The 164,950-nt window shown below is 69.3% G+C and carries 163 protein-coding genes, 3 tRNA genes and 1 riboswitch; of the genes, 67 read left to right on the forward strand and 99 right to left on the reverse strand.

The window, feature by feature from the left end; all coding sequences use genetic code 11:
* Nucleotides 1–20: 20 nt before the first annotated feature.
* From BIU90_RS00625 to BIU90_RS00655, 7 genes are all read right to left on the reverse strand, one after another.
* Nucleotides 21–770, reverse strand: a complete 750-nt coding sequence (locus BIU90_RS00625; protein ID WP_071298318.1) for an amino acid ABC transporter ATP-binding protein — start codon at nt 768–770, stop codon at nt 21–23.
* On the reverse strand, nt 767–1,627 hold the full coding sequence (locus BIU90_RS00630) for an amino acid ABC transporter permease (RefSeq protein WP_071298319.1): 861 nt from the start codon (nt 1,625–1,627) through the stop codon (nt 767–769). The genes BIU90_RS00625 and BIU90_RS00630 overlap by 4 nt, the downstream gene beginning before the upstream one ends.
* 36 nt (nt 1,628–1,663) lie before the next feature.
* Nucleotides 1,664–2,485, reverse strand: coding sequence for an ABC transporter substrate-binding protein (locus tag BIU90_RS00635; protein WP_071298320.1), 822 nt, complete (start codon nt 2,483–2,485; stop codon nt 1,664–1,666).
* Between the two features lie 121 nt (nt 2,486–2,606).
* Nucleotides 2,607–3,083 carry a cupin domain-containing protein gene (locus BIU90_RS00640; RefSeq protein WP_254786894.1) on the reverse strand — a complete coding sequence of 159 codons (477 nt, stop codon included), beginning with the start codon at nt 3,081–3,083 and terminating at the stop codon, nt 2,607–2,609.
* Between the two features lie 7 nt (nt 3,084–3,090).
* Nucleotides 3,091–4,380: an amidohydrolase family protein gene (locus tag BIU90_RS00645; RefSeq protein ID WP_071298321.1), complete on the reverse strand. Its 1,290-nt coding sequence runs from the start codon at nt 4,378–4,380 to the stop codon at nt 3,091–3,093.
* Nucleotides 4,377–6,065, reverse strand: coding sequence for an adenosylhomocysteinase (locus BIU90_RS00650; protein ID WP_071298322.1), 1,689 nt, complete (start codon nt 6,063–6,065; stop codon nt 4,377–4,379). Before BIU90_RS00650 ends, BIU90_RS00645 begins: the two co-directional genes overlap by 4 nt.
* Before the next feature lie 54 nt (nt 6,066–6,119).
* The gene (locus BIU90_RS00655; RefSeq protein ID WP_071298323.1) at nt 6,120–7,070 is read right to left on the reverse strand and encodes a PrsW family intramembrane metalloprotease; all 951 of its coding nucleotides are present in this window, start codon (nt 7,068–7,070) and stop codon (nt 6,120–6,122) included.
* 82 nt (nt 7,071–7,152) lie between these two features.
* On the opposite strand from BIU90_RS00655, the gene BIU90_RS00660 reads away from it, so the two are divergent.
* The 6 genes from BIU90_RS00660 (at nt 7,153) to BIU90_RS00685 (ending at nt 11,299) form a co-directional block, all read left to right on the forward strand.
* Complete coding sequence (locus BIU90_RS00660) at nt 7,153–7,416, forward strand: glutaredoxin family protein (RefSeq protein ID WP_071298324.1); 264 nt, start codon at nt 7,153–7,155, stop codon at nt 7,414–7,416.
* 81 nt (nt 7,417–7,497) lie between these two features.
* Nucleotides 7,498–8,355, forward strand: a complete 858-nt coding sequence (locus BIU90_RS00665; RefSeq protein ID WP_217640881.1) for an amidohydrolase — start codon at nt 7,498–7,500, stop codon at nt 8,353–8,355.
* An 82-nt stretch (nt 8,356–8,437) separates the two neighbouring features.
* A complete protein-coding gene (locus BIU90_RS00670) occupies nt 8,438–9,301 on the forward strand; it encodes a fumarylacetoacetate hydrolase family protein (protein WP_071298325.1) in 864 nt (287 codons plus the stop codon).
* Nucleotides 9,301–10,083 (forward strand): SDR family NAD(P)-dependent oxidoreductase, encoded by a 783-nt coding sequence (locus BIU90_RS00675; protein ID WP_071298326.1) that lies wholly within the window; start codon nt 9,301–9,303, stop codon nt 10,081–10,083. The genes BIU90_RS00670 and BIU90_RS00675 overlap by 1 nt, the downstream gene beginning before the upstream one ends.
* Nucleotides 10,084–10,219: 136 nt before the next feature.
* Complete coding sequence (locus BIU90_RS00680; protein ID WP_071298327.1) at nt 10,220–10,897, forward strand: FadR/GntR family transcriptional regulator; 678 nt, start codon at nt 10,220–10,222, stop codon at nt 10,895–10,897.
* 123 nt (nt 10,898–11,020) lie between these two features.
* On the forward strand, nt 11,021–11,299 hold the full coding sequence (locus BIU90_RS00685) for a GlsB/YeaQ/YmgE family stress response membrane protein (RefSeq protein ID WP_071298328.1): 279 nt from the start codon (nt 11,021–11,023) through the stop codon (nt 11,297–11,299).
* A gap of 144 nt (nt 11,300–11,443) precedes the next feature.
* Here the strand turns inward: BIU90_RS00685 and BIU90_RS00690 are convergent, their stop codons facing one another.
* From BIU90_RS00690 to BIU90_RS00730, 9 genes are all read right to left on the reverse strand, one after another.
* Nucleotides 11,444–12,394, reverse strand: coding sequence for an aldo/keto reductase (locus tag BIU90_RS00690; protein WP_071298329.1), 951 nt, complete (start codon nt 12,392–12,394; stop codon nt 11,444–11,446).
* The gene (locus tag BIU90_RS00695; RefSeq protein ID WP_071298330.1) at nt 12,391–12,711 is read right to left on the reverse strand and encodes an L-rhamnose mutarotase; all 321 of its coding nucleotides are present in this window, start codon (nt 12,709–12,711) and stop codon (nt 12,391–12,393) included. The genes BIU90_RS00690 and BIU90_RS00695 overlap by 4 nt, the downstream gene beginning before the upstream one ends.
* Nucleotides 12,711–14,036, reverse strand: a complete 1,326-nt coding sequence (locus tag BIU90_RS00700) for an alpha-L-fucosidase (protein ID WP_071298331.1) — start codon at nt 14,034–14,036, stop codon at nt 12,711–12,713. Before BIU90_RS00700 ends, BIU90_RS00695 begins: the two co-directional genes overlap by 1 nt.
* A gap of 35 nt (nt 14,037–14,071) precedes the next feature.
* A complete protein-coding gene (locus BIU90_RS00705; RefSeq protein ID WP_083403572.1) occupies nt 14,072–14,989 on the reverse strand; it encodes a carbohydrate ABC transporter permease in 918 nt (305 codons plus the stop codon).
* On the reverse strand, nt 14,982–15,962 hold the full coding sequence (locus tag BIU90_RS00710; protein ID WP_071298332.1) for a carbohydrate ABC transporter permease: 981 nt from the start codon (nt 15,960–15,962) through the stop codon (nt 14,982–14,984). The genes BIU90_RS00705 and BIU90_RS00710 overlap by 8 nt, the downstream gene beginning before the upstream one ends.
* Nucleotides 15,963–16,068: 106 nt before the next feature.
* Nucleotides 16,069–17,304 carry an ABC transporter substrate-binding protein gene (locus BIU90_RS00715; RefSeq protein WP_254786895.1) on the reverse strand — a complete coding sequence of 412 codons (1,236 nt, stop codon included), beginning with the start codon at nt 17,302–17,304 and terminating at the stop codon, nt 16,069–16,071.
* Between the two features lie 81 nt (nt 17,305–17,385).
* Nucleotides 17,386–18,726, reverse strand: a complete 1,341-nt coding sequence (locus tag BIU90_RS00720) for an enolase C-terminal domain-like protein (protein ID WP_071298334.1) — start codon at nt 18,724–18,726, stop codon at nt 17,386–17,388.
* A gap of 251 nt (nt 18,727–18,977) precedes the next feature.
* Nucleotides 18,978–19,562, reverse strand: a complete 585-nt coding sequence (locus BIU90_RS00725) for a TetR/AcrR family transcriptional regulator (protein ID WP_071298335.1) — start codon at nt 19,560–19,562, stop codon at nt 18,978–18,980.
* Between the two features lie 64 nt (nt 19,563–19,626).
* Complete coding sequence (locus tag BIU90_RS00730; protein ID WP_083403588.1) at nt 19,627–21,702, reverse strand: MDR family MFS transporter; 2,076 nt, start codon at nt 21,700–21,702, stop codon at nt 19,627–19,629.
* 234 nt (nt 21,703–21,936) lie between these two features.
* Between BIU90_RS00730 and BIU90_RS00735 the strand changes: the two genes are divergently transcribed.
* The 3 genes from BIU90_RS00735 to BIU90_RS00745 all read left to right on the forward strand — a co-directional run bounded on the left by BIU90_RS00735 (nt 21,937) and on the right by BIU90_RS00745 (nt 24,896).
* A complete protein-coding gene (locus BIU90_RS00735) occupies nt 21,937–22,875 on the forward strand; it encodes a phosphotransferase family protein (protein WP_071298337.1) in 939 nt (312 codons plus the stop codon).
* Between the two features lie 71 nt (nt 22,876–22,946).
* On the forward strand, nt 22,947–23,477 hold the full coding sequence (locus BIU90_RS00740) for a hypothetical protein (protein ID WP_071298338.1): 531 nt from the start codon (nt 22,947–22,949) through the stop codon (nt 23,475–23,477).
* 54 nt (nt 23,478–23,531) lie between these two features.
* A complete protein-coding gene (locus BIU90_RS00745; protein ID WP_071298339.1) occupies nt 23,532–24,896 on the forward strand; it encodes an NtaA/DmoA family FMN-dependent monooxygenase in 1,365 nt (454 codons plus the stop codon).
* 38 nt (nt 24,897–24,934) lie between these two features.
* Here BIU90_RS00745 and BIU90_RS00750 read toward each other — a convergent pair whose 3' ends face one another.
* Nucleotides 24,935–25,513 (reverse strand): TetR/AcrR family transcriptional regulator, encoded by a 579-nt coding sequence (locus tag BIU90_RS00750; RefSeq protein WP_071298340.1) that lies wholly within the window; start codon nt 25,511–25,513, stop codon nt 24,935–24,937.
* A gap of 93 nt (nt 25,514–25,606) precedes the next feature.
* Between BIU90_RS00750 and BIU90_RS00755 the strand changes: the two genes are divergently transcribed.
* On the forward strand, nt 25,607–26,305 hold the full coding sequence (locus BIU90_RS00755) for an SDR family oxidoreductase (RefSeq protein ID WP_071298341.1): 699 nt from the start codon (nt 25,607–25,609) through the stop codon (nt 26,303–26,305).
* Between the two features lie 92 nt (nt 26,306–26,397).
* Here the strand turns inward: BIU90_RS00755 and nadE are convergent, their stop codons facing one another.
* The 5 genes from nadE to BIU90_RS00775 all read right to left on the reverse strand — a co-directional run bounded on the left by nadE (nt 26,398) and on the right by BIU90_RS00775 (nt 31,213).
* The gene (gene nadE / locus BIU90_RS00760; protein WP_071298342.1) at nt 26,398–27,219 is read right to left on the reverse strand and encodes an ammonia-dependent NAD(+) synthetase; all 822 of its coding nucleotides are present in this window, start codon (nt 27,217–27,219) and stop codon (nt 26,398–26,400) included.
* Between the two features lie 52 nt (nt 27,220–27,271).
* Nucleotides 27,272–27,439: a hypothetical protein gene (locus BIU90_RS18510; protein ID WP_175470097.1), complete on the reverse strand. Its 168-nt coding sequence runs from the start codon at nt 27,437–27,439 to the stop codon at nt 27,272–27,274.
* A 124-nt stretch (nt 27,440–27,563) separates the two neighbouring features.
* On the reverse strand, nt 27,564–28,613 hold the full coding sequence (locus BIU90_RS00765) for a hypothetical protein (RefSeq protein WP_071298343.1): 1,050 nt from the start codon (nt 28,611–28,613) through the stop codon (nt 27,564–27,566).
* A gap of 167 nt (nt 28,614–28,780) precedes the next feature.
* Entirely contained in the window at nt 28,781–29,671 is an 891-nt protein-coding gene (locus BIU90_RS00770) for a choice-of-anchor G family protein (protein ID WP_071298344.1), read from the reverse strand.
* Nucleotides 29,672–30,073: 402 nt separating this feature from the next.
* The gene (locus tag BIU90_RS00775; protein WP_071298345.1) at nt 30,074–31,213 is read right to left on the reverse strand and encodes an AI-2E family transporter; all 1,140 of its coding nucleotides are present in this window, start codon (nt 31,211–31,213) and stop codon (nt 30,074–30,076) included.
* Nucleotides 31,214–31,301: 88 nt separating this feature from the next.
* Here BIU90_RS00775 and BIU90_RS00780 point away from each other — a divergent pair, with 88 nt between their 5' ends.
* Entirely contained in the window at nt 31,302–32,684 is a 1,383-nt protein-coding gene (locus BIU90_RS00780; protein WP_071298346.1) for a serine hydrolase, read from the forward strand.
* Nucleotides 32,685–32,694: 10 nt separating this feature from the next.
* Here BIU90_RS00780 and BIU90_RS00785 read toward each other — a convergent pair whose 3' ends face one another.
* From BIU90_RS00785 to BIU90_RS00815, 7 genes are all read right to left on the reverse strand, one after another.
* Entirely contained in the window at nt 32,695–32,892 is a 198-nt protein-coding gene (locus tag BIU90_RS00785; protein WP_071298347.1) for a hypothetical protein, read from the reverse strand.
* 36 nt (nt 32,893–32,928) lie between these two features.
* Nucleotides 32,929–33,444: a hypothetical protein gene (locus tag BIU90_RS00790; RefSeq protein ID WP_071298348.1), complete on the reverse strand. Its 516-nt coding sequence runs from the start codon at nt 33,442–33,444 to the stop codon at nt 32,929–32,931.
* Nucleotides 33,445–33,459: 15 nt separating this feature from the next.
* Nucleotides 33,460–34,671 (reverse strand): ABC transporter permease, encoded by a 1,212-nt coding sequence (locus tag BIU90_RS00795; RefSeq protein ID WP_071298349.1) that lies wholly within the window; start codon nt 34,669–34,671, stop codon nt 33,460–33,462.
* Nucleotides 34,668–35,372 (reverse strand): ABC transporter ATP-binding protein, encoded by a 705-nt coding sequence (locus tag BIU90_RS00800; RefSeq protein WP_071298350.1) that lies wholly within the window; start codon nt 35,370–35,372, stop codon nt 34,668–34,670. The genes BIU90_RS00795 and BIU90_RS00800 overlap by 4 nt, the downstream gene beginning before the upstream one ends.
* Nucleotides 35,369–36,778, reverse strand: a complete 1,410-nt coding sequence (locus tag BIU90_RS00805) for an efflux RND transporter periplasmic adaptor subunit (RefSeq protein WP_139195035.1) — start codon at nt 36,776–36,778, stop codon at nt 35,369–35,371. Before BIU90_RS00805 ends, BIU90_RS00800 begins: the two co-directional genes overlap by 4 nt.
* A 132-nt stretch (nt 36,779–36,910) precedes the next feature.
* The gene (locus tag BIU90_RS00810; protein ID WP_139195036.1) at nt 36,911–37,681 is read right to left on the reverse strand and encodes an SGNH/GDSL hydrolase family protein; all 771 of its coding nucleotides are present in this window, start codon (nt 37,679–37,681) and stop codon (nt 36,911–36,913) included.
* A gap of 113 nt (nt 37,682–37,794) precedes the next feature.
* Nucleotides 37,795–38,532, reverse strand: coding sequence for an SDR family oxidoreductase (locus BIU90_RS00815; RefSeq protein ID WP_071298352.1), 738 nt, complete (start codon nt 38,530–38,532; stop codon nt 37,795–37,797).
* 94 nt (nt 38,533–38,626) lie between these two features.
* Between BIU90_RS00815 and BIU90_RS00820 the strand changes: the two genes are divergently transcribed.
* Nucleotides 38,627–39,511: a LysR family transcriptional regulator gene (locus BIU90_RS00820; protein WP_071298353.1), complete on the forward strand. Its 885-nt coding sequence runs from the start codon at nt 38,627–38,629 to the stop codon at nt 39,509–39,511.
* 47 nt (nt 39,512–39,558) lie between these two features.
* Here the strand turns inward: BIU90_RS00820 and BIU90_RS00825 are convergent, their stop codons facing one another.
* Entirely contained in the window at nt 39,559–41,508 is a 1,950-nt protein-coding gene (locus tag BIU90_RS00825) for a potassium transporter Kup (protein WP_071298354.1), read from the reverse strand.
* 135 nt (nt 41,509–41,643) lie between these two features.
* On the opposite strand from BIU90_RS00825, the gene BIU90_RS00830 reads away from it, so the two are divergent.
* Together BIU90_RS00830 and BIU90_RS00835 are read left to right on the forward strand one after the other, a co-directional pair.
* Nucleotides 41,644–42,195 carry a MarR family winged helix-turn-helix transcriptional regulator gene (locus BIU90_RS00830; RefSeq protein ID WP_083403575.1) on the forward strand — a complete coding sequence of 184 codons (552 nt, stop codon included), beginning with the start codon at nt 41,644–41,646 and terminating at the stop codon, nt 42,193–42,195.
* Nucleotides 42,196–42,438: 243 nt separating this feature from the next.
* Nucleotides 42,439–43,326, forward strand: coding sequence for a LysR family transcriptional regulator (locus BIU90_RS00835; protein ID WP_071298355.1), 888 nt, complete (start codon nt 42,439–42,441; stop codon nt 43,324–43,326).
* Here BIU90_RS00835 and BIU90_RS00840 read toward each other — a convergent pair.
* The 4 genes from BIU90_RS00840 to BIU90_RS00855 form a co-directional block, all read right to left on the reverse strand.
* The gene (locus BIU90_RS00840; RefSeq protein WP_071298356.1) at nt 43,316–44,143 is read right to left on the reverse strand and encodes a nitrilase-related carbon-nitrogen hydrolase; all 828 of its coding nucleotides are present in this window, start codon (nt 44,141–44,143) and stop codon (nt 43,316–43,318) included. The two genes, BIU90_RS00835 and BIU90_RS00840, sit on opposite strands and share 11 nt — an antisense overlap.
* The gene (locus BIU90_RS00845; protein WP_071298357.1) at nt 44,140–45,663 is read right to left on the reverse strand and encodes an APC family permease; all 1,524 of its coding nucleotides are present in this window, start codon (nt 45,661–45,663) and stop codon (nt 44,140–44,142) included. Before BIU90_RS00845 ends, BIU90_RS00840 begins: the two co-directional genes overlap by 4 nt.
* Nucleotides 45,664–45,711: 48 nt before the next feature.
* On the reverse strand, nt 45,712–47,049 hold the full coding sequence (gene hisD, locus BIU90_RS00850; RefSeq protein ID WP_071298358.1) for a histidinol dehydrogenase: 1,338 nt from the start codon (nt 47,047–47,049) through the stop codon (nt 45,712–45,714).
* A 129-nt stretch (nt 47,050–47,178) separates the two neighbouring features.
* Entirely contained in the window at nt 47,179–47,508 is a 330-nt protein-coding gene (locus tag BIU90_RS00855) for a hypothetical protein (RefSeq protein WP_071298359.1), read from the reverse strand.
* A 354-nt stretch (nt 47,509–47,862) separates the two neighbouring features.
* Here BIU90_RS00855 and BIU90_RS00860 point away from each other — a divergent pair, with 354 nt between their 5' ends.
* The 3 genes from BIU90_RS00860 (at nt 47,863) to BIU90_RS00870 (ending at nt 51,001) form a co-directional block, all read left to right on the forward strand.
* The gene (locus BIU90_RS00860) at nt 47,863–49,284 is read left to right on the forward strand and encodes a hypothetical protein (protein WP_071298360.1); all 1,422 of its coding nucleotides are present in this window, start codon (nt 47,863–47,865) and stop codon (nt 49,282–49,284) included.
* Between the two features lie 405 nt (nt 49,285–49,689).
* Complete coding sequence (locus tag BIU90_RS00865; protein ID WP_139195037.1) at nt 49,690–49,923, forward strand: hypothetical protein; 234 nt, start codon at nt 49,690–49,692, stop codon at nt 49,921–49,923.
* Nucleotides 49,924–50,005: 82 nt separating this feature from the next.
* A complete protein-coding gene (locus BIU90_RS00870; protein ID WP_071298362.1) occupies nt 50,006–51,001 on the forward strand; it encodes a DNA cytosine methyltransferase in 996 nt (331 codons plus the stop codon).
* Here the strand turns inward: BIU90_RS00870 and BIU90_RS00875 are convergent.
* The 3 genes from BIU90_RS00875 to BIU90_RS18020 all read right to left on the reverse strand — a co-directional run bounded on the left by BIU90_RS00875 (nt 50,994) and on the right by BIU90_RS18020 (nt 53,274).
* Nucleotides 50,994–51,779: an HNH endonuclease gene (locus tag BIU90_RS00875; RefSeq protein WP_175470098.1), complete on the reverse strand. Its 786-nt coding sequence runs from the start codon at nt 51,777–51,779 to the stop codon at nt 50,994–50,996. The genes BIU90_RS00870 and BIU90_RS00875 overlap by 8 nt on opposite strands.
* 124 nt (nt 51,780–51,903) lie before the next feature.
* A complete protein-coding gene (locus tag BIU90_RS00880; protein ID WP_071298364.1) occupies nt 51,904–52,704 on the reverse strand; it encodes a hypothetical protein in 801 nt (266 codons plus the stop codon).
* Between the two features lie 165 nt (nt 52,705–52,869).
* Nucleotides 52,870–53,274 carry a hypothetical protein gene (locus BIU90_RS18020; RefSeq protein ID WP_139195038.1) on the reverse strand — a complete coding sequence of 135 codons (405 nt, stop codon included), beginning with the start codon at nt 53,272–53,274 and terminating at the stop codon, nt 52,870–52,872.
* 190 nt (nt 53,275–53,464) lie between these two features.
* Between BIU90_RS18020 and BIU90_RS00885 the strand changes: the two genes are divergently transcribed.
* The gene (locus tag BIU90_RS00885; RefSeq protein ID WP_071298365.1) at nt 53,465–54,022 is read left to right on the forward strand and encodes a recombinase family protein; all 558 of its coding nucleotides are present in this window, start codon (nt 53,465–53,467) and stop codon (nt 54,020–54,022) included.
* Between the two features lie 23 nt (nt 54,023–54,045).
* Here BIU90_RS00885 and BIU90_RS18025 read toward each other — a convergent pair whose 3' ends face one another.
* The 10 genes from BIU90_RS18025 to BIU90_RS00910 all read right to left on the reverse strand — a co-directional run bounded on the left by BIU90_RS18025 (nt 54,046) and on the right by BIU90_RS00910 (nt 62,715).
* Nucleotides 54,046–54,699 carry a hypothetical protein gene (locus tag BIU90_RS18025; protein WP_139195039.1) on the reverse strand — a complete coding sequence of 218 codons (654 nt, stop codon included), beginning with the start codon at nt 54,697–54,699 and terminating at the stop codon, nt 54,046–54,048.
* Between the two features lie 81 nt (nt 54,700–54,780).
* Nucleotides 54,781–55,299, reverse strand: a complete 519-nt coding sequence (locus tag BIU90_RS18030) for a hypothetical protein (protein ID WP_139195040.1) — start codon at nt 55,297–55,299, stop codon at nt 54,781–54,783.
* A 315-nt stretch (nt 55,300–55,614) separates the two neighbouring features.
* The gene (locus BIU90_RS00890; RefSeq protein ID WP_071298366.1) at nt 55,615–56,352 is read right to left on the reverse strand and encodes a hypothetical protein; all 738 of its coding nucleotides are present in this window, start codon (nt 56,350–56,352) and stop codon (nt 55,615–55,617) included.
* The gene (locus BIU90_RS00895) at nt 56,349–56,744 is read right to left on the reverse strand and encodes a hypothetical protein (RefSeq protein WP_071298367.1); all 396 of its coding nucleotides are present in this window, start codon (nt 56,742–56,744) and stop codon (nt 56,349–56,351) included. The genes BIU90_RS00890 and BIU90_RS00895 overlap by 4 nt, the downstream gene beginning before the upstream one ends.
* A gap of 57 nt (nt 56,745–56,801) precedes the next feature.
* Nucleotides 56,802–57,674 carry a hypothetical protein gene (locus tag BIU90_RS18035; protein ID WP_139195041.1) on the reverse strand — a complete coding sequence of 291 codons (873 nt, stop codon included), beginning with the start codon at nt 57,672–57,674 and terminating at the stop codon, nt 56,802–56,804.
* Between the two features lie 218 nt (nt 57,675–57,892).
* Nucleotides 57,893–58,120 carry a hypothetical protein gene (locus tag BIU90_RS18040; protein ID WP_139195042.1) on the reverse strand — a complete coding sequence of 76 codons (228 nt, stop codon included), beginning with the start codon at nt 58,118–58,120 and terminating at the stop codon, nt 57,893–57,895.
* A 379-nt stretch (nt 58,121–58,499) separates the two neighbouring features.
* The gene (locus tag BIU90_RS00905; RefSeq protein WP_071298369.1) at nt 58,500–58,694 is read right to left on the reverse strand and encodes a hypothetical protein; all 195 of its coding nucleotides are present in this window, start codon (nt 58,692–58,694) and stop codon (nt 58,500–58,502) included.
* Nucleotides 58,691–59,965, reverse strand: coding sequence for a hypothetical protein (locus BIU90_RS18045; RefSeq protein WP_139195043.1), 1,275 nt, complete (start codon nt 59,963–59,965; stop codon nt 58,691–58,693). The genes BIU90_RS00905 and BIU90_RS18045 overlap by 4 nt, the downstream gene beginning before the upstream one ends.
* Nucleotides 59,966–60,383: 418 nt before the next feature.
* Nucleotides 60,384–61,421: a hypothetical protein gene (locus BIU90_RS18050; RefSeq protein WP_139195044.1), complete on the reverse strand. Its 1,038-nt coding sequence runs from the start codon at nt 61,419–61,421 to the stop codon at nt 60,384–60,386.
* Between the two features lie 358 nt (nt 61,422–61,779).
* A complete protein-coding gene (locus tag BIU90_RS00910; protein ID WP_071298370.1) occupies nt 61,780–62,715 on the reverse strand; it encodes a replication initiation protein in 936 nt (311 codons plus the stop codon).
* A 953-nt stretch (nt 62,716–63,668) separates the two neighbouring features.
* Here BIU90_RS00910 and BIU90_RS18515 point away from each other — a divergent pair.
* The 3 genes from BIU90_RS18515 to BIU90_RS18065 all read left to right on the forward strand — a co-directional run bounded on the left by BIU90_RS18515 (nt 63,669) and on the right by BIU90_RS18065 (nt 69,669).
* Nucleotides 63,669–66,041, forward strand: coding sequence for a hypothetical protein (locus BIU90_RS18515; RefSeq protein ID WP_175470099.1), 2,373 nt, complete (start codon nt 63,669–63,671; stop codon nt 66,039–66,041).
* Nucleotides 66,042–66,272: 231 nt separating this feature from the next.
* Nucleotides 66,273–67,211 (forward strand): hypothetical protein, encoded by a 939-nt coding sequence (locus BIU90_RS18060; RefSeq protein WP_139195045.1) that lies wholly within the window; start codon nt 66,273–66,275, stop codon nt 67,209–67,211.
* Nucleotides 67,212–68,580: 1,369 nt separating this feature from the next.
* Nucleotides 68,581–69,669, forward strand: a complete 1,089-nt coding sequence (locus BIU90_RS18065) for a hypothetical protein (protein ID WP_139195046.1) — start codon at nt 68,581–68,583, stop codon at nt 69,667–69,669.
* A gap of 142 nt (nt 69,670–69,811) precedes the next feature.
* Here the strand turns inward: BIU90_RS18065 and BIU90_RS00925 are convergent, their stop codons facing one another.
* Both BIU90_RS00925 and BIU90_RS18520 read right to left on the reverse strand, forming a co-directional pair.
* Nucleotides 69,812–70,606 (reverse strand): hypothetical protein, encoded by a 795-nt coding sequence (locus BIU90_RS00925; RefSeq protein ID WP_071298373.1) that lies wholly within the window; start codon nt 70,604–70,606, stop codon nt 69,812–69,814.
* 154 nt (nt 70,607–70,760) lie between these two features.
* A complete protein-coding gene (locus tag BIU90_RS18520) occupies nt 70,761–71,936 on the reverse strand; it encodes a hypothetical protein (protein ID WP_175470100.1) in 1,176 nt (391 codons plus the stop codon).
* On the opposite strand from BIU90_RS18520, the gene BIU90_RS18525 reads away from it, so the two are divergent.
* The gene (locus BIU90_RS18525; protein WP_175470101.1) at nt 71,929–72,285 is read left to right on the forward strand and encodes a hypothetical protein; all 357 of its coding nucleotides are present in this window, start codon (nt 71,929–71,931) and stop codon (nt 72,283–72,285) included. The two genes, BIU90_RS18520 and BIU90_RS18525, sit on opposite strands and share 8 nt — an antisense overlap.
* A gap of 230 nt (nt 72,286–72,515) precedes the next feature.
* Here BIU90_RS18525 and BIU90_RS18080 read toward each other — a convergent pair whose 3' ends face one another.
* Nucleotides 72,516–73,013 (reverse strand): hypothetical protein, encoded by a 498-nt coding sequence (locus BIU90_RS18080; protein ID WP_139195048.1) that lies wholly within the window; start codon nt 73,011–73,013, stop codon nt 72,516–72,518.
* Between the two features lie 193 nt (nt 73,014–73,206).
* Between BIU90_RS18080 and BIU90_RS00935 the strand changes: the two genes are divergently transcribed.
* From BIU90_RS00935 to BIU90_RS19210, 3 genes are all read left to right on the forward strand, one after another.
* Nucleotides 73,207–73,899: a hypothetical protein gene (locus tag BIU90_RS00935; RefSeq protein ID WP_071298375.1), complete on the forward strand. Its 693-nt coding sequence runs from the start codon at nt 73,207–73,209 to the stop codon at nt 73,897–73,899.
* 101 nt (nt 73,900–74,000) lie between these two features.
* Nucleotides 74,001–74,255, forward strand: coding sequence for a hypothetical protein (locus BIU90_RS00940; RefSeq protein WP_071298376.1), 255 nt, complete (start codon nt 74,001–74,003; stop codon nt 74,253–74,255).
* Nucleotides 74,252–75,967, forward strand: coding sequence for a recombinase family protein (locus tag BIU90_RS19210; protein ID WP_368086265.1), 1,716 nt, complete (start codon nt 74,252–74,254; stop codon nt 75,965–75,967). Before BIU90_RS00940 ends, BIU90_RS19210 begins: the two co-directional genes overlap by 4 nt.
* Here BIU90_RS19210 and BIU90_RS00945 read toward each other — a convergent pair.
* Both BIU90_RS00945 and BIU90_RS00950 read right to left on the reverse strand, forming a co-directional pair.
* Nucleotides 75,929–76,000, reverse strand: a tRNA-Arg gene (locus BIU90_RS00945). The two genes, BIU90_RS19210 and BIU90_RS00945, sit on opposite strands and share 39 nt — an antisense overlap.
* Nucleotides 76,001–76,013: 13 nt before the next feature.
* Nucleotides 76,014–77,159 carry an epoxide hydrolase gene (locus tag BIU90_RS00950; protein WP_071298377.1) on the reverse strand — a complete coding sequence of 382 codons (1,146 nt, stop codon included), beginning with the start codon at nt 77,157–77,159 and terminating at the stop codon, nt 76,014–76,016.
* A gap of 76 nt (nt 77,160–77,235) precedes the next feature.
* Between BIU90_RS00950 and BIU90_RS00955 the strand changes: the two genes are divergently transcribed.
* Nucleotides 77,236–77,652: an arsenate reductase ArsC gene (locus BIU90_RS00955; RefSeq protein WP_071298378.1), complete on the forward strand. Its 417-nt coding sequence runs from the start codon at nt 77,236–77,238 to the stop codon at nt 77,650–77,652.
* 4 nt (nt 77,653–77,656) lie between these two features.
* Here BIU90_RS00955 and BIU90_RS00960 read toward each other — a convergent pair whose 3' ends face one another.
* On the reverse strand, nt 77,657–78,418 hold the full coding sequence (locus tag BIU90_RS00960; RefSeq protein ID WP_071298379.1) for an SDR family NAD(P)-dependent oxidoreductase: 762 nt from the start codon (nt 78,416–78,418) through the stop codon (nt 77,657–77,659).
* Nucleotides 78,419–78,541: 123 nt separating this feature from the next.
* Between BIU90_RS00960 and BIU90_RS00965 the strand changes: the two genes are divergently transcribed.
* Nucleotides 78,542–79,873 (forward strand): sorbosone dehydrogenase family protein, encoded by a 1,332-nt coding sequence (locus tag BIU90_RS00965; protein ID WP_071298380.1) that lies wholly within the window; start codon nt 78,542–78,544, stop codon nt 79,871–79,873.
* Nucleotides 79,874–79,940: 67 nt separating this feature from the next.
* Here the strand turns inward: BIU90_RS00965 and BIU90_RS00970 are convergent, their stop codons facing one another.
* The 3 genes from BIU90_RS00970 to BIU90_RS00980 all read right to left on the reverse strand — a co-directional run bounded on the left by BIU90_RS00970 (nt 79,941) and on the right by BIU90_RS00980 (nt 82,742).
* Nucleotides 79,941–80,435, reverse strand: coding sequence for an HNH endonuclease (locus BIU90_RS00970; RefSeq protein WP_071298381.1), 495 nt, complete (start codon nt 80,433–80,435; stop codon nt 79,941–79,943).
* A gap of 351 nt (nt 80,436–80,786) precedes the next feature.
* Nucleotides 80,787–81,815 carry a C40 family peptidase gene (locus BIU90_RS00975; RefSeq protein WP_083403577.1) on the reverse strand — a complete coding sequence of 343 codons (1,029 nt, stop codon included), beginning with the start codon at nt 81,813–81,815 and terminating at the stop codon, nt 80,787–80,789.
* A gap of 231 nt (nt 81,816–82,046) precedes the next feature.
* Nucleotides 82,047–82,742: a metal-dependent transcriptional regulator gene (locus BIU90_RS00980; protein WP_056120578.1), complete on the reverse strand. Its 696-nt coding sequence runs from the start codon at nt 82,740–82,742 to the stop codon at nt 82,047–82,049.
* A 123-nt stretch (nt 82,743–82,865) separates the two neighbouring features.
* Between BIU90_RS00980 and serC the strand changes: the two genes are divergently transcribed.
* On the forward strand, nt 82,866–83,984 hold the full coding sequence (serC, locus tag BIU90_RS00985; protein ID WP_071298382.1) for a phosphoserine transaminase: 1,119 nt from the start codon (nt 82,866–82,868) through the stop codon (nt 83,982–83,984).
* A 97-nt stretch (nt 83,985–84,081) separates the two neighbouring features.
* Here serC and BIU90_RS00990 read toward each other — a convergent pair whose 3' ends face one another.
* Both BIU90_RS00990 and BIU90_RS00995 read right to left on the reverse strand, forming a co-directional pair.
* A complete protein-coding gene (locus BIU90_RS00990) occupies nt 84,082–84,747 on the reverse strand; it encodes a DUF3027 domain-containing protein (RefSeq protein ID WP_254786897.1) in 666 nt (221 codons plus the stop codon).
* Nucleotides 84,744–85,121 (reverse strand): cold-shock protein, encoded by a 378-nt coding sequence (locus tag BIU90_RS00995; protein ID WP_071298384.1) that lies wholly within the window; start codon nt 85,119–85,121, stop codon nt 84,744–84,746. The genes BIU90_RS00990 and BIU90_RS00995 overlap by 4 nt, the downstream gene beginning before the upstream one ends.
* A 50-nt stretch (nt 85,122–85,171) precedes the next feature.
* Here BIU90_RS00995 and BIU90_RS01000 point away from each other — a divergent pair, with 50 nt between their 5' ends.
* The 5 genes from BIU90_RS01000 to BIU90_RS01020 all read left to right on the forward strand — a co-directional run bounded on the left by BIU90_RS01000 (nt 85,172) and on the right by BIU90_RS01020 (nt 91,655).
* Entirely contained in the window at nt 85,172–85,474 is a 303-nt protein-coding gene (locus BIU90_RS01000; protein ID WP_071298385.1) for a hypothetical protein, read from the forward strand.
* Between the two features lie 34 nt (nt 85,475–85,508).
* Nucleotides 85,509–87,338 carry a helicase-associated domain-containing protein gene (locus tag BIU90_RS01005; RefSeq protein ID WP_071298386.1) on the forward strand — a complete coding sequence of 610 codons (1,830 nt, stop codon included), beginning with the start codon at nt 85,509–85,511 and terminating at the stop codon, nt 87,336–87,338.
* Between the two features lie 30 nt (nt 87,339–87,368).
* Nucleotides 87,369–89,084: a DNA repair helicase XPB gene (locus BIU90_RS01010; protein ID WP_071298387.1), complete on the forward strand. Its 1,716-nt coding sequence runs from the start codon at nt 87,369–87,371 to the stop codon at nt 89,082–89,084.
* Nucleotides 89,085–89,106: 22 nt separating this feature from the next.
* On the forward strand, nt 89,107–89,802 hold the full coding sequence (locus BIU90_RS01015; protein WP_071298388.1) for a response regulator transcription factor: 696 nt from the start codon (nt 89,107–89,109) through the stop codon (nt 89,800–89,802).
* Nucleotides 89,803–89,921: 119 nt separating this feature from the next.
* Nucleotides 89,922–91,655: a cell wall metabolism sensor histidine kinase WalK gene (locus BIU90_RS01020; RefSeq protein ID WP_071298389.1), complete on the forward strand. Its 1,734-nt coding sequence runs from the start codon at nt 89,922–89,924 to the stop codon at nt 91,653–91,655.
* 188 nt (nt 91,656–91,843) lie between these two features.
* On the opposite strand, the gene BIU90_RS01025 is transcribed toward BIU90_RS01020, so the two are convergent.
* The 7 genes from BIU90_RS01025 to BIU90_RS01055 all read right to left on the reverse strand — a co-directional run bounded on the left by BIU90_RS01025 (nt 91,844) and on the right by BIU90_RS01055 (nt 97,782).
* The gene (locus BIU90_RS01025; protein ID WP_071298390.1) at nt 91,844–92,734 is read right to left on the reverse strand and encodes a hypothetical protein; all 891 of its coding nucleotides are present in this window, start codon (nt 92,732–92,734) and stop codon (nt 91,844–91,846) included.
* A gap of 307 nt (nt 92,735–93,041) precedes the next feature.
* Complete coding sequence (groL, locus tag BIU90_RS01030) at nt 93,042–94,664, reverse strand: chaperonin GroEL (RefSeq protein WP_071298391.1); 1,623 nt, start codon at nt 94,662–94,664, stop codon at nt 93,042–93,044.
* Between the two features lie 229 nt (nt 94,665–94,893).
* Nucleotides 94,894–95,097 carry a cold-shock protein gene (locus tag BIU90_RS01035; RefSeq protein ID WP_022903461.1) on the reverse strand — a complete coding sequence of 68 codons (204 nt, stop codon included), beginning with the start codon at nt 95,095–95,097 and terminating at the stop codon, nt 94,894–94,896.
* Nucleotides 95,098–95,361: 264 nt separating this feature from the next.
* A complete protein-coding gene (locus BIU90_RS01040) occupies nt 95,362–95,934 on the reverse strand; it encodes a LytR C-terminal domain-containing protein (protein ID WP_071298392.1) in 573 nt (190 codons plus the stop codon).
* Entirely contained in the window at nt 95,931–96,221 is a 291-nt protein-coding gene (locus BIU90_RS01045) for a DUF3263 domain-containing protein (protein WP_254786898.1), read from the reverse strand. The genes BIU90_RS01040 and BIU90_RS01045 overlap by 4 nt, the downstream gene beginning before the upstream one ends.
* A 107-nt stretch (nt 96,222–96,328) precedes the next feature.
* Nucleotides 96,329–97,318: a DUF2332 family protein gene (locus BIU90_RS01050; protein WP_071298394.1), complete on the reverse strand. Its 990-nt coding sequence runs from the start codon at nt 97,316–97,318 to the stop codon at nt 96,329–96,331.
* On the reverse strand, nt 97,315–97,782 hold the full coding sequence (locus tag BIU90_RS01055; protein ID WP_071298395.1) for a GNAT family N-acetyltransferase: 468 nt from the start codon (nt 97,780–97,782) through the stop codon (nt 97,315–97,317). Before BIU90_RS01055 ends, BIU90_RS01050 begins: the two co-directional genes overlap by 4 nt.
* Nucleotides 97,783–97,836: 54 nt before the next feature.
* Here BIU90_RS01055 and msrB point away from each other — a divergent pair, with 54 nt between their 5' ends.
* Nucleotides 97,837–98,247: a peptide-methionine (R)-S-oxide reductase MsrB gene (gene msrB / locus BIU90_RS01060; RefSeq protein ID WP_071298457.1), complete on the forward strand. Its 411-nt coding sequence runs from the start codon at nt 97,837–97,839 to the stop codon at nt 98,245–98,247.
* Between the two features lie 36 nt (nt 98,248–98,283).
* Nucleotides 98,284–98,359: transfer RNA gene (locus BIU90_RS01065), tRNA-Thr, on the forward strand.
* Nucleotides 98,360–98,539: 180 nt separating this feature from the next.
* On the opposite strand, the gene BIU90_RS01070 is transcribed toward BIU90_RS01065, so the two are convergent.
* Both BIU90_RS01070 and BIU90_RS01075 read right to left on the reverse strand, forming a co-directional pair.
* Nucleotides 98,540–99,571, reverse strand: a complete 1,032-nt coding sequence (locus tag BIU90_RS01070; RefSeq protein ID WP_071298396.1) for an aldo/keto reductase — start codon at nt 99,569–99,571, stop codon at nt 98,540–98,542.
* Nucleotides 99,572–99,625: 54 nt separating this feature from the next.
* Nucleotides 99,626–100,426: an alpha/beta fold hydrolase gene (locus BIU90_RS01075; protein WP_071298397.1), complete on the reverse strand. Its 801-nt coding sequence runs from the start codon at nt 100,424–100,426 to the stop codon at nt 99,626–99,628.
* A gap of 33 nt (nt 100,427–100,459) precedes the next feature.
* Between BIU90_RS01075 and BIU90_RS01080 the strand changes: the two genes are divergently transcribed.
* Both BIU90_RS01080 and BIU90_RS01085 read left to right on the forward strand, forming a co-directional pair.
* Nucleotides 100,460–101,152, forward strand: a complete 693-nt coding sequence (locus BIU90_RS01080; RefSeq protein ID WP_071298398.1) for an NAD(P)H-hydrate epimerase — start codon at nt 100,460–100,462, stop codon at nt 101,150–101,152.
* 46 nt (nt 101,153–101,198) lie between these two features.
* A complete protein-coding gene (locus BIU90_RS01085; RefSeq protein ID WP_071298399.1) occupies nt 101,199–102,092 on the forward strand; it encodes a neutral zinc metallopeptidase in 894 nt (297 codons plus the stop codon).
* 144 nt (nt 102,093–102,236) lie between these two features.
* On the opposite strand, the gene BIU90_RS01090 is transcribed toward BIU90_RS01085, so the two are convergent.
* Nucleotides 102,237–103,181 carry a thioredoxin domain-containing protein gene (locus BIU90_RS01090; protein WP_071298400.1) on the reverse strand — a complete coding sequence of 315 codons (945 nt, stop codon included), beginning with the start codon at nt 103,179–103,181 and terminating at the stop codon, nt 102,237–102,239.
* A 245-nt stretch (nt 103,182–103,426) separates the two neighbouring features.
* On the opposite strand from BIU90_RS01090, the gene BIU90_RS01095 reads away from it, so the two are divergent.
* Both BIU90_RS01095 and BIU90_RS01100 read left to right on the forward strand, forming a co-directional pair.
* Nucleotides 103,427–104,527, forward strand: coding sequence for an ABC transporter ATP-binding protein (locus tag BIU90_RS01095; RefSeq protein WP_071298401.1), 1,101 nt, complete (start codon nt 103,427–103,429; stop codon nt 104,525–104,527).
* A 146-nt stretch (nt 104,528–104,673) separates the two neighbouring features.
* Nucleotides 104,674–105,984, forward strand: coding sequence for a DUF4032 domain-containing protein (locus BIU90_RS01100; RefSeq protein WP_071298402.1), 1,311 nt, complete (start codon nt 104,674–104,676; stop codon nt 105,982–105,984).
* Between the two features lie 230 nt (nt 105,985–106,214).
* Here BIU90_RS01100 and rlmB read toward each other — a convergent pair whose 3' ends face one another.
* Genes rlmB through BIU90_RS01120 form a run of 4 tightly spaced genes read right to left on the reverse strand, consistent with a single transcriptional unit; the run spans nt 106,215 to nt 110,381 of the window.
* Complete coding sequence (gene rlmB, locus BIU90_RS01105; RefSeq protein WP_071298403.1) at nt 106,215–107,225, reverse strand: 23S rRNA (guanosine(2251)-2'-O)-methyltransferase RlmB; 1,011 nt, start codon at nt 107,223–107,225, stop codon at nt 106,215–106,217.
* A 28-nt stretch (nt 107,226–107,253) separates the two neighbouring features.
* On the reverse strand, nt 107,254–108,663 hold the full coding sequence (gene cysS, locus BIU90_RS01110; RefSeq protein ID WP_071298404.1) for a cysteine--tRNA ligase: 1,410 nt from the start codon (nt 108,661–108,663) through the stop codon (nt 107,254–107,256).
* A gap of 33 nt (nt 108,664–108,696) precedes the next feature.
* Nucleotides 108,697–109,902 (reverse strand): 2-C-methyl-D-erythritol 4-phosphate cytidylyltransferase, encoded by a 1,206-nt coding sequence (gene ispD, locus BIU90_RS01115; RefSeq protein ID WP_175470104.1) that lies wholly within the window; start codon nt 109,900–109,902, stop codon nt 108,697–108,699.
* Nucleotides 109,899–110,381: a CarD family transcriptional regulator gene (locus tag BIU90_RS01120; RefSeq protein ID WP_017888066.1), complete on the reverse strand. Its 483-nt coding sequence runs from the start codon at nt 110,379–110,381 to the stop codon at nt 109,899–109,901. The genes ispD and BIU90_RS01120 overlap by 4 nt, the downstream gene beginning before the upstream one ends.
* 145 nt (nt 110,382–110,526) lie before the next feature.
* Between BIU90_RS01120 and BIU90_RS01125 the strand changes: the two genes are divergently transcribed.
* Nucleotides 110,527–111,144, forward strand: coding sequence for a hypothetical protein (locus BIU90_RS01125; protein ID WP_139195052.1), 618 nt, complete (start codon nt 110,527–110,529; stop codon nt 111,142–111,144).
* Between the two features lie 116 nt (nt 111,145–111,260).
* Here BIU90_RS01125 and BIU90_RS01130 read toward each other — a convergent pair whose 3' ends face one another.
* Complete coding sequence (locus tag BIU90_RS01130; protein WP_071298406.1) at nt 111,261–111,941, reverse strand: response regulator transcription factor; 681 nt, start codon at nt 111,939–111,941, stop codon at nt 111,261–111,263.
* Nucleotides 111,938–113,104: a cell wall metabolism sensor histidine kinase WalK gene (locus BIU90_RS01135; protein WP_071298407.1), complete on the reverse strand. Its 1,167-nt coding sequence runs from the start codon at nt 113,102–113,104 to the stop codon at nt 111,938–111,940. Before BIU90_RS01135 ends, BIU90_RS01130 begins: the two co-directional genes overlap by 4 nt.
* Nucleotides 113,105–113,250: 146 nt before the next feature.
* Between BIU90_RS01135 and phoU the strand changes: the two genes are divergently transcribed.
* Nucleotides 113,251–113,916, forward strand: coding sequence for a phosphate signaling complex protein PhoU (gene phoU / locus BIU90_RS01140; protein ID WP_071298408.1), 666 nt, complete (start codon nt 113,251–113,253; stop codon nt 113,914–113,916).
* A gap of 145 nt (nt 113,917–114,061) precedes the next feature.
* A complete protein-coding gene (locus BIU90_RS01145) occupies nt 114,062–114,601 on the forward strand; it encodes an AAA family ATPase (protein ID WP_083403578.1) in 540 nt (179 codons plus the stop codon).
* A 189-nt stretch (nt 114,602–114,790) separates the two neighbouring features.
* Here the strand turns inward: BIU90_RS01145 and BIU90_RS01150 are convergent, their stop codons facing one another.
* Entirely contained in the window at nt 114,791–115,537 is a 747-nt protein-coding gene (locus tag BIU90_RS01150; protein WP_071298409.1) for a phosphoglyceromutase, read from the reverse strand.
* Nucleotides 115,538–115,580: 43 nt separating this feature from the next.
* Between BIU90_RS01150 and BIU90_RS01155 the strand changes: the two genes are divergently transcribed.
* On the forward strand, nt 115,581–116,402 hold the full coding sequence (locus tag BIU90_RS01155) for an SAM-dependent methyltransferase (protein WP_071298410.1): 822 nt from the start codon (nt 115,581–115,583) through the stop codon (nt 116,400–116,402).
* A gap of 3 nt (nt 116,403–116,405) precedes the next feature.
* Here the strand turns inward: BIU90_RS01155 and BIU90_RS01160 are convergent, their stop codons facing one another.
* The 3 genes from BIU90_RS01160 to BIU90_RS01170 all read right to left on the reverse strand — a co-directional run bounded on the left by BIU90_RS01160 (nt 116,406) and on the right by BIU90_RS01170 (nt 118,505).
* Nucleotides 116,406–117,479, reverse strand: a complete 1,074-nt coding sequence (locus BIU90_RS01160; protein WP_071298411.1) for a folate-binding protein YgfZ — start codon at nt 117,477–117,479, stop codon at nt 116,406–116,408.
* Nucleotides 117,479–118,087 (reverse strand): FABP family protein, encoded by a 609-nt coding sequence (locus tag BIU90_RS01165; RefSeq protein ID WP_071298412.1) that lies wholly within the window; start codon nt 118,085–118,087, stop codon nt 117,479–117,481. Before BIU90_RS01165 ends, BIU90_RS01160 begins: the two co-directional genes overlap by 1 nt.
* 136 nt (nt 118,088–118,223) lie before the next feature.
* A complete protein-coding gene (locus tag BIU90_RS01170; protein ID WP_083403579.1) occupies nt 118,224–118,505 on the reverse strand; it encodes a hypothetical protein in 282 nt (93 codons plus the stop codon).
* Nucleotides 118,506–118,608: 103 nt separating this feature from the next.
* Here BIU90_RS01170 and BIU90_RS18535 point away from each other — a divergent pair, with 103 nt between their 5' ends.
* From BIU90_RS18535 to pstB, 8 genes are all read left to right on the forward strand, one after another.
* Nucleotides 118,609–119,292: a response regulator transcription factor gene (locus tag BIU90_RS18535; protein ID WP_071298413.1), complete on the forward strand. Its 684-nt coding sequence runs from the start codon at nt 118,609–118,611 to the stop codon at nt 119,290–119,292.
* Nucleotides 119,293–119,294: 2 nt separating this feature from the next.
* Nucleotides 119,295–120,125 carry a mycothiol synthase gene (gene mshD, locus BIU90_RS18540; protein ID WP_071298414.1) on the forward strand — a complete coding sequence of 277 codons (831 nt, stop codon included), beginning with the start codon at nt 119,295–119,297 and terminating at the stop codon, nt 120,123–120,125.
* 90 nt (nt 120,126–120,215) lie between these two features.
* Complete coding sequence (locus BIU90_RS01185) at nt 120,216–122,381, forward strand: RNA degradosome polyphosphate kinase (protein WP_071298415.1); 2,166 nt, start codon at nt 120,216–120,218, stop codon at nt 122,379–122,381.
* Nucleotides 122,378–123,325, forward strand: coding sequence for an NUDIX domain-containing protein (locus BIU90_RS01190; protein ID WP_071298416.1), 948 nt, complete (start codon nt 122,378–122,380; stop codon nt 123,323–123,325). Before BIU90_RS01185 ends, BIU90_RS01190 begins: the two co-directional genes overlap by 4 nt.
* A 298-nt stretch (nt 123,326–123,623) precedes the next feature.
* Nucleotides 123,624–124,733, forward strand: a complete 1,110-nt coding sequence (locus tag BIU90_RS01195; protein ID WP_071298417.1) for a phosphate ABC transporter substrate-binding protein PstS — start codon at nt 123,624–123,626, stop codon at nt 124,731–124,733.
* An 86-nt stretch (nt 124,734–124,819) separates the two neighbouring features.
* Nucleotides 124,820–125,770, forward strand: coding sequence for a phosphate ABC transporter permease subunit PstC (pstC, locus tag BIU90_RS01200; protein ID WP_071298418.1), 951 nt, complete (start codon nt 124,820–124,822; stop codon nt 125,768–125,770).
* 13 nt (nt 125,771–125,783) lie between these two features.
* Nucleotides 125,784–126,863, forward strand: coding sequence for a phosphate ABC transporter permease PstA (gene pstA, locus BIU90_RS01205; protein ID WP_071298419.1), 1,080 nt, complete (start codon nt 125,784–125,786; stop codon nt 126,861–126,863).
* Between the two features lie 35 nt (nt 126,864–126,898).
* The gene (pstB, locus tag BIU90_RS01210) at nt 126,899–127,678 is read left to right on the forward strand and encodes a phosphate ABC transporter ATP-binding protein PstB (protein ID WP_071298420.1); all 780 of its coding nucleotides are present in this window, start codon (nt 126,899–126,901) and stop codon (nt 127,676–127,678) included.
* A 286-nt stretch (nt 127,679–127,964) separates the two neighbouring features.
* Here the strand turns inward: pstB and BIU90_RS01215 are convergent, their stop codons facing one another.
* The 3 genes from BIU90_RS01215 to BIU90_RS01225 form a co-directional block, all read right to left on the reverse strand.
* The gene (locus BIU90_RS01215) at nt 127,965–128,828 is read right to left on the reverse strand and encodes an anti-sigma factor (RefSeq protein ID WP_071298421.1); all 864 of its coding nucleotides are present in this window, start codon (nt 128,826–128,828) and stop codon (nt 127,965–127,967) included.
* Entirely contained in the window at nt 128,825–129,424 is a 600-nt protein-coding gene (locus BIU90_RS01220; RefSeq protein ID WP_071298422.1) for a sigma-70 family RNA polymerase sigma factor, read from the reverse strand. Before BIU90_RS01220 ends, BIU90_RS01215 begins: the two co-directional genes overlap by 4 nt.
* Before the next feature lie 601 nt (nt 129,425–130,025).
* Nucleotides 130,026–130,655, reverse strand: coding sequence for a DNA-directed RNA polymerase subunit beta (locus BIU90_RS01225; protein ID WP_071298423.1), 630 nt, complete (start codon nt 130,653–130,655; stop codon nt 130,026–130,028).
* A gap of 36 nt (nt 130,656–130,691) precedes the next feature.
* On the opposite strand from BIU90_RS01225, the gene BIU90_RS01230 reads away from it, so the two are divergent.
* A tRNA-Lys gene (locus tag BIU90_RS01230) sits at nt 130,692–130,764 on the forward strand.
* Between the two features lie 132 nt (nt 130,765–130,896).
* Here BIU90_RS01230 and BIU90_RS01235 read toward each other — a convergent pair.
* Nucleotides 130,897–132,384 carry a D-alanyl-D-alanine carboxypeptidase family protein gene (locus BIU90_RS01235; RefSeq protein WP_175470102.1) on the reverse strand — a complete coding sequence of 496 codons (1,488 nt, stop codon included), beginning with the start codon at nt 132,382–132,384 and terminating at the stop codon, nt 130,897–130,899.
* A gap of 432 nt (nt 132,385–132,816) precedes the next feature.
* On the opposite strand from BIU90_RS01235, the gene BIU90_RS01240 reads away from it, so the two are divergent.
* Nucleotides 132,817–133,146, forward strand: a complete 330-nt coding sequence (locus BIU90_RS01240; protein WP_071298425.1) for a hypothetical protein — start codon at nt 132,817–132,819, stop codon at nt 133,144–133,146.
* A 22-nt stretch (nt 133,147–133,168) separates the two neighbouring features.
* Here the strand turns inward: BIU90_RS01240 and BIU90_RS01245 are convergent, their stop codons facing one another.
* Complete coding sequence (locus tag BIU90_RS01245; RefSeq protein ID WP_071298426.1) at nt 133,169–134,104, reverse strand: aldose 1-epimerase family protein; 936 nt, start codon at nt 134,102–134,104, stop codon at nt 133,169–133,171.
* Complete coding sequence (locus tag BIU90_RS01250) at nt 134,101–134,958, reverse strand: DeoR/GlpR family DNA-binding transcription regulator (protein ID WP_175470103.1); 858 nt, start codon at nt 134,956–134,958, stop codon at nt 134,101–134,103. The genes BIU90_RS01245 and BIU90_RS01250 overlap by 4 nt, the downstream gene beginning before the upstream one ends.
* A gap of 64 nt (nt 134,959–135,022) precedes the next feature.
* Between BIU90_RS01250 and galT the strand changes: the two genes are divergently transcribed.
* Both galT and galK read left to right on the forward strand, forming a co-directional pair.
* Entirely contained in the window at nt 135,023–136,120 is a 1,098-nt protein-coding gene (gene galT, locus BIU90_RS01255; protein ID WP_139195053.1) for a galactose-1-phosphate uridylyltransferase, read from the forward strand.
* The gene (gene galK / locus BIU90_RS01260; RefSeq protein ID WP_071298428.1) at nt 136,117–137,253 is read left to right on the forward strand and encodes a galactokinase; all 1,137 of its coding nucleotides are present in this window, start codon (nt 136,117–136,119) and stop codon (nt 137,251–137,253) included. Before galT ends, galK begins: the two co-directional genes overlap by 4 nt.
* A gap of 296 nt (nt 137,254–137,549) precedes the next feature.
* Here the strand turns inward: galK and BIU90_RS01265 are convergent, their stop codons facing one another.
* Complete coding sequence (locus tag BIU90_RS01265; RefSeq protein ID WP_071298429.1) at nt 137,550–138,476, reverse strand: tetrahydrofolate dehydrogenase/cyclohydrolase catalytic domain-containing protein; 927 nt, start codon at nt 138,474–138,476, stop codon at nt 137,550–137,552.
* Complete coding sequence (glyA, locus tag BIU90_RS01270) at nt 138,473–139,741, reverse strand: serine hydroxymethyltransferase (RefSeq protein WP_071298462.1); 1,269 nt, start codon at nt 139,739–139,741, stop codon at nt 138,473–138,475. The genes BIU90_RS01265 and glyA overlap by 4 nt, the downstream gene beginning before the upstream one ends.
* A gap of 110 nt (nt 139,742–139,851) precedes the next feature.
* Nucleotides 139,852–139,937: riboswitch (ZMP/ZTP riboswitch) on the reverse strand.
* A gap of 37 nt (nt 139,938–139,974) precedes the next feature.
* Here glyA and clpS point away from each other — a divergent pair.
* From clpS to BIU90_RS01315, 9 genes are all read left to right on the forward strand, one after another.
* Nucleotides 139,975–140,298: an ATP-dependent Clp protease adapter ClpS gene (clpS, locus tag BIU90_RS01275; protein WP_071298430.1), complete on the forward strand. Its 324-nt coding sequence runs from the start codon at nt 139,975–139,977 to the stop codon at nt 140,296–140,298.
* Nucleotides 140,295–140,771: a DUF2017 family protein gene (locus BIU90_RS01280; RefSeq protein ID WP_071298431.1), complete on the forward strand. Its 477-nt coding sequence runs from the start codon at nt 140,295–140,297 to the stop codon at nt 140,769–140,771. The genes clpS and BIU90_RS01280 overlap by 4 nt, the downstream gene beginning before the upstream one ends.
* Complete coding sequence (locus tag BIU90_RS01285) at nt 140,768–141,691, forward strand: GNAT family N-acetyltransferase (protein ID WP_071298432.1); 924 nt, start codon at nt 140,768–140,770, stop codon at nt 141,689–141,691. Before BIU90_RS01280 ends, BIU90_RS01285 begins: the two co-directional genes overlap by 4 nt.
* Before the next feature lie 56 nt (nt 141,692–141,747).
* Nucleotides 141,748–142,167: a MarR family winged helix-turn-helix transcriptional regulator gene (locus BIU90_RS01290; protein ID WP_071298433.1), complete on the forward strand. Its 420-nt coding sequence runs from the start codon at nt 141,748–141,750 to the stop codon at nt 142,165–142,167.
* A complete protein-coding gene (locus BIU90_RS01295; protein WP_302847380.1) occupies nt 142,056–143,594 on the forward strand; it encodes an MFS transporter in 1,539 nt (512 codons plus the stop codon). Before BIU90_RS01290 ends, BIU90_RS01295 begins: the two co-directional genes overlap by 112 nt.
* A gap of 272 nt (nt 143,595–143,866) precedes the next feature.
* Nucleotides 143,867–144,727, forward strand: coding sequence for a formyltetrahydrofolate deformylase (purU, locus tag BIU90_RS01300; protein WP_071298463.1), 861 nt, complete (start codon nt 143,867–143,869; stop codon nt 144,725–144,727).
* A gap of 8 nt (nt 144,728–144,735) precedes the next feature.
* Nucleotides 144,736–145,128 carry a YrdB family protein gene (locus BIU90_RS01305; RefSeq protein ID WP_083403583.1) on the forward strand — a complete coding sequence of 131 codons (393 nt, stop codon included), beginning with the start codon at nt 144,736–144,738 and terminating at the stop codon, nt 145,126–145,128.
* Nucleotides 145,125–146,372 carry an N-acetylglucosamine-6-phosphate deacetylase gene (gene nagA / locus BIU90_RS01310; RefSeq protein WP_254786899.1) on the forward strand — a complete coding sequence of 416 codons (1,248 nt, stop codon included), beginning with the start codon at nt 145,125–145,127 and terminating at the stop codon, nt 146,370–146,372. Before BIU90_RS01305 ends, nagA begins: the two co-directional genes overlap by 4 nt.
* On the forward strand, nt 146,372–147,271 hold the full coding sequence (locus tag BIU90_RS01315; protein WP_071298434.1) for a phosphotransferase: 900 nt from the start codon (nt 146,372–146,374) through the stop codon (nt 147,269–147,271). Before nagA ends, BIU90_RS01315 begins: the two co-directional genes overlap by 1 nt.
* Before the next feature lie 40 nt (nt 147,272–147,311).
* Here the strand turns inward: BIU90_RS01315 and BIU90_RS01320 are convergent, their stop codons facing one another.
* Entirely contained in the window at nt 147,312–148,163 is an 852-nt protein-coding gene (locus BIU90_RS01320) for a DUF3761 domain-containing protein (protein ID WP_071298435.1), read from the reverse strand.
* A gap of 130 nt (nt 148,164–148,293) precedes the next feature.
* Here BIU90_RS01320 and BIU90_RS01325 point away from each other — a divergent pair, with 130 nt between their 5' ends.
* Nucleotides 148,294–149,475, forward strand: coding sequence for a MalY/PatB family protein (locus BIU90_RS01325; RefSeq protein ID WP_071298436.1), 1,182 nt, complete (start codon nt 148,294–148,296; stop codon nt 149,473–149,475).
* A 4-nt stretch (nt 149,476–149,479) separates the two neighbouring features.
* On the opposite strand, the gene nagB is transcribed toward BIU90_RS01325, so the two are convergent.
* Nucleotides 149,480–150,265 carry a glucosamine-6-phosphate deaminase gene (gene nagB / locus BIU90_RS01330; protein ID WP_254786900.1) on the reverse strand — a complete coding sequence of 262 codons (786 nt, stop codon included), beginning with the start codon at nt 150,263–150,265 and terminating at the stop codon, nt 149,480–149,482.
* Nucleotides 150,266–150,326: 61 nt separating this feature from the next.
* Between nagB and BIU90_RS01335 the strand changes: the two genes are divergently transcribed.
* Complete coding sequence (locus tag BIU90_RS01335; RefSeq protein WP_071298437.1) at nt 150,327–150,806, forward strand: NUDIX domain-containing protein; 480 nt, start codon at nt 150,327–150,329, stop codon at nt 150,804–150,806.
* 51 nt (nt 150,807–150,857) lie between these two features.
* Here BIU90_RS01335 and BIU90_RS01340 read toward each other — a convergent pair whose 3' ends face one another.
* The 4 genes from BIU90_RS01340 to BIU90_RS01355 are packed head-to-tail and all read right to left on the reverse strand — an operon-like array spanning nt 150,858 to nt 154,958.
* A complete protein-coding gene (locus BIU90_RS01340) occupies nt 150,858–151,928 on the reverse strand; it encodes an ABC transporter ATP-binding protein (protein WP_071298438.1) in 1,071 nt (356 codons plus the stop codon).
* Nucleotides 151,925–152,848, reverse strand: a complete 924-nt coding sequence (locus BIU90_RS01345) for an ABC transporter permease (protein ID WP_083403584.1) — start codon at nt 152,846–152,848, stop codon at nt 151,925–151,927. Before BIU90_RS01345 ends, BIU90_RS01340 begins: the two co-directional genes overlap by 4 nt.
* Nucleotides 152,845–153,810, reverse strand: a complete 966-nt coding sequence (locus BIU90_RS01350; RefSeq protein ID WP_071298468.1) for an ABC transporter permease subunit — start codon at nt 153,808–153,810, stop codon at nt 152,845–152,847. The genes BIU90_RS01345 and BIU90_RS01350 overlap by 4 nt, the downstream gene beginning before the upstream one ends.
* A 5-nt stretch (nt 153,811–153,815) precedes the next feature.
* A complete protein-coding gene (locus BIU90_RS01355; RefSeq protein ID WP_071298439.1) occupies nt 153,816–154,958 on the reverse strand; it encodes an ABC transporter substrate-binding protein in 1,143 nt (380 codons plus the stop codon).
* Nucleotides 154,959–155,153: 195 nt separating this feature from the next.
* Between BIU90_RS01355 and BIU90_RS01360 the strand changes: the two genes are divergently transcribed.
* Nucleotides 155,154–155,591: a YdeI/OmpD-associated family protein gene (locus tag BIU90_RS01360; protein WP_071298440.1), complete on the forward strand. Its 438-nt coding sequence runs from the start codon at nt 155,154–155,156 to the stop codon at nt 155,589–155,591.
* A gap of 41 nt (nt 155,592–155,632) precedes the next feature.
* Here BIU90_RS01360 and BIU90_RS01365 read toward each other — a convergent pair whose 3' ends face one another.
* The 7 genes from BIU90_RS01365 to BIU90_RS01400 form a co-directional block, all read right to left on the reverse strand.
* Nucleotides 155,633–156,499: an NAD(P)H-hydrate dehydratase gene (locus BIU90_RS01365; protein ID WP_071298441.1), complete on the reverse strand. Its 867-nt coding sequence runs from the start codon at nt 156,497–156,499 to the stop codon at nt 155,633–155,635.
* Nucleotides 156,489–157,238 carry a histidine phosphatase family protein gene (locus tag BIU90_RS01370; RefSeq protein WP_071298442.1) on the reverse strand — a complete coding sequence of 250 codons (750 nt, stop codon included), beginning with the start codon at nt 157,236–157,238 and terminating at the stop codon, nt 156,489–156,491. Before BIU90_RS01370 ends, BIU90_RS01365 begins: the two co-directional genes overlap by 11 nt.
* Before the next feature lie 248 nt (nt 157,239–157,486).
* On the reverse strand, nt 157,487–160,594 hold the full coding sequence (locus tag BIU90_RS01380; protein ID WP_071298444.1) for a glycoside hydrolase family 38 C-terminal domain-containing protein: 3,108 nt from the start codon (nt 160,592–160,594) through the stop codon (nt 157,487–157,489).
* A gap of 34 nt (nt 160,595–160,628) precedes the next feature.
* Nucleotides 160,629–161,459: a carbohydrate ABC transporter permease gene (locus tag BIU90_RS01385; RefSeq protein ID WP_139195056.1), complete on the reverse strand. Its 831-nt coding sequence runs from the start codon at nt 161,457–161,459 to the stop codon at nt 160,629–160,631.
* 71 nt (nt 161,460–161,530) lie between these two features.
* Complete coding sequence (locus tag BIU90_RS01390; RefSeq protein ID WP_254786901.1) at nt 161,531–162,394, reverse strand: carbohydrate ABC transporter permease; 864 nt, start codon at nt 162,392–162,394, stop codon at nt 161,531–161,533.
* Between the two features lie 194 nt (nt 162,395–162,588).
* On the reverse strand, nt 162,589–163,944 hold the full coding sequence (locus BIU90_RS01395) for an extracellular solute-binding protein (RefSeq protein WP_071298446.1): 1,356 nt from the start codon (nt 163,942–163,944) through the stop codon (nt 162,589–162,591).
* Nucleotides 163,945–164,070: 126 nt separating this feature from the next.
* Nucleotides 164,071–164,898, reverse strand: a complete 828-nt coding sequence (locus tag BIU90_RS01400; protein WP_071298447.1) for a PhzF family phenazine biosynthesis protein — start codon at nt 164,896–164,898, stop codon at nt 164,071–164,073.
* Nucleotides 164,899–164,950: the final 52 nt, after the last annotated feature.

Genomic DNA, 164,950 nt, shown 5'->3' on the forward strand with positions numbered 1-164,950 from the left:
GGCACCGGGCCTCCAGGCGGCTAGGCGCCGACGCGCGCCAGGAACTCGACCAGCGCCGGGTGCTGCGGGGCGTCGAGCACGGCGGCGGGCGGGCCCTGCTCCACGACCTCGCCGCGGTGCAGGAACACGATGCGGTCGGCCACGTTCCGCGCGAAGTGCATCTCGTGCGTGGTCATCAGGATCGTGGAGCCCTGCTGCTTGAGCTCGCGGACGAGGTCGAGGACCTCCCCGACGAGCATCGGGTCCAGGGCACTCGTGACCTCGTCGAGCAGCAGCAGCTCGGGGTCGGACGCGATCGCGCGGACGATCGCCACGCGCTGCTGCTGCCCGCCGGAGAGCCGGTCCGGGTACGCCCCGGCGAAGTCGGCCAGCCCGATCCGGTCGAGCAGCCGTCGGGCGGTCTGCTCCGCGGTGGCCCGGTCGACCCCGTGCACCTTCCGCGACGCCAGCGTCACGTTGTCGAGCACGGTCATGTGCGGGAACAGGTTGAACTGCTGGAACACCACGCCGATGCGCGCACGGGTGGCGTCCACGGCGACGCGGGGGTCGGAGACGTCCGTGCCCTGCAGGAGGACCTGACCGTCGTCGATGCCCTCGAGCAGGTTCACGGTCTTCAGCAGCGTCGACTTCCCCGACCCGGACGCCCCGATGACGCAGATGACCTGGTGCCGGTGGAGCGTCAGGTCGATGCCGCGCAGGACCTGCTGGTCGCCGAACGCCTTGCGGAGGCCCCGGAGTTCCAGGACGGGGAGGGAGTCGTCGGACGTCACACCGCACCGCCGATCTGTTCACGCCGCTGCTGGCGTCGGGCGATGGCGTCCGTGACCCGGATGAGCGGCAGGCTGATCACGACGAAGAGCAGGCCGGCGACCAGGTACGGCGTGAAGTTGTAGGTGTCGGCCTGCGCGATCTGCGCACTCCGGACGGCGTCGACCGCGCCGAGGATCGACACCAGGCCGACGTCCTTCTGCATGGACACGAAGTCGTTCATCAGCGCGGGCGTGACCTTGCGGATCGCCTGCGGCAGGACGACCAACCGCAGCGTCTGGGTGTGGGACAGGCCGAGCGACCGGGCGGCCAGGCGCTGGGAGGGGTGCACGGCCTCCATGCCGGCGCGGAGCACCTCGGCGACGTAGGACGAGTACGTCAGGACGATCGCGATCGTGCCCCAGACCTCGGGGGCCAGACGTGGGAAGACCCCGAGGCCGGGCAACCCGAAACCGACCAGGTACAGCACGATGATGAGCGGCAGGCCGCGGAACAGGTCGGTGTACCCGGTCGCGAGCATCCGCAGCGGGAAGAACACCGGGCTCTGCAGGCCGCGGACCACGGCGAGCAGCGTGCCGAACACCGCGACGCCGATCGATGCGAAGAACAGGATCCGCACGTTCAGCCACAGCCCGAGCAGGACGTCGGGGAACGTCGACGCGGCGACGCCGGGGTCGAAGAACGACTGCTGGACGGCGGCCCAGCCGGGGGTGTTCACGACGCCGAAGTAGGCGATCACGAGCACGACCAGCGTCGACGCGACCGACACCAGGACCGCGCGGCGGCCTCGCTGGCGGCGCCAGATGCGCCGTTCGACCTCGACCTGGCTCGGCGCCGGGGCCGCCGAGGCGTCAGTCACCGGGGCACCGGCCCCTGCTGGCACGGACACGGTCGGCTACTTCAGGACGGGCGTGTTCGTCTCGGACGACAGCCACTTCTTCTGCAGCGCGGCGAGGGTGCCGTCGGAGTCGAGCTTCTTCAGGGCCGTGTCGACCTTGCTCGTGAGCGCCGACCCCTTCGGCAGCACGAACCCGAACTGGTCGCCGGAGCCGTCGGCGGGGAACTGCGCCGACACGGTGCCGTCGTCGAGCTGCGCGGCACTCATGTAGAAGGCTGTGGGCAGGTCGGTGACGATCGCGTCGATCTGGCCGGACTTGAGCGCGAGCACGGCGTCGTCGTTGGAGTTGAACACCTGCGGGGTGACGCCGAGGACCTGCTTCACGCTGGCGATGCTCGTCGACCCGGCAGCGACGCCGATCGTGTCCTGCTTGAGCTTCGCGACCGTGGTGTCCGCGACGGCCTTCGACTTCTGCGTCGTCACGACGGCCTGCGTGGTCGTGTAGTACGGCGTCGACATGTCGACGGCCTTCTTGCGCTGCGACGAGATCGAGAACTGCTGGACGTTGAGGTCCCAGTCCTTCGGGCCCGGCGCCACCGCGCTGTCGAAGGTGCTGCGCTTCCAGACGACGTCGGACTTCGCGTAGCCCATCTCCTTCGCGACGGCGTACGCCACGGCGGACTCGAAGCCCTTGCCGGACTGCGGCTTGTCGTCCTCCACCCACGGGGAGTACGCGGGTTGCCCGGTCGCGATCGTGAGCTTGCCCTGGGTGACGGCGCCGTCCGAGCCGCTGCTGCCTCCGGCCGAGCACGCGGACAGTGCGAGCGCGGCGACCGCGGCGGTCGCCAGGACGAGGGAGAGACGGAACGATCGAGTCACGGTCGGGCCTTCGCGAGAGGGGGTGGGGGCAGCGATCAGCGTACGGGGAACTGGTACACCACGGCGACCTGGGCGTCACCGCGCGACGCTGACCCGCGCGGGGCAGCGCTCACGTCGGCGCTCAGGCCAGCGTGAAGTCGTCGAACGAGAAGCCGGGCGAGACCAGGCAGCTCAGCAGGACCTCGCCGTCCCCGGGGAGCGTGCGCTGCCAGACGCCGCCCCGCACGAACGCCTGCGCGTCGTTGACCCGGTCGCGTCCGGCGTCCGGCCCGAGCGTGATCGTCGCACCCGGCTCCGGCGCGTCCCCGTCGCCACCGAGCTGCAGCTCGACGGCGTCCGGCCCGTGCCACATCCAGATCTCGTCGCTGGTGACCCGGTGCCACGCCGACGACTCCCCCGGGGGCAGCAGGAAGTGGATGAGCGTCGCTGCGGGGCGATCGCCGCCGGGGGTCGACACCGAGGCCGGAGAGGTCCACGTCCGGACGTACCACCCGCCCTCGGGGTGCGGCTCCATGCCGAGGGCCGCGGCCCGCTTCGGGACGTCGAGCCACTCGATGAGCTCGCCGTCGACCGTCCGTCGTGCCATCTGCCCGTTCATCCGACCATCATCCCGCGAGACGACCGTCCTCCGCGCGCACCCGTCCGCGCACCACCGTCGCGACCGCTCGTCCGGCGCCGTCCTCGACCAGTTCGGCGAGCGCGTCGGGCACCGTGCGCGCGTCCACGTCGAACACCGCGAGGTCCGCGCGGGCACCGACCGCCAGGTGCCCGATCCGGTCCGGCCCGACCGCGAGCCCCATCGCGTTGGCACCCCCGAGCGTCGCCGCCGCGAGCAGCCGCTCGTGCAGGTCGCGCTCGCCGTACCCCTGCGCGCGGGCGATCCGGTGCAGCGCGGTGACGTCGGCCATCAAGTCGAGCGACGGCGACGACGACAGGGAGTCGGTGCCGATCGCGACGGGGCTGCCCTCGCGCAGGTAGTCGGCGACGGGCGGCGGGTCGAGCCCGATGACGGCGTTCGACCGTGGACACAGGGCGACGGCGGTCCCGCGGGCACGGAGGAGCGCCCGGTCGGCGGCGGTCATGTAGACGCCGTGTGCGATGTGGCAGTCGGGTCCGAGCACGCCGAGCCGGTCCACGAAGGACGTCGCGCTCGCGCCGAACCCGAGCGCGCGCATGGCCCGGAAGGACGGCACGTTCGCCAGGTGCCAGTCGGTCCCGTGTTCGTCAGGGCCGGCGAGCCGCTCGCCCTCGAAGGCGGCCTCGCCGAGGTGCAGGTGCAGTCGCAGGCCGCGCTGCCGCACGATGTCGGGCAGCTCCAGCAGCGGCGCGACGTCGAGCGAGTACGGCGCGTGCGGTGACAGGCCGGCACCCGGGGTCATCGGGATGCGCGCGAGCTCGTCGAGGACCTGGTCGCGCCCGTGGTCCTGCCACGCCGCGTTCTCCCAGTCCATCACCTCCCAGTACGCGATCCCGCCGAGGCCGTACGTCTCGAGTGCCGTGGCCGCCTCGATGTCGGTGACGACGTCCGCGATGCTCGTCACGCCGGCCAGGAGCGATCGTCGGGCACCGTCGGCGGCCTCGGCACGCCAGTCGTGCTCGCCCGCGTAGACCGTGTTGAAGGCGGCGGCCCAGTCCTCGAAACCCTCGTACTGGCCACGACCGACACTGGCCATGCCGGTGTACTGCAGGTGCGTGTGCGCATTCACGAGCCCCGGCAGCAGCGCACCCCGCCACCGCCGCTCGGTCCAGGGGGACCTGTCGAGCTGGTCGACCACCCAGCTGCGATCGCCGACGTGCAGGATCCGCCCGTCGCGCACGGCCACCGCCCCGTCGGCGATCGGTGGCGCGGTCATCGGGACGACGATGCGCGCCGAGTGGACGGTCGTCTCGCTCACGCGGGGTCCCCGAAACGGGTCGTCCGGACGGTCGGCTCGCGGTCCGCCGGGTGCTCGGCTGGTCGGACGGGAGGCTCGACGCTGCTCCCGAACGCGGCGAGCGCCGCGCGGGCGGTCGCCTCGTCCACCGCGGGGTCGATCGGCACGACGGCACGGTCGAGTTCGTCCCCGCGCTCGAGCAGCATCCGCACCGCGCCGAGCTGCACGGCGAAGGACAGGTCCATGATCTCGATCGGGTTGCCCTCGGCAGCGGTGATGTTGATGCACCCGCCATCGTCCAGCACGAGCACGCCGTGGTCGGCTCCGACGAAGGTGAACCGCTCGGCCTTCCGCCCCACCGGGGTCCGGTCCGCACCGGCGGCGAGGGCCTGGTCGATCGCGACCTCCTGGTCGACCCCACCCGCGACGGCGACGACCGCCTCGGGAGCGCAGGCTCGGAGCACGTCGACGCTGATCGTGTCCGCGACGCCGGTCGCGCTCATCACCAGGGCGGCGTCGCGCACGGCCTCGACGAGCGGTGCGACGGCGTACCCGGCGAACCGCGCCTGCAGGGCGCGGACGGGGTCCGTCTCGGCGACCGTGACCCGGAAGCCGAGCGCGCGGAGCACCAGGGCGACCCCTTCGCCGACGTGCCCGAACCCGGCGACGGCCGCCGGGCCTCCTGGGCGGACCCGATGCGTGCCGGACGGCAGCGCGTCGACCAGGTCGAGCGTCGCGAACACCGTCGACTGCCCGGTGCCGTACCGGTTGTCGAAGAACGTCTTGGTGCGGGCGTCGTTCACGGCGACCACGGGGATGCCGAGCTCGCCACGGGCTGCCATCACGCGCAGGGGCCGCAGGCCGCTCGTGGTCTCCTCGGCCGCGCCGAGCATGGTGGGCAGCAGGTCCGGGCGCTCCTGGTGGGCGAGCCGGATCACGTGGGCACCGTCGTCGAGCAGGAGGTGCGGCCGCGTGTCGAGCATCGCGAGTGCGAGGGCCTTCTGCTCGGTCAGCGTCGCCGTGCTGTCAGCGTGCACCGTGAGCCCCGCGTCCCGCAGCACCTCGGCCACGGCGTCGTCGGTCTCGTCGGCGTGGGCGTACACGACGACCTCGGCGCCGGCCTCGCGGAGCAGCAGGCTCAGCACGGCGGTCTTCGGTTCCAGGACCATCGCGACGCCGACCCGGGTGCCCCGCAGGAGGCCCTGGTCGCGGAGTTCGGCGGCGACCGCTCGCGACACCGGCATCGCGCGGCGCGCCCAGCGCAGGCGGGCTGCGGCGGCGGGGTCGTCCTCGGGCTCGCGACCGGTCGAGACGAGGAAGACGTCGTCCGAGGTCATCGGGACGCCGAGCACGCCGGGTCGGACGGGGGCGACGGGGCCGAAGGCGTCCTCGTCGACGGCGGGCTGGTACCGGCCCGCGTCGACGACGAGCAGGGTGGCGCCGCGGGGGCGGTCGGTCTCGTGCTCGACGGCCGCGGTGCTGGCGTCCGGGTCGCCCAGGCACCAGAGCTGGTCGGTCGGCTCGTCGGCCGTCGCGGCTCGGGCGCCGAGGCCGGTCAAGAGGCCGTCGAGCACTGCTGCGTCGCGGGGGTCACCGCCGACGATGCGGAAGCGGCGGGCGGCGAGGAGCAGGTTCGTCGTGCGGGCGACGTGCCGCACCGCTCGGGAGGCCCATGCCAGCGTGTCGGGGTCGGGGCGCAGCGGCATGGGTCCAGCGTAGGGCGGGCCTGCGCGCAGGGCGTCTGGTGCGTCTGGTGCGCCTCAGCGCAGCGCGTGGGGTGGTGGGGCGTCGCTCCAGCCGCCCGCGTCGGTCGGCGCCGGGACGGCCTGCGCCCTGGCTCGTCTCCGGTAGTGCACCTGCACGCTGATCAGCAGCACCACCCCGATGGCGGACACGATCGCCAGCCCGACGAGGTACAGCGTCGTCGCGAGACCAGCGATCGATGCCGGGACCGTCCCGTTCTGCGCCGCTTCCAGGGGTGTCCCCGTGACGAGGAACGCCAGCAGGGTCGAGATCGTCGAGTTCGAGTCGTACAGCCCGTGCAGCACCGAGACCACCACGTACGTGACGGGGACCGCCCAGGACCAGCGGAAGCGCGGCCGTCCGTGCGCGACGCCGAACAGCACCGCGCCGAGGATCGCCGTCCACAGCACGTGACCGACGGGCGACAGGATCGCGCGGAGCACCTCGGTCTGCAGCAGCGACACCAGGTCGATGCCACGTGTGGTGATCGCCGCGTTGAAGGCGTACCCGGCCGACTCGAACGCCGCGAAGCCCGCACCCACCGTCGCACCGAGCAGGGCGCCCTGCCGCGCGGTCTTCGGGCGGACGCGCCACCCCACGACGAGCAGCAGCACGCCCTTGACGAACTCCTCCGCGAGCCCGACACCCAGGTACGTGAGTGCCCCCTGGCGCAGGTCTGACTCGAGCAGTGACGCGCCGAGCACCCCCAGGATCCCGCCGACGAAGAACGCGGTGACGAGCTGCATCGTGCTCACCGTGCCCGTCACCCGTTCGATGACGAAGAGCACCACGGTGAACGGCACCAGGAAGCTCCCGAGCAGGATGATCGTGGGGACGAGGTTGACGTTGCTCGTGATCACCGTGACGACGATCGTCACGACCCACAGCAGGAACCCGACCAGCAGCGTCTTCCACCACCAGCCGTGCCGGTGGTGCGGGTGGTCCACGGGGAGGTCGGATGCGCTCATCAGCCCAGGATGCTCGCCCGAGCGGCTGCTGATCCGGGCCAGGGCGGGAATGTCCTGACCGTCCAGGACGTAGGTTCTCAGCATGACCGACACGACGTACGACCAGGTGACCATGTTCGGCGCTGACTGGTGCCGCGACTGCCGGCGCTCGAAGGCGCTGCTCGACGGACTCGGGATCGACTACACCTACGTCGACGTCGAGCAGGACCTGTCGGCGGCCGAGCGCGCCGAGGCGATCAGCGGGCGCAAGAACATCCCCGTGGTGGTGCTGCCGAACGGCAAGCACTTCGTGGAGCCATCGGACGCCGAGCTGCGCGCCGAGCTCGAGGCGTCCGGCATCGTCTGACGCACCGCCGGGCTCGCCGGGGCGAGCCCGGGCGCGCAGCGCCGCCGGGCAGACATCCGACCAGTCGGGCATGATGGCGGCGTGATCCTCGACGCGCACCACCACCTCTGGGACCCGTCCGACCGCACCTACCCGTGGATGGACGACTCCGTCGCGCCCATCCGTCGGCGGTTCGACACCGACGACCTGCGCGCGGCGATCGCGGGCACGGACGTCACCGCCACGATCGCGGTCCAGGCCGTGCACGACCCCGCCGAGACCGCCTGGCTCCTGACGCAGCCGTCCCCCGTCGTCGGCGTGGTCGGCTGGGTCGACCTCACCGCGCCGGACGTCGTGCAGCAGCTGGCCGCGCTGGTCGACCTGCAGCAGCCGGGCGGCCCCCGCCTGGTCGGCATCCGGCACCTGGCCCACGACGAGCCGGACCCCGACTGGCTCGGCCGCGACGACGTGGTCGCGGGTGTGCGGGTCCTCGCCGCCGCCGGGATGCCCTTCGACCTGCTGATCCGCAACCGGGAGCACGCCGCTGCCGTGAGCCTGGTGGACGCCGTGCCCGACGGGGTGTTCGTGCTCGACCACGCCGGCAAGCCGGACATCGCCCACGACGACACCGACGTGCAGATCGCCTGGCGCGCCCGCATGGACGACCTCGCCGCCCGGCCGAACGTCCTGTGCAAGGTGTCCGGGCTGGTGACCGAGGCCGGGCCGGACTGGCAGGACCGACCGGTCGCCCGCTACGCCCGCGAAGCCGTCGAGGCGTTCGGCCCGGACCGTTCCCTCTTCGGTTCGGACTGGCCGGTGTCGACGCTGCAGGCCGACTACCGCACGGTGCTGGCCACCGCGACCGACGCCCTCGCCGACCTGTCCCACGACGAACGCGAGGCGGTGTTCCACCGGACGGCCGAACGCGTCTACCTTGCCGACCCCGCACCCCAGACATAGGATGTCTGCACGGTCACCGAGACCGTGAAGCGGCTCGAGGGTCGCGGTCGCTGCAGCGGAGCAGCGCGGAGAGCGAGGAACAATGCGGTTCGCACGACTCGGCCCGGCGGGTGGAGAGATCCCCGTGGCCATCGACCCCGACGGCACGACGTACGACCTCCGTCCGGTCACGTCCGACGTCTCGGGGGCGTTCCTGGCCGATGACCCCGTCGCGACGGTCCGGCGCGCGATCGAGGCCGGCGACCTGCCGCTGCTGCCCGACGCCGACTCCCAACGGCGTGGCGCACCAGTGGCGCGGCCCGGCAAGGTCGTGTGCATCGGCCTGAACTACCGCGACCACGCCGCGGAGACGGGCGCGGACATCCCCACCGAGCCGATCGTGTTCATGAAGGACCCGATGACGGTCATCGGACCCGACGACGAGGTCCTGGTCCCCCGCAACAGCCGCAAGACCGACTGGGAGATCGAGCTCGCGGTCGTGATCGGCACGACCGCCCGCTACTGCGAGTCCGAGGACGAGGCCCTCACCCACATCGCCGGCTACGTCATCGCGAACGACGTCTCGGAGCGCGAGTTCCAGATCGAGCGCGGCGGCCAGTGGGACAAGGGGAAGTCCTGCGAGACGTTCAACCCGCTCGGCCCCTGGCTCGTCACGCCCGAGGCACTCGCCGACGAGGGACTCGACCCGAACGCCCTGGCGCTGCACCTCAGCGTCAACGGCGAGGTCCGGCAGGACGGCTCGACCGCCGACATGATCTTCCGACCGAGCGAGGTCGTGCGGTACCTGTCGCAGTTCATGGTCCTGTACCCGGGCGACGTGATCAGCACCGGGACCCCAGCGGGCGTCGCGCTCGGCAGCGGTGCCCCGTACCTGCAGCCCGGCGACGTGGTCGAGCTCAGCGCGGACGGCCTCGGGTCGCAGCGCCAGACGATGGGTGCCGCCTGATGGCCGGCGCCGACGCGGCCAGCACTGCAGCGGCCGGCTCGCACGCCGGGATGCGCGCGATCGTCACCGGAGGCGCCTCGGGCATCGGCGCCGCGATCGTCCAGGCCCTCCGCGACCGCGGCGCCGAGGTCGCCGTGCTCGACCTCCGTGTCGACGGCCTGCCCGACGGCACCGTCGCCGAGCAGTGCGACGTCGGCGACGACGCCTCGGTACGCCGAGCCGTCCACGCCGCGGTCCAGGCACTCGGCGGGCTCGACGTGCTCGTCAACAACGCCGGCATCGGCGCGCAGGGCACCGTGGAGGACAACCCGGACGACGAGTGGCGCCGCGTGTACGAGGTCAACGTGCTCGGAGCGGTGCGGCTGAGCCGCGCCTGCCTGCCGTCCCTGCGGGAGTCGACCCGGGCCTCCATCGTGAACACCTGCTCGATCGCCGCGACCGCCGGGCTGCCCCAGCGTGCCCTGTACTCCGCGACGAAGGGCGCGATCGCCGCGCTCACCCGGGCGATGGCCGCCGACCACCTGCGCGAGGGCATCCGCGTCAACGCCGTGAACCCGGGGACCGCGGACACCCCGTGGGTCGGTCGCCTGCTCGAGTCCGCTGACGACCCGGCTGCGGAGCGCGCGGCGCTCGAGGCGCGGCAGCCCCACGGGCGGCTCGTCGCCCCGGAGGAGGTGGCCGAAGCCGTCGCCTACCTGACGAGTCCGATGGCGAAGTCGACGACGGGTGTCGACCTGGCGGTCGACGGCGGGATGCAGGCGCTGCGGCTCCGGCCGGAATGATGCTGCTCTGCCTGGGCCCCCGCCGCCGGTTCCGGATCGACGCGCCAGCGGCGAGCCGGCCGTGCCGGTGGGGAGAGGCCCGGTGCCGGTATCGTCGAGCCGTCCCGACCCAGCGTGGTCGGGTGGAGGGACCGCCATGGCTTCGCTGACCGACGACGCGATCGCACGCATCCAGGAGATGATCGTCACCGGCGAGCTCACGCCGGGGCAACGGCTGCCGCCCGAGAAGGAGCTCAGCGAGTCCCTCGGGCTGTCGCGGAACAGCCTGCGCGAAGCGGTGAAGGCCCTCGAGCTGATCCGCGTGCTCGACGTCCGACGGGGCGACGGGACGTACGTGACCTCGCTCGAGCCGTCGGTGCTCCTCGAGGCGGTCTCGTTCGTGGTCGACATGCACCACGACCGGTCCCTGGTCGACCTGCTCGAGGTCCGGCGCATCCTCGAACCGGCGTCCGCCGTCCTGGCGACCGCGCGCGCCTCCGAGCAGCAGATCGACCAGCTCGCGACCCTGATGGCGACGGTCGACGACAGCACCGGGGTCGAGGAGCTCGTCGCGCACGACCTGCTGTTCCACTCCACCATCGCGGGCATCGGCGGCAACCAGTACCTGTCCGGGTTGCTCGACGCACTGTCGAGCAAGACCGTGCGCGTGCGGGTCTGGCGTGGCCTCACCCAGAACGGCTCGGTGCAGCGCACGCTCGACGAGCACGCGGCGATCGTCGACGCGATCCGGCGGCGCGACCCGCAGCTCGTGCAGGCCCTCGTGGTGGCGCACGTCGAGGGCGTCGAACGGTGGCTCCGCCGGTCGCTCGACTGAACCCGTCGCGGGGTCCGATCCGCGCAGATGTGCACGTGACCAGCGAGCGGCGTGTTCACTCAGGGGCTGACATCGACTCGGACTGACCCGTCCGGGTCGCAGCCCCACCACCAGGAGGACACCGTGATCGGTCTCATCATCAGCTTGATCATCATCGGCCTGATCGCCGGCGCCCTCGCGCGCCTGATCATCCCCGGCAAGCAGAACCTGTCCATCCCCATGACGATCCTGCTCGGCATCGTCGGGTCGTTCGTCGGCGGGTTCCTCGGGTTCCTGATCTTCCAGCACGACCCCATGGACGGCTTCTTCCAGCCGGCCGGCATCATCGGGTCGGTCATCGGCGCCGTCATCGTGCTGTTCCTGTACACCCGGTTTGCGGGTCGGAGCGCTTCGCGCCGCTGAGCCGCAGGGCCGCTGAGCGCCGCTGCCGTTCGCACAACCAGAAGCGGCTCGCACCACGGGATCCCGTGGTGCGAGCCGCTTTCGGTTGTGCGAACGCGAACCGCGCCGCCGCCCGCACACGGGTCACCGCACGGGTCCCGCGGGTCAGGCGGTGAGCAGGCCCTCGGCGCGCAGGTCCTGCCAGAGCGCCTCGGGGACGGCCGCGGCGGCGCGGGCAGCGTTCTCGCGCACCTGCTCCGCCGACTGCGCCCCGACCGCCACCGCACGGACCGCCGGAGCCCGTCGGGGGAAGGCCAGTGCGGCCTCGGGCAGGGTGACACCGTGCCGCGAACAGACCGCGGCGAGCGCCCGGGCCCGCTCGACCAGCTGCGCCGGCGCCGGGGCGTAGTCGTACGTGGTGTCGGCAGCGGGCAGCGGACGGCTCAGCAGCCCGGAGTTGTACACGCCGACCGCGACGACGTCCACGCCGAGGTCGGCACAGCGCGCGACGAGCTCCGCCGCGGGCTGCTCGAGCAGCGTGTACCGACCGGCCAGCATGACGACGTCGCACAGTCCGGTCGCGACCGCGTCGGTGAGTGCCGCGACCGAGTTCGACCCGACGCCCACCGCGCGGACGACGCCCTCGTCCCGCAGCGCCGCCAGGGCCGGCAGCGCCTGGGTGAGCCCGGCGGACAGGTCGTACACGTCGGGGTCGTGCAGGTAGGCGATGTCGACGTGGTCGAGCCCGAGCCGCCCGAGGGACTCGTCGAGCGACCGTCGGACGCCGTCGGCCGTGGGGTCCCACTGCCGCACGGGGTCGTTCGGCACCGCGAACCCGTCGTCGTCGACGCCGTCACCGGGACCAGGGACGAGCCGCCGTCCGACCTTCGTGGAGATCGCGTACTCGCCGCGGGGCCGACCGGCCAGCGCGTCCCCGAGCCGTCGTTCGGACAACCCGACGCCGTAGTGGGGAGCGGTGTCGAAGCCGCGGACCCCGACCTCCCAGGCGGCATCGACCGTGGCGCGGGCCTGGTCGTCCGTGACCTCGCGCAGCAGGTTGCCGATGCCCGCGCCGCCGAACCAGAACGGTCCGCGGTCGAGGTCCACGTCGCTCATGCCTGCCCTTCGAGCGTCCACACGAGCGGGACGCCGTCGTCGTTGCCGGAGTAGTCGTCGTCGGCCTCGAGCAGCGGGTTGATGACGTCCTGCCACGCGGCGTTCACCGGGTCGTCCGCCAGTGACCGACGCATGGCACGGTAGTCCTCGACCTCGATCAGGTGGACCAGGTCCTGCCCGTCGCGCCAGATGCTCCAGTTCGCAACCCCGGCACCGCGCAGCCGTTCGGCGAGCTCGGGCGGGATCGTGGCGTGGGTCTGGTCGTACTCGTGTTCGCGGCCGGCGCGCAGGCGGGTCCGCGACAGGATGCGCTGCATCAGTCGCGCAGGAAGAGCTCGACGACGGGCACCGCGACGTCGGGTCGGACGATCGGCAGGGTCAGCGTCAGGGTGCCCGCCGGCTGCCCGCCGAGGCCGGTGTTCTGCGCGCGGGTCCCGGGCGGGATCTCGCGGAAGTGGATCTCCGACGCGTCGTTGAGCAGCTGCGCGTACGCGACCTTGCCGGCCAGGTCGGGCAGGTGCACGTGCTCGAACGGCCAGGTGAACAGGTGCAGGTAGAGCCGGTCGCCGCGCTGGGTGAACACCGTGCCGGCAGGTGCGCGGAACGTCGAGGGACCGGCGCCGTACACGGAGCGGTCGTGGCGGCGCATCCACTCCCCGATGCCGGCGAGTGCGTGCTGGGCCACCCCGTCGAGCTCGCCGCGGCCGGTCGGCCCGACGTTGAGCAGCATGTTGCCGTTGTTCGCCACCCCGTCGACGAGCATGCGGACGAGCAGGTCGACGCTCTTGACGTTGAGGTTGTCACGGTCGTAGCCCCACGAGCCGTTGAGGGTCTGGCACGCCTCCCACGGCACGGGTACCCCGTCGAGCTCCATCGGCTTGTCCGGCTGGTACTGCTCCGGTGTGACGATGTCGCCCGGGATGTCGAGCCGGTCGTTGACGATGATGCCCGGCTGCAGGCGCTTCGTCAGCGCCATCAGTTCCTCGGAGCCCCAGTCGTCGCGGCCCTTGCCGCCCCAGCGGTCCTCGTGGTCGTTGTCGCGGTACGAGAAGTCGTAGAACAGGTAGTCGATGCGGCCGTAGTCGGTCAGCAGCTCGGTGACCTGGCCGTGCAGGTACTCCCGGTAGCGGGCCATGTCGCGGCCCTCGTTGAGCCGGGCGATCTCCTCGGCGCTGTCGTCGCGCCGCGGGTGCACCCCGTCGATCGTGAAGTCCGGGTGGTGCCAGTCGATCAGCGAGTGGTAGAAGCCGACGCGGAGCCCCTCGGCGCGGACGGCGTCGACGAACTCGCGGACGATGTCCCGTCCGAAGCGGGTGTTCGTGGCCTTGTAGTCGGTGAGCGCGGAGTCCCACAGGCAGAAACCCTCGTGGTGCTTCGTGGTGAGGACGACGTACTTCATGCCGGCCTCGCGGGCACGACGGGCCCAGTCGGCCGGGTCGAACAGGTCAGGGTCGAAGTGGTCGAAGTACCGCTGGTAGTCCTCGTCCGTGATGCGCTCGTGGTTCTTCACCCACTCGTGCCGAGCCGGCAGGGCGTACAGCCCCCAGTGGATGAACATGCCGAATCGGTCGTGGCTGAACCAGGCGGGGAGGCCCGTGGCGTCGGTGTCGGTCTGCGGCTGGGCGGGTGCGGTGATGGTCATGGGACCCGAAGTTCCTTTCGTGGAGGTGGAGATGGTCAGCGGCCGCCGAGGCCGGAGGTGACGATGCCCTTGACGAGGTGCTTCTGCAGCAGGATCAGCAGGATCACGGTCGGCAGCATCGAGATCACCGACGCCGCCATGACGAGGTTCCACTCGCTCCCCTGCTGCCCGAAGAACTGCTGCAGGCCGAGCGGGATCGTGCCGTGCGCCTCGACGTCGTTCACGACGACGAGCGGCCAGAGGAACGAGTTCCAGTACGAGATGAACGAGAACACGGCGAGGACCGCCATGGTCGGCCGGGCGAGCGGGAGCATCACCGAGAAGAACGTCCGGACCGGACCGGCACCGTCCACACGGGCGGCGTCGTCGAGCTCCTGCGGCACCGTGAGGAAGAACTGCCGGATCAGGAATGCGCCGAGCGCGGTGAACGCCCACGGGATGATGAGCGCCTGGAACGTGTCGACCCACCCGAAGCCCTGCATCATCACGTACATCGGGATGACGAGCACGTCCTGCGGGATCATCAGCGTGACCAGGAACAGCAGGAAGACGGTGTTCCGACCGCGCCAGCGCAGCCGTGAGAACGCGTAGCCGGAGAGCACGGCCACGGCGACGTTGATCGCGGTGCCGGCAGCGGCGACGAACACGCCGTTCAGGATGAACCGCGCGAAGGGCAGGTACGTGAACGCCTGCACGTAGTTGTCCCACTCGAGCGAGCGACCCCACAGCGTCGGCGGCGTGGTGAACACCTGGTCGGCGGGCTTCAGGCTGGTCGCCACCATGTAGATGAGCGGCGACACGAACAGCAGCGCGACGAGGCACAGCAGCGCGTAGCCGATCGCGTGCCGGACCCGGCCGGGCCGTGGTGCCGACTTCGTGCGGGCGACGGACCGGGGGTTGACCGTCCGGTTCGAGGTGGTCGCGCCGAGACGCGAACGGACCGCTTCACTCATAGTGCACCCACCGCTTCTGCCCGAGGAACTGGACGGCCGTGATCCCGAGGATGATGACGAACAGGACCCAGGCCCCGGCGGACGCGAGTCCGAGCTGCTGGTTCTGGAAGCCCGTGTTGTAGATGTACTGCACGAGGGTCTCGGTCGCGGTGCCCGGCCCGCCCTTGGTCAGGACGAACGGCTGCACGAAGACCTGGAACGAGGTGATGAGCGTCATCATCGTCGCGAAGAACACCGACGGCGAGATGAGCGGGAACTTGATCGCCCAGAACGTCTGCCAGGCGTTCGCCCCGTCGAGCTGCGCGGCCTCGATCTGGTTCTCCGGGACGCCGTCGAGCGCGGCCGAGAAGATCAGCATGTTGTAGCCGAAGCCCTGCCACACGCTCATCGCGACGATGGCGAGCATCGCCCAGTGCTCGTCGGCCAGGAAGTTCGGGGCGTGCACCCCGACGGTCGACTGCAGCGACGCGTCGATCGCGCCGCCGGGCTGGTACAGCATCCGCCAGACGACGACGTTCGCCACGATCGGCGTGATCGTCGGGATGAAGAACAGCACGCGGAAGACGTGGCGTCCCGCGATCCGCGGGGTCAGCCAGGCGGCCAGGCCGAGCGACACCACGAGGTTGAGCGGCACGTACAGCACCACGAACAGCGTGGTGTTGAGCGTGACCGTCCGGAACACCGGGTCGGAGAACAGCCGGACGTAGTTCTCGATGCCGGCGAACGAGCGGGCACCGAGCGTCGGCCAGTTCATGAAGCTCACGACGAGCGAGGCGATGATCGGGAACGCCGTGAAGGCGACGAGGCCGATGGAGTGCGGCGCGGCGAAGGCGGCGCCCCACCACGAGCGGCGGCCGGCGGAGCTGTCCTCGCCGCCCGTCCGGCCCGGCGCAGCCGAGCCGGCCACGGCGGTGGCCACCGCGGGGACGGCGGGGACCGCTGCCTCGGCCGGTGGGTCCTGGATGGTGGTCATGCGACGACCTCCTCGTCGTTCGCGGGGTCTGCAGGTGAGGTGGGACGGAACGGGAGGCACGGGGCGGGGTCGACCCGCGCCTCCAGTCCGACGGGTGGTGCGCTGGTTACTGCGTGCCGAGCTGGCCGGCGATGGAGGACATGGTCTCCTTGCCGGTGGACTGCCCGTTCACCGCCTGCAGGGCGTACTGCGTGAACAGCTGCGACAGCTGGTCGCTCTGCTTGTTGCCGAGCAGCGGCGACGACTTCGCCAGCGCGGCCTTGAGCGCGTCCTCGGCCCCGGGGATGCCGGCGCTGGAGTACCACGAGGCCTGTGCCGCGGTGCGACCCGGGAAGGCACGACCCTGCTCGGCGAGCGAGGTCAGGACCTTCTCGCTCGTCATCGTCTGGACGGCCTTGAACGCCTGCTCCGGGTACTTGCACTGCTTCGAGACACCGAAGCCGGAACCGGCGGCGAACGTCGACGGGCCGGACGTGCCGGACGGCAGCGTCGTGACGCCGAGGTCGAACTTGACCTTGGCCTTCTGGCTGATGAGCGACCACGGACCGTCGGTGTACATCGCGACCTTGCCGGCGGCGAAGTCGTTGCTCGACTGCGACGAGTCGGACGACGCCTGCGAGGCGTAGCCCTTCTTCACCAGGGTGCTGAGCCAGTCCAGGCCGTCGGCGAACTTGCTGTCCGTCGCGTCGATCTTGCCGCCGGAGGTGATCACGCGGCCGCCGTTGTAGCCGTAGATCATCGACTCGAGGTTCAGGTCGCTCACGGTCGAGCCGAACTCGGTGATGCCCTTGTCCTTGAGCGCCGCGCCGGCCTGCTCGAACTGGTCGGTCGTCCAGCCCGGCTCCGGGTCGGCGACGCCGGCCTGCTTGAAGAGGTCCTTGTTGTAGAACATCATGATGGGGCCGGTGTCGTAGGGCAGGCCGTAGAGCTTGCCGTCGACCTTCATGCCGTCGAGCGCGGTGCTGTCGAAGGCGGACAGGTCGGTGCCGTCCTTCTTCGCCAGGTCGTCGAGCGGCAGGAGCGACTCGGTGTAGTTCGCAGCACGCAGGGACTGCATGCTGACGACGCACTGGGCGCTGCCGGTGCTCAGCTGCGTGCTGAGCTTGGTGAAGTAGTTCTCGAACGGGGCGCCCTGGATCTTCAGGGTGATGCCGTCCTCGCTCTTCACGGTGTCGGCGACCTTCTGCCAGGCGGCCTGGTCCTCTTTCCCGGCGATCCACATGGACCAGGTCATCGAGTCCTTGGACTGGCTGCCGTTGGCACTGCTGCCGGAGGAACAGCCTGTCAGCACGAGGGTCGCGGCAGCTGCTGCCGCGAGCCCCGCGATGAAACGTCGTTGCATCGGTGTCTCCACTTCGTCGTGGTGCTGGGATGTGTCGGGGGTGTTCAGGCGGGTCGGGGGTGCGCTGGTGTCCGCGCCGGCTCAGGCGACGCGGATCGCGTCGCGGACCGGGTCGGCCGCCGAGGCCGCCGCCCAGACCGGGCCGTCGGGGTAGGTGTACGTGTCGAGGGAGTCGGCGAGCATCTCGGTACCGGCTCCGGGGGCGGTCGGGGGCCAGTACCGGCCGCCGTGCACGTCGACCGGGGTCACGAAGTGCTCGTGCAGGTGGTCGACGAACTCGATGTAGCGCCCCTCGAGTTCGCCGGTGAGTGCGACCGCGTCGAACATCGACAGGTGCTGCACCGCCTCGCACAGGCCCACACCGCCGGCGTGCGGGCAGACCCGGACGCCGTGCTTGGCCGCCAGCAGCAGGATCGCGATGTTCTCGTTGACGCCGGCGACCCGGGTGGCGTCGATCTGCAGCACCCGCATGGCGTCCGCCTGGATGAGCTGCTTCGCGATCACCCGGTTCGCCATGTGCTCGCCCGTCGCCACCGGGATCGGGGCGATCCGGCGGGCGATCTCGGCGTGGCCGAGGACGTCGTCCGGGCTGGTCGGTTCCTCGACCCAGGCGATGTCGAACTCCCGCAGCCGGTCGACCCACGCCACGGCTGCGTCGACGTCCCACCGCTGGTTCGCGTCGATCGCGATGCGGATGTCCGGGCCGACGACGTCGCGCGCGATGCTCAGACGTCGGACGTCCTCGTCGACGTCGCCGCCGACCTTGAGCTTGATCTGGGTGAAGCCCTCCTCGACGGCCTCGCGGCACAGGCGGGCGAGCTTGTCGTCGTCGTAGCCGAGCCAGCCGGGGGTGGTCGTGTACGCCGGGTACCCGAGCTGCTCGAGCTTCCGGCGGCGTTCGGCACGCAGGGGTTCGGCGCGGCGGAGCAGCTCCAGCGCTTCGTCCGGGGTAATGGCGTCGGTCAGGTACCGGAAGTCGACGAGCTCGACGAGGTCCTCGGGGGTCATGCCGGCCAGCAGCGCCCAGAGCGGCTGCCCGGCACGCTTGGCGCGGAGGTCCCACAGCGCGTTCACCACGGCGCCGATCGCCATGTGCATCACGCCCTTCTCGGGACCGAGCCACCGCAGCTGCGAGTCGTGGACCATGCTCCGCCACGTGCCGCCCATGTCCGCCAGCAGCGCCTCGGCGTCCCGGCCGACGACGTGCCCGCGGAGGGCGGCGATCGCTGCCTCCTGCACCTCGTTGCCACGGCCGATCGTGAAGACGAACGCCGAGCCGCTGTGGCCGTCGAGGGCGTCGGTGGTCACCTCGACGTAGGCGGCGGAGTAGTCGGGGTCGGGGTTCATCGCGTCGGATCCGTCGTGTTCCCGCGAGGTGGGGAACCGGATGTCGCGGACCCGCAGACCGGTGATGCGGCTCATCGTTGCTCCTGCCCGTCCGGTCACCGTCGACCGAACGAGGCAATCAAAACATCGGATGTCTACCGCGTCAAGCACTTCTTTCGTGACGATTGCGCGGATTCTGCAGCGTAAGCGTCCGATGACTTCCGGGGCCGGAACGCGCGCGGGAGGACGGAACGCGCGCGGTCCGGGACGCACGACGAGCCGGACGGGAGGCGCGGGGCGGCTGGACCCGCGCCTCCCGTCCGGCACTGCGCGCGACCGCCGCCGGATCAGGAGGCGGCGAGCACGCCCATCTCGCGCACGACCGCGCGGACGCGGGCGGCGAACTCCTCCGACGAGCCGACCGTCGCCCGGTGCGCGGTCTCGATGACCGCTGCCATGACCAGCGTGACGGCGGTCCGGGCGGTGTCGGCATCCGTGCGCTCGCACGCCACCTGGTGCACCGCGACCCGCGCGTCGGCCATCCACTGCAGCATCGTCGGGACCATCTCGGGCCGAGCGCGCAGCAGGACCTTCATCCGCGCCCGGTCCGCCGGCAGCTCGAGGGTCCCAGCCACCAGGTCGCACAGATCGGCGACCACCGAGCCGGTCGCAGCGACGAAGGCCGCGCGTGCATCGGCGGGGACACTGACGGTCGGCAGGCCGAGCGCCGCGTTCCCCTTCGACGGGAAGTAGTTGAAGAACGTGCGCGGGGAGACGCCCGCGTCGTCGCAGATCTCCTCGACCGTGACGCCCGCGAGCCCGCGGTCCGTGACGAGTCGGAGCGCCGAGGCGTGGATGGCCTGGCGGGTGCGCTGCTTCTTGCGCTCCCGGAGGCCGCAGGTCTCGAGGTCCGGTTCGGTGATGCTGCTCACGGGGTGCTCCTGGTGCGGGTCGGGGCCTCCCACCTGGTGTGGGAGGCCCCGAGGGTGCTGGTCGTCAGCGCGTGCGCTGGACGGGGATCGAACCGGTGGACGGCGCCGTGGGCGAGCCCATCGTGTTCGCGGCGGACACGGCCTGGACCTCGAGGTCGTCGGCGGTGCCGTCAGCGTCGGCCTGTTCCTGCAGGGCCGAGCTCTTGCGGAGCGGCGGCGCCTTGAAGAACCAGCTGAGGACGAACGCCAGCAGGATCACGCCGAAGCCGACCCAGTAGACGGTCACGGCCGAGGTGTTGAACCCGGACATGAACGGGCGGGTCAGCGCCGGTGCGGCGCCGTTCAGGAACGACGTGTCGCTGGTGTCGGCGCTCGAGCTCGACGACGACCCGGTGCCCTTGTCGAGCTGCTTGACGATCGACGGGACGACCTGGTCGACGTAGTACTGCCGGTCGGACGCGTTCGACCAGTCGACGACGAGGGTGCCGTCCTGGACGGTGGCGTGCGCCTTGTCGGCCGCGGCGGCGAGCGCGGAGGCCTCGGCGGACGGGGTGGCTGCGGCGACCTGCTGGTCGATGACCGACTGTGCGGCCGCTGCGGGGACGGTGCCGGCGGCGACCTGCGTCTGCACGGCAGCGGTGACCTGCTGCGTGACAGCCTGGTCGGCTGCCTGCTTGGCGGCCGTGGTGCCGGACGCCAGCCCTTCGGACACCTGCTGCTTGATCGGGGTGACGATCGGGGTCCAGATCTGGTCCATGACGCCCTGGTTCGCCTTCGCCGACGCGACGGTCGGGTTGAGCGCAGCGTCGAGGCCGTCCGTCAGGTTGCCCTTGTCGGCGGTGGCGCTGAGGATGTTCGCCGGCATCACCGAGAACAGGATCGAGAGCAGCACGGCGGTGCCGAGTGTGCCACCGATCTGGCGGAAGAAGGTCGCCGACGACGTGGCCACACCCATGTCACGCGGCTGCACCGAGTTCTGCGACGCCAGGGTGATGCTCTGCATGAGCTGCCCCAGCCCGAGGCCGATCAGGAACATGCCGACCATCAGGAACCAGAGCGGCTTGTCGATCGTCATGAACGTCAGCACGACGTACCCGAGCGACACCAGCGCCGTGCCGATGACCGGGAAGATCCGGTAGCGGCCCGTGCGGGCGACGATCTGGCCGGACGCGATCGAGGCGATCATCAGCCCGCCGATCATCGGCAGGGTCGCGAAGCCCGACTCGGTGGGCGTCAGACCGGTGACGATCTGCAGGTACAGCGGGATGGTCAGCATGGCGCCGAACATCGCGAAGCCGACCAGGAAGCCGAGCACCGTCGCCATCGAGAACACACCCGAGCGGAACAGCTTGAGCGGGATGATCGCGTCGTCCTTCATGAGCGTCTCGACGACCAGGAAGGTGACCAGGCCCACGGCACCGATCACGTAGCAGGCGATCGCGCCGGCGGAACCCCAGCCCCACGTGCGGCCCTGTTCGGCGACGAGCAGCAGCGGCACCAGCGTGGCGATGACCGAGGTCGCACCCCACCAGTCGATGCGCGGCTTCGACTTGGCGTCACCGAACTTCGGCAGGTGCAGGAACGCGATGACCATGAGCAGGGCACCCACGCCGATCGGCACGTTCACCAGGAAGACCCAGCGCCAGCCGGTGATGCCGAGGATGCTCGACGCGCCGGCGAACAGGCCGCCGATGAGCGGGCCGATGACGCTCGAGATGCCGAACACGGCGAGGAAGTACCCCTGGTACTTGGCACGCTCACGCGGGGCGAGGATGTCGCCCATGATCGCCAGCGGCAGCGACATCAGCGCGCCGGCACCGATGCCCTGGAAGGCGCGGAACGCCGCGAGCATGACCATCGACGTCGACATCGTGGACAGCAGCGAGCCGATGATGAACACCGCGATGCCGAAGATGTAGAGCGGCCGGCGTCCGAAGACGTCGGAGAGCTTGCCGTAGATCGGCGTGGTGATGGTGCTGGCGATGAGGTACGCCGTGGTGACCCAGGCCTGCTGGTCGAGCCCGTGCAGGTCGTCACCGATGGTGCGGATCGCGGTGCCGACGATCGTCTGGTCGAGCGAGGACAGGAACATCCCGGCCATCAGGCCGTAGATGACCAGCAGGATCTGGCGGTGCGACATGATCGGCTTGCCCGGCGTGGTCGCCGATGCTGCCGATCGCCCGCGCGACACCTCGACGGGTGCGGTGGCTGTTGACATGGGGAGTCCTTCAGAGCGGTTCGTGTGGAGTGCGGTCCGCCTCTTTGCAGACGCTGCAACTTTACATCACGAGCAGTGTTGCGGGCAACGCAATCTTGCCATCACCGCAGGTTCGTGAGTGCTCCTTCAGCAAGTCGTCCGCTACGGTCGGTCGTCATGGTGAGGACGACGTGGGGGGACGTACCGGTCGAGCTCCGGACGAAGGTCGAGGACGTGCTCGGGGGCAGGGTGGTCGGCGCGACGTCGCAACCCGGTGGGTACTCCCCCGGCGGTGCCGACCGGGTGGTCACCGAGACCGGCATCCGGGCGTTCGTGAAGACCCTCTCGCGCGCGCGGAACCCGGACGGGTTCGCCTTCCACGAACGGGAGGCCCGGGTCGTGTCCGCGCTGCCGTCCGGCGTGCAGGCACCCCGGCTCCGGGCGGCGCTCACCGCCGACGTCGACGGTGACCGCTGGATCGCGCTGGTCCTCGACGACGTCGAGGGACACCACCCCGGCCTCGCCCGGGACGGCTCCGACGTCACCGCTGTCCTCGACGCGCTGCACACGCTGCCCCGTGCCACCGGGGACCTCGCCGACCTGCCGCACGCGGGGCCGGACCTCGCCCCGGAAATCGCGGCGTGGGACCGGATGCTGGCGGACGGCCTCCCGGACGTCGTCCCCGCCGAGGTGGCTCGGGACGCACCAGCGTTCGCGGTGGCGGCGCGGACTGCCGCAGCAGCGGTCGACGGCGAGCACCTGGTGCACCTGGACTGCCGGGCGGACAACCTGCTGGTCGACCAGGACGGTGTCGTCTGGGTGGTCGACTGGCCGTGGGCCGGCATCGGCGCGCACTGGCTCGACCCGCTGACCTACCTGCTCGACACGCTCGTCCGGGGCGAGGACGTCGACGTGGAGCACCACCTGTCCTCGCACCCGGTGTTCGCCGGGCTGTCGTCGGACTCGGTCGACGCGGTGCTCGCCGGCCTCGCGGGCATGTTCCTCGAGAAGGCCGCGATGCCCGCGCCGCCGGCCATGCCCACGAACCGGGCCTTCCAGCGCGCGGAGGGGCTGGCCGCGGCGGCCTGGCTGCAGCGACGCGGGGGCCGGAACTGATCCGCGGAGGACGAGCTCCGGTCCCCCATCTGTCCAGGAAGCGCGCTGGTCCCGCGCGTACGGTCCAGCCAATGAACGACGAGCACGCAAGCCACCGTCCCGAAGAGGACGCCGCACGTCTCGGACTCGTCGTTGTCGGTGAGGCAGCAGCGCTGCACTCCGGTGACGAGTCCGCTCTCGACGCCAGCGAGGAGAACATCCGCGAGACCGTCGACGGCATGGTCGACCAACCGCTCACCGACCGGCAGGAAGAGGTCGTCCAGCGACTCGCGTCCGCCGGCGGCACGCTCACCGCGGGCCTGAGCGGGGCACTCGCCGCACAGACCGGTCGGCCGGTCGACGAGGTGCTCGAGGGCGCTGCCCGCAGCATCGTGTGGCAGGAGCGGATGGCGGCGGACCGCGACCGGAACGAGGCAGAGCTCGCCGCGGGGCTGCCGGAACAGCACGACAAGGACGCACCGCACCACGAACAGCGCCGCGCCTCGGACGACCAACGCCAGCGGTCGAGCGAGGACACCCGCCGCGACACCGAGGACACCGCCGACGAGGGTCGCGGTCGCGGCTCAGACGAGCACCGACGCCCGGGGTCCGACGAACGCTGACACACGCGGTCACGAACGAGCACGCGTCGGCGGACGTTCCGTAGCGTTGCCGCCATGCCGAAGCGACTGCTGCTCAACGTCTTCGAGATGAACTGCGTGGGGCACATCACCCACGGCCTGTGGCGCCTGCCGGGCAACAACCGGCACCGCTACACGGACATCCGCTACTGGACCGAGTTGGCCCGGACCGCCGAGGCCGGCCAGTTCGATGCGGTGTTCATCGCCGACGTCCTCGGCGCCTACGACGTGTACGGCGGCTCCCCCGCGCCGGCACTGCGCGAGGGACTGCAGATCCCGAACAACGACCCGATGCTGGTCGTCCCGGCGATGGCGGCGGTCACCGAGCACCTCGGCTTCGGCATCACGGCCTCGACCAGCTACGAGCCGCCGTTCGCGTTCGCCCGCCGGATGTCGACGCTCGACCACCTGACGAACGGCCGGGTCGGCTGGAACGTCGTCACGAGCTACCTGCCGAACGCCGCACGCAACTTCGGGCTCGCCACGGAGATCCCACACGACACCCGGTACGAGATCGCCGACGAGTACCTCGACGTCGTCTACCAGCTGTGGGAGGGCTCGTGGGAGGACGACGCCGTGCTCCGTGACGCCGACCAGGGTGTGTACACCGACCCGACGAAGGTGCACCCGATCGACCACGTCGGACCGCACTTCAGCGTCGCTGGCCCGCACCTCTCCGAGCCGTCACGGCAGCGCACCCCGACGCTCTTCCTGGCGACCGGCTCCCCCGCCGGCATCGCCCGCGCTGGACGCCACGCCGAGGTGGTCTTCACCGGCGGGCACGGCGTGCAACGGACCGCCGATGCCGTCCGTGACGCCGCGGCGTCGGCAGGACGTGACCGCGACGACGTCCGGTTCGTCACGCAGGCCGCGGTGATCACGGCACCGACCCAGCGCGAGGTCGAGGACAAGGTCGCGCAGTACCGGGCCTTCGCCAGTGAGGAGGGTCCACTCGTGCACGGGAGCGTCCCCTTCGACGCCCTGTCGCACCCGCGGAGCCGCACGGTGCGGGACGCCCTCGAGGCGGAGGGGGTCGCAGGCGGTGAGCGACTGGTCGGCCGCGTCGCGCTCGACGCCACCGTCGGCGAGCTGCTCGACCGGGTGGACGAGGCCTGGCACGGTGCGTTCTGGGCCGCCGGCGTGCCCGAGGCGGTCACCGAGCAGATCGAGGGCTGGCTGGACGACGACGGGATCGACGGCATCAACCTGCGGCAGTACCACTCGTTCGACACCGTGCGCGACTTCGGCACGCACGTCACCCCGCTGCTGCGCGAGCGTGGGCGTCTGCCCGAGCGGTACACCGACGGCGAGACCCTGCGCGAGCGCGTGACGGGAGGCTCCGCTCGGCTCCCGGGGTCGCACCCGGCCGCCGCACACCGCCGCACGACCGTCCCCGCCTGACCGGCCCCGCCCGACGAGCCGCACCCGCTGGCCGCCGCTCACCCGACGAGCAGCCGACGCACCCCGTCCGTCACGACGCGGCGCGTGACGTCACCGTCCCGCCGCGCCTTGGCCCGCAGCGCCGCACCCTCCCAGAGGTCGACCAGCTGCGCGCCGAGGAGGTCGGGGTCCCGGTCGGCGCCGACGTCGCCCTGCGCCTGCGCCTGCCGGACCGCACTCGCCAGCCGGTCGACCCACTCGTCGAACAGCCCGTCGACGTGGGCGGCCACCGCGGGTTCGTCCGTGGCGGTGTCGACGGCCAGGTTGCCGAGCAGGCAGCCGTACCGGAAGTCGATCCCGGCCAGGCGGTCGAGCATGACGTCGAAGTACCGGGTGATCCGGTCGAGCGCCCGCGGCACGGAGTCGTCATCGAGCACGTCGATCGGCGATGCCGCAGCGAACCGGTCCGCGACCTCGCGGGCCAGGTCGGCCTTGGACCGGAAGTGGTTGTAGAAGGAGCCCTTCGGTGCACCGGCAGCCCCGGTGATCGCGGCGACCCCGGTGCCGGCGTACCCGTGCTGGTGGAACTCGACCAGGGCGGCATCCACGATGGCATCGCGCAGGCTCGGTTTCGGCATGCACCGATCTTCGCACTCCGGGAATGAGACGACCGGTCGTTTTGCTGACCTCCACAGCAGCATCGCCGGATGCCCCGACGGAAGGAACCCACCATGACCACACTCGCCGGACAGATCGTCCTGGTCACCGGAGCGAACGGCGGACTCGGTACCGAGTTCGTCCGCCAGGCCCTGAAGCGCGGCGCGACGAAGGTGTACGCCGCAGCACGCCGACCTCGCGACTGGGACGACGCCCGCGTCGTCCCGCTCGTCCTCGACGTCGCCGACGAGGCATCGGTCGCCCTCGCAGCGTCCGAGGCAGCCGACGTCACCGTCGTCGTCAACAACGCCGGACAGCTGCGCCCGGGCGGACTCGTCGACGGCCCGCTGGAGGACGTCCGCGCCCAGATCGAGACCAACCTGATCGGACCGCTGCTGGTGACCCGCGCGTTCGCCCCCGCCCTGCGACGCGCGCACGGTGCCGTCGTCAACGTCGCCTCGGTGCTCAGCTGGCTCGCCGGCAGCGGCGCGTACGGCGTCTCGAAGGCCGGGCTCTGGTCCGCGACGGACTCCACCCGGATGGAGCTCGCGGGCGACGGGGTCCAGGTCGTCGGGGCCTACCTCGGCTACACCGACACCCCGATGACCGACGGAGTCGACGCCCCGAAGAACACCCCCGAGCAGGTCGTCACGGCCGTGTTCGACGGCCTCGAACAGGGCGAGCCCGAGGTGCTCGCCGACGAACTGACGCGCGCGGTGCGAGCCGGTCTCGGCGCGTCACTGGCCGACCGGTACGCAGCGCTCGGCGCCTGAGGCGCCCACCCTGACGGACGGAAGGCCCGGTGCCAGCTGGCACCGGGCCTCCTGTCCGTCAGTCGGTACGGACCGTCAGACGGGACGGTCCGTCAGGAACGCCACCAGGCATCGAAGGGCGTCGCCGGGACCTGCCGCTTGTGCTCCGTGGCGTGGTAGCGGGCCTCGATCGCCTCGGCGACCTCGACCGGCACGTCGCGCCCCTGCAGGTAGGCGTCGATCTCGGCGTACTGCATGCCGAGGTTGGCCTCGTCGGTCTGTCCGGGCAGGTCGTCGAGCAGGTCCGCGGTCGGGGCCTTCTCGTACAGGCGGGCCGGCGCCCCGAGGTGCTCGAGGAGCTGGCGGCCCTGGCTCTTCGTCAGGCCGGTGAGCGGTGTCAGGTCGACGCCGCCGTCGCCGTACTTCGTGAAGAAGCCGGTCACGGCCTCGGCCGCGTGGTCCGTGCCGACGACCAGCAGACCCTGCTGCCCGGCGACCGCGTACTGGGCGACCATGCGCATCCGGGCCTTGACGTTGCCCTTGACGAAGTCACTCAGCTCGACGCCCGACTCGAGCGTGTCACGGACGACCCCGTCGACCCCGTGCTCGATGTTGACCGTGATGCCGGGTGCCGCGGCGATGAAGCGCAGCGCGAGCTGGGCGTCGTCCTCGTCCGCCTGCACGCGGTACGGCATCCGCACCGTGGTGAACGTGGCGTCGTGCCCGTCCGCCCGCAGCGACTCGATCGCGAGCTGGCACAGGCGCCCGGCGAGGGACGAGTCCTGACCACCGCTGATCGCGAGGACGAGGCCCTTCGCACCGGTGGTCAGCAGGTAGTCGCGCAGGAAGGCGACGCGACGTTCGACCTCGTGGGCCGGGTCGATGTCGGGCTGGACGTTGAGTTCCGCGGCGATGGCCGCCTGCTGTTCGCGCACCGCTCCAGTATCCCTCGCAGTGCCCTCCGGTGTCAGGACACCGAGCGGGCCGTCAGGTGCGCGGTGCGCCCAGTGGCGCGACGGTGTTGTCGTGGTCGACGCCGATGGCGCACCGGCAGACGACGTGCAGCGTCTCGCCGGGGGTCGTCAGGAGCCGGAAGCGCTCGGCGTGGACGGGGCCGGCGATGCGGTCGTGGGGGTGCGTGTCGTGGGTGTGCACGGTGGTCCTGTCGTTCTCGTGGTCGTTCGTCGGTGTGGTCGTTCGTCGGTGGCGTCAGCGCGGTGGTGGCGACCGGCGAGGCGGTGCGGCGGGCGCCCGAACGCCCGTCGCACCGCCCGGTCACTCAGCCGCGTCGCACCCGGCGCAGGACGAACGTCCCACCACCGGCGGCGAGCAGCAGACCGGCGACGAGCAGGAGCATCCCCATGCCCTCAGCGCCGGTGTAGGCGAGGGTCCCGCCACCGGTCAGACCGGTGCCGTTCCCGACGGGTCCGACCTGGCCGGCCAGCCCGGCCGGTCCCTGCGGCCCGGCGGGGCCATCGGCACCAGGCGCACCCGGGGCGCCCGGCGTTCCGGGCGTTCCGGGTGTTCCGGGCGTGCCCGGGGTCCCCGGGTCGGCGACGACGACGAAGCCGACGGCCACCGGCCCACTGGTGAGCCCACCGATCGTCTCGGTCGCCGATGCGACGTGGTCACCCGTGCCGACCGCTGGGAACGTCACGGTCCACGAGCCGGTGCCGTCCGCGGTGGTGCTGACCGGCGTCCCGCCGTCGAGCGTCACGTCGACCGTGGCGCCGGGCTCCGCGGTGCCCACGACGGGGACGTCCACGGTGTCGTCGTCCGTGGCGACGGGGATCTCGGTGCCGTCCTCCGGGTCGGTGATCGTGATGCCGGCGAACGGGTCCGCCTGCACGGTCGAGCTCGCCAGGTCGACGGTCGCCAGGTCGGCGGCCGGCAGCAGCTGCAGGCGCACGGCCCGCACCGTCGTGGCCCCGGTGGCGTCCGCGGTCGGCTCGGTGAAGCGCGGCGCGGTCTGCGAGTTCAGCGTGATGCTGACGAGCTGGTTCACGGTCGCCAGCAGCGGCTGGAGTGCGGTCACCGTCTCGGTGACGGTGGTCAGCAGCGTCGCGACGGTGTCCTGCACGACGTCACCACCGAGCACTTCACCCACGCCGGCGACGAGTGCCGGTACCAGGGTCGTCGCCAGGAGCGGCTGCAGCGCCGCGTCGAGGAGGCCGACCGCCGGGCCGACGAGGCCATCGCCCGCGACCGTCAGGGTCGGCGTGCCGGCACCGGTGCCGAGCAGCTGCCCGACGGTGGTGTCGACGGTCAGGTCGACGGTCGCGGCCGGGATGCCCAGCGCGGTGACGCCGGACGAGAGCTGCACCTGCACGGCGGCGGCGTCCAGGACGTCGGTGATGCTCGCCGTGAGCAGGTCCGGCAGCTGCGTCGTCAGGATGTCCGACAGCGCCCCGGTGATCTGTGCGTTGACGGTGGCGTCCTGCAGCAGCGTCGTGTCCGCCGGTAGGTCGTTGAGCGTGTAGAGCTGCCCGAGGTCGATCAGGACCGTGCCCGTGGACAGGTCGAGCGTGACGCGCCCGAGGTCAGAGGCTGCTGCGTCGCCGCTGCGAGCGCCTGCTGCAGGTCGACGTCCGCCGTGACCTGCGCGGTGGTGTCGGAGACGGTCAGCGCACCGAGGCCGAGTCCGTTGAGCGCAGTGGTCAGCGGGCCGGTCAGGGCCGCGACCGCACCGTCGGTGACGCCGTCCTCGCCGAGCAGGCCGTTCAGGGTGTCGCTCGACGTGCCGAGCGCGGTGTCGAGGTCGGCGACCAGGGCCTGGACGGCCGGGCTGACGAGCCGAACCTGGGCCCCGGCGACCTGGTAGTCGGTCGTCGTCGTGGCGCCGGTGAAGGTCCGCTGTGCCTCGGCGCGCGACGAGAGCGCTCCGAACCCGACGGCCACGTCGCTGACGACGTCCTGGGCTCCGAGGCCGGCGACGAGCGGACCGAGGTCGATCGAGGCGCCGGTGCCCGGCACTGCCGACCCGACCTGGATCGCGCCGTCCCCACCGACGGCGCCGGCAGCAGCCAGCGCGCCCGTGGTGGTCGTCGAGGCGACCTGGCCGGCGACGCCCACGTCGACCAGGCCGTTGGCGCCGAGCAGCTGGATGCCCCCGGGCACCTGCACCCCGACGGTGTCCAGCACGGCGAGGTCGAGCGGGTCCGTCTCGGACGCCGCCACCCCTCCGGGAGCGGTGGCCGCGAAGGACCCGGCCAGGGCCGCGATCGTGTCCAGGTCGACGGAGCCGCTGCCGGCGACGAGCCGACCCTCGGCCTGGGTCGCGTCCGCGGTGGCCGCGTTCGCTGGGAGTGCGGCGCCGCCGATGACGACGGCCGCGACGGTGGCGGTCGCCCCGGCGCGGAGCGCGAGACGGAGTGCAGTGCGTGGCATCGATGCCTCTTCCTCCGGCGGACCTGGTCCGCCGCTGATCCATCCCCCGTGGTGAACGAGGGATCCGACGGGACCGCTGGTGAGGCGGTTCCCGGATGTCTGGGATGCGCGGGCGTGCGCTCGTCGGACTAGTCGGCGCGACCTCCCCCGGTGACGTCACGCCGCACGGATCCGCGCGGCTCGCCGACGGAGCGGGGCGCGTGCTGCGCTCGCTCGGTCCGTGGGCGTGACATCCCTGATCCTCCCGGGACGGCGCGACATCAGTGTCGCGCTGTCGGACACGGATGGTGAGACCGTGTCGGCCGGCCCTGTCCACCGTTGTGGGGACCGGATCCGGTTGCTGTGCAATCTACAAGGGACTCCCCGGGGAAGGGCGATACCCCTGTTCGGGGGCTTGTCCGGTCAGCGGGCCCCGACCTCTTCGGAACGCTTCTGCCGCCACGGCTTGGCCGGGGTGTCCGGACCGTCCCAGACCTGGACCGCGCCCCACGCCGCCGCGAGCAGCGGGACGGACATGACGGCGCCGGTGATGCCGGCGAGCACGGTGCCGGCGGTCAGGCCGACCAGGATCACGAGGCCGTGCAGCTGCAGCGTCCGGCCCATGAGCACCGGCTGGAGCAGGTTGCCCTCGAGCTGGTTGACCAGGACGACGATGCCGATCACGATGAGCGCCTGCACCGGGCCGAGCGTCACGAGGGCGACCAGCGCGGCGAGGACCCCGGCCGCGGTCGCACCGACGATCGGGATGAACGCGGTGATGAACACGACGACGGCGAGGGGCAGTGCGAGCGGCACCCCGACGATCGCGATGCCGACACCGATGCCGATCGCGTCGACCGCGGCGACGGTCGCCGTGCCGCGGACGTAGCCGCCGAGGGTCGAGACCACCCGGTCACCCACGCGGCGAGCGCGGGCGTACCGGGCGCCCGTGAACGGCCGGAGCAGGAACTCCCAGATCTTCGGACCGTCCTTGAGGAAGAAGAACAGCACGACGATCATCAGGACCAGCCCGGTCAGGAAGTTCGCGGTGGCGGATGCCCCGGCGAGCGCCCCGGACCCGAACTGCGCGCTCGTGACGAAGTCGGTCACGCCCTTCGTGGCGTCGTCGATCTGCTGGTCCGAGATCGAGAACGGCAGCGACGTGACCCATCCCTGGAGCTGCTGGAAGCCGTCGACCGCGGATGCCTGCAGGTCGGACCACTGGTTCTCGACCGCGACGACGATGAGCCACCCGACCAGGGCCAGCACCGCGAGCACCCCGAGCAGGACGGCGAGCGTCGCGACCAGGGACGGCACGTGGTGCCTCCGCAGCCAGGACACGACCGGGTGCATCGCCGAGGCGATGATGAGCGCGATGAGCACCGGGATCGTCACGACGCTGATCGTCGACGCCGCGTAGACGATGCCGATCACGACGACCAGCACGATGATGACCTGCAGGCACCGGGTCGCCAGTCCGCCGAACGCGTCGGCCCACGCCTTCCGCGCTCCGGACGCCGGGGCGTCGCTCGGGGTGAGGGCGGACGGAGTGAAGAAGGGCATGCGGATCCTTGTCGTCATGACGGCGGCGCGGTGCGGAAGCGGACGCTCCTGTCGATGATGACAGGGTGCGGGTGGTTACGCTCACGGTGTGACGACGACGTTCCCGCGCAGCACCCCGTCCGCCCTCGGCATCGACGCGACCGGGGTCAGCTCCCTCGTCCGTGCCCTCGAGACCACGACCGACGTGGAACCGCACGGCTTCGTGCTGCTCCGGCACGGCCAGGTCGCCGCCGAGGGCTGGTGGGCCCCGTACTCGGCCGAGCGCCCGCACCTGCTGTACTCGCTGAGCAAGAGCTTCACGGCGGCCGCGGTGGGGATCGCCGCGCGCGAGGGGCTGCTCGACCTCGACAGCACCGTCATCAGCCACTTCCCGGAGCTCGACGCCGAGGTCACCGACCCCCGCAGCCGGTCGATGACATTGCGGAACATCCTGGCGATGGCGAGCGGCCACCACGAGGAGACCCTCGAGCGTGCACGGGCGATCGACCCGGACGACATCGTCCGCGGCTTCCTGCTGCTGCCCCCGGACCAGGACCCAGGCACCGTCTTCGCCTACAACCAGCCCTGCACCTACACGCTCGCCGAGGTCGTCCGTCGCGTGAGCGGCACGACGCTGGTCGAGTACCTGCGTCCGCGGCTGTTCGACCCGCTCGGCATCGAGCAGGTCTCGTGGAAGCGGGACGGCCGCGGCGAGCTCGGGTTCTCCGGCTGCTACGCGACGACGGAGTCGGTCGCGAAGCTCGGCCAGCTGTACCTGCAGCGGGGCGTCTGGGACGGCGAGCGGATCCTCGACGAGGACTGGGTCGCGGCAGCCACCCGCACCCAGGTCGAGAACCCCGACGAGGAGAACCCCGACTGGCGTCAGGGCTACGGCTACCAGTTCTGGATGGCCCGGCACGGGTTCCGCGGCGACGGCGCCTACGGCCAGTTCTGCGTCGTCCTGCCCGAGCACGACGTGGTCCTCGCGATCACCGGGCAGAGCCTCGACATGCAGGCGGTGCTCGACGCCGTCTGGGCCCACCTGCTGCCGGCCATCGACGGCAACGGTCCGGTCGACGACGACGCCCTCGCCGAGGTCACGGCCCACCTGGCGCTGCCGCCGGTGGACGGGGAGCGGCTCGGCACCGCCGTCCGGGAGGACCGGGTCACCTTCACGGTCGCCGACCGGACCGCGGTCCCTGGCCTGGACACCGTGGTGCTGGAGCGCGACGGTGACGGCTGGTCCGCGACCCTGACCCAGGACGGCTCGCCCGTGCGGGCTCCGCTCGGCGAGGGGTCGTGGGCGGTCTCCGGTGCGACCGCCGCGAGCGCCGCGGTCCAGTCCGACGGACGGGTCCTCGTGGCCGTGCGGTTCGTCGACACCCCACACCTGCTCTGGGTGCGCTGCGACCCGGACGCAGGGACCTTCGGTGCACGCTGGCAGACCGAGCCGCTGCACGACCGGATCTCCACGCTGCACCGCCCCGCCTGAGCCCGGCGGGTCAGGACCAGGCGTCGAGGACCGCGAGCACGATCTTGAGGACGACGATCACGACCGGCCGGACCAGGTACGTCCAGATCCACCGGAACGGCTGCGGCAGCCACATCGGCTGCTCGTCCGCCCGGCGCTTCGCGGTGCGCTCCCGGCGAGTCAGCGGCACGGCGCGTCGCCGCGTGCGCATGGTCGTCGGGTCGGTCACCCGCTCACGGTAGCGCCGGGGACCGCCTCGCACACGTCACCCGTTCGCGGCGGTCCCGGAGCCGGTGCCGTTCCCGGAGCCGGTCCGTGCACCGCGACCGAAGCCGGTCCCCTCGGTGACGGCGCGTGCCGTGATCGCGCTCGACCCGGACGGCGTCCCGATCACCGTGACGTGCTCCCCCTTCGTCAGCGCGGACAACGAGCTCGTGTCGGTCTTGCTGACCCGTGCGGTCGACGGCACCGTGACCGTCTCGGTCGACCCGCTGGCGGTCGTGACGGTCATGGTCGAACCGGACACCGAGGCGATGGTGCCGCTCACGGCGCCACCGGCACCAGCGGCACCACCGCTGGTGCCGCCTCCCGTCCCGAAGCCCGAGCGGGTGCCGAACTGCTGTGTGGTGCCGGCCGACGCCGTCGTGGACGACTCGTGCCGTCCGATGAACACGCCGCCGATGAGTCCGGCGCCGAGGGCGACGACGACCGCGAGCGCGGGGATGAGCACCGTGGTGCGGCGTCGGGGAGCGGGCCCGTTGGGCGTGGGGAGGGCGGACATGGGGTTCCTCTCGGGCTAGACGCTGCGGAGCGCCTGGATGGGTCGCATCGACGCGGCGCGCGACGCGGGGTAGACACCGAAGAACACGCCGATGGCGACGGAGACCCCGAGCGCCAGGGGGATGCTCGCGAGCACCAGGACCGGGCGGGTGCCGTCGATCGGGAACTGGGCTCCGACGACCGCGACGAGCACGCCGAGCACGCCGCCGGTGAGCGTCAGCGCGGCGGCCTCCACCAGGAACTGTGCGGCGATCGACCGACGCGTGGCGCCGACGGCCTTGCGGATGCCGATCTCACGGGTCCGTTCGGTGACGGTGACCAGCATCACGTTCGTCACGCCGATCCCGCCGACCAGCAGGCTGATGGCCGCGACGGCGGCGAGCAGGACGGTGAAGCTCGTCGCGCTCGCGGCGCGCGTCTGCAGGAGCGCCGACGGGCTGGTGACGGTGAACGGACTGGAGGCCGTGGTCGCCCCGACGAGCTGGTCCAGCTCGATCTGCACCTCGCTCTCGGCCGCGGTCACGTCGGCGGCGGAGCGCGCGGAGACGAGCAGCCCGGAGAGCGACCCGTAGCCGGTGAAGGAGCGCTGCACCGCGCTGACGGGGAGCACGACCTCGCTGTTCGGGTCGACGAACCCGGTCGCGGTCTGCTCCGCGAGGACCCCGGTCACCGTGAAGGGCACGCCGGCGACGGTGAGCTGCTGTCCCACCGCGGCACTGGTCCGCCCGAAGAGCTCCTGCGCCAGGGTCGGTCCGACCACGGCGCCCTGCTGCGCGGTGGCACTCGTCGCGAAGGCCGCACCGGCTGCGACCTTCGCCGCGCTGACCGAGAAGTACGCGGGCGTCGTGCCGATGACGCTGATGTCGGTCTCCGAGGCGCTGGTCGTCGCGACGGTCTGGGTCGTCGTGGCCTCGGGGACCACCCGTGCGACGTGCCCGAGGCCGGCGTCCTGAAGCCGGGTCGCGACGGTCGTGGTGATCGGTCGCGTGGCTGATGCCGTCGCCGCACGCCCGCCGCCCGCGCCGGCGGACTCGGGCCGGACGGTCAGCGTGTTCGTGCCGAGCGAGTCGATCGAGCTCGACACCACCTGCGCCGAGCCGTTGCCGACCGCGAGCAGCAGGATCACTGCGGCGACGCCGATCATCACGCCGAGCAGGGTCAGGACGGAGCGGAGCTTGTTCGCGGTGACACCGTGCAGCGCGGACAGCAGCAGTTCGCCGGTCTTCACCGTGCGACCCGGGTGACGCGTCGGTCGGCGACGACCAGGCCGTCACCGACGACCAGGACCCGGTCCGCCCGGGCGGCGACCTCTTCCTCGTGCGTGATGACGACGATGGTCCGGTGCGCGTCGGCGATCTCGTCGAAGACCGTCAGCACGTCCTCGGTCGAGGCGCTGTCGAGGTTGCCGGTGGGCTCGTCGGCCAGGATCACGGTCGGCTCGGTGACGAGCGCCCGCGCCACCGCGACGCGCTGCTGCTGCCCGCCGGAGAGCTCCGCGGGTCGGTGCTCGGCACGCGCAGCCAGGCCGACGCGGTCGAGGGCGGCCGTGGCCCGGTCCCGCTGCTCGGCGCGGGAGACCCCGGCGTAGGCCAACGGGAGCGCCACGTTCGCGAGCGCGGTCATGCGCGGGATGAGGTTGAACGACTGGAACACGAACCCGAGCGACCGACCGCGGATCCGGGCGAGCTCGTCGTCGCTCCGGGTGCCGATGTCCTCGCCGGCCAGGCGGTAGGAGCCGTGGGTCGGGACGTCGAGGCAGCCGAGGATGTTCATCAGCGTCGACTTCCCCGAGCCGGACGGCCCCATGATCGCCAGGTACTCGCCCCGTTCCACGCGCAGGTCGATCCCGCGCAGGGCGTGCACCTGGTTCTCGCCGTTGCCGTACACCTGGTGCACGTCGACGAGTTCGATCGCGGGGTGGCCGGTCATCGGGAACCGCCGGTGCCTGCTCCGGTGCCGGCGCCGGCTCCAGCGCCTCCTCCGGTGCCGCCGGTCCGGCCCGCGCGACCGCTGCCGCCACCGAACCCGCCCGCACCACCGCCGAAGGACCCGGAGCCGCCGCCGAACCCGGAGCCGCCCGTCCCGCCGGTGCCGGACGACGTGGTGGCGTTCGGGTCCACCGTGCCGATCGACACCTCGTCGCCGGCGTGGATCCCGGTGCCGGACACCTGCGTGCCGTCATCGCCGACGATCCCGGTCGTGACCCGGACCGTCGAGGTCGACCCGCCCTTGCCGACGAGCGTCACGGTCGAGGTGCCACCCGAGGTGTGCACGGCCGCGGTCGGCACGGAGAGAGCGTCAGCGGGACTCGACTTCGTGGTGACGGCGACGTCCGCGGTCTCGCCGTACCGGACACCGGTCGGCAGGGCGTCGAGCGTGATGACGACGGGGAACTCGACCAGCGAGTCCGTCGAGGTGCCCACCGGCGCGATCGAGGTGACCTTCGCCTGCGCCGTGACCGTGGGCGCCGCCGGGAACGTCACTGCCGCGGTCATGCCGGTCGCCAGGGACGCGACGTCGGCCTCCGGGACCTCGGCGGTGACGGTGTCGGCGGTGGTGTCCGCGATCGTGACGAACCCCTGGGAGCCGGACGAGCCTCCCGTCGCACTGCCGGAGCCGGCGCTGCCGGAGCCGGCACTGCCGGAACCCGAGTTGCCGGAGCCGGCGCTGCCGGAACCCGACCCGCCGGAGCTGCTGCCGCTGCTGGCCGCCGTGCTGGCGGTCTCGGTCGACCCGGCGGAGACCTGCTGGCCGACCGAACCACCGACGGCGACGACCTCACCGGCGACCGGGGCCGTGAGCGTCGCGTCGGCGAGCGCCGTCTGCGCCGTCGTCAGCGCGGTCTCGTCGTTCGTGACCTTGGACTCGTCACTGAGCAGCGTCGTCTGGGCCTGCGCCGACGACGAGGCGCTGGACTGCGCGGACCCGCCCGGCGACGAGGACGTCGTGGTGGCGGCGTCGGCGACGGTGCGCTCGTCCGCCTCGGCCGTCTCGTCGTTCGCCAGGGTGGTCTGCGCGTCCGTGACCTGCCCCGCCAGGGTGGTGGTCGCCAGCGTCGCGAGGGCCTGGCCGGCCTGCACGGTCTGACCGGGGGCGACGGCGACCGCGCTCACCGTGCCACCGACGGCGAAGTCGACCTGGGTCTCCGACACCGGGGCGAGCGAACCGGTCGCCGTGACCGAGCTCGACACGGTGCCCTGCTGCACCGTCGCCGTCAGCTGGGTCCGCGCGGACGCACCGTGCGCCGGCAGGACCACGACGACCACACCACCCACGACGAGGACCGCCGTGACGCCCAGCGCCACCGTCGTCCACGTCCGCGTTCTGTTCTCCATGCCGGACACCCTCGACCCGCCGGCTCGCAGCGGGCTCTCGGGAGGTTCTGGGGATGCTGGCGGCGGCTGAGGGTGTTCCGAGTCAGCGTGGTGTGCTCCCAGCACGACCCGGCTCTGGCGGGCCCGATCCTGTCAGCCCTCGACGCCCGCTGCGCGCAGGTCGTCGAGCACGGCCCCCTCGAGCACCTGCTGCCCGGCGACCGTGGGGTGCTCGCTGTCCGCCTGCAGCAGACCGGTGCCGGTGGCGATCGGCTGCCCGACGTCGACGAACGTGCCGCCGACGGCCTGGACCGCCTGCTGCAGGTCCGCACTGCTGTCGGCGACCTCGTCCGGCACCGTGCCCGGCTGGTCCCACAGGGTGCTCAGCCCGACGATGCGCGCGTCGGGCAGGGCGTCGTGCAGCGCTGCGATCGTGGTCGTCGTGGCCGAGGCGAGCGCCGTCGGGTCCTCCCCCAGGTCGTTGTCCGAGGACTCCACGAGGACGATGCCCGGCTTGGCGGCCACGGCGGCGCTGAGGAGGCCGGCGTAGTCCGACCCGCAGCTGCCCACCGCGACGAAGCCCGCGCCGCTGCACGAGTCGTTCGTGACCGACGCCCCCGTCTGCGCCCCGAGCAGGACCGGCCAGGCGTCCGACGCGTCGTCGAGCCCGTACCCGGCCATGATCGAGTCGCCGATCGTCACCATCGCGGCGTCGTCGTCGACGGGGGCGCCCTGGGCGGTCGACGCCGGCAGGGTCGGCGTCGCGGTGCCGGACGCGGTTGCGGTCGAGGTCCCGCTCGCAGTGGAGCCCGCCGAGGTCGCCGACGTGCTCGTCGTGCTCGTGGCCGCGTCCCACCCGACCAGCCCGACCACGACGGTCAGCGTCATGGCCGAGGTGAGGACGACCGTGCGGGAGAGCTTCATGACAGCCACGGTAGGTCGCGGGAGCCGCGCGTGTCCGGGACCTGGGAGCATCCATCGGAGGCTCATGGGCCGTTCATGGGAACCGCGTCACGCAGCGGTCCCGACGCGGCGGGTCACCAGGGGACGACGCCGTCCTCGTCGAACAGACCGCCGCGCGGGCCGTCGTCGGGCAGCGTCGCCAGCCGCACCACCGGCGCAGCCCCCTGCTCCGGCGACCGGTCGCCAGCGAACCCGTTGAAGTCGGTCGCGACGAGCCCCGGGCAGGCAGCGTTCACGATCACCGGGGAGTCCGCGAACGCACGGGCGTACTGCACGGTGATGCTGTTGAGGAAGGTCTTCGAGGACGAGTACGCCGCCATGACCGGCCCCGGCTGCCGTCCGAGCGACCCCATGCTGCTCGACGTGTTCACGATCCGGGGCGCCGACGACCGACGCAGCAACGGCAGCACCGCGTTCGTGACCCGGACGACGCCGTACACGTTCGTGTCGACGATGCGTCGGAGTTCATCGAGGTCCATCGTCGTCGGGTCCTGCTCCCACGTGACGGGGTCGAACGCCCCCGAGATGCCGGCGTTGTTCACGAGGACGTCGAGCGTGCCGAAGTGCTCGTCGAGCGTCCGGGCCGCGGCGGCGACGCTCGCGTCGTCGGTGACGTCGAGCCGGACCGTCGACGCGTCGATGCCCTCGGCCACCAACCGTGCTGCGGCCTCGGACCCGGCCGTCTCGTCACGTGCGCCGACGACGACACGCATCCCGAGCCTCCCGAGCGACTGCGCGATCGCGAACCCGATGCCCTTGTTCGCCCCGGTGACCAGGGCCGTCTTCGTGGCTGTGCCTGTTGCTGTTGTCATGTCCCGATCCTCCGGCTGCGTCGGTGACCGCGTCCAAGACCCGTCGGGTGGCTGGTGATACCCGCGCGGTATCGCCGGACGTAGGCTCGTCGACGTGGACGACCTCGAGACGCGTGAACTCCGGTACTTCGTCACCGTGGCCGAGGAACTGCACTTCGGGCGGGCCGCGGCCCGCCTGGCGATGTCGCAACCACCGCTGTCCCGCGCCGTGCAGCAGCTGGAGCGGCGGATCGGGACGCCGCTCTTCGAGCGGACACCGCGTGGTGTCGTCCTGACCCCGGCCGGTGCGGTGCTGCTCGAGGAGGCCCGGCCTGCGCTGGCAGCGGTGGCCGCGGCCGGGCGCCGCGCGCGACGGGCGGGCGCGACCACGCGACGGCTCGTGCTCGCGGTCAAGGCGGGCGCCGACCACGACCTGCTGCAGGCGCTCCTCGACGTGCAGCAGGCCGATCCGCTGGGCCTGCCGCTCGACGTGCGGTTCGGCGAGGTGCACGAGCAGGGCGCGTTCCTGCGCGACGGCACCGCCGACGTGGCGATCATGCACCGGACCTACGACGACCTGACCGGGTTCGACACCGAGGACCTGCGCACCGAGCAGCAGGTCGCGATCCTGCCGCGCACCCACCCGCTCGCCGCGCGCTCGGCACTGTCCCTGGCCGAGGTGCGGGACCTGCCCGACCTGCCGCCCGCACGGTGGCCGCGCGTCGACGGGTCCTACCCGGACGGTCCGGGGCCGGAGGTGCGCTCCCAGGCGCAGCTCGCCCAGCTCGTCGCGCTCGGGCACACCGTGATCGTCATCCCGAGGTCCAGCAGGACGCTGCAGTGGCCGGAGCACGTCGCGGTGCCGGTGCTCGACGCGCCGCTCGCGACGACGGTCGTCGCGTGGCCGGCGTCGTCGACCTCGCAGGACGTCGCGCGGGTGGTGCGGAACGCGGTGCGTGGCGCCGCGGTCGTGGCGGGAGCGCCGGCGCAGACGGCCTGACCCCGCGCGGCGACGCCGGGCCGCGGCGTGGCTGGGGCCCGACGTCGTCAGATCTCGACGTCGCTGCCCATCGTCACCGTGCGCTGCGGCGGCAGGCCGAAGCGGGACGACGGGTCGGCCGCGTTGTGGGCGAGCCCGACGAACAGGCGCTTCCGCCAGTTCACCATGCCGCCGTTGCCGCGCATCGGCCGCAGCGCACCGCGGGAGATGAAGTACGAGGCGTCCTGCATCGCGTCGGGGTCCAGGTCGAGGACCTCGGCCAGGCACGCGGCGTGCAGGGCGTGCGGCAGGTCCTGGTCGTCGGAGAAGCCGAACTTGATGGTGACGTGCTCGATGCCGTCGTCGGTGAAGCCGAGGTCGTCACGGGTGAACGCCTTCGCGTGGGGCACGTGCGGCACGTTCGCGGTGATGACCGACACGATGATGACCCGCTCGTGCACGACGTGGTTGTGCTCCACGTTCGCGCGGAGGGCCAGCGGCGTCGTCTCCTTGTTCGGGTGTGGGAACACCGCGATGCCCCGGACTCGCGGCACGTGCTTGGTGTTGATCTTCGCGACGAACGCCTCGAGCGAGCCCTCGCGTTCGCGGCGCTCGTCCTGCACGAGCTGGCGGCCGCGGCGCCACGTGGTCATCACGGTGATCACGGCCAGGGCGATGAGCAGCGGCACCCACCCGCCGTGCACGACCTTGGACAGGTTGCCCGCCAGGAACGTCAGCTCGAGGCCGCCGAAGACGACTGCGGCGACGACGAGCTTCCACGTCGCCCAGTGCCACAGCGGCTTGACGACGAGCAGCAGCAGGATCGTGTCCGTGACGAGCGCGCCCGTGACCGACACCCCGTACGCAGTGGCCAGGCTGGCGGACGAGCGGAACGCCAGCATGATCGCCATCACGCCGATGAACAGCAGCAGGTTCACGGCCGGCAGGTAGATCTGACCGCCCTCGCGCTTGGACGTCTGGCGGATCGTCAGCGGCGGCAGGAGCCCCAGCTGCACGGCCTGGCGGGTGAGGGAGAACGCGCCCGAGATGACCGCCTGGCTGGCGATGACCGTCGCGGCCGTCGCCAAGACCACCACGGGCAACTGTGCCCAGTTCGGGAAGAGCAGGAAGAACGGGTCCTTCGTCGCCTCGGGGTGCTCGAGCACCAGGGCGGCCTGCCCGAGGTAGTTGAGGACGAGCGCGGGGAACACCACGAAGAACCAGGCCCGACGGATCGGCACCCGGCCGAAGTGGCCCATGTCGGCGTACAGCGCCTCGGCACCGGTGATGACGAGGACCACGGCCCCCATCGCCACGAACGAGATGACCGGGTGCGCGAACACGAACGCGATCGCCCAGGTCGGCGAGAGGCCCTGCAGGACACCGGGGTGCTGGACGATGAACGGCAGTCCGGCGACGGCGATCACCACGAACCAGAGCAGCATGATCGGCCCGAACAGCGTGCCGACCTTGCCGGTGCCGAAGCGCTGCACCGCGAACAGGACGACGAGGATCACCGCGGCGATCGGCACGATGAGGTGACCGATCGCCGGGGTCGCGGTCTGCAGGCCCTCGACCGCCGACAGCACCGACACGGCCGGGGTGATCACGGAGTCGCCGTAGAACAGCGAGACCCCGATGATCCCGATGACCAGGAAGATGGTCGCCCCACCACGGCGCTGCGCGTACAGCCGACGCGCCAGCGCGGCGAGCGCCATCACCCCGCCCTCGCCGTTGTTGTCCGCGCGCATGAGCACCAGGACGTACTTGATCGACACGACGATCGTGATGCTCCAGAACATCATCGAGATGACGCCGTAGACGTCCTCGGGGATCGGCTTCACGATCCCGCCGTCGATGGTGAACACGGTGCGCAGCGCGTACAGCGGGCTCGTCCCGATGTCGCCGAACACGACCCCGAGGGCGGCGAGCGCGAGCGCGGTGACGCCGGTACGGCCGCCGTGCTCCGGAGCCGCGGTGTCCTCGGTGACGGGTGCCGCGGAGTGGGTCTCGGTCACGCTCGATCACTCCCGATCTGTGCCGCCAGGGAGACGGCCAGCGCTCATCCTGCCACCACGGTCCGCGCGCGCTCGCAACGGGCTGTCCGGGACGCGTACTGCGTGCTTCTGATTCGAAGCACCTAGACTCGGGCGATGACGAACGACCAGCCGCAGGAGCACGGCGCCGGCCCGCGCCCGCACGAGCACGAGCACGGCGCCGGACTGCGTCCGGAGGAACTCGGCGCCTACTTCGCCCTGATCGAGGTGAGCAGCCTGCTCCGGCACACCGTCGAGCAGCAGCTCCGGGACGCCGGCGACCTGAGCTACGTGCAGTTCCAGCTGCTCGCCACCCTGGGTGACGCGTCCGACGGCAGTCGGCGGATGACCGATCTGGCCGACGGGGTGGTCTACAGCCGCAGCGGGCTGACCTACCAGGTCGGTCTGCTGGAGCACGCCGGGCTCGTCGCGCGGAGCCAGTCGCGCGAGGACGAGCGGGGCGTGACCGTGACGATCACCGACGCCGGCCGTGACGTCCTGGCCGCGGTGTTCCCGGGGCACGTCGAGGTGCTGCGGCAGCTGTTCCTCGCCCCGCTCTCCCCCGACGACGTCGCCGACCTCGCTCGGGTGCTCGGGACGGTGCGGGACCACATGCGCACGGTGCCGCCGCGGTCGGCCAAGCCCCGTCGGAAGCGTCCGGCACCGTGACCTGTGTCCGAGGACACACTTCCGTCTCCAGGAGGATGTGACAGTCACTCGACCACGGCAGGGTGGAGGGGCGTGGGGAGTCCGATGGGTCGTGACCGCAGCTGTGGGGGCCGCGGTCACGACCCTCCTCCCCCGTCCTGCGGGACACGGACGTCCACCAGCGACTACCGACGCACGACCTGACGACCGCACGACCGCGCTACCGCCTGACCGCCCGACCGGGCGAGACCGTAGGCTGCCGCGATGACCCTCGTGCAGCTCCGCGTCTTCGTCGCGGCGGCTCGTCTGGGCTCCTTCACCGCCGCGGCGACCACGCTCCTGATGTCGCAGTCCTCCGTCTCCGAGTTCATCCGTCGGCTCGAGGGCGCGTACGACACCCGGCTGTTCGTCCGCGGAGGCCGTCGACTCGGCCTGACGGACGCGGGGTCGGTCCTGCTGCCGATCGCGGAGCGCATCATCGCCGAGGCCGACGCCGCGGACCGTGCCCTCCGGGCGGTCACCTCGCTCGTCGGTGGCACGGCCTCGTTCGGACTGCTGCGGAACGCCAAGTACTACGCCCTCGACGAGTTGCTCACGCGGTTCCACACCGCGCACCCGGCGGTCCGACTCCGGGTGATCGGGCTGAACTCCGTCGAGGTCGCGCACGAGGTCGCGTCCGGTGGCCTCGAAGCGGGCCTGGTCGTCCTGCCGATCGACACCGACGGGCTCCGGGTCGCACCACTCCGCCGCGACGAGGTCGTCTTCGTGAGCCGCGACCCGTCGATCACCGACCACCCCGTCACGATCGAGGAGATGGCCGCACGCCGGCTGGTCCTCTACGACGCGCACTACGGCTGGCGCGACCCCACACGCCGGCAGTTCGCCGAGCGGGCCCGAGCCGCGGGTGTCACGCTCGAACCGCACGTCGAGGTCGAGCAGGTCGAGACCGCGCTCGCCCTCGTCGCCTCGGGTCTCGGCGACACCTTCGTGGCGCGTGCCGTGGCCGAGGCCGCCGTCGCGCGCGGTCTGCACTGGACCTCCTTCGCGGACCCGGTGTACGACACGGTCGCCCTGGTCGAGCGCGAGGGCGAGGTGCTGTCCGCCGCGACCGCCGAGCTCGCACGGCTGGCGCGGGAGCTCCTCAGCGGCTGAGCGGCCCGTACAGGTCCGGCCGTCGGTCGCCGTGCAGGTCCGCGTTCGGCGTCAGCGTCTTGTCGCGGTTCGCCGCCAGGTCGAGGTCGGCGATCGCCGCCCCCGGGCCGGGCCCGGTGCTGGCGACGACCCAGCCGTCGGCGTCGACGACGGACGTGCCCTCGTTCCAAGCGACGCCCCGCTCCGTCCCACAGCGGTCCGCGCAGGCCATCGCCATCCGGTTCACCCGCGCAGCAGCCATCGCGATCTGCACCTCCGGCGCACGTTCGCCCTCCGGCCGGTCGACCCACGGCCAGTTGGTCGGGACCGCGAGCAGCTCCGCGCCGTCGAGCGCCGCCATCCGCGTCCACTCGGGGAACTCGACGTCGAAGCAGATCGACACCCCGATCCGCCCGTGCACCGTGTCGACGACGAGCGGGGGTTCCGAGCCCGGCGTGAAGCACGCCTTCTCCCCGTCCCACAGGTGCACCTTGCGGTACACGCCGACCACGCCTGTCCGGTCGACGACGGCCGCGGCGTTGTACACGGCACCGTCGTCGCCCAGCTCCGCGAAGCCACCGACGACGATGCCGCCGGTGCCACGGGACAGCCGGGAGGCCGTGGTCGCCCACGCGGTCACGCTCGCGTCGTGCGCGGGGACGGCACACGACCTGGCCTCGGCCGCGTCCCGGAAGACGTAGCCGCTGGTCGCGAGCTCCGGCAGGACGACCACGTCGACGTCGTCCGGCAGCGCGTCGAGCGCCGCCTGGACGGTCGCCGCGTTCGCGGCGAGCTCGCCGACCACCGGCGCGAGCTGGACCGCGGCGACGCGGGTCACCGGACCACGTCCTCGGCGCCGTCACGGGCGGGACGGTCGGGTCCGCCGACCGGAGCGGTCCCTGGGGCCGCTGGAGGAGCCTCCTGGCCGGTGCCGGTGGACGCCGTCAGGGCGGCCCGGACCCGCTCGACCAGCCCCGTGCGGAACGTGATCGCCAGGCCGATGAGCAACCAGGCCGCGACGATGTACGGGAACCAGCTGTACGGGGCCTCGAGCCCGACGGCGTTCTTGTAGATCGTGTACAGCACCAGCGCGAGTGCCAGGACCGGGATGACGATCTGCCACTTCGGCGTCGCGGCACGGCCCGAGAAGAACAGGAACCGGACGGCACCGACCGTCGCGAGGACGTACGCGACCAGCAGCGCGATCGTGCCGACGGTCAGCGCCCAGTACGTCGCGTCCAGCACCGCGGCACCGGACAGCCGCTCGCCGATCACGATGAGCACCGCGACGACGGCCACCACGCTCAGGGCGTTGACCGGCGACCCCTGCGCGGACAGCTTCGACACCGGCCGCGCGAGCCCGGTGTCGCGGGAGAGCGCGAACAGGACGCGGGCCGCGCCGGACAGGGTGCCCAGGAAGATCGCGAAGAGGCTGACCACGGCGGCCAGGGTGAGCAGGTCCGCGAGCCAGGTGCCGACGTAGGTGCGAGCGAGGTCGCCGTACGGCGCGGCCGAACCGGCGAACTGCTTCACCCCGGTGGCCGACGTGCCGTAGCCGAGCGACTGCGCGATGATCGAGAGCAGGTAGAACGCCCCCACGACGACGATCGCGATCTTCAGGGCCTTGGGGATGTCCCGCTTCGGGTTGCTGGTCTCCTCGCCGAGGGTGGCGGCGCCCTCGAACCCGGCGAACGCCAGGAACCCGAACACCGCGGCGCCGGCGATCAGCCCGACGTCGGTGCCGCTCGGCAGCGCCAGGAAGTCCCAGCTGAGGTGCCGACCGGCCGGTGCGGCACCGACGCCCAGGCGGACCAGGACCACGACGTTGAGGATGGTGACGAGCACCGCGCCGATGAGCTCCGCGTACAGGAGCGAGCGGGTGATGACGTGTACCTCGCGTCGGCCGAGCAGGACCACCACCGCCAGCGCGACCACCGTGATCCAGATCCAGTCCGGCGCGACGTCGAGCCCGAGGTCGTTCAGCAGCTGTGTGACGAACAGGCTGATCTCGATCCCGGATCCCGCACCGATCGTGACGTAGGCGAAGAACAGCGCCCACCCCGCGATGAAGCCCGCGCGGGCGCCGAGTGTCAGGCCGACCGTGGCGTACACCGACCCGGTGTGGGCGATGTGCCGCGAGAGCTTGACGAACCCGTAGGCCACCAGTGACACGGCCACGAGGGCGAAGACGAACGCCCAGGTGGCGCCGCGTCCGAGGATCCCGGCGGCGCCGGCACCGAGCAGCGCCATGACGCCGACCGGTCCGATCAACCCGACCGAGAAGGCTGCCGCGTCGGCGACCTTGAGTTCACGCTTGAGGCCGGGAGCGGCCGGGGTGGGGTGGTGCTCGGTGGTCATCGCTGGCTCCGATGCGGTCGGGGGTCGGGGGCTTCGGGGGGGGGTGGGTCAGTGGTCGGCGGGGACCGGGGCGAAGGTGTCCAGGCGCATCGTCGCGGTCGCACGGTGTGCGCTCATGCCCTCACTCGTGGAGATCACGTCCACCGCGTGTGCCACCGACGGCGTCGCCTCGCGGGCGATGCGCTGGTAGGTCAGCGGCTTGAGGTAGCGCGACACCGACAGTCCGGCGCTGTGCTTCGCGCCCCCGGCCGTCGGCAGGGTGTGGTTCGTCCCGGCCATGCCCTTGTCGGAGTACGCCACGGTGCTCCAGTGCCCGAGGAACAGCGACCCGTAGTTCGCCAGGTGGTCGTGGTACCAGTCGTCCTCGGCCGTCTGCACCTCGAGGTGCTCCGGCGCGAACTCGTCCATCACCCGGACGGCGTCCTCGCGCGAACCGACGAGCACCACCGAGCCGTGGTCCCGCCAGGCCGGGCCGCAGATCGGCTCCGTCGACAGGGTCGGCAGCTGGCGCTCGACCGCGGCCACCACGTCGTGCGCCAGGCGTTCGGAGGTCGTCACGAGCGCCGCCGGGGAGTTCGGTCCGTGCTCGGCCTGCCCGAGCAGGTCGGCGGCGACGACCTCGGCGTCCGCGGTGTCGTCGGCGATCACGGCGACCTCGCTCGGCCCGGCGAGCAGGTCGATCGCGACCGTGCCGAACAGCTGGCGCTTCGCTTCGGCCACGAAGGCGTTGCCCGCGCCGACGAGCATGTCGACCGGGTCCAGGTCGGTGTCGAGCAGCCCGAACGCCATCGCGGCGAGCGCCTGCACGCCGCCCAGCACGAACAGACGGTCGACGCCGGACAGGTGCGCGGCGTAGGTGACCGCGTCGTTGGCCCCACCGTCGGGCTGCGGCGGCGTGCACGCGACCACCGTCGGGACACCGGCGACCTTCGCGACGCCCACGGTCATGAACGCGCTCGCCGTCAACGGGAACCGGCCGGCGGGCAGGTAGGCACCGACCGCCCCGACGGGCACGTAGCGCTGTCCCACGACCAGACCCTCGGCGAGCTCGGCCTCGAAGTCGACCAGGTGCTCGCGCTGCATCGCGGCGAACTGCTGCGTCCGCGTCGAGCCGAGCTCGATCGCGGCGCGGAGGTCCGGAGCAAGGCGGTCGCCGCTCGCCGCGATCTGCGCTGCCGTCAGTTCGACGGGGGCGTCCTGGCGGTCGAGCTCCTGCGCGTAGCGGCGGATCGCGTCCATGCCGTCGCGCTCGATCTCGGCGAGCATCCGGCTGACCGTGGCCTCGACCTCGGGGTCGCGCTGCGCCGGCGGGACGTCGACGCCGGGGGCCTTGACGAACCGGAAGCGGTCACTGTTCCGAGCGGTGAAGCGGGAGGAGAGTTGCATGCGATCAGCGTGGCCGCGGATGCCGCGCCGAGAAAGCCCGAACTCCGGGTCGCAGCCATCGGGAAACACGATGGCGCGATGACTTGCCCCCGGAGTTCGTGCTTCCGGGTCGCGTCCTGTTCGTCTCGGTCAGGCGGTCATCTGGTCGTGACTGGTCTGCCGAGCGACGTCCTGCGTGGCCATCCGGTAGTGGTCCTCCCAGCCGGGCGTCCCCTTGCCGGCCATGTGCAGCGCAGTGCGCGCTGCAGTGATCGCGAGCACCATCGCATCGGCCTCACCGGCCGCTTCGAGGGTCATCGAGAACGTCAGCGAGTGCTCGTTCGCGTCGAGCTCGAGATCGGGGTCAGTGATGCCCGGGAGATCGAACAGCGCATCGGCGATATCAGTGAAGTCAGCCTCGAGCTGCTCGGCTGACACGTCCGGTGCGACGCAGCCGATGCGGAGGAAGAACGCGTTCATGGGGTTGCCTCCTGTGTCCAGCGGTGTAGTCGGGCGAGGTGGTGCCGCAGGTTGGTCAGGGAGTTGGGGTCTGACGGCGAGCGGTGCACGGTCTTCAGGTGCGCTCCGCAGGGACACTTCCCCCGGAAGTACTTCCTGCCCTTGATCAGGTGAAGTACCAGTACATCAGGAGGAGTCGCGGTGGTACACGCGGCGGCTCCACCTGTGGAGAAGTCCCCTGGCTGGAGCGTGGGCTTCGCACCACTGGTGCCCCTGGGGGGAGCAAAACTTTACCCCCAACCCCACCGTTCTCTCGGGTCTGGTACGACTGAACGAGGCGGCCTGACGATCTGATGACGAAGCTATCCTGCGCCCATGGTTGAGTCGTTGAAGACTATCGAGGAACAGGAGCCGCTCCTCGGCATCCTGGTAGACGGCGTAGCGGATAGCCCTTACCTCGGCGGCTTGCTGACGTTGGACCCCGCTCGGGGCGTTCGCGTGCGCTTCCCGTTCCTCGTCCACGACCAGACAGGTCAGTTCAAGCCGACCGATGACTGGTTGAGGAGCCGACAAGCATCACCTGGGATGCTCTTCCACTCGGACCGAGGCTCAGTCTCCCTCTTCCAATGCTCGATCGCCCAGACGGCCAGGCATTGGGGCGGGGGACGGGTTCCATCCGCAACCGTTGCCGCACGGGAGGCGGTGGTGGGTATTCGTCGTGGGAGCCTGGACGCTCCGCTGCTCGTTCGCGCTCTTCGTTCGCACGCCGATGGCCTCTCGGAGTGGACTGGTTTCAAGGCTTCCGACTGGGAGCCGACGCTCAACGAGCATGGGCGCATCAGGAGCATCACCGCGACGGTGGAGACTCTTGAAGAGTTCTCCTGGACGCAGGGCGATGCTCGCATGACACTGACGACCCACTGGGAGGGACGGAACGGTCGCGCAGGCTTGCACGTAGACGAGTCGGTGACACTGGCCAGTGATTTCGGAGAGAGCAGGTCGGTCGAGGACCACCTGGCTCAACATCGGAAGGTCCGCTCCCTCCTCGTCCTTATCTTCGGCAGGGGCATCTACTTCCGTAAGCATGAGGTGAAGGACGAGGCGTTCGGCCCCGAGTCCCTCTCTGACGATGAACCCCGATTGAGCCTCCTTGACTGGCAGCATCTGGTTACGAGGTCCACGGTTCGTGAGCAGTCCAACGCCACCCCTGACAGCAACCTGCTGCGCAGAGACGGTTTGGTTGGCCTCGCGGACGTTGAAGTGGGCGGGTTGGAGCGTTGGGCGCAGCTACCCGACCAGTGGAAGCGGGTGATTGACCCCACCGTCGGGCTTCTCATGCGCGAGCGACCCACTGTCGAGGATGTTGTCATCAGCACCAATTTGAGCTTGGAGGCCGCTGGTCATCTCCTCCCGCCTGCTCCTAACGAAGAAGAGACGTGTGTGGGCGGGACACGCCCGACGACCGCCACCTGGGTCCTACGGTGCCTGGCCCGCACGGGGCTGAACTTCTCTGCTTTCGCAGACAGCACTGTTGGTCTGGCGAGGGCAGTCGCGAACAACTACAACGGCATCAAGCACTTTGACCGCGGCGAGTTACCTGACCTGGTGCACACCTGGCTCATCGGGCAGGTTTCGCTCTTGACAGTGCGAGTGGTCGCTCTGCGGGAGCTTGAAACGGACTCAGGACTTCTCAGTGACTTCGCCGCTTCCGAACTCGCTCGCGACCTCAGCGGTGACTTTGAGGGTGAGCAGCTCTGCATCGGACGAGACGGGCAGTTCCACTCCACAGTCTCGTGAGCGGTTGCGGCTTTACCGCCGACTGACGGCGCTCCCCCACACCCAGACGGAGTGGGTCGCTCCGCCGTGCGTTGTGTACTGCACGAGGACCGCTTTGCTGGTATGAGCGATGACTCGCCCTTCTACCTGCACAGCCGTCTCGGGATACCTCACCCAGGCGGTGACGGGAACAGGGGTCTCTTCCTCCACCACGGGTCGCCCTTCCAACTCCTGCTCACTGAGGCTGACGGGGCGGGGCCTGGTGATGAAGTCGTTGAGTGCGGCAGGTGATGGTGGCCGTTTGCTGCTCATCGTGTTGCTCCTCCTGCCTGCTGGTGCGTACGCTGCACCCTATTCGAACATACTTTCGAACTGAGGGAGACGCGGATGTTGCAGCGGGAGCGAGCAGCCCAGCAGGAGGTGGCCGTGTGGTTCGTGAACGGCGAACCCGCTCGGCTCGTGGTGGACGGGCAGAGGTGGAGAATCATCGCCGACACCGTGCAGACCCACCGCGGGGAGCTTCCGTACATCCCGCCGATGCTCACGCATGCCCCTCAGAACGCCGTGATCGGCTACGAGTTCACCGCCGAACGCGCAAACGGCGGGCAACAGCAGGCCGTCACGATTCACGCCGAGGGACACAGTTGGGTGCTGGGATGACGGCCAGTGTCGGCGGTTGCCGACAGACTTCGCCCGCGTACCTCACAATAGAGGGACCGTCCGATCCGAAGGAGAGCCCCCTGTGACTGCTGAGCTATCCAGCGTTGAGATTTGTGCTGGTGCTGGTGGTCAGGCTTCTGGGCTTGAAGCCGCAGGCTTCAACCACGAACTGGCCGTTGAGATCGAACCTCCTGCCGCGGCCACGCTGCGCCTCAACCGCCCCGAGTGGAACGTTCACGAGGGCGACGTGCGCGAGGTCAGCGGCAAGGACTACAAGGGCATCGACCTGATCGCTGGCGGTGTCCCCTGCCCTCCGTTCAGCGTTGCTGGCAAACAGCTTGGCGAGGCAGACGAGCGCGACCTCTTCCCCGAGGCGCTGCGCCTCGTGCGTGAAGCACGACCCGCTGCTGTCATGTTGGAGAACGTGAAGGGGCTGGCTTCGGCTCGGTTCGCTCCGTACCGCCAATCCATCCTTGAAGAGCTGGACCAGCTCGGGTATGACGCTGACTGGAAGCTTCTTGAAGCCGCTTCGTACGGTGTGCCGCAGCTGCGTCCTCGGTTCATCCTCGTTGGGATGAAGCGGAAGTACTTCCGTAAGTTCACCTGGGGTGTACACGAGGGCATCACCACGACTGTTGGTGAGGCGCTGCACCCCTTCATGGCTGCCGAGGGTTGGAGCGGCGCTGATGCTTGGGCTGCTCGTGCGAACCGTGTTGCTCCCACCCTTGTGGGCGGCAGCAAGAAGCACGGAGGAGCCGACCTCGGCCCGACGAGGGCGAAGGCCGCATGGCTGACCCTCGGAGTTGATGGACGCGGCATCGCGGACGAAGCGCCGAATGAGGACACTCCGCACAACCACATCCCTCGTTTGACCCTGCCGATGGCGGCAGCTATTCAGGGCTTCGCGCACGACTGGGAGTTTGCGGGCCGCAAGACCGCGGCGTACCGCCAGATCGGGAACGCGTTCCCTCCGCCCGTTGCAGCTGCTGTCGGTTCGCAGATCATGCGTGCACTCCACGGAGTGGCGGTGCAGCGCCACGAGGAACGAGCTGTCCCTCTGCTCTCAGCGGTCAGCTGAGGCCGTCGCTCTTTTTCTCTCGCTCCAAGCGACGGATCAGAGGAGCGAGTGGTTCGTCGGGTAGCGGTACCCACCTCGTCAGGGCGTAGTCCGTCACGATGCGACCAGAAGGAAGCTTTCGCTTCTTCGTCTGGTAGTCGATACCGAGCTCACGAAGCTCACGCGTTCTCTTCTGCCAGTCCTCCTGGTACTGCTTCATAGAAGCGACCGCGCCAAGCAGTTCTGATGGCACAAGCCCTCCGTCGAAGGCTTTGAGGAGCATGGCGATGCGGCGGTGCGGTTCGTCGTAAGTTGCCGCTTGCTGAATCTGCTGCCCGTACTGGTCGAACTCGCCGTAGTAGTCCTTTTTGCCAGCGTTGCAATCCACGCACAGAGGTTGAAGGTTCTCCTCCGCGTCGGACCCGCCCCATGCTTGCGGCAGGATGTGGTCAACCGCGAGCTTCACGCCGTCCTCCCGAACAGTGCGTCCGCAGTTCTTGCACGCTCCCGATTGCAGCACATGGAAGCGAACACGGTTGCTGATGCCAGTCGCCTCAGCAAGTTCCTCAGGGAGCCACCCGACCAGGTGGTACCGATGACCCTTCAAGTTCTCTATGAAGAAAACCTCTTTGAGGTCACGGCGACGACGTTGCAGCTGAGAGTTACGCACGCCAGTTATCGCAGCCACGTAGTCGCTGATTTCCTTGTCCGTTGGCGGGTTGTGCCGCCACTCGTACAGGCAAGCGTAGATGTGCTGATGAGCGAGGCTGGCTCGGCTCCTCCGCTTCAACGCGGTCACGAGCTCGTCACTGTACGGAGACGGGAGTGGGCGAGCATCGGTCACGAAACTGGACCATAGCCGGCGATCGGCCGAGTCCCGACAAGCTCAGCTGCGGTTGCAGCACAGTGTCAGTTCAAGGACTTCACTTCGCTTCTACGACGACTCCGCTGCGGAACCACCACACCAGTGTCGCTGCGAGCATCACGGCGGCTCGCGCCTGCTCAATCGTCACGTCTGAATACTCCTTCGCCCCATGCCGCGAGTCATGGCCCCGCCAGAGCGTGCGGAGCATCGCAGCAAGACTCTTCGCCCCAGGAGCCTTGTCCGAGTCGCGGAGCGTCAGCTTCCACTTCGGGTTCTCGGCTTCCAGCACCGAGAAGAGGTTCGCAAGGGTCGGCTCGGGCATACCAACAGAGATGACGGCGAAGGCTGCGCTCTCCACCGCGACCACCGCGTTGTAGTAGGCGACAGACGCGCGCGGGTTCGTACCGAACGCATCCACCCAGGCTTCCTGCAACTTTTGCGCTGCAACGTCCGACGCACCCAGAGCCTCGGTGACGGCGAGAGCAACACCCTCAGGTACCCGCTCCACGATGACGCTCCGCCCGCCAAGCACACCAGCCGTCCACTTGCTACCAGCACTGCTCAGCACTTGCTCAACGTCCGCGACCTGCGCGTCGTTCCCCTGGTACTGCGAGCGCGACCAAAGGACGTAGTGGAGAAACAGGAGGAACGTCTTGTCCTCCGCCGTCCGCAACCAGGGAACCATTTGGCTGGACCAGTGCACGTCCTCAGCGGTGAAGCCGAAGCTGCCCTTCATCGCCAACTGGAAGTCGGTCAGAAGCTGGGAACTGAACCAGTTTTTCCCCTGCGGCACGAGCCGCCGCTTGAACCACGGGACGAGAGCTTCACGAAGCCAGATCGGAAAGTCGTCAACCAACACCCCCTCCGCTCCTGTCGGTACGGGAGGCTGCCAGTCGTCGGGTCCAGTCACATGTGCAGGTTACACAGAGCGAACGACATCCCTGATGGTTCTTCATCATCAGTGGTGTCGTCGGCTCATTCGTTCAGGTCAGACGCTGGCTCCTGCTCAGGCCAGTCCCAATCCTCAACTTCCACGAGGGCTTCCTGCTTTTGCCACTTCTTGTTCATGCTCACTCCAATGCTCGGTTGTGCGGTGGAAGCTCACCAGCTGCCGAACGACGGACAGTTTTTCGGTGGTCAGTGATTCGTTGAACCCGATGACGGCTGCATGTTCGGTGAGCGTGTGAACGTCCTTGCCTGGGTTATCTGTCAGAGCCTCCTCGCAGCAGTAGATAAGCGTGAACAAAATTGTGGCCTCTGCGAGGGACAGCTGAACGCGGACCCGATTTGATGGCAGCCCCCACTCCGTGAAGATGCCTTCCTGGAAGTGCTGCCAGTGTTCAAGGATGTTGTTGTAGAACTCGTAGCGCTCCTCCTCATTGAGGGCGCGGCGAGATGCTGGTACTGCTGTGAGTGTGATGATGCTCATAATGTTTCCTTTTCGGTTGGTTACAAGCATTATCGGTTGTTGATGCAGAAACGACCGTTTGTGCATCAACTTTTTCGCGATCTATTTCTGGCATGATTCCACCCCAAATATGATGCAGAACTTGATGCACATGGCCTGATGCAGAAACCCTCACCGATAGGAATTGCATAACCAACACGAAAGGACCAACATGAACATTGGTTATGCGCGCGTCAGCACGAACAGTCAGGACACAGAAGCACAGGTAGAACAACTTACAACCGCAGGAGCGGAGCGCATCTACACAGACGAGGCCGAAAGCGGAACAAAGACTCACCGCCCAGGGTTGGACAGCATGCTCGATGCTTCACGAGCAGGGGATGTCATCATGGTGACGAAGATTGACCGCCTCGGGCGAAGCCTGATTGACCTCGTAAATCAGGTGAACGGATTTCATGACCGAGGAATCCAGCTCCGTATCCTGGATCAGGACATTGACACCACCACCTCGCAGGGACGGCTGGTGTTCAACTTGTTCGCCAGCTTCGCTGAGTTTGAGGTTGAACTCATCCGTGAACGGACGCGGAAGGGCTTGGAACACGCTCGCTCACAAGGGAGAATCGGCGGGCAGCGGCCCGCCTTCACCACGGAGCAGGTGAAGAAGGTTCGCAAGCTGTACCGCGTGAACAAGCTCTCGCAACGTGAGATAGCGGCCCAGCTCGGAGTGAACCAATCCACCGTGTCACGAGCGCTGCGCGACTCAGACTGAACCCAACCCGACAACGACCCCCGTCAAAAACTTCGGGGGTCGTTTCTGGTTCGCCAGTTCCCCGCGGCCTGCTCCCGCTCGTGGATGCGGTTGATGAGCGTCCATGCGGAACGACGGGTTTGCTCTTTACTGCTCGGTTCCAGTAACACTGCGGCAGCGACTACTCGACACGCTCCCGCCTGGTCAAGGTCAGGTAGGTAGGCGAAGTCCAGTCTTCGGACTGCTCGTTGCGCCTTTCGCAAGCCCGCTCGGAGGAAGCGTGAGGATCGGCCTGGGTTGCGGACAGCAGCAACCCAGCGCTCCGCCTCAGCATCAGTGAGCCGAGCGATTCGGAGCCAACGACGAAGCTCTCCCTCCCCCTGCGGTATCGCCATCAGGCGGTCCACTCCATCAAGGGGGCGCAGCGAACCAGCCGCGTCCTTCCACACCTGCTGCAACAACAGAAGGATGTAGCTGTTCACAAGCTGCGGGTGCGAGCAGCAAGTGTCCACCACGGCGCGCCAGCACGCGGTAGCGGCCCGGCCCTCGGGGACGAAGCTGTACCGCTGCACCGTGTCTGCGCGGATGAGGACGCACGCGAGCTGCACGACGTTGAGGAGGGCGGCACTACTATTCACGCGCCCCAAAGAGTGGAGGATGCTGTCCAGTTCCTCCCGCATGCCCTGTTGCTCGTTCATGCCTGATTCCTATCGGGCATCAGCAGGGGACATCCTTTTGAGTACCCGTTTCCTTCAATCGGGTACTCAAAAGGATGTCCCTCACATCGAGGGAGCAAGCTGCTTTCCGAGTTGGTAGCGGAAGACATGCTTGCTCAGCTCTGGAAAGGCTTCATCCATGGCATCACTCACAGCGTCCACCACACGCTCATATACTTCATCGCCCCCAGGTTGGCCTTCGCACCGTCTGACGAGCGCATCATAGTTCGTACAAGAATGGCGGAGATAGTTGGTTGTGATCCGACCGAGGAACTCAGCGCTGGAAGCTGCGTCCGCATAATTCCGATCCCACGGTTGTAGTTCACGTGCTGCGTTGTACTCTGCGACAGCATAAGCGATAAGCTGCTCGTGTGAGCCATTGAAGAAAACGTGCACTTCTGGCGTTCCGAACTCCGAGAGGAACTTCTCCGCCGCCGCTTCCTCTGCTTCTGCCGCCCTGCGCCGCCGCTGCTGAGCAGCGTCTGCCGCGGTCAGGGAACGCTTGGTACTCTTCGCCGTCCATTCGCTCCAAGCAGGGGACGCTTCCACCTTCTCCACGCGCGAAAGATCGTAGAGCTTCATGGGAGCAGCCGAGCGGTATCGCGGGTTACTGCGAGTTGCGTCGGGCTGACCCAAAAACCTCTTGACTGCTGCGTCCGTCCAACCAGTTCGCTCCTTCACTCCACTGAGAGTGAGTTGTTGCTCTGCCATGATGTCCTTCCCTTTCGTTGATGCTTTCATAATATCAGTATCGGCTATTCCACCTCATTTTCAGCGATTTTCTCGTAGGTACGCGGATGAGTTTCCAATCGGGCACCCGAGAAAGACATGAACAGATAGAAGAACCCCCTCACCTGGATTCGGGTTCCTGATGAGGGGGTTCGCTTGCGAGGAGAACTACGACTTCTTCTCCTCCATAATGGAGCGAGCAGCCGCCAGGTTCGCTTCTGCCTGCTTGAACTCAGCCTCCGCGTTCTGCACCGCCTCCTCCACGGCACGGCGAGCTGCACGGGCAGCGGCAGATGCCTCAGCCGCCTCAGCCTTCTTCTCCGAAGCCACCTGCTCTGCCAGTTCAGCCGCCAGCACCAGTTCGGGGATACTGAGAGCCGAAGGCGTGGTCGCCTCCGCCATGCGGGGATTGCTTGCACCACGGCCCCGCTGCGGCGCGACGGGTTTGCCCTGCGCGTCCAGCCAACCGACCTGCACGAGGTGCGAGCGGGTCACCTTCCACTCCTTCCCCTTACCACTGGTGTTTGCACCAGCAGCAGCCAGCTTCTCGGCGGAGGCGTTCACGCCTGCGTAGGAGCGGCCCGTGAGCGCCGCCACCTGGGAGAGGTTCAGGGTGTCCTCCTTCGGCTCCTGCGGCTTCTGAACCGCCTCGGGAGCGACGCGTGCGGTCACCGTAGCCTGCTGCCGCTCCTGCTTCTGCTCGGGCTTCACAGCGGTGTTCCGTGGCTTCTCCTGCGCCTTCTGCGGGGCGGTGGCGGCCTGTGGCTTGCTGTTCACCTTCTCCTCCTGCTTGCTCTCGGCGGGCTTCGTGGCTGTGGGAACCGTGGCGGTGGCGTTCATGGGGTTTTCCTTGTTGTTCTGCTCGGTGCTGTTGCTCTGCTCCTTTTTGACGCTCGTGTGGCTCATGCGAACTTCCGCCCCCACTCCTGCCGCACCTGCGCCCAAGGGGTGGCCTGAGTCAGCTCCTCGTTGCGGATAACGGCGGGATGCCCTGGTGCCAGGAAGATGTCTGCCAGCTCCCACAGTGCGAAGTAGCCGAACTCGGCGTTCGCGGTGTCTCCTTGCAGGCACACGAAACCGAACGCGGTGTAGTTCTGCTCGGGCGACAGTTCCATCACGAACCAGTCGAACGGGAGCTGCTGCGAAGGGATGAAATAGTGAGCATGAACGAGCTTCTGCTCTACGAGAACGTCCTCTGTGGCGTACAGCGCAGGGATACCGCGCAACACCTCCTCGGGAGGCATGAACGGCCGATCACGGAAGGAATCTGTGCGGCTGGTGAAGGGTGGAAGCTGCATGGGTCGAAATGGTGCTCACAACCTCCGACATTTGCAACCCTCCGCCTCGAACTTCTTTCAGAAGAGCGTTGGATGCCCTGGTTCCTCCTGTGCGGTGGGTGCTACTACATGCTGCTCTGCATGGCGAGCCTGTTGCTCCCGTTCTCGTAGTTCCTTAGGCTCAACCGCTCGCAGATGCTGCCCACCGTTTTCTATGTCCCCTTTGGGTACCCGATTGATAACTTTCGTGTCTTTTTGCACTGATGGCCGAAGCACCTCCGCGAGAGCTACCCACGCACTGACGAACTCCCAGCCCTGCGCCTGTTGCGTAGCGCGGTCCAGGTTGTAGGTGAGGAACACGGCTGCTGGAACGGCCCCCTGCTTGCCCTGCCAGTGATGGCGGAAGCCCACCACCTTCGGAGCATCATTCCCCTTGCCCTCGGCATCGCCGCCCTCAGCGAGGTAGGAGCGAGGGCGAACGAAAAAACCCGTCACAACTTGACCTGCTCGCTCCTCCACCACCTGCACGTTCCAGAACTGAACCTCCCAAGGCTCAGCGAGGCGGAACGTACGGGCACGGGAATCGTAGGCTCGCTGCTCCTCATCGCGAACCCGAGCTATCTCCTCGGAAGAGAGGACCACTCCCCTGTGGTCCTCAGCAGCACCCACGAGCGCACCCACGGCTTCTTCCACCAGCTCGGGAGCTTCATCGCTGCCAAACTGCTCTTGCAGCCATGTGAGAGCCTGTCGCTTGATGCAGTACCCCTGCCATGTTTCATCCACCGCGTGCCACAGAATGACTTTCAGCGCATCGGTGATGCTGAGCTTGCTCTTTGTTCGGGCGCTGAACCGCTCAGCATGCTGCTGCAAGCGCTCCCCCATGAACTGCACCCATAGCCGCTCCCACTCCTCACGTGAGGCAGGAGCCAAACAAGCAAGCAGCAGGTTCAAGTCCCCGAGGTACTTCCTCCCGTTCAGCCCAGGCTTGAATCTTGTGCCAGCCCAGATGCGGTGCCAACAGTGGAACTTCCCGCCGTGGCGGTAGGTGACGCGCTCCGTGTAGCTCGGTAGTTGTGGTGTTGGTTGCATGAGATAACCCCTGGTAGATGATGTTGCTTCTACCAGGGGTTATCTGCTGTTCTACGTGATTTTCCGTGAAACTCTCGTACTTATTTCGGCTGGGCATTCATTCGCTCCGCATAACGCCGCAACGCAGTTGCGAACGGCATACTTGGAATGAACCCGCGCGGGTCTGCTTCAAGCAGTTGAAATGCGGTGAACATGCTTGCACTAAGCCCGTAACACTCAGCTTGCTCCTGTACCCAGGCATAGGCCCGCAGGGGAATCTCAACCCGCACCACCGCCGAATCACGGCTGTGTTGGTTGAGATAGTTCACAAACGTTCGTTGTAGGTGCTGCTTCTCGGATTCGGCAGTTCGTGCAGGAAGATCGGTCACGAGCGCGAGGCGGTCCGCATTTGGTACACCGATGAACTCACCCGCTACCTCAGCTGGGAGCGTTGCGAAGACGCTCTGATGTGTTTTTGGCAATTGTCTTTCCTTTTGTTGGTTTTTGTTACACTACCTTTATCTGTTCGTTTACCTCATTTTCGGCGATGTTCTCGTAGATACCTTGCGAAAAGTTTCAATCGGGTACTCAAAGGGGGCGTGATCGGCATAGATACAACCATCAACATGTCCCCTTTGAGTACCCGATTGCATGCACAAGGCCCCGCACTGTTTTCAATGCGGGGCCTTCTCGGGGCGGGGGCCTTGACTATTTGTTGAGCAGAACCTGGCCTGCCGCGTGTTCCTGCTGCTGTTCAAGTGTCTGCCCGAACTGGTTGCGGTCCGCGGGTCTGTCTCTCATTAAATGGAAGATGATAGTGACGAAGACAGCAATGACGGCTGCGAGAACAAGCAGGGTGGGCAAGCCGTAGATGACGAGTGGGCTGGTGGACAAAGTAATCATGAGTTCTCTCCTCGGTTATAGATTTGTGCTGCTTCCTCTTGTGAAAGACGCGGCGGATTGCTGAGCTGCTGCAACTTCTTCCGACGCACTGCGCCATGGCGCATAATTGCCACAAGGGAAATGAAGGCGATATAGAGCAGAATGAGGAAGAGAAGAGTGAGCTGCACCTGCTGCGCGGCTGAGAGCTTCAAGGAGTCAGGGCTTCCCACTGCTTTCACCTGGCCAGCTGCTGTTTCCTGCTTCGGTTCAGCGGTTGCGGTTCCGTTCGGGCTGCTCGGCGCATTGTTCGCATCGCTGGCGCTGCTGCCATTCGCTGCAACAGGTTCGCTCTCGCGGGGGCCAAGTTCAGGCTTCCCATTGGTACGTGTTGGTGCGCTCTTCCCAGGAGGTGCTGGTGTGTTTGGAACAGCTACTGCTGGCTTCGTAGGGCCACTTGCAGGCTCAGTAGGAGTGCCAGGAGCGAAAGGCTCCGCAAGAGGCGCAGACGGCTTTTCAGGGGTTGCTGGCGCGGTTGGGGTGGTTGGTGCTACAACGGGGACGGTTGGCCCGCTGACCAGCGGAGGAGCGGGAGCAGTTGGCTTCGTTGTTGGCTCCGCAGGCTTCGTTGGCGCGGTTGGAGAAGTAGGGGTGGCTGGCTCAGTGCTTGCATGAGCAGTTGGCTCACTCGTTGCAGGAGCAGTTGGGTCGGTGCTTGGCCCACTGTCACCTGGCTCGGCCGCGTAATCGTTCGCCTCGGCTACGGAGTAGCTGGTGCTGGTGAGTGGGTACACGACCCCACCAGCGCACAACTCGCCCTCCTTGCAGTCCACACCCTCATCACCCTTGGCCTGCTTCCATGCAGGGAGGTCGTACCAGCTGTCGCCCTGCACACTGGTGAGTTCAGAGAGGGTGAGCTGGTACTGCTTCCCGCTCTCAGCGGTGGCCGTCACGTGAACGTCCACGCGAGCCAACCAGCCCACCTGGTTCAGCTTGGAGCCTGTCTCCTCCTTGAAGGAGGGAGCCGCGAACTTGACGTTCACGCGCTCCTCCGTACTCATGTCTTTTTTCACCACCGCTGTCGAGTCGCTGAGAATAGCGGTCACGTCAGGCTTCAAGGAGGTGACCTTCCCACTCGTGGAAGGAGCAACAGCGCCGTCAGGGGCCAGCTTCTTCCACTGGACAGGCGTGAGAGGTGTAGCGCTCACGCTCTCTACTTCCAGTTGTTCCCACTGGCCCGCCCCGAGTGTGAGAGGAACGGAGACTGAGGCTGGGACGTTCTCGAAATCGGTCACGCCGTCCAGCCCCTCAGAACTGGAACCATCGCACTGTTCCATCCCTCCCGCGAAGCCAGGAGAGGTGAGGGAGCTGGGTGTGTAGGTGGTACAGCCATCCCATGGTGAGTACTGGGAGGCGCTGTTCTGATACTGCACAGGAGGCAGCTCAGGGCTTGCACTACTACTGGTGCTGCTGGTGCTGTTCAAAGCAGGAGCCAGTGCAAGAAGCGGAAGAAGGAGAAGCGAAGTCGCTCCCCCAATGTATGAAAACATAATGCAGTTCCTTTCTTTGGTTCTTTGATTCCTATCGGGAGGAACGCGAAAGGCTGCGTATGGATGCGAAAACCCCGCTGGTAACGCATCCAGCGGGGTTTTCAGAAACCTACAATACGTTCGCTTTCAGGGGCATAGCCTCCCTTCATTCGCTGAGTGAGTATCAGTCGTTTGAGATGGCGCGGAGGCCAACCAAGCCGAGATTCGCAAGGCGGGAGCCATCTCCATAGGAGATGGTGGATTCGGGGAAGCTCTTACTGAGTTCCTTGTTGAGGCAAGACGTGTCCTTAAATCCGCAAGCGTCGGTTGCATCAGCAGCTGCGTTCGCTACGTAGGATTCGGTATAGAGCTTTGCAGCATCATCACGCACGTTCTGAGGTACGACCGAGGTCCCTGGTTTCTCCTCCACTTCACAACCTCCATCGCTCTGGGTGCACAGGATATTCCAGTAGTGCGCGTCTGCATCGCCTTCGGTGCCGTCAGAGTCAATCGGATAGATGTACGTACTAATCACGGAGAACTTGAACTGCACGGGTGCAACATAACCTCCGCCGCCGCCTGAACCGCAGTTCGGGCCTCCATGTGAGCAATCAACGGGAGTGCTGCCACCGCTACCCGAACCGTCAGATGGGTTCGGCGTGTTACCAAGCTTCTCAATCACGGGGAAGTCGCCCGTGCAGTCAGGGTTTGGAAGCTCCTCAGCGGTGGTCTGCTGAGTCTTGCCGCCATTTTCGGTGTAGAACACCTTGCCAGTCTGAGAGAGCGAGGCCGCTACGTAACAACTGCCATCCTGCCCAGTTGCAGCCCCAAGATATTGGGAAGGCTTACCAATCAAGCCCTGGTCCAGCAGCTGGTCATAGGTAGCGAAGTTCTTACCAGATTCGGCTTGCGCAACAGTGCGCGTGCTGACGCTTGCCCCAACGAGTGAGGCGCTGTTGTCAGCGTCAGGAGAAGCAGCGAGGCCGCTGTATACGTTCTCCGCTGTAACGACGGAAGCGAGGGACGCTTTCGCCGCGTTGTCTTGCGCCCATGGAATCACAGCGAACACGGTTGCTGCAATCACGCCACCAATGAGACCGATGACGATGATACCGACCATGATTGAGGCAAGGTCAATCGCGCCGTTCTCAGAAACGAAAGTTGAGCGGAGCGAGCGGGCGGAGGCAGTGCGTTTCGCACGAGACAGGAGGGAAGTTTGCATGATATACCTTTCATTGGTTGTGGTATATCTATCGGCTGTTTCACACAAACGTGCAAGAAATGCAGAAGAGCGGCGTGGTGGTTGCTATCCAAACCAATGAAGGGAACATAATGTTCTCCGCAGCCACCACGCCGCTCTACTTCTTATCCCTATCGGGCGGCAGAGCGGCTACGCGCTGCTTCCCGAAAAAGAAAGTTCCCCCGCCAGGGAATGGCGGGGGAACTACATCATGAACACGCAAGCACTTGCGTACTTCCGTTATCGGCTACTCACGCTGCTTCCGCTGCTTCCGCTCTACCTACTTTCTTCATCGGGGGGGGGGGGGTACACACCCAAATCAGGATATTCCCTGAAAGGGCTACTTTCTACTCGCTTCCCAAGCTTTGGCTCTACGTAATAGCTGCTTGGCTGCCTCGCGTGAAAGCTGCATGTTTTCCCCAACCTCGCGTGTGGTCAAGCCCGCCTCGGTGAGGGCGAGAGCCGTACGGTAACGCTCGGGCGCTGCTTTCACGTGCGGAGCTTGGGAGGAACGGAAGGCTTGCAGTTCGGAGAAACCCTCAGGGGTGATGTGTTTCCATGTCCAACCTGCAATGCTGCGGGCGATGGTGTACAGCTCGCTGCTCTTCAACTGCTGCTCGGAAGGGTAGAAGTAATCATGAAAGCGGTGAACCTCAACGGTTACTGCTTCCAGAAAGCTGTCGTAGTGCTGGTGGAACTTTCGCTGCTTGTACGCCCAGGTACGTACCGTCTCAAAGGTGGTGCTATTCCTGCCTTCCCCTGATTCCGTCAGGGTTGAGTGTTCGGTGGCGGCAGTACGAGGAGTGAACGGCTCAAACTCGGACAGCGGGAACAGATGGTCAGTGCCCCACTCGGTGATGAACGCATCATGGAAGGGATTACTGGTGAGCTGTTCGGTGTACTTCGCATCCGCTCCGAGTGCTGCTCTGAGGCGCTGCATGATGTCGCTGCGGTAGCGGCGCGCAGCTTCGGTTCCCATGAAGCCTGCGAGGTTGAAGCGGATGTGAGCATGACCACTGGCTCGGCTCACCGTGGTGAGGCTCGGCTCAGGGATGATGCCGTCTTCCCATACGGCGGTTTTCACCGCCCAGGAAGCCTGAGGGTGGTCCAAATCAAGGGTAATGCAGTTCGGGGCCTGCTTTGCGGTGGTTTCAATGAGGCGGTAGCTGAGCGCATCTGAGCGGCTACGGCGGTACGACCCGAGCCGCTTCGGGTCGTTACTTGCGAGCGGGTAGCGAGGATTCCATAAATCGGTGAAGTCGTCGGCGGTGAGCATGATGTTTTCTCCTGGTGATGTGCGTGTGTTCCTTTCGTTGACTGTCTGTATGAGCTGGTGATGAATCCAGCGCATCTGCGCTTTGCATATAACTATCGGCAGTCTCTCACATCTTTACGTTTCGTCACATTTTCAGCGATTTGGCATGAAGAAAGCCCACAGCTACAAGAGCTGTGGGCTTCACTTCTATCTCCAAGAGTGGGGCCTTGTGTTCCCCTCGCAGGGCATCACACCTACATACTTATTACTATCGGCTACTCATTCCGCTTCCCATCACTTTCCCCGCTCGTTACTTTCACCTCAGGGGGGTACACACCCAAGTCAGGATATTCCCTTGAAGGGCCTTCCGTACCCTCAAATGAATCAACCCCTCAGGCAAGTAGCACCTGAGGGGTTGATTTGGACCCACCAGCTCATCAAATGGAATGAGTGAACAACTTGAACACTCAAAAGCCGTTATCTGCTGGCTGATGTGGGTGGGAGGTAGAGAACAGACCGAGAGGTTAAGGTTGAACTCCCACCCACTTTTGATATCTATCGGAACCAGCACGGCCCCCTGCAACTGAGCTGCGGGAGGCCGTGCCAGGATTTCCATCCCGAGGATGTGGTGCTGCTGGTTGCAGCAATTGGAAGCGTAGCAGCCGTTTTGCGGGCTTGGAAGTCCGTTTTGACGCAACGACCCACGAGAACGCTACAAACACGCCAGCGGCCCTCCGGTGGCTTGCTGAGGCACATTCCGCGTTCATGCGGTGGCGAATGGGTCGGTGGGGTGGGTGTCGGGTACTGAGAGGACGGGTTGATGAGTACCCGATTGCACGCCCAGCACGATACAGGCCATGTCCCCTTTGAGTACCCGATTGCACTCCCACTTCGGGCTGGAAAAACCTCTCGTTTGATTGCTGATTCGCCCTACGGCGATAGGAATACAGCACCCAACGAAAGGGAACTACATCATGTTTCACGCAATCAGCTCGGGCTATGCGCTCCACATCCACTCACCGCACACCAGCAAGCAGCTTCTTCGCCGTCAAGTTCAGAGTAGGAGAAAGCAGCAACTCACCAGGCTCGCCGCAGGTGTTCTACTGGCGGCTACTTTCGTGTCTTTTCTGACCGCGGCGTTCACGGCAACCGCTGCTACCTCGCAACAGGCTCGCGCCAACGTGATTTCGGACCTGGTGTGCGTCAGTGTGAGCGACGGCTCCGAAGCAGGCAGCTTCTCCAAGTCCGAGCAGTTCAAGGCACTTGGTGGTTCCACCGCTTCCATGAGGGAAGTTCTCCCTGGCACGAAGAAGCACCCCACCAACCTGAACGCGCTCCTCATCCCAAACAGTGCGGGGGCTGTCACCGCTCTGCCGAAGAAGTACACCGTCACTGCTCTTGAACGTTACGGGGCTGCGAACCCTCAGTTCAGCAGTTGGACTCCTGGCTTCAAGGACTCGGGCGGCTTCACCTTCCACGGAGTGGCAGCGCGTGATGCGGGTGTCGCTCAGGACGGCTCGGGGAACGTGAGTGTGGGAACCGCTGCTGGGAGTGAGGAGCTGCAAGCAGGGAGCAGCAAGCTCTTCACCAGTAACCCCGTTGCCTGCACGAACCTGAGCGGTGAAGTCACCACCCTTGCCGCCAACACACTCTCTGTTCCTGCTCGCCTGCTGGTCACCGTGACCGCACAGGTGTTCACCTCCACCCTCGGGCAGGGCATCAGTGATGAGGACTCGGTTCTGCATCCCCTCGTAAAGGTCGTGGACACCCTCATCACGGGCAAGGGCGGACTCAGGGACACCCTCTTCGTTCCGTTCCTCATCCCCGTGATTCTGCTCGGCGCAGTCTGGGTCGGCTACATGGGCATCGTCAAGCGTGCAGCTGTCGTCGCTCTGCAAGGGACTGTGTGGATGGTTGCAGCCGTTTCGATGGGAACTGTCTTCCTCGCGCAACCCTCACTGGTTCCTGGTTATGTGGACGGCTTTGTTCAAAAAGTCAAAGTGATTGTGAACGACGGTGTGAACGTCAGCCAGCCGTCCGACTCTCTCTGCAAGGCGAGCGGCGAGAACGTCACCTCTCGGCAGAGCGCCTGCCTCCTCTGGGAAGCCGCCATCTACCAGCCTTGGGTTTCAGGCCAGTTCGGAACAACCTCCACTGCGACAGGCTCAGCCCTTACCACCGACCCGCGGGGCATCTTGAAGAACTCCTCCTACGTTGCAGCCCGTGGGAAAGAGAACGTCAAGTTCAGCAACTGGGCTGAGTTCCAGTTGGACCGCTCATCCACGAACCGAGCCTTGCAGGTTTCCGAGGTGGCGTACACACAACTCGGCACTGGGAGCAACGGGTTGTGGGCTGGGGATTCGCAGGGTCAGATTACGCAGGCAGTGATGATGAACATCACGGCCCTCGCAGTCTGCTCGTTCCCGCTGCTGCTGAGCCTCACCAGCCTCATGTTGCAAATCCTCACGCTGCTTGCGATTGCACTCGCGCCGTTCTTCTTACTCCTCGGCATCATCCCGAGCTGGGGAACCCGAGTTATCCTGCGCTGGTTTGAGCTGCTCGCAAACATCGGTATCCGCTCAATCGTCAACATCGCGGTCTTCGCTATCTACATGCTTGTGTTCGGGCTGATGATGTCAGCGAACGTTCCCACCATCCTGGTGGTGGTCCTCACCATCGCTCTCGGGCTGACCATCTTCAAGATGCGCGGCTTCCTGAACTCAGCAAGTACGGCTCGCTTCGGTGGGGATGCGCGCTTCGGGCTGCCAGGTGCTGGCAAGCTCACCGCAGCTCTCTCGGGAGGCGGGGTAGCTCTCGCCACGGGTAACCCCTTCGCTGGCATGGCCGCAGCCCGTAGGGCGAAGGAAGATGCCGCAGCGTTCACGCCGAAGGGCGGTAAGGTCGGAGGAGGGAACGGCTCCCCCGTGGCCGACGTGAAGCCGCTGTTTGATGCGGGGCGACAGGTGAACAGAGCCGCGGCTTCTTCCCCTACCCCAGCGGCTCCTCCCGCCCGCACCGTGGAGGTCGTGCAGCAGGTAGCGCCAGTAGTACAGCGAACAGCACAGCCGCAGCCTGCTCCTGCTCCTGCTCCTGCTCCTGCTCCTGCTCCTGCTCCTGCTCCTACCCCGCAGCCTCAACGGCATGTCTTTTCTCAACATGGGCAGCAGGAAGCCAACCCGCAGCCGACCGCGGCAGCGCCAGTTCCACCAGCGCCGAAGCCTGCCCGAGCTGAGGGGAAGCCGCCGTTCAACCCGAGCAGTGGAAGCCCATCAGCTCAGCCCCATAGCCCGAAGCCGAAGGTGAAGGTGAACAGCAAGCCCGCTTCTTCGGCTCCCTTCCCTCGGTAGCGAGAACCCCCTCACTTGAAACAGGTGAGGGGGTTCTTCTTCTCTTGGGGACATGTTTTTACGTACCCGATTGTATCGCGCAGTCAGGTCCCTTTTGAGTACCCGTTCGAAACTACGGGAATGAGGGTGAACGAAGCGCATGCAATAAAAGGGGGACATGACATCGGGTACCCGTTTAGCCGATAGGAATAAAGGAAATAGACGAACGCAATCGAAAGGAAGTATCCCATCATGTGCAGAGCGAAAGAACACGGCGGGCGCAGATGCCGAGCGCATCAAAAAGAGTGGCAGGAACTCACCGTTGAGGAGCAGGACGAGCTTCTCCGCTTGGAAGAAGAACGACGTAATGCGAAGAAGCGGAGCGAGCGAGTCACGGTTCGTATCACCCGTCAGCAGCAATCCTGGTTACTGGCGCAGCAGGTAACGCCTGAGGCGGCCCACAATCGTGTCGTAAGCACACCGTTCCTTACTGAGCGCTCCCTCGCGCAGGTGATCGCTGCCTCCGAATCAGCAGCGATCAACGCTACCGAGGAGCAGAACAAACAGCAGCCAGGTAGCCGAACACCCGCATCAGGTAGCCCCGCTCCGATGAAGATGAAGCTGAGTCTGACCAAGGAAGAAGACGCAGTGCTTCAAGTGGAAGCGGCCCACTACGGGCTGCCAAAAGCAGAGTACGCTCGCCGCCAGCTCACGGAGGAAGACGTGCGCCGCCATCCTCTCAGTATGGGGACAGATGCTCGCCAGGTCCGCGAAGCATGGCTGCACATCCCCGAGGGTGACCGCCGCGAACTTGTGCAGCAGCGCGTGAGCGCCGAACAGCAGATTGCACAGTGTAAGGAACGCATGCGCGACTTGGAACGAGTCATCATCCTCAAACGTGGTACGGGAGACGAAGAAGACTACGAGCAGGTGGGAGCCGCAATGCGCGAGAAGGCTCTATTGAAACTCAGCTTGGAGGAACTGCAAGAGCAGCACGGAGCGGAGATGCAGCGGAAGCGCGAGGCCACCCTCCGCCGCGAGCAGGGTGTCCAGAAGTTGCGAACAGCGTTGAACATGAGCATGGCGGCAATGCGCCTCGTCAAGAGTAGAAAGCACTCTGAGGCTTTCATCCTCGGGTTCGGTGCTGTGGCGGTTGGTGTGGCAGCCCGCCATGCCCGCCGCGATGCGTAGCTATCAGCTCGAAGCTCCACACACTGACTCCCTGTTCAGCGTGTGGAGCTTTCTTCATACACAGGGGACATCGTTTTGGGTACCCGTTTATATTCGGACTCGTCCCCTACGGGTACCCCTTTTTCTCGTCCCCCTACGGGTACCCGTTTATATTGTTCAGTCCCAGAGAACCCCGACTGCTCATACACATTCAGTCGGGGTTTACCACGAACCAGTTCGCGCCGATTGCCAATCGAGCGAGCTGGATCGTTCCCTGAACTCGCGCAAGCGGCCCGAGGGCCACGATTTCAAGAAGCCGCGCCTCAACAACCCTCTCGTTCATCTTCAATACGACAAGAACGTCTCCGCTGATGCAAGCAATCGCAGACAAGCAGATGGCGAATCCTTGAACCACCCGCTCACCTACTACTAACACCTCACCGCGCCGCAAACTCCTGTCAAAGCCGTCCCTTTTGGGTACCCGTTTACATTCGGGCTTCGCCCTCAAAAGAAACTATCTCCTCCCCCGACATCAGCTTGCGCCAGCACACACGCCCCCGCACCAAATAACCAAACCCACACAGCCCCGCAGGGAACAACAAGGCGCGCATCAAAGCTCGCCGTCTGAGAGCTTGGGGGGAATCAAGAGGGTGGTACGCCCCTCTTGCACTCTCGCAGTGGTGGACACTGCGAACGGGGTCAAGCAGCGTTCGCTGCTGTGGGGATGTTCGCGGGGAGGCTGGCCCCCGCGTGACCGCAGTGGTCACCCTGCGCACCTTGTTCACATGTGCAGAGAGTGAGCAGGGTTGTAGGGGTTGCAACCCCTACGTCAGGTCCTCTGACTTTGCGGCGTAGCCGCTGTGTTGTTGTTGTCCCCCTCCCCTACCCAAGGTTCCGTTCCTGCGGTACTCAGGCACCCACTTCTGCTTCTCTTCTTCTTTTTCTCTTCTTCTACTACTTCTGCTGGTAATTGCTCACAGTGCGATGTTCACTCTGTGAACTGGTAGCAGGCATGCGCACTGCATGTTCACATCCGTAGGAACGCTCTTCTTGATTCGTCGGTGTAAATGAACAGTGAACGCGTGTTCACTTCTCCATGCTCCGCAGGAACCATCACTTGCTGAGGAGTGAACTCACTGCGCACATGGTGTGTTTGCAGGCCATTGTTTACACCTATGTTTTATTGCACTGTTGGGGTAGCAGCGCAACACGGGTACATACAGGGGTTGACTATCGCAGCGAGAGGGTTGAGTTTTCGCGTTTTCAAGGGCTTTCGGTGAGCACGTGGGTGATTGGAACTTTCTCGGCTTCTCATCAGCTTCCCCTCGGCAAGCCGATAGGAATCAACATAGGTTCCAACACGACTTTTGTACGACCGAAGGATACAGCAATGAACACACCATTTCCAGGCTCCACGAGCCTCACACACCAGCAGATGCACCCAGCCCCAAACGCCGTTAGCGACGATTTTGACGATTGGGAAGATGGGGCTTATACACCTGACGCTTCCCAAATCCAGTACCGCAAGAATGGCCGAGAGGCTTCCCGAACCATCTCGGAAGCACGAGCAGGGCTGCGTATCCAGCCTCGGGATGTCGAGCTGCTCACGTTCGTGGAGCAGCACGGTTTCGCCCTCGCCAGTCACCTCTCACGACTCACAGGGGACTCCGAAAGCGCCGTACAGCAGCGAATGAAGAAGCTCGCCAAGGGGTTCTGGACGACCTCCGTAGCGATGGATGCAGGTCGGCTCGTGTGGCTCCCAACGACTGACACGAGCCTGCTCACTGGACTCGACCTACCCATCACCAGAGGTGGAGTGAAGGACGCACTGTTCCGCCATCAGTACGCCGCAGCAGCTGTCTCAGCAGAGCTGCAACGCATCACACCGAACGACGCTTCCGACGTGCTGGGAGTCGCTCGGCAGGGCGATTCGTTCCCGATGCGGTCCCGTTTCCCTCACAACGAGATGCTCTTCAACGAGCCGTTCGAGGGCGTAGCGCCAGGCTACGGGGAGACTGTTTTGACGGAGCGACAGCTTCGTTCAGGGCTTGATGCGTTTCGTGCGCAGCGGAGCCGCGACGAGATGCGACGCGCTGTTGCAGTCGCCTCAGCAGACCCTGACGCACCTGAACTGAACCTCGGCGCGGGTGCCTTGTTCATCATCTACCGAGACTCAACAGGCACGGGAGAGCATGTTCCTGACCTCGTTGCCGCCCGTCCGAGAGGCGAAGACGGACACCCGCGGCATGTTGCTGTGGAGGTTGAGCTGACTCCGAAATCCACTGATGAGTACCGCGCGATCCATCGTGCCTACTCACGCTATGGAGACATGTACGAGCGTGTCGTGTGGTTCACTCCCCGCTCCGACATCGCCAACCTGCTGCGATCCGTGAACACGGGATCGGACGACATGGGCGACCGCTGGCAAGTGCGGAAGCTCCCCGCGCGGTTCGTCTACCAAGCCTTCACGACTCGGTAAGCATCCCTTGCGCGTACCCGATTGGACCCCTCCCGTGGTGGTGCGGGAGGGGTTTCGTCATGCGTGCAGCGCCAACACGGGGACATGGATTGAGTACCCGATTGCTCACTTTCGTGTCTTTCGGCGCGGGAAGGCAACCTCGTCAGGCTGCTTCATCGTCCCGTTCAGTGATCCTTCCATCACTCCCCGCGAACCTGAACAGGTAGCCGATTGCCTGGACTTCGTTCGTCGTTCGCCCCTGCTCAGCGTCCCGCCGCGCCCTCCGAAGCGTCGCTTCCCAGACGGAGTACTCGGGTGAGCCGTCATCCTGCGCGCTGTCCAGAAGCCAGTCGCACGCGTCCATAACGCCACCAGTTCCGATGCCAGGGGCAAGTTCAGGAACTGGTCCTTCGGTTCCGATATGGGCGAGAACAGGACCCGACTCGTTGAGGTTCTCCTCGTCGCCATCCTCGTCCGCGCCCCTGCCTTGCTCCTGATGCAGTGCCTGTTCAAGCTCCCGAATCTCCGCTTCCAGCTTTCGGGTCTCCGCATCAAGCTTGCGATTTTCCAGGTACGGGCGCTGTATCTTGGCGGGCAGGACCGCCAGTGATTCCACGGCGGAGGCAATGAGTTTCACGCCCGCTGCGATACCAACGACCCAGCCGCCAGCCTTCAACGCCTGGATCACGTCCATCCAGAACGGACTCCCGTAGCCCGCCCGAAGCACCCGTGCGTACTCCACGGAGCTTCCAGCGAACGATAACCGCTGATCCGCGCGATCAGCGTTCGTTACATGGTTTACGAGAGCGATCACGTGGAAGCTCATCTCAGCTGCCCGCGCGATGTCCTGCGCGGGAGCCAACGAGTCCATGGGGATTGTCAGCCTGTACCCGAAGCCATCGCCTCTGAGTAGCTGAACAACCTCCTGTTTCTTCGCCTCTCCGCTCGTGTCAGTCATGCGTCTCATCCCTTCGTGGGGATGTTCAGGCTCCCCCAGCAGCACCGTAGCGGGCTTCGCCGCCTGCCCAGCGGAGGCAGCACTTCGGAGAACGGCGCAGCGACAGACGAACCCCTCTCACGAGCATCGTGAGAGGGGTTCATGATGGTGTAGGTCAGCCGTTCGCACTCCTGACGACCGTGACGGTGTTGCTCGTGACGCTGCCGCAGTCGGCCTGGTCGGTCACCCACTGCTGACTTGCAGGACCGTTGATGCTGCCCTGCACTGGCACCAGGAAGTCCGCGGTGAAGTGGTACTTCGTGGAGTACTTCCAGGACTTGCCGTTGTCACTGCTCCAATAGAAGTGCAGTGTTCCCTTGCTGTTCGGGTTGTACGCAGTCCACGTGTTCCACTGCCAGTTGTCACTCTTGAAGTACTGCTTGGCCCCGTTTGGGTCGTTCCCGTTCAGCGGTGAGACAGCCGTATCACCGCTCGTCACGATGCTGTTGAACTCTTTGCGTTCACGGATGTTTCTGATTCCCGAGCCGTTGGCGACTATGTTCCCGCGGACGACAGGCACCTCGTTCCCATCCCTCATGACCGTGACGTTCTTGCTCGTACCCATGATTTTCGGAGCGCTCGTTGGGCTGCACTGCCACTTTTTCTGCTGTTTTGCGCAGTCCGCAGGAGTGAAGCTCACTCCCGTTCGGATGCCAGGAACCAGTGCTGGCGACAGGGAGCAGCTGTACGTGAAGGGGTCGGCGGAGTTGTCAGAAGTGGTCCCCTTGAAGGAGTAAGAGTCCTTCGCCCCCATCCAACCTTGCCAGCTCTTCTTCTGCCAAAGGGCGTAATCACGGTGCCAACGGAGGGAGTAGTAGCCATACGCGGGCTGCTGAGGGTTGCCTGTTACGCCCGTGTGCGCATCAAAATCTACGTTGAGCGATGCGTTGAACGTGGCAGGATTCCCGTAGACGTAACCTGTTTTTCGGTACCCAGTCTTATCCGTAACGATTCCGCTTGCCGTGTAAGACGACGCTCCGCTGGTGCTGTTCACCTTTACGAACTGCCCCGTGCCGCCCGTGACCACCTTGTAGTTGGTGAGGTGCGGAGTGAGGTACGAATCGAGAGGGTAGCTGCACCAGTAAGCGAGCGGGTTGCTCTTGCTTGTGTCGCTCAGGGCGTACTCCCAGTACACGCCGTAAGCCGCTTTGCCGTTCACGAACGGGCAGTTGATGGTGGAATAACCACCCTTCCAGATGGTGCAGTTCCAGCTCGCCTGAGCCGTGAGGTCAGGGTTTGGGTAGGCACCCTGCCCGTTATAGATACTCCCATCAGCGGGGTCTGTGACCATTTTTGAGGCCAGCCATCCCGCGCACTTCTGGAACGAGTATTGGTACTTCGGCGCGGACGAGCCACCTCCACTGCCGCTTCCAGTCCCGCCTCCGCTGCTCCCTGAGCCTCCATCAGAGGAGGAGGAAGCGACGACTTTTGATGTGACAGAACAACTGATGGAACCGCACCCAATCGTGCCTGCTGCTTCTGCTGGTGCCGCCCCAACGATTGCGACGACCGCCGTTGCCCCTATGACGGCGATGATTGCAACTACTGAGGTGAGCGCTTTCTGGATTTGTTTTCGTAGCATTTCTATCCTTGACTTGGTGCTGATGGTGTTGTTATTGGGTCTGGTGCAGGGCCGATGAGTTCAACCTCATCGCTCAATCCGTGGCTATTCACATGCACGACCTGCCCGTTGGCGAAGGTCTCGTAATGCCCGTTTGTCAAGTCTTGTAGGTGGTTTGCGACGTTCATGTATCCGAGCATTCCGAGGATGAGCGCACCCCCGATGACGACGACAGAGGTAATATTGCTTATGGTGGTTTTCATGATGATGTCCTTTTGATGTGTCTGCGTACTTGGACGAGGCGGCGTATCAGCCGTTCTGGTTCTGGAAGAAATCGTCCATTGCGTCCCCGCTCCAAAGGCACGCAGCGTCGGTGGCGTTCTTCTGAGCCGCTTTATCCGCGGCGGAAGCGAAGGTGAAGGATGCGCCTGACGCAGTTGCGCCGTCAATCGGAGCTGCTGCCGCGTCGCAGGTGATGGTCTTCCCACCCATGGTCGCGGAGGTCTGTCCGTCCTTGAAGTTGACATTCAAGGTGACGCTGCCGACCCCCGATGCCCAGTCCCCGCTGTTGTCAGCAGCAGGCTCGCTGCTTGCAGAAGCAGCAGGAGTGGTCGCTGTTGCGGAAGGTGCGGTGCTACCTGCGTTGAGGTCAGGGCCGCTCGTTTGAGTGGTCCCAGCCTTCAAGTCAGGTCCGCCGTGAGTGCTGTGGGGTGCGCTGAGGTTCACAGCGAACACCGCGCCGATGATGACAGCTACCGCCGCTGCGGAGCTTCCGACGATGGTTGCGAGCTTCTTGTTCTTGTTCATGAGTTCAATCCTTCGGGTTTGTTTCCGTTACCTGCATTATCGGCTAACTACGAGGTTTTCGGCGAAAGTCTCGTAACTTTCTCTGATTGCATGATAACCCAGACTGCCGACATTCCCGAGATTTAGCGATTACGTCGGGGAAGGTCGGTGCTAACAGATAGGAATAGGAGACGAACGAACACAGGAGAACACCATGTACAGCACCCAGATTCACGTTCACAGCCATAGCCAGGAAGGGCTGGAACGACTCCCCGAACGCCTTACCGCAGTCCTCAGCAGCGAGGACTTGCACCTTCATCTGAACGACGCGCAGCGCTCTGAGAGCGGTGAGTACGTCGCTGATTTCGGCGGCACCACGCCAGCTATCACCCGTGTCGCAGCCCTCCTGCTGCTCGCACAGTTCCCCGATTACGCGGAGCTCAGCGCGGTGTACAACGACGCAGGTGTGGAACGTGTCATCTACGCAGAAGCACGTGAGGGCCTTCGCATGGTTCAGGGTGAGCAAGAGCAAGAGCAAGAGCAAGAGCAAGAGCGGGATTACTTCCCTGTTGCACACACGGAGGAGGAGCGCATCGCCTGCGAGATTCTGGACGAACTCCCCGAGCGGGAAGAGCTACCTGAGAAGTTGAGCTTCCTCCGCAGCGACTTTTGGACGTGGGATGCATTGCGCCCGCTCTCTGCTGAGGAACAGCAACTGTTGTTCGCCCTGCCGCCTGAGGCGGTGGTATTCACGGCGCAAATGAACACCGAGCTACCTGTTACCGGCGCTGAGTTCACCCCTCAGCTGCTCGGCGTTGAGCGTCCCGAGGCGGGCGTGCGGGTGAATCTCCACTACAACAGCCGCAACATCTACCTGGTGTTCCGCGAGTACGAATCCGCCGAGTAAGCGCTGCGACACGCGGGGGCGCTATCGCTGGCAGGGCGGGACCATCCTCGGCCGCTCTTGGCAGGTTGGGGCGTTCTGTCCGCACCTACTACGATGCAGAGGTGAGCCAAGATCAGCCCGACCTGCCAGGCACCGCAGCCGAGCTGGAAGCGCTGATCAACGAGCGGTTGGGTAGGGACAGGCTCAGCCGCTTCATCCAGCCAGACAGCTCGGAAACGCTCCGAATCCTGCCTCCCCGTCCCTCTGGGGCGGAGGTCATCACCCGTGATGGCGTGGTGGACAGCATCCGCGACATCCTCGGCAACTTGGCGGCTCCTGCTCCCACGCCCGAAGCGGCTCAGGAGCAGAGCGAATGACCGACCACAGCGAAGAACTTGCGCTCCTTCTCAGCACCATCCCTGACCGATCCACGCCTGAAACCGCCCGTGGTACTACCCGTTTTGTCTTTGTTGGACGAGTCTCCACCGAGGAGGAACGAGGGTTGCAGAGTCGCCTGAACTCGCAAGGGTGGCAGCGAGAGCAAGCCCGCAAAGTTGTTGCGGGTTGCGAGGGCGGCGTTATCGTAGAAGAAGTTTTTGACGAAATCTCCCGCTCCATGCCCTGGGTGCGACGGCCAAACGCAGCGGAACTGCTGCGTCGCATCCAGAACCGCGAACACCAGTTTGACGCGATCGTCGTTGGTGAAACGAAGCGTATGTTCAGCGGGCGCGCCTTGGAGGATGTTTGGAACATCCTCCACTCTGCGGGCGTGCAACTCTGGCTACCCGACATCGGCAGGTACGACCACACGAACATCAGTCACCGTCTGCTTACTCAGATGGACGGCCTGATGGGGCGGTTTGAGAGCGAAACCATCAGCAAACGTGTCGCTGCTTCCATGCGTGAGATTGCACTCCGCGGGGATGACAAGAGGTGGATGGGTGGCAACGCGCCGTACGGTTACGTTCTTACCCCACTCCCTGAGGACCAACAGCTCAGCAGGAGCGCGAAGGGTTACACAAACACCCTCGCACTCGATCCTGCGACCGCTCAAACGGTGAGGGATATCTTCACCCTGTTTGCCGAGGGCAAGAGCCTTCGCCAGATCAGCGGTGTTTTGGCGGAGCGAGGAATCCCCTCTCCCACAGGCAAGGTCACATGGCATGTGTCGGTGATTCAGAACCTGCTCACGAATCTCACCTACACGGGCTATCGCATCTACGGGAAGCAACACAAAACTCGTGTCCCGTTCGATGAGAACAACCCTGCGATGGGTGATCGCATTCTGCGTGTCCGAACAGGGACTCGTGCTGAACCATCCGCAGCCCCTGTCTTCCCCCAGATTATCGAAACAGCGCAGTACGTCGCAGTGCAGAAGCTGCTGGGTGCGAAACGCTCCCGTGGACTTACAGCCACACGTGAACGAAAAACGAAGGTTGTCATCCCGCTTCGCAGTTGCGTCTACTGCGAAGGCAAGAAGATGGAGGCCGATGTCATCGTGAAGAGCGGGAACATCCGCTTCCGACTCCGTGGTGATCGCTCGGCAGGTACGACTGCCATCACGATCAGCGAAGCGAAGCTGGAAGCCACCGTTGCCAACTGGTTTGGCCAGACGTTCTCCCGCCGCAACATGCCCCACATCCGTCGCCAGCTCCAAGAGAACAGCCCTCTCGTGCGACGGGAGGTGGAGCGGTTGCAGGAGCAGCAGCGTTCGTTGCAGACCCTTATCAGCAACCTCCTTGGCGCTCTGGAACGGCAAGGTTCCGCGCGGGTGCAGGACCTGCTCATGCAGCGTGAACAGGAGCTGGAAGAGGTGCTGACGCGCATCGAGAGCGTCCGAATGACGGATGCCAACGCTGAGAACGCTCTGCGGCTGTTTGAGCTTGTAGGACGTGAGATGCGAGTGGTGATGGGCCTCGCCAGCCGAGAGCAGCGAGCGAGGCTCTACGACCGACTGGGACTGCGCCTGGACTATTTCCCTGATGAGCAGGCCGTTCGGGTCACTGTTGCCCCCAACCAGGCTGCTACGCCTGGTTGGGGGCAAAGTCAGTGCCCCTGGAGGGACTCGAACCCCCAACCCTTTCCTTAGGACGGAACTGCTCTTCCATTGAGCTACAGAGGCCAGCCCGATCACTCTAGCGAACGACCGCCTGACGGTAGGGGTCGAGGAACGCCACCAGCTCCGCCGCGTACGACTCCGGCTGCTCGACCGGCGCGAAGTGCCCACCCCGCGGCGGGTACGTCACCGACACCAGGTTCGTCGTCCGCTCGAGCCACTCCCGCGGGGCCGTCACCAGGTCGCCCGGGTAGAGCGAGAACCCCGACGGCGCCTCGACCCGACGAGCGGACTGCGCCGCCGGGATCGCCGCGTTCGCCTGGTACATCCGCATCGCCGACCCGATCGTCCCCGTGGCCCAGTACTCGGTCACGAGCGCCAGCACCTCGTCCCGCGTGTACACCGACCACAGGTCCTCGTCGCAGTCGCTCCAGGACCGCAGCTTCTCGACGATCCACGCGAGCAGTCCGGCGGGTGAGTCGGTCAGCCCGACGGCGGCGGTCTGCGGCTTGGTGCGGTGCATCATGGCGTACGCACCCTCGGCGTCGCGCCAGGCGGCGGTGGCGTGGACGAAGTCCTGCTCGGGCTGCGACAGCACCGAGACGTCGATGCCCGGCCACGCCAAGCCGCCGTCGGTCCGGTGCACGGCGACCACGCGTGACCGGTGGTCGAGGGCCAGGTAGCGGGCGACGTGCGTGCCGATGTCCCCGCCGGCCACGGCGAACCGGTCGTACCCGAGGGACGTCATCAGCTCCGCCCACATCCCGGCGACCTGGCGGGCGTCGAGCACCTCGGGCGGGATGTCCGAGAAGCCGTACCCGGGCATGTCCGGCACGACGACGTCGAACCCGGCGGCGGTGAGGAGCGGCAGGACCTTCCGGTAGCGCCAGGTCGAGTCCGGCCATCCGTGGGCCAGGAGGACCGGCAACGCAGCAGCGTCGCCTGCGGCAGGAGCACGGTCGGCCCCGGCGTTGCTGGCCGGCTCGACCAGGACGTTGACCCCGATGCCGTCCACGTCGACCCGACGGCTCGGCAGGGCGGCGAGGGCGTCGCGGTGCGCGTCGAAGTCGAATCCGTCCGACCAGTACGTCGCCAGCGCGCGGAGCTCGTCGACGTCGGCGCCGAGGGACCACCCCGTCCCGGCCGGGGCGTCCGGCCACCGCGTGGCGCGCAGTCGCGTGCGCAGGTCGCTGATGGTGTCGTCGTCGATCCACATCCCGGTCATGCCGCGACGCTACGCACCGCCGCCGACACCCGTCCCGGCTACGATCGGGGGCGCCACCCGAAGGACCGAGGACCTGATGACCACGAAGCCCGCCGTCCTGTTCGTCTGCGTCCACAACGCCGGCCGCTCCCAGATGGCCGCGGGCTTCCTGCGGCACCTGGCCGACGACCGCGTCGACGTCTTCTCCGCGGGCTCCGAACCTGCCGAGCACGTCAACCCCGTCGCCGTGCAGGCCATGGCCGAGGTCGGCATCGACATCGCGGGCGAGCAGCCCGAGGTCCTGACGACCGACGCCGTCCGTCAGGCTGACGTCGTCGTCACGATGGGGTGCGGCGACGCCTGCCCCGTATTCCCAGGGAAGCGCTACGAGGACTGGGACCTCGCCGACCCGGCCGGCCAACCGCTCGAGGCGGTCCGCCCGATCCGCGACGACGTCCACCGCCGTGTCCAGGCCCTGGTCGCGGAGCTGACAGAACAGCCCACGCGGACCTGATCCCTCAGACCGCGGTGTAGCCCCCGTCGGCCACGAGCACCGACCCGGTGATGAACGACGCCGCGTCGCTGGCCAGGAACACGACGCTCGGGGCGATCTCCTCGGGCAGGGCGAAGCGGCGCTGCGGGGTGTCCTCCACCCAGTACCGCTGGAACTCGGGCCGGTCGACCGGCGCCATCTCGGTCTTCACGTACCCGGGCGCGAGCGCGTTGACCCGGATGCCGTACTGCGCCCACTCGACGGCGAGCGACTTGGTCAGGTGGTGCACCGCGGCCTTGGACGCGTTGTAGGCGGGCTGCCACTGCGGGCGGTTCACGATGATGCCGGACATGCTGCCGATGTTCACGATGGACCCGGCTCCGGCGTCCCGCATGTGCGCGCCGACCGCGATCGTCGCCTTCCACAGCGCCCGGACGTTCAGGTCGAACACGCTCGACCACTCGTCGTCGGTGACCGCGAACGCCTCGTTGTGGACACAGGTCCCGGCGTTGTTGACGAGCACGTCGATGCGCCCGAACGCCGTCATCGCCTCGTCGGTCATCCGTGCCACCTGGGCGTCGTCGGTGATGTCCGCCGTGACGGTGACGAACGCGTGTCCGGCGGCAGCCGCCTCGGCAGCGACCGCGGCGTTGCGTTCGGCGGAGCGCCCGACGATCGCGACCCGGGCACCGGCCTCGGCGAGCGCGAAGGCGAACGCCTTGCCCAGACCCTGGTTGCCACCGGTGACGACGGCGGTGCGGTCGTCCAGGCTGAACGGGGATGTCATGCGGTGCCCTCCGTGTACGGACGACCTCGGCGTCGTCCTGTTCTGCGACCCTACGCAGCGTCTGCCGTGCCACCGAGGAGAACACTCGGACACGGACACCCCCGTCCACCGGAAGGACATCCCATGTCGACCCACCGGATCCTCGGAACGGCAGTCGCAGCACTGGTCGTCGCCGCCCTCAGCGCCTGCACCGCCCACACCGGCAGCAGCACCGCCACGAGCAGTGCGAGCACCGCGAGCAGCGGAGCAGTCACCGGCAACCCCGACGCAGGCCTGCACACCGTCCACCTGACGACGGCCACCGGGACGGACGCCGGAGCGGCCGCCGGCCACTCCCTGCGCGTCCCCGAGGGATGGCGCGCCGAGGTCTGGGCGGACGCCCCCGGTGCCCGGATGGCCGCGTGGCTCCCCGACGGCAGCATGCTCCTGACGACCGGGGGCCAGGGCGGACTCCTCCGGCTGCAGCTCCGCAGCGGCGACCGGGCGCCCGTGGTCCAGCGCCTGGCGACGGGGCTCGACGACCCCCAGGGCATCGCCGTGACGCAGCACGACGGCGACACGGTCGTCGTGCTCGGGGAGGGCTCCCGGATCGTCACCTGGCACTGGCAGGACGGCGCGCTCACCGACCGTCGGGTCCTGGCCGACGTCCTGCCGACGGGCGGCCACGGCGGGAAGTTCGTCGCCGTGCGGGACGGGGTCGTCACGTACGACATCGGCTCCGGCACGAACGACAGCGGCGCCGACCGGAGAGCGAACCCCGATCGTGCCGTCATCCGGCAGGTGGACCTCGACGGCACGCACGACACCCTGCTGGCCACCGGGGTCCGCAACGGCGAGGGGCTCGCCCACGCCCCGGACGGCACCCTGTTCACCGCCGTGAACCAGGCCGACCAACAGCCGTACCCGTTCCGCGACGGCACCGACCGGTACGGGCAGCGGGTCCCGGCGTACATCGACGAGCACCCGAACGACCAGGTCACCCGGATCACCCCCGGCGCGGAGCTCGGCTGGCCGTACTGCGTGCCCGACTCGCGCGGCAAGCCCGACCTTCTCGGGCTCGGGTACGTCCGGCAGCCCGCGAACAACCCGGACGGCTCGGCACTCGACTGCGGCACGGTCACCGAGACGATGGTCGGGCTCCCTGCACACAGCGCCCCGGTCGGCTTCGTGTTCACCCGCGGCAGCGTGCTGCCGACCGCGTACGCCGACGGAGCCCTCATCACGACGCACGGCTCGTGGAACCGGCAGCCACCCCGACCGCCGTCGGTGTCGTACACCGCATGGGACGACGCCTCACGGACCCTCGGGCAGCCGCACACCATCGTCGAGGGCTTCCAGACGGCGTCCGGATCGCGCTGGGGTCGGTCCGTCGACGCCGTCCCGGGCCCGGACGGCTCCCTGTACGTCACCGACGACCAGGCCGGCCTGGTCTACCGGCTCACGCCCGGCGCGTGACCGGACACGCGACGGACGGGAGGTCCGGTGCCAGCTGGCACCGGGCCTCCCGTCCGACCGTGGGTCGCTACGCGGCCACCAGGTACTCGTCCCACTCCGCCTGCGGGCGCTCCACGCCGCGGACCACCCAGCTCGAGCCGTGCGGTGCGCGCGGCCGGAAGCGCAGCTGCCAGCCCATCTCACGCGGCGTGCGGTCGCCCTTGGTGTTGTTGCAGGCGAGGCAGCAGGCCACCAGGTTCTCCCACGAGTCGGCTCCGCCGCGCGACTTCGGCTGCACGTGGTCGATCGTGGTGGCGTGCCGGTCGCAGTACGCGCACCGGTTCGCATCACGGCGCAGGACACCGCGGCGCGACACGGGCACCAGCCGCGAGTGCGGGATGCGCACGTACCGGGTCAGGATGATGACGGACGGTCGGTCGTAGGTCGACGTCGACCCCGTGACGGGGTGCTCGAGGTCAGCGGAGACGATGGCGGCCTTCTGGTTCATGACCAGCACGAGGGCCCGTCGGAACGAGATGACCGCGAGGGGCTCGTAACCGGCGTTGAGGACGAGAGTGCGCATGGGTTCCCTTCCGACGAGCCTGGACGGCTTCCAGGCGGTGCGGGTGCCGGACCGGTCGGGACGAACGGGTGAGGGCGTCCTGCCCTCGGAACGAAGAAGAGCACCACCCGGACGGGCAGTGCTCTCGGTCAGACCGGGGAGTGCATGTGCACGACGTGCGTGTGCACACAGGACGTCGTCGACCATGTGGCGACGTGCGCGCGCCGACCCATGGTGCGGGTCGTGCGTGACGTTGACATCTGGTCTCCTGTTCGGGCCGTTGCGGGCCGACGGGCTCAGGCTAACCCAGGAACCGGCCCAGCACGAGGGGTGCTGGGCCGGTTCGGAGAGTGTTCAGGTGTTGGTCGGGCGTCAGATGCCCATCCGGACGATGTGGTAGTCGCTGGTCCAGATCGGGCGGATCGACACGGAGCCACCGGGCTTCGGGGCGTCCATGATCATGCCGTTGCCCATGTAGAAGCCGTCGTGCGCCTCGTTGTTGAAGATCACGACGTCGCCGGGCTGCGCCTCGGACGTGGGGATCGTGGTGCCCGCCTGGTCCTGCAGCGGGACCGAGTGCGCCAGGTTGATGCCGTACTGGGCGTACACGAACATCACGTAGCCCGAGCAGTCGAAACCGGCCGGGGTGGCGCCGCCGAACACGTACGGGGTGCCGATGTACTGCTTCGCGGTGGCGACCACGGCGGGCAGCGAGAACGGGGTGCCAGCGGCGGGGGCAGCGGCGGTGCTCGTCGCTGTCGTCTTCGCGGACGCCAGGTAGTCGGTCTTGGTCGGGCCGGTGTACGACGCGTACTGCGCGGCAGCTGCGGCGCGGGCGGCGGCGACCTCGGCGGCGTGCTTGGCCGAGTCGAGCGAGGCCTGCGACGTCGCACCGTAGCCGTCGCGGCTGGTGTCGGCGAGGGCCGCGACGTCGGAGACGGACAGCTGCTGGCTCTCGGTGGTGCGGATCGCCTGCTGGGCGGTCGCGGCGTCCGATGCACCGGTCGGGGCGGTGGCGGCGAACGCGGCCGGGACGGCCATCGTGCCGAACATGCCGGCGGCGACGGTCAGGACGATCGGCGCCATGAAGCGACGCTTGCGCGAGCTCGACGAGGGCTTGGCCGAGGCGGTGCCGGCTGCCGGGGCGGCCTTCCGGACGGCGTGGGTGCCGGTCGCGCGCATCGCGCTGGTGGCGGCGGAGCGGCGGGGCGCGCGGCCCTCGGCCTCGCGAGCGGCCCGCCGGGTGAGCAGGGCGTCCGTCGGAGCGGCGTTCTCGGTGTTCGTCGGGTTGGCGGGCGTGGTGTCCGCGGCGGAACCGGTCTGCGTCAAGGGGGAGGTCTCCGGCGTCTCGTCGTCACGCGCCGACAGGGCCCGGCGTGCACGACCCCATCCGTTCGTCATCGTTTCCGATCGAGGCAGGAGACGGGCGTGAGACGTCCTGCCACGGGTTCTCGGGCCGCTGTCAGCCCGGGGACTCGTCGAGTGTACGGGTGCGCCGTTACCTTGTCGAGACGAAAACACGGTTTGGTAACGGTCATCCCGAGAAGCCCTGGTCAGGGCGCAGATCTGAATCCGTGGAGGAGGTCGCGTCAACCGCTCGACGTCGTCCCCCGAGGGTGTACCCCGACGGTGCTACGCGGCGTCGATGTAGACGTGCTGCGCGACCTCGGACGGCAGCTCGATGCCGGCGTCCTCACCGTCGACGCGGACGGCCACGTAGGCGCCCGCACGCTGCACACTGGCGAGCCGTCCGGGCATCACACCGGCTGAGCGGAGCTGGTGCAGGAGCTCGGGTTCGAACTGGACGGGCTCGCCGAGGCGCCGGATCACACCGGTCGCCACCGCGTCGGTGCCCTCGGTCGCGGCGACGATGTTGCGGACACCGTCCAGGAACCCGCCCGCGTCCGGACCACCGATCTCGGCCAGTCCGGGGATCGGGTTGCCGTAGGGCGACTCGGTCGGGTTGCCGAGCATCTCGAGCAGCCGGATCTCCACCTGCTCGCTCATGACGTGCTCCCACCGGCAGGCCTCGTCGTGGACGAACGCCCAGTCGAGGCCGATGACGTCGGACAGCAGTCGCTCGGCCAGGCGGTGCTTGCGCATCACGTGGGTGGCGCGGGACCGCCCCTCGACGGTGAGCTCGAGGTGCCGGTCGCCCGACACCACCACGAGGCCGTCGCGTTCCATGCGGGCGATCGTCTGCGAGACGGTCGGACCGGAGTGCCCCAGACGCTCGGAGATGCGCGCGCGCAGCGGGACGATCCCCTCTTCCTCGAGGTCGAGGATCGTGCGCAGGTACATCTCGGTTGTGTCGACGAGATCGGTCACGGTCCGCCTCTCCTGTTACGGCTCCAGCGCGTCCACACTACTTGTTCGCCCCGACGAACCCGCACCGGTTCACCCGCAGCGCACCGGATCGGTTGGGATACCAGCGATCGGTAGGATCGACGCATGGCAGACATCGTCATCCCCGCCGAATTCCTCCCGACCGACGGACGCTTCGGCTGTGGTCCGTCCAAGATCCGCGGCGCGCAGCTCGAGTCCCTGGTGACCCGTGGGGCGACGATCCTCGGGACCTCCCACCGGCAGAAGCCCGTCAAGGACCTCGTCGGCTCCGTCCGCGACGGCCTGGCCGAGCTCTTCCAGGTGCCGGACGGCTACGAGGTCGTGCTCGGCAACGGCGGGTCGACCGCGTTCTGGGACGCCGCCGCGTTCGGCCTGATCGAGCGCCGCGCCGAGAACCTGTCCTTCGGCGAGTTCGGCTCGAAGTTCGCCAAGGCCGCCGCCGCTCCGTGGCTCGAGGCACCGCACGTCGTCCAGGCACCGGGCGGCTCGCGCTCCGAGCTCGAGATCGTCGAGGGCGTCGACGTGTACGCCTACCCGCACAACGAGACCTCGACCGGCGTCATGGCACCGGTCGTCCGCGCCCAGGGCGACCCGGGCGCGCTGACCGTCGTCGACGCCACCAGCGCTGCCGGTGGTGCGGCGTTCGACGTCAGCGCCACGGACGTCTACTACTTCGCGCCGCAGAAGAACTTCGCATCGGACGGCGGGCTCTGGCTCGCGCTGTTCTCCCCCGCCGCGATCGAGCGCGTCGAGCGGATCGCCGCGTCGGGCCGGTACATCCCCGAGTTCCTCTCGCTCAAGAACGCGGTCGACAACTCGCGACTGAACCAGACGCTCAACACCCCGGCGATCTCGACGCTCCTGCTGCTCGACGACCAGGTCTCGTGGATCAACGGCTCCGGCGGCCTGGCCTGGGCGGACACCCGCACGAAGACCTCGTCCTCGACGCTGTACGACTGGGCGGAGTCGGTCGACTGGGCCACCCCGTTCGTGACCGACCCCGCGCACCGGTCGCAGGTCGTCGCGACGATCGACCTCGACGACGCGATCGACGCCGCCGCGGTCGCCGCCGCGCTCCGGCAGAACGGCATCGTCGACACCGAGCCGTACCGGAAGCTCGGGCGGAACCAGCTGCGCGTGGCGACCTTCACGGCGATCGACCCCGACGACGTGCAGCAGCTCGTGCGCGCGATCACCTACGTGGTTGGGCAGCTCGGCAGCTGACGCCGAGCAACCCCGTCGACCGCCCCCCCCCCCCGGGAACAGAACGGCACCGCGGATCTCCGCGGTGCCGTTCTGCGTTCGCTGATGCGCTGGCGCGCTAGTCCTGCTCGCGGTGGTCGGCGAGCTGGTCGACGTCGACGCCCTCGATCTCGTCGTCGTCCGACTCGTCCAGGTCACCCTCGTCGGCGTCCGTGAAGTCGTCGTCCTCGTCGTCGTCCTCGAAGGCGCTGCCGCGGTGCGACCCGTGGCGAGCGCGGATCGGCGCGTCGTCGTCCGACTCGTCGTCGTCATCGTCATCTTCGTCGTCGTCTGACTCGTCATCGTCCTCGTCGGACTCGTCGTCATCGGCTTCGTCGTCGTCCGACTCGTCGTAGTCGGCGTCCTCGTCGTCGGTCTCGTCCGACTCGTCGTCGTCATCGGACTCGTCGTCGTCCGACTCGCCGTGCCCCTCGCCGTCCTGCGCCGCGCGGTACTCCGCCAGCCGCTCGGACCACGGCACCCACTCCGGCGCCAGCAGCGAGCCGTCGCCGGGCATCAGCTCGACCTCGAGCACGGTCGGCTCGTCGCCCTCGACCTGAGCGATGCTGACGGTCCAGCGCCACCCCGGGTACCCGGGCATCCGGTTCGCGAAGAGGACCGAGACCACCCCGTCGCCCTCGTCCGTGGTGCCGGCGGGAGCGCCGACGGTCGACTCCGGGGTGACCTCGAGCAGCGCGGTGCGCGCCAGTTCGGTCAGGTCGTTCTGCTCGGTCGTCATGGTCATGCGTCCAATTGGTCTGCGACGTGCCGCAGGATCGCGGCGATGCGGGTGCCGTTCTTCGGGTAGCGACCGTGCCGCAGGTCCCCGCTGATCCGGTCGAGCTCCTTCACGAGGTCCTCGACGATCACGGCCATGTCGTCTGCGGAGCGTCGCGACATCTTCGCCAGCGACGGCTTCGGGTCGAGCAGCCGCACGGACAGCGCCTGCGAGCCCTTGTTGCCCTGCACGACGCCGTACTCGAGTCGCGCGCCCGCCTTCACGGTGGTCAGGCCGTCCGGCAGCGAGGACGCGTGCAGGAACACCTGGTCGCCGTCGTCGCCGGTGATGAACCCGAACCCCTTCTGGTCGTCGTAGAACTTGACCTTGCCGGTGGGCATGCGTGGACTCCTCGATGTGTGTGCGGCCGTGGTGCGGATATCCTGGGCAGATGGCCAAGCCGACCCGATCCCCCGGGGACACGCGGAACTCCGCAGAACCCCCGGCGACGTTCAATCGTACCGAACGTGTGCTCGCCTTCATGGTCGGCGGGATCATCCTGTTCACGATCCTGTGCTTCGGCGTCATGATCGTGGGCTGGCTGACGCTCCACACCATCCCGGGCAACGGCATCTGGCCGGTTGCCCTGGGCGTCATCTACGTCGGGCCGCCGATCGCGATCGTGCTGATGCTGACGATGGTCGTCGTCATCGCGGTCCGCAAGGCCCGCGAACACCGGAAGGAAGCGCGCTGAGGTCCCGCACCGGACCGGATGCAGGCGACGGACGATGACGACCACCGCCGACCTGGCCGCCCGACTGCGGGCGATGCCGGACGACGACCTCGAACGGCTCATCGTCGCGCGGGGGCTGCCCGCCGCGGTGCTCGGTGAGACCGGCCCGCAGAGCATCACCGACTTCTTCGACCTGGCCGAGGCCTTCCGCGCCGACGCCGCCGTCGACGCCGCCGTGGAACGACTCCCCCGACGCACCCTCGCCGCCCTGGCATCGGGCACCACGGGCGACGACCTCGCACCGGCCGTGGCCCTCGGGCTCGCGGACGACGACGGCCAGGTCGACGACGCGGTCGCCGCGCGCGTGGCCGCCCACCCCGACCTGACGGAACTGACTGGGCCCACGCCGCCGGTTCCGGACCGACGCGCCAGCGGCGGGACGGCCGTGCCGGTGGGGAGAGGCCCGGCTGGCGTCCGCCCCGCGGCCCCGACACCGCGGGCGGTCGACGCCGACACCGCGCGCGCGACCGGCGCGGAGCACGCGTTCGCGACGATGACCGTGCTCGCCGAACTGCTGCGCGCGGTCGACGACGGCGGCGTGCGCGAACTCGTCAAGGGCGGCATCGGCTCCCCCCTCGCACGGGTGCTCGCCGACCGCTCCGGCGCCGAGGCCGACGTCGTCCCCGACCGGCTCGCCCTCCTGTCGCACATCCGCTTCACCACGCCGGACGATGGCACGTGGACCCTCACGGACGCCGGACGCGCCTGGCTGACGACGGCGTGGCCCGAGCGGTGGACCGACCTCGTGACCCGCTGGCACGACGCCCTCGACCCCGCCGTGCACGAGGTCCTCGCGCTCGCAGGCACCCACTGGGGCGACCTGGTCACCCTCGGCCGCTGGGCCTACCCGGCCGGGGCACGGTGGCTCGACGCGACCCTGCTCGACGTCGGCGGCACCGCGAACGCCCTCGGACTGACGGTCGACGGCGTGCTCACGGACACCGGGGCGGCGCTCCTCGGGGACGACCCGTCCGCCGCGCACCGCGCCGCGGCCGCCGACCTGCCGCAGACCGTCGAGGGCGTGTACCTGCAGCACGACCTGACCGTCATCGCCCCGGGGCCGCTCGCACCCGAGGCCGACGCCGAACTCCGCAGCGTGGCCGACCTCGAGGCGCCCGGGCTCGCCGCGCGCTACCGGGTGTCGGACGACTCGCTGCGGCGGGCCCTGCGCGCGGGCCGGTCCCGCGACCAGGTCGTCGCCCTGTTCGACCGCATCGGCCTGACGGGCGTTCCGCAGCCCCTGGCGTACCTGGTCGACGAGGTCGCGGCGCGCGACGGCAGCATCGTGGTCGACCGCGCCGCGGACGGCCTGGGCGCCGTCGTCCGGGGCACCCCCGACCAGCTCGACCTGATCGGGGTGGACGCCGAGCTCCGCCAGATGGCGTGGGAGCGTCCCGACCTGACCACCCTGGTGACCCGCTACCCGGCGCACGTCGTCCACGCGGCGCTGGAGGACCAGCGCTACCCGGCCGTGCTGCAACCCGGCGCCCGCCCCGAGCCGCACCACGGGCCTCCCGGCCGGCGCCGCGTGACGAGCCGCGACCCGCAGGCAGCGGCCCGATCCGTCGTCGGACGACTGCGGCTCACCACCGAACGCGGCGCTGCCGAACCGGAGCAGGAGTGGCTCGGTCGCCAGATCGACCTGGCCGTCCGGGGCCGCACCCCGATCCGGGTCGTGGTCCGGATGCCGGACGGATCCGAGCGACCCTTCTCGATCGTGCCGACCTCGGTGGCCGCCGGACGCATCCGCGGCAAGGACACCACGGCCGACGTCGAGCGCACCCTGCCGCTCTCGCTCGTCGTGTCCGTCGACAGCGAAGCCTGACCCAGGCACGCACCACTAGGCTGGCAGGTCATGAACGGACCGCTGATCGTCCAGAGCGACCGCACGGTGTTGCTCGAGGTGGCGCACCCCGACGCCGAGGACGCACGCCACGAGCTCGCGGTCTTCGCCGAGCTCGAACGTGCCCCCGAACACGTGCACACCTACCGCGTCACCCGGCTCGGACTGTGGAACGCGCGCGCCGCGGGCCACGACGCCGAGAGCATGATCGACACGCTCGAGCGGTTCGCCAAGTTCCCGGTGCCGCAGAGCGTGACCGTCGACATCCGCGACACCGTGGGGCGCTACGGCCGGCTCGTCATCCGCCGCGAGGACCCCGCCGAGGCCCCGGTGATCGCGAACTCCCCCGCCGAGGAACTCGAGCGCCAGCCGACGCTGCTGCTCACGGCGACCGACCCTTCGATCCTGGCGGAGGTCACGCGATCCAAGCGGATCAAGCCGCTGCTCGGCGACAAGCGCTCGGACACCGCCATCGAGCTGCAGCAGTGGGCGCGCGGGCAGGTCAAGCAGGAGCTCGTCAAGCTCGGGTGGCCCGCCGAGGACCTGGCCGGGTACACGCCCGGTCAGCCGCACGCGATCGACCTGGACACCACCGACTGGGACCTGCGGCAGTACCAGCAGGACGCCGTGCAGAGCTTCTTCGCGCAGGGCTCCGGCGTCGTGGTGCTGCCCTGTGGCGCCGGCAAGACGCTCGTCGGCGCGGGCGCGATGGCGACCGTGAAGGCCACGACGCTCATCCTCGTGACGAACACCGTCTCAGCCCGGCAGTGGCGGACCGAGCTGCTCAAGCGGACGTCCCTGACCGAGGACGAGATCGGTGAGTACTCCGGCAGCGTCAAGGAGATCCGTCCGGTCACGATCGCGACGTACCAGATCCTCACCGCACGGCGGAAGGGCGAGTACACCCACCTGTCGCTGCTCGACGCCCTCGACTGGGGCCTCGTGGTCTACGACGAGGTGCACCTGCTGCCGGCACCGGTGTTCAAGCTGACCGCGGACCTTCAGGCACGTCGACGGCTCGGGCTCACGGCGACCCTGGTGCGCGAGGACGGCCGCGAGGGCGACGTGTTCTCGCTCATCGGCCCGAAGCGCTACGACGCCCCGTGGAAGGAGATCGAGGCCCAGGGCTACATCTCCCCCGCCGAGTGCTACGAGGTGCGGATCGACCTGCCGCACGAGGACCGGCTGGAGTACGCAGCGTCGGGCGACGACGAGCGCTACCGACTCGCCGCGACGACCCCGGCGAAGACCCCCGTCGTGCGTGCGCTCATCGAGAAGCACCGCGGCGAACAGATCCTGGTGATCGGGCAGTACATCGACCAGCTCGACTCCCTGGCCGCGTCGCTCGACGCCGCCGAGATCACGGGTGCGACGCCCGTCGACGAGCGCGAGCGGCTGTTCCAGGAGTTCCGCACCGGCGCGTTGGACGTGCTCGTGGTGTCGAAAGTGGCGAACTTCTCCGTCGACCTGCCCGACGCCACCGTGGCGATCCAGGTGTCCGGGTCGTTCGGGTCCCGGCAGGAAGAGGCCCAGCGCCTCGGCCGGCTGCTACGACCGAACAAGGACGGTCTGCCGGCGTCGTTCTACACACTCGTCACGCGGGACACCGTCGACCAGGACTTCGCGCAGAACCGGCAGCGGTTCCTGGCCGAGCAGGGGTACGCGTACACGATCCTCGACGCCGATCAGATCCAGGGCGCGTCCCCTTCACTCACAGGGAACATTTAGACAACAGTCAGAGGATGGGACCATGAGCGATGGCCCCAAGATCCTGATCGTCGATGACGAGCCGAACATCCGCGACCTCCTGACGACGTCGCTGCGCTTCGCCGGGTTCGCCGTCCGTGCCGTCGGCAACGGCGCACAGGCGATCTCCGCCGTGCTCGAGGAAGAGCCGGACCTGATCATCCTCGACGTCATGCTCCCCGACATGAACGGCTTCGGGGTCACCAAGCGTCTGCGGTCCTCCGGGTACACCTCGCCGATCCTCTTCCTGACGGCGAAGGACGACACCGAGGACAAGATCACCGGGCTCACGGTCGGCGGCGACGACTACGTCACGAAGCCGTTCTCGCTCGACGAGATCGTCGCCCGCATCAAGGCGATCCTGCGTCGCACGATGAACGACGAGGAAGACGCGATCATCCGCGCCGGTGAGCTCACGATGGACCAGGACACGCACGAGGTCACGATCGGCGACGCGCAGATCGAGCTCTCGCCCACCGAGTTCAAGCTGCTGCGCTACCTCATGCTCAACCCGAACCGGGTGCTGTCGAAGGCGCAGATCCTCGACCACGTGTGGGAGTACGACTTCAACGGCGACGCCGGCATCGTCGAGTCCTACATCTCGTACCTGCGCCGCAAGCTCGACCAGTACTCCACCGAGCCGATCATCCAGACCAAGCGCGGCTTCGGCTACATGCTCAAGGCGTCCAAGGCCTCGTAGGCCCCTGGTCCGCGTTCTCGGCGCTCGGGTCTTGACGGCGCTCGGGTCTTCACGGCGCTCGGGTCTTCACGGCGCTCGTCCGGTTTCGCCGGGCGGGCGCCGTCTACCGTTGGGGCAACATGCACTCCAGGATGAACCGCTGGTGGGACGGCATCTCCCTGCGCACCAAGATCACCGGGATCACGGTGCTCCTGGTCGCGCTCGGACTGCTCGTCGCCGGCCTCGGCACGATGACCGTGCTGTCGACGTACCTCGTGTCCCGGTTGGACAACCAGGTCACGACCACGGCGTCGCAGCTCGAGGGCCAGAACATCAGCGACGGCGAGCAGTACTGCAAGCTGACGATGGTGCTGGAGAAGAGCTCGTACGTCGCCGCGTACGACGGGGACGGCAAGCAGATCTGCGACACGCAGTCGACCTCGCAGCCGGACATCTCGTCGGTGGACTTCGCTGCGGCCACGAAGGCGAACAGCCCGTTCAGCCTCTACGACAAGCAGCACAACCACGAGTGGCGCGCGCAGGTCATCCCCGCGAACCTGCAGAACCTGTCGACGGGCGTCACCGAGACCGGGTACGTGCTCGTCGCGGTGTCCAGCGCCGACACCGACCAGACGATCGCCCGCTTCACCGTGATCTTCCTCGGGTTCGGCGTCTCGGTCATCCTGCTCGGTGCGATGCTCACACGACTGCTCGTCACCGCGACGTTCGACCCGCTGCGCGACGTCGAGGACACCGCCGCCCGGTTCGCCGCCGGCGACTTCAACCAGCGCCTCGACGCGGACACCCCGAACACCGAGGTCGGCCGACTGAACCGCTCCCTGAACGCCATGCTCGAGCGGATCGACAGCGCGTTCGAAGACCGCGAGCGCACCATCGCCCAGATGCGGCGCTTCGTCGGAGACGCCTCGCACGAACTCCGGACGCCCCTGGTGTCGCTGCGCGGGTACGCCGAGCTGTACCGGATGGGCGCCCTGCGCAAGGACGAGGACGTCGCCCAGGCGATGGAGCGCATCGAGAAAGAGGCGCAGCGCATGGGGCTCCTCGTGCAGGACCTGCTGCAGCTCGCCCGCATCGACGAGTCCAAGCCGCTCGAGCTCGGCCCGGTCGACCTGGTGTCGATCGCCCGCGACTCCGCGCTCGACACGATGGCTTCGAACCCCGACCGCGAGATCCAGGTCCTGGTCGAGGACTCGGTGACGGGCGAGAACGTGCCACAGGCAGTCCGCGCGCCGTCGGCGTTCGGGCCGGGTGCCGTCACCCCGACGTCGGCCGACTCGCCGCCGATGTCGCCGTCGGCCAACACCACGGGGCCGATCGCGTTCTCACGCCAGACCCTGGCGCGGCTGCGTGCCCGACGGAACCGGGCGATGGAGGTCGAGGGGCCCGTCGGCACCGAGACCACCCCGCTGCCGACCATCGTGCTGCCGAAGCGCCCGCCGATCGTCCTGGCCGAGGAGAACAAGATCCGCCAGGTCGTGACGAACCTGATGGGCAACGCGATGCGCTTCACCGCGCACGACGACCCCATCGAGATCGGCATCGGTGTGGACGACGACCGTGGGATGGCGCACATCGACGTCATCGACCACGGCGAGGGCATCCCGCCGCAGCTGCGCGAGAAGATCTTCCAGCGCTTCTGGCGTGCGGACACCTCGCGCGCTCGGGACACCGGCGGCTCGGGGCTCGGGCTCGCCATCGTGTCGGGCATCGTCGCGGCGCACGGTGGTTCCGTCGAGGTCATCGACACTCCGGGCGGCGGCGCCACCTTCCGCATCTGGCTCCCCCTGCTCCCCCGCGACTGGGCCCCCACGCCCGCGGCAACCCCCGCTGCGCCTGAGTCCCCCGCTTCCTGACGCCCGGGCCTGACGCCCGGCGCGCCGAAGTCGCACAACCCGCCGCTCACCTTCGCCGAAGTCGCACGATCTGCCGCCCGGACACGTCGGAAGCGGCATCTGCTGCGACCTCGACGATTCGTCTGCGGCGTGTCCTGCGGCGTGGGCCAGCGGAGACTTCTGCGATCTCGACAAACGCCCGTGGCGTGTCATGCGAGGAACCCCCGCCTGCGCGCGAACGCCTGGCGCAGCCGTTCGAGCAGGACCGCGGTGCGTACGGCGTCCGCCGCGGTCGCGTGGATGACCAGCCAGTCGCTCACCGCGAAGCCGTTCCCGCGACGCTGATCGTGTCGGAACGCATCACGCTCACGGTGGTGGTCCCCGTCGTACTCCAGTGCGATGCGGTACTCCGGCCAGGCCATGTCGACGCGACCCAGGAAGCGCCCGTCTTCGTCGTGCACGTCGACGTTCAACTCGGGCTCCGGGAACCCAGCGTCGACCACGTCGAGCCGGAGCCCGGTCTCCATCGGCGACTCTGACCCGACCCGCACGTGCTCGAGAGCGGCTCGCGCGAGGCGGACGTGGCGTCCTCCCGGTCGGATCTGCGCGGCCAGGTCACTGATCGTCCTCCGGTCGCTCGCGCCCACGATCGCATCGCCGAGCACGACGAGCGCCCTGAAGTCGAGCAGCGCCGCGCTCTCGGACCACGCCCTTGCCTGACTGCTGACCCGCAGGCCAGCCACAACCGTGACTTCGTTCTCGTCCTCGACGAGTGCGCGATGCCCGACGACGTCCGGTCGTCGCATCAACGGTCCTGATCCGGCGGTCGTCACGTGCACATCCGACCGGTCCCGCACCCGACGCGGCAGCGGGAGTCCCCACAGCGCCACGGCAGTGGTGTGACTGAAGAACTGGTCGCTCCGCATGACCAGGGCGAGTCCCCGGACCGCGGAAGCTCGTTCGGTCGACCGAACGCCGTGGACGATGACGTGCACGTCCTGGCGCCGGAGCCGACCGGCGGTGACTCCGGCCCTCAGAGCGTCCGCGACCCGGAACGGGCCGTCGGAGATGTCGAGCGGCAGCGGACGGGGGTGAGGCATGCTCCGAGGATCGCCACGGGCGGTGCACCGCAGTCGTGTCGGACGGAACCTGTGGAGACAGACGCACACGAGCCTCCTGTGCAGGAGAACCGGACGTGCTGGTGATCGCAGGACACGCCGTCGCCTGCCCGTCGAGGTCGCACGAGATGCCGCTCGTCCGCGACTCGCGCGGCACGATGAGCGACCTCGGCGGAAGTGAGCGGCGTGTTGTGCGACCCGGGGCGCGGGCGCACGCAACACCCCCCCAGCACGCGGAAGGGCCCCCGCACGCGCTGCGTGCGAGGGCCCTTGCCGTGTCAGGACTGGATCAGAAGTCCATGCCACCCGTCGGGTCGCCGGCCGGCATGGCCGACGCCTTCTCGGGCTTGTCGGCGACGACGACCTCGGTCGTCAGGAACAGACCGGCGATCGACGCAGCGTTCTGCAGCGCCGAGCGCGTGACCTTGGCCGGGTCGATGATGCCCGCGGCGATCAGGTCGACGTACTCACCGGATGCGGCGTTGAGGCCCCAGCCAGCTTCGAGCTCGCGGACCTTGGCGGCCACGACACCCGGCTCGAGACCGGCGTTGAGCGCGATCTGCTTGAGCGGCGCGTCGATGGCGACGCGGACGATGTTCGCGCCCGTCGCCTCGTCGCCCTCGAGGGTGAGGGAGTCGAGCGCGACCTTGCCGGCCTGGATCAGGGCGACGCCACCGCCGGCGACGATGCCCTCTTCCACAGCGGCCTTGGCGTTGCGGACGGCGTCCTCGATGCGGTGCTTGCGCTCCTTGAGCTCGACCTCGGTCGCGGCACCCGCCTTGATGACGGCCACGCCACCGGCGAGCTTCGCGAGGCGCTCCTGGAGCTTCTCGCGGTCGTAGTCGGAGTCGGTCGCCTCGATCTCGGCACGGATCTGCTTGACGCGGCCCGCGATCTGGTCGGTGTCGCCGGCACCCTCGACGATGGTGGTCTCGTCCTTGGTGATGACGACCTTGCGCGCCTTGCCGAGCAGGTCGAGCGTGGCGTTCTCGAGCTTGAGGCCGACCTCCTCGGAGATGACCTGGCCACCGGTCAGGATCGCGATGTCCTGCAGCATGGCCTTGCGACGGTCGCCGAAGCCCGGGGCCTTGACGGCGACGGACTTGAAGATGCCGCGGATCTTGTTCACGACGAGCGTGGCCAGGGCCTCGCCGTCGACGTCCTCGGCGATGATGAGGAGCTGCTTGCCTGCCTGGATCACCTTGTCGACGACCGGCAGCAGGTCCTTGATGTTCGAGATCTTCGAGTTGACGATCAGGATGTACGCGTCCTCGAAGACGGCTTCCTGACGCTCGGGGTCGGTGACGAAGTACTGCGACAGGTAGCCCTTGTCGAAGCGCATGCCCTCGGTGAGCTCGAGCTCGGTGCCGAAGGTGTTCGACTCCTCGACGGTGACGACGCCTTCCTTGCCGACCTTGTCGATCGCCTCGGCGATGAGCGCGCCGATGGTCGGGTCCGCGGCCGAGATCGACGCGGTGGCGGCGATCTGGTCCTTGGTCTCGATCTCCTTGGCGTTCGCGAGCAGCTGGTCGGAGACGGCCGAGACGGCCTTCTCGATGCCGCGCTTCAGCGAGACGGGGTCGGCGCCGGCTGCGACGTTGCGCAGGCCTTCGCGGACGAGCGCCTGGGCGAGCACGGTCGCGGTGGTCGTTCCGTCACCGGCGACGTCGTCGGTCTTCTTGGCGACCTCCTTGACGAGCTCGGCACCGATCTTCTCGTACGGGTCGTCGAGCTCGATCTCCTTGGCGATGGAGACACCGTCGTTCGTGATCGTGGGGGCGCCCCACTTCTTCTCGAGGACGACGTTGCGGCCGCGCGGGCCGAGCGTCACCTTCACGGCGTCGGCCAGCTGGTTCAGGCCGCGCTCGAGGCCACGGCGGGCCTCCTCGTCGAAAGCAATGATCTTAGCCATGTGAGTTTCTCGTCCCTCCCGGACAACGTGGGGGTCTTCTGGCACGCAGCGTCACGCCCGTGCGCTTGGCACTCAGTACGGCCGAGTGCCAAGTGCGATTCTGGCACTCGACCCCCGAGAGTGCAACACGCCCCGGGACCCTGCCAGGCACCCCCACAACCCAAGAGACACCCCCGACACGACGAACGCGCCGCCCCCGAGGGGACGACGCGCTCGTGTGGTTCGGCGACTACGCCGGACGCACCGACTCCGCCTGCGGGCCCTTCGACCCCGTGCCGACGTCGAACGTCACTGCCTGTCCCTCTTCGAGGACCTTGTAGCCGCTCATGTCGATGGCCGAGTAGTGGACGAACACGTCCTGGCCCCCTCCATCGACGGTGATGAAGCCGAAGCCCTTCTCGGCGTTGAACCACTTCACGGTTCCGTTGGCCATGATCTGTTGCTCCCTGCGGTACTGCTGTTGCGAACGACGGGGCCGTCGGGTGACGCCGTCGGGTCGTGCACCCGGATGCGCTCGGCGTGCGCACCGAGGTCCGACGACGTTCCGATCACTCCGGTGACCACTTGTGACTCTAATCAGGAACGACGATCCGGCAAGGGGTGTGACGCACATTTCGCACCGTGGCCGACGGAACTCAACGTGCCCGAAACACGCCCGTCACAAATGCGTGTCGGGAATGTCCGTGGAACGACCGGCTCACCGGGAGAAATCGGCTCCGAGGACCACGCTGACGTCCGCGTTCGGGAATGCAGCCGACTGTTCCACGGCCGTCGTGCCGAGCGACTTCGCGATGCCCTCGGCGAGCGCCTTCTGCGACTCCTGCTGGTAGTACACGATGGTCGAGGTCGACCCGGTGGTCCCCGCGTTGCCGCTCGAGGTGACCTTCCAGCCAGCGGCGGTCAGCGTGGCGGTGCCCTTGGCGGCCAGGCCGCCGGTGGTGGTGCCGTTGAGCACGACGAGCGTCGTCGAGCCCTGGTCGGACGGCGCCGCTGCCGCGGGTTCGGACGGTGCCGCGGACTCGGAGGGCGCGGCCGATGCCGACGCCGACGCGCTGGCGGACGGCGACGAGGACGAGGACGAGCCGGAGAACGAGTAGCTGCCGTTGAGGAGCGCGAGCACGAGCACCCCGATCCCGACCAGGACACCGGTGGCCAGGGCCGCCCAGGCGAACGCGATCCATCCGCGACCGCGGCGGTGCATGCCGCGGTGCGCTCCGACGCGCGGACCGTCGGTCACGTCGTCGAAACGGTCATGGGGGAATCTCGTCATCGTTCCTCTTCGGGTTGCGGGGCCGTCACGACGAACCGACGGGCAGCGCGCGCTGCCGCGCGTGACCGTCGCAGCCGCTGGAGGCGCCCGACGAGCTGCGGGTCGTACGCCAGTGCTGCGGGCGAGTCGATCACCCGGTTGAGCACCTGGTAGTACCGCGTCGGCGACATGTCGAACTCGACCCGGATCTCCGCTTCCTTGGTCCGGTCGTGCCGCGCTCGCTCGTGCTCGAACGCGAGCACGTGCTTGGCGAGCTCGCTGAGCTCGTCCGCGGGGATGGTCGTCACGACGGGTCCGATCGCATTCGGGGTACGGGTCTCGCACATCGTAGGGGTGCCGCGGGCGCCGACCCTGGCATGCCCCTGGACTGTCGCGGAATCCGCCGCGGGGGCTCTCAGACCGCTCGGAGCCACCGCACGACGGTGCCGAACGCGTCGGACACCGCGAGGGCGCGTCCGTCGAGAGACAGCGTCGCGAACGCCGCCGGGTCGGTCGGGTCGACGTCGGCGGGCAGCGTGGCCGCGACGTCGTCGAGGATCCCGGTCCGTTCGAGCGCGATCCACCGCACGCCCCGCTCGCGGACGCGGTCCACGAACCGCTGCCGTTGGGCGCCCGGCACGTAGACCAGCGTCCCGGTGGTCAGCACGAGCGGCTCGCACCCGTCGGGCAGCGCGTCGAGCGCCGCGTCCAGGTCGTCCGGCACGCGTCCGGTGATCCGGACGGGAGGCACGGCGCGCGTCGCCGACAGCGCCGTCCGCATCAGGGCGATCCGGTCCAGGGCCTCGGGCGGCACCGCCTGCACCAGCCGGTCGAGCGCGTCCGGTCCGGCGGGGTCGATCGGGTGCGGGTCGAGGGCGACGCGCGCCGCGATCCGGATCGGCACCGTGGCGGGCTGCGGCAGCACACCGCGCACGTCGACGGTCAGGTGGACCGAGGGGTCCTCGGGCGCGGTGTGCATCCGCACGGTGCCCTCGTCACTCCGGTGGTCGAGGGTCACGCGGTCCGGGATCGAGCACAGGCCCGCAGCCGCGCCGACGTCCACGAGGCCGAGTGGCCGGTCGACGGACCCGGCGACCGCCGCGACCAGCGGGACGACCGGACCGAGCCTCCGCGGGTCGTTGGCCTGCACCGTGGCGGTGGCGAGGGCCGCGACCAGGGCGGGGCGGGCCTCCCGTCCGAGGGCGCGCAGCGCTGCCGGGTCCGCCGGGTCCGCACCCAGGCGCCGGGCGACCGCGAAGAGCAGCTCGGGCTGCCGTCGTGTCGGCGGGACCTGGTCCAGCAGGGCGACCAGATCGTCGTCGAGCGACCGCGCCCAGGCGGCGTAGGACGGCGAGACCGCTGCGATGCGGTCGGCGTACGCCGCGTACCGCTGGCGGGTCGTCACGCGCGGTACATCCCGACGTGCCGGATGCCGGCCTCGACGTACGGCTCGTCGAAGCGGACGAACCCGTGGCGCTCGTACAGTCCGGCGACGTACTCCTGCGCGTGCAGGGTGATCGGCTGGTGCCCGTGCTCGGCGACCACGGCGGCGACGAGCCGTCCGGCGATGCCCGTCCCGCGGTGGTCAGGGTGGGTGGCGACCCGGCCGATGACCCAGGCCGGCGGTGCCGTGTCGGACGGGTGGGTCTCCCCCGGCGCGGGTCGGATCAGCCGCAGGTACCCCACCGTCTCGGCATCGGTTCCGAACCACCAGTGCTCGGTGTCGGGCTCGCGGTCGCGGCCGTCGAAGTCCTCGTCCGTGACGCGCTGTTCGAGCGCGAAGACGCGGTTCCGCAACCGGACGATGCCGTACAGTTCGTCCGTCGTCAGGCCGGTCCATCGAGTGCGGTGCACGGAATGCTCGGACATCGCAGCGAGTTTACTGGAGTGGCCGACAACCCCGGCCGGAAGCAGGAGGAACCCATGGCATACAACGTCGAGAAGACCGACGCCGAGTGGCGCGAGGAACTCTCCCCGGAGCAGTACGCCGTCCTCCGACAGGCCGGTACCGAGCGCCCGTGGACCGGCGAACTGCTGGACGAGGAGCGCGCGGGCATCTACACGTGTGCGGCCTGCGGCGCCGAGCTGTTCAAGAGCGGCACGAAGTTCGACTCCGGCTGCGGCTGGCCGTCGTTCTACGAGTCGGTGGACCCGGACGCCGTGAAGCTCATCGAGGACAACTCGCTGGGCATGGCCCGTACCGAGGTCCGGTGCGCGAACTGCGGCTCACACCTGGGGCACGTGTTCCCCGACGGGTTCGGCACCCCCACCGGTGACCGGTACTGCATGAACTCGCTGTCGCTGAACTTCTCGGAGAAGACGAACGCCGAGTGAGTTCTCGACCCGCGCATCGGTAGGATGAGCGGGTCAGCCAGCATGGCGCAATTGGTAGCGCACCGTACTTGTAATACGGGGGTTGCGGGTTCAAGTCCCGCTGCTGGCCCCAGATGAACGAGAGCCCCGAGCGACGTGGTCGCTCGGGGCTCTCGGCGCAGGTGGAACACGGATCAGGAGTGTTCCTGGCGCTCAGCACGGTAACCAGCCGGCCGTACCGGGATACTGACATCCCGCGCCGGGGCTCGTCCAGGCCTCCTGCCCGACCTCGCGGCTTCCCGCAAGGAACGCCTCAGCGACCGCCGTTGATCTTGCGCTCCCGCTGGGCGACACCGGCGGTGCCGTAGGGGTAGTCGTCGATCCGCGGGGCGCTGGCGTCGGTGAGCGAGTCGAGTTCGTCGTCCGTCAGCACGAGGTCGGCGGCGCCGAGGTTGTCCTGCAGCTGCGCGACGGTCCGGGCGCCGAGGATGACGCTCGTCACCGCGGGACGGGCCAGCAGCCACGCGAGGGCGACCTGCGACTTCGAGGCGTCGTGTGCTTCGGCGACCGCGGACACGGCGTCGAGCACCTGCCACGTGCGCTCGTCGCCGTTGCGGGCCTCCCACGCCTCCATGCCGCGCTGCGGGTTCTCGCCGAGACGGGTCGAGCCGGTCGGGGCCTCGTCGCGCTGGTACTTGCCGGAGAGCCAGCCGCCGGCCAGGGGCGACCAGGGCAGCATGCCGATGCCGGCGTCCAGGCAGGCGGGGACGACCTCGTGCTCGATGTCGCGCACGAGCAGGTTGTACTGCGGCTGCAGGGTGACAGGCGGCGCCCACCCGTGGGACTTCGCCTCGTAGACGGCCTTCGTGATCTGGTACCCGAGGTAGTTCGAGAACCCGTACGTGCCGATCTTGCCCGCGGCGACGGCGTCGTCGAGGAAGCGCAGGGTCTCCTCGATCGGCGTCAGGGCGTCCCACGCATGCATCTGGTACAGGTCGATGTGGTCGACGCCGAGGCGCTCGAGCGAGGCGTCGAGGGCGACCCGGAGGTGCCGGCGCGACAGTCCGAGGTCGTTCGGACCGTCGCCCTGCGGGAAGCGCCCCTTGGTCGCGATGACGACCTGCTGCGCCTCGGTCGGGTGGGCGGCGAGCCACCGGCCGATGATGCGCTCGGACTCGTTGCCCGAGTACACGTCCGCCGTGTCGACGAGGGTGCCGCCGGCCGCGACGAAGGCGTCGAGGATCTCGTGGGAGGTGGCTTCGTCGGCTTCGCTGCCGAAGGTCATGGTGCCGAGGGTCAGGGAGGACACCGATGTCCCGCTGTTCCCGAGGAGTCTGTATTCCATGCGCCGGACGCTACGCCGCGCCCGCTGCGGGTCGAGAGGCCCTGCGAGTACCGGTCAGCGCGCGATGGACAGGGCGGTGCGGTCCAGGAACGCGATCGCCGCTTCCCGGAACGCCCGCGACGTCGGGGCATTGAAGTGGTTCCGCCCCGGGATCTCGAAGAACGATGCGTCCGGAGCTGCCTCGGCCAAGCGCACGGCACTGTCCCGGATGCCGTCCTCGCTGCCCGCCGCCATCAGGATCGGCTGCGCGGGCGCGTTCGCGGGGGTCGGCTCGATGCTGTTCCGCATCCCCTCGACCATCGCGACGAGCGCCCCGAGGTGGTTCCCCGCGACGTTCCCGGCCATCTGCAGGTAGCCGTTGGTCACGCGGTCCTCGATCGGCGTGCCGTCGGTGAGGTACGCCCGGGCCTGGTCCACTCGCACTCGGCGCATCGGGTCGGCGTCCGGGATCCCGCCGAACACCGCACGCGAGATCCGGTCCGGGATGCGCTCGGCCGTGTGCCACCCCACGCGGGCACCGAGCGAGTAGCCGAGGAACGCGACGTCGTCGAGCAGGTAGGTGTCGATGACGCTGGTCACGTCGGCCACGAGCAGGTCCATCGAGTAGTCGTCGGGCTCGTGCGGCTTCGCCGAGGCACCGTGCCCGCGCTGGTCGAGCGCGACGACCCGGTACCCGGCGCGGAGCAGGTCCCGCGTCCACCCGGAGGCGTGCCAGTTGAGCAGGGCAGCCGAGGCGAACCCGTGCACGGCGACCACCACGGGGGCGTCCGGGTCGCCGAAGTCGTAGGTGGCGAGCTGCCGGCCGTCGGGCGACATGACGAAGCGGGGGCTGGGCGCTGCGGGGACGAGAGACATGACCTCCCAGCGTATCGGCGCACTGTGGTCCCCATGGACGGCTACGGCGGCGATCAGGTCCGAGCGGCGGAACGGCCGCACCTCGATGCGGGTGAACCGCTCATGCAGCGGGCGGCGGACGGGCTCGCGACGATCGTCGCGGGGTTGCTCGACGACCCGGCCGAGCGGCCGGGCGACGGACCAGGGTCCGTCCTGCTCCTGGTGGGCAGCGGCGACAACGGCGGTGACGCCCTGTTCGCCGGTGCGCGCCTGGCATCGGACGGGAGGCACGTCGAGGTCCTGCGCGTCGGCTCGCGTGTCCACGAGGCGGGCCTGGCAGCGGCGCTGGGAGCCGGGGCGGTCCTCCTGGCCGGTGACCCAGCGCAGGTGGCGACGGACGCGGCGCTCCGCGCCGACCTGGTGCTCGACGCAGTCCTCGGCATCGGGGTGCACGGCGCGTCTGCGCTCCGCTCCCCGGCGCGCGAGGTCGTGCACGCGATCCGCGAGCTGGCCCGCGACCAGCGGGCGCCGTTCGTCGTCGCCGTCGACGTGCCGAGCGGCATCGACGTCGACACCGGGGCCGTCGCCGACGACCACGTGCTGCACGCCTACGTCACCGTGACGTTCGGCGGGGTGAAGGCCGGACTGCTCCGCGGACCCGGCGCGACCCTGGCCGGGCGGATCGAGCTGGTCGACGTCGGGATCGGCGCGGACCTGGCGGCGGTGGAGCCCCTGGTCCGCACCTGACCCCGCCGCCCGGGCACACTGCCCGCATGGTCCGTACATTCGACGCATGACGTTCAACGACGACTCCCAGCTGCGCGGCGGCAAGGTCAAGCGCCGCGGGCGCACCACGGGCATCGCCGCGGGGGGCGTCGGCGGCGTGGCGATCGTCGTGTTCCTCATCGCGCAGTTCACCGGCGTCGACCTGAGCGGGGTGCTCGGCGGCGGGGACGGGCTCACGCAGCTGCAGGGCGCCGGGAGCGAAGCATCGCCGGTGGCCGAGTGCCGCACCGGCCGTGACGCGAACGCCAGCATCGACTGCCGGATGGAGGGCGCCGCAGAGTCGCTCGACACCTACTGGACGGCCGAGAGCCGGCAGCTCGGGATCCGGTACTCGACGCCGGAGTTCTTCCTGTTCGACGGGTCGACGGACACCGCGTGCGGGACGGCCTCGGCGTCGACCGGACCGTTCTACTGCCCGCCGGACCGTGCGATCTACCTCGACACCGCCTTCTACGACGACCTGCAGTCGAAGTACGGCTCGTCCGGGGGTCCGCTGGCGCAGATGTACGTCGTCGCGCACGAGTGGGGGCACCACGTGCAGCAGCTGCAGGGCACGTTCGCCGACACCGACCGCAGCGGGACCGGCGCCTCGTCCGGCAGCGTCCGCGTCGAGCTGCAGGCCGACTGCTACGCCGGCGCCTGGGCGGGCGACGCGGCCACGACAGAGTCGGCGAACGGCACCACGTTCTTCGAGCCGTTCACCCGGGCGCAGATCGCCGACGCGCTGTCCGCCGCGAGTGCCGTGGGCGACGACAGCATCCAGCAGCGCTCGCGGGGGCAGGTCGACCCGGACTCGTTCACGCACGGCACGAGCGAGCAGCGGCAGCGCTGGTTCACGCGTGGCTACGAGCAGGGCGCGACGACCTGCGACACGCTGAGCATCCCCGCGTCGTCCCTCTGACGCGCCCCTGCAGATCGCCGAGGTTCCACGACTCGCCGCGCATGACCGTCGAGGTGTCACTCGTGCCCACGTGGAGCACTCGAGATGCCAGAATTCCGGCACCTCGGACAGGGCCCCGCCGGACCCGCCAGCGGTCGCGTCCGGTCAGGAAGCGGACGCGGAAGCGCTCGGCGACGGGCTCGGCGTCGGGGTCTCCGTCTGGTCGCTCGACCCGGCGGCCGTGATGACGAACGTGCGGAACTCCTCGTTCGTGAACGGCTGCGAGTACTCGTACCGCTCCCCGTTCACCAGCACCAGCGGTACCCCGGGGAACTCGGTCAGCGTCGTGCCGGGGATGTCCCCGCCCGTCACGGCACTCGTCCGCTCGTCGACCCACTTGCCGTAGCGCTGGTCGTCGATGCAGCGGTCGATCGTCGTGGTGTTGCGGATGCCCGACACGCGGTCGACGGTCCGCTTCAGCTGCGCGTCGGTCAGTCCGGCGGTGCCCTGCTCGGGCTGCGCAGCGAAGAGCGCCTGGTTGACGCCCCAGAACGCGTCCGGCGACGACTGCGCCACGCAGGCGGCGGCGTTCGCGGACCGCAGCGAGTACTTGGTGCCCTGCGAGCGGTTCGACAACGTGGCGACGGGGTGGATGTCGACCGTGGCGACACCCGACTCGATCAGCCCCTCGATGTACTGGCGGTTCGCCTTCTGGAACGCGGCGCACTCGGGGCACAGGTAGTCGACGTACATCGTGATCCGGACGGGCGTCGCCGAGTCGGTGGCGGCGGTCCCACTCGCGCTGGGGGACGACGACGATGACGAAGACGGCGATGTCCCGGACACGGCCTTCAAGTCCTGCCCGATCGTGATGCCGCCGCGCGACATCGACGACGGGCCGGGGCCGGCGGGGCCGGTCGAGTTCACCAGCACGAGGGTGACGACGGTGGCCGCAGCGAGCAACACCACACCGAGTCCGACCTGCAGACCGAGGCGCACACCACGCTGTCGGCGCTTCTGCTGGGCTCGGGCACGCTGGGCGCGCTCACGAGCTGCGGCTCGGCGCTGGTTCCGCTCGGCGCGGGCATCACCCTCGGGGCGGTTCGTCATGCGTGGGTCGTCCTCCTGATCGGGGCCCGACCACACTCACCCCCCGAGCACGGCGGACGGACCCCGTCGATGGTACCGGCGGGCTCTGGGAACCGCACAATCCGCACCGGGCACTGGCGCTGACCAGGGAAGTCGTGTTGTATGAGCCTCGATGGTCGACGACGACCGTCCGGGGCCCCTTGGGCGCACCGCTTCACTCGGATCGTCCGGCACGTACCTGCCGGTGGAGAAAGGACCGAACGCTCATGGCGTCCGTCACCTATGACAAGGCAACCCGTCTGTACCCCGGAGGCAACCGCCCCGCGGTGGACTCCCTCGACCTGGACGTCGCCGACGGCGAGTTCCTGGTCCTCGTCGGCCCGTCGGGCTGTGGCAAGTCGACCTCGCTCCGCATGCTCGCCGGGCTCGAGGAAGTGAACTCCGGCGCGATCCGCATCGGCGACCGTGACGTCACCGACGTCCCGCCGAAGGACCGCGACATCGCGATGGTGTTCCAGAACTACGCGCTGTACCCGCACATGACCGTCGCCGAGAACATGGGCTTCGCGCTCAAGATCGCCGGCGTCGGCAAGGAAGAGCGCGCCACCCGCGTGCAGGAAGCCGCCAAGCTCCTCGACCTCGAGCAGTACCTCGGCCGCAAGCCGAAGGCGCTCTCGGGTGGTCAGCGTCAGCGCGTCGCGATGGGCCGTGCGATCGTCCGTCAGCCGCAGGTGTTCCTCATGGACGAGCCGCTGTCGAACCTCGACGCCAAGCTCCGCGTCCAGACCCGTACGCAGATCGCATCGCTGCAGCGTCGTCTCGGTGTCACCACGGTCTACGTCACGCACGACCAGACCGAGGCGCTGACCATGGGCGACCGCATCGCGGTGCTCAAGGACGGCATCCTGCAGCAGGTCGGCTCGCCGCGCGACCTGTACGAGAAGCCGAACAACGTGTTCGTCGCCGGCTTCATCGGCTCGCCCGCGATGAACCTGCTGCCTGCCTCCGTGCTCGAGGGCGGCATCAGCTTCGGGTCGCTCAACCACCCGGTCGACCGCGAGACGCTCGGCAACGCGCGTTCCAAGCAGGTCACCGTGGGTGTGCGCCCCGAGGACATCATCGTGTCGCAGGGCGGCGAGGGCCTCCCCGTCACGGTCGACGTCGTCGAGGAGCTCGGCGCCGACGGCTACCTCTACGGTCACGCCGACGTGAACGGCACGCGCACCGACATCGTCACCCGTGTCGACGGCCGCAACCACCCGTCGATCGGCGACACGATCGTCGTGAGCCCGAAGCAGGGCCACGTGCACATGTTCGACGCCGAGTCGGGCGAGCGCCTCGACGACAAGGCCGTCGTCAGCGCCTGATCCACCGCACCACCCGGGAGCCCGCGCCCGCCTCACAAGGGCGGGTGGCGGGCTTCCGTCGTTCCACCCACCGGACGGGAGGAGCGTGGCGACGCTGCCACGCTCCTCCCGTCTCGCACACCCACACCGCACCGCAGGAGCAACCGTTGTCCGACTCGCTCGCCATCACCGCCGCCACCGTCGATCCGGGGCTGCTCGACCTGCCGTGGGACCTGCCGCTCGACGCCTGGCCCGACGAGACGATCGTCGCGCTGCCGAAGGGCATCTCGCGGCATCTGGTCCGCTTCGTGCACCTGAGCGGGTACGTGGCCGCGGTGAAGGAGACCGGCGAAGAGATCGCCCGCAGCGAGTACGACATGCTCCGCACGCTGCAGCGCATGGACGTGCCGTGCGTCGACCCGGTCGCGGTCATCACGAACCGGGCCTCCGCGGACGGTGAACCCCTGCACCCGGTGCTCGTCACCCGGCACCTGCGCTTCTCGCTCCCCTACCGCGCGCTGTACTCGCAGACGCTCCGCCCCGACACGGCGACCCGACTCGTCGACGCCCTCGCCCTCCTGCTCGTGCGCCTGCACGTCATCGGCTTCTACTGGGGCGACGTCTCGCTCTCGAACACGCTGTTCCGTCGCGATGCCGGCTCGTTCGCCGCGTACCTGGTCGACGCCGAGACCGGCAAGCTCTACCCCGGCGGGCTGTCGAACGGGCAACGCGAGAACGACCTCGAGGTCGCGCGGGTCAACATCGCGGGCGAGCTCCTCGACCTCGAAGCGGGCGGCCGTCTCGACGAGAACGCCGACCCCGTGGACGTGTCGAACCGCATCGTGGCGCAGTACCGGACGCTCTGGAAGGAACTGACCGGCACCGAGCAGTTCGACGTCAAGGAACGCTGGCGCATCAACGACCGCGTCGAACGGCTCAACGCGCTCGGCTTCGACATCGAGGAGCTCTCGATCCACACGACCGAGGGTGGCTCGCAGGTCCGCATCCAGCCCAAGGTCGTCGACGCCGGGCACCACCAGCGCCGTCTGCTCCGCCTGACCGGGCTGGACGCGGGCGAGAACCAGGCGCGACGACTGCTCAACGACCTCGACGCGTACCGCGCGCGCAACGGCCGCGACCAGCTCGACGAGGAGATGGTCGCGCACGAGTGGGTCTCCCGGGTGTTCGAGCCCGTCATCCGCTCGATCCCGCGTGACCTCCGCGGACGGCTCGAGCCCGCCGAGGTGTTCCACGAGCTGCTCGAGCACCGCTGGTTCATGTCGCAGGAAGAGGAGCGCTCGGTCTCGCTGCCCGAGGCCACGACCGCGTACATCAACGACGTGCTGCGCCACCGCCGTGACGAGCGGCTGCTGATCAACCCGCCGACGTCCTCGATGACGCTGCCGATCCCCCTGGTCGAGAACGACGCCGACGTCGACGAGGCCGAGGACGTCGAGGACTGGCGCGCGAACGTCTGACGCGGGCTGCGCCTCCCGCCCACGTCCCCCCTCGCCTCCCCCGCTCGAGGTTCCAGAATTCCGCGACCTCGAGCGTGCGCACCAGCGACCCGTGGCACCTCGGCGGACATGAGCGGCGAGTCTCGGCACCTCGACCGCGACCGGAGCACAACCAATGCGACTGACAGGAGGCCCGGTGCCGGTCCCAGGGACCGGCACCGGGCCTCCGATGCGCTGCGTTCGGTGCCGCGCTACTCGGCGCGACGGCGCCGCGCGACCTCCCACAGGGTCACGCTGGCCGCGATGCCCGCGTTGAGCGACTCGGTCGCGGACGAGATCGGGATGGAGACGATCGCGTCGCAGGTCTCGGTGACCAGGCGCGACAGGCCCTTGCCCTCGGACCCGACGACGATCACGATCGGGCGGTCGGCGAGCTCGAGCGCGTCGAGCTGCACGTCACCGTCGCCGTCGAGCCCGAGCACGAACAGGCCCATCGACTTCAGCGACTTCAGGGTCTGCGTCAGGTTCGGCGCCATCGCGACGGGGGTCCGAGCGGCCGCACCGGCCGAGGTCTTCCACGCCGAGGCGGTCACGCCGACCGAACGGCGCTGCGGCACGATCACACCGTGCCCGCCGAACGCCGCGGTGGAGCGGATGATCGCACCGAGGTTGCGCGGGTCGGTGATGCCGTCGAGGGCGACCATGAGCGGGACCTGGTCACGGGAGAAGGCGCGCTCGGCGATGTCCTCGGCGACGGCGTACTCGTACGCGGGGACCTTGAGCGCGACGCCCTGGTGCACGCTGTCGTGCCCGGTGATGCGGTCGAGCTCCGGGCGCATCATCTCGATGATCGGGACACCACGGTGGTTGGCGAGCGCCAGGATCTCCTTGACGCGGTCGTCGACCTCGATGCGGGCGGCGATGTACAGCGTCGTCGACGGGGTCTTCGTGCGCAGCGCCTCGAGCACGGAGTTGCGGCCGGTCACCAGCTCGGAGTCGTCGCTCTTGCGCTGGGGCGGACGCCCGGTGCGGTTGCTCGGCGAGCTCGACGCCCCGTGGCGGGTGCGCGCGGCGTCGAAGCGCTCCTTGGCCGCCTTGCGCTTGCCTGCGGGGTGGTAGGGGCGGTCTTCGGCCTTGGGCGTCGGCTTGCGGCCCTCGAGCGCCTGGGCTCCCTGGCCACCGGAGCCGACCTGCTTGTTGCCCTTGCGGCCGGAGCGCACGGCGCCGGGACGGCCCTTCTTGTTCCCCGAGACGTTCTTCATGGTTCTCTCCTGTTCGGCACTGCCGTGGTCAGGCGATGCTCCATCGTGTTCCGGACGGTGTGTCCTCGATCGTGATGCCCGCGGCCGCGAGGTCGTCGCGCACACGGTCGGCCGTGGCGAAGTCCCGCGACGCCCTGGCGTCCGAGCGCTCCTGCACGAGGCGCTCGACGAGGGCGGCGAGCGGTGCGGCGGACGGGTCCTGACCGGCACCGGCCCAGTGCGATGCTCGCGGGTCGATGCCGAGCACCTCCACCATCGCAGCCACCTGATGGTACGCGGTCCCGAGCGCATCCGCATCGTTGGCGTCCAACGCAGCGTTGCCGGCACGGACGGTCTCGTGCAGCACGGCCAGCGCCTGGGGCACCGACAGGTCGTCGTCCATGGCAGCCGCGAACCCCTCGGGCACGCCGGGAGCATCGGCGAGCGAGACCCCTTCGAGCCGGGCGGCGGCGCGGTCGAGGAACCCGGCGATGCGGTCGAGCGCGGCTTCGGCCTCGGCCAGGGACCCGTCGTGGTGGTCGATGGTCGAGCGGTAGTGTGCGGCGCCGAGGTGGTATCGGGCGACCACCGGTCGGGCCGAAGCCAGGAACTCCGCCGCGAAGACCGAGTTGCCGAGCGACTTCGACATCTTCTGCCCGTCGACGTTCACCAGTCCGTTGTGCAACCAGTACGACGCGAACGGGTCACCGGCGGCGGTGGACTGCGCGAGCTCGTTCTCGTGGTGCGGGAACCGCAGGTCGAGTCCCCCGCCGTGGATGTCGAACGCCGGGCCGAGGTAGCGCTTGGACATCGCCGAGCACTCGATGTGCCAGCCCGGACGGCCGGCGCCCCAGGGCGAGTCCCAGCTGGCGGTCGTCGGTTCGCCGGACTTCGCGCCCTTCCACAGGGCGAAGTCACGGGCGTCGCGCTTGCCACGGGGGTCGGCATCGGCGGCCTCGACCATGTCGTCGCGACGCTGCCGGGTGAGCGCACCGTACGTGCCCCAGCTCGCGGTGTCGAAGTAGACGTCGCCCGAGCCGTCGCCAGCGGCGTACGCGTGGCCGCGCTCGATGAGCGTGGTGATGATCTCCTGCATCTGCGGGATGCTCGCGGTCGCGCGCGGTTCGTACGTCGGGGGCAGGATCCCGAGTGCGGCGTACCCGGCGGTGAACTCGAGCTCGACGCGGTACGCCCGGGCCCACCAGGGCTCGTTCGTCCGTGCTGCGAGGTCGAGGACCTTGTCGTCGATGTCCGTCACGTTGCGCACGAGCGTGACGTCGTACCCGCGGTGGGTCAGCCAGCGACGCCAGATGTCGTAGACGAGCGCCGAACGCAGGTGCCCGATGTGCGGGGACGACTGCACCGTCGGACCGCACACGTAGATGCTCACCTGACCGTCGACCAGCGGGACGAGGTCGACGACGGCTGCGGCGCGGGAGTCGTAGAGGCGAACGGTCACGCCCTCAACCCTAATCGGCGGGCAGGCCGGGTTTCAGGCCCTGTGGACGAGTGCCGTCGCGATCGCCGCGAGCCCCTCGCCGCGCCCGGTGAACCCGAGGCCGTCCGTCGTCGTGCCGGACACCGCGACCGGGGCCCCGACGACCGCGGACAGCGCCGCTTCCATCTCGGTCCGCCGCGCGCCGATCCGCGGGCGGTTGCCGATGACCTGCACCGTGACGGACGACGGCACGAGTCCGGCGTCCGCGAGCGCCTGTACGGCCCCCCGGACGAAGACGTCCCCGGTGGCACCGGCGTACGCGGGGTCCGAGGTGCCGAACCGGCCGCCGATGTCCCCGAGGCCGCCGGCCGACAGCAGGGCGTCGCACACGGCGTGCGCCACCGCGTCGCCGTCGCTGTGCCCCGCCAGGCCCGGCTCGTCCGGGAACTCGAGCAGCCCGACGCGGCACCGGGCGGCCGGGTCGAAGGCGTGGACGTCGACCCCGAGTCCGACGCGCATGGCCGTCTCCCCCGCCGCGGAACCGCTCCGCTCCGCGACGACGGCCGCAGCACGCCGCAGGTCCCACGGGGTCGTGATCTTGAACGCGTCCGCGTCGCCCGGGACGAACCGCACGGTGCCGCCGGCCGCCTGGTACACGCCGGCGTCATCGGTCTCGGACTGCGACGACGCGGCGTACGCGGCAAGGAGCGCTGCGAGCGGGAAGCCCTGCGGCGTCTGCACCCCGACGAGCGCCGACCGGTCGACGGTGGACACCACGACGTCGCCGGAGACCTGCTTCACGGTGTCGGTGACGGGGAGCGCCGGGATGATCCCGTCCCCGGTGGACGACACCGCAGCGAACACCGACTCGAACTGGGCAGCCGGCGTCAGACAACGGGCGGCGTCGTGCACGAGCACGGTCTCGACCGATGCCGGCAGCGCCGCGAGCCCGGCCTGCACGGACGCGTGCCGGTCGGCACCGCCGGCCACCACCGCGGTGTACCCGGACGCGACACCGGCCACGTCGGCCACGAGTGCGCGACACGCGTCGAGCCGGTCGGCCGGAGCGACCACGACCACGAACACGGGGTCCGCGAGCGAGAACAACGGCTCGAGCGCCCGTGCGAGCATGACGCGGCCCGCGACGGGCACGAACGCCTTGGCGGTCCCGAGCCCGAGCCGCGTGCCGGACCCCGCCGCAACGACGACGACCCCACGGACCAGATCGGTCGGTGGGGTCGTCGAACGGGCTTCGTTCAGGAGGCGAGGACCTCGTCGAGGACGGTCGATGCCTTGTCCTCGTCGGTCTTCTCGGCCAGCGCGAGCTCGGAGATCAAGATCTGCCGGGCCTTGGCCAGCATGCGCTTCTCGCCAGCGGAGAGGCCGCGGTCCTGGTCGCGGCGCCACAGGTCGCGGACGACCTCGGACACCTTGATGACGTCACCGGACGCGAGCTTCTCGAGGTTCGCCTTGTACCGGCGGGACCAGTTGGTGGGCTCTTCGGTGAACGGTGCCCGCAGGACCTCGAACACCTTGTCGAGGCCTTCCTTGCCGATCACGTCACGGACGCCGACCAGGTCGACGTTGTCCGCCGGGACCTCGATCGTCAGGTCGCCCTGCGTGACACGCAGCTTGAGGTAGACCTTTTCCTCGCCCTTGATGACCCGGGTCTTGACTTCAGAGATGGTTGCCGCCCCGTGATGGGGGTAGACGACGGTTTCGCCGACTTCGAATTGCATGTAAGAAGCTCCGTTCCGCAACACTCAGTTTACCACAAGGGGTGTCCGGGTAAGGGGCCGTGACCGGAAGGCCCATCAGGTGATCGCTAGGATGGAGGCGCATCGGACCGAACGGCCGACGCATCGTGATCTTCGGAGGATTCTCTTGCGAGCTCGGGTACTCGTGTCCGTCGCCGTTGCGGCAACCATCGCGCTCGGCGCGACCGGCTGTGAGTTCATGTCGCCGGCGTCCACCGGCGAGATCCGGCAGATCACCGACGGCGTGAACGTCTCGACGGGCAAGATCGACGTCCGCAACGCCCTCCTCATCTCCGACTCCGGCAAGAACGCCCGCTTCGTCGGCTCGATCGTCAACTCGAGCTCGAAGGAGATCACGCTGACGATCGAGGTTGCGGACATCGCCCAGACCGTCGTGGTCCCGGCGAACTCGCACGTCGACCCGTCCTCCTCGTCCGGACGCGCCGAGTCGAGCGTGCAGACCGGGGACGAGAAGCAGGGCACCCGCGGGGCCGGTTCGGACGACATCGTCTTCAGTGGCGCCGACGTGACGCCGGGCTCGCTCGTCAAGGCCTACTTCTCGTACTCCGGCGCCGAGGGCGTCTCGGCGAGCGTGCCGGTGCTCACCAGCGCGCTCGAGGAGTACAACACCCTCGCACCGACGCCCACGCCGACCCGGACCTCCGAGCCGACCGACTCGGCCACGCCGGCCGACGGCGCGACGGGCACCCCGAGCGACGACACCACGGCGACGCCCGCAGGCTGACGCAACAGGCGGCCCCGGCCGCGACCAGACAGGAGGCCCGGTGCCGGTCCCACGGACCGGCACACCGGGCCTCCTGTCTGTGACGGAACGACCGTCCCACGCCGCCGCGGCGGCGCCTACGCCTCGATCCGGTACCCCAGCCCCCGGACGGTGACCAGCACCTCGGGCGTCGAGGGGATGCGCTCGATCTTCGAGCGGATGCGCTTGATGTGCACGTCGAGGGTCTTCGTGTCCCCGAAGTAGTCCGAGCCCCACACCCGGTCGATGAGCTGTCCGCGGGTCAGCACCCGCCCGGCGTTGCGGAGCAGCAGCTCGAGCAGCTCGAACTCCTTGAGCGGCATCGGGGTGTCCGACCCGTCGACCGAGACCGTGTGGCGCTCGACGTCCATCCGGATCCCGCCGACCTGCAGGATGCCGCTGTCGGCCGGGTCGTCCTCGGTACGGCGTCGGAGCACCGCACGGATGCGCGCCAGGAGTTCACGCGTCGAGTACGGCTTGGTCACGTAGTCGTCGGCGCCCAGCTCGAGCCCCACGACGATGTCCACCTCGGAGTCCTTCGCCGTCAGCATGATGATCGGCGCGTTCGACCGTGTGCGGATCTGTCGGCAGACCTCGGTGCCGGACAGCCCCGGCAGCATCAGGTCCAGCAGGACGAGGTCCGGGTTCTCGCTGTCGAACTTCGACAGGGCGGTCACGCCGTCCGCGGCGACGGAGGTCTCGTACCCCTCACGCTGCAGCAGGAACTCCAGGGGCTCGCTCAGGGCCGGCTCGTCGTCGACGATGAGGATCTTGGTCACGATGGCTGCTCTTCCAGTTGCTCTTCGAGTGCTGTTGTCAGTTCGGTGTCCGCCTCGGGCAGGCGGACCGTGAAGGTCGAGCCCTTGCCGGGCTGCGACCACACGCGCACGTCGCCGCCGTGGTTGCCGACGACGTGCTTCACGATCGCGAGCCCGAGGCCGGTGCCTCCGGTGGCCCGTGAGCGTGCGGGGTCGACGCGGTAGAAGCGCTCGAACACCCGGTCGAGGTCCGCCTCGGGGATGCCGACGCCCTGGTCGGTCACCGCGATCTCGACGAACCCCTTGCTGCTCCGGATGCCCACGCCGACGCGGGTGTGGTCCGGGGAGTACTTGACGGCGTTCGCGATGAGGTTCGAGACCGCGACCTGCAGCAGGCCGGGGTCCCCCATCACGCGGAGCCGGGACTTCTTCGCACGCACGATCTCGATGTCGCGGGCGCGGGCGACGACCTCGTTCGCGTCGACGGCGGCGGAGACGACCTTGTCGATCGAGATGTCCTCGCTCGACTCGAGTGTGTCGACCGACTGCAGCCGGGACAGCTCGATGATGTCCTTCGTCAGGGCCCCGAGGCGCTCGGACTCGGTGACGAGCTGCGCGGCGAACTTCCGCACGTGCACCGGGTCGTCGGCGGCCGCGATCAGGGTCTCCGACAGCAGGCCGATGGCGCCGATCGGGGTCTTCAGCTCGTGGGAGATGTTCGCGACGAAGTCACGCCGGACCTCGTCGATGCGCCGGGACTCGGTCAGGTCGTCCGCCGTCACGAGCACGTAGCGGTTGCCGAGCTGCGCGGCGCGGAAGCTGAGGTAGCCGACGAGCTCGCCCCGACGGCCGCGCGGGAGCTCCATGTCCTCGGAGCCCATCTCGCCGCTGGACCGGACCCGGTCGACCAGCTTGCGGAGCTCGTCGTGCACGAGCCGGCGGCGCACGACCAGGCCGATCGTCAGGGCCTGCGGCGAGGCGGCCACGACGGTGTTCGACGGGTCGACGACCACGGCGGGGTTGTGCATCGTGGCGATCACCGCCGCGACGCCGTCCGGCAGGGTGCGCTCAGCGACGTCGGCTGCCCGTGCCGTGCGCTCGGCGGTGATGATGAGCCCGACGACACCCGCGCCGAAGACCCCGCCGAGGAGCATCGACAGTGGCACGAGCCACGCGTTGTCCATGCCGTCAGTGTAGGAGTGGTCACACGGGGTTCCAGCACCGTTCACCCCCGTTCGCAGGCCGGATCGCGAAGCGTTCAGGCGTGGGACACCGTTCGTTCACCTGGGGTGACGACACTCTCCCGGTACGCAGAGAGAGGCCATCCCCCATGCGCGAAGTCTTCCAGCAGGAACTCCAGGACGTCCAAGAGCGTCTCACCGAGATCGCCGGACTCGTCGAGTCCGCCATCACCCGCGCGACGCAGTCGTTCAGCGAGTCCGACGTGGCCCTCGCCGAAGAGGTGATCGCCGACGACGCCAAGATCGACGAGGCCGCCAACAGCCTCGACGAGATCGCGATCGACATCCTCGCCCGCCAGGCCCCCGTCGCCCGCGACCTGCGCGTGGTCGTCACCGCGCTGCGCGTCAGCTCGTCGCTCGAGCGGATGGGCGACATGGCCGAGCACATCGCCCAGCTCACCCGCCAGCGCTTCCCCGAGAAGGTCGTCCCGAAGGGCCTGCGCGGCACCTTCAAGAAGATGGGGCAGCTCGACGTCGCGATGGCGCAGAAGCTGACCCGCCTGCTGGCGACCGAGGACATCGCCCTCGCCAGCGAGATCCGTGACGAGGACGACGCCATCGACGAGCTGCACGCCAGCGTCTTCGACTTCGTGCTCGGCGAGACCTGGAAGGGCGCGCCGATCGACACCGTCGACGCCACCCTCGCCTCGCGCTACCACGAGCGCTTCGCCGACCACGCGGTCTCGATCGCGAAGAAGGTCGAGTACCTGGCGACCGGCGACTGGGTGGGCGCGAGCTCGAACGCGAGCGTCTGAGCGGTCCGACCCGACGGGTCCGTCGGCCCTGCGGGGTCCGGCGGGCCCGTTCGGTCTGTCAGGCCCGTTCCGTCTGTCAGGCCCGTTCCGTCTGTCAGGCCCGTTCCGGTCTGTCAGGCCCGTTCCGGTCTGTCAGGATCGTGGCATGGCACAGGTCGCGATCATCGTCAACGGGATGCCCGCCTCGGGCAAGAGCACGATCGGCAGTGCCCTCGCCGAGGTCCTCGGCTGCCCGTTCCTGTCGAAGGACCGGATCAAGGAGCCCCTGGCAGACATCGCCGGGCCGATGATCCCGTCGCGCGAGCTCGGGGCGATCGCGATGACCACGATGTGGCAGATGGCCGGCGCGGTCGAGAACGGGGTCGTCCTGGACGCCGTCTGGCTGCCGTCGCGCGACCGGGCCTTCCTGGAGGCCGGGCTCGCCTCCGCCGGGTCACCGCGCGTCGTCGAGGTGTGGTGCCACGTCGACGCGGCCACCGCACGCGAGCGGCTGGCGGACCGGTACGACCCGGGCGCACCCGTCCGTCACGAGGTGCACGGCGACCTGGCGGACATCCAAGCGTTCTGGGACGAGCACGGCACGGACGCCGGACCGATGGGCGTCGGTCCGGTCGTCCGGGTGGACACCACCGCGCCGTACGACGTCGGCGCGCTGGTGCAGGAGATCGCGTCGCACTTCGTCTGACGCGCCCGGCTCGGCCCGCTCCCGCTCCCGCTCCCATCGTGGAAGCGACAGTTCGACGCGCTGCGCCCTCGTCCCCCTCGCGAAAGCGACAGATCGCGGCGGATCTTCGGCGCCGAACTGTCGCTTTCGCGGAGAGGCGTGGGGTGGGCCTGCGTGGGGTGGGCCCGTGTGCGGTGTCGGGCGGAGCGGCTACTGCTTGGCGCCCTGGGCAGCGACCGCGGCGGCTCCGGCAGCGGCAGCCTCGGGGTCGAGGTAGCGCGACGGGCCGGTCGGGCGGAAGTCGTCGTCGAGCTCGTACACGAGCGGGATGCCCGTCGGGATGTTGAGCCCCGCGATGTCGTCGTCGGAGATGCCGTCGAGGTGCTTCACCAGCGCGCGCAGCGAGTTGCCGTGCGCGGTGACCAGGACGGTCTTGCCCGCACCGAGGTCCTTCGTGATGTCGGACTCCCAGTAGGGCAGCAGTCGCTCGATGACGAGCGCGAGCGACTCGGTGCGGGGCAGGTCCTCGCCCAGGTCGGCGTAGCGGCGGTCTCCGTACTGCGACCACTCGGCGTCGTCGGCGATGGGGGGCGGCGGGACGTCGAACGAGCGGCGCCACTCCATGAACTGCTGCTCGCCGTACTGCTCGAGCGTCTGGGCCTTGTCCTTGCCCTGCAGGTCGCCGTAGTGGCGCTCGTTGAGGCGCCAGTCGCGCTTGACCGGCAGCCACGCCAGGTCGGCTTCGAGCAGGGCGATGTCGGCGGTCTGGATCGCGCGGGTCAGGAGCGAGGTGTACAGGACGTCGGGGACGATGCCGGACTCGGCGATGAGCTCGCCGGCGCGCTTCGCCTCCTTCTCGCCCAGCTCGGAGAGCCGGACGTCGACCCAACCGGTGAACAGGTTCTTCTGGTTCCAGTCACTGTTGCCGTGACGGAGCAGGACGAGCGTGGAGGTCATGCCGGAAGTCTACCGAGCGCCCCGCTCCCCGTAGCCTGGTCCCATGCCCGGGACCCCCTCGCCGATCGGCTCCGTCACGCGCGGGACGACCGGGCACAACCGTCTGCGTCGGGTCGATCGGTGGATCGCGGCCCTGCCGGCGTTCCGCCGCGCTGACGACCCGCTCGTCGCCGACGTCGGCTACGGCGCGAGTCCGACGACGACGCTCGAGCTCCGGGACCGCCTGGCCCGGGTCCGACCCGACGTCGAGGTCACCGGGATCGAGATCGAGCCGTCCCGCGTGGCCCTGGCGAACGCCGGCACCCGCGACGGTGTCACGTTCCGGCTCGGCGGGTTCGAGACACCGACCCCCGGTCGCCGACGCCCGGCCGTGATCCGCGCGTTCAACGTGCTGCGGCAGTACGACGAGTCCCAGGTGGCCGCGTCGTGGCGGATCATGCAGGACCGCCTGCAACCGGGCGGCGCGCTCGTCGAGGGCACCTGCAACGAGGTCGGCCGGGTGGCCTCGTGGGTGACACTCGACGACCGGCAGCCGCTGACCTTCACGGTCGCGCTCCGGTTGGCGGGCCTCGACGTACCGAGCATCGTCGCCGAACGGCTGCCCAAGGCCCTGATCCACCGGAACGTGCCCGGCGAGCGCGTGCACGACTTCCTGCGGGACCTCGACCTGGCGTGGGCGGTGGCCGCACCGCTCGGCACCTACGGACCGCGGCAGCGCTGGCTGGCGGCGGTGTCGGGGATGCGGGAGCGCGGCTGGCCGGTGCTGCACGGCACGACGCGGTGGCGCCTGGGCGAACTCAGCGTCCCGTGGTCCGCCGTCGCCCCGGCGGACGCCGAGCAACGGCTGTCGCCGAGCCGCGGCTGACGACTAGTTGCGGCGGACCGCTCCGAGCCGGGGCAACCGCGGCACGTTCGCCGTCGCGCCGGCGCCCGGCGGGACGATGGTCTCCTGCGCTGCCGTCACGACCACGTCGTCCGCGCTCAGGGTGAGCACCGCCGTCGGGTCGAGCGAGCGCTTGACCACCGCCAGGCCGATCGGCCCGAGCTCGTGGTGCACCGCCGACGCGACGAGGGTGCCGACCGGAGCGCCGTCCAGCGAGACCGGGGTGCCCGGTTCCGGCAGCACGGCGTCGGAGCCGTCGAGGTGCAGCATGACGACGCGACGCGGCGGGTGCCCGAGGTTGTGGACCTTCGCGACGGTCTCCTGCCCGCGGTAGCACCCCTTCGACAGATGCACGGCGGACCGAAGCCAGTCGAGTTCGTGCGGGATCGTCCGCTCGTCGGTGTCGGTCAGGGCCGGACGCCACGCGGCGATGCGCAGCGCCTGGTACCCGAGGAGCCCCGCTGCGGGCTGGTCGGACGCGGCGAGCGCGACCGCGGCAGTGGACTCGAGCACGGCGATCCGCAGCGTCCAGTCGGAGCCGGGGTGGGCCTCCAGGCTGGCGTAGCCCCATCCACCAGGCGTGACGGACGACCACGGGTCGACCCACTCGACGACCGTGCCGTCCACCGGGGCCGCATCGGCGAAGGCGCCGATCGTGACGAAGTCCGCCGACCGGTCGGCGACCTCGACGCGGAGCATGAAGCGCATCGACGACAGCCAGTCGGCGAGCGGTGCCGCGTCGGACGCCTCGGTCAGCAGCCAGGTGGTGGTGCCGTCGTCGACGACCCGGGCGGCGTGCTCGACGCGTCCGGACTGGTCGAGCACCAGGGTCTCGGTGCCGACACCGGGTGCGAGCCCGAGCAGCAGCTGCGACGTGATCGAGTTGAGCCACGACAGGCGGTCCGGCCCGGTGACCGTGACGACGCCCAGCCCGAGCTCGACGACCGCGCCTCCCTGTGCGAGCGCGCGCTGTTCACCGAGGGGGTTGCCGAAGTGCGCCGCGGGTCCGACGTCGGACGCGACGAACCCGGGCCGGCCGACGAACACCGAGCCCGTCATCAGTCGACCTTCGCGAGCTGCCCCGAGGCGTGCGAGGTGAGGGCACGACCGAGCGCGGCGATGTCCCACGCCCAGAAGAGCTTGCCCTCGACGAGCCCGTAGATGCGGGTGGCCGCGGCGTAGTCCTTGGCGTTGGCGGAGCGCATCACGGCGTCCGTGGCCAGGTCGATGCGGCCCTTGCGGACCTGCCCGACGTAGAGCTCGTTGACGCCCGTGGGGTGGATGATCGCCGCTTCGATGTCGAAGCCGTCGTTCGTGTTGCGCAGGGTCTCGACGCTCTGGGTGGTCCCGAACGGCACGACGCCCTCGCCCAGCAGCATCGCCGGGCCGCGGTCGCCGGGCTCGCTCGGACGGTCGAGTCGCCAGTAGCCCATCTCGGCGGCGAGCGGCGTGTGCGCTTCGTCGAGCAGCCACGTCGTCGACGAGTAGTTGAGGTAGGGCAGGCCGTCGTGGCTGAAGCTCACACGCTGGCCGAACTCGTAGTTCTTGACGTCGGGTTCCTCGCCCTCGCCGACGGGGTACTCGACGACACCGGTGCCTTCCCAGACGCCGACGAGCCAGGACAGCGGGACGAGTTCCGGGGCCAGGCCCTCGGGCAGTTCGATCACCGCTGGCCCTTGAACAGCTTGACGACGACGGTCACGGAGATGAACGCGATCGCGAGCGACGCCAGGCCCAGCAGACCGACGTAGAAGAGCTCGAGGGCAAGCAGCGAATCCATGCTGCGAGTCTACGCGGAGCGGCTCAACGCGCCAGGAGCACCACGGCGGTGACGAGCACGACGACGAACGACCCGGACGAGGCGATGCTGATGCGTTCGACCAGCCCGTCCTTGGTCGCGGTGATGAGCTGCAGGACGAAGCTGACCAGCACGGAGGCGACGAACACGAGCAGCAGCCAGGCGAACGAGTCCCCTTCGCTGAGCGTCAACACGAGCACCGCCCCGACGATCGAGAGCAGCCAGACGGGCAGCACCGACGTGAGCCGCAGGCGGCGCTGGTCGGTGGGCGGGACGGGCTCGGTCACGCCCCCATCATGACAGCAGCATCCCTGCGCTCCGGGCGGGTCGGGCCACTTCCCGAGCATCACTAGGATGTTGCGCAGACGTCAACCCCGTTCTGGAGGTCCTGTGGCACAGCTCCTGGTACTCACCTCGGCCGCGCCCGGCGACGTCCTGCCGAGCCTCGGCCTGCTGAGCCACCGGATCCGCCACGTCCCGGCCGAGGCCGCGCAGCTGGTGAACGCCCCGCAGTGCGACCTGATGTTCGTCGACGCCCGCTCCGACCTGGTCAGCGCCAAGGCGCTCTGCAAGATCCTGTCGACCTCGGGCTCGACGACGCCGATCGTGCTCGTCGTGACCGAGGGCGGCCTGACCGCCGTGACCAGCGAGTGGAACGTCGACGACGTCGTGCTCGAGACCGCCGGGCCCGCCGAGGTGGACGCCCGCATCCGCCTGAGCTCCGGGCGCGCCGCCAAGAACCAGACCGGCACGAAGATCCAGGCGTCGGGCGTGGTCATCGACGAGGCCAGCTACTCCGCCAAGGTCCGGGGCAAGCCGCTCGACCTGACGTTCAAGGAGTTCGAGCTCCTGCGCTTCTTCGCCACGCACCCCTCGCGCGTGTTCACCCGCGAGCAGCTGCTCAGCGAGGTCTGGGGCTACGACTACTTCGGTGGCACCCGCACCGTCGACGTGCACGTGCGACGGCTCCGCGCGAAGCTCGGCGACCTCGAGTCCCTCATCGGCACCGTCCGCAACGTCGGCTACCGGTTCAACGTCTACGACGACGAGGCCGACCGCCTGATGGGCCAGTAGGGGTGCCCGACCTCACGCGTTTCGCCGCCCCCGGCGAGGCCCCGCCCTTCTCCGACCAGACCCTGGTCGACGTCCGCGCCGGTCGTGCGGTGGTTCTCTCCGAACCGGACGGCGCCGCGGAACCCGACGGGGTCGCGGTGGCCAGGGACGGCGAGCTCGAGCTGGTCGTCGCCCTGGAGGCCCGTGGCCGCGGTGTCGGGACCCGGCTCGTCGAGCAGGCGCTCGCGCTGGGCGGCGGGGCCGCTCCCCGGCTCGCCTGGGCGCACGGCGACCACCCGGCGGCACGCGCGATCGCGACGCGGCTGGGATGGGCCGCCACGCGGACGCTGCTGCAGCTGCGCGCGCCGGTGCCGACGGTCGGAGCCGACCAGGGCCTCCCGTCCGGGTACGCGCTGGCAGCGTTCCGGGCCGGCAGCGCCTCCGCGCCGAGCACCGACGAGTCGGACTGGCTCGCGCTCAACGCCACGGCGTTCGCGCACCACCCGGAGCAGGGGTCGATGACGCTCGACGACCTGCGGGCACGCGAAGCCGAGGGGTGGTTCGACGGCGACGACCTGCTGCTCCTGCGTGACGCCGCCGGCGACCTGGCGGGGTCGTGCTGGCTCAAGGTCGAGGGCGGCATCGGCGAGTTCTACGCCGTGGCCGTCCGTCCCGACCTGCAGGGGCGGGGCCTCGGCGGCGTGCTCATGCGGGCGGGCACGGCACGGCTCCTCGGACGCGACCTGCAGGCGCAGGCGCTCTACGTCGAGGGCGACAACGAACCGGCCCTGGCGCTCTACCGGCGGTCCGGGTTCACGCAGCACGCGATCGACGTGCAGTACGCCGCGCCCTGAGATCCATCCACAGGCCACGGGGCGCTGACATCCATCCACAGGCCACGGGAGCGTGGCGTCGTGGACACCGGCGGGTGGCAGGATGTGCGCATGGACACCGAACCGCAGCTCGACGGGGACTCCGTCTCGCACGACCTCGACGACTTCGACGAGGTCGTCGAGACCGAGCACGAGTCGTTGCCCACGGACCGCTACTTCGACCGTGAGATCAGCTGGCTGCGGTTCAACCAGCGCGTGCTCGAACTCGGCGAGGACCGCACGGTCCCCCTGCTCGAGCGCGCCAACTTCCTGGCGATCTTCGCGTCGAACCTCGACGAGTTCTTCATGGTCCGGGTCGCCGGGCTGAAGCGCCGCATCGACACCGGGATCGCCGTCCCGACCAACGTCGGCCGTGCCCCGAGCGACGTGCTGCGGGACATCGCACGCAAGGCCCACGAGCTGCAGGACCGGCACGCGCAGGCGTTCATCGGGTCGCTCAAGCCCGACATGGACGCGGCTGGCATCCACATCGAGCACTGGTCCGACCTGGCCGAGGCCGACCGGCTCACCATGCGCGACTACTTCGCCGAGCAGATCTTCCCGGTGCTCATGCCGCTGGCGGTCGACCCGGCACACCCGTTCCCCTACATCTCCGGCCTCTCGCTGAACCTGGCCGTCCGCGTCCGCAACCCGAAGTCGCAGCGGCAGGAGTTCGCGCGTCTCAAGGTCCCGCAGAACTTCTCGCGGCTGATCCCGCTGCCGGACGACAGCTCGGGCCGCATGCGCTTCATCCCACTCGAGGACCTGATCGCCAACCACCTGGACGACCTGTTCCCGGGGATGGAGGTCCTCGAGCACCACGTGTTCCGCGTCACCCGCAACGAGGACGTCGAGATCGAGGAAGACGAGGCCGAGAACCTCATCCAGGCCCTCGAGCGCGAACTGCTCCGTCGCCGCTTCGGCCCGCCCATCCGTCTCGAGATCACCGAGGACATGGACCCGGTCACGCTCGGGCTGCTCGTGCGCGAGCTCGACATCACGGAACAAGAGGTCTACCGGCTGCCGTCGCCGCTCGACCTCGGCTGCCTGTTCGAGATCTCCAAGATCAGCCGCCCCGACCTGCACTACCCCAAGCACGTGCCGACCACCCCGGTGCAGTTCCAGCCGGGCGAACCGAACACGAAGCCCGACCTGTTCCGGGCGATCGCCACGCGCGACGTCCTGGTCCACCACCCGTACGAGTCCTTCGCGACCAGCGTGCAGGCGTTCCTCGAGCAGGCCGCGGCGGACCCGAACGTCCTCGCCATCAAGCAGACGCTCTACCGCACCTCCGGCGACTCCCCCATCGTCGAGGCCCTGATCGACGCGGCCGCCGCCGGCAAGCAGGTCCTGGCCCTGGTCGAGATCAAGGCGCGCTTCGACGAGCAGAACAACATCACGTGGGCCCGCAAGCTGGAGAAGGCGGGCGTCCACGTGGTCTACGGCCTGGTCGGGCTGAAGACGCACTCCAAGCTCGTGCTCGTCATCCGGCAGGAAGGCGGCACGCTCAAGCACTACACGCACATCGGCACGGGCAACTACAACCCGAAGACCTCGCGCATCTACGAGGACATGGGCCTGTTCACCGCGGACGACACCGTGGGCAAGGACCTGACCCGCCTGTTCAACGAGCTCTCCGGCTACGCGATCGAGAAGAAGTTCAAGCGCCTGCTCGTCGCGCCGCTGCACCTGCGGAAGGGCCTGCTCAAGCGGATCCAGGTCGAGACGGACAACGCCCTGGCCGGGCTGCCCTCGGGCATCCGGATCAAGGTGAACTCGATGGTCGACGAGCAGATCATCGACGCGCTGTACCTCGCCAGCCAGGCCGGCGTGCCGGTCGACATCTGGGTGCGCGGCATCTGCTCGCTCAAGCCCGGCATCGAAGGCGTCAGCGAGACGATCCGCGTCCGCAGCGTCGTCGGGCGCTACCTCGAGCACTCCCGCGCGTTCGCGTTCCACAACGACGGCGACCCGTACGTGTTCATCGGCAGCGCCGACATGATGCACCGCAACCTCGACCGCCGGGTCGAAGCCCTCGTGCGGCTGTCCGACCCCGCGCACGTCACCGAGGTCACCGACATGTTCGACCTCGCGATGGCCGAGACCACCAGCTCGTGGCACCTGGAGTCCGACGGCGAGTGGACGCGGCACTCCACCGACGACGACGGCCGACCGCTCGAGGACGTGCAGAATGTCCTCATGCGGAAGATCTCGTCCCGGAAGCGCTCTGCACGGTGAAGGGCGGACCCTCGGGCCCCGTCGTCGCTGCGGGCGCAGTGGTCTGGCGGGAGCAGGACGGCATACCGCTCGTGCTCCTCATCCACCGCGAGCACCACAACGACGTCTCGTTCCCCAAGGGCAAGGTCGACCCGGGCGAGGCGATCCCCACCGCCGCCGTGCGGGAGATCGACGAGGAGACCGGCTACCGCGTCCACCTCGGCGCACCGCTCGGGACCGCCGAGTACCTGCTGCCGAACGGCCGCGACAAGGTCGTCCACTACTGGGCGGCCCGGGTCTCGGCGAAGGAGCACGAGCGCGCCGGCGCCTTCCGCCCGAACGACGAGGTCGCGGCGGTCGAGTGGGTCGGCATCGACGACGCCCGTGCGCGGCTGACCTACGCCCGTGACGTCGAGATCCTCGACCGCTTCGCCGAGCGCGCCGAGCAGGGGCAGCACGACACCTTCGCCCTCATCGCGCTCCGGCACGCCAAGACCACGCCCGGGCACGACTGGCACGGCCCCGACGCCACCCGGCCCCTGCTGCCCGTCGGTCGTTCGCAGGCCCGGGCCGTGGCGGCCCCGGTCGCGGCGTACGGCCCGCGCAAGATCCTCAGCAGCACGGCCGCGCGGTGCCTGGCCACCGTCGAGCCGCTCTCCGACGCGGTCCGGGTCGGGGTGTCGAGCACCCCGGGCATCAGCCAGGACGCCCACGACCAGGGCACCGACGACGTCAAGGGCGTCGTGCGCAAGCGGCTCGCCAAGGGCAAGTCCGCCGTGCTCTGCTCGCACGGTCCGGTGCTGCCGGACATCGTCGCGCGCATCGCCACGGACACCGCTGACGACGCGAGCCGCTTCGACCTGCGCCGGGCCGCGATGCTGTCCGTCGGTGACTTCGCCGTGCTGCACATCGCCGGCGGGACGCTGATCGCGGTCGAGACGCACCGCAACCCCGTCTCGGCGTAGCAGACCCCACGCCGGCGGCCCCGGGCCACGCAGCGGCGGACCCGGGTGGCGCCGGGCCGGACCGGCCTGCCCGGACGACCCGAGCCTCCAGACCGTCGCCAGGCACGCTGTTCCCGAGCATGCTCCTGGAACGACCGTTCTGCCACCGTTCCGCGCCGGGTGAACCCCTCGTTCACCTGCCGTTCACCGATGACGACCAATCCGGTCACTTCGCGTCCCTACAGTCGCTCGCGGGTCGGCACCGGCCCGCGGGACCACACAGCGGTCCCACCTGCTCTCACTTCCCGAAGGGACCCCTGTGAACATCAAGCGAATCGGTATGGTCGCGGCAGTCGCGATCACCGGCGCGGTCGTGCTCTCCTCGTGCGCGGCGAACGAAGGCGGCGCGGGCAGCACCACGTCGGCCTCGGCCTCGGGTGTCGACTACTCGAACCTCAAGGGCACGCTCACCGGCTCGGGCTCCTCCGCCCAGCAGACCGCCGAGACCGTCTGGGCCGCTGGCTTCCAGGACCAGGCCTCCGGCGTCACGGTCAACTACTCGCCGGACGGCTCCGGCGCTGGCCGCAAGAACTTCATCGCCGGCGCGGCTGACTTCGCCGGCTCCGACGCCGCACTCTCGGACGAGGAGCTCTCGGGCACCTTCGCCAACTGCGCCGCGGACTCCAAGGCGATCGACATCCCCGTCTACATCTCCCCGATCGCGATCGCCTACAAGGTGGACGGCGTGAAGGACCTGACGCTCGACGCCAAGACGATCGCCGGCATCTTCGCCGGCAAGATCACCAAGTGGAACGACTCCCAGATCACGGCCCTGAACAAGGGCGCCGACCTGCCGGACGCCAACATCACCGTCGTGCACCGCAACGACGACTCGGGCACCACGCAGAACTTCTCCGACTACCTGTCGAAGAACGCCGGCGACGTCTGGACCGCTGCCCCGAGCCAGACCTTCCCGTACCAGGTCGGCGACAGCGCGAAGGGCACCTCGGGTGTGGCCTCGGCCATGCAGGGCGCCTCGAACGCCATCACCTACATCGACGACTCCGGCGCGGGCGACCTGTCGAAGGCCAAGCTCATGGTCGGCGACACCGCCACCACCATCTCGGCTGACGGCGCGTCCAAGGTCGTCGCCGACTCCGAGACGGTCTCCGGTCGTGCGGACAACGACCTGGCGATCAACATCGACCGCAAGGACACCGCCAAGGGCGCCTGGCCGCTCGTGCTCGTCTCCTACGCCATCGCGTGCCAGGAGTACAAGGACTCGACCAAGGCCGACCTGGTCAAGGCGTACCTGACCTACGCCGTGTCGGACGACGCGCAGAAGGCCGCCGCCTCGGAGGCCAAGTCGGCCGCCCTGTCGAGCGACCTCGGCAAGAAGGCCGCTGACGCGGTCGCCTCCATCAAGTAACTCCTCACCGAGAGCCCGGACGCCGGTCAGCACGACCGACCGGCGTCCGGGCGCTTCCCCGTCTCCCGACAGGAGTCCCACTCCCCATGACGACCGCACCCGTCCAGCAGGGTTCCACGGTGACCCCGCCGAAGCCCAAGCCCGTCGTCCGTGTCGGCGACCGCGTGTTCTCCGCCGCTTCGGTCATCTCCGGCGGCCTCATCCTGGTCGTCCTCGCCCTGGTCGCGGCCTTCCTCGTCGCACAGAGCGTCCCCGCGTTCTCGGCCAAGGCGGGCGAGCTGCCGAACCAGGCGAAGAACTTCTGGGACTACGTCGGGCCGCTGGTCTTCGGGACGATCTGGTCCGCGTTCCTCGCGCTGGTCTTCGCCGTGCCGCTCTCGATCGGCATCGCGCTCTTCATCTCACACTTCGCACCGCGCCGCATCGCGCCGGTGCTCGGCTACGTCATCGACCTGCTCGCCGCCGTGCCCTCGGTCGTCTACGGCCTCTGGGGCATCGTCGTCCTGGCGCGCTTCGTGCAGCCGTTCTACGCGTTCCTCAACGAGCACTTCGGCTGGATCCCGCTGTTCTCCGGGCAGGTGTCCGGCACGGGTCGCACGATCCTGACCGCCTCGATCGTGCTGGCCGTGATGGCGATCCCGATCATGACCGCGGTCATGCGCGAGATCTTCCTGCAGGCGCCGACCCTCAACGAAGAGGCCGCGCTCGCCCTGGGTGCCACCCGGTGGGAGATGATCCGCCTGTCGGTCCTGCCGTTCGCCAAGTCCGGGATCGTGTCGGCGATCATGCTCGGCCTGGGCCGTGCGCTCGGCGAGACGATGGCGATCGCGCTCGTGCTGTCGGTCTCGACGAACGTCACGTTCAACCTGATCGGTTCCCTCAACCCGTCGACCATCGCCGCGAACATCGCGCTCCAGTTCGCGGAGGCGTCGGGCACCGCCCTGAACGCACTCATCGCGACGGGCCTGATCCTGTTCGTCATCACCCTGGTCATCAACATGCTCGCGCGGTACATCGTGCGCAAGCGCGTCAGCTGAGAGGTCGCACCCGATGTCCCTCGCACTCCGTCAGTCCGCCGGCAACGTCTTCGCCAACGGCAAGCTGCACAAGTCCGTCCCGTGGCTGCTGCTCGGCGGCAGCTGGGTCGCCCTGGCCCTCGTCTTCGCCCTGCTCAACGCGGGCGGCGCCGTCAAGGACTTCAACATCGTCGCCGCGCTGTTCCTCGGCACGGTCCTGTTCGACGTGCTCATCGTGGTCGTCTCGCGGATCGTCGAGGGTGGCCGCAAGGCCGTCGACCGCCTGGTCACCTCGCTCGTCGTCACCGCGTTCGTGATCGCCGTCCTGCCGCTCGTGTCGCTGCTCTGGACCGTGCTGGCCGACGGCCTCGCCCGGTTCGACGCCGCGTTCTTCTCGTACTCGATGCGCGGCGTGATCTCGGTCGGCGGTGGCGCGGTGCACGCCCTCGTCGGCACGCTCGAGATCACGCTCTTCGCGGCGCTGATCAGCGTGCCGATCGGCCTGCTGACCTCGATCTACCTGGTCGAGTACGGTCGCGGCGCCCTGGCCCGCGGCATCACGTTCTTCGTCGACGTCATGACGGGCATCCCCTCGATCGTCGCCGGTCTGTTCGCGTACTCGCTGTTCGCGCTCTTCCTCGGTCCCGGTGCCCGCTTCGGCCTGGTCGGCTCGGTCGCCCTCGCGGTGCTGATGATCCCGATCGTCGTGCGCTCCACCGAGGAGGTCCTGAAGATCGTCCCGATGGAACTCCGCGAGGCGTCGTACGCGCTCGGTGTGCCGAAGTGGCTGACGATCGTCAAGGTCGTGCTGCCCACGTCGCTCGCCGGCATCACGACGGGCGTGATGCTCGCCATCGCCCGCGTCATCGGTGAGACCGCTCCCCTGCTGGTCACGGCCGGCTTCACCACGAGCATGAACTACGACCTGTTCGGCAACCCGATGATGACACTGCCGGTGTTCGCGTACACGCAGTACTCGCAGCAGGGCGCCAACCCGGTGCCGTTCGTCGACCGGGCCTGGACCGCAGCCCTCGTGCTCATCCTCATCGTGATGCTGCTCAACCTGCTGGCCCGCTTCATCACCCGACTCTTCGCCCCCAAGCTCTCGCGCTAGCCGCGACCCGAGCACCGAACACAGTAAGGATCACCGTGTCCAAGCGCATCGAGGTCGACGGCCTCAACGTCTACTACTCGAAGTTCCGCGCCGTCGAGGGCGTCGACATGACCATCGAACCCCGCACGGTGACGGCCTTCATCGGCCCGTCCGGCTGCGGCAAGTCGACCTTCCTCCGCACGCTGAACCGCATGCACGAGGTCATCCCCGGCGCCTACGTCGAGGGTTCGGTCAAGGTCGACGGCGACGACCTGTACGCCCCCGGCGTCGACCCGGTCATCGTCCGTCGCCAGGTCGGCATGGTCTTCCAGCGGCCGAACCCGTTCCCGACGATGTCCATCAAGGACAACGTGCTGGCCGGCGTCAAGCTCAACAACAAGCGCATCAGCCGCTCCGAGTCCGAGGACATCGTCGAGCGCTCGCTGCAGGGCGCGAACCTGTGGAACGAGGTCAAGGACCGGCTCGACAAGCCCGGCATGGGCCTGTCCGGTGGGCAGCAGCAGCGTCTGTGCATCGCCCGCGCGATCGCGGTCCAGCCCGACGTGCTGCTGATGGACGAGCCCTGCTCGGCGCTCGACCCGATCTCGACCCTGGCGATCGAGGACCTCATCGAGGAGCTGAAGAAGGACTTCACGATCGTGATCGTGACCCACAACATGCAGCAGGCCTCGCGCGTGTCCGACAAGACCGCGTTCTTCAACATCGCGGGCACGGGTGCACCCGGCAAGCTCATCGAGTACGGCGACACCGCCACGATCTTCTCGAACCCGTCCGTCAAGGCGACCGAGGACTACGTCTCGGGTCGCTTCGGATGAGCTGACGCTCCAGCACGGCCAGGAGGCCCGGTGCACGTCCGCAGGGACGGCACCGGGCCTCTCGTGGTCCCGCTGGGCGCCCTCGCCATTGCACCTGGGCGCGGGTTGCCGACCCGGAACGACATGTCCGCTGTCGTACGACAACGGAGATGTCGCGGCGCTGGCAGCCGATCCGGCCCGCACGCGCGAAACGACGAAGCCGCTGTCGTACGACAGCGGCTTCGTCCTTTCGCGTCGGCAGTTGCACCGCGAACGGGACCGCCGAGCCGCGACCGCCCGCGCGGGGCTACGCGGACTCGGTCGGGACGGCCACGATCGGCGTCGTGGTCGGCTGCTCCGAGCCACCGGCGGGCTCGACCGTGATGCCGATCGTCGCACCGCTCGACTTCGCGCCACTCAGCACCGCCGAGCGCACGCCGCCGTCGACGTCGTTCATGAGGCCGGCCGACTTGATGGTGCCGCCGGAGGACTCCGACCCGATGTACCAGAGCTCGTAGGTCTTGTCCTTCGGTGCGGCCTTCACGCCGTCGAGGATGACCGCCGACTTGCCGAGCTGGTCCGACCACACGACGGTGGCCGTGCCGCCGCCCGAGACCTTCGCGGTCGAGCGGGCGAAGTCGGGCGAGGCATAGATCTGGTCGAGCCCGGATGCTGCCTGCGAGCTGCTGACCCCGGGTCCGTCCTGGGTGCCGAAGAGCGCACCGCCGGCACCGACGCCGATCGACACACACACGACACCGACCGCTGCGACGGCACCGAGGAACGCTGCCGGACGCTGGAACCAGCGGCGGCGAGCCGCGGCACTGGCCGCACCCCCACCGGAGGTGACGGACGTGACGGAGGCGCTGGGGGCCTCCTGGACGGTCTCGGGCCTCTCGGCCACGTGACGGGCCGGGGCGACCGGAGCAGCGGAGACCTGCGGGGTGGTCTGGATCGCGGCCATCAGCGAGGCCTTGAGGCCTGCCGGCGGCGCGACGGGCTCGACCGCGTAGGCCAGGGCCCGTGCGGTCTCGGCCAGCGAGTCGGCCTCGGCACGGAGTTCCGGGAACTCGGCTAGCGCGATCTCGAGCTCGTGGCGCTCGTCGTCGGACAGGGCATCGGTGGCCCAGGAACCGGTCAGGAGCGCGGGGTCGTCGTGTCGTTCGGTCATGACGTCACCCCCATCTCGTCGCGCAGACGGATCATCCCGTCACGGAGACGGGTCTTCACGGTGCCGATCGGCACCCCGAGCATCTCGGCCATCTCGCTGTGCGAGTAGCCGCCGTAGTAGGACATCTGGACTGCCTGGCGTTGGAACTCGGTCAGACGACCGAGCGCACGGCTGACCCGCTCGTGTTCGATGCGGATCTCGACGGACTCGGACACCTGGTCGAACCCGGACTCGAAGTCGCGGATGCCGATCCTGGTGTCGCGGTCACGGGAGGCCTGTGCGGCACGGACCCGGTCGACCGCTCGGCGGTGGGCCATCGTGAGGACCCAGCTCGCCGCGCTGCCGCGGGCGGTGTCGAACTTCGCGGCCTGCTGCCAGACCTCGAGGAAGACCTCTTGGGTGACCTCTTCGGACTGGGCCCGGTCCTTGAGCAGCCTCGTGATGAGGCCGAGCACACGGCCGGAGAGCTCGTCGTAGAGGTCGGAGAAAGCCTGTTGGTCGCCCTGGGCGACCCGGAGGAGGAGGGAGTCGGCAGACACCGGTGCCGGCTCGGTCGAGCTCCAGCTGTCGGTGTCGCGTTCCACGATCGCAAGCATTGCAGGTTTTCCTCCTTCCGGTTCTCGGGTGACCCGACCAACCCCCGGCGATTCGCCGTGTGTTGGTCGAGAGCGGTTGGGACGAGGGTCCCTGCGCGGCCCGCAGGGAATTACTCCGGCCGGGTGAGCCGGGTCGGGTCGCACAGGGTGACCCTCGCCGTGTGACGACCCATGGGTTCCGTCACACGCTGATGATTCGGCACCCTCGCCCAGTCGGATTGCCCGGGGTGCTCAGGTGCGGTTTCCCGCACGTCGCGTCGTCCGTCCGGCGATGGTCGGCGGGCTGGCCGCGGCACGCCCGGCGCTGGTGGTGTCCACCGAGAGTGAACACGGGAGCGCGCTCGGCATCGATCTCGTAGACTCGACGTCGCCGGGCCGCAGCAAGCCCCGGGCTCCAAAATTCGCCGCTTCGAGCGGCCTCGCGCCGAGAGGCGCTTCTGCGGCCCGGCGCTTCTGTACCCGGATGCGGTCCGTCGTTCTGCGTCTTCCGTCGTTCTGGAGGCTCGGTTCGGGTCCGTCGCTCGGGTCCGGTCCGTCGCTGGCTCAGTCCGGACTGTCGGCGTGTCGCTTGGTCAGTCCGGACTGTCGGCGTGTCGCTTGGTCAGTCCAGGGCGTCGCGGCGCCACAGCGCGGCCGCCGCCGACAGGTCCTCCGCCAGCTCGGCCAGACGGAACGCCCGCACGGTGAGGACGCTCGCGCGCTCCTCGGCGGTCAGGTCGGAGTCGTCCGCCACGCTCGACGCTCCCGCAGCGGCCAGCCGGCAGAACGCAGCACCGCGGTCGAGCGCCACCGCGAAGTCGCCCGTGTACAACCCGTGCAGGATGCTGTCCGCGAGCGAGAGGATCTCGGCTGGACCGGTCGGCTGCTCGGCGCCGGCGACGGCCTGGTCGATCGTGCCGATGCGCTCCGTGCCGCGGGTGAAGAAGAACGCGATCTCGTCCGGGTTCTGCCGGATCACGGTGCGCATCAGGTAGATCCGCCACAGGGCTCCCGGCAGGGTGTGTGGCCCCACGCGGGCCCAGAGCTCCGCGACGGCCTCGATGCCGTGCACGTCCGTGTACGTCACCAGCCGCTCGACGACCTGCGGGTCGGGGCCCTGCCGGACACGGTGGAGCAGCGCGTTCGCGGTCTCGTGCGCGACGCGGTTCACCAGCGCCGGGTCCTCGCCGCCCTGCAGCGCGGCGAACTCGGCGTCGGTGAAGTGGACGGGACGGTGGTGATCGCGAGGCACCGCAGCAGTGTAGGCGTCCGATAGCCTTGCCGCAGAGGGCCTCTAGCTCAGTTGGTAGAGCACCGGACTTTTAATCCGAGGGTCGTGGGTTCGAGCCCCACGGGGCCCACTGGTACCGCCCACCGGACGGCGCGGAGCGGTCCGGACGGCGCGGAGCCCTCCGGACGCATGACGCCCGAAGGGCTCCTGGACTCAGCGACCGGTCGATCTCACTGGTGCACCGGAGCTGTCTGCCGGTCGATCAACCGATGGACGGTCCCCCGACGGGGTACATGCCCAGGCGGGAGTCCGCGCCGAACCCGGTGGTGGCCGGTGCGCCCGACCACGTGTAGAGCGAGCCGGAATCCGCTTCGAACGCGACGGCCACGTTCGTGCCGACCGTCGTGATGCTCGGCACCGTGCCGTCCTTCATGCCCAGCTTCGTGCTCGCGCCGAACCCGACGGTGTCCGGTTGTCCCGACCACGTGTAGAGGCCGCCGCCGCCGGATGCTCGGAACGCCACGGCCGCGTTCGACCCGACCGTCGTCATCGACGGACTCGAACCGGGCCACATCCCGAGCTTGGTGCTGCTGCCGCCGCCGATCGTCGCCGGGGTTCCGCTCCAGGTCCACAGGTTGCCGCCACTGTTGAACGCGACTGCGGCCTTCGAACCGATCGCGGTGATCGCAGGACTGGTCCCTGCGGCCATCCCTTCGGTCGTCGACGTTGCACCTCCGGTCGTGCCCGGGTCGCCGGTCCAGGTCCAGAGCGCGCCGGTGTTCGCCTGGAACGCGACGACGGCCTTCGCCCCGACCACGGTGATCGACGGGCTTGTCTTGTCCTTCATCCCGACGCGGGCAGGAGCGGCGAACCCGACCGTTCCCGGCGCTCCGACCCAGGTCCAGAGGCCTCCGTCCGTCGCTTGGAACGCCACGGCGTACTGCCCGTTCGGCATGCGGACGATCGACGGACTCGTGCCGGGGCGCACGCCGACCTTCGCGTCAGCACCGAACCCGAGCGTCCCTGCTCTGCCGGACCAGGTGTAGAGCGATCCGTTCGTGGAGTTGATCGCCACGGCCGATGTGTCGCCGAAGGTCCTGACTGCAGGGCTCGTGTTCGCTGCCACGCCGAGCTTCGTCCCCGTGCCGAACCCGAGCGTCCCGGGCGCGCCGGCCCAGGTCCACAGCTCCCCGGTGTTGGTGGCGAAGGCGACCGCAGGACTCGCGGCACCGCTGCCACCCGGCTCGTAGCTGCCGTCGTACTCGAAGTGCCAGGCCTCAGGGGAGGAGAAGGAATCGCCTCGAGGTTGCCAACCGAAGGCCGGGGCATTCGCGTTCATCCAGAGCTTCTGGACGCTGCCGGGCGTCTGGATCCCGCCGCCGAAGTCGCATGCCTGGCCCCACCCGTGCACCGAGGTCCCTGGCACAGCCGCAAGCGTCCCGCCGTTCTGGTACACGGCGTACAACGCCTTCTGGCGAGCGAGGTCCCGGTACGCCTCAGTGAGCGAGACAGCACTCCCGAACCGCGATTCGTACGCTCTGCTCACGGCGAAGAACGCCACCGCAGCGTCCGGACGCAGGTAGGGCTGACCGACCTGAGCCGGGACGGCCGTCATCGCCGAGAGCGGTATCTCACCGTTCGAGTAGCCACCCCAAGCGCCGGTGGCGGCGACTCGGCTCCGCCCGATCTGGGTCGGTCCGGCCTCGGGCATCGACTTGTCGAGGTCCTGCAGGTTCTTGGCTTCGGTCACAGCGAACGCCCTCGAGGGCATCGCTGCGGTCCCGACGGCCAGGGTCACCGCTGAAGCGATCAGCATCCCCCGTCGCGACAGTCCTGCTCGAGACCTGTCGTCTGCTGCTTCCACGGATCGCTCCATGTTGCCCCCCTCGTGTTCTCTTGTCGTGGAGTCCCCACGGGAGCAGTGTTGCCGTTCCGGACGGAGGACGCGATCGGTACTCCTGAGGACACGTTCCGTACCCCAGCACCCGGGGGGATGGCGCAGCGCGTGCAGTCGGACTCACTGCGTCGGACGCATCGGGGTACGAGTCCTCCACAGGGAGCTCTGGGCGTTCGCACTGCACACCCCAGCTTGCGCACAGCGGCCTGGTGGGGTGGCGCCGATATCGTCGTTCCCGGATCGACCGAGGTCGTTCCGTCCACACCACGACGAACGGGGTACACCGTGATCGAGCAGATCGACGCCACGCACACCAGCAGCACCAGCTCCACTGCTGGCGCGCGCCGCATCGTCGAGCTCGCCGCCGCGACCGGCACCACGATGAGCGACCAGCTGCTGTTGGACACGCTCCGCCGGAACGCGCAGGTCACGACCCGGGCCATCCGTCGCGACTTCACCGAGGTCGCGACGGCCTCCAGCGTGCTGGGCTACGTGTGCCGGCAGCGCAAGCAGTTCATCGCACTCCGCGGCGACGACCCCGCCTGGGCGCGGGAGATCGGCCGGTACGACTCCGAGTCGCTCGCGGTCGAAGCGCTCCGGATGCGCCGCGGCTGACCGGGTCCGCGACTGACCGGGGCTAGGACCAGACCCGGCGGATGCCCCACGAACCGGTCCACGACGCGTCCGGCTCGAGCCACCGCAGCCCCTCGCCGGAGTTCAGCGCGTCGGCGGGTGCGGTCATCGGTTCGACGGCCACCGCCAGCCCCTTGCCGTCGCCCCGCGGGAACTCGCGCGAGGTGAACACCTGCACGTAGGGGAACGACGCGTCCTGCCACAGCTGCACCCCGTCACCCTCGGGACCGTGCAGGGTCGTCCGGCGGATGCCCTCGGCGTCGGGTGCCACGTCCGTGTACGCCGTGTCGAGGTCGGAGTCCCCAGTACGCCGCCCCTGCCGCAGGTCGAGGTCGGTGCCCGCGACCGGCTGGGTGCCGTTCGGGATCTTCCGGTCGTCGACGGTGAACGCCGTGGCGGCGTCGAGCGTGACGACGAGGTCCTCGGCCGGGGTGTCGCCGGCACGCAGGTACGGGTGCGCGCCGACGGCGAAGGGCGCGCGGACGCCCGAGCGGTTGGTGATCGTGTGGGTCACGCGGATGCCGTCGTCGACGAGTTCGTGGTGCACGCGGGTCTCGAGCGTGAACGGCCAGCCGTGCTGCGGGTGGATCGTCGCCTGCTGCTCGACGCCGGACTCCGTCTGGGCGACCACCCGGTACGGCGAGAACCGCAGCAGCCCGTGCGAGGCGTTGCCGTACTTCGGCTCGGAGACGTCGAGCTGCTGCCGCGCGCCGTCGAGTTCCCAGGCACCACCGGCGACGCGGTTCGGCCAGGGAACGAGCACGATGCCGTTCGCACCGGCCGGGGCCTCGGATGCCGGGAACGGTTCCGTCAGGGCGAAGCCGGCGACGCTGAGCTGCCGGATGCCCGCCGCGACCTCGGTGACGACAGCCTCCACGACCCCGTCGGGTCCGGCGTGGCGGAGGTGGTACTGCCCTCCGGTCGGTGCTGCTGCGGTCATGCGCTGTGGTCCCTTCCCGATGCGGTGCCGTCTGGTTGCCCGTCGTCGGCCACGATGACCTCCACCCCGGCTGCGCGCACCTGCTCGACGAGTTCGGGCGGCGCTTCCGCGGTGACGACGACGTCGATGTCCGCGAGGCCGCGGACGACCCCGACGTGGGCGCGCCCGGCCTTCGAGCCGTCCACCACCACGACGGTACGCCGAGCCGCGGCGGCGAGCATCCGCTTGGCCTGGGTCTCCGGCAGGTTCACGTTGGTCAGCCCGTGCTCGACGTCGAGGCCGGTGCCGCCGAGGAACACCACATCGGCGGCGATCATCGGCAGGACGGTGTCGTTGAAGGGTGCGACGAGCGAGTGCTGGAGCGGACGCAGGGTGCCGCCGGTCACGATGACCGTGAACCGCGGCACCGCGCGCTCCAACGCCAGTGCCGTGGTCAGGGAGTTCGTCACGACCGTGACGTCGACGAGGTCCGCTCGGGCGACGAGCGCCTCTGCGACGGCAGCCGGTGTCGTGCCGACGTCGAGCAGGACGCACTCGCCGGAGCGGACCAGGGCGGCCGCGGCGCGGCCGATGGCGGCCTTCGCTGCCTGGTGCTCGACGGCGGTCTCCTCGAGCGGGCGCTCGGTGGACCCCGCCCCGAGGCGGACCGCGCCCCCGTGCACCCGCCGCAGCCGGGCCTCCCGGTCGAGCACCGCGAGGTCCTGCCGGACCGTCACCTCACTCGTGCCCAGGGCAGCGGCGAGCGCCGTGGTGCGCACCATGCCGGGGGCGCCCTCGACGATCCACACGATGCGGTCCTGGCGCAGCGGGGCAGGCATCGCGCCGGCCAGGAAGGAGCGGTCGTCGTCGGTCACGGAACCAGTTTCGCCTGCTTCCGATCACTTTCGCAACGCTTCGTTCTCGGGCTAGGATGACCTGGTGATCACGAAGCGCGCGACGAAGCTCGCGGACGGCCGCGACCTCATCTACTTCGACGATGCGGACTCGCAGCTGCCCGCCGAGCGTCGCATCGACGAACGGACCCTCGACCCGCGGCCCGTCACCGCCACCATGCGGCAGGACGTGCTGACCGGTGAGTGGGTCTCCATCGCGAGCAGCCGGCAGAACCGCGTGTTCCTGCCCCCGGCCGACCAGGACCCGCTCGCGCCGCAGTCCGCCGCGAACCCGTCCGAGATCCCCAGCGTCTACGACGTCGCCGTGTTCGAGAACCGGTCGCCCTCGTTCGGTCCGGCCCTGCAGGCGGACGACGCTCCCGATTCCCTCGGCGCCCTGGCCGAGGTCGGTCTGAACCGGACGTTCCGCTCGGTCGGCCGGTGCGAGGTCGTGTGCTTCTCCCCCGAGACCGCCGGGTCCTTCGCGTCGATCTCCGAGTCGCGTGCCCGCACCGTCGTCGAGGCCTGGGCGGACCGCACCGCGGCGCTGTCGGCGATGCCGGGCATCCAGCAGGTGTTCCCGTTCGAGAACCGCGGCGAAGCGATCGGCGTCACGCTGCACCACCCGCACGGGCAGATCTACGCCTACCCCTACGTCACCCCGCGCACGCAGCGGCTCCTCGACTCGATCGAGCGCTTCGGCCCGGACCTGTTCGAGCAGCACCTGGCGAACGAGCGCGGCTCCGAGCGCGTGGTCCTGGCCGGTGAGCACTTCACCGCGTTCGTGCCCTTCGCCGCGCGGTGGCCGATCGAGATCCACATGCTGCCGCACCGCCACGTCCCCGACTTCGCCGGCCTGACCGATGCCGAGAAGGACGAGCTCGCGCACATGCACCTGCGCCTGACCCGCGGCCTCGACGCGCTGTACGGCGACCCCACGCCCTACATCGCTGCGTGGCACCAGGCCCCGGTGCACACCGCTCGCGACACCGTGCGGCTGATGCTGCAGATCACGTCGCCGCGTCGGGCCGCCGACAAGTTGAAGTTCCTGGCCGGCAGTGAAGCCGCCATGGGTGCCTGGATCGGGGACCTGGTCCCGGAGAAGGCAGCCGAGTTCATCCGAGGAGGGATCGAGCGCGCATGACGTTCCAGCAGGTGTTCGGGTACGAGCCGACGGTGCGGTACTCCGCCCCGGGACGGGTCAACCTGATCGGCGAGCACACCGACTACAACGACGGCTTCGTCCTGCCGTTCGCGATCGACCGCCGCACGGTCGCGTCGATCGGGCAGCGGACCGACCGGCTGCTCCGGGTCGCGTCGGCGTTCGAGCCGGACGCCGTCCACGAGCTGTCACTGGACGGGCTCGACCCCGCGTCCATGGGCGGTTGGTCCGCCTACGTGTTCGGCATCGCCTGGGCCCTCCGCGAACAGGCCGGCGCAGACCTGTCCGCCGCGACGGGCTTCGACGTGTTCATCGAGTCGGATGTCCCGGTCGGGGCGGGCCTGTCCTCGAGCGCCGCGATCGAGTGCGGTGTCGCCCTGGCCTTCAACGACCTGTGGGACCTCGGGCTCTCGCGCAAGCAGCTGGCACGCGTCGGGCAGTACTCCGAGAACCACGCGGTCGGGGCTCCCACCGGGATCATGGACCAGTCCGCGTCGCTGCTCGGGGAGCGCGACGCCGTGGTGTTCCTCGACTGCCGCACGCTCGACACTGCCGTGGTCGACCTGGCGCTCGAGGCGAACGGGCTCGAGGTCCTGGTCATCGACACCCGCGTCGAACACGCCCACGCCACCGGCGGGTACAAGGCGCGTCGGGACTCGTGCGAGCGCGGGGCTGCGGCGCTGGGCGTGGAAGCACTCCGAGACGTCGCGGTCGACGACCTCCCCCGTGCGGCCGAGCTGCTGGACGACGAGACCTTCCGCCGGGTGCGGCACATCGTGACCGAGGACCAGCGCGTGCTCGACACCGTCCGGACCCTGCGCGAACAGGGACCGCGGGCGATCGGGGACCTGCTCGTGGCCTCGCACGCGTCGATGCGCGACGACTTCGAGATCTCGGTGTCGGAGCTCGACCTGGCCGTCGCCACGGCGATGGCGAACGGTGCCGTCGGGGCGCGGATGACCGGCGGCGGGTTCGGCGGAGCGGCGATCGCGCTGGTCGACGCTTCCCAGCGCGAGGCAATCGGCGCTGCCGTCACGGCCGCGTTCGCCGAGGCCGGGTACCGCGAGCCGACCGTGTTCACGGTGCACGCGGCGCAGGGCGCCCGGCGCGACTGAGCGCGCAGCGCCGCCTGCGGCGCGGATCGCGTCCGCACAACCAGAAGCAGCTCGCGCCACGGATCTCCGTGGCGCGAGCTGCTTTCCGTTGCGCGAACGGCCCTGGGGCCGCCACCCGCCGGACTGGAGGCGCGTGGCGGGGTCGAGCCGCGCCTCCAGTCCGACGGTCGGCCGCGACCAACCCGCGAAAGCGACAGATCCCGGCGGAACTTCCGGCGGGATCTGTCGCTTTCGCGAAGGAGAAGCGCGCCGCCGGCGCGCCGCCGGCGGGCCGGCCGCCCGCGGCCAGCGCGCCGCTAGTGCAGGTGGCGCTCGGCGGCCTCGACGACGTTCTTCATGAGCATCGCGCGCGTCATCGGGCCGACCCCACCCGGCGTCGGCGACAGGAACCCGGCGACGTCAGCCACCGCGGGGTCGACGTCCCCGTGCAGCTTCGCCTTGCCGGTGTGCTCGTTCACGATCCGGCTGATGCCGACGTCGATCACGGCCGCGCCGGGCTTGACCCAGTCCGGCTTGACGAGCCCGGCCACCCCGGCCGCCGCGATGATGATGTCCGCGCGACGGCACTCGGCCGCCACGTCCTCGGTCAGCGAGTGCGTCAGGGTCGCCGTGGCCTCGAGCCGGGTGAGCAGCAGCCCGAGCGGGCGCCCGACCGTGAGCCCCTGGCCGATGATCGTGACGTGCTGCCCGCGGATCGGGACCTCGTACGCCTCGAGCATCGCGACGATGCCACGCGGGGTGCACGGCAGGGGCGCATCGATCGTGCCGGCACCTCCGGGGACAGCGAGGACGAGCTCACCGAGGTTCGTCGGGTGCAGGCCGTCGGCGTCCTTCGCTGGGGACATCAGCTCGAGCATCGGGATCGGGTCGATGCCCTGCGGCAACGGCAGCTGCACGATGAACGCGGTGACCCGGGGGTCGTCGTTCATCTGCAGGATCGCTGCCCGGATGTCCGCCGGGCTCGCGGTCTCGGGCAGGTCGATGCGGATGGAGTCGAGCCCGATCTGCGCCGAGTCACGGTGCTTGCCCGCGACGTAGGACACCGAACCGGCGTTCTGCCCGACCATGATCGTGCCGAGCCCGGGTCGGAACCCGTGGTCGTGCAGCCGGTCGATGCGGACCTTGAGGTCGTCGAGCGTGCGGGCGGCGAGGGCGGTGCCGTCGATGCGGACGGCCGAGCCCGCACCCGCCCACCGATCGCGCGCGAGCGGTGCGAGCGTCACGCGTACAGCGGGAACGCGTCGGTCAGGACCTTGACCCGCGCCGACAAGGCCGCCACGTCGGGGTTCGGCATGAGCGTCAGCGCGATGATGTCGGCGACCTCGGTGAACTCCGCGTCGCCGAACCCGCGGGTCGCCAGCGCCGAGGTACCGATGCGCACACCCGAGGTGACCATCGGCGGACGCGGGTCGAACGGCACCGAGTTGCGGTTCACAGTGATGCCGACCTCGTGCAGCAGGTCTTCGGCCTGCTTGCCGTCGACCTCGGACTCGCGCAGGTCGACGAGCACCAGGTGCACGTCGGTGCCACCGGTGAGGACGTCGATCCCAGCGGCCTTCGCGTCGTCGGCGGTCAGCCGTGATGCCAGCGCCTTCGCGCCGCGGAGCGTGCGCTCCTGGCGGTCCTTGAACTCCGGCTGGCCGGCGAGCAGGAACGCGGTGGCCTTGGCGGCGATCACATGCATGAGCGGACCGCCCTGCTGCCCCGGGAACACCGCGGAGTTCAGCTTCTTGAAGAGCGACTCCTCGTTGGACAGGATGATGCCCGAACGGGGACCGGCGAGCGTCTTGTGCACCGTCGACGACACGACGTGCGCGTGCGGCAGCGGCGACGGGTGGAGCCCGGCGGCGACGAGTCCGGCGAAGTGCGCCATGTCCACCCAGAGCGTCGCGCCGACCTCGTCCGCGATCGCACGGAACTTCGCGAAGTCGAGCTGGCGCGGGTACGCCGACCAGCCGGCGATGAGGACCTTCGGCTGGTGCTCGATCGCCTTCGCGCGGATGTCGTCGTAGTCGACCTCGAACGTCTCCGGGTCGACGCCGTACGACACCGCGTTGTAGATGCGGCCGGAGAAGTTGAGCTTCATGCCGTGGGTCAGGTGACCGCCGTGGGCGAGCTCGAGACCGAGGATGGTGTCGCCGGCAGAGGCGATGGCGTGCAGGACCGCGGCGTTCGCGCTGGCGCCGGAGTGCGGCTGCACGTTGGCGTAGGCGGCGCCGAACAGGGCCTTCGCCCGGTCGATGGCGAGCTGCTCGGCGACGTCGACGAACTCGCAGCCGCCGTAGTAGCGCTTGCCCGGGTAGCCCTCGGCGTACTTGTTCGTCAGCACGGAACCCTGCGACTCGAGGACGGCGCGCGGGACGAAGTTCTCGGACGCGATCATCTCGAGGGTGTCGCGCTGCCGGCCCAGCTCGTTCTGCAGGACGGCGGCGATCTCGGGGTCGACCTCGCTGAGCGGGGCGTTGAAGGCGGCACGGGCGGCTTCGATGTCGGCGGCGCCGGAGACAGCTCCGTCGGTGGACGACGCGAACGGGGACAGATCGGTGATGGACACGGGACTCCTTGGTGACGAGCCGGAGCACGTCCGGCGGCGAGGATCGGTGTGGCCCAGGCGTACGGCCACGCACCGTGTCGAGTGTCGCTCCCTGATGGTGACCCATCCGACGCCAGTCGCGACCTGATGATCGTACCGAGCCGCCCGGTCTGTGTCACCCTGGACGCATGACCCTGGTGACGCCGTCCGTCGACGAGCGCCTCGACGCCGACGAGCGCCTCGACACGGACCAGCGCACCCGGCTCAGCCCGGACGTGCCGTGGGTCACCGTGGTCTGGGACGACCCGGTGAACCTGATGTCGTACGTCACCTACGTCTTCCAGAGCTACTTCGGCTTCCCCCGCGCGAAGGCCGAACGGCTGATGCACCAGGTCGACGCCGAGGGCCGCGCGGTGGTCGCCACGGGCAACCGCGAGGCGATGGAGCGGCACGTGCAGGCCATGCACGGCTTCGGCCTGCAGGCGACCGTCGACCGGGCGGCCGACGCGTGATCCCGTTCGTCCGGCGCGGTGACGGCATCCACCTCGGTCTGGCCACCGGCGAGCGCGCGCTGCTCACGAGCCTGGTCGACCAGCTGCGCGAGGTGTTGGACGGCGACCTCGACTCCGACCCCGTGACGCTCCGGATGTTCCCGGACGCCTACCCCGGCGACCGACAGGCCAGCTCCGAGTTCCGCCGCTACACCCGCGACGACCTCCGGTCCGCCAAGTCCACGAACGCCGAGACCGTGCACGCCTGGCTGACCGGCGCGCGGGACGGCGCGCTGACACCCGCCGACGAGCAGTCCTGGCTGCGCTGCCTGACCGACCTGCGCCTGACCATCGCCGACCGGCTCGGCATCGTCGACGCCGCGACCGAGGAAACCTCCCGCTCCGGGGTCGACGGCGTCGGGCTGCGCGACGTCTACGACTGGCTCGGGTACGTCCAGGAGCACCTGGTCACGACGATGACGGCCCGACGGTGACCGTCACGTACCGCCCCACCACGCCTGACACCCAGGAGGACCTGCTCGCCTTCACGACGTCGGACCCGGTCTCGTGGATCGGTCCGGACCGGTACCGGCAGGAGTCCGCGACGCGGAACTACCGCCCGGAGTGGTCGTTCCTCGCCCTGCGCGACGACGTCCCCGTGGGCCGTGCCCTCTGGTGGGGTGGCCCGGACGCTGTCGTCCCGTCGACCCTCGACGACCTGATCGTGGACGCGCCCGAGGCCGAGCGGGTCGCGGTCGCCGCCGGGCTGATCCGTGCCGGGGCCGACGCCTTCGGACGGCTGCCGGAGTGGGTCGTCGACGTCGCGGTCGACTGGCACGACGACCCGCGCGCCGTCGCGGCGGTCGACTGGCGTGCGCAGGCGGCCCGCGCCGCGGGGTACGACCGGACCACCGAGCGGGTGAGCGTCGTGTGGGAGCCGGGGACGGGCCTCCCGTCCGCCGACCAGCAGTACCGGTTCCGCGGGGGTGACGACGACGAGTTCACCGACCTGTTCACCCGCGTGGTGGTCGGCTCGCTCGACGCCCACACGCGCGCGACGGTCGCCGAGCTGGGTGCGCGGGGCACCGCCGTCGACGACCTCGAGTTCTACCTGACCCTGCCCGGCCGTCGCGAGGACTGGCGCATCGCCGAGGACGGCGACGGACTGGTGGTCGGGTTCGTGCTGGCCACCCGGACCGCCTACGACGCTGCCGTGAGCTACATCGGTGTCCTGCCGCAACACCGGGGCCGCGGCGTGGTGGACGCGCTGCTGGCCGAGGCGCTCCGCATCCACGCCGAGGCGGGTGAGCCGCGCGTGGTCGCGACGACGGACACCGACAACGTGCCGATGCGCCGGGCGTTCGAGCGCGCCGGGTTCATCGTCACCAAGCGGCGGTTGGTGTTCGAGGCCTGACCCGAGTTCGACAGGGAGCCTTGCAAGTTCGACTGCGCAACCAGTACCGTGGCGGTATGGAATCGCACGCGGAGCTCGCCGGCGACCTGCTCGCGCTGTACGGGCGGATCCGTCGGACCCTGCTGACCGGCAAAGCCGACCAGGTCACCGCGTCCCAGACCGCAGCGCTCGGACGACTGCTCCGGCACGGCGAGTCCACCGTCGCCGACCTGGCGCGTGCCGAGGGGGTCCGTCCACAGTCGATGGGGGCGACCGTCCAGGCGCTCGTCGACCTGGGGCTGGTGGAACGACGACCCGATCCGGTCGACGGACGACGGGCCCTGGTGCGCGCGACCGACGCTGGGTCCCGTGCCCGCGAGGACTCGTGGACGACCCGGACCCAGGTGCTGGCCGACCGGCTGGCAGGCCTGTCCGAGACCGATCGGCAGACCGTCGCCCAGGCCGTCGCGATCCTCACCCCCCTCACCGACGCCTGACCTCCCGGAGCCCACTCACGTCCACCTCGACCGCACCCGTCCCCGTCCAGCACGACGACACCTCCGGCTCCGGCTTCGGCCCGAAGCTGCTCGTCCCCGTCCTGGTCGGCCCGCTGCTCAACCCGATCAACACGACGATGGTGTCGGTCGCACTGGCGCCGATCTCGCGCGACCTCGGCATCGGGGCGTCGCAGGCGATCTGGCTCGTGGCAGCGCTCTACCTGGCGAGTGCGATCGCTCAGCCCACGATGGGCAAGCTCGCGGACCGGTTCGGCCCGAAGAAGGTCTTCATGGCGGGGCTCGTCCTGGTCGGGATCGCGGGCGTCGTACCCGAGGTGCTGACCGGCTTCGGAGGCGCCGTGTTCGCCCGCGTGCTCATCGGCATCGGGACGTCGTCGGCCTACCCGGCGGCCCTCACCACGCTCCGTCAGCACTCGCTGCGGATCGGGAAGCCGACGCCGCCGCTCGTGCTCGGGGCGCTGTCGATCACGTCGCTCGTGTCCGCCGCGGCCGGCCCGCCGCTCGGTGGCGCGCTGATCGCCGCGTTCGGCTGGCACGCGATCTTCCTGGTGAACGTGCCGCTCGCGGCGTTCGGGCTGGTCGTCGCCGGGCTCTGGCTGCCGTCCGACCGACTGCGCCCGCGTGCCGACGAGGACGTCCCGGTGCTGACCGCCCTCGATCCGTTCGGCATGGTGCTGATGACCGGCACGGTGTCGGCGCTGCTGGTGTTCCTGCTCGACATCACGGCGGGCCTGTGGTGGCTGCTCGGTGTCGCGGTCGTGCTGCTGGTGGCACTCGTGCTGTGGGAACTCCGCGCGGCGAAGCCCTTCATCGACGTGCGGATGCTCGCCCGGAACGGGGCACTCAGCCGCACCTACGTCCGGCTGTTCCTGGTGTACATGCTCGCGTACACGATGACGTACGGGTTCTCGCAGTGGGTGCAGGACGTCGCCGGGTACTCCAGCGACCAGGCCGGGTACATCCAGCTGCCCGCGGCCGTCATCGCCGGGGTGGCCTCGTTCCTGATCGCGCGGAAGACCGCCGTGCGCGGCCCGCTCGTCGTCGCCGCCACGGTGCCCATCGTCGGCGGGCTGCTGCTGCTCGGGCTGCACACCGGATCGCCCCTCGTGCTGCTCGCCCTCGCACCGGCGCTGTTCGGCATCCCCCAGGCCCTGGCGTCGGTGTCCAACCAGGCCGCGCTGTACCGGATCGTGCCGGCGGAGTCGATCGGCACGGCGGCGGGGCTCTCGCGCACCAGTGTCTACATCGGGGCGATCGCAGCGTCCTCGCTCATCGGCGGTGTCTTCGGGCAGGGACCGACCACGGCCGACCTGCACGTGCTCGGGTGGGTGATCGTCGGGATCGCGGTCCTGCTCAGCGCGCTGACGATCTCCGACCGCGCGCTCGCGCGTCCGGCCGCGCGCTGACGCGGCCGAGCCGCGGCCGCGCGGCGCGGCGCGCCGCGCTGACGCGGCCGCCGTGCCGCAGCGTCGCGCGCGGCGCGATCGCACCCCCGTACGAACATCGCACCCCGCCGTGACGGGGTGCGATGTTCGTACGGGGATGCAACGCAGCGGGAGTCCAGCCGCGCCCGCCCGCCGGAGCCGCACCGCGCCTCCCGGCCGACCGGCGGCCGCCGGCCCGCCGCGCGCCACGCGCCCGCGACCCCGCCCGGTAGCCTGAACCGGTGACCGACCCGATGCCCACGAGCACCTCCACGCACTGGACCCTCACGCTGGTCTGCGACGACCAGCCCGGCATCGTCCACGCCGTCTCCGGAGCGGTCGTGCAGGCCCAGGGCAACATCACCGAGTCGCAGCAGTTCTCGAGCCGCGACACGAACACGTTCTTCATGCGCCTGCAGGTCATGGCACCCGTCGACCGGCCCGAGTTCGAGCAGGCCCTCGCGCCCGTGGTCGAGCGCTACGGCATGCGCGTCCAGCTCGACGTCGTCGGCCGGCCGATGCGCACGCTGGTGCTCGTGTCGAAGGCCGGGCACTGCCTGAACGACCTGCTCTACCGTCAGCGCGGCGGCCAGCTGCCGATCGACGTGCCCCTGGTGCTGTCGAACCACGCCGACCTGTCCGGGCTCGCCGCGTTCTACTCCGTGCCGTTCGAGCACCGACCGGTCACCGACGACGCGAGCAAGCAGGCGATGGAGCGGCGGATCCTCGACGCGGTGGACGAGCACGACATCGAGCTCGTCGTCCTGGCGCGCTACATGCAGATCCTGTCGCCCGAGCTCTGCGCCGCGCTCACGGGTCGCGCGGTCAACATCCACCACTCGTTCCTCCCCGGCTTCAAGGGCGCGAACCCCTACCGCCAGGCGCATGCCCGCGGTGTGAAGCTCATCGGCGCGACCGCGCACTTCGTCACGAGCGACCTGGACGAGGGCCCGATCATCGAACAGAACGTCGTCCGCGTCGACCACACGAAGGAGCCGTCCGAGCTCGTGTCGATCGGCCAGGACGAGGAGTCCCGCACGCTCACCCAGGCAGTGCGCTGGATCGCCGAGGACCGGGTCCTGCTCGACGGCGCCCGCACGATCATCTTCAGGTAGGCACCCCCATGAGCAACTCGGACTGGTCGGACACCCCGGACCCGCACGCTGCCGCCACGCCCCGCCGACGGGTCGACGCCTGGAGCGTGCTGCGGATCGCCGTCATGGTGTTCGGCCTGTTCTCCCTCGGGTTCTGGGGGTACTGGTCGTGGCGGCTCCCCCTGCCGGGCCTGGTGTTCATGATCGGCGCCCCGCTGTTCGCCGCCGTCGTCTGGTACCTGTTCCGGTCCTCGCGTTCGCCGATCGAGACGGACCTGGTCGGCAAGACCATCGTTGAGCTCGCGTTGGTCGTCGCCGCCGGAGGCGCCTGGATCTCGATCGGGCACCCGGTCGTCGGCGTGGTCTTCATCGTGGTGGCCGCGGTCTCCGGCCTGGTCGCGTTCCGACGGGAGACCCGGTGAGCGGCGACGGGCCCGTCGGCTCGGCCGGTCCCGTCGGGTCCGCCGGTCCCGTCGGCTCGATCGGTCCCGTCGCGGTCGGTCTGGAGGCTCGGCGCACGCTGCTCCGCGCCGGTCGCGTCGTCGACGCGGCCGGCTCCACCGCCGACGGCTGGGTCCTGGTCGTCGGTGCCACGATCACCGCGGTCGGTTCCGGCCCCGATGCCCCCGCGGCGGACGAACACGTCGACCTCGGCGACGCGGTCCTGGTCCCCGGGTTCGTCGACCTGCACGGGCACGGTGCCGGCGGCGCCGCGTACGAGGACGCCTCCTTCGCCGCCGCCCTCGCGGTGCACCGGGCGCACGGCACGACGCGCTCGGTGCTGTCGCTCGTCGCCAACCCCGTGCCGGAGCTCATCGCCACGCTCGACCACATCCGGTCGGTGATGGCCGCCGATCCGCTCGTCGCCGGCGTGCACCTCGAGGGACCGTTCCTGTCGCCCGACAACAAGGGCGCGCACAACCCGGCGTTCCTGGTCGCCCCCACCCCGTCCGACGTCGACGCGCTGCTGACCGCCGGCGACGGCATCGTGCGGCAGGTCACGATCGCCCCGGAGCTCCCCGGCGCCCTCGACGCCACGCGGCGCTTCGTCGCCGCGGGCGTGGCCGTCGCCCTGGGCCACACGGTCGGCTCGTACGACCAGGCCCGCGCCGCGTTCGACGCCGGGGCCTCGGTCCTGACGCACGCGTTCAACGCGATGCCCGGGCTGCACCACCGCGCCCCGGGTCCGATCGGGGCCGCCGTCGCGGACGACCGGGTGACGCTCGAGCTGATCCTGGACGGCGTGCACGTGCACCCGGCAGCCGCGCGGGTGCTGCTCCGGGCTGCACCGGGCCGGGTCGCCCTGATCACCGACGCGATGGCGGCCGCGGGCTCCCCCGACGGGGCGTACACGCTCGGGTCGCTCGACGTGACCGTGACGGACGGCGTCGCGCACGTCGCGGGGACCGACACCATCGCCGGGTCCACCCTGACCCAGGACGCTGCACTCCGGCGGGCCGTGACGGAGACCGGGATGTCGCTGCCGGACGCCGTCGCCGCCGTGACGAGCATCCCCGCGGGGGCGATCGGCCTCGGCGAGCGGCTCGGGCACATCGCACCCGGGTACGCCGCTGACCTCGTGGCGCTGTCGCCCGCGCTCCAGGTCCGGCGCGTGTGGGCGGACGGGCACGAGCTGTCCAGCGGTGACGAGGTCGACCACTCGTGATGCACGACGACGAACTCGCGGTCGAGACGGCCCGCGTCCGTCGTCTCGTGGACAGTCAGTTCCCCGCCTGGCGGGACAGGCCCCTCCGTGCGCTCCCCCTGGCCGGGACGGTCAACGCGGTCTTCCGGCTCGGCGACGACCTGGCGATCCGGTGCCCGCTCCGCCCGGACGACGCGGACACGGTGCTCGCCACCATGCAGCGCGAGGCCGGTGCGGCCCGGGCGTTCGCGACCGCTGCCGCGCTGCCGACCCCCGAGCTCGTCGCGATCGGCGCTCCGGGGCACGGCTACCCGCTGCCGTGGACCGTCCACACGTGGGTCGCCGGCGACGTCGGGACACCGTCGGGAGCCGCCGACAGCACGGCCCTCGCCACGGACCTGGCGCTGCTGGTGCGTCGACTGCGCCGGGTGGACACCGGCGGCCGCTCCTTCGCCGGCACCGGACGGGGCGGGCACCTGCCGGACCACGACGACTGGGTGGCGGAGTGCCTCGCGCAGAGCGGCGCACTGCTGCCCGTCGAGCGACTCCGGGACCTCTGGCAGCGGCTACGGTCCCTGCCGGAGCCGGACCAGCACGTGATGAACCACAGCGACCTGATCCCCGCCAACGTGCTCCTGCGCGGTGACCGGCTGTCGGGGGTGCTCGACGCCGGCGGGTTCGCGCCGGCGGACCCGGCACTCGACCTGGTCGCCGGGTGGCACCTGCTCGATACCGACGCCCGTGCCGTCTTCCGTGCGGCGATCGGCAGCGACGACGTCGAGTGGCTGCGCGGCGCGGCCTGGGCCCTCGAACAGGCCCTGGGTCTGGTCTGGTACTACCGCTCCACGAACCCGGTCATGCACGCCCTCGGGCGCAGCACCATCGCGCGGTTGCTCACGGCCCCCGAGGTCGAGGCCTGAGCTCGGCGGCGCTCTCCGCTGACGGACTGGTCAGGTCAGGTCAGAGCCAGGCAGCCACACCGCCGTGCGACGAGCACGTGCCTCGTCGCGACTGACTGAAGCTGTAGGTCCCGTCGCCACACTTCGCGGTCGCGCCGCTCGGGGCGCTCGACGACACCTCGGGGCGGCACACCGTGTTGCCCGCGGCGTTCACGTAGGAGCCGTTCGTGCACGTCGGTGCGACAGGCGGCGCCGGGGGCGGCGGCGGTGCGACGTACGTCCCGATCGTCGTGACCTGCGCCACCGGCGCCGTCGTGACGACGTCGCTCGCAAGGGTCCGACCGGTCTCGACGCCGTCGGTGTACGTGACGGTGAACGTCTTCGTCTGCACGCCGTCCACGCCGACGGTGGTGACGGCGGAACTGCCACTCGCCGCAGTCGCGCTCTCGACCGACGTGGTGGTGAAGGGGATCGCGGTGGTCTCAGTGACGGTCTCGGTCGTGACGACGGGCGTCGGCGTCGGCGTCGGCGTGTTCGTGTGCTTCGGTGTCGCGCTCGGGTGCGCGGGCGCTCCGGCCGCCACTGGTGCCGGCCGGACCGCTTCGACCGGGTGGGTCGAGCCGTAGGCCGCTGACGAGCCGATCAGGACGACGAACGCCAGGCCAGCGCCGAGCGCCGCAGCCGTCCGCTTGCGCGGGAGCCGGAGCCACGTCGTCCGGCGGAAGAGGACACCGTAGACGGCGGTCAGGAGGATCACCAGCGACACCATCAGCACCATCGACCAGAACCCGCCGGACGCCAGCCCGAGCAGCGCCAGGAGCGCAGTACCGACGAGACCGATCCAGGTCGAGACCGGCAGCTTCCGGGGTCGCTTCGGTCCCCGAGGGACACCCGGGTCTCCTGACGTGAGCACAGCACTCCTAGAACTTGAGGACTGCGCAAGTCTGTCGGAGTCCGCAGGGAGCGCGGGACCCCAGCCCGGGGGCAGGACGTCCGGTCCCACCGGCCAGCCGCATCGCGCCCCGCGGTGCGAGGATGAGGCCATGAGCGTCATGGTCTCCCTCTTCGATGCCCGCCGGACCCGGACGAGCGAGAAGTACACCGCGTACCCGCCGGACGTCCTGCCGATGTTCGTCGCCGAGATGGACAGCTCCCTCGCCGAGCCCGTCCGGGACGCGCTGGCTGCCGCGGTCAGCGCCGGGGACACCGGGTACGTCGGACACGGCCGGGCGCTCCCCGAGGCCTTCGCCGACTTCGCGCGGGACCGCTGGGGCTGGCAGGTGGACCCCGACCTCGTCCGGACCACGACGGACGTCTCGGTGGCCGCGGTCGAGACCCTGCGCCGGGTCATCGAGCCGGGCGACCAGGTCGTCGTGATGCCACCCGTGTACCCGCCGTTCTGGGACTACGTGACCGAGGCCGGCGGGACCGTGACCGAGGTCCCCCTGCTGGCACCGGAGGGTCCTGCCGACCCGTACGACACCACCGCCGCGTGGCGGATCGACCTCGACGGACTCCGCCGTGCCTTCGCCGACGGTGCCAGGACCGTCCTGCTCTGCAACCCGCACAACCCCCTCGGGCTCGTGCACGACCGGGCCTCCCTGGTGTCCGTGGCGCAGCTCGCCGCCGAGTGGGACGCCGTCGTGGTGTCGGACGAGATCCACGCGCCGCTGACCCACGCCGACGCGACCTTCACGCCGTTCCTCGACTCGTGCGCCGAGGCCGCGGCCGTCGGGGTCGCCCTGACGAGCGCGAGCAAGGCCTGGAACCTGGCGGGCACCAAGTGTGCGCTGATGATCGGCGCCTCGGACCGGGCGCGCGCGTGGTTCGACGGGATGCCCACCGAGGTCGTCGAGCGCACCGGCATCCTCGGCTACACCGCGAGCGTCGCGGCGTTCCGCGAGGGCGGACCCTGGCTGGCGTCGTTGCTCGCGGAGCTGGCCGCGAACCGGCGGATCCTCGCCGAGGAGCTCGGCACGGTGCTGCCCGGCGTCCTGCACCGGCAGCCGCAGGCGTCCTACCTGTCCTGGCTGGATCTCCGGGCCCTGCCGTGGGGCGACGACCCCGCGGCCGTCCTGGTCGACGCGGCGAAGGTCGCACTCGCCAGCGGGCCGGCGTTCGGGCGACAGGGGCGCGGCTTCGCCCGGCTCAACTTCGGGTGCTCCGAGGAGACCCTGCGCGAGGGCCTGTCACGCCTGGGCACCGCGTACGCCGCTCGCGCCTGACGGCCTACTCGAAGCGCTGCCACTCCGGCTTGTGCTCGTACGTGTAGCGGTAGTAGTCGCCGAGCTGCAGGTCGGCGGCCGCGGCCTCGTCCACCACGACGGTCGCGTGCTGGTGGAGCTGCAGCGCGGACCCCGGCACGAACGAGGACAACGGCCCCTCGACCGCCGCAGCCACCGCCGCGGCCTTCGTCGACCCCTGCGCCACGAGCACCAGCTGCCGGGCTTCGAGGATGGTCCCGAGCCCCTGGGTCATGCAGTGCGTCGGGACCTGGTCGAGGCTGTCGAAGAACCGGGCGTTCGCCTCGCGCGTCGACGGCGCCAGGGTCTTGATGCGGGTGCGGGACGCGAACGAGGACGTCGGCTCGTTGAAGCCGATGTGGCCGTTCGCCCCGATGCCGAGGATCTGGACGTCGATCCCACCGGCAGCGCGGATCGCCGCGTCGTACTCCTTCGCCGCGAACTCGATGTCCGTCGCGCGACCGTCGGGCACGCGGACGCGGGAGGCGTCGAACCCGAGCGGTCCGACGACGTCGCGTGCGATGACGCTGGCGTAGGACTCGGGGTGGTCCAGCGGGATGCCGACGTACTCGTCGAGGGCGAACCCGCGGGCCTGGGCGAAGCTGATCTCCCCGGCGGCGATCCGGCGCTGCAGGTCCTGGTAGATGCCCTGCGGACTGGACCCCGTCGCGAGCCCGATCACCGCCGTGGGCTTGTCGGCGACGATCGACGCGATCTTCGCAGCGGCGACCCGACCGACCTCGGCGGGCGTGGGCAGGATGATGATCTCCACGGGGATCAGCCTACTGGTCATGACCACTTCGCGACAGCGCTCGGATCGGTAGCGTTGCGGCATGCCCACACCTGACTTCGTCCTGGCCCTGCGCGAGAAGATCGGGACCGATCCGCTCTGGCTGACCGGCGTGACGGCCGTCGTCACCCGCGGCTCCGGCGACGACCACGAGCTGCTCGTCGTCCGGCGGGCCGACACCGGTGCGCTGACCCCGGTGACCGGGATCGTCGACCCGGGCGAGCAGCCCGCGGTGGCCGCCGAGCGCGAGGTGCTCGAGGAGGCCGGTGTGGTGGCCGTCGCCGAGCGGCTGGCCTGGGTGCAGACCCTGCCCGAGATGACCTACGCCAACGGCGACCGGGCGCGGTACCTCGACCTGGTGTTCGCGTGCCGGTGGGAGTCCGGCGACCCGTGGCCGGCGGACGGCGAGAACACCGAGGCGTTCTGGGCGCCGGTCACCGACCTGCCGCCGATGAGCGAGAACATGCGCGAGCGCGTCCGGGTCGCGCTGGCGGGAGCGGCCGAGGCGCGGTTCGAGCGCTGACGCGCGCCGGACGGGAGGCCCGTGGCGGGTCCGCCACGGGCCCGGCCTCCGTCAGGTGACCGGCGCCACCGCGACCGGTGCGCCGAGCAGACGGACCGCGACCGCGTCGCCGGTGGTCCGACGGTCCCCGACCTCGTGCTGCACGGTGACGATCGTGTCGTCGTCGAGCCGGACCGTGGTGCGTCGGATGGACCCGAGGAAGCTCGAGGACACGACGGTGCCGGTGACGCCCTCGGACGCGAAGGCGATGTCCTCGGGGCGGACGTAGGTGAGCACGGGGCCGTCGGCCGCGGTGGGGTCGAGCGCGGGCACGCGGAACCCGTACACGAACACGTCACCGCCGCGCAGGTCTCCACCGAGCCGGTTCGACTGCCCGACGAAGTCCGCGGTGAACGCCGACGCCGGCGCCCGGTACAGCGCCTCCGGCGTACCGATCTGCTCGATGTTGCCCGCGTTCATCACGGCGATCCGGTCGGAGACGGCGAGCGCTTCCTCCTGGTCGTGGGTGACGAACACGGTGGTGATCCCGAGGTCGGTCTGGATGCGGCGGATCTCCTCGCGCAGCGACACCCGCACCTTGGCGTCGAGGGCCGACAGCGGCTCGTCGAGCAGCAGCACGCGCGGGCGGGTGACGAGGGCCCGCGCGAGGGCCACACGCTGCTGCTGGCCGCCGGAGAGCTGGTGCGGGTACCGGTCGGCGAAGTCGGCCAGGTGCACCATGTCGAGCGCCTCGACCACCCGCTCACGCCGTGCCGGCGCGGGGACGCGGCGCATCTCGAGCCCGAACGCCACGTTCTGGCGGACGGTCATGTGCGGGAAGAGCGAGTACTGCTGGAACACCATCCCCATGTCGCGCTTGTTCGCCGGGGTGCCCGCCACGTCGACACCGTCGATGCGGATCGCGCCGGCGTCGATCGCCTCGAGGCCGGCGAGCGCCCGGAGTGCCGTGGTCTTGCCGCAGCCGGACGGACCGAGGAGCGACAGGAACTCGCCGGGCTCGATGCGGAGGGACAGCCCGGTGAGCGCTCGGTGGGTGCCGTAGCGCTTCTCGACCGCGTCGAGCTCGACGACGGCTCCGGTGCCGGCCAACGAGGCGGGAGCGACGGGGGCGGTGGTGGTCATGCGGACTCCTTGCGAGCGCGACGGGGCCGTCCGATCCGACCGATGACGACGAGCAGCACGAAGCCGAAGACCAGGGCGGCGAGCGAGAAGATCGCGGCGACGTACGGGTCGGTCGACTGCACGAGCAGCAGCGCGGTCTGGAACGTGGTGCGGGACAGGAACGAGGCGAGGGTGTACTCGCCGAGGACGACGGTGATGGTGAGGAAGCACGCCGCGGTGATGCCACGGCGCAGGTTCGGCAGGAGCACCCGCCAGGTGACCGTCCACCACGAGGCGCCGAGTGACCGGGCGGCCTCGGTCAGCGTGATGAGGTCCATGGCGGTGATCGCGGCCGAGATCGGGCGGAAGGCGAAGGGCAGTGCGATCACCCCGATGGCGAACGCGAGCGTCCACGCCCCGGACCCGAAGACCTGCGAGACGACCTGGTAGACGGGGATGAACCCGACGACCAGCACGATGACGGGCACGGTGATCGGGACCAGGCAGACGAACTCCAGGATCCGTCGGAGCCGCGGGTGGTGGATCGCCGCGATGACCTGAGCGGGCAGCAGCACGAGCAGGACGATCGCGACGGCGATCAGGGCGATGACGAGGGACGCGCCCAGGCCGTCGAACACGGGCTGGTAGGTCGCGGTGTTCACCGGGTCGGCGACGGCGGCGTAGTGGGCCATGGTGAGCCCGCCGTCGGTGCCCTGCCGGAACGTGAACTGCGCCAGGGCGACCAGCGGGACCGCGAACACGACGCCGACGACGACCAGGACGACCGCGGCGGTGCCACGGGACGGGGCTGCGCCGAAGCGTGGGACCCGCGCCGGGCCTCCCGACCGGACCGGACGCGACGGACCTGCCGGACGCGACGGACCTGCCGGACGCGACGTGCCCGCCGGACGCGACGTGCCCGCCGGACGCGACGCGCTCATCGCTGCCACCGCGCTGCCCGACGCTGGAGCAGCGAGTAGGCGCCCATCACGACGGCCATCACGACGACCATGCCGAGGGCGAGCACGCCCGCGACGTTCTGCAGCCCGATGATCGTCTCGCTGGTGAGCTGCGCGCGGATCGTGAGCGGGACGATGCCGCCCTGCGAGATGAGCGCGGCGGCGGTGGCGAACGACGAGAAGCCGTTGGCGAAGAGCAGCAGCAGCGATCCCCAGAACGCCGGGGCGAGCACGGGCAGCGCCACCCGACGCCAGTACGTCGCCCGTGACGCGCCGAGCGTCGCGGCGGCTTCGCCCCACTGGGTCTTGACGCCCTCCAGGGCGGGCATGAACGTCAGGACCATCAGCGGCACCTGGAAGTAGACGTAGGGGATGACGAGGCCGGGCACGGTGTAGAGGAAGGCGCCGCCGGCGTTGGGGTCCCAGTGGAACGTCGAGGCCAGCCAGGCGGTGACGAGCCCCTGCACGCCGATCGTTGCGATGAAGGCGAACGCGAGCATCACGCCGCCGAACTGCGCCAGGACGCTGGCGGCGGAGTCGATCATCGATCGGACGAGGCCGTCGGGGCGGAGCGCGGCGAGCGCCCAGCAGACGAGCGCGCCGATCACGCCCCCGATCACCGCGGAGACCGCCGAGATGCCGAACGAGCCGCCGAACGCGCGCAGGACGCTCGGGTCGGTGAACGCGGCCAGGTTCGCCAGGGTCGGTCGTCCGGCCGCGTCGAACAGCCCGGACCCGACGGCGATGAGCGCCGGGACGGCCAGGAACAGCAGGACGTAGACGGCGAAGGGGGTGAGCCCGAGCCAGGCGACGCCGACGCGGCGCCGGACACGGGGTCCGGCGCCGCGTCGAGCCGTCGCATCGGCGTTCTCGCTCGTGACGAGCGTCGCTGCGGGCGTGGTGCTCGCTGCAGCCGGCGCGCCTGGTGCCGATGCGGTGGTCATGCTGGTCAGGAGCCCATCGTGGCGGACCACTTGGCGGCCAGGACCTTCGCGGCCGCGGTCACCTGCTCGTCGGTGAGCTCGACGGAGTTCTTCGGCGAGCCACCGGCGGCCTGCAGGGCGTCCTTGTCGACCTTGCCCGACTGCTCCATCGCCGCGAGGGTCGACGGGAAGGCGCCGGCCTGCAGGTACAGGTTCTGCGCGGTCGAGCTGGCGATGTACTCCTGCCACAGGCGCGCGGCGGCGGGGTGCGGGGCGTCCTTGCTGATCGCCTGCGAGTAGTACGAGGCGAGGGCCTTGCCCTCGGGCACGACCGTCTTCCAGTGCTGGTTGCCGGACGCACCGGCGGCCGGGCCCCAGGCGAGGTTGTTGTACGACCACTGGATGACCACCGGGGTCTCACCCGACGCGACCGTGGCCTGCGACGGCAGCACGTTCTGGAAGTTGCCGGCCTGCTTGAGCTTGCCGAAGTAGTCGACACCCTTGGTGATGTCGTCGGCCGAGCCGCCGTTCTCGAGCGCGGCGAGGTACACCGCGGACGCGGCCTGGTTCGCCTGGGTCGGGTCGCCGGCGATCGAGACCTTGCCCTTGTACTCGGAGCCGAGCAGGTCGTTCAGGTCCTTCGGCGCCGTCTTGATCTTCGACGAGTCGTACCCGATCGACATCAGGCCCGTGTAGTCGCGGGTCCACTTGCCGTCCGCGTCCTTGAGGTTTGCAGGGATGTCGCCCCAGTTCGCGACCTTGTAGTCGGTGAGCAGGTCGAGGTTCTGCTGCATGACGGCGTTGCCGAGGTCGAGGACGTCCGGTGCCGTCGACTGGCCCTTCTGCGACTTGACCGCGGCGACCTCGTCGGCGCTCGACCCGTTCGGGTTGGCGGAGTTGACCTTGATGCCGTACTTCTTGGTGAAGCCGTCGATGATCTTGCCGTAGTTGGCCCAGCTCGGCGGGAGCGCGATGACGTTGAGCTGCCCTTCGGCCTTCGCCGCCTTGACCAGGGCGTCCATGCCGCCGGCGCCCTGGGCGCTCGTCGCGGTCTTCCAGTCGGTGTCGCTGCTGCTCGTCGACGCGGAGCTGGACGCCGAGCATCCGGCGAGGGTGACCACTGCGGCTGCGGCCAGCGCGAGGCCGGCCAGGGTGCGCTTGTACTGCACGGGAGGTGCCTTTCGGGTGCGTTCGGTGTGGGTCCCGACGGACGTGTCGAGTCGGGCGCTCGGGCCGCGGCGGGTTCTGGATGATCGTGGCCCGGAACGTTGTCCGGACCGTGCTGCGGTGGTGAACGATGGCGGAACTCGCGGTGCGGTTGTACGGTTCCTCACGACGAGCGACTGGTCGGACTGGAGGCACGGGTGGAGTTCACGACGACGGTCCTGCAGGCACGGAAGACGGCGACCGGGCTGCCGGTGCCACCCGAGGTCATCGACGCGTTGGGCTCCGGCAAGCGCCCGGCCGTCGTGGTCACGCTGGACGGCGGCTACACCTACCGCTCGACGGTCGGCGTGATGGGCGACCAGTTCCTGGTGCCGTTGTCCGCCGAGCACCGCGCGGGGTCGGGGGTCGGCGCAGGCGACACCGTGCGGGTGTCACTCGAGGTGGACACGCTGCCGCGCACGGTCGACCTGCCCGAGGACCTCGCGACGGCACTCGCCGGTGCCGGTGTCAGGGCGGCGTTCGACACGCTGTCGAACTCCCGGCAGCGGGCGCTGGCGGACCCGGTCGCGCAGGCGAAGTCACCGGAGACCCGGCAGCGCCGCATCGACAAGGCCGTGGAGTCCCTGCGCGGGTAGCGGGGTCGGCGTCGTTGCGCGCCGTGGTGGACCGCGCGGGGTCAGGCGCCGAACTCGACGAGGACGCGCGGGATCTCGGCCAGGAGCTCGCTCGCCAGGTACCCCGTCGGGCCGACCTGCACCGTGAGCCGGTCCCCCGCTGCCGCGTGCACCTGGGTGGCCCAGACCGTCGCCTGCGCGGTGTCGGCACCCCGCGCGAGCAGACCGGTGATCGCTCCGGAGAGCACGTCGCCGCTCCCGCTGGTCCCGAGGCCGCCGGCACCCGTCCCCTTCGTCCACGTCCGTCCGTCGGGCGCCGCGACGATCCCGCCGAGCGACACGACCGCGCCGAACCGTTCGGCGATCTCCACGGCGTCGGACAGGTCGTCCGTCGGTTCGTGCTCGAGCAGGCGTTCGGCTTCGCCGGTGTTCGGCGTCATCACGAGTCGTCCACGGAGCGGCGCGAGCTCGTCGCGCAGGTCGGCGGCGACACCGAGGGCGAAGGCGTCGAGGACCACGACGGCGTCCTCGCCGACCAGCCCGGCGAGGCCGGCCACGAGGTCGCGGCTGCCGTTCGGCTCGTCGAGTCCCGGTCCGACGAGGACCGCGTCGGCGCTGCCCAGGTCGTCCGACAGCGCCTGGACCGCACCGACGGCGACGTGTCCGTCGTCGTCCTCGTCCAGGGGCTGGACACCGGATTCGGGCAGCGCGACCGCGACGTGCAGCGCGACGCTCCGGGCGACGGCGAGCGTGAGCCGGCCTCCGCCCACGCGCAGGGCGGCGGTCGCCGAGAGCATCGCCGCTCCGGGGGTCTTGGCGGCCCCACCGACCACGAGCACCTGCCCGCGGCCGTACTTGCTGCCCCCGGACTCGGGGAGCGCCCACGACCGGAGCAGGTTCGGGGTGACCGGGGTCGGCTCAACGGGCATGGACGTCGTCCTTCCGGCCGCTGTGCTCGGTGACCTCGGCTTCGTCGTCCTCGGCGAGGTGCTGGACAGCCGAGAACTCGTCGAGCGACCACGGCTGTCCGACGTCGTTGCGACTGAGCCGGGTGAGTGAGGCGTTCGCCACCGTGTGCTCCGCGGCGAAGTCCATCAGGGCGGGTTCGTCCAGGTCGAGGCACACCGCGACGGCGAGCATCACGACGGCGTCGTGCGCGGCGATGACGAGCCGGACGGGCCCGTCGAGCCGGTCGACGTCGACGAACAGCGACCGCAGGCGTGCCATCACGTCGACCCAGGACTCGCCGCCGGCGGGTCGGTGGTAGTACTTGCCGAGCCACTGCCGGCGTTGTTCCTCGTCGGGGTGGCGGTTGCGCACGCCCGTGAGCGTCAGCCGGTCGAGGACGCCGAGCTCGCGGTCGCGCAGCCGTTCGTCGACCCGGCGTGGCGGTTCTTCGAGACCGCCGGCCTGCAGCGCGATGGCGATCGTCTGCTGCGCGCGACGGTAGGGCGAGACCCAGAGGGCGACCGGCACGTCGCCGACCCCCCGGTCGGCCAGCTCGGAGCCGAGGGCCCGGGACTGCCGTTCGCCCAGCGGGCTGAGCGGCACGTCGGCGTCACGGTGGTCGACCTCGATCACGTCCGCTCCGGCGGTTGCTGCACGCTCGGCGGCGACGTTCGCGGTGGACTCCCCGTGGCGGACGAGCCAGATCTCGGTGACTGCCATGCCGTCACGCTAGGCCGCGCGTGCTCACACGACGACCAGGCTGGCGCTCGGGGTGCGGGAGGACCCGACCACGACCTCGAGGACCGACCTGCGGGCGGTCCCGTGCGGACCCACCCGCACCCGCACCGCGCGGGTCGGCCCCTCGCGGAACCGACCCGCACGCCGGACGGCGCGTGCGGAGCCTGCCAACCCCGCGACGCGCGACACGGCGCCGGACGGACGCACCCGTGTCCGTCCGGCGCCGCGGTCTAGGCCCGCCGCACCCGCAGCGTGACGATCTCGAACGGGCGCAGCGTCAGGACGACGGGCTCGCCCGCGTCCCACGAGTGCTCGAGCGGCCGCTCGAGCAGGTCCACCTGGGTGACCGACGCGACGTCGAACCCGAAGTCGACGCCGACGTCGGTCGCCCGACCGCCGAGTGCCTCGTACAGGCGCACGACGACGTCGCCGGACCGGTCCTCGGCGAGCTTGACGGCCTCGACGAACACCTGCGGCGACGAGACCACCACGATCGGCTCGACCTCGGTCGACCCGGCCACCGAGCGCACCGGCAGGTTGAGCCGGTACCCGGAGTCCGCCGCGTCGAGCACGGACGCCCCGACACGCAGCACCGTGCGGAACACGTGGTGCCCCTGGTCGGCGTGCGGGTCCGGGAACGTCGGGCCGCGCAGCAGCGACTCGCGCACGACGGTCGTGGTGCCGCCGTCCGGTCGGGTCGCTCGCGTGATGTCGTGTCCGTAGGTCGAGTCGTTCGCCACGGCGACGCCGAACCCGGGCTCGGCGACGTGCACCCAGCGGTGGGCGCTGGTCTCGAACCGGGCGTAGTCCCACGAGGTGTTCTGGTGGGTCGGCCGGTCGATGTGGCCGAACTGGATCTCGCTCGAGGCGGTGCTCGCCCGCACGTCGAGCGGGAACGCCAGCTTCAGCAGCTTCTGCTGCTCGTGCCACTCGACCTCGGTCTCGACGACCAGCTCGGGTTCCCCGGCGACGGCCGAGTACCGCGTGGTGACCGTGGACGAGCCGACCGAGCGCACCACGACGAGCGTGGACCCCTCGATCGTGACCGAGGACGCCGACAGCGGGTTGCCGTTGCGCTGGTAGGCGCGGTCGATGTCCCACGCCTCCCACTGGTTCGGGGTGTCGCGGAAGACCGTGTACTCGGCGGCGGCCGCACCGGGCGCGATCGCGTCGCGACCGGTGCTGCGCTCGACGAACGACACGACGTGGCCGGCGGCGTCGATGGTCGCCGTGACCGCGCCGGTGTCGAACACGAAGCCGTCACCGTGCGCGACGGGAGGCGCGGCCTGCGGCTCCGGGCCGACGGAACCTCCCAAGGCGGTTGCGTGACCCGCCGTCACCGGCGAGGCGTTGAAGCGCACGACCGACCCGGTGGTCCCGGCGCCGCCGACGGCGTCGGACGACGGCGCGTCGAGCAGCGCGCTGCCCGACCCTGCCATCGACGACGAGGACGCGACCCCGGCGAGCGCCGCGGGGCCACCGTTCGCGAGCGCGGTCGTCGCGTTCCCGATCAGCCCCTCGAGCGTCGCGGCGACGAGCCGGTAGTTCTCCTCGGCGTTCTCGTACACCCAGGCGATCGACGACCCGGGCAGGATGTCGTGGAACTGCTGGAGCAGCACCGTGTGCCAGGCCTGTTCGAGCTCGTCGTACGGGTAGTCCAGCCCGAGCCGGACGGCCGCGGTCGTCGCCCAGAGCTCGGCCTCGCGCAGCAGGTGCTCCGAGCGGCGGTTGCCCTGCTTCGTGCGGATCTGCGACGTGTAGGTCCCGCGGTGGAACTCGAGGTACATCTCCCCCGACCACACTCCGGGTACCGGCAGCTCCTGCTCGAGCTGCTCGAACACCTGCGCCGGTGTGCCGAGGTCGACCCGGGGTGAGCCGTCCAGGTCGTGCTGACGGTGTGCCGCGGCGACCATCTCACGGGTGGGTCCACCGCCGCCGTCGCCGAAGCCGTAGAGCAGCATCGAGGTGTTCGCGGTGCCGCGCTCCTTGTTCTGGCGCTCCCCACGGTGCAGGTCGGCGGGCGAGACGTCCGAGTTGTACGTGTCCGCGGGCGGCAGGTGCGTCAGGATGCGCGAGCCGTCGATGCCCTCCCAGTGGAAGGAGGTGTGCGGGATGACGTTGGTCTCGTTCCACGAGGGCTTCTGCGTGACGAACCACTTCGACCCCGCGGCGCGGACGATCTGCGGCAGCGCCCCGGTGTAGCCGAACGAGTCGGGCAGCCAGGCCTCGGGGGTGTCGATGCCGAACTCCTCGAGGAAGAACCGCTTGCCGGCGACGAACTGGCGCGCCAGGGCCTCACCACCGGGCAGGTTCGTGTCCGACTCGACCCACATGCCGCCGACCGGGATCCACCGGCCCTCGGCCACGCGCTCCTTGATCCGGGCGAACACGGACGGGTACTCGTCGCGGATCCACGCGTACTGCTGTGCGGAGGAGCACGCGAACGTGAAGTCCGGGTCGCGGTCCATCAGGTCCAGCACGTTGGAGAAGGTGCGGGCGCACTTGCGCTTGGTCTCGCGGACCGGCCAGAGCCAGGCGGAGTCGATGTGCGCGTGGCCGACGGCGATCGCGCGGTGTGCCGAGCCGCTCGCGGGGACGGCCAGCGCCGGCGCCAACACCGCACGGGCGTCGGCGGCGGTCCCGGCGACGTCGTCCGGGTCGAGGGCGTCCGCCGCGCGCTCCAGCGTGCGCAGGATGTCGGCGCCGCGGGTGCCGTCGGTGGGCAGCTCCGCCATCAGGCCGCGCAGCACCCAGAGGTCCTGCTGCAGCTCCCAGACGGTGTCGTCACGCTCGACGACCTCGAGCGCCTTGAGCCGGTAGATCGGTTCGTCGCCGGCGGTCGCCCGCGATCCGAGCGGGGTGGCGCCCTGGAACGAGTCGCCGCCGATGTCCGGGTTCGCCCCGGCCTCGATCCAGAGCTCGAAGGACCCCCCGGCGCCGACGGGCAGCGGGACCGCGTTGTTCCGCGGTTCGATGGCCTTGATCGTGGTGCCGTCCGCGCGGTACGCCAGCCCCTCGGCCTGGAAGCCGGGGTGCCGCTGGGTGAAGCCGAGGTCGACGAGCAGTTCGGCGACCGTGCCGTCCGCGGTGCCGAAGTCGTCCGGGACGGTGCCGGTCACGTGGAACCAGGTGGTGCCCCAGGGCCGGCCACCCCACGGCGAGCCGACCGCGAACGGCGTGTAGGTCTGGCCGACGGCCTGGTCGAAGGGGACCGGCTCGTCCGGCACCTCCCAGGCCTCGACGGTCACGGGGGCGGACCGGCGGTGGACCGCGGGGTCGACCCGGTCGCGGACCAGGCGGGCGATCCGGGCTTCGACGAGGGGTTCGTCCTTGTGCATTGCAGGTGTTTCCTTCCGAGGAGAGCGCTGGACGTCAGCCCTTGATGCCGCCGGCGAGGGCGTTGCCCCCACCGAGGCCGCGGGACACGATCACGTAGAGCGCGATGACGGGCACCGAGTAGACGATGGAGAACGCTGCCAGCTGCCCGTAGGCGACGGCACCGTTCTGCCCAAAGAAGTTGAAGATGCTGACGGCGGCCGGCTGCTTCTCCGGGGAGAGCAGCAGGACGAAGGGGACGAAGAAGTTCCCCCACGCCTGGATGAACACGAAGATCGACACGACGGCGATGCCCGGACGCATGAGCGGGAGCACGATCCGGGTCAGCGTGGTGAGCATCGACGCACCGTCGGTCCAGGCCGCTTCCTCGAGCGAGATCGGCACCGAGTCCATGAAGTTCTTCGCCATCCAGATCGCCATCGGCAGGCTGGTCGCGGCGAGGAAGAAGATGCAGCCGGAGATGTTGTCGATGAGGTTGAGCGACACGAACAACGCGTAGACCGGCACCATCATCGCGGTGATCGGCAGCCCGGTCCCGAACAGGATGCTGTACAGGAACGGCTTGTTCACGCGCATCTTGTACCGGGACAACGGGTACGCGGCCAGCAGCGCGACGACCACCGTGACGATGGCGGTGCCCCCGGAGAGCAGCAGGCTGTTCGCGAGCGGGATGAACGACAGGTCGGGGGTCAGGACCTTCGCGAAGTTGTCGAGGGTGAACTGCGACGGCAGCTTCACCGACAGCGATGCCTGGGCGTCGAGCGAGGCGAACACGAGCCACAGCAGCGGCACGGCGAAGCACACCGCGATCACCAGGAGCACGACGTTCGACACCCAGCGCATGGTGCGGCCGCGCGGCGAGGTCATGTGGAGCGCGCCGGGTGCGGTCACCGAGCGGGTGGCGTTCGACGTGGGGCGGTCGGGAACGGTGATGGCCATCAGTCGACCTCCGGCTTCAGGGCCTTGATGTAGATGATCGAGAACACGGCACCGACCACGAGCAGGATCGTCGCGATCGCCGTTCCGAAGCCGAGCTGCGAGAACTTGAACGCCTCCTGGTACGCCAGGATCGGCAGCGTCGACGAGTTCGTGCCCGGGCCACCGCCGGTCATGACGTAGATCAGCGTGAACACCGACAGGGTCTGCAGCGTCGTCAGCATCAGGTTCGTGGAGATGCTGCGGCGGATGACCGGCAGCGTGATGTAGACCAGGCGCTGCCACCCGGTCGCGCCGTCGACCTCGGCCGACTCGGTGATCTCCTCGGGGACCTCCTGCACGGCGGCCGAGTAGACGAGCATCGAGAACGCCGTCCCGCGCCAGATGTTGGCCAGGACGATCGCGAGCATCGGGTAGGTGTACAGCCAGTTCGCGCCCTTGATGCCGAACAGCGCGAGGAACTCGTTGAGCGTACCGGTGTCGTTGAAGAAGGCGTAGGCGGCGAACGAGGCGACGATCTCCGGCAGCACCCAGGCGGCGACCACGAAGGTGCCGACGATCGACCGGATGACCTTGTTGGCGTTGCGCATGAGGAGCGCGAGCCCGAGGCCGAGCACGTTCTGCCCGACGACCGCCGAGGCGAACAGGAAGACGACCGTCAGGATGACGGACTTCGGGAAGTCGGGGTCCTGGAACAGTTGGACGTAGTTCTTCAGCCCGACGAACTGCTGGTCGGAGGCGCCGACACCGGTCAGGGCGGAGTTGGTGAACGACCCGTAGAAGGACGAGATGACGGGGCCGAGCAGGAAGATGACGAGCAGGACCACGGCGGGGAGGAGCGGGACCGCTCGTCCCGCGTTCCGCAGCGGCCGCCGCTTGCGCGGCGCCGGCGGTTCGGTGCGCTGCGGCGCACCGGGCGCCGACAGCGTCGGCGCGAGAGGGGTGGTGGACACGGGTTGGATGCCTTCCGGGTGCGGAGGGGGATTCCGAAGGTGGGGAGCACCGGACGGGAGGCGCGGGGCACGACGTCCGCCGCGCCTCCTGTCCGGTGGGTGGTGCGTCAGCCGGAGACGGTGTTCTGCTTGCCGACCGTCTGGACGACGGAGTCGTCGTACGCGGCGGCCGCCTGTTTCGGCGTCTGCTGACCGGTCATCACGGACTCCATGGCGACCTGGACGGCGTTCGAGATCTGCGAGTAGTCACTCGTCGCCGGGCGGAAGTTCGTGTGTTCCACGAGCCCGGAGAAGAACTTGAACGTCGGGTTGGATGCGTCGTACTCCGAGTCCTCGGAGACGTCCTTGCGGACCGCGATCTGCGAGTTCTCGATGTCGTACTTCATCGAGCCGTCCTTGTTGAGGAACGTCGAGATGAAGTCGAAGGCCGCCTGCGGGTTCTTCGAGTTCTTGCCGACCGCCAGGGTCCACCCGCCGGACATGCTGTTGTACCCAGGCGACTGGCCGTTCTCGGTCGGCATCGGCGCCTGGCCCATCACGTTCGACCAGTCGGACCACGGCGCGGTACCCGACTTCAGCCACGTGCCGGACTGCCACGACCCGTCGAGGTCGATCGCGAGCTGGCCCTTGGGGAGCCACGTCTGCGCGATCGTGGTGCCGACGTTCGTGTCGAGCGCCTGCTGCGGTGTCGGGCCCAAGCCACCCTGGTACACGTCCTTGACGAACTGCAGCGAGTCCTCGAACTGCTTCGAGCCGGTGACCCACTTCTTGTCCTTGTAGAGCGTGTTGCCGGAGCCGTCCGCCCCGTACAGCAGCATCTCGAAGCCCTGCATGGTCGAGGCTTCGCCCTGGGCCTTGCCGGAGTAGATGTTGAACGGGATGACGCCCGGGTCCTTCTCCTTGATGGTCTTCGCGGCGGCGAGCACGTCGTCCCACGTCTTGGGCTGCCACGGGACCGGCAGACCCACCTTCTTGAAGATGTCCTTGTTGTACCAGAGGGCACGGGTGTCGGTGCCCATGGGGATGCCGTAGGTCTTGCCGTCCACGCCTTGACCGGCCTGCTTGGCGTTGTCGTAGAACTGGTCCCAGTCCTTCCACTTCGCCGTGTACTTGTCGAGCGGCAGCAGGTAGCCGGCCTGGGCGTCGGCCTTGACCAGGAAGGTGTCCTCGTACATGACGTCCGGCGCGGTGGCGGCCGCCTTGTTCATCAGCGCGAGCTTCGTGTAGTAGTCGTTCTCCTGCGCCTGGATCGGGACCAGCGTGACCTTCTTGCCCGGGTTCGCCTTCTCGTACTCGGCCTTGACGGTCTTCATCTGGGCGTCGAGCTGCTGGAAGGCGCCGAACTTCTGGTAGGCGATCTTGATGGTGTCACTCGAGGCGGACCCCGAGCTCGAGCAGCCTGCGAGACCCACCGCGGCGACGGCCACGGCTGCGAGTCCAGCGATGATGCGGGTGCGTTTCATCGGTGCTCCTTTGCACGGATTCGCGGGCCACTGTGCCCGCGCTGCGCAGTTAGTCCACCGTATTGACTTATTGGTTGTCAAGAGGCGATCGTCACGGTTCGGCCGCGATGCGCCGATCGGCTGGGGTCAGATGCGCGTCGCGCCGCCCCGCACCGTGATGCCACCGGTCGCTGGGACGTCGACGAGCAGGATGCTCGGACGCCCGACGTGCCGCCCCTGGCGGATCACGATCCGGTCGCCGGGCACCGCCATGTGGACAGCACGCAGATAGGCCCCCGTGGACGCCGCGGCCGACCCCGTCGCCGGGTCCTCCGTGATGCGCCCGACCGGGAACAGGTTGCGCGCCTCGTACTCCCCCGGACCCGTCGGGTGCAGCACGGTGACCGTCCCCGACCAGCCCCGCTCGCGCATGAGCTCGGCGAGCGGCTCCGGAGCGAACCGGAACTGGTGGAACAGTTCCCGGTCCGCCAGCACCACGACCGGGTGCCAGTTCCCCGCGAAGGACTCGAGCAGCGGGTGACCCTCGGCGATGTCGGCGGCGGTCAGGCCCAGCAGCTGCAACAGGGCGTCCGGCTCGAACGGGCGCGTGGCCGGCTCGACGCTCGTCATCGCGACCTGGACCGTGCCGTCCGCTGCCCGCGAGGTCTCGAGCGCCACGGCTCCGGCCGCCGTGGCGAACACCCGGTCGCCGGGGCCCTGCCGCTCGGTCAGCGCCACCGCCAGGGCGACCGTGGCATGGCCGCAGAAGGGCACCTCCGCATCCGGCGAGAAGTAGCGGACGGACACCGCATCGTCGGTGGTGCCGGTGACGAAGGCGGTCTCGGAGTACCCGACCTCGGCCGCGATGCGGAGCATGTCCGCGTCGGTCAGGGAGTTCGCATCGAGGACGACGCCGGCGGGGTTCCCGCCGTCCGGCTCGGCTGCGAACGCGGTGTACCGGAGGACGTCGACCATCCCTCGACCGTATCGCGGGCCGTCAACGGTCTGGAGGCTCGGTGCCAGCTGG

The organism is Curtobacterium sp. MCBA15_001 (assembly GCF_001864835.1).
GTDB lineage: Bacteria > Actinomycetota > Actinomycetes > Actinomycetales > Microbacteriaceae > Curtobacterium.

Coding starts and splice junctions, on each gene's coding strand:
- BIU90_RS00640 (WP_254786894.1), bottom strand. CDS start 3,083: ATGAACGGGCAGATGGCACGACGGACGGTCGACGGCGAGCTCATCGAG.
- BIU90_RS00650 (WP_071298322.1), bottom strand. CDS start 6,065: ATGCCGCTGCGCCCCGACCCCGACACGCTGGCATGGGCCTCCCGAGCG.
- BIU90_RS00655 (WP_071298323.1), bottom strand. CDS start 7,070: ATGAGCGCATCCGACCTCCCCGTGGACCACCCGCACCACCGGCACGGC.
- BIU90_RS00660 (WP_071298324.1), top strand. CDS start 7,153: ATGACCGACACGACGTACGACCAGGTGACCATGTTCGGCGCTGACTGG.
- BIU90_RS00670 (WP_071298325.1), top strand. CDS start 8,438: ATGCGGTTCGCACGACTCGGCCCGGCGGGTGGAGAGATCCCCGTGGCC.
- BIU90_RS00675 (WP_071298326.1), top strand. CDS start 9,301: ATGGCCGGCGCCGACGCGGCCAGCACTGCAGCGGCCGGCTCGCACGCC.
- BIU90_RS00680 (WP_071298327.1), top strand. CDS start 10,220: ATGGCTTCGCTGACCGACGACGCGATCGCACGCATCCAGGAGATGATC.
- BIU90_RS00690 (WP_071298329.1), bottom strand. CDS start 12,394: ATGAGCGACGTGGACCTCGACCGCGGACCGTTCTGGTTCGGCGGCGCG.
- BIU90_RS00695 (WP_071298330.1), bottom strand. CDS start 12,711: ATGCAGCGCATCCTGTCGCGGACCCGCCTGCGCGCCGGCCGCGAACAC.
- BIU90_RS00700 (WP_071298331.1), bottom strand. CDS start 14,036: ATGACCATCACCGCACCCGCCCAGCCGCAGACCGACACCGACGCCACG.
- BIU90_RS00705 (WP_083403572.1), bottom strand. CDS start 14,989: ATGAGTGAAGCGGTCCGTTCGCGTCTCGGCGCGACCACCTCGAACCGG.
- BIU90_RS00710 (WP_071298332.1), bottom strand. CDS start 15,962: ATGACCACCATCCAGGACCCACCGGCCGAGGCAGCGGTCCCCGCCGTC.
- BIU90_RS00715 (WP_254786895.1), bottom strand. CDS start 17,304: ATGCAACGACGTTTCATCGCGGGGCTCGCGGCAGCAGCTGCCGCGACC.
- BIU90_RS00720 (WP_071298334.1), bottom strand. CDS start 18,726: ATGAGCCGCATCACCGGTCTGCGGGTCCGCGACATCCGGTTCCCCACC.
- BIU90_RS00730 (WP_083403588.1), bottom strand. CDS start 21,702: ATGTCGCACCGCCAGATCCTGCTGGTCATCTACGGCCTGATGGCCGGG.
- BIU90_RS00735 (WP_071298337.1), top strand. CDS start 21,937: ATGGTGAGGACGACGTGGGGGGACGTACCGGTCGAGCTCCGGACGAAG.
- BIU90_RS00740 (WP_071298338.1), top strand. CDS start 22,947: ATGAACGACGAGCACGCAAGCCACCGTCCCGAAGAGGACGCCGCACGT.
- BIU90_RS00745 (WP_071298339.1), top strand. CDS start 23,532: ATGCCGAAGCGACTGCTGCTCAACGTCTTCGAGATGAACTGCGTGGGG.
- BIU90_RS00750 (WP_071298340.1), bottom strand. CDS start 25,513: ATGCCGAAACCGAGCCTGCGCGATGCCATCGTGGATGCCGCCCTGGTC.
- BIU90_RS00755 (WP_071298341.1), top strand. CDS start 25,607: ATGACCACACTCGCCGGACAGATCGTCCTGGTCACCGGAGCGAACGGC.
- BIU90_RS00770 (WP_071298344.1), bottom strand. CDS start 29,671: ATGCCACGCACTGCACTCCGTCTCGCGCTCCGCGCCGGGGCGACCGCC.
- BIU90_RS00775 (WP_071298345.1), bottom strand. CDS start 31,213: ATGCCCTTCTTCACTCCGTCCGCCCTCACCCCGAGCGACGCCCCGGCG.
- BIU90_RS00790 (WP_071298348.1), bottom strand. CDS start 33,444: ATGTCCGCCCTCCCCACGCCCAACGGGCCCGCTCCCCGACGCCGCACC.
- BIU90_RS00800 (WP_071298350.1), bottom strand. CDS start 35,372: ATGACCGGCCACCCCGCGATCGAACTCGTCGACGTGCACCAGGTGTAC.
- BIU90_RS00805 (WP_139195035.1), bottom strand. CDS start 36,778: ATGGAGAACAGAACGCGGACGTGGACGACGGTGGCGCTGGGCGTCACG.
- BIU90_RS00810 (WP_139195036.1), bottom strand. CDS start 37,681: ATGAAGCTCTCCCGCACGGTCGTCCTCACCTCGGCCATGACGCTGACC.
- BIU90_RS00815 (WP_071298352.1), bottom strand. CDS start 38,532: ATGACAACAGCAACAGGCACAGCCACGAAGACGGCCCTGGTCACCGGG.
- BIU90_RS00830 (WP_083403575.1), top strand. CDS start 41,644: ATGACGAACGACCAGCCGCAGGAGCACGGCGCCGGCCCGCGCCCGCAC.
- BIU90_RS00835 (WP_071298355.1), top strand. CDS start 42,439: ATGACCCTCGTGCAGCTCCGCGTCTTCGTCGCGGCGGCTCGTCTGGGC.
- BIU90_RS00845 (WP_071298357.1), bottom strand. CDS start 45,663: ATGACCACCGAGCACCACCCCACCCCGGCCGCTCCCGGCCTCAAGCGT.
- hisD (WP_071298358.1), bottom strand. CDS start 47,049: ATGCAACTCTCCTCCCGCTTCACCGCTCGGAACAGTGACCGCTTCCGG.
- BIU90_RS00855 (WP_071298359.1), bottom strand. CDS start 47,508: ATGAACGCGTTCTTCCTCCGCATCGGCTGCGTCGCACCGGACGTGTCA.
- BIU90_RS00860 (WP_071298360.1), top strand. CDS start 47,863: ATGGTTGAGTCGTTGAAGACTATCGAGGAACAGGAGCCGCTCCTCGGC.
- BIU90_RS18020 (WP_139195038.1), bottom strand. CDS start 53,274: ATGAGCATCATCACACTCACAGCAGTACCAGCATCTCGCCGCGCCCTC.
- BIU90_RS00885 (WP_071298365.1), top strand. CDS start 53,465: ATGAACATTGGTTATGCGCGCGTCAGCACGAACAGTCAGGACACAGAA.
- BIU90_RS18025 (WP_139195039.1), bottom strand. CDS start 54,699: ATGAACGAGCAACAGGGCATGCGGGAGGAACTGGACAGCATCCTCCAC.
- BIU90_RS18030 (WP_139195040.1), bottom strand. CDS start 55,299: ATGAAGCTCTACGATCTTTCGCGCGTGGAGAAGGTGGAAGCGTCCCCT.
- BIU90_RS00890 (WP_071298366.1), bottom strand. CDS start 56,352: ATGAGCCACACGAGCGTCAAAAAGGAGCAGAGCAACAGCACCGAGCAG.
- BIU90_RS00895 (WP_071298367.1), bottom strand. CDS start 56,744: ATGCAGCTTCCACCCTTCACCAGCCGCACAGATTCCTTCCGTGATCGG.
- BIU90_RS00905 (WP_071298369.1), bottom strand. CDS start 58,694: ATGATTACTTTGTCCACCAGCCCACTCGTCATCTACGGCTTGCCCACC.
- BIU90_RS18050 (WP_139195044.1), bottom strand. CDS start 61,421: ATGCAAACTTCCCTCCTGTCTCGTGCGAAACGCACTGCCTCCGCCCGC.
- BIU90_RS00910 (WP_071298370.1), bottom strand. CDS start 62,715: ATGCTCACCGCCGACGACTTCACCGATTTATGGAATCCTCGCTACCCG.
- BIU90_RS18515 (WP_175470099.1), top strand. CDS start 63,669: ATGTTTCACGCAATCAGCTCGGGCTATGCGCTCCACATCCACTCACCG.
- BIU90_RS18060 (WP_139195045.1), top strand. CDS start 66,273: ATGTGCAGAGCGAAAGAACACGGCGGGCGCAGATGCCGAGCGCATCAA.
- BIU90_RS18065 (WP_139195046.1), top strand. CDS start 68,581: ATGAACACACCATTTCCAGGCTCCACGAGCCTCACACACCAGCAGATG.
- BIU90_RS00925 (WP_071298373.1), bottom strand. CDS start 70,606: ATGACTGACACGAGCGGAGAGGCGAAGAAACAGGAGGTTGTTCAGCTA.
- BIU90_RS18520 (WP_175470100.1), bottom strand. CDS start 71,936: ATGGTCACAGACCCCGCTGATGGGAGTATCTATAACGGGCAGGGTGCC.
- BIU90_RS18080 (WP_139195048.1), bottom strand. CDS start 73,013: ATGAACAAGAACAAGAAGCTCGCAACCATCGTCGGAAGCTCCGCAGCG.
- BIU90_RS00935 (WP_071298375.1), top strand. CDS start 73,207: ATGTACAGCACCCAGATTCACGTTCACAGCCATAGCCAGGAAGGGCTG.
- BIU90_RS19210 (WP_368086265.1), top strand. CDS start 74,252: ATGACCGACCACAGCGAAGAACTTGCGCTCCTTCTCAGCACCATCCCT.
- BIU90_RS00950 (WP_071298377.1), bottom strand. CDS start 77,159: ATGACCGGGATGTGGATCGACGACGACACCATCAGCGACCTGCGCACG.
- BIU90_RS00955 (WP_071298378.1), top strand. CDS start 77,236: ATGACCACGAAGCCCGCCGTCCTGTTCGTCTGCGTCCACAACGCCGGC.
- BIU90_RS00960 (WP_071298379.1), bottom strand. CDS start 78,418: ATGACATCCCCGTTCAGCCTGGACGACCGCACCGCCGTCGTCACCGGT.
- BIU90_RS00965 (WP_071298380.1), top strand. CDS start 78,542: ATGTCGACCCACCGGATCCTCGGAACGGCAGTCGCAGCACTGGTCGTC.
- BIU90_RS00970 (WP_071298381.1), bottom strand. CDS start 80,435: ATGCGCACTCTCGTCCTCAACGCCGGTTACGAGCCCCTCGCGGTCATC.
- BIU90_RS00975 (WP_083403577.1), bottom strand. CDS start 81,815: ATGACGAACGGATGGGGTCGTGCACGCCGGGCCCTGTCGGCGCGTGAC.
- serC (WP_071298382.1), top strand. CDS start 82,866: ATGGCAGACATCGTCATCCCCGCCGAATTCCTCCCGACCGACGGACGC.
- BIU90_RS00990 (WP_254786897.1), bottom strand. CDS start 84,747: ATGACCATGACGACCGAGCAGAACGACCTGACCGAACTGGCGCGCACC.
- BIU90_RS00995 (WP_071298384.1), bottom strand. CDS start 85,121: ATGCCCACCGGCAAGGTCAAGTTCTACGACGACCAGAAGGGGTTCGGG.
- BIU90_RS01000 (WP_071298385.1), top strand. CDS start 85,172: ATGGCCAAGCCGACCCGATCCCCCGGGGACACGCGGAACTCCGCAGAA.
- BIU90_RS01005 (WP_071298386.1), top strand. CDS start 85,509: ATGACGACCACCGCCGACCTGGCCGCCCGACTGCGGGCGATGCCGGAC.
- BIU90_RS01010 (WP_071298387.1), top strand. CDS start 87,369: ATGAACGGACCGCTGATCGTCCAGAGCGACCGCACGGTGTTGCTCGAG.
- BIU90_RS01015 (WP_071298388.1), top strand. CDS start 89,107: ATGAGCGATGGCCCCAAGATCCTGATCGTCGATGACGAGCCGAACATC.
- BIU90_RS01020 (WP_071298389.1), top strand. CDS start 89,922: ATGCACTCCAGGATGAACCGCTGGTGGGACGGCATCTCCCTGCGCACC.
- BIU90_RS01025 (WP_071298390.1), bottom strand. CDS start 92,734: ATGCCTCACCCCCGTCCGCTGCCGCTCGACATCTCCGACGGCCCGTTC.
- groL (WP_071298391.1), bottom strand. CDS start 94,664: ATGGCTAAGATCATTGCTTTCGACGAGGAGGCCCGCCGTGGCCTCGAG.
- BIU90_RS01035 (WP_022903461.1), bottom strand. CDS start 95,097: ATGGCCAACGGAACCGTGAAGTGGTTCAACGCCGAGAAGGGCTTCGGC.
- BIU90_RS01040 (WP_071298392.1), bottom strand. CDS start 95,934: ATGACGAGATTCCCCCATGACCGTTTCGACGACGTGACCGACGGTCCG.
- BIU90_RS01055 (WP_071298395.1), bottom strand. CDS start 97,782: ATGTCCGAGCATTCCGTGCACCGCACTCGATGGACCGGCCTGACGACG.
- msrB (WP_071298457.1), top strand. CDS start 97,837: ATGGCATACAACGTCGAGAAGACCGACGCCGAGTGGCGCGAGGAACTC.
- BIU90_RS01070 (WP_071298396.1), bottom strand. CDS start 99,571: ATGGAATACAGACTCCTCGGGAACAGCGGGACATCGGTGTCCTCCCTG.
- BIU90_RS01075 (WP_071298397.1), bottom strand. CDS start 100,426: ATGTCTCTCGTCCCCGCAGCGCCCAGCCCCCGCTTCGTCATGTCGCCC.
- BIU90_RS01080 (WP_071298398.1), top strand. CDS start 100,460: ATGGACGGCTACGGCGGCGATCAGGTCCGAGCGGCGGAACGGCCGCAC.
- BIU90_RS01085 (WP_071298399.1), top strand. CDS start 101,199: ATGACGTTCAACGACGACTCCCAGCTGCGCGGCGGCAAGGTCAAGCGC.
- BIU90_RS01090 (WP_071298400.1), bottom strand. CDS start 103,181: ATGACGAACCGCCCCGAGGGTGATGCCCGCGCCGAGCGGAACCAGCGC.
- BIU90_RS01095 (WP_071298401.1), top strand. CDS start 103,427: ATGGCGTCCGTCACCTATGACAAGGCAACCCGTCTGTACCCCGGAGGC.
- rlmB (WP_071298403.1), bottom strand. CDS start 107,225: ATGAAGAACGTCTCGGGGAACAAGAAGGGCCGTCCCGGCGCCGTGCGC.
- BIU90_RS01120 (WP_017888066.1), bottom strand. CDS start 110,381: ATGCAATTCGAAGTCGGCGAAACCGTCGTCTACCCCCATCACGGGGCG.
- BIU90_RS01135 (WP_071298407.1), bottom strand. CDS start 113,104: ATGGACAACGCGTGGCTCGTGCCACTGTCGATGCTCCTCGGCGGGGTC.
- phoU (WP_071298408.1), top strand. CDS start 113,251: ATGCGCGAAGTCTTCCAGCAGGAACTCCAGGACGTCCAAGAGCGTCTC.
- BIU90_RS01145 (WP_083403578.1), top strand. CDS start 114,062: ATGGCACAGGTCGCGATCATCGTCAACGGGATGCCCGCCTCGGGCAAG.
- BIU90_RS01150 (WP_071298409.1), bottom strand. CDS start 115,537: ATGACCTCCACGCTCGTCCTGCTCCGTCACGGCAACAGTGACTGGAAC.
- BIU90_RS01155 (WP_071298410.1), top strand. CDS start 115,581: ATGCCCGGGACCCCCTCGCCGATCGGCTCCGTCACGCGCGGGACGACC.
- BIU90_RS01160 (WP_071298411.1), bottom strand. CDS start 117,479: ATGACGGGCTCGGTGTTCGTCGGCCGGCCCGGGTTCGTCGCGTCCGAC.
- BIU90_RS01185 (WP_071298415.1), top strand. CDS start 120,216: ATGGACACCGAACCGCAGCTCGACGGGGACTCCGTCTCGCACGACCTC.
- pstC (WP_071298418.1), top strand. CDS start 124,820: ATGACGACCGCACCCGTCCAGCAGGGTTCCACGGTGACCCCGCCGAAG.
- pstA (WP_071298419.1), top strand. CDS start 125,784: ATGTCCCTCGCACTCCGTCAGTCCGCCGGCAACGTCTTCGCCAACGGC.
- BIU90_RS01215 (WP_071298421.1), bottom strand. CDS start 128,828: ATGACCGAACGACACGACGACCCCGCGCTCCTGACCGGTTCCTGGGCC.
- BIU90_RS01220 (WP_071298422.1), bottom strand. CDS start 129,424: ATGCTTGCGATCGTGGAACGCGACACCGACAGCTGGAGCTCGACCGAG.
- BIU90_RS01245 (WP_071298426.1), bottom strand. CDS start 134,104: ATGACCGCAGCAGCACCGACCGGAGGGCAGTACCACCTCCGCCACGCC.
- galK (WP_071298428.1), top strand. CDS start 136,117: ATGACGTTCCAGCAGGTGTTCGGGTACGAGCCGACGGTGCGGTACTCC.
- clpS (WP_071298430.1), top strand. CDS start 139,975: ATGACCCTGGTGACGCCGTCCGTCGACGAGCGCCTCGACGCCGACGAG.
- BIU90_RS01290 (WP_071298433.1), top strand. CDS start 141,748: ATGGAATCGCACGCGGAGCTCGCCGGCGACCTGCTCGCGCTGTACGGG.
- purU (WP_071298463.1), top strand. CDS start 143,867: ATGCCCACGAGCACCTCCACGCACTGGACCCTCACGCTGGTCTGCGAC.
- BIU90_RS01305 (WP_083403583.1), top strand. CDS start 144,736: ATGAGCAACTCGGACTGGTCGGACACCCCGGACCCGCACGCTGCCGCC.
- BIU90_RS01315 (WP_071298434.1), top strand. CDS start 146,372: ATGCACGACGACGAACTCGCGGTCGAGACGGCCCGCGTCCGTCGTCTC.
- BIU90_RS01325 (WP_071298436.1), top strand. CDS start 148,294: ATGAGCGTCATGGTCTCCCTCTTCGATGCCCGCCGGACCCGGACGAGC.
- BIU90_RS01335 (WP_071298437.1), top strand. CDS start 150,327: ATGCCCACACCTGACTTCGTCCTGGCCCTGCGCGAGAAGATCGGGACC.
- BIU90_RS01340 (WP_071298438.1), bottom strand. CDS start 151,928: ATGACCACCACCGCCCCCGTCGCTCCCGCCTCGTTGGCCGGCACCGGA.
- BIU90_RS01345 (WP_083403584.1), bottom strand. CDS start 152,848: ATGAGCGCGTCGCGTCCGGCGGGCACGTCGCGTCCGGCGGGCACGTCG.
- BIU90_RS01350 (WP_071298468.1), bottom strand. CDS start 153,810: ATGACCACCGCATCGGCACCAGGCGCGCCGGCTGCAGCGAGCACCACG.
- BIU90_RS01365 (WP_071298441.1), bottom strand. CDS start 156,499: ATGCCCGTTGAGCCGACCCCGGTCACCCCGAACCTGCTCCGGTCGTGG.
- BIU90_RS01370 (WP_071298442.1), bottom strand. CDS start 157,238: ATGGCAGTCACCGAGATCTGGCTCGTCCGCCACGGGGAGTCCACCGCG.
- BIU90_RS01380 (WP_071298444.1), bottom strand. CDS start 160,594: ATGCACAAGGACGAACCCCTCGTCGAAGCCCGGATCGCCCGCCTGGTC.
- BIU90_RS01385 (WP_139195056.1), bottom strand. CDS start 161,459: ATGACCTCGCCGCGCGGCCGCACCATGCGCTGGGTGTCGAACGTCGTG.
- BIU90_RS01395 (WP_071298446.1), bottom strand. CDS start 163,944: ATGAAACGCACCCGCATCATCGCTGGACTCGCAGCCGTGGCCGTCGCC.
- BIU90_RS01400 (WP_071298447.1), bottom strand. CDS start 164,898: ATGGTCGACGTCCTCCGGTACACCGCGTTCGCAGCCGAGCCGGACGGC.